This window comes from Rhizobium oryzihabitans (genome assembly GCF_010669145.1).
In the GTDB taxonomy this organism is placed as follows: Bacteria; Pseudomonadota; Alphaproteobacteria; order Rhizobiales; family Rhizobiaceae; genus Agrobacterium; species Agrobacterium oryzihabitans.
Genome location: NZ_CP048637.1, coordinates 170,387 through 339,368, shown reverse-complemented (window position 1 = coordinate 339,368; position 168,982 = coordinate 170,387). Strand labels below are relative to the sequence as shown.

128 protein-coding genes and 32 pseudogenes (1 of these 160 only partly in view) are annotated in these 168,982 nt (G+C 58.8%); 94 read left to right on the top strand and 66 right to left on the bottom strand.

What is annotated here, in order from left to right:
* A pseudogene (locus G3A56_RS27255) lies at positions 1-3,797 on the top strand (lactate dehydrogenase); the annotation flags it as partial.
* On the opposite strand, the gene G3A56_RS27250 reads toward G3A56_RS27255, so the two are convergent.
* Complete coding sequence (locus G3A56_RS27250; RefSeq protein ID WP_164056911.1) at positions 3,794-4,225, bottom strand: type II toxin-antitoxin system MqsA family antitoxin; 432 nt, start codon at positions 4,223-4,225, stop codon at positions 3,794-3,796. The pseudogene G3A56_RS27255 and the gene G3A56_RS27250 overlap by 4 nt on opposite strands.
* A 1-nt stretch (position 4,226) precedes the next feature.
* A pseudogene (locus tag G3A56_RS29740) lies at positions 4,227-4,528 on the bottom strand (type II toxin-antitoxin system MqsR family toxin).
* Between the two features lie 306 nt (positions 4,529-4,834).
* Here G3A56_RS29740 and G3A56_RS27240 point away from each other — a divergent pair.
* The 5 genes and pseudogenes from G3A56_RS27240 to repC (G3A56_RS27220) form a co-directional block, all read left to right on the top strand.
* A pseudogene (locus tag G3A56_RS27240) lies at positions 4,835-5,788 on the top strand (ParB N-terminal domain-containing protein); the annotation flags it as partial.
* 186 nt (positions 5,789-5,974) lie between these two features.
* Entirely contained in the window at positions 5,975-6,580 is a 606-nt protein-coding gene (locus G3A56_RS27235) for a recombinase family protein (RefSeq protein ID WP_003501158.1), read from the top strand.
* 16 nt (positions 6,581-6,596) lie between these two features.
* Complete coding sequence (locus G3A56_RS27230) at positions 6,597-9,566, top strand: Tn3 family transposase (protein WP_164056968.1); 2,970 nt, start codon at positions 6,597-6,599, stop codon at positions 9,564-9,566.
* Between the two features lie 126 nt (positions 9,567-9,692).
* Complete coding sequence (locus G3A56_RS27225; protein ID WP_164056909.1) at positions 9,693-10,286, top strand: recombinase family protein; 594 nt, start codon at positions 9,693-9,695, stop codon at positions 10,284-10,286.
* Between the two features lie 33 nt (positions 10,287-10,319).
* Positions 10,320-10,466: pseudogene (repC, locus tag G3A56_RS27220) on the top strand (replication initiation protein RepC); the annotation flags it as partial.
* Between the two features lie 118 nt (positions 10,467-10,584).
* Here the strand turns inward: repC (G3A56_RS27220) and G3A56_RS27215 are convergent.
* On the bottom strand, positions 10,585-11,745 hold the full coding sequence (locus G3A56_RS27215) for a site-specific integrase (protein ID WP_162750716.1): 1,161 nt from the start codon (positions 11,743-11,745) through the stop codon (positions 10,585-10,587).
* A 77-nt stretch (positions 11,746-11,822) separates the two neighbouring features.
* On the opposite strand from G3A56_RS27215, the gene G3A56_RS27210 reads away from it, so the two are divergent.
* Positions 11,823-12,101, top strand: coding sequence for a type II toxin-antitoxin system Phd/YefM family antitoxin (locus G3A56_RS27210; protein ID WP_125271659.1), 279 nt, complete (start codon positions 11,823-11,825; stop codon positions 12,099-12,101).
* Positions 12,088-12,519 carry a type II toxin-antitoxin system PemK/MazF family toxin gene (locus G3A56_RS27205; RefSeq protein WP_164056908.1) on the top strand — a complete coding sequence of 144 codons (432 nt, stop codon included), beginning with the start codon at positions 12,088-12,090 and terminating at the stop codon, positions 12,517-12,519. Before G3A56_RS27210 ends, G3A56_RS27205 begins: the two co-directional genes overlap by 14 nt.
* 370 nt (positions 12,520-12,889) lie before the next feature.
* On the opposite strand, the pseudogene G3A56_RS27200 reads toward G3A56_RS27205, so the two are convergent.
* Positions 12,890-14,557, bottom strand: a pseudogene (locus tag G3A56_RS27200) (IS66 family transposase).
* A 153-nt stretch (positions 14,558-14,710) separates the two neighbouring features.
* On the opposite strand from G3A56_RS27200, the pseudogene G3A56_RS27195 reads away from it, so the two are divergent.
* A pseudogene (locus tag G3A56_RS27195) lies at positions 14,711-15,531 on the top strand (RHE_PE00001 family protein); the annotation flags it as partial.
* 276 nt (positions 15,532-15,807) lie between these two features.
* Here the strand turns inward: G3A56_RS27195 and speC are convergent.
* The 4 genes from speC to G3A56_RS27175 form a co-directional block, all read right to left on the bottom strand.
* Complete coding sequence (speC, locus tag G3A56_RS27190; protein WP_164056967.1) at positions 15,808-18,060, bottom strand: ornithine decarboxylase; 2,253 nt, start codon at positions 18,058-18,060, stop codon at positions 15,808-15,810.
* Between the two features lie 140 nt (positions 18,061-18,200).
* Positions 18,201-19,550 (bottom strand): putrescine-ornithine antiporter, encoded by a 1,350-nt coding sequence (gene potE / locus G3A56_RS27185; protein ID WP_164056966.1) that lies wholly within the window; start codon positions 19,548-19,550, stop codon positions 18,201-18,203.
* Positions 19,551-19,716: 166 nt separating this feature from the next.
* A complete protein-coding gene (locus tag G3A56_RS27180) occupies positions 19,717-22,014 on the bottom strand; it encodes an Orn/Lys/Arg family decarboxylase (protein ID WP_164056965.1) in 2,298 nt (765 codons plus the stop codon).
* A 334-nt stretch (positions 22,015-22,348) separates the two neighbouring features.
* The gene (locus tag G3A56_RS27175) at positions 22,349-25,315 is read right to left on the bottom strand and encodes a Tn3 family transposase (protein WP_125271469.1); all 2,967 of its coding nucleotides are present in this window, start codon (positions 25,313-25,315) and stop codon (positions 22,349-22,351) included.
* A 165-nt stretch (positions 25,316-25,480) separates the two neighbouring features.
* Here G3A56_RS27175 and G3A56_RS27170 point away from each other — a divergent pair, with 165 nt between their 5' ends.
* Entirely contained in the window at positions 25,481-26,062 is a 582-nt protein-coding gene (locus tag G3A56_RS27170) for a recombinase family protein (RefSeq protein WP_125271468.1), read from the top strand.
* Positions 26,063-26,264: 202 nt separating this feature from the next.
* Here the strand turns inward: G3A56_RS27170 and G3A56_RS27165 are convergent.
* The 4 genes and pseudogenes from G3A56_RS27165 to murA form a co-directional block, all read right to left on the bottom strand.
* Positions 26,265-27,277 (bottom strand): annotated as a pseudogene (locus G3A56_RS27165) (serine hydrolase domain-containing protein).
* 106 nt (positions 27,278-27,383) lie between these two features.
* A complete protein-coding gene (gene murQ, locus G3A56_RS27160; RefSeq protein WP_125271681.1) occupies positions 27,384-28,307 on the bottom strand; it encodes an N-acetylmuramic acid 6-phosphate etherase in 924 nt (307 codons plus the stop codon).
* Between the two features lie 115 nt (positions 28,308-28,422).
* On the bottom strand, positions 28,423-29,307 hold the full coding sequence (locus G3A56_RS27155; RefSeq protein WP_125271682.1) for a glucosamine kinase nucleotide-binding domain-containing protein: 885 nt from the start codon (positions 29,305-29,307) through the stop codon (positions 28,423-28,425).
* A complete protein-coding gene (gene murA / locus G3A56_RS27150) occupies positions 29,304-30,560 on the bottom strand; it encodes a UDP-N-acetylglucosamine 1-carboxyvinyltransferase (protein ID WP_125271683.1) in 1,257 nt (418 codons plus the stop codon). The genes G3A56_RS27155 and murA overlap by 4 nt, the downstream gene beginning before the upstream one ends.
* A gap of 121 nt (positions 30,561-30,681) precedes the next feature.
* Here murA and G3A56_RS27145 point away from each other — a divergent pair, with 121 nt between their 5' ends.
* Complete coding sequence (locus G3A56_RS27145; RefSeq protein ID WP_125271684.1) at positions 30,682-31,530, top strand: MurR/RpiR family transcriptional regulator; 849 nt, start codon at positions 30,682-30,684, stop codon at positions 31,528-31,530.
* 9 nt (positions 31,531-31,539) lie between these two features.
* Here the strand turns inward: G3A56_RS27145 and G3A56_RS27140 are convergent, their stop codons facing one another.
* The 5 genes from G3A56_RS27140 to G3A56_RS27120 form a co-directional block, all read right to left on the bottom strand.
* Positions 31,540-32,388 (bottom strand): carbohydrate ABC transporter permease, encoded by an 849-nt coding sequence (locus G3A56_RS27140; RefSeq protein ID WP_246231466.1) that lies wholly within the window; start codon positions 32,386-32,388, stop codon positions 31,540-31,542.
* Entirely contained in the window at positions 32,385-33,305 is a 921-nt protein-coding gene (locus G3A56_RS27135) for a carbohydrate ABC transporter permease (protein ID WP_125271685.1), read from the bottom strand. The genes G3A56_RS27140 and G3A56_RS27135 overlap by 4 nt, the downstream gene beginning before the upstream one ends.
* A gap of 62 nt (positions 33,306-33,367) precedes the next feature.
* Positions 33,368-34,606, bottom strand: a complete 1,239-nt coding sequence (locus tag G3A56_RS27130) for an extracellular solute-binding protein (RefSeq protein ID WP_125271686.1) — start codon at positions 34,604-34,606, stop codon at positions 33,368-33,370.
* Positions 34,607-34,646: 40 nt separating this feature from the next.
* Positions 34,647-35,717, bottom strand: coding sequence for an ABC transporter ATP-binding protein (locus G3A56_RS27125; RefSeq protein ID WP_125271687.1), 1,071 nt, complete (start codon positions 35,715-35,717; stop codon positions 34,647-34,649).
* A 21-nt stretch (positions 35,718-35,738) separates the two neighbouring features.
* Complete coding sequence (locus G3A56_RS27120) at positions 35,739-36,380, bottom strand: HAD family hydrolase (RefSeq protein ID WP_125271688.1); 642 nt, start codon at positions 36,378-36,380, stop codon at positions 35,739-35,741.
* Between the two features lie 790 nt (positions 36,381-37,170).
* Here G3A56_RS27120 and G3A56_RS27115 point away from each other — a divergent pair.
* Positions 37,171-37,888: pseudogene (locus tag G3A56_RS27115) on the top strand (IS6 family transposase).
* Here the strand turns inward: G3A56_RS27115 and G3A56_RS29170 are convergent.
* Positions 37,779-38,435 (bottom strand): TonB-dependent receptor plug domain-containing protein, encoded by a 657-nt coding sequence (locus G3A56_RS29170; protein WP_246231465.1) that lies wholly within the window; start codon positions 38,433-38,435, stop codon positions 37,779-37,781. The pseudogene G3A56_RS27115 and the gene G3A56_RS29170 sit on opposite strands and share 110 nt — an antisense overlap.
* Before the next feature lie 552 nt (positions 38,436-38,987).
* Here G3A56_RS29170 and G3A56_RS27105 point away from each other — a divergent pair.
* Positions 38,988-39,164, top strand: a complete 177-nt coding sequence (locus G3A56_RS27105) for a hypothetical protein (protein ID WP_164056964.1) — start codon at positions 38,988-38,990, stop codon at positions 39,162-39,164.
* 56 nt (positions 39,165-39,220) lie between these two features.
* Here the strand turns inward: G3A56_RS27105 and G3A56_RS27100 are convergent, their stop codons facing one another.
* Positions 39,221-40,126 (bottom strand): LysR family transcriptional regulator, encoded by a 906-nt coding sequence (locus tag G3A56_RS27100; RefSeq protein WP_125271690.1) that lies wholly within the window; start codon positions 40,124-40,126, stop codon positions 39,221-39,223.
* Positions 40,127-40,560: 434 nt separating this feature from the next.
* On the opposite strand from G3A56_RS27100, the gene G3A56_RS27095 reads away from it, so the two are divergent.
* Entirely contained in the window at positions 40,561-41,418 is an 858-nt protein-coding gene (locus G3A56_RS27095) for an alpha/beta fold hydrolase (RefSeq protein WP_125271692.1), read from the top strand.
* A 289-nt stretch (positions 41,419-41,707) separates the two neighbouring features.
* Here the strand turns inward: G3A56_RS27095 and G3A56_RS27090 are convergent.
* Positions 41,708-42,425 (bottom strand): annotated as a pseudogene (locus tag G3A56_RS27090) (IS6 family transposase).
* A gap of 38 nt (positions 42,426-42,463) precedes the next feature.
* Between G3A56_RS27090 and G3A56_RS27085 the strand changes: the two are divergent.
* The 5 genes and pseudogenes from G3A56_RS27085 to G3A56_RS27070 form a co-directional block, all read left to right on the top strand.
* Positions 42,464-42,988, top strand: a pseudogene (locus G3A56_RS27085) (amino acid ABC transporter ATP-binding protein); the annotation flags it as partial.
* 481 nt (positions 42,989-43,469) lie between these two features.
* Positions 43,470-43,646 (top strand): hypothetical protein, encoded by a 177-nt coding sequence (locus G3A56_RS28505; protein WP_170311465.1) that lies wholly within the window; start codon positions 43,470-43,472, stop codon positions 43,644-43,646.
* A gap of 189 nt (positions 43,647-43,835) precedes the next feature.
* Positions 43,836-44,804, top strand: coding sequence for a DUF3991 and toprim domain-containing protein (locus G3A56_RS27080; RefSeq protein ID WP_125271645.1), 969 nt, complete (start codon positions 43,836-43,838; stop codon positions 44,802-44,804).
* 116 nt (positions 44,805-44,920) lie between these two features.
* A complete protein-coding gene (locus G3A56_RS27075; RefSeq protein ID WP_164056963.1) occupies positions 44,921-45,523 on the top strand; it encodes a DUF1419 domain-containing protein in 603 nt (200 codons plus the stop codon).
* A gap of 92 nt (positions 45,524-45,615) precedes the next feature.
* On the top strand, positions 45,616-50,727 hold the full coding sequence (locus tag G3A56_RS27070) for a DEAD/DEAH box helicase family protein (protein ID WP_164056962.1): 5,112 nt from the start codon (positions 45,616-45,618) through the stop codon (positions 50,725-50,727).
* Here the strand turns inward: G3A56_RS27070 and G3A56_RS27065 are convergent.
* The gene (locus tag G3A56_RS27065) at positions 50,724-51,533 is read right to left on the bottom strand and encodes a hypothetical protein (RefSeq protein ID WP_125271647.1); all 810 of its coding nucleotides are present in this window, start codon (positions 51,531-51,533) and stop codon (positions 50,724-50,726) included. The two genes, G3A56_RS27070 and G3A56_RS27065, sit on opposite strands and share 4 nt — an antisense overlap.
* 16 nt (positions 51,534-51,549) lie before the next feature.
* Positions 51,550-52,440: a DUF4238 domain-containing protein gene (locus G3A56_RS27060; RefSeq protein ID WP_164056961.1), complete on the bottom strand. Its 891-nt coding sequence runs from the start codon at positions 52,438-52,440 to the stop codon at positions 51,550-51,552.
* A 302-nt stretch (positions 52,441-52,742) separates the two neighbouring features.
* Between G3A56_RS27060 and G3A56_RS27055 the strand changes: the two genes are divergently transcribed.
* The 5 genes from G3A56_RS27055 to G3A56_RS27035 all read left to right on the top strand — a co-directional run bounded on the left by G3A56_RS27055 (position 52,743) and on the right by G3A56_RS27035 (position 57,186).
* Positions 52,743-54,497: a ParB/RepB/Spo0J family partition protein gene (locus G3A56_RS27055; RefSeq protein WP_125271649.1), complete on the top strand. Its 1,755-nt coding sequence runs from the start codon at positions 52,743-52,745 to the stop codon at positions 54,495-54,497.
* Positions 54,498-54,869: 372 nt separating this feature from the next.
* Positions 54,870-55,481 carry a DUF7007 domain-containing protein gene (locus tag G3A56_RS29735; protein WP_425503401.1) on the top strand — a complete coding sequence of 204 codons (612 nt, stop codon included), beginning with the start codon at positions 54,870-54,872 and terminating at the stop codon, positions 55,479-55,481.
* An 11-nt stretch (positions 55,482-55,492) separates the two neighbouring features.
* Positions 55,493-55,630 (top strand): hypothetical protein, encoded by a 138-nt coding sequence (locus G3A56_RS29730; RefSeq protein WP_425503396.1) that lies wholly within the window; start codon positions 55,493-55,495, stop codon positions 55,628-55,630.
* Between the two features lie 19 nt (positions 55,631-55,649).
* Positions 55,650-56,279 (top strand): hypothetical protein, encoded by a 630-nt coding sequence (locus G3A56_RS27040; protein WP_425503395.1) that lies wholly within the window; start codon positions 55,650-55,652, stop codon positions 56,277-56,279.
* A 319-nt stretch (positions 56,280-56,598) separates the two neighbouring features.
* Positions 56,599-57,186 (top strand): hypothetical protein, encoded by a 588-nt coding sequence (locus G3A56_RS27035; protein WP_125271652.1) that lies wholly within the window; start codon positions 56,599-56,601, stop codon positions 57,184-57,186.
* Between the two features lie 111 nt (positions 57,187-57,297).
* Here the strand turns inward: G3A56_RS27035 and G3A56_RS27030 are convergent, their stop codons facing one another.
* The gene (locus G3A56_RS27030; protein WP_246231464.1) at positions 57,298-57,531 is read right to left on the bottom strand and encodes a hypothetical protein; all 234 of its coding nucleotides are present in this window, start codon (positions 57,529-57,531) and stop codon (positions 57,298-57,300) included.
* Between the two features lie 364 nt (positions 57,532-57,895).
* Here G3A56_RS27030 and G3A56_RS27025 point away from each other — a divergent pair.
* A pseudogene (locus G3A56_RS27025) lies at positions 57,896-58,525 on the top strand (ArdC family protein); the annotation flags it as partial.
* A gap of 81 nt (positions 58,526-58,606) precedes the next feature.
* Here the strand turns inward: G3A56_RS27025 and G3A56_RS27020 are convergent.
* From G3A56_RS27020 to G3A56_RS27010, 3 genes and pseudogenes are all read right to left on the bottom strand, one after another.
* Entirely contained in the window at positions 58,607-59,596 is a 990-nt protein-coding gene (locus tag G3A56_RS27020) for a tyrosine-type recombinase/integrase (protein WP_080823871.1), read from the bottom strand.
* Positions 59,593-60,533: pseudogene (locus G3A56_RS27015) on the bottom strand (tyrosine-type recombinase/integrase). The gene G3A56_RS27020 and the pseudogene G3A56_RS27015 overlap by 4 nt, the downstream one beginning before the upstream one ends.
* A gap of 70 nt (positions 60,534-60,603) precedes the next feature.
* Positions 60,604-61,740 (bottom strand): tyrosine-type recombinase/integrase, encoded by a 1,137-nt coding sequence (locus tag G3A56_RS27010; protein ID WP_246231463.1) that lies wholly within the window; start codon positions 61,738-61,740, stop codon positions 60,604-60,606.
* 142 nt (positions 61,741-61,882) lie between these two features.
* Between G3A56_RS27010 and G3A56_RS27005 the strand changes: the two are divergent.
* A pseudogene (locus G3A56_RS27005) lies at positions 61,883-62,185 on the top strand (zincin-like metallopeptidase domain-containing protein); the annotation flags it as partial.
* 11 nt (positions 62,186-62,196) lie between these two features.
* Here G3A56_RS27005 and G3A56_RS27000 read toward each other — a convergent pair.
* Positions 62,197-62,385 carry a hypothetical protein gene (locus tag G3A56_RS27000; RefSeq protein ID WP_125271654.1) on the bottom strand — a complete coding sequence of 63 codons (189 nt, stop codon included), beginning with the start codon at positions 62,383-62,385 and terminating at the stop codon, positions 62,197-62,199.
* Positions 62,386-62,833: 448 nt separating this feature from the next.
* On the opposite strand from G3A56_RS27000, the pseudogene G3A56_RS26995 reads away from it, so the two are divergent.
* Positions 62,834-63,144, top strand: a pseudogene (locus tag G3A56_RS26995) (DUF736 domain-containing protein).
* A 316-nt stretch (positions 63,145-63,460) separates the two neighbouring features.
* Positions 63,461-63,610, top strand: a complete 150-nt coding sequence (locus tag G3A56_RS28500) for a hypothetical protein (protein WP_170311464.1) — start codon at positions 63,461-63,463, stop codon at positions 63,608-63,610.
* Between the two features lie 85 nt (positions 63,611-63,695).
* Here G3A56_RS28500 and G3A56_RS26990 read toward each other — a convergent pair whose 3' ends face one another.
* On the bottom strand, positions 63,696-64,079 hold the full coding sequence (locus G3A56_RS26990) for a hypothetical protein (protein WP_164056960.1): 384 nt from the start codon (positions 64,077-64,079) through the stop codon (positions 63,696-63,698).
* 413 nt (positions 64,080-64,492) lie between these two features.
* On the opposite strand from G3A56_RS26990, the gene G3A56_RS28495 reads away from it, so the two are divergent.
* Complete coding sequence (locus tag G3A56_RS28495; protein WP_170311463.1) at positions 64,493-64,666, top strand: hypothetical protein; 174 nt, start codon at positions 64,493-64,495, stop codon at positions 64,664-64,666.
* A 34-nt stretch (positions 64,667-64,700) separates the two neighbouring features.
* Here G3A56_RS28495 and G3A56_RS26985 read toward each other — a convergent pair whose 3' ends face one another.
* The 7 genes from G3A56_RS26985 to traC all read right to left on the bottom strand — a co-directional run bounded on the left by G3A56_RS26985 (position 64,701) and on the right by traC (position 70,883).
* Positions 64,701-65,072, bottom strand: coding sequence for a thermonuclease family protein (locus G3A56_RS26985; protein WP_246231473.1), 372 nt, complete (start codon positions 65,070-65,072; stop codon positions 64,701-64,703).
* Between the two features lie 65 nt (positions 65,073-65,137).
* Positions 65,138-65,446, bottom strand: a complete 309-nt coding sequence (locus G3A56_RS26980; RefSeq protein WP_164056958.1) for a WGR domain-containing protein — start codon at positions 65,444-65,446, stop codon at positions 65,138-65,140.
* A 235-nt stretch (positions 65,447-65,681) separates the two neighbouring features.
* Complete coding sequence (locus G3A56_RS26975) at positions 65,682-67,547, bottom strand: reverse transcriptase domain-containing protein (protein ID WP_246231462.1); 1,866 nt, start codon at positions 67,545-67,547, stop codon at positions 65,682-65,684.
* Between the two features lie 669 nt (positions 67,548-68,216).
* A complete protein-coding gene (locus G3A56_RS26970; RefSeq protein ID WP_164056957.1) occupies positions 68,217-68,414 on the bottom strand; it encodes a hypothetical protein in 198 nt (65 codons plus the stop codon).
* A gap of 28 nt (positions 68,415-68,442) precedes the next feature.
* On the bottom strand, positions 68,443-70,380 hold the full coding sequence (gene traG / locus G3A56_RS26965; RefSeq protein WP_164056956.1) for a Ti-type conjugative transfer system protein TraG: 1,938 nt from the start codon (positions 70,378-70,380) through the stop codon (positions 68,443-68,445).
* Positions 70,367-70,582, bottom strand: a complete 216-nt coding sequence (traD, locus tag G3A56_RS26960) for a type IV conjugative transfer system coupling protein TraD (RefSeq protein WP_164056955.1) — start codon at positions 70,580-70,582, stop codon at positions 70,367-70,369. The genes traG and traD overlap by 14 nt, the downstream gene beginning before the upstream one ends.
* A gap of 4 nt (positions 70,583-70,586) precedes the next feature.
* Positions 70,587-70,883: a conjugal transfer protein TraC gene (gene traC / locus G3A56_RS26955; RefSeq protein WP_164056954.1), complete on the bottom strand. Its 297-nt coding sequence runs from the start codon at positions 70,881-70,883 to the stop codon at positions 70,587-70,589.
* Positions 70,884-71,135: 252 nt separating this feature from the next.
* Between traC and traA the strand changes: the two genes are divergently transcribed.
* From traA to G3A56_RS26935, 4 genes are read left to right on the top strand one after another with little or no spacing between them, the layout of a single operon-like run.
* On the top strand, positions 71,136-74,732 hold the full coding sequence (gene traA / locus G3A56_RS26950; RefSeq protein WP_164056953.1) for a Ti-type conjugative transfer relaxase TraA: 3,597 nt from the start codon (positions 71,136-71,138) through the stop codon (positions 74,730-74,732).
* A complete protein-coding gene (gene traF / locus G3A56_RS26945) occupies positions 74,729-75,298 on the top strand; it encodes a conjugative transfer signal peptidase TraF (protein ID WP_164056952.1) in 570 nt (189 codons plus the stop codon). The genes traA and traF overlap by 4 nt, the downstream gene beginning before the upstream one ends.
* On the top strand, positions 75,288-76,454 hold the full coding sequence (locus tag G3A56_RS26940) for a conjugal transfer protein TraB (RefSeq protein ID WP_164056951.1): 1,167 nt from the start codon (positions 75,288-75,290) through the stop codon (positions 76,452-76,454). Before traF ends, G3A56_RS26940 begins: the two co-directional genes overlap by 11 nt.
* A 17-nt stretch (positions 76,455-76,471) precedes the next feature.
* Positions 76,472-77,083: a TraH family protein gene (locus tag G3A56_RS26935; RefSeq protein ID WP_164056950.1), complete on the top strand. Its 612-nt coding sequence runs from the start codon at positions 76,472-76,474 to the stop codon at positions 77,081-77,083.
* 22 nt (positions 77,084-77,105) lie between these two features.
* Here the strand turns inward: G3A56_RS26935 and G3A56_RS26930 are convergent, their stop codons facing one another.
* Positions 77,106-77,720: an RES family NAD+ phosphorylase gene (locus tag G3A56_RS26930; RefSeq protein ID WP_164056949.1), complete on the bottom strand. Its 615-nt coding sequence runs from the start codon at positions 77,718-77,720 to the stop codon at positions 77,106-77,108.
* Positions 77,721-78,359, bottom strand: coding sequence for an XRE family transcriptional regulator (locus tag G3A56_RS26925; RefSeq protein ID WP_164056971.1), 639 nt, complete (start codon positions 78,357-78,359; stop codon positions 77,721-77,723).
* A gap of 419 nt (positions 78,360-78,778) precedes the next feature.
* Here G3A56_RS26925 and traR point away from each other — a divergent pair, with 419 nt between their 5' ends.
* Positions 78,779-79,483: an autoinducer-binding transcriptional regulator TraR gene (gene traR, locus G3A56_RS26920; protein WP_164056948.1), complete on the top strand. Its 705-nt coding sequence runs from the start codon at positions 78,779-78,781 to the stop codon at positions 79,481-79,483.
* Between the two features lie 11 nt (positions 79,484-79,494).
* On the opposite strand, the gene G3A56_RS26915 is transcribed toward traR, so the two are convergent.
* Entirely contained in the window at positions 79,495-79,794 is a 300-nt protein-coding gene (locus G3A56_RS26915) for a transcriptional repressor TraM (protein WP_164056947.1), read from the bottom strand.
* Between the two features lie 467 nt (positions 79,795-80,261).
* Between G3A56_RS26915 and G3A56_RS26910 the strand changes: the two genes are divergently transcribed.
* Together G3A56_RS26910 and G3A56_RS26905 are read left to right on the top strand one after the other, a co-directional pair.
* Entirely contained in the window at positions 80,262-80,981 is a 720-nt protein-coding gene (locus G3A56_RS26910; protein WP_425503394.1) for a helix-turn-helix transcriptional regulator, read from the top strand.
* Between the two features lie 116 nt (positions 80,982-81,097).
* A complete protein-coding gene (locus tag G3A56_RS26905; RefSeq protein ID WP_164056945.1) occupies positions 81,098-81,763 on the top strand; it encodes an acyl-homoserine-lactone synthase in 666 nt (221 codons plus the stop codon).
* 44 nt (positions 81,764-81,807) lie between these two features.
* Here G3A56_RS26905 and trbI read toward each other — a convergent pair.
* From trbI to trbB, 11 genes and pseudogenes are all read right to left on the bottom strand, one after another.
* Positions 81,808-83,108, bottom strand: a pseudogene (gene trbI, locus G3A56_RS26900) (IncP-type conjugal transfer protein TrbI).
* A gap of 15 nt (positions 83,109-83,123) precedes the next feature.
* Positions 83,124-83,570 carry a conjugal transfer protein TrbH gene (gene trbH, locus G3A56_RS26895; RefSeq protein WP_164056944.1) on the bottom strand — a complete coding sequence of 149 codons (447 nt, stop codon included), beginning with the start codon at positions 83,568-83,570 and terminating at the stop codon, positions 83,124-83,126.
* Between the two features lie 3 nt (positions 83,571-83,573).
* Positions 83,574-84,404 (bottom strand): P-type conjugative transfer protein TrbG, encoded by an 831-nt coding sequence (gene trbG / locus G3A56_RS26890; protein WP_164056943.1) that lies wholly within the window; start codon positions 84,402-84,404, stop codon positions 83,574-83,576.
* A gap of 16 nt (positions 84,405-84,420) precedes the next feature.
* The gene (locus G3A56_RS26885; protein ID WP_164056942.1) at positions 84,421-85,083 is read right to left on the bottom strand and encodes a conjugal transfer protein TrbF; all 663 of its coding nucleotides are present in this window, start codon (positions 85,081-85,083) and stop codon (positions 84,421-84,423) included.
* Positions 85,084-85,104: 21 nt separating this feature from the next.
* On the bottom strand, positions 85,105-86,286 hold the full coding sequence (gene trbL, locus G3A56_RS26880) for a P-type conjugative transfer protein TrbL (protein ID WP_164056941.1): 1,182 nt from the start codon (positions 86,284-86,286) through the stop codon (positions 85,105-85,107).
* The gene (trbK, locus tag G3A56_RS26875) at positions 86,280-86,483 is read right to left on the bottom strand and encodes an entry exclusion protein TrbK (protein WP_164056940.1); all 204 of its coding nucleotides are present in this window, start codon (positions 86,481-86,483) and stop codon (positions 86,280-86,282) included. Before trbK ends, trbL begins: the two co-directional genes overlap by 7 nt.
* Positions 86,480-87,289 (bottom strand): P-type conjugative transfer protein TrbJ, encoded by an 810-nt coding sequence (trbJ, locus tag G3A56_RS26870; RefSeq protein ID WP_164056939.1) that lies wholly within the window; start codon positions 87,287-87,289, stop codon positions 86,480-86,482. The genes trbK and trbJ overlap by 4 nt, the downstream gene beginning before the upstream one ends.
* Positions 87,282-89,717, bottom strand: coding sequence for a conjugal transfer protein TrbE (locus G3A56_RS26865; RefSeq protein ID WP_164056938.1), 2,436 nt, complete (start codon positions 89,715-89,717; stop codon positions 87,282-87,284). Before G3A56_RS26865 ends, trbJ begins: the two co-directional genes overlap by 8 nt.
* 9 nt (positions 89,718-89,726) lie before the next feature.
* Positions 89,727-90,026 carry a conjugal transfer protein TrbD gene (locus G3A56_RS26860; RefSeq protein WP_164056937.1) on the bottom strand — a complete coding sequence of 100 codons (300 nt, stop codon included), beginning with the start codon at positions 90,024-90,026 and terminating at the stop codon, positions 89,727-89,729.
* Positions 90,019-90,414 (bottom strand): TrbC/VirB2 family protein, encoded by a 396-nt coding sequence (locus tag G3A56_RS26855; protein ID WP_164056936.1) that lies wholly within the window; start codon positions 90,412-90,414, stop codon positions 90,019-90,021. The genes G3A56_RS26860 and G3A56_RS26855 overlap by 8 nt, the downstream gene beginning before the upstream one ends.
* Complete coding sequence (gene trbB / locus G3A56_RS26850) at positions 90,404-91,369, bottom strand: P-type conjugative transfer ATPase TrbB (protein WP_164056935.1); 966 nt, start codon at positions 91,367-91,369, stop codon at positions 90,404-90,406. Before trbB ends, G3A56_RS26855 begins: the two co-directional genes overlap by 11 nt.
* A gap of 380 nt (positions 91,370-91,749) precedes the next feature.
* Between trbB and repA the strand changes: the two are divergent.
* The 6 genes and pseudogenes from repA (at position 91,750) to G3A56_RS26825 (ending at position 97,675) form a co-directional block, all read left to right on the top strand.
* Positions 91,750-92,936 (top strand): annotated as a pseudogene (repA, locus tag G3A56_RS26845) (plasmid partitioning protein RepA).
* 84 nt (positions 92,937-93,020) lie between these two features.
* A complete protein-coding gene (repB, locus tag G3A56_RS26840) occupies positions 93,021-94,013 on the top strand; it encodes a plasmid partitioning protein RepB (protein WP_164056934.1) in 993 nt (330 codons plus the stop codon).
* A gap of 156 nt (positions 94,014-94,169) precedes the next feature.
* Positions 94,170-95,414, top strand: a complete 1,245-nt coding sequence (gene repC, locus G3A56_RS26835; RefSeq protein WP_164056933.1) for a plasmid replication protein RepC — start codon at positions 94,170-94,172, stop codon at positions 95,412-95,414.
* A gap of 169 nt (positions 95,415-95,583) precedes the next feature.
* Positions 95,584-95,760 carry a hypothetical protein gene (locus G3A56_RS28610; RefSeq protein WP_210255077.1) on the top strand — a complete coding sequence of 59 codons (177 nt, stop codon included), beginning with the start codon at positions 95,584-95,586 and terminating at the stop codon, positions 95,758-95,760.
* A gap of 45 nt (positions 95,761-95,805) precedes the next feature.
* Entirely contained in the window at positions 95,806-96,771 is a 966-nt protein-coding gene (locus G3A56_RS26830; RefSeq protein WP_246231377.1) for an immunoglobulin domain-containing protein, read from the top strand.
* Positions 96,772-97,207: 436 nt separating this feature from the next.
* The gene (locus G3A56_RS26825; RefSeq protein WP_164056731.1) at positions 97,208-97,675 is read left to right on the top strand and encodes a hypothetical protein; all 468 of its coding nucleotides are present in this window, start codon (positions 97,208-97,210) and stop codon (positions 97,673-97,675) included.
* Between the two features lie 78 nt (positions 97,676-97,753).
* On the opposite strand, the pseudogene G3A56_RS26820 reads toward G3A56_RS26825, so the two are convergent.
* The 5 genes and pseudogenes from G3A56_RS26820 to G3A56_RS26800 form a co-directional block, all read right to left on the bottom strand.
* Positions 97,754-98,641: pseudogene (locus tag G3A56_RS26820) on the bottom strand (site-specific integrase); the annotation flags it as partial.
* Between the two features lie 135 nt (positions 98,642-98,776).
* Positions 98,777-99,445, bottom strand: coding sequence for a DUF6904 family protein (locus G3A56_RS26815; protein WP_164056932.1), 669 nt, complete (start codon positions 99,443-99,445; stop codon positions 98,777-98,779).
* Between the two features lie 12 nt (positions 99,446-99,457).
* Positions 99,458-99,880 (bottom strand): type II toxin-antitoxin system VapC family toxin, encoded by a 423-nt coding sequence (locus G3A56_RS26810; RefSeq protein ID WP_164056733.1) that lies wholly within the window; start codon positions 99,878-99,880, stop codon positions 99,458-99,460.
* The gene (locus tag G3A56_RS26805; RefSeq protein WP_164056725.1) at positions 99,877-100,143 is read right to left on the bottom strand and encodes a type II toxin-antitoxin system Phd/YefM family antitoxin; all 267 of its coding nucleotides are present in this window, start codon (positions 100,141-100,143) and stop codon (positions 99,877-99,879) included. Before G3A56_RS26805 ends, G3A56_RS26810 begins: the two co-directional genes overlap by 4 nt.
* A gap of 94 nt (positions 100,144-100,237) precedes the next feature.
* Positions 100,238-101,371 (bottom strand): site-specific integrase, encoded by a 1,134-nt coding sequence (locus G3A56_RS26800; RefSeq protein ID WP_164056931.1) that lies wholly within the window; start codon positions 101,369-101,371, stop codon positions 100,238-100,240.
* Between the two features lie 124 nt (positions 101,372-101,495).
* Between G3A56_RS26800 and G3A56_RS26795 the strand changes: the two genes are divergently transcribed.
* Complete coding sequence (locus G3A56_RS26795) at positions 101,496-102,449, top strand: DUF1403 family protein (protein WP_164056724.1); 954 nt, start codon at positions 101,496-101,498, stop codon at positions 102,447-102,449.
* A 55-nt stretch (positions 102,450-102,504) separates the two neighbouring features.
* Here G3A56_RS26795 and G3A56_RS26790 read toward each other — a convergent pair whose 3' ends face one another.
* Positions 102,505-103,257, bottom strand: a complete 753-nt coding sequence (locus G3A56_RS26790) for an IS6 family transposase (protein ID WP_035228067.1) — start codon at positions 103,255-103,257, stop codon at positions 102,505-102,507.
* 80 nt (positions 103,258-103,337) lie between these two features.
* Positions 103,338-104,264 (bottom strand): annotated as a pseudogene (locus tag G3A56_RS26785) (IS110 family RNA-guided transposase); the annotation flags it as partial.
* Positions 104,265-104,323: 59 nt separating this feature from the next.
* On the opposite strand from G3A56_RS26785, the pseudogene G3A56_RS26780 reads away from it, so the two are divergent.
* The 3 genes and pseudogenes from G3A56_RS26780 to G3A56_RS26770 form a co-directional block, all read left to right on the top strand.
* Positions 104,324-105,265, top strand: a pseudogene (locus G3A56_RS26780) (Mu transposase domain-containing protein); the annotation flags it as partial.
* Complete coding sequence (istB, locus tag G3A56_RS26775; protein WP_082186231.1) at positions 105,255-106,049, top strand: IS21-like element helper ATPase IstB; 795 nt, start codon at positions 105,255-105,257, stop codon at positions 106,047-106,049. The pseudogene G3A56_RS26780 and the gene istB, both read left to right, overlap by 11 nt.
* Before the next feature lie 87 nt (positions 106,050-106,136).
* Positions 106,137-107,675: an IS3 family transposase gene (locus G3A56_RS26770; RefSeq protein ID WP_011983001.1), complete on the top strand. Its 1,539-nt coding sequence runs from the start codon at positions 106,137-106,139 to the stop codon at positions 107,673-107,675.
* Between the two features lie 936 nt (positions 107,676-108,611).
* Here G3A56_RS26770 and G3A56_RS26765 read toward each other — a convergent pair.
* A protein-coding gene (locus G3A56_RS26765) for an IS630 family transposase (RefSeq protein ID WP_175414410.1) occupies positions 108,612-109,558 on the bottom strand; the annotation gives its coding sequence in 2 pieces (ribosomal slippage) (positions 108,612-109,219 and positions 109,219-109,558; 948 coding nt in all).
* 387 nt (positions 109,559-109,945) lie between these two features.
* Between G3A56_RS26765 and G3A56_RS26760 the strand changes: the two genes are divergently transcribed.
* From G3A56_RS26760 to G3A56_RS26630, 29 genes and pseudogenes are all read left to right on the top strand, one after another.
* On the top strand, positions 109,946-110,893 hold the full coding sequence (locus G3A56_RS26760) for a TAXI family TRAP transporter solute-binding subunit (protein ID WP_082186232.1): 948 nt from the start codon (positions 109,946-109,948) through the stop codon (positions 110,891-110,893).
* A gap of 82 nt (positions 110,894-110,975) precedes the next feature.
* A complete protein-coding gene (locus G3A56_RS26755; protein WP_082186233.1) occupies positions 110,976-113,057 on the top strand; it encodes a TRAP transporter permease in 2,082 nt (693 codons plus the stop codon).
* 31 nt (positions 113,058-113,088) lie between these two features.
* Positions 113,089-113,424 (top strand): DUF1850 domain-containing protein, encoded by a 336-nt coding sequence (locus tag G3A56_RS26750; protein WP_164056930.1) that lies wholly within the window; start codon positions 113,089-113,091, stop codon positions 113,422-113,424.
* A gap of 22 nt (positions 113,425-113,446) precedes the next feature.
* Positions 113,447-114,880 carry a sensor histidine kinase gene (locus G3A56_RS26745; protein WP_164056929.1) on the top strand — a complete coding sequence of 478 codons (1,434 nt, stop codon included), beginning with the start codon at positions 113,447-113,449 and terminating at the stop codon, positions 114,878-114,880.
* Entirely contained in the window at positions 114,862-115,194 is a 333-nt protein-coding gene (locus G3A56_RS26740; protein WP_164056928.1) for a sensor histidine kinase, read from the top strand. Before G3A56_RS26745 ends, G3A56_RS26740 begins: the two co-directional genes overlap by 19 nt.
* Positions 115,191-116,111: pseudogene (locus tag G3A56_RS29165) on the top strand (sigma 54-interacting transcriptional regulator); the annotation flags it as partial. The gene G3A56_RS26740 and the pseudogene G3A56_RS29165, both read left to right, overlap by 4 nt.
* Positions 116,112-116,125: 14 nt before the next feature.
* Positions 116,126-116,521: an AAA-type ATPase lid domain-containing protein gene (locus G3A56_RS29800; RefSeq protein WP_484573244.1), complete on the top strand. Its 396-nt coding sequence runs from the start codon at positions 116,126-116,128 to the stop codon at positions 116,519-116,521.
* Positions 116,522-116,775: 254 nt separating this feature from the next.
* Positions 116,776-119,617 (top strand): annotated as a pseudogene (locus G3A56_RS26730) (monovalent cation/H+ antiporter subunit A).
* Positions 119,618-119,620: 3 nt separating this feature from the next.
* A complete protein-coding gene (locus G3A56_RS26725; protein ID WP_082186237.1) occupies positions 119,621-119,983 on the top strand; it encodes a Na+/H+ antiporter subunit C in 363 nt (120 codons plus the stop codon).
* Positions 119,980-121,107, top strand: coding sequence for a monovalent cation/H+ antiporter subunit D (locus G3A56_RS26720; RefSeq protein WP_425503393.1), 1,128 nt, complete (start codon positions 119,980-119,982; stop codon positions 121,105-121,107). Before G3A56_RS26725 ends, G3A56_RS26720 begins: the two co-directional genes overlap by 4 nt.
* On the top strand, positions 121,104-121,508 hold the full coding sequence (locus G3A56_RS29720) for a proton-conducting transporter membrane subunit (protein WP_425503392.1): 405 nt from the start codon (positions 121,104-121,106) through the stop codon (positions 121,506-121,508). The genes G3A56_RS26720 and G3A56_RS29720 overlap by 4 nt, the downstream gene beginning before the upstream one ends.
* A gap of 3 nt (positions 121,509-121,511) precedes the next feature.
* The gene (locus tag G3A56_RS26715) at positions 121,512-122,000 is read left to right on the top strand and encodes a Na+/H+ antiporter subunit E (RefSeq protein WP_082186239.1); all 489 of its coding nucleotides are present in this window, start codon (positions 121,512-121,514) and stop codon (positions 121,998-122,000) included.
* On the top strand, positions 121,997-122,266 hold the full coding sequence (locus tag G3A56_RS26710; protein WP_082186240.1) for a K+/H+ antiporter subunit F: 270 nt from the start codon (positions 121,997-121,999) through the stop codon (positions 122,264-122,266). The genes G3A56_RS26715 and G3A56_RS26710 overlap by 4 nt, the downstream gene beginning before the upstream one ends.
* Positions 122,267-122,280: 14 nt before the next feature.
* Positions 122,281-122,667, top strand: coding sequence for a Na+/H+ antiporter subunit G (locus G3A56_RS26705; RefSeq protein ID WP_425503399.1), 387 nt, complete (start codon positions 122,281-122,283; stop codon positions 122,665-122,667).
* Positions 122,664-124,123, top strand: a pseudogene (locus tag G3A56_RS26700) (TrkH family potassium uptake protein). Before G3A56_RS26705 ends, G3A56_RS26700 begins: the two are co-directional and overlap by 4 nt.
* A gap of 501 nt (positions 124,124-124,624) precedes the next feature.
* Positions 124,625-124,885 carry a DUF4212 domain-containing protein gene (locus G3A56_RS26695; protein WP_035228095.1) on the top strand — a complete coding sequence of 87 codons (261 nt, stop codon included), beginning with the start codon at positions 124,625-124,627 and terminating at the stop codon, positions 124,883-124,885.
* A 14-nt stretch (positions 124,886-124,899) separates the two neighbouring features.
* Positions 124,900-126,666 (top strand): sodium:solute symporter family protein, encoded by a 1,767-nt coding sequence (locus G3A56_RS26690; protein WP_082186243.1) that lies wholly within the window; start codon positions 124,900-124,902, stop codon positions 126,664-126,666.
* A gap of 101 nt (positions 126,667-126,767) precedes the next feature.
* Positions 126,768-128,582 (top strand): DUF294 nucleotidyltransferase-like domain-containing protein, encoded by a 1,815-nt coding sequence (locus G3A56_RS26685; protein WP_082186244.1) that lies wholly within the window; start codon positions 126,768-126,770, stop codon positions 128,580-128,582.
* A gap of 55 nt (positions 128,583-128,637) precedes the next feature.
* Positions 128,638-129,162: a hypothetical protein gene (locus G3A56_RS26680; protein WP_082186245.1), complete on the top strand. Its 525-nt coding sequence runs from the start codon at positions 128,638-128,640 to the stop codon at positions 129,160-129,162.
* 4 nt (positions 129,163-129,166) lie between these two features.
* Positions 129,167-130,855: a 3'-5' exonuclease gene (locus G3A56_RS26675; protein WP_164056927.1), complete on the top strand. Its 1,689-nt coding sequence runs from the start codon at positions 129,167-129,169 to the stop codon at positions 130,853-130,855.
* A gap of 706 nt (positions 130,856-131,561) precedes the next feature.
* Complete coding sequence (locus G3A56_RS26670) at positions 131,562-132,314, top strand: IS6 family transposase (RefSeq protein WP_125271749.1); 753 nt, start codon at positions 131,562-131,564, stop codon at positions 132,312-132,314.
* A gap of 54 nt (positions 132,315-132,368) precedes the next feature.
* Positions 132,369-132,805 (top strand): annotated as a pseudogene (locus G3A56_RS26665) (4Fe-4S binding protein); the annotation flags it as partial.
* A 45-nt stretch (positions 132,806-132,850) separates the two neighbouring features.
* Positions 132,851-134,770 carry a TAT-dependent nitrous-oxide reductase gene (nosZ, locus tag G3A56_RS26660; RefSeq protein WP_082186247.1) on the top strand — a complete coding sequence of 640 codons (1,920 nt, stop codon included), beginning with the start codon at positions 132,851-132,853 and terminating at the stop codon, positions 134,768-134,770.
* A pseudogene (locus tag G3A56_RS26655) lies at positions 134,767-136,142 on the top strand (nitrous oxide reductase family maturation protein NosD). Before nosZ ends, G3A56_RS26655 begins: the two are co-directional and overlap by 4 nt.
* The gene (locus G3A56_RS26650) at positions 136,139-137,059 is read left to right on the top strand and encodes an ABC transporter ATP-binding protein (RefSeq protein ID WP_082186249.1); all 921 of its coding nucleotides are present in this window, start codon (positions 136,139-136,141) and stop codon (positions 137,057-137,059) included. Before G3A56_RS26655 ends, G3A56_RS26650 begins: the two are co-directional and overlap by 4 nt.
* On the top strand, positions 137,056-137,883 hold the full coding sequence (locus G3A56_RS26645; protein WP_082186250.1) for an ABC transporter permease: 828 nt from the start codon (positions 137,056-137,058) through the stop codon (positions 137,881-137,883). The genes G3A56_RS26650 and G3A56_RS26645 overlap by 4 nt, the downstream gene beginning before the upstream one ends.
* A complete protein-coding gene (locus tag G3A56_RS26640) occupies positions 137,880-138,446 on the top strand; it encodes a nitrous oxide reductase accessory protein NosL (RefSeq protein ID WP_082186251.1) in 567 nt (188 codons plus the stop codon). The genes G3A56_RS26645 and G3A56_RS26640 overlap by 4 nt, the downstream gene beginning before the upstream one ends.
* Complete coding sequence (locus G3A56_RS26635; RefSeq protein WP_082186331.1) at positions 138,439-139,431, top strand: FAD:protein FMN transferase; 993 nt, start codon at positions 138,439-138,441, stop codon at positions 139,429-139,431. Before G3A56_RS26640 ends, G3A56_RS26635 begins: the two co-directional genes overlap by 8 nt.
* A 109-nt stretch (positions 139,432-139,540) precedes the next feature.
* Positions 139,541-139,975, top strand: coding sequence for a pseudoazurin (locus G3A56_RS26630; protein ID WP_425503391.1), 435 nt, complete (start codon positions 139,541-139,543; stop codon positions 139,973-139,975).
* 337 nt (positions 139,976-140,312) lie between these two features.
* On the opposite strand, the pseudogene G3A56_RS29155 reads toward G3A56_RS26630, so the two are convergent.
* Positions 140,313-140,429: pseudogene (locus tag G3A56_RS29155) on the bottom strand (pseudoazurin); the annotation flags it as partial.
* A gap of 226 nt (positions 140,430-140,655) precedes the next feature.
* On the opposite strand from G3A56_RS29155, the pseudogene G3A56_RS26620 reads away from it, so the two are divergent.
* Positions 140,656-140,820, top strand: a pseudogene (locus tag G3A56_RS26620) (IS110 family transposase); the annotation flags it as partial.
* Between the two features lie 152 nt (positions 140,821-140,972).
* Here the strand turns inward: G3A56_RS26620 and G3A56_RS26615 are convergent.
* Positions 140,973-141,443, bottom strand: a pseudogene (locus G3A56_RS26615) (AAA family ATPase); the annotation flags it as partial.
* Positions 141,440-141,721: an HORMA-1 domain-containing protein gene (locus G3A56_RS26610; RefSeq protein ID WP_137067689.1), complete on the bottom strand. Its 282-nt coding sequence runs from the start codon at positions 141,719-141,721 to the stop codon at positions 141,440-141,442. The gene G3A56_RS26610 and the pseudogene G3A56_RS26615, both read right to left, overlap by 4 nt.
* Before the next feature lie 35 nt (positions 141,722-141,756).
* Between G3A56_RS26610 and G3A56_RS26605 the strand changes: the two genes are divergently transcribed.
* The 3 genes from G3A56_RS26605 to G3A56_RS26595 all read left to right on the top strand — a co-directional run bounded on the left by G3A56_RS26605 (position 141,757) and on the right by G3A56_RS26595 (position 147,015).
* Positions 141,757-141,906 (top strand): hypothetical protein, encoded by a 150-nt coding sequence (locus tag G3A56_RS26605; protein ID WP_164056926.1) that lies wholly within the window; start codon positions 141,757-141,759, stop codon positions 141,904-141,906.
* A 272-nt stretch (positions 141,907-142,178) separates the two neighbouring features.
* A complete protein-coding gene (locus G3A56_RS26600) occupies positions 142,179-144,959 on the top strand; it encodes a bifunctional diguanylate cyclase/phosphodiesterase (RefSeq protein ID WP_082186254.1) in 2,781 nt (926 codons plus the stop codon).
* Positions 144,960-145,230: 271 nt separating this feature from the next.
* On the top strand, positions 145,231-147,015 hold the full coding sequence (locus G3A56_RS26595; RefSeq protein WP_082186255.1) for a methyl-accepting chemotaxis protein: 1,785 nt from the start codon (positions 145,231-145,233) through the stop codon (positions 147,013-147,015).
* Positions 147,016-147,021: 6 nt separating this feature from the next.
* On the opposite strand, the pseudogene G3A56_RS29150 reads toward G3A56_RS26595, so the two are convergent.
* Positions 147,022-147,225, bottom strand: a pseudogene (locus tag G3A56_RS29150) (hypothetical protein); the annotation flags it as partial.
* Positions 147,226-147,287: 62 nt separating this feature from the next.
* Here G3A56_RS29150 and G3A56_RS26590 point away from each other — a divergent pair.
* The 3 genes and pseudogenes from G3A56_RS26590 to gltS all read left to right on the top strand — a co-directional run bounded on the left by G3A56_RS26590 (position 147,288) and on the right by gltS (position 150,683).
* The gene (locus G3A56_RS26590; protein ID WP_082186256.1) at positions 147,288-148,277 is read left to right on the top strand and encodes an IS5 family transposase; all 990 of its coding nucleotides are present in this window, start codon (positions 147,288-147,290) and stop codon (positions 148,275-148,277) included.
* A gap of 54 nt (positions 148,278-148,331) precedes the next feature.
* Positions 148,332-149,366, top strand: a pseudogene (locus G3A56_RS26585) (ABC transporter permease); the annotation flags it as partial.
* Between the two features lie 117 nt (positions 149,367-149,483).
* On the top strand, positions 149,484-150,683 hold the full coding sequence (gltS, locus tag G3A56_RS26580) for a sodium/glutamate symporter (protein WP_011983013.1): 1,200 nt from the start codon (positions 149,484-149,486) through the stop codon (positions 150,681-150,683).
* A 101-nt stretch (positions 150,684-150,784) separates the two neighbouring features.
* Here gltS and G3A56_RS26575 read toward each other — a convergent pair whose 3' ends face one another.
* A complete protein-coding gene (locus tag G3A56_RS26575) occupies positions 150,785-151,456 on the bottom strand; it encodes a TetR/AcrR family transcriptional regulator (RefSeq protein WP_052821315.1) in 672 nt (223 codons plus the stop codon).
* 180 nt (positions 151,457-151,636) lie between these two features.
* Between G3A56_RS26575 and G3A56_RS26570 the strand changes: the two genes are divergently transcribed.
* The 7 genes and pseudogenes from G3A56_RS26570 (at position 151,637) to G3A56_RS26540 (ending at position 158,487) form a co-directional block, all read left to right on the top strand.
* Positions 151,637-152,521, top strand: a complete 885-nt coding sequence (locus G3A56_RS26570) for an HlyD family secretion protein (RefSeq protein ID WP_164056925.1) — start codon at positions 151,637-151,639, stop codon at positions 152,519-152,521.
* A 2-nt stretch (positions 152,522-152,523) separates the two neighbouring features.
* Positions 152,524-153,732 (top strand): ABC transporter permease, encoded by a 1,209-nt coding sequence (locus G3A56_RS26565; protein WP_082179096.1) that lies wholly within the window; start codon positions 152,524-152,526, stop codon positions 153,730-153,732.
* Positions 153,729-154,184 (top strand): ABC transporter permease, encoded by a 456-nt coding sequence (locus tag G3A56_RS29380; RefSeq protein ID WP_164056924.1) that lies wholly within the window; start codon positions 153,729-153,731, stop codon positions 154,182-154,184. Before G3A56_RS26565 ends, G3A56_RS29380 begins: the two co-directional genes overlap by 4 nt.
* Before the next feature lie 47 nt (positions 154,185-154,231).
* Positions 154,232-154,831, top strand: coding sequence for an ABC transporter permease (locus G3A56_RS29375; protein WP_164056923.1), 600 nt, complete (start codon positions 154,232-154,234; stop codon positions 154,829-154,831).
* Positions 154,832-154,924: 93 nt separating this feature from the next.
* Positions 154,925-156,904 (top strand): oleate hydratase, encoded by a 1,980-nt coding sequence (locus G3A56_RS26550; protein ID WP_011983008.1) that lies wholly within the window; start codon positions 154,925-154,927, stop codon positions 156,902-156,904.
* Between the two features lie 65 nt (positions 156,905-156,969).
* A complete protein-coding gene (locus G3A56_RS26545) occupies positions 156,970-157,569 on the top strand; it encodes a TetR/AcrR family transcriptional regulator (RefSeq protein ID WP_035228312.1) in 600 nt (199 codons plus the stop codon).
* Between the two features lie 64 nt (positions 157,570-157,633).
* Positions 157,634-158,487 (top strand): annotated as a pseudogene (locus G3A56_RS26540) (3-hydroxyacyl-CoA dehydrogenase).
* Between the two features lie 50 nt (positions 158,488-158,537).
* Here the strand turns inward: G3A56_RS26540 and G3A56_RS26535 are convergent.
* From G3A56_RS26535 to G3A56_RS26525, 3 genes and pseudogenes are all read right to left on the bottom strand, one after another.
* Positions 158,538-159,912, bottom strand: a pseudogene (locus tag G3A56_RS26535) (Dyp-type peroxidase).
* Complete coding sequence (locus G3A56_RS26530) at positions 159,912-160,610, bottom strand: hypothetical protein (protein ID WP_011983004.1); 699 nt, start codon at positions 160,608-160,610, stop codon at positions 159,912-159,914. Before G3A56_RS26530 ends, G3A56_RS26535 begins: the two are co-directional and overlap by 1 nt.
* Before the next feature lie 33 nt (positions 160,611-160,643).
* Positions 160,644-161,746, bottom strand: a pseudogene (locus G3A56_RS26525) (catalase family protein).
* A gap of 553 nt (positions 161,747-162,299) precedes the next feature.
* Here G3A56_RS26525 and G3A56_RS29715 point away from each other — a divergent pair.
* From G3A56_RS29715 to G3A56_RS26500, 5 genes are all read left to right on the top strand, one after another.
* The gene (locus tag G3A56_RS29715) at positions 162,300-162,623 is read left to right on the top strand and encodes a MucR family transcriptional regulator (RefSeq protein ID WP_210210116.1); all 324 of its coding nucleotides are present in this window, start codon (positions 162,300-162,302) and stop codon (positions 162,621-162,623) included.
* A 170-nt stretch (positions 162,624-162,793) separates the two neighbouring features.
* Positions 162,794-163,546 (top strand): IS6 family transposase, encoded by a 753-nt coding sequence (locus G3A56_RS26515; RefSeq protein WP_035228067.1) that lies wholly within the window; start codon positions 162,794-162,796, stop codon positions 163,544-163,546.
* A gap of 2 nt (positions 163,547-163,548) precedes the next feature.
* Positions 163,549-164,685, top strand: a complete 1,137-nt coding sequence (locus tag G3A56_RS26510; protein ID WP_246231470.1) for a patatin-like phospholipase family protein — start codon at positions 163,549-163,551, stop codon at positions 164,683-164,685.
* A complete protein-coding gene (locus tag G3A56_RS26505) occupies positions 164,654-165,616 on the top strand; it encodes a DUF6615 family protein (protein ID WP_343044307.1) in 963 nt (320 codons plus the stop codon). Before G3A56_RS26510 ends, G3A56_RS26505 begins: the two co-directional genes overlap by 32 nt.
* A 571-nt stretch (positions 165,617-166,187) precedes the next feature.
* A complete protein-coding gene (locus G3A56_RS26500) occupies positions 166,188-168,173 on the top strand; it encodes a heme lyase CcmF/NrfE family subunit (protein WP_137039956.1) in 1,986 nt (661 codons plus the stop codon).
* Between the two features lie 86 nt (positions 168,174-168,259).
* On the opposite strand, the gene G3A56_RS26495 is transcribed toward G3A56_RS26500, so the two are convergent.
* Positions 168,260-168,982: the 3' portion of an arsenic resistance protein gene (locus G3A56_RS26495; protein WP_318283705.1), read on the bottom strand. 240 nt of this gene lie beyond the right edge of the window; the window shows 723 of its 963 coding nt (coding positions 241-963); the start codon falls outside the window, past its right edge — the gene reads right to left on this strand; the stop codon is at positions 168,260-168,262.

Here is a 168,982-nt window from a genome sequence, read left to right as displayed (position 1 = left end):
CCCTTGCCGCAACGATCGATCTCCTGCGGCCGATCTCTATGACGGCGAGCCGACGCAGGTCGATATCGATCTGGAGGACGAACTTGGGGAGATCATTGATCTCCAGCCGAGAGACAGCGGTATCCGAGAGGGGCAGCTTCTTCCTCGACCGATCGAAGGCTGATGCAGATGCTCGATGGGCGCCGTACCTGTCACCATGCGCAAGGGTCGCTCGGCGATGGGATTTCTGAGAGCATATCCGATCATCACCAAGCTGATCCCGATCCGTGACGCCGTGCGCGAGTGCTGAAGCCAGGAAACGACCGGCCATGGCGCGATCTTCAGTCCGCCTACGCATTGCCTGGTCAAGCTTCGTGCGCGACTTCGGGCCGATCAACCATACGACCGTCTCGATCCAGGAGATGTGGAGACGGCGAGGTCAAGGAGACTCATCGCCAGCCGAATCTCGCACCCTTCCGCGACGATCCCGATTGCTGGCTCGTCGCATCGATCGAGACTATGATCTGGAGACCGACACGGCCAAGCCAGGTCCGATTTTTTCCGAACGTGTGATTGCTCCGCCGCGCGCCGACTATCGCTTCGCCTGCAGACGCGCTCGCCGTCGTGCTGAACGAGCGTGCTGCGTCGATATTGATCACATCGCGGAGCTGCTCCATAGTGATCCGCGACTGTGGTCGATGAGCTGGGTGATGAAGTATTTCGCGATCCTGCCGATGGATCCTGGCAGACGGCCGATGCCTATCTCTCCGGGCCGTCGCACCAAGCTCGCCGCAGCGCAAGCAGCGGCCGAGCTCGACCCGGCCTATGAGCGCAACGTGCGGGCGCTTCAGGATGTGCAGCGGCCGATCTGCGACCGTCGGACATCACCGCCCGTCTCGGTGCACCCTGGATCCCGGCGGCCGATGTGTCGCCTTCATCAAGGAGACGATGGAAGCCGATATCCGAATCCACCATATGCCGGAACTCGGATCTGGACGGTGGAGGCCGTCAGCTTGGTTATTCGGCCGCCGGCACGTCGGAGTGGGCACCAGCCGCCGCCATGCGGGGAATTGCTCGCCGATGCTCTCAACAGCCGCGTGCCGCAGATCTTCGACGTGTTCAAGGATGCGACGGCGAGCGCCGGGTTTCAATGTCGTCGATACCGAGGCCGCCCGCGACAAGCTGCAAAGGATCAAGCAGGCGTTCCAGGACTGGGTCTGGACCGATCCAGATCGCACCGACCGGCTGGCCGCGATTACAACGACCGTTTTCAACAATATCGCGCCGCGTAAATTCGACGGCTCACATCTGAAGCTACCCGGCGCCTCAGCGCCTTTGTTCTTTATGGGCACCAGAAACGCGGCATCTGGCGGATCATCGCCGATGGCTCGACCTATCTCGCATGCCGTCGGCGCCGGGAAAACGATGACGATGCGGCTGCGATCATGGAGCAACGCCGTCTCGGCCTGATCGCCAAGGCGATGCTGGTCGTGCCGGCCATTGCCTGGCCCAGGCCGCACGCGAGTTCCTGGCGCTTTATCCGAACGCGCGCATTCTGGTCGCGATGAGACGAACTTCACCAAGGACAAGCGGGCCGCTTCCTGTCGCGGGCGGCGACCGCCACCTGGATGCGATCATCATCACCCATTCGGCGTTCCGGTTCATCCGCGTGCCTCGGCTTCGAACAACAGATGATCAGGACGAATTGCAGCTGTACGAGGATCTGCTGACCAAGGTCGATAGCGAAGACCGCGTCTCGCGCAAGCGGCTCGAGCGGTTGAAGGAGGACTGCAGGAGCGGCTCGAAGGCCTCGCCACTCGCAAGGACGATCTTCTCACCATCTCCGAGATCGGTATAGATCAGATCGTCGTTGACGAGGCGCAGGAATTCCGCGAAGCTATCCTTCGCCACCAACATGTCGACGCTGAAGGGCATCGATCGAACGGCTCGCAGCGCGCCTGGGATCTCTATGTGAAGTCCCGTTACATCGAGACCAAGAACCCGGCCGGGCGTTGGTGCTGGCGTCTGGAACGCCGATCACCAACACACTTGGCGAGATGTTTTCCATCCAGCGCCTGCTCGGCCATGAAGCACTTGCCGAGCGAGGACTGCACGAGTTCGATGCCTGGGCATCCTGCTTTGGCGATACGACGACCGAACTCGAAATCCAGCCATCGGGTAAATACAAGCCCGTCAGCCGCTTCGCTTTCCTTCGTCAACGTCCCGAGCTGATCGCCATGTTCCGCTCGTTCGCGATGTGGTGATGCCAGAGGATCTCCGGCAATATGTGAAGGTGCCTGATATCTCGACAGGGCGTCGGCAGATCCTGACCGCCAAGCCGACGGCGCTGTTCAAGACCTATCAGCAGATGCTCGACGCGCGCATCAAGGCGATCGAACAGAGGGAGGACCGGCCAAGCCGGGGCGACGACATCCTGCTCTCGGTCATCACCGATGGGCGCCATGCGGCCATCGATCTTCGTTTCGTCATGCCGGCCGCGGAGAACGAGGAAAACAATAAGCTCAATTGCTCTCCGCAATGCATACCGGATCTGAAGGAGACTGGAGAAGCCATCTACCGTCGCCCGGACGGTAAGGACTTTGAGCTGCCGGGCGCCGCGCAGATGATCTTTTCCGATCTCGGCACGATCAATGTCGAAAAAATCGCGCGGCTTCTCGGCCTATCGCTTCATTCGTGACGAGCTCATCCGGCTTGGCGTGCCTGCATCCCAGATCGCCTTCATGCAGGATCACAAAAAAAACCGAGGCCAAGCAGCGGCTGTTCGGCGATGTCCGAGCCGCAAGGTTCGCTTCCTGATCGGCTCGTCGGAGACAATGGGCACTGGCGTTAATGCCCAGCTTCGGCTCAAGGCGCTGCACCATCTCGATGTGCCGTGGTTGCCTTCGCAGATCGAACAGCGCGAGGGACGTATCGTCCGCCAGGGCAACCAGCATGAGGAGGTCGATATCTACGCCTATGCCACGGAAGGCTCGCTGGACGCCTCCATGTGGCAGAACAATGAGCGCAAGGCGCGATTCATCGCTGCCGCCCTCTCCGGCGACCCCTCGATCCGGCGCCTGGAGGATGTCAGCGAAGGGGCGGCTAACCAGTTCGCCATGGCCAAGGCGATCGCTTCCGGCGATGAGCGGCTGATGCAGAAGGCCGGACTGGAAGCTGACATCGCGCGGCTCGAGCGGCTGCGCGCTGCCCACGAAGACGATCAGTATGCCGTTCGTCGGCAGATGCGTGATGCCGAGCGTGAGATCGAGATATCGACCCGGCGGATCGATGAGATCGGCCAGGATATCGAACGGCTGCTTCCGACGTCAGGCGAAAGCTTCGTCATGACCGTGGCGGGCAAGCCATATACGGAGCGCAAGGAAGCTGGGCGAGCGCTGATGAAGGAAATCCTCACTCTGGTTCAGCTACAGCAACAGGGGAGATCCACATCGCGAGGATAGGTGGGTTCGATCTCGTTTGTTCCGCAGAGAGTTCGGCCGTGGGGACAATTACCACTACCAGACGCTGCTCCAGCGCACGGGCGCCGACTACGAGATCGAGTTGCCGGTAACTGTCACGCCGCTCGGAGCGATTTCGCGCCTCGAACATTCCTCGACGGGTTCGACGACGAGCGGGAACGTTATCGCCAGCGGCTGGAAGAATATCGACGCCGGCTGACCTCCTATCAATCACGGCAGGGCGGGGAGTTCGCGTTCGCCGATGAGCTGGTCGACAAGCGCCGGAAGCTCCGAGAAGTCGAGGAAGCGCTCGCGAACTCCCTGCTCGACGGCGCGGACACCGTAAGGACGGCCGCTTAGCCGGTCTGTTGACGCAACTCCTCGACGAGCTCCGGGTGACGGTCAAGGAGACGCAGCAACTGACTGGTCGGCCCGCTCGGCTCGACCAGTCCGCGTTCGTACTTGTCGAAGGCGTTCTCACCGACCTTGAGAATGCCTCCTGCCTCCCGCTGCGACAGGTTCAGTTTCTGTCGCACGCGCCGGATCGTGGTAGGTGAGGGAATACCCTCGACCTCTTCCTTAAGCGCGCGCAGCGCCGCATCCGTCACCTCCATGTCGTCGCCGACATGCACGCCGTCGTCGCCGTTTTCCGGATAATAACCGGGAAGATCGACCGTCCTGCTCTTGCCCTTATAGGTCACAACGAACGGGCGAACGTCACGGCGCAGGACCTCGCTGGTCTCCGGAGAGACCATTGTGTCGGGCAGTATCTTTTCCGCAGATGCCATCCTATTTCTCCTTGAACGACATGACCCGGAATTCGGTGATCACGTCCGCCTGGAACTTTACATAGAGCACCATGTCTTCGTCCGGCACGGGAACATGGTAGACGTCCTGCCAGACGCGATGATCGGCATTGGTCGTCATCGACTTGTAAAACATGCGCCGGTCGATCCTCCGATCGTTGAAACGATGGCAGAGCGATCATAGCCGAGAGACGCTGCGTCACGAAGGGCCGTTGTCGTGATCGCCAAAGCCTGCACGGATCCGAATGCAGCCTTGATTGCTTCGAGATCGTATGTCGGCCGCATTTTTTCCATTCCTCAATATGCCACCTTAATGGTGGCAATTCAAGATGAGCAAAAGAGGGAAGGGAGGAAAAGGAAAACCCCTCTCGCAGACCGGCCTACGCGGCGACGCTTCGCTCAACCGCCCCCTGCGCAACCCTGCCGTCGTTCTCGCAAGGCTTTGCCCCGCTCGCCCTGACAGCCAGGGCCGCTCGGGCGCAGTTGCGCCGGTGTGCCCGCCCTGCGGTCCGGGAGATGTCTTCGGAAAGAACTGAAGGCATGAAGGACCGGTGAGGTGCCGGTTCCGATATCACGGAAGGAAAAAATCCAATGCAGATCCTCAAGCTTGATCCCCGTGCTCTGAAGGACAATCCCGACGACACCCGCCGCTCGAAATCGTCTCCGCAATCCGATGCGCTGCTGCTGGCGACGGTAAAGGCTGTCGGCATCATCCAGCCTCCGGTCGTCTCGCCGGAAGTCGATGGCGGCAATGGCTATATCATCCAGGCCGGACACCGCCGCGTGAAGCAGGCGATCGTGGCCGGGCTCGAGGAAATCACGGTTCTTGTCGTTGAAGCGGCCAACGACAATGGCGCCATGCGTTCGATGGTGGAGAACATCGCCCGTGAGCCGCTTAATCCTGTCGATCAATGGCGCGGCATCGAGCGCCTCGTTGCACTCGGCTGGACCGAGGAAGCGATCGGCGTCGCGCTCGCATTGCCGGTCCGCCAGATCAGGAAGCTCAGGCTTCTCGCCAATGTGTTGCCCGCCATGCTAGATCAGATGGGGCTGGGCGACATGCCGAACGAGCAGCAGCTCCGGACCATTGCCGCAGCCTCGCTCGACGAGCAGAAAGAGGTCTGGAAGGCCAATAAGCCCAAGAAGTCCGAGCGGGCCGACTGGTACAATATTGCGCGTGCGCTCTCCAAGACCCGCATGTTCGCCAGGGATGCGAGCTTCGGGGACGATCTCGCACAAGCCTATGGGATCGAATGGGTCGAGGACCTGTTCGCGCCTGCCGATCAGGACAGCCGCTATACGACCAATGTCGAAGCATTCCTTGGCGCCCAGCAGGAATGGATGACATCGAACTTGCCGAAGAAGGGCACGATCGTCGACGTCAACAACTGGGGCCAGCCGGAACTGCCGAAGAAGGCGGAGCGCGTCTACGGCAAGCCGTCGAAGTCCGATCATGTCGCCATGTATCTCGACCGGGACGGCAAGGTGCAGTCGGTCGCTTATCGGATGCCCGAGGAGAAGAAGAGGGCGAAGGGCAATTCGTCTAGGGGCTCTGTGGTCATTTCTACATTAATACACGCTAAGGGCATTTTGCAGGTGACGGGAAACACATGATTTCCGCTCACCGTGATCGCGGGGCAAACTGGCCACGCAATAGGGCCATTTTTTGCGCGACAAACCCTGTCGGAATGTTAGGCTGTGCGGCAACACCTGATTTGAGGTTTGTCGCACATGTTGATCGGTTACATGCGGGTATCGAGTAGTGACGAGCGCCAGTCGGTTGCCTTGCAGCGCGATGCCCTGCTCGCGGCCGGGGTCGATGAGCGCCATCTCCATCAGGATCGCGCTTCCGGAGCGCGTGATGACCGGCCGGGTCTGAAGGCATGCCTCGGCGAATTGCGCGAAGGCGATGTCCTGGTCGTCTGGAAGATAGATCGGTTAGGCCGGTCACTCTCCCACTTGATCCGTATCGTCGAGGATTTGAAGGAACGTGGTGTCGCCTTCCGATCTCTCACGGAGGCGATCGACACCACGAATTCGCACGGCGCGTTTCTGTTCAACCTGTTCGGCTCGCTTGCAGAATACGAGAGAGTGCTGATCACCGAGCGGGTCAATGCCGGCCTGGCGGCGGCTCGCCGACGTGGCCGTAAGGGCGGGAGACCTCCAACGATCGATGCGGAAAAGGTCGAGCAGGTTCTAGCTGCTTTGGAAGCTGGCGCCAGCAAGGCGTCCGTGTGCCGGACGTTCAAGGTGGCGCGCTCGACCTTGATCGACACGTTGAAGCGGACTGGATGGACAGGCCCCGGCAAGACCGGCACGCCCGAAACCGTAGTTTGACGAGTGACCGTGGCTGATGGCGTTTCTCGATGAGCAATCGCGTGCCGTTTTATTCGAACCACCCGAAGCTTATGAAGATGCGCAAGCGCGCTATGCACTGACTTCCGAGGATATTGTCTTCGTCAAGGAACATCGCCGGTCGCATAATCGGCTTGGCTTTGCGATCCAACTCGCACTGGTGCGTGATCTGGGCCGTCTGCTGCGAATAGGCGAAGTTCCACCTCAGGCGGTTGTCTCTGTTGTCGCCGACCAGCTGGGCATCGACCCTGCAGTGTTCGAGTTCTACGCCCAGCGCGACGAAACGCGCCGGGAACACGCGCGCGAGATCGTCTCTGCACTGGAGCTTCAGCCTGTCCGGACGAGTGACTATCGCGAGTTGATAACGGCGGCGGCACGCGAGGCGGCGGCCACTGAACAAGGTGCGCCGATCGCCAAGGCCGTGATCGAAGCCTTGAAGGAACGAAAGTTGCTCGTTCCTATGCCGGAGCTGCTGATCCGTCTGGCACTGGCCGGCCGGGCGGCGGCGCGTCGACAAGCCTATCGCGAATTGATCCGGGATCTGGAGCAGCCTTCGATCGAGGCGCTTGATCAGCTCCTCGCTGAGCGGGCCGGCGATCGGAGCCACCTTGGCTGGATTGCGGAAGCACCTGAAGGGGCGAAGCTGAAGAACCTCAAAGGCTTGATCGCCCGCCTCGAGGTATTGCGCTCAGCCGCCATTCCCGACGACCGTCGCAAGACGATCCATGCCAATCGCTACGGCATCATCGCCAGGGATGCACGCATTCTGCATGCCCGGGAGATACGACGCCTGACATCCGAACGTCGCTACGCCACGCTGGCCGCCTTCGTCATCGAGAGACAGGCGTCGATCACCGACCTGACGATCGACATGTTCTGCAAAATGATTGGGAGCAACCGCCGCAAGGCCGAGATCAGCCGCACGGAACGCCGGCTAAAAGAGGCCGAGGTTCTTGATGGGGTGGCGCTTGAGCATCTCAAGCTCGGCGAGGCGCTTCTGGCCGCTCGTGCGAGCAAAACCGATCTTGCATCGGCGATCGCAGCCTCCCTCGGCTGGGACGGATTGGTCGCCAGCATGGCGGCAGCCAGATCTGTCGTCCACCCTGATCGCAGTAACGAATTCGACGAGCTCATCAAGCGGCACAAATCGTTGCGCAAGCTGGGCAGACTGATGTTCCGCACGTTCTCGTTCCGGTCGTTTCGTGCTGATGATCCGATCCTTGTAGCAGTGGACCATCTGCGCGCGCTCTATGGCGGCCGGAAATTGCCGGCGCAGGTGCCGCTCGCCTTTCTGACCCGCAAATGGCGACGCTGCGTGCGCCCGAACAGTGCCGATATCGACCTGCGCGCCTGGGAAGTGGCGGTCCTCGTTCACCTGCGAGAGCGTCTGAGGGCCGGTGACATCTGGGTCGAAGGCAGCCGGGCATGGCGCAGTTTCGAGGATTATCTTCTGCCTCGGCCGATCTTCGAGCTGATGCGCGCCGAGGGGCGGCTCGGGCTCGCACTCCCCGACAGCTTTGCCGAATGGCGAGCAGAACGGACCGCCACGCTCGATGCGAAGCTGAAAGAGCTGGCAAAGGCGGCGGCTGCCAATGCTATTCCGGATGCAGCGATTTCCGACAAGGGCCTGTCGCTCTCGCCGATCCGCGAGGAGGAGCGCGACAGCATCGTCGCGCTCAGCCGCCGACTATATGTTCTGGTGCCACGGATCAGGATCACCAGCCTGCTTGCCGAGGTGCAAAGCTGGACCAAATTCCTCGACAGCTTCACGCATTATCGTACCGGTGAGACGGCAAACGACGAGGCAGCGCTGATGGCAGCGATCCTTGCCGACGCCACCAATGCCGGAGCCGAACGTATGGCGGAAAGCTCACGCGGCGTCACGATCCACCAGATGATGCTGATGGTGGACAGGCATATGCGATCGGAAACCTACGCCACGGCGACCGCCGTGCTGGTCGATGCGCAGCAGGCCCATCCCTTTGCCGCGATCTGGGGTGACGGCCATATCTCCTCCTCGGACGGACAGTTCTTTCCGGCTGGCGGGCGTGGCGAAGCCAGCCTCGACTACAATGCAAAATACGGCAAGCGACCGGGGGCGTCGATCTATGGCTTCCTGTCCAACCGTTTTGCTTCCTTCTTCTCCCGCATGATCCAGGCATCCGAGGGCGAAGCCCCCTACGTTCTCGACGGCCTCCTTCACAACGAAAGCTCCGTCGAAATCTATGAGCACGCAACCGATACCGCTGGCGCCACCGAAACGACGTTCTCCATGTTCCACGCCTTTGGCTACAGGCTCATTCCCCGTATCCGCAATCTCGGCAATCGCAGGCTCTTTGTCATTGATCGCGATCCGGCTTACGAACCGCTCGACGCGCTGATCGCTGGAACCGTCAACATGGATGTCGTCGAGCACCACTGGGATGAGGTCTTGCGGCTGAAGGCTTCGATCGCTGCAGGTTTGGTGCCGCCTTCCGTCATCCTCAAGAAGCTGGCAGCGTCGCCGCGACAAAACCGGCTGAACCAGGCCCTGCGCGAAATGGGCCGGATAGAACGCTCGATCTTCATCTGCGACTGGCTGCTCGATACGAAACTGCGCCGCAGATCGCATGCGATCCTCAACAAGGGTGAAAGCCGTCATGCTCTCGCACGCGCCATCTTCCTCCACCAGCTCGGCGAATTGCGCAACCGCGTCGCCGAAACCATGGCTTACCGCGCGTCCGGTCTTAACCTCGTCGTCAACGCCATCATCCTGTGGAACACTGTCTATCTCAGCCGTGCTGTCGATTATATCAGCAGTCAGGGTATTATCATTCCGGACGAGCTGCTCTCCCAGGTCGCACCACTACCATGGGCGCATATCGCGCTCACCGGCGACTACCTCTGGAACGAAATTGACCGACCCCTCGAACGCTTCAGGCCAATCCGGGCTAACCGCTTCAATCCAAACAACTTCAAATTCCCTTAGCGTGTATTAATGTAGAAATGCCCACGGAGCCCCTACAGGGGCGGAACACGCTGTCCACAAATTATCTTGACAGGCTTATGAACAGAGGCGATATTTTGGACAGCCTATTCGGACAAAATTGCCCTCATGCCGCGCACCTTTGCCTATGTCCGCGTCTCCACGACAGGACAGACCACCGAAAACCAGCTTCAGGAAATCGGAGTCGCCGGCTTCCAGGTCGAACCGCGCCGGATTGTCACCGAGACGGTTTCCGGCAGCACCGCCATCGCGCAGCGCCGCGGCTTTTCCCGGCTCATGGACAAGCTGGAGTCCGGCGACATTCTGATCGTGACAAAGCTCGACCGCCTCGGCCGTGATGCGATCGACGTCAGCACCACCGTCAGGACGCTGGCCGAAATGGGTGTGCGCGTCTATTGCCTCGCGCTCGGCGGAGCCGACCTCACCAGCTCGTCCGGCACTATGACCATGAACGTGCTCAATGCCGTTGCGCAGTTCGAGCGGGATTTGCTGATCGAGCGGACACAATCCGGTCTCAAGCGCGCCAAGTCGGAAGGCAAGACCCTCGGCCGGCCCTTCACGCTCAACGATGAACAGAAGCAGGGTGTCCGCAACGATCTCGCGATGGGCATGAGCGTTTCGGCGATCGCCAGAAAATTCGCGACCAGCCGGCAGACCATTATGCGGGTTCGCGACGAGGGTTCACGCTCCGTTCGACCTTAGCGCAGGATTTTGAACAGACCTTGTTCCGACCCCATCTTGGAGAGGGCAGGGCACATCAATTCGGCAGGTGGATATCTCCGCGATCTCACGCGCCGAGCGCGGGCAGGGGAGTTCGGGCTGGGACCGATGCTAATGTCACTGATGCGTGCCAATGCGAACGGCGATCGGAAAACGGGGTGATGGGTTATACGAGGTACCAGGTAGAGGCATGATCGTACGGCAGTGGCGCCGCATTTCATACAGCACTCGTTCCACGGTTTATAGCTGGCGCGCCCTCCCATGAGAGAGCATCACCGAACTAGAGCAGCCTGGCTGCTCTGCCACTCCGTCTCGTTGCGCTATTGTAGTATTCGGATGCTTGCTGAACCGATCGATGCCGGGATTGCTCCATGGCTTCTGGAAGCGGAATGCCGCGATTGGCTGCCTCGGTCAGGTAGCCGGAGCGCAGGCCATGGGCGGAAAACTCCGCCGGGTCCAGCCCTGCCATGAAGGCGCGCTGCTTGACGATATCGTTGATGGCTTTCGGATCCAGCGCGCGCTTTGAGACATTGCCCCAGCGATCGATCGCCCGGAACACACTGCCGCTTTCGATCCTGCCGGCCTCGAGCCAGCCATTCAGCGCATCGACGGGCCGGCCGGTGAGGTAGACAACCTCTTCGTTGTCGGCGCCGCTGGTCTTGGTGCGGCTGAGTTGAATGGACAGCGAGGGCAGGGGAGCTGATCCTTCAACCGGGATAGGTGCTTCCATGACCAACTGCTCCTTACGCAGCCCCGCCACTTCGCTGCGGCGCCTCCCACCGGAGGCAAAGGCAACCATCAGGATCGCCTTGTCCCTGACATCGCGCAGGCTGCCGGCCCGGCAGGTGCCAATCAGCTTCGACAGGACATCGCCTGTCACGGCCTTGACGCTCTTGCGCCGCTTCGGGCGTGGCGTTGCACGCACCGCCAGCCGGATGGCCGACTTGAGGGCAGGGGAGGTGAAGGCACCTTGCAGTCCGCGCCATTTGGTCAGCGTCGACCAGGTTGCCAGACGTCGGCGCACGGTGTCGGGTGCATGGGGGCCTGAAGAACGGAGAAACCCTTGGAGGCGAAGCTTGTCCTCGACCTCGGCCGGCATGCCATGATCCGGATCCGTCAGACGCTTTTCCGGATCCCAGAGGTGATGAGCGACAAACTTCAGCAGCAGCGCTTCCGGCGCGGGCCAGGCGAGTGATCGTCCTGATGCCGCCAGCGACCAGGCCTGCAGGTAGGCGAGATCGGAGGTGAGCGCGCGCAGTGTATTTGCGCCCATGCCTTCGTTGACGAGATGACGGAGCGTCTCGACATCCTGGTCCGTCAGGAGCTCAGCCAATTCGTCACGGCGTTCCATTGGGAGTACGGCAGCGATGGTATCGAGTTCTTCCACACGTCGCGTAACCACATCGTCGGTCGATTTGGATGTTAGTGGCTTTCGCGTCATCGTATTCCGTCACTTTCAGGAGCACATTTGCAAAAGTTCCGGAAAGCCCGTATATTCCGGAACAAAGGAGATCTGCCATGACGTCGATTGTGACAGCAGCTGCGGTTTCGAAGAATTTCGGCGCCTACCAGGATGCGGCCGTGCGAGAGCCGGTCATCATCACCAAGAACGGCCGGCCGCGTACAGTGCTCATGGCCTATGAAGATTATCTGCGCCTCGCCAAGCGCGATCGGCGGGTCGATCTGACGGCTGCGATCACTGACGACGAGCTTGCGGCGATCGAGGCTTCGACGATGGAGCCGGGCCTGGATCATCTCAATGCCGAACTGCTGATGGACAAGAATGCTGCCGACTGAACCGAAGGTCGGCTGGGTCTTTCGCTATTCCTATCTCTGGCATTGGCAGCATCTGGACGGACGGGAAGAGGGTGACAAGGACCGCCCCGCTCTGGTGCTGGCCATTGTTGCGACGCTTGAGGACGGGACGCCTGCAGTACGTGTCCTGCCGATCACGCATTCCCCACCGTCCGATCCCGACGAAGCCATCGAAATCCCGCCGGCCACCAAGCGCCGCCTGGGTCTCGACGACGAACGGTCGTGGATCGTGTTGACTGAAAGCAATCGTTTCGTCTGGCCGGGGCCCGACGTTCGGCCTGTCGATAGCGAGAGCGGGTATCACGGGCCGCTACCTCCGGCACTCTTTGAAGAGGTGAAGCGCCGGTTCGTTGAGCTCGCGAGAAGCCAGCGGCACAAGGCGACCATGCGCAGCGATTGAGCTGCTCTTCATCCTGTTGTTCGTCATCAAGATCTACGCATCCCGCTGTGATCTTCGCCGTGATTTGGCACGACTTTACGCCTTCAACAGTGCGAAATCAATCACCACCGATAAGGATTACTTATCGGAATTTAAAGGCCTTGTTTACGATCGTCGCGAGTGGCGAACCACAAGGCCGATATATCATTCGTTTAACCGATCGTTAACCATGAATTCAGGAGCTTAGAAGCTCCCGAAAATCGGAAGTTTCGACTATTTTGGGTAAGTGGGGCAAATTCGATGGCACTGCCGAACGCGAAGCCAATTCGCTCCGCCTGACGCGCGCCGCAGCGCTGACGTTGGAGCCTTCAGGTTCGGGAGGGGAGGGGGCTTAGGCCCGCGCTGCGATCAAGGTCGCCAAAGGCGGGATAACGTCCGAGCCACCGATCCCCAGCCGGTGACCCAGATAATGCCAGAACGACAGGCCGAGCTTCTGGCACGTCGTCATCAGCCCAAGCAGTGTGTCGCGGGCAATGCGGCCGTCACGGCTCATCGTACCGCCGGAGATTTTCCTCTTGATGACAAAACTGCGTAGGTCATTTTCCGAAGCATTCGTGTGAAGTGGGATTTCCGGACGTTCCAGCACCCGCAACAGCTCGGCCTTGCGGCGCGACAGCCGAAACAGGAGCTTGTCGAGATCACCCTAGCCTGTGCGGATCGCAAAGATGCGGTCGAACCTGGCTTCGAGAGCGATTGCGAACCGCGCTTCGGGCCTTTGCCGATAGGCTTTCAGCGCCCGATAGAAACGCCAGATCAGGTCGCGGATGGTCTCGACATGCCGTGCCTCTCTGGGCGTCGATGGCATCAGCTTCTGCAGCAGCCGTTCTGAATGGACCCAGCAGAGCGCGTGATTACTGACGCGGAACTGGCCGGCATCATCGGACACGATGACCGTGTTGCCGATCAGGCCATGACGGCGGATGGCACCCCAGATGCCGGCTTCGGCGAGCGGGCGGATCTTTTCCTTGTCGAAGATGTCGATCCCCTTGCTCGCGAGATAGTGAAGGAACGGGACCTCATTGCAGAAGCGCTGCGGACTTCGCGTTCGAAGTCTCGCGACGATAGCCGGGTCGGTGCCATGCCGCTGGGCGAGATAATCGAAGGCCGCATCGTTGAGCACATAGTCCTGATAATTGCCGCGCAGCAGCGACAAAAAGTTGAGGCGTGACTTCGAGGGCGTGGTGCGGAAAACGGTGAAGTTCGGACCGCCGATTTGTGTGGCGTGACAAGGATTATGGGAATGAAAGGCGCCGGTATCATCGACGGTGACGTATTGGGATGACACCAATCCGGCATGCAGCACCGCCGCATCCTCGGCAGCCAGGCCATCCATTCCTCTGGTCAGAAGCCTCACAATCTGACGCTTCGACACGTCGATACCGATATCGTTCAGCAAGGTCGTCAGCCGTTGTGTTGTGATCTGCCCCTGGGAATGCAGCATCAGGCAGAGCCGTCTGAGATTTGAACCATAGCCGCCGACACCGGCGGGAAGCGGTGCCAGAACCATCCTTCGTTCCGGTGTGATCCAGCATTCGCGGCGGTATCGCACGATTTCGGCCGTCAGCACGAGGTCGCGCACCATGTAACTGCGGTAGCCCTTGAAGCGTGATCCCGCCGGCGGGTTGATCCGCACGATCTCCTCCCGGCTGATCCGCTTCACATCGAGCTTTGGTCCGCGGGGCTTTCTGTTTCGTCCCGGTCTCTCGGCCGGCGCGCCGTCCGTTGCCTTGTCCATCCCGGACGGGCGAAACGGTGGCCGAGGCGGCAGATCCTTGAGGCGAGCGATCTCGTCCCGCAGCAATTGATTGTCGACCTTCAGCCGCGCATTCTCGAGCCGGAGGGTTTCGCTGTCCTCGCGAAGGGCCGCGTTCTCCTCACGCAGGTCCTTGACCTCAGTGGACAGACCCTCGACCCGATCGACAAGGCCTGTCACCAAACTGCGCAACGCCTTCAGCGAAAGCGTGTCGGCATGCTCGGGGGAGGGGAGCCGTCTGGTCATGGCGGAATCGAATCATGATTTGCCCCGCCTGGGGAATCCCTGCAGCCGACAGCGTCTGCCGAAGGTCGACGTTATGCACATTTCATTGCAGGAGCGCCGAGCAAGTTGCCAACGATTCTGCCCCACTTACCCGGATTACTGGCCAGTCGTCGGGACTGGGCGCTATCGCCGGACGGCAACCGCACGCTTCGAAAGACATCGGACATTACGTCGGCCGGCACTGAGGCGGCGGAGGCCGCCGGCACAGTGCGGAGAGCTATCGCTACGGATGCGGAAGGGGAGGATGTCGATGACGTCGAAAATCTGCCCGGCGTTGATCTTGCCGCCATCGATGCGACACTGGCCCGATCGTCGGCCGCGATCGAGAGTGCGACACGTCCCGGCCGCCCCGACAAGGATCCGATGACCTATGATCTCGACTGGGACGAGGATGTCCGGCTCGACGAATGGCGCGGCGTGCTGCGCCAAGTTCAGGACTTGCCGGCTGTGCTGCAGGCGATCGTCGCGCTCGATACCTGGAACGAAGTTTCGGTGCTGCAGCACGCGCCTTGGCTTGTCCAGCTGTTGGCCGCGTCGATCCTGCGGCAGGCCGGAATCACCCCCGGCGCGCATCTCGCGGCCATCAACCTCGGCCTGAAAACCATATCTGTCGATCGGCGCCGGCAACGCGATCGCGAAACCCGGCTGCTCGCCACCGCCCACGGTTTTTTTGCGACCGCCGAGATCGGCATGAAAGAACATGACCGGCTGGTCTTCGCGCGAACCGTGTTTGAGCGGAAGCTGGAGGGGCGGCGAACGTCGTCAAAACTTCCGGTGCTGGGGTCGAACTGGTAATGGCAAGGCCGTTGGTGTCGGCCGGCATGGTGGCCAAAGCGCTGGAGGTGACGCCGCAGGCGGCGTGGCGGATTGTTTTGGAACTCGGCCTGCGCGAGATGACGGGGAGGGGGAGGCTTCGGGCGTGGGGAATCGTTTGACCGGCGGCTTCAAACCGTTGGCAAACCCTCAACTTCGCACCGCTTATTCAGCCGTCCAGGCCGAGGTAGCTTGCGCCAAAAAGCAAGCCTTGATGGCGCACCGATATGAGCGCGCCCCTGCGTTTTCATCTCCCAAATTCGGTCGGCAGCGCTTTGGCCTGAAAGCGTTGCTTATCTACGCCACTCGCTTCAACATACCGGACGAAAGAATATAAATTAGTTTGTGCTGACTAGGGAGTGGCGGCCCGTCACCAAAGCCGCCGTTTTCGTTTCCGGCTATTCCTTGACCACATAGGTGTAGAAGCGGATGCGTCCTTCCTCGCGGACCTGATAGACGCCCTGGACCTCATAGGAGAAGCCCGGGAACCTGTTGCAGCTTTCCTCGAAGGTCAGGAAATAGTCGATCATCGGCTGGGCGCTGTCGTCATAGCGTTCGCCGGGAACGATGATGCCGATGCCCGGCGGATAGATCAGTGCCAAGGTTGCCGCGATCCGGCCCTTGACCTGATCCATGGGCACGAAATCGACCTCATCGCCGACCAGCGCTTCATTCGCATCGCGGGCCGACATGGCCTGTTCGGGGAAAGACTCGTAGCGGAAGCAAAGCCTTTGCAGCTCTTTCACGTTCTTTTCCGCGTAGAAGTCGTGCATTTCCTGGGCAAGCTGCTTGAGCGTGTAGCCGCGATAGCGCTCGGCATTGCGGGCGTAGAGCCCGGGCACGACGGCCGACATGGGGCTGTCGGCGTCATAATGCGCCTTGAAACGCTCCAGCGCCGACAGCAGCATGGCCATCTTGCCCTCGCCGACGGCGGGCGTCATCAGGAACAGGATGCTGTTGAGGTCGTTCTTTTCGGGGATAACGTTGATTTCCCTGAGATAATTGGCAAGGATCGTCGCAGGCAGGCCGCTTTTCTGGTAATTGCCGGTGGCGCGATCGATCCCCGCCGTCGTCAACATGAATTTCGTCGGATCGACCATGGCCGCGTCTTTGCCGAGGTTGCGGTAACCGTGCCATTTGGCCCCCGGCGCCAGTTGCCAATACTCCTGTTCGCGCGCCAGCACATCGGTCGGCACATCCTCCCATTTCACGCTCTTGCCGCCGTAATCGACGACATCCGGCACAAACGGGTCGAGGAGGCCATCGAAACGCAGGCGCACGGCCTTGCGTCCGTCGATGCCGAGTTTGACCATGTCCTCCCACAGAACGCGCCCTGCCTTGTCGGCATGCATCTGCGCATTGACGTCGAGACTGGAAAACAGCGGATAGAAGGGCGACGTCGAAGCCTGCAACATGAACGCTTCGTTGAATCGCTTGTGGTTCGTCCGGAAGGGCTTGTCACGGATATGTTCGTCCCGAACGTGGATCTGCGAGGCCTGCGAGAAACCGGCCAGTTGCTTGTGGGTCGATTGGGTGGCGATCACGCCGGGATCGTTCGGGCCGAGCTCGAGACCCATGGCGAAATGATGCTCCATCAGCGGATGGAAGGCGCCGAAGCCCGCCCATGCCTCGTCGAAGTGAATGTACTGGCAGAGATGGCCGATCTTCTCCAGAACCTTGCTCGCATTGTAGACGCTGCCGTCATAGGTACACTGTTCGATGATCGCCACCCGGATCGGGCGCTCTTTTTTCCACGCATCCGTTCCCTTCAGGCGGGGATGATTCCGCAGTCTCTCGCGGATCGTGTCCTCTTCGAAGGCCGACCAGTCGATCGGCCCGACCATGCCGAAACCGTTGCGGTCGGCTTCCAGGTAGATCGGGATGGCGCCGGCGATGAACAGGGCGCCGTGGTGGTTGGACTTGTGATTGTTCCTGTCGAACAGGACCACGTCGTTGCGGCGCAACAGCGATGTATTGACCACCTTGTTGGAGGACGAGGTGCCGTTCAGGACGAAATAGGTGCGGTCCGCGCCGAACACCTTGGCGGCTGCCTGCTGCGCCGCCAGCGCCGGTCCTTCGTGGATCAGCAGGTCGCCGAGCGAAACCATCGCATTGCAGATGTCATCGCGGAAGACATTCTCGCCCATATGTTCGTAGAAGAGGCGTCCGGCTGGATGATGCATGAAGAACTGGCCGCCCTGATGGCCCGGGCACGCCCATGCACGGTTGGCGTCATAGTCATATTTCATCAGTTCGCCGAAGAAAGGCGTCAACAGGGTTGCGGCATAGGCTTCGACGGAAGCGCGCAGCCGCTTTTCGTAGAATTCACGGGTTTCGAGGTCGGCGATGAAAATGCCTTCCAGGTCCTTCAGGTAGGGCTCGCCGAACTTTTCGTCCTCCCTTCGGCTCAGCAGGAAGACAGGCATGCGAAAGCCGCGTTCGGCGCGTGCCTTGATGACCGCTTCCGCCGCCGCTCGCGACGTCACGATGGCGCCGAGGTCGGCGCCGCCATGGATGGCGGACGCTGCCTCCTCATCGCCGCAGACCGTCGTCTTGAAATCCAGATGGTCTTCGATCAGCTGGGCGATCCTGTCGCCATACTGCGTTCCAACCACAAGAATTCGAAAATATTCGGTTACCGGGATCGTCATGGAATCCTCCGTCAGTCAAACCGGGTGATATGTTCAGACGCGTTCACGCGGCCTCGATCAATACACGAGCGAAACATGCCGGGAACGTTATGAGCGCCCGAGGCTAATCTGCCTCGGGCCGGATCGGGTCATGCCGATCGTCAGGCCTGCAAGGACTTGCCGGGGTCCTTGACGTGGGCTTCCACTTCCATCCGGTAGAAGCGGGCGCTGACGAAGCCGAAGAGCGTCCAGCCCAGGAAGACGGACAGGCCGCCGAGCATCAGGGCCTGCTGACCGGAACTGATCAGGGCATAGAAGCTGTAGGCTGTCGCGATCATCGCCACGATGTTGGTGACGAGCGCCTTGCCTGCGGGTACGCCGGAAATCTTCTGGATGGTGATCAGGGCCGCCATGGACATGACGTAAGGCACGAGGTTGGTGACGACGGCGAGGTCGACCACCTTCTGGAACTGGCTGGTCAGTTCCGGGCTGATGGTCATCAGGGCGAGGGCAACCTGCGCCACGAGCAGGATGAGCATGCAGACGATCGGCGTACCGGTCTTGGTGGCTTTGCCAAAGATCGGCAGGAAGTAGCCGACGTCAGCGGAGCTCTTGAACACCTGCGCGACGGTGAATTGCCAGCCGAGCAGGGAGCCGATGCAGGCAATGACCATCAGCGCGGTGACGATGCTGCCGATGAACGGGTTGAACATGGTTGCGAAAGCAAGGCCGAACGGTGCGTTCGAGGCCGCCAGCTCGGCATTGGGGATCATTCCGGCGATCACGTTGGTGGAGCTGATGTAGATGATAGCGGCGGCAATGGTGCCGCCCAGAACGGCGATCGGCACGTCGCGCTCCGGATTTTCAACGGCGTCTGCGTTGGCGCAGGCCGATTCCAGTCCGAGGAAGGCCCAGAGCGTGATGGAAATCGAGCCGCCGACGGCGGGCAGGAATTCGAGATTATGCGGGTTCCAGGCCGCAGCCCAGGTGGAGCCGCTGAACCAGAACCAGCCAAGCAGCGATACGATCACGACCGGGATGATGACGCCCCAGACGGTGACCGCACCGATGCGGCCAGTGATCTGCGCGCCACCGAAATTGGCCACCGTGGTCAGGATGAGCAGGACAATGGTCCACAAGCCCGTCTGTAACGGTGTCAGCGTGGCGCCGAACAGGACGGTGCCGTAACCGACGGCGGTGATCGCGATCGCCACGTTGGCGATGACGAGGGAAAGGCCGTATGTGTAGTTTGCCATGTAGTTGCCGGCCTTGCCGAAGGCATATTCGGCATAGCCGCCCATGCCGCCCGGCTTGCGGCTCAGCATGCCGCAGCGCGCGAAGGCATAGGCCAGAGCCAGCGAGCCACCCGCGGTTATCAACCAGGAGAAGATGGAAATCGTGCCGACCTGAGCCAGTTTTGCGGGCAAAAGAATGATGCCCGAGCCGATCATGTTGACGGCAGTCAAAATGGTCAGCTGTGTGACCGTCATTTTGTTCTGCGTTGCAGCCATTTCAGTCCCCTCGTTACGATGTTTCCAGCGGATGATCGCTGTTTCTGATTCTGAACGTGCTGGAAGTGCTGTTGAAAGTACCGCCGGCTTCGCTCTTTTGTTGTTGCGCGAACGCCGCCGGTTCATTGCAAGAAAGTGCCGGCCCTCGCGGGCCGGCAGGCAGAAATCAGGTCCGTTTCAGGCAGTAGACGTGATAGACGCCGTCTTCCACTTCGACGCCGTGGGTATCATGGGTGAAGCCGGGGAAGCGGGAGTCGTAGGCTTCCAGCGCCTTCAGATATCCGAGCAGCGGTCCATCGGCCGGCCCGGCATTTTCGCCCGGCATCATCAGCGGAATACCCGGCGGATAGGGCACGACACCGGTGGCGACCGTCCGTCCGGCCAGTTCGTCGAGCGTGACCTTCTCGACATCGCCGCGGACGAGCACTTCATAGGCGCGCACCGGGCTCATGTCGGGAACAGGCAGGATCGAGAAGCCGGCCGCCATCATTTCCGTCGTCTTGAACTGGTCCATTGCCGAGAACATCGTATCGGCCAGATCCTTCAGGCCCATATTGGCGTAGCGGTCGCCATAATCGGCCATCAGCTTCGGCAGCGCGACTTCCAGCGGTACGTTGGCGTCGTAGTCACGCTTGAAATCGCAGAGCGCACTGACCAGCGATCCCCATTTGCCCTTGGTGATGCCGATCGAGAACAGGAACAGGATGGTGAAATCCGTTGTTTTCTCGGCGACGATACCACGATGGTTCAGATAGGCCGTGACGATACCCGCGGGGATGCCGACCGGCATCAGGCCGCCGCCCGGCGCGACGCCCGGGGTGACGATCGAGACCTTGATCGGATCGAGCATGCAGTAGCCGTCTTCGATGTCGCCGAAACCATGCCATGCGGCACCCGGCTTCAGGACCCAGCACGACGGACTGGTGGTCAGCGCTTCTAACGATGCTTCGTGGAAAGGCTGCTTGCGCCCGGTCTTCGGGTCGATCACGGTTTCCGGCTGCCAGCAATCGAAGAACCATTCGTTCTTGTCGGAGAAATCGCTGTTCAACCGCGCGATCATCTGGCGGAAGGACACTGCCTCCTCGATGGCTTCAGTCGTGAGCGCCTGACCTCCAGGGCCGTCCATCATCGCCGCGGATACATCGTTGGAGGCGATGATCGCATAGTTTGGCGATGTCGAGGCGTGCATCATGAACGTTTCATTGAACACGCTGTGAGGGATTGCCTTCTTGCCGTCACGCACATGGATGAAGGAGGCCTGCGACAAGGCCGCGAGCAGCTTGTGGGTCGAATGCGTGGCGAAGACCGTCGGCTTGTCGGGACCGTGATCCTTGGCGTCGCCGTGCATGGCGTGCCGCTCGCGGTACATCGGATTGAACCGGGCATAGCCATACCAGGCTTCGTCGAAATGCAGCCGGTCGACGCTGGCGCCCAGCAGTTCCTCGACCCGGGTGACATTGTAGCAGAGGCCGTCATAGGTGGAGTTCGTGATGATCGCGTGCTTCGGTTCGCGATCCTCGATGCCGTCGGCAAGCGGGTTGGAGTCAATCAACTTGCGGATGGCGACCGCAGTCAGTCTTTCCGGCGGGATCGGCCCGATGATGCCATAGTGGTTTCTGGTCGGCAGCAGATAGGTCGGGATCGCGCCGGACATGGTCATCGCGTGCTCGGCCGACTTATGGCAATTGCGGTCGCAAAGGGCGATCTGGTCACGGCTGACGCTGGCCATCAGGATGACGCGGTTGGACGTCGATGAACCGTTCGTGACGTGGTAGGTCCGGTGCGAACCGAACACGCGGGCGGCATATTTCTCGCTGGCGCCGATCGGGCCAGAATGGTCGAGAAGCGATCCGAGCTGTCCGACAGAAATGGACAGGTCGGAGCGGAAAAGCGGTTCGCCGAAATATTCGAAGAAGGCCCGGCCCGCCGTCGATTTCAGAAAGGCCGTGCCGCCGGTATGGCCGGGCGTGTGCCACGAATATTCGTAAACCTGGGAAAATCGGGCAAGAGCGCCGAACATGGGCGGTAGTACCGTCGCGCGATAGCGCTGGATCGCCGCAACGATGCGCCCCCCGACGAAATCCGTCGTGTCCTCGAGCAGCCAGACAAAATCATCGACCTTGCTCATGATGTCAGCAGGTACGGTGGATGCGACACTGCGGTCCGCCAGCAGGAAGACGGGAACCTTTGCGTTGCGCGCACGCAGGGCCTCGACGACCGCGATCGACGGATCGTGGCCGGCAACCCCCAGATCCCAGTCGAGCAGGATGCACTGAAGTGAGGGATCCGAACGGATGACGGAAATCGCGTCGTCGCTCGTTGTCGCCGTAACGACAGAAATATCGCGGTGCTCCAGTTCGGCAATGAGAGACGCAACGGCCCGACCGGCCGCGCTGTCCTGGCCAATTTCGTCATCCGCGACCAGGGCCGTCATGCCGAGTCGTTTCTTTTCCTCGTTCTTCATGCAAATCTCCTCGTGGCAATAACGCGAATAGCAGGTGAGAGAAGGGCGACTGCCCTTTCGAATTAAGTATTCTGTGGCGTCCGTCGTGATGGAGGCTAAGTTTCTCGCGTGAGACCTGAAGCCGGTACCGAAGTCACGGATTGCGGGGCAGCCCTATGAAATTGCATATCGGTAGGCTCATGAGATTCCTCCCTAATTGCTTCTTATAGTTGAAGATTATTACATATTTTAAAATTGGCAAGCGATCCCGAAGGCTGAATTGTCTTTTTGTCCGCATCTTGGCGTCCCTACACGAAAGTGGTGAATCTGTCCGACATTTGAGAACATATGGTGATCACGCAGCGAGGATGGAGGTTTCCCGCCGCAGCGGCCTGAGATCGGGGCTGTCCGTCGGGGTCCAGATGTAATCTCCGGTCAGACTGATATGCTGCCAACCGAGCGGGGTGATATGTTTGATCACATCAGGAGGCGTGGCGATGCCTTCACGATTGAGCTGGGCGAAAGTCGGTTCGAGATAGAGCGTATTCCAGTAGACGATGGCATTGATGAGTAGGTTCAGTCCGGACGCCCCGTAGAACTGGCTCTCGAAGGTCCTGTCCCGCAGTTCTCCGAGGCGATTGAAGAACAGCGCGCGGGCCAGGGTGTTCTGCGCTTCGCTCTTGTTGAGGCCGGCGGTAGCGTTCCGGCGCATTTCTGGGTTCTGCCACCATTGCGGCAGGAAGATGGATCTGTTGATGCGTCCGATATCGCGAAGTGCGAGCGCCAGTCCGTTTTGACGCGGAAAGGCGGACAGCTTCGCCAGCAAGGTCGAAGGCCGGACCTGGCCGGAACGGATCGTCGTGACGAGGCGGAGGATATCGTTCCAATTTGCCTTGATCCGCTCGATGTTGATGGGCTCGCCAACGAGCGATGCAAGATTTTCGGGCGGCGTATCGCCCGGGAAGAGATAAAGCTTGCGATCCTTGAGGCCGCGCAGCCGAGGTACAAGCTGGAAACCAACAAAGTGGCAAAGCGCAAAACTTATGTCGCTGACCCCGCCGGTATCGACATAGTGCGTTTCGATGGCGAGATCGCTGCCGTGATAGAGCAGTCCGTCGAGAACATAGATGGCCTCGCTCGCATTGGCGTTCATGGCGATGATGTGGAAAGCGCCGTACTGGTCAGACGTAAAGCGGTAAAATTTGGCGCCGGGGTTGGGGCCGTACCGCGCGTTGAGATCGCCAATCGCCTCGGCATGGCCTCCCGCCGGAAAATATTGTCCGTCTGAGGATGATGTTGTTCCATCGCCCCACAGCTTCGCGAGAGGCAATTGCTTCTGGGCGTTGACGAGGATGGCGTGAGCGGCGTTGTAGCCTTCCTCGCGAATGTGCCAGTCATGCGCCCAGGCGAGTTGACGCATCGTCAACCCGGGTGAAACATCGGCCATTCTCGTCAGGCCAAGATTGATACCGTCCGCCAGGATTGCGGTGAGCAAAGCGAGCTTGTCGTCGGCCCACCGACCGGTGCGTAGATGTGTGAAAGCGTTGGAAAATCCCGTGCGAGCATCCACCTCGAGCAAAAGATCGGTGATGCGGATTGCGGGCAAACGGCTTTCCACTTGTCGCTTCAGCGACTTGGCGATGTCTGGAAACATCGCCTTGTGCGGCGTGACACTGAATCCAGCCTCGGTCAGTTCGACATCATCGAGTTCGCCGACGGCTGCAAGACGGGAGAGGTCAGCCAATCCCTCATTCATAATCTTGCGCTGCTGGCTGAGATAGGTTTCCACGTCGGTATCGACGGCGACCGGAAGTGGACCTTCCTCGCGCATCAGCTCAAATGTCGGCGTGGGAATGAGAAAGCTTTCGAATGACTGGAAGCGCTTCGCCCCCTCCACCCAGACATCACCCGCATCAAGCCGGCGCTTCAACTCGCTAAACAGGCAGAGTTCGTAAGCCCGGCGATCAATCTTGCCATCCTGAAGGAGGAGCGGCATCCAGCCTTTCGGTGCGAAGGATGTGGGAGCGTTGTCCGGTATAGCCCGTTTCCCTGTGCGGTAGAGATCGGCAATCACGGAGAGCGCGCGCAAGAGATTCGCCGCCACGGCGTGCCCGCGGAACACGAGGGTCGAGAGGAATTGCGGCGCAAGTTTCCGGATCGTCGGATAGCGCTGGAGCATTTCGATTTTACCGTCGATGATATCCGGCGCGATCAGCGTGTCGACCGCCTCGACACTGGCGGCAAAGGCTGGCCATTGAACGACCTGTTCGAGCGCCTTGGCGATATCCTCGCCTTTCTCCTTGGCCTTGATGATCGCATGGCAAACTTTCGAAACGTCCTTCAGTGGCTTCTGCACCTCCCGCACGGAGCGGGTGACGCGGGCGGCCGCCTGACTGTCGGCCCGCCGCGTCAACATACCCATGAGTTTCTTGAACATGTCGATGGCGCCGTCGGTCAGGTGGCGGGAAAGATACAGCACCGTCGCCGCCAGCACGGCATGCCGGCGTTCGGGGTTGAGGTCGCGCAGATGTTGGGCACTCATTCGCATCCCCTCCGCGGCGAATTCATCAAAGACCTTGGCCGGAATGCGCTCCATCAGCGTCGCCGGCAGGTTTAGGGACCGAAGGAAGCGAATTCGCTCGGCTATTCTGTCAAGGTTGGCGGCGGCTGGTGATAATGCTGGTGTCCTCGCCCAGGCGAGAATGGTGACGCTCGTCCCCTCACGCGGGTCGAGAAGTTTGTCCAGGTCGAGCTTTTGGCCCTCCGACAATCCGCCCGCCAGCGCCCGGTGGGCTATGCGAATCCCGCGCCGGATTGCCAAATGAAGGATGGCTTCAAGGGCTTGGCGCGCAGGCAGAAGAATGCGGCGACGGCGCAATTCCTCCACCACCATATCCGCCAATGCATCGGCTTGGCGCAGGCTTTGCGCGGCAGGCGTCAGCCAGCCGGTAAGCGCTTTCACGTCCGCGGGCGCAAAAGGACGCATCTTCATCCTGTCGAAAAGCAGGGCGAGATGCTCGCGCCGGGTCTGCGGGCGCTCGAAATAACGATCGATCTCGCGGTGATCGACGCCAATCTGCAGTGCCAGAAACCGCAAAACGCCAAACGGCAAGACCTCGCCATCCGCAAGCGGCCGGCCGGGATAACGCAGCAAGGCTATGACACAGGCAAGGCCCAGCCTGTTCGAGGCCTTGTTCTGCCGCATGATCAGGTCGAGATCCGGCCGGTCCAGCGTGTAATGTTTGGCGATCTCCCTTTCGTCCTGCGGGATGGTTGTCGCCTGTTGCCACCATATCTCGCTCAGCAATGCTCTTCTGGCCATTGTCTCGGCTTCCAGTTTCGTTGCGGAAACCGCAGCGAACTGGAAAACACATGTCCGACAAACGACCGTTTCGCGGCATCCACAGTTTTTGTCCGCAAACCTTGTTCTTGAACGGCAAATCGGACATTGTCCGAGTTCAACGAGAAAACGGACAAACCACGTCTCATGACCTCTATCGGCTATGCAAGGGTCTCCACTGGCGACCAGGACACTGCCCTGCAACTCGACGCTTTGCGCAAAGCAGGCTGTGAAAGACTGTTCGAGGATAAGGCATCCGGCGTGAAGACTGACCGGCCCGGATTGGCCGAGGCGATCCGCTACGTTCGCGACGGCGACACGCTCATAGTCTGGAAGCTCGACCGCCTCGGTAGGTCGATGAAGCACCTCATCGAGATCATCACAGAACTGGAGGCCAAAGGCGTCGGCTTCCGATCCATCACCGAAAACATCGACACCACGACATCGGGCGGTCGACTGGTTTTCCACCTGTTCGGGGCGCTGGCACAGTTCGAGCGCGATCTGATCAGGGAACGAACACGCGCCGGCCTACAAGCCGCAGGGGAACGCGGTCGACGCGGTGGTCGACAAGTCGTCGTAACCCCGGAGAAACTTGCCAAAGCCCGCCAGCATCTGGCGGCCGGTTTGAACGTCCGGGAAGCTGCGGCCCGCGTGAAAATCGGGAAAACCGCCCTCTACGAAGCTCTCAGGGCCGAAAAAACAACGACATCTACGGTTAAACCGACCTGAGTTCAGGATACGTTCTCAAAAGTCGGACAGATTCACTACTTTCGTGTTGTGACGCCGGCCAGCGTACTCGCAGGCATATAAAAGCGAAGCGATAACGCCCCAATTTCAAGCTGCACCGCTTTCGCGGATGCTGATGTTGATTATCAAGAATTTGGCTAATCGGGACTGACCATTATCTAATTGCCCTCTTTAGGTCGGTTTTTCAGCGGACGCTGAAAGCATTACCAACCTCTTTCCTGAGCGTGAAAATTCCACTGTCGGAATTGCGAGTGGGGTGGACGCGGTTTGTCAGGAGCGTCCATGCGCGATCGTTTTCAAAATCAATCCATAATCCAGTCCCGGTAAAGCCTGTATGGCCTATAACGCTCTTGTTGCAAAAGTTCCCCCGGACCATCCGTCGTGATATCTTTCCCAACCATGCGTACGCGTAAGGGAAAGAGGTTGCCGCATCCAACCCGTCGCACGATCTCCTTTATGGTCTGCAACTAAAACACGGCCTGCATAACCAAGCACCGCATCCACGGTCCCGAATAGTCCCGCGTGTCCAGCCCCTTGCAACGCAAAACAGTTCTCATCGTGAACCTCACCGCAAATTAGTCGCCCACGCCAAGCGCAGTATTCCGTTGCAGCGGTCAATTCGGGATCACTAGAAAACGCAAATCCAGGCCCGGCGTGCATCTCGCGGATGCGCTTACCCGTCAATCGCTCAAGCGCAATACCAAGCAGGATGAAATTTATGTCCGAGTAGGTAGGATTTACGGGCTTCCATTCATTTTGAAGCACAAATGCGCGAAGGCGATCTGGGTCATTGCTACGTCTGTAAATTGGTTCGACCGCTGGGAAAGGCGTCAAGTGACCAAGGCATTGGCGAAAAGTAAGCGCACGCTCCCAACAGTCTGGCGAGCCGTCGCGGAGATCGGTTATAATCGTGCTAATGGGAGCATCAAGATCAATTAAGTGCGCAGCAGCAAGCTGCAAAATCTGATGGGTGGTAAAGATTACTTTTGTGAGTGAGGCGAGATCAAACCACGTTTCAGTTGTCATAATCCGCTCCCCACCCATTCTCTGTGCAAGGCCAACCGCTTTTTTTAGCTGGTTACCTTGGCGATCAACCATTCCAAGCACAGCACCAGGGATGCGACCTTCACGGACGCTTGTATCAACGAGCTCGAAGGCAGACTTAAAAGCGCAAGAGTGTTGATTTACGTTAAGCACAATCGATCCGGACGTGTGGATTGGTTTAGTTTATAGGTTTCTAACGCAGTCGAGTGGCTCGCAAGTCTCGAAGAAATATCCGAAACTTTGATGAGTGTTAGTTTTTTTAGAACTTATGTTCCGCGATTGCCTTACGTAGGAAGCCCTGATGACGAATTAGAGAAGCTTCTGCCTCCCGTAACTGAAGGCCAGTCAAGATCATCAAAATCGCTGCTTTGACGTTATTCTCGCTTTTAGAAAGATAAGTTTCCGCAACATCGGCAGAACATCCCGTTGCTTCGGCGATAATGCGAATCGCGCGCGCCTGAAGTTTCTGGTTGCTGATCGTAAGATCTACCATGAGATTTTCATACGTCTTGCCGATACGGATCATGCTCGCCGTTGTCAGCATGTTCAGCACCAGCTTCTGAGCAGTGCCGGACTTCAGGCGCGTCGAGCCCGTGACAACTTCAGGTCCTACGACTGGGGAGATCGCGATATCAGCTATGTCAGCCAGAGTTGAATGGGCGTTACATGTGAGCGAAATTGTCTTTGCCCCGATGGATTTAGCGTAAGTCAAGGCGCCGACAACATAGGGTGTTCTACCACTAACTGCGATACCAACGACGGCATCTTTCGACGAGAGGTCAATTGCTTTAAGATCACGCTTACCCTCCTCGCTATCATCCTCCGCACCCTCTACAGCATGAAGAATGGCCTTGGGACCGCCAGCGATCAGGCCTACCACCAGACCCTCCGGCACGGAGAAAGTGGGCGGACATTCCGAGGCATCCAGCACCCCCAATCTCGCACTCGTTCCAGCGCCGATGTAGATCAGGCGACCGCCCTCACGAAAGGCGTTGACGATCTCCTCCACTGCTTCGGCGATCTGTGGAATTACACGCGCCACGGCTTCAGGTACCAACGCATCCTCGCGGTTCATGATCTTGAGGATGTCTTCTGTGGGGAGAAGATCAATGGACATGGAGGTAGGATTACGAGCTTCTGAAACCAGTTGCTCTAGTTCCGCCATCAGGTGCTGGTGCGACATCGATCCTCGCTCGTTATTTTTTATACGCTACGATTGAATATTCCCTGTGTCAATAAAATTAGGAATATATTATTCCATACGAAAGATTGCCAAGCTAGGTCGCGTTTCGATCAGTTCAAGGTTTTAATCTGCGTGCGAGAATTATTGAGCCGGCAACGGCATCTCCATCAGCTGGCTTGAGCCGTCGGCGCACGTCAGGAGCAAGCCAAGGCTCCAGCGGGCCGGCAAGGCCACCGAGAAGCGTCACTAATGGCGCACCGTATTCCAGCAATCGACGCACCAAGGCGTCTATCTGCTCGGCTCCCGACTGGACGATCTGTCGAGCGACGGAATCGCCTTGATCTGCGTGGCGCAGCACCAGTGGCGCAAAGGTGGCGTAGTCCGTTGCAGTTGCTTTGTCCATCCATCCCACAACGTTCGCGGGGTTGTGATCAAAGCGGTGAAGCACCTCATGCAAAAGCGCCGTCTTTTCACGCCGCCCATCGTAGGCTCGCAGCGAAAACCGAATCGCTTTCAAGCCAAGATCGGCACCGCTTCCTTCGTCCGAAATCGGGAATCCATAACCGCCTGCACGGACCTCATGCCCGCCCACCATCGCAAGTCCAATTGATCCTGTGCCGGCAATGACGATACCCCCATCATGGCCGGAATGCGCGCCAAGGCAGGCCGCCGCTCCATCAGAAGTGAAGCAGATACTGCCGAATGGGTGTGGCAGGGCTTCAAGTTCTTCGCGTGATCCAATCCGGGTGAGGCCAGCGATGCCGATCCCGGCCATTACATTAACGGCTTCGGAAGAATTTATGCCAGCCTCTTCAGCCGCGCATGTCCACGCTCGCATGACCGAGGCCCAGGCATTTCCAACACCAAGCCGGGTTGTCGCTGGACCGGAAAGCCCTTGTCCCAGAACGTTGCCTGCCTCATCGACAAGTCGCGCGCGGCAGCCCGTGCCCCCACCATCAACGCCAAGAAAGAGCTTTTTTTTGCTTCTAACTTTTTTCATGTGGAAATCCGCGAGATATTTGCACCGCACTGGGATAGCTTGCGATCAAGCTGCTCGTAGCCGCGATCCAGATGGTAGACGCGCTTGATAACTGTCTCACCTTTTGCCGCCAAAGCGGCCAGCACGAGGCAGACGGACGCCCGCAAATCTGTCGCCATCACTGGCGCCCCCTTTAGCAACGGTCGCCCGCGAACAAGAGCTACGGCGCCGTTAAGAGCAATATCGGCTCCGAGCCGGGATAGTTCCGGCACATGCATGAAACGGTTTTCAAAGATCGTTTCACGGATAACGCTCGCTCCATCTGCGAGGCAGGCCATCGCCATCAACTGCGCCTGAAGATCAGTCGGAAAGCCGGGATAGGGTTCTGTGGTGATATCGGCATGCTTTATCTGGTTGCAACCGTTCACCACAACACCGCGATCGCCTGGCCATACGGTTGCTCCCATGCACTCCAGAACTTGCAGAACGGACGCCATGTGCTCCATTCGCGCGTTAACAAGTTCAATGCGTCCGCCGGTTATCATTGCGGCGCAGGCATAGGTTCCCGCTTCCACCCGGTCAGGAATGGCATGGTGGCTTGCGGCCCGCCAGTTCGTTGCGCCGTTAACAAGCACACGATGCGTGCCGGCTCCCTCGATTTCGGCACCCATGGCCGTTAGGCAGCCGACGAGATCGACCACTTCCGGCTCGCGAGCGGCGTTGAGAATTTCTGTTTCACCTTGCGCGCAGCAGGCAGCCATCAAGGCCGTTTCCGTTGCACCTACAGATGGACCGGCGAGCACGATGCGAGCACCTTTGAGCTTGCTGCCGTTGGAGGCAACGATATAACCCCCTTCGACAGACACCGTGGCGCCCAGCGCGGTGAGAACCTTGAGATGCATATCGACCGGACGCGCGCCTATAGCGCAGCCACCAGGCAGGGAAACACAGGCAGACCCGAATCGCGTTAGAAGGGGGGCGAGCACGAGGATCGAGGCACGCATCTTGCGGACCGTGTCATAATCGACTTCTCCTGGCGTCAGGCTGGAGGCGTTAATCCTGGTCCCCGTCGCGTCCTGCTCGATCCCTGCACCGTAAAGCGATATGATCCCCAGCATGTTTTCGACATCAGAGACTTTCGGCAAGTTCGTCAGCTCAAGTGAATGAGTAGAAAGGAGTGCCGCAGCGATTTGCGGCAACGCTGCGTTCTTGGCGCCGGAAATTGGAACAGCGCCATCTAGCCTATTACCGCCAATAATATGAAGTTCATCCATGGGAGGCCTTCCGGGTCAGAACTGCGCTTGCAGGATTCGGGGATGGCCAATCATAAGATAGGCGCTATAATATTCCAGATAATTTTCATTTTTTGAATATCTTATTCCGCAGAGAGGGATTATGTCCGTTTTGAAGGTAATTCAAGCGAAGCTGGATTCGATGACCGATGCCGAACGCCAGATCGGTCAGTTCATCATTGAGGATCCTGACCGGATGGTTCAACTTTCCTCGGCGGAACTAGCTGGTGCCACAGGTCGCAGCCAATCGAGCGTGGTCAAGTTCTCCCAGAAGATCGGGTATGAGGGCTATCAGCAACTAAAACTAGCGGTAACGAAAGCCAAGGCACAGGAATGGCGTGTGCCGTCCGGTATGATCCACGGCACAATCGAGGCTGGCGACAACTACGTCACAATCCAGCAAAAGCTGGTGGCGAGCAAGGTTTCAGCCATGCAGCAGACCATGCAGGTGAATTCGGAGGAAGCTGTGAAGCGGGCTGTTGCCGCTTTGGTCAGGGCACGGCGTATACATCTTGCTGGTATTGGCGCTTCTTCCCTCGTTGCGAGAGACTTCTCGTATAAGTTGTTGAAACTTGGTCTTATGGTGCTCATGGACCGGGATCCCCATGTGCAGATGGCCAACGCCGCCTCGCTGCGGGAAAGCGACGTTCTCTTTGCCATCTCGCAAGCTGGCAGCAACAACGAAACGATCCGGCTGGCTGAACTTGCCCGAAAATGCGGAGCAAAAGTCATCACGCTGACTGGTCTGCAGGGCAGTCGGCTGGGCCGGCTTGCTGACATCTCGCTTTACACGGTGGCAGATGAGGAGCGCGTTCGTTCATCAGCCATAACCTCACGCGATGCGCAGCTTGCCATCTGCGATCTCTTGTTCCTACTGCTGATAGCGAAGCTTCCAGGCGCGAACGAAGCCATTCACGCCAGCGAAGCAGCGGTCTCCATACTCAAATCATGAACAGCATCGCTATTTGATAGCGCCTGCCGTCATGCCGTTGATGAACTGCCGTGAAAGAGCGATATAGAGGACGATGATAGGGAGCGCCGATAGTGTAAGTCCTGAGAAGAGAACGCCCCAGTCGGTCCCGAATTCACCCATGAAGGTGGTAAGCCCCTGTGGTAGGGTCTTCAGATTGTTGTTCTGGATGAAGATCAGCGGGAAGAAGAAGTCGTTCCAGATCGGCACTACATTCTGGATGGCAGCGATCACCATGGCTGGCCGGACCAGCGGCAACATGATCGACCACATGATCCGAGCTTCATTCGCACCATCCATTCGAGCGGCGTCCTCAAGTTCATTCGGCAAACTGCGAATGAAGCCAGTCATAATGAAGACGGTGGTCGGCAGGCCGGTTGCCACATAGATGAAGATCAGCGACAGCCGCGAATCGATCAAACCAAAATCTCGCATCTGGATGAAGAGCGGAATGATGGCGAGCTTCAAAGGGAGGGTCAGCCCCGCGAGGAAGAAGAGCAGTATGAGGCCAGATCCGCGAAATTCGTACCGCGCTATGGCATATGCCGCCATGGTTCCGAGAATGAGGATCAGGGCGATCGACGCGCTCGTGACGATCAGCGAGTTTCCCATGTAGAGCATGAAGTCCGTTTCGTTCCACACTCTCAAGATGCTGTTCACATTGGTGAAGTCTGGAATAGAAAAGGGGGACTGAAAAATCTGCGCATTCGTCTTGAAGGCGGAAAATACCATGATCGCGATCGGCGCCAGCATAACAATGCTGTTGCCAATCAACAGGATCTGGATGAGACCATCCCAGCCGAAGGTCCGGAATGTGCTGCTATCGGAAGCATTTTTCACAGCTGAATCTCCCGCTTGCGCAGCTTGATAGTTATAAAGCTGGAAACCACCGCGATGAAGAGGAAAATCAGCACAGCCAGCGCACTACCGGGGCCGAAGTTTTCCGCCGACGCCGACATGCTGCCGAACGCGGTGCGGTAGAAATATAGGCCCAGAACATCCGTTGCGCCATGTGGCGAACCATCGACGCCTGCCATAATGAAGGGCATCTCAAACCAGTTGAACGCGCCGACGAAGAGAAGTGTGAAGACAACCGTTGCCGAAGGAGCAACCAGCGGCCAGACAATTTTGCTCATTTTGACCCATTCGCTCTCAGTCTCCATGCGCACTGCATCTAGAATTTCCGAGGGGATGCGCTGCATCCCAGCGAGAAAAACCAGCGTAGGGAAACCCACCATGTGCCACGCATTGGCGACGACAATAGCGGTGAGTGCAGTGGAATCCTGCCCGAGCCACGGTTGCGCCAACGACTCAAGGCCCACTGCACGAAGCGTAGCGTTCACCACACCGAAAAGCGGGTGGTAGAAAAGCTTCCACAGCAGGCCCACAATGACGGTAGACAATACGACCGGAAGAAAGACGGCGATACGGTGAAAACGCGCGCCCCAAAGTTCGCGCCAGAGGCAATAGGCGAGAATGAAACCAAGGCCATTTTGCAGAACCATAAGTGCGAAGAAAACGAATATATTGTGCTTGAATGCGTTGATGGTGCGCTCTGAGAAGGGATATTCAAACAGCACCCGTTGGAAATTGGCCAACCAGACGAATTCGCCTCGCGCCAGCCCGCGCCACTCGTAAAAGGCATATGCAAAGGCCGACATGATAGGGTATACGAGAAACAGGCACATAAAGGCGATGGGCGGCACGAGAAGCGCTGCAATCCATAATCTTCGACCAGTTAACTGGCTTGAAATCATCGAGACGATCCTCGCGGGATTAAATAGGTGGGCCGCCTATAGCTCGACGGCCCACTGCAACATTACTTCTTGAACGGTGCGTACCAGGCGGCAAGGCCGTCGGTCATCGACTTGCCGACATCGGCTGGTGTCGCCTGACCATTCAGCAGCTTGGAGACGCCCGCCTGAATGAGCGTGGAGCCGGTCGGCTCTCCGTAACGGAAGTTCACTAGTGTCATATAGGCGATGGAGTTCGTGTTGAGTTCCGCCACTTTGGCCAAAAGCTCGCTGTCAAAGGTAACCCCAGGAACTGCGGACACGTTGCTCAAGCGGTTGGCGAACGGCTGTGCGAATTCCTTGCTGGCCGCATAGTTCACGAATTTCAGCGCCGCAGCTTCATCCTTCGGCTTGGCATTGGCGCCAAAACCGGAATCGAAGAACAAGCCGACAAGCTTCTCGTCTTCTGCCTTCAGACCAGGAGCGGCAAACACGCCCATCTTTAGTGCCGGGTTCTGCTTGACAAAATTGGCAAGCTCGAAAGAACCGCCTGCAAACATGCCTGCCATCTCAGAGGTAAAGAGTTGTTGAGCAGAGGCGTAATCAAGACCAACGAAACCTTCCGGGAAGTACTTGGAGATTTCCTTGAGCTTCGTCAGCGCCTCAATATAGCGTTTGTCGTTGAAGTCCGTCTTGCCTGCCATCAGGTCTGCATAGAAGGCTTTTCCCATGATGGACGAGGTCAAAGCCGAAACGATTGTTTCATTCTGCCATCCAGTTGCAGTTCCGTTGGCAAAAGGCATGATGCCGGCTGCCTTCAGCGTTTCGCAAGCGGCTATCAATTCGTCCCAGCTCCTCGGCTCGGAGATGCCGTTCTTCTGGAATATCTCCGTATTGTAGATCACCAGCATGGTCTGGCTGGCTGCGGGAACAGCATAGAGCGTCTTGTCTGAGCGCATGGTGCTGGAGGCAAGAGCGGGTTCTGAGAAACCCTTGATGGCAGGCACCTTCTTGTCATCAAGCGGCATCAGGTAGCCGGCTCCCGCAAGACTCTCAATGCCGCCATAGGTGCGGGTCATCATCAAATCCGGACCCTTGCCGCCAGCAAGCGCAGTGGAAAGCACTGTATTGTAGCTCGTCGCCTCGAAAGCCTCAAACCTGATGGTAATGTCAGGGTTAGCCTTGGTGAAATCGTCGAAGAATTTTTCATATTCGGCTTTATCTTCTTGGCGCCAAGTCCAAAATGTCAGCTCGGTCGCAAACGTCGCGGTTGCAGACATTAGGGATGAGCAGGCGATAGCCGCTCCCAAAATAAGTTTTTTCATATGTTCCTCTCTCCTTTTTTATTGACTATGGTTCGACCACTTAGACGGCAAGTCGCTCAGAGGTTTCACGGCTGAAGAAGTGAAGCCGGTCCGGCGCGACGCTCACTCTGACCGGGGTGCCCGATACAAACTGGGTGTCAGGCGTGCAGCGAATGGAGACCGGCGCGGCATCTCCCATCCGCACATAAACATAAGCGCTGTCTCCAAGATATTCGGTGTAGACGACCTCGGCGGAGAAGCCGTCGCCGTGCAGATCAGACGAGATGTTCATGCCGTCGGGACGAACACCCAAAAGCAGTTCGCGATCACGCGCGGAAGGAAGCCGCGAGAGGTTGATCTCACCAACGCCTGGCGCGACCAATCGGTCTCCTTCGCGCTCGACGCTCAGCATGGCCATGCGCGGCGAGCCGATGAAGTTTGCAACGAAAGTATTGGCGGGTGTCTCATAAAGCTCGCGCGGCGAACCAAACTGCTCGATCCGCCCACCGTTCATAACCACGATCCTGTCTGCGAGCGTCATAGCTTCAACCTGATCGTGAGTTACATAGATCGTCGTGCCGCCGATTTCCCGGTGAAGACGCGCAATCTCCAGCCGTACCTCTGAGCGCAGTGCCGCATCGAGGTTGGAGAGCGGCTCGTCGAGAAGCAAAAGCTGCGGCTTTCGCACAAGCGCTCGACCAATTGCCACGCGCTGACGCTGTCCGCCCGAAAGTTCCCGTGGCTTACGCTCCAGAAGAGCCTCTAGCCGTAGCATGTGTGTGGCTTCCTGAATTCGTGCTTCCACCTCGGCTTTGCCAAGACCCATGAGACGCGCACCGAAGGCCATATTTTCATAGACATTCATATGAGGGTAGAGCGCATAGGACTGGAACACCATAGCGATGCCGCGACGGGATGGTGCCAACTCGTTCATCCGCTGGCCGTTCAGCAGAAATTCGCCATCGCTGATCGGATCAAGGCCCGCGATCAGGCGTAACAATGTCGACTTTCCGCAGCCAGACGGGCCGACGAAGACGATGAGTTCGCGGTCGTTCACATCAAGGTCTACGCCATGGAGAACCTCGATAGCTTTGAAACGCTTCTTGATGCCGCGCAATGACAATCGAGCCAAATCTTTAACTCCGTCTGTAATCTAAGATCGCTGGCGTGCAGTTGGTTTCCGCATCAGCGCTTTTTCAATGGTTGCAATCGTGTCTGCGGCGCTGATGTGGTGGATGCTGTTCCACCCCAATCGGCGTGCAGTTTGAATGTTTTCCAGCGTATCGTCGACAAAGATGATCCGCTCTGGTGGCACCTTCTCGTGTTGCTGGACCGCTCGGTAGATGTCTTCCTCGGGCTTCTCCATACCCATCTCGTGTGAGAGGTAACAGGTATCGAAGAAGTCCGGACCTAGCATATGTTCGTAAATATGCTTCCAATGAAGCGCATGGGTATTGGAAAGACAGACGATACGGTAAGCGGATTTAAGGCTGCGTACAAAACTTGCCATTTCTTCCAAGACATCGGCCAGCAATGCCGTTTCCGCCTGTATGACCTGCTCGGTACTAAGGCCGTAGATAGGTTTAACGCTATGAAGATAATCCTCTTCGCTGATGCGCCCGAGACGGAACTGCATGTTGGCTTCAAGAAGGAAGGCGTCGGGAATGGCATTCGCCTGCCAGAGGCCACCGGCTTCAAGCGCAGCACGCCTTTTGCCGATATCCAGCGAAATGAACACCCCTCCCACATCAAGGACGAAAAGCTGATCGTCGTTGTGTCGCGTTTGCCCAATCATCCACTGCTCTCCTCAAGCCGCGTTGAGAAGGACCTCTCGCATCCTTCCGTAGACACACACTCTGACAAATCAAAACGGAATTATCAATTCCAAAATTCTCTATAAGTAAGAATAAATGATTACGACCCGATTTTCAACTTGACACTTCTTTTCCGGTGACATCGGCCACTAAATGGGCAACTCACTCGGTCTATCTGGATTTGAACCAACTCGAAAGATTGTGACATCCAATGCGTGAGCTGGACGAAGAGGCATCTTTCTTCGCCGCATATCTTGCTATTTGGAATGGTAGATCTGATCAACGAAGCGAACGTTAGTATCCTTCTCAGGCCAGTCTCAAAGACAGTTGTCCGCTGATACTTCACAGCTGAGGTAGATTCGGTCGCGACCAGATATGCATGTACCACATCAAAAACACGCTCGACTTTCGACGATGCCTACCGACACGTCTTCAAACTCTGGAGATAGAGTTTATTTTTACGCTGCAGACAAAGGGGGAACTCATTTAGAAATGTATTCCTATTACGGGTCGAAACTCAGCAAATGTAACAACAAATAACTTTGTTTCGCTTCATTCTCGAATTGGCTCGAAAGGAAAGTGCACGATTTCAGGCAGCGGGAGCGAAGGCCCCAACATCGCAAATCGAGTGTTGCCCACGCCGTGCAAATTTGAGTATCTCTCTGTTCCCGATGTTGGATCACGGTAAGACCTGTTCGCATATCCTAACATCGCTTCTCGATAGGCCAAGAAGTGGCGTTGTCACGTTGTTCGTGGCTTAACGGTTGACGGATAACCGGACGTGATGAGCACGCCGACCATCAGCTACAAGAACCACCGTTTCCCACCGCATATCATCGCCCATGCCGTCTGGCTGTATTTCCGGTTCCCGTTAAGCCTGCGGCTGGTGGAAGAAATGCTGCTGGAGCGCGGCATTGTCGTGTCCTACGAAACGATCCGGCGCTGGGGCCGGAAATTCGGTGCGGCCTACGCAAAGCGACTGCGCAGAAAGACGCCGTCGCGAGAGGATATCTGGCATCTGGACGAAGTGGTCGTGACGATCGGCGGGCGAAAGCATTGGCTTTGGCGAGCCGTCGACCAGGACGGATATGTTCTCGACGAGATCGTGCAGACCCGTCGAGACACCAAGGCTGCCAAGCGATTGCTGATCAGGCTGCTGAAGAAGCAAGGCCTCGCGCCAAAGAGGATTGTCACCGATAAACTGCGTTCATACGGGGCGGCAAAGCGAGATGTGATGCCGGCCATTGAACATAGATCACACAAGGGCCTTAACAACCGTGCGGAAAATTCCCATCTGCTGCTGCGAAAACGAGAACGAGTGATGCAGGGCTTCCGATCCGTCGGCAGTCTGCAACAATTTGTCCCCGTGTTTTCAGCGGTTAGAAATCATTTCGTCCCGTCGCATCAAAAACACTCCGCCCTCGCCACCCACATTCATCGGATCCGCGCCATGGCGCACTGGAAGGCCGTGACCGGCGCAACTGCCTGAGTTTAACTGAAAGTGCTTCGTCCGGCCTCAGTCGAACAACGTGACAACGCCCGCCGATAACCTGCTTTTTCCAGCTTTTGTCGAAACTGTCATAGCCTGTCTTTACGCGAAGAGCCCATGGTTTGCTCTTGTCCGTCAAGAGATCCGAGGGGTCGAGCGTCTGGAACATAACAGAGCCTCCGACAGCGTCAGCTCCCCATAAGACGGAATTTGGTCCCTTGACGATTTCCACCGCCCGGAAATTGTCCATGTCGAAGAAGTCGCGGCTTCCATCGGTGATCTGTTCCTGCACGCGAGAGCCATCTACGGTAAGCTGGACGCGGTTACCGCTCATGCCGCGGATTGTGAAGCCGTTAAGTTGGCCCCATGGATTGGTCAGTGACGTGCTGCGACCGACACTCACTCCTGGTTCATGGCGTACAAGATCCTGAATATCGCGCACATTGTGGTCGTCCAGTTCTTCGCGTGTGATAACCGAAATTGATTGCGGTACGTCGAGAACACGCTTTGTTTTACGCGTCGACATCACAACGATCTTTTCCAGCACTGTGGTTTCGCTGCTAGTTTCGTATGAGTGTGTTGCGCTATCTGCGTCCTGTGCCATTGCTGACGTGCCCGTGAGCATTCCGATGGCTGCAACTGATGCCGTAATGGCTTGAAAATGACGTGAGAAAACGGCCTTTCGGCCCATTGTACGAACGTGTCGCATACCCGCCCCTTTAGAAAATTACGAAGGTCCCGGCGGCGTGCTAATTAATATGACAAAAAGAATCAAGTTCAAAGATGAATTAAATGGTCAACTTTATTTATCCGTCCACGGTTCGACGAGATATTCCCATCAATCCATACCTTCGACGACCGCGGTTCGAATGCGCTTGCCAGTTGTTCATACAAGACGTTGGCCGAGTTGCGTGCAAGCTTGTTCTGGACGATAGTGGCGGCCGCCACGTCTGCATGTCCTGACCACCCAGCCAATGTATGAATGCAGACCTCAAGTCCGCGTGGAGTCACACAAGCTCCGCGTAGACGCCACCCCATCCTCGAGTATGTTTACAATCTACCCGCAATATTCGCCTGAAAGGCGATGAAACATAGTCAGATGGCCGCAAAGAAAATTCCGATCATGAGGAAAATGCGCTTGCTTGAGGCAGTCGAACGGCTAGAGATCCTGTTCGGTGATCCGGGCGGTGAGAATGAGCGGCTGGCGTGTTTTCATAGTGAAGGTCGACTCAACGAATTGGCGGGTTCATTCTATGACTGGCTCAATTCTGCGTAGAACCCCACACAGCGCAACAAATTGACTCGTCCCAACGATTTACGGGGAAGGTTTAGTCAGGCCTTTCCAACAGCAATCAGAGTTGCACGCAGTCTGCTGCTTGCGAAATCCAGGAAGCGTCGGGTTTTTTGAGGCAATTGTGGTAGAGCCGCATGTAGAATGTGAACCGGGGCAGGCTCTCCTTCGAATGATGCTAGCAGCAGACGCAACCGGCCGGCAACAAGTGCTTCTGCCGCTTGATAGTGCAGGAGCCGGACAAATCCCAACTCTGCCTCAGCCGCATCGATCGCCGCTTCCGTGCTTGGGACGAGCAACCGGATTTGCCCTTCAGGCCAGTAGATTTTGGTTTTCTGTGGCTCTGGGGCGTCGGCTGGCGTTGGTAATGTGAGCTTTATGGAGGGTAGAAATTTCAGATCATCTGGGTGTTGAACTTCTCTGTGACGATCAAGAAGTGCTGGACTGGCAACGACCACCGTCCGCATGCTGCCCAGCCGAGTACCAATCAGGCTAGTGTCAGCTAACGCCCCGATCCGTACCGCGATGTCCGCGGCACCCGCCGCAAGATTGACATTGCCGTCGTTGAGTTGCAGATCGACAGAAATCCCCTCGTGAAGGGTCAGGAAGTCCTTGACGATTGGCAATACGTGGAGGCGACCAAACATTCTCGGTGCGCTAACAACCAGCCGTCCGGTCGGCTCGCGGAATTCACCTGCTGCCTCTCGCTCCACTTCCGCCACTTGCGTTATGATTTGGCGTGCGCCTGCGAGGTATCGCTGTCCGGCGTCAGTCAGCGACAACTTACGGGTCGATCGAACCAGAAGGGCGGCACCCAAGTGCTGTTCGAGTTGTCCAATCTTTCGGGTGAGTGTTGCCACCGGCACGCCGCGCTTTTTCGCGGCAGCCGAAAAGCTGCCCTCATCCAGCGTGTCGATCAATAACGACATTGCCTCCAGACGATCCATGGATCTCCTCACTTTTCGATCAGATGTTATCCGAAATCCGCTAATTATGCATCGCTGTACGAAGGATTATGTTTAGCTGTGACGGTGCCATGCCAAACGTTAGGCGTTGGGAGACAGTAATACTTATGGATTTCTGGATATAGCGGTAACGCCTGCGGGTCGTGAGGTGCAACAGCAACTTGGTGTCGCATCCATGTGCGAAAATTTCCACGGCATCGGTTCTTGAGGGAACGATGGGTCGGGCTGAGCGTGTCGTGCGGCTTCGATTGCAAAACTTTGACTGGAATTGCCCTCAGCACATCATGCCCCGCTACACGCAGGAGCAACTTGAAGATGGCTTACGCCCGATCCGGAAGCGGCTTGCAGAGCTGGAAGCTGAGAATGCTAACTGCGCGAGCAACTGGCGCAGACATCTTGCCAATCAGGAGAATCTCATGACAGTAAGTTATAAAACACAGCAGGTCGGTGAAGTGAAGGTGTTCTATCGGGAGGCCGGCGCAAGAAATGCTCCGGTTCTGCTTCTGCTTCACGGTTTTCCGACGTCGAGCCACATGTTCCGGGACCTCATCCCGCTTCTCGCCGAAAAATTTCGTGTGATAGCGCCAGACTTGCCGGGATTTGGATACACGCAGGCTCCAGAGCGCGGACGTTTCGAATATACGTTTGACAATCTGGCAAAAGTCATCGACGACTTTACGCAGGCCCTGTCGCTTGATCAATATGCACTTTACGTTTTTGACTACGGTGCGCCGGTTGGTTATCGGCTTGCGGCGGCACATCCGGAGCGGGTAACGGCGATCATCAGCCAAAACGGCAATGCTTATCTCGATGGCTTCTCTGACCAGTGGGACGCTTGGCAGAACTACTGGCGTGACCCCACGCCGCAGACACGAGAGGCGTGCCGTGAAACGCTGTCGCCGGATGTGATCGAGAACTGGCAGTATCGTACGGGTGCCGATCCTCAACGACTCGGCCCTGATGGTTACATGCTCGATATCGCGTTAATGGCGCGGCCGGGTGCTGCGGAAATCCAACTCGATCTCGTTTTGGATTATCGGACAAATCTAGAGCGGTATCCTGAATTTCAAGAGTATTTCCGCACGAGCCAACCGCCATTCCTCGCGGTCTGGGGTCGTCACGATCCAGCCTTCATTCCAGCCGGAGCTGAAGCCTACAAACGCGACCTTCCAAATGCACATGTGCATCTGCTCGACACCGGCCATTTCGCGCTCGAAACCCACGCGAGCGAGATAGCCCAGATCATCCGCAGTTTTCTCGGTCGATATCTATAGACAGGCACACGTGTCGCTCAATAGTGGAATGTGAGGCCGATGAACTGTGAGAACCGCAGCTTTTTTTCGCCGCGGGAGTCGAGAGTTTGCAAATCTATTCTCGCTGGCGGCACTTCGCTCCGGGGTATTGAGCCTGCTGTCAGCGGACGCACCCCTCGTCTCTACCATGCTGTCGCGTTCGTACTGCGAACTGTCGATGAAGACCCTTACGCCTCCCGCGTTTCCGATAAGGGTTCGCGGCGTTGTCACGTTGTTCGACTGAGGCCGGACGAAGCACTTTCAGTTAAACTCAGGCAGTTGCGCCGGTCACGGCCTTCCAGTGCGCCATGGCGCGGATCCGATGAATGTGGGTGGCGAGGGCGGAGTGTTTTTGATGCGACGGGACGAAATGATTTCTAACCGCTGAAAACACGGGGACAAATTGTTGCAGACTGCCGACGGATCGGAAGCCCTGCATCACTCGTTCTCGTTTTCGCAGCGGCAGATGGGAATTTTCCGCACGGTTGCTAAGGCCCTTGTGTGATCTATGTTCAATGGCCGGCATCACATCTCGCTTTGCCGCCCCGTATGAACGCAGTTTATCGGTGACAATCCTCTTTGGCGCGAGGGCTTGCTTCTTCAGCAGCCTGATCAGCAATCGCTTGGCAGCCTTGGTGTCTCGACGGGTCTGCACGATCTCGTCGAGAACATATCCGTCCTGGTCGACGGCTCGCCAAAGCCAATGCTTTCGCCCGCCGATCGTTACGACCACTTCGTCCAGATGCCAGATATCCTCTCGCGACGGCGTCTTTCTGCGCAGTCGCTTTGCGTAGGCCGCACCGAATTTCCGGCCCCAGCGCCGGATCGTTTCGTAGGACACGACGATGCCGCGCTCCAGCAGCATTTCTTCCACCAGCCGCAGGCTTAACGGGAACCGGAAATACAGCCAGACGGCATGGGCGATGATATGCGGTGGGAAACGGTGGTTCTTGTAGCTGATGGTCGGCGTGCTCATCACGTCCGGTTATCCGTCAACCGTTAAGCCACGAACAACGTGACAACGCCCGAGAGCGAGTTGGCAGAAATCCGCAAGGGTGTAGGAATGGTTTTCCAGCAGTTCAACCTGTTTCCCCACAAGACTGTCCTGGAAAACATTACGATCGCACCGATGCGTGTGCGCAAGAAGTCGAAGGTCGAGGCGGAAGCCGCTGCTATCAAGCTGCTCGGCCGGGTAGGCCTGCTTGATCATGCGCACAAATTTCCTGGTCAGCTGTCCGGAGGCCAGCAGCAGCGAGTGGCCATTGCCCGGTCTCTCGCTATGGAACCGCATCTGATGCTTTTCGACGAGCCGACCAGCGCGCTTGATCCGGAAATGGTTGGCGAAGTTCTCGACGTCATGCGGGAACTGGCAGCCGAAGGCATGACCATGATGATCGTGACCCATGAGATGGGCTTCGCGCGCGAGGTTGCGGATCGGGTCGTCTATATCGATCAGGGTTCGATCCTGGAAATCGCCAAGCCGGATGTGTTCTTTGACAGTCCGCAGAATGATCGCGCGCGCTCGTTCCTCGCCCGCGTCCTCAAGCACTAAGGTAGTGATCCAGTTCGCGATGGCTTCTTTCAAGGTCAGGCGCCGCGAGCTGGCATTTATGTTTCTCTGATGTCGCCCGAACAAGAGGGTCCGTGTCGGAAGATACCGGATGCTGCGTTTGTGAAGCCAAGCCGGATCGTCCTCGGCTTGGTGATTTCCCGGAATGATGCGCGAATGTCTTCTCCGGAAACATTCTGACCGGCATTCCGTGCTTCTCTCGTACCACCATACCTGGCATCACCGGCTGAAGGTCCGAGCAAAATCGCTGCGGTCGGGCGGCAGCACTCGGAAGCGGTCCAATCCCGCTCTCCATCGATGGCGTCCTGGCCCAGGTCCGGATCTTCCACGATCAACCCGCAAGGGGTCCGCTAGCAAGCTGCGGCCGCTCAGGGCTGCGCCATCGCGGTGATCGCGCCCGTCCCCGTGCCTTTTGAGGAGCCATCGAGCGGGAATTGGCCCGCTCCCAAATGGAGCCTTTCACATGTCTCACGATCTTGCCCTGGCACACTCCCACGCCTTCCAGCTTTGCCGCGACCTCATGGTCCCGGTCACCGTCTTCGAAATCGACGGCGAATACGGCGTCCTGCCCTCCGACGAGATCGACGCGGGCGACGACCTCGACATCGTGCACGAGTTCAATCCCTGGCCGGCTCATTGAGCCGGCAATTGCCGTTCCGGATGCCGCTGGCGACCTGTCGGCGGCAAGGGAAGCTTCGCCGCGGGCAGTGCAAATTTGCACCTTGATCCCCGCGCCCTTGCCCCCTCTGCTCTTCGCGGCGGCCGGGAAATGTCCCGCCGGTTTGCGGGGAGATAAATTGAGGAGCGATCGCAGGCGATCGGGAAAATTATGAAGAGAGAAGAAATCGAGAGGATCCGCGAGGCCGTCAGCTGCGCCGCCGTCCTCGAACGGGCTGGCTTCGCACTCGATATCAAGGAAAGCACACGGCGGGCGGTGAAGTTCCGCAGAGGATCGGAGATCGTCATCGTTACGCGTGACGGCCGCGGGTGGTTCGATCCGCTGAGCGAGGACAAGGGTGACGTGTTCACCCTCGTCGCCCTGCTCGAGCATCTGTCATTTCCAGACGCCGTCGATAGCGCTGGCGAATTGATCGGCTATCAGGTGGCGCCTGTGGTCTGGAAAAAGACCCCGACCAACGCCGAGCCCGTCGACCTGACTACCCGTTGGAAGGCGCGCCGCATCCCAGGCACGGGTTCCGGAGCCTGGCGTTATCTTTGCTCGACGAGGGCGATCCCGGCTTCGATCATGCGCGCCGCCATCAGTCAGGGCAGCCTGCGGGAGGGGCCGTATGGCAGCATGTGGGCGGCACACCGGGATAATTCCGGTGCGGTCGTTGGCTGGGAGGAACGCGGGCCCGACTGGCGCGGATTTTCGACAGGCGGCAACAAGATCCTCTTTCGGTTGGGTGAAGCGGATGCTCTTCGTCTTTGCGTGACCGAGGCCGCAATTGATGCGATGAGCCTCGCTGCGATCGAAGACCTGCAGGGTGGCAGCCTCTATCTCAGTACCGGTGGCGGCTGGTCGCCAAGGACCGAGGCGGCCCTGGTCGAGCTTCTCGGCCGTTCGGACACCCTAATCGTCTGTGCAACCGATGCCAACCACCAGGGCGATGCCTTCGCTGAGCGCCTGCAGGCCTTGGCCGCACAGCATGACCGCCGATCGGTTCGCCTGCGGCCGCCGCTGGAGGATTGGAACGAGGTCCTGAAAGAGAGAAGAAGAGAAGGATCGGAGAATGAGAATAGAAAGAGGCGTGCCGCATCGCCATCGACCGCATCAAGGAAGGCTGCGCCCGGCTAAAGCCGGCCCTTGACCCGGCCGACGGGCAAGCCGGCGTTCCGGAAGGTGTCTTGAGGGACTGAAAGAAGGTGATGGAGTGGCCATCGCCGGGTCCCGAACACCTGAAGGAGCCAGCTATGAACACCTCTGCCCCGATCCGCAAGATCTTCGAAGGCGTCGCAACGCGCGGCCAAATGTTCCGTCTTTTCGATCGTCACAACCAGCGCCCCGATCGGTGGCAGACCGATGCTGGACCGCTGTACAGCGGCGAATGGTTCGAGATCGACGGGTATCTGTACGACTACATGCTCAATATCCTGCCGCCCTTGTGGATGCGTGGCCCGATCTTCGCGATGCGTGAGTTTCTGACTGGCTCGGTGACCAGCGTCTTTTACGCACTCCGGATCGACGGGAAGACCAGATACTTCCACGGCTATTGCGATCTCTCCGATACGAGTTCGGTCGAGACGATGCGGGCGGCGATCTTCGAGCGCGAGACGCAGCCTGTCCGGGCCATGAACCGCGAGGAGCGGCTCGAGCATATCTGGAGCAGCACCGCGGACGCCTATCGCGGCTATGCCGGCGATCGCTTTCCGTCGGCCATGAGGGGTCAGCGCACGGTCATGCTGTGGAGTGGCACGAACGGGTCAATCCTGAAGCCGCTGGACGATCTCACTGATACCGAGATCGCAGCAAAGCTGCCCGTTCACATGCGACATTTGCCCGGCATCGCGGCCTAAAGGCCATCCACTCCGTCGATCTTTCCCAGCCTTCTCGAACTGCCCGCCCCGACGGGTGGTCGATGGCGCGCGCCCGAAAAGGAGCACTTCTGATGAGCAATGATCCGTTCACCCTCGACATGTTTGGCAACTCGGCCCTGTCGTCCGGCCTCGGTCTCGGCGTCACCGCGTTTGGCGGTTTCGATTCCGTCGCAGCCAATGATGACGATCCCGATCCCACGCCGCCGACCCCTGCCCCGGCACTGCCGGCGGCTTCAGCGCCGAAGCGCGTAACTGACCAGCGCCAGAACTACGTGCTGACGGAGGAACGCGGTCTCGGAATCAGCTGGAAGGATCGTGCTCGCGCCAATGTCGCTGCGATCTTGGTCGCCGACGGCATCGCCAAGCAGGAACGGCCGGCGACGCCGAAGGAACAGGCGCAGCTGATCCGCTTCACCGGTTTCGGAGCTTCGGAACTTGCCAATGGCATGTTCCGCCGACCGGGCGAGATCGACTTCCGCGAAGGATGGGACGCGCTTGGTTCTTCGCTCGAGACCGCGGTGTCGGAAGCAGACTATGCCTCGCTCGCGCGCTGCACCCAATATGCGCATTTCACGCCGGAATTCATCATCCGGGCGATTTGGTCCGGGATCCAGCGACTCGGTTGGCGCGGCGGCCGGGTGCTCGAGCCGGGCATTGGCACGGGCCTGTTCCCTGCCCTTATGCCTCAAGACTATCGGGAGACCGCCTATGTCACCGGGATCGAGCTCGACCCGGTAACGGCGCGCATCGTCCGCCTGCTGCAGCCGCGGTCTCGGATCATCGAAGGCGATCTTGCCCGCACGGACCTGGCGCCGATCTACGATCTCGCCATCGGCAACCCGCCCTTTTCCGATCGCACGGTTCGTTCCGACCGGGCATATAGGTCGCTCGGCCTGCGGCTGCATGACTATTTCATCGCCCGCTCGCTCGACCTGTTGAAGCCGGGGGCGCTGGCCGCCTTCGTCACCTCGCACGGTACGATGGACAAGGCCGACACGACCGCCCGTGTGCATATCGCCAAATCCGCCGACTTGATCGCGGCGATCCGGTTGCCCGAAGGCAGCTTTCGTCGTGACGCCGGCACGGATGTCGTCGTCGACATTCTCTTTTTCCGCAAGCGCAAGATTGGTGAGTCCGAAGGCGACCAGACCTGGCTCGATGTGGATGAGGTGCAGTCGGCCACCGACGATGAGGGAGCTATTCGGGTGAACCGTTGGTTTGCGCGCCATCCGGATTTCGTGCTCGGCACCCATGCCCTCACCTCCGGGCCATTCGGCGAGACCTACACATGCCGTGGCAATGGCGGCGCCGATCTTGAGACAGCGCTCACCGCGGCCATCGATCTTCTCCCGGACGGCCTCTATGACGGCGAGCCGACCCCGATCGACATTGATCTGGAGGACGAACTCGCCGAGATCGTCGATCTCCGACCGAAAGACAGCCCGGTCCGCGAGGGGAGCTTCTTCATCGACCGAGCCAAAGGCCTGATGCAGCTGCTGGACGGTTCGGCCGTTCCTATCGCCGTGCGCAAGGGCCGCTCCGGCGATGGCATCCCGGAAAAGCATATCCGGATTATCTCGAAGTTGATCCCGATCCGCGATGCCGTCCGCGAGATGTTGAAGGCGCAGGAGACAGATCGGCCTTGGCGCGATCTTCAGGTGCGTTTGCGCCTTGCCTGGTCGGCATTCGTCCGAGATTTCGGCCCTATCAACCACACCACAGTCTCGGTCCAGGAGGACCCGGAGACCGGTGAGGTCAAGGAAACCCATCGCCAGCCGAACCTTGCACCTTTCCGCGACGATCCCGATTGCTGGCTGGTGGCCTCGATCGAGGACTATGATCTGGAGACCGATACGGCGAAGCCGGGTCCAATATTCAGCTCCCGTGTAATCGCTCCGCCGATGTCGCCCGTCATCACCAATGCGGCCGATGCGCTGGCGGTCGTCCTCAACGAGCGTGGTCATGTCGATCTCGATCATATCGCCGAACTGCTGCATCTTGACGTCGCTGCCGTCATCGATGCGCTCGGCGACGAGGTGTTCCAGGATCCGGCCAGCGGCACCTGGCAGACCTCGGACGCCTATCTCTCCGGCTCGGTTCGCACCAAGCTCATTGCCGCGCAGGCGGCGGCAGAGCGCGATCCGGTCTACGAGCGGAATGTCCGCGCCCTGACCGATGTCCAGCCGGCCGACCTTCGGCCATCGGATATTACTGCCCGTCTCGGCGCCCCATGGATCCCGGCGGCTGACGTTGTCGCCTTCGTGAAGGAGAGGATGGATGCCGAGATCCGCATCCACCACATGGCGGAACTCGGCTCCTGGACTGTGGAAGCGCGCCAGCTCGGCTATTCCGCAGCCGGCACGTCCGAATGGGGCACCAGCCGTCGGCATGGCGGCGAGCTCCTCGCCGATGCGCTGAATAGCCGTGTCCCGCAGATCTTCGACGTGTTCAAGGATGTCGACGGCGAGCGGCGAGTTCTGAATGTCGTCGATACCGAGGCCGCGCGCGACAAGCTGCAGCGGATCAAGCAGGCGTTTCAGGACTGGGTCTGGACCGATCCCGATCGCACCGATCGGCTCGCCCGCGATTATAATGACCGCTTCAACAACATCGCGCCGCGAAAATTCGACGGTTCCCATCTGAAACTTCCAGGCGCCTCTGGCGCCTTCGTTCTTTATGGGCATCAGAAGCGCGGTATCTGGCGGATCATCGCCGATGGCTCCACCTATCTCGCCCATGCCGTCGGCGCGGGCAAGACGATGACGATGGCGGCCGCGATCATGGAGCAACGCCGGCTTGGCCTGATCGCCAAGGCGATGCTGGTCGTGCCCGGCCATTGCCTGGCCCAGGCTGCGCGTGAGTTCCTGGCGCTCTATCCAAATGCCCGCATCCTCGTGGCGGATGAGACCAACTTCACGAAGGACAAGCGCGCCCGGTTCCTGTCGCGGGCGGCGACCGCCACTTGGGATGCGATCATCATCACCCATTCGGCGTTCCGCTTCATCGCCGTGCCGTCAGCCTTCGAACAGCAGATGATCCAGGACGAGCTGCAGCTCTACGAGGATCTGCTGACCAAGGTCGACAGTGAAGACCGCGTCTCGCGCAAGCGCCTCGAGCGGCTGAAGGAAGGCTTGCAGGAGCGGCTCGAAGGGCTCGCCACCCGCAAGGACGATCTTCTGACCATCTCCGAAATCGGTGTGGATCAGATCGTCGTCGACGAGGCGCAGGAATTCCGCAAGCTCTCCTGCGCCACCAACATGTCGACGCTGAAGGGCATCGATCCGAATGGATCGCAGCGCGCCTGGGATCTCTTTGTAAAGTCCCGCTACATCGAGACGAAGAACCCCGGACGGGCTTTGGTGCTGGCGTCAGGCACGCCTGTAACAAATACCCTTGGCGAGATGTTCTCGATCCAGCGCCTGCTCGGCCACGAAGCGCTCCATGAACGGGGCCTGCATGAGTTCGATGCCTGGGCATCCTGCTTCGGCGACACGACGACCGAACTCGAAATCCAGCCATCCGGCAAATACAAGCCGGTCAGCCGCTTCGCGAGCTTCGTTAACGTGCCCGAGCTGATCGCCATGTTTCGGTCCTTCGCCGATGTGGTGATGCCGGATGATCTTCGTCAGTATGTCAAGGTGCCGAACCTGTCGACCGGCCGCCGGCAGATCCTGACGGCCAAGCCGACGGCGCTGTTCAAGACCTACCAGCAGACGCTGGATACCAGGATCAAGGCGATCGAAATGCGCGAGGGGCCGGCCAAGCCCGGTGACGACATTCTGCTCTCCGTCATCACCGATGGCCGTCATGCTGCGATCGACCTGCGCTTCGTCATGCCGGCGGCCGGCAACGAGGACGACAACAAGCTCAATCTGCTGATCCGCAATGCACACCGGATCTGGAAGGAGACCGGCGAAGCCACCTATAGCCGACCCGACGGCAAGGACTTCGATCTGCCGGGCGCCGCCCAGATGATCTTTTCCGATCTCGGCACGATCAATGTCGAGAAATCGCGTGGGTTCTCAGCTTATCGCTTCATTCGCGAGGAGCTGATCCGGCTTGGCGTGCCGGCATCGGAAATTGCCTTCATGCAGGATTACAAGAAGACCGAGGCCAAGCAGAGGCTGTTCGGCGATGTCCGCGCCGGCAAGGTCCGCTTCCTGATCGGCTCGTCAGAGACGATGGGCACCGGCGTCAACGCGCAGCTTCGGCTGAAAGCCCTCCATCATCTTGACGTGCCGTGGCTCCCATCGCAGATAGAACAACGCGAGGGCCGGATCGTCCGCCAGGGCAACCAGCACGACGAGGTCGATATCTTCGCCTACGCGACCGAGGGCTCGCTCGACGCCTCCATGTGGCAGAATAATGAGCGCAAAGCCCGGTTCATCGCGGCCGCCCTTTCAGGCGACACCTCTATCCGCCGGCTGGAAGATGTCGGCGAAGGCGCCGCCAACCAGTTCGCGATGGCGAAAGCGATCGCGTCGGGTGACGAACGGCTGATGCAGAAGGCCGGGCTCGAGGCTGATATCGCACGGCTTGAACGGCTCCGCGCCGCCCACGAGGACGATCAATATGCCGTTCGTCGGCAGATGCGTGATGCCGAGCGCGAGATCGAGGTCTCGACGCGGCGCATCGGCGAAATCGGTGAGGACATCGTCCGGCTCCGGCCCACTGCCGGTGATGCGTTCACCATGACGGTGCTCGGTCAGGATTATACTGAACGCAAGGAAGCCGGCCGAGCGCTAATGAAGGAAATCCTCACATTGCTTCAGCTCCAACAAGAGGGCGAGGTACACTTGGCGACGATCGGTGGCTTCGATCTCGTTTACGAGGGCGAACGCATCGGCCGGGGTGACGGCTATCGCTATCAGACCCTCCTCCAGCGCACTGGCGCCGACTACGAGATCGAGTTGGCCATCACCGTCACCCCGCTCGGGGCGATTTCAAGACTGGAGCACGGGCTCGACGGCTTTGACGGAGACCGGCTTCAGTATCGCCGGCGCTTAGGAGAGGCCGAGCGGCGGTTGGCCTCCTACCGTTCGCGAGACGGAGGAGCCTTTGCATTTGCCGAAGAACTCGCGGAAAAGCGTGGTCGACTGGCCGAGATTGACGAAGAACTCGCCAGTGCCGCCCGCGGGGATACCAGCCTTGATGAAAGTCTTAATAGCCCCGTTGGTGGCTAAGAATTCTTGACGATATGCTCAAGCATGTCGCGGATATATAAACTGGGATAGACCGCGAAGCGGTCGCCGCGTGCGTTTGTGACGATACCTTCGAACCGAATGAAGCGCTCACTGTTGGCTGCCTTGACAATCGAAAATGCGGGTGACCCGCTCAGTCCATCGGGATCGATGCTGAGGCGGGTCGAGCGATCGTGTTTGATGAAGATGTTGCGATGCTCTGTGTCCAAAGCTTCGGGATTCGCGGGTTGCAAGTCCTGTCTCACCCAACGCGCGGTAAAGCTTTCCAGCGCAGAGTAGTCTTCTGGGTTTAGTGTAATGATGGCGGAGCTCGTTGGGTACCCTATTAGAAAGGAGTAATCTGCCGGGCTGGTGTCATCTGACCAAAGGATATTCGTCAAATCCAGATGGCTAGCTCTGTATGGCGCATCCACCTCCGCGAAATCGAAGAAAATCAGATCCTTGAGACTGCTATAGCCTTCTTCGTCGACGGATGGGATGTGAAGGTTGCTCGGTGGGATAGCGAGGGTTTTGCCGCCGACTTCCTTGAGGACAACATATTTTGATGCTTCCTGCGCACCATGTGCCGAGTTGGTTTGATGCGCCGTCGCGATCCCGAAATGCCAGCCTCGATATTTCCCTAAGAAGGATGATCCGAAGAACTGCAGCTCCCAATTTTCATCGCCAGTGGAAAACAATGCCGGCCGAACGAAGCGAGGCATGGAGTTCGGTGCATTTTTAAACGGCACGTATGCTCCGTTGATGCAAACGCTCATTTTCGCTTCGGCCGTTTTCCACGTTGGAATCATTTTTCCATTTCCCTCGTCAGTGACTTGCGAAGCCCATGGCCTCCGCGTCGGCGACCATTTCCTCGCACACTGTATCGGGATGTCGCGATGAGAACATATGCTCGATCGAGTTCCTCCAGATCAACGTATTCGTGCTCGCGCCACTGTGATTTAGCGGATAATATCTGCCGTCGGGCTGATCATGTCGATGATCCATTGTGAGGACGCGAGTGGGTGAAAGCGGGAACATCAAAAAAGTCTGAGGGTCGTTCATCCCCTTGAACTGCAGGCTGGGGTGATAGAACGCCACAGGGTTGTCCGACGTTACAAAAACAGGGCGTTCCGAGATGAGGATCGCCCAGCGGAGAGACATCAGCTGTTCTGCAAACCAACCGCATTTCTCCACGATGCTGATCCATGCCCTTTTAAGGTCTTCGTCGTTAGCTCCAAGATATTCCGCCCACGTGTCCTCTGAAATCTCGGAAGAGGTCTGCCCGATTCTGATATGGCTCGGCGGCCGGCTGTTGCCCTTTGCACTCGCGAGTACCGATTGGTGAAACCCTTTGGTCCATTCGAGAACCGACGGATTTCTCAGATACATGGTCGCCACCAACAGGGAGATCATTTTCCTGAACCAGCTCTTCGAGTAGTCCGGAAAATCTCCACATAGTGCCTTCCAGGCAGGGCTACCGAACCAAGTCTCTAAGTCTCCGAGTTTTCTCTCGAATCTGTCGTCGCGGCGGCCGGCTGTGTCTTGTGGCGAGTAGAGGTGGAATTTGACAGCCACCTTCGCAATTGGCTTGCGCTCCGCAACAAGCGTCTCCTTGCTTAATCGCCATATTTTCTCCTCGCTTTCTGGAGGGCATGCAAAATTCCGAAGGTATGCTTGAGGCACCCAATGGCATTTCTTGGTGATGTTTTTGCTCATCCGTCCTTCACCTTTGATTCCTCCGTCATTCTCCGAAAGGTTGTGGGGAAATAAAAGGAGGAAAAAGGATTGGGTCGCAGCGCGGTCCTCCTGCCGCCGCTCGTCGCTCAACCGCCGCCTGCGCCATCCCGGTCGGTCGTCCATCGCAGGGCAGTTGCCCCGCTTGTCCTTCCCGTCAGGGATGCTCGGCCGCAGTTGCGGCAGTCCGGCCGCGCTGCGGTCCAGGAGGTGTCTTCGGAAAGAATGAAGACAGGAAGGGCTGGCAAGGCGCCGGCTCGCAAATCTCCCGAAAGGACAGTCCCATGCAGATCCAGAAGGTCGATCCTCGCGCTCTGAAGGAAAACCCAGACCGTATGCGCCAGACGAAGTCGTCACCGCAGGCAGATGCGTTGATGCTCGCCACGATCAAAGCCGTTGGGATCGTCCAGCCGCCGATAGTCGCGCCGGAAGCGGGTGGTGGCAATGGCTACATTATCGATGCCGGCCACCGCCGTGTCCGCCTCGCAATCGCGGCTGGTCTCGAAGAAATCGAGATCCTGGTGGTAGACGCCGCCAACGACAACGGCGCCATGCGGTCCATGATCGAAAACAGTGTGCGCGAGGCGTTGAACCCCGTGGACCAATGGCGCGGTATCGAGCGGCTCGTTGCACTCGGCTGGACCGAGGAAGCGATCGCCGTCGCTCTCGCTCTCCCCGTCCGCCAGATCCGCAAGTTGCGGCTGCTGGCCAACGTCCTGCCGGCGATGCTGGAACAGATGGCACTTGGCGACATGCCCTCCGAACAGCAGCTCCGGATCATTGCAGCCGCTGGCGAGGTGGAGCAGAAGGAGGTCTGGAAGGCCCATAAGCCGAAGAAAGGCGACACCGCCGCCTGGTGGTCGATCGCCAATGCGCTAACGAAGAAGCGCATGTATGCCAAGGATGCCAGCTTCGGCGACGATCTCCGCGAGGCCTACGGCATCGAGTGGGTCGAGGACCTCTTCGCACCTGCCGATCAGGACAGCCGCTACACGACCAACGTCGAGGGCTTTCTCGGCGCCCAGCATGAATGGATGACGGCGAACTTGCCGAAGCGCGGCTCGATCGTTGAGGTGAACAGCTGGGGTCAGCCGGAACTGCCGAAAAAGGCGAGCCAAGTCTATGGCAAACCGTCGAAGTCCGATCATGCGGGCCTGTATCTCGACCGCGACGGAAAGGTCCAGACTGTCCACTACCGCATGCCGGAGGCCGCGAAGCGGAAGGGTGGCAGCGTTTCAGATGCCAGCGGAACCGCCGCGGAAGATGCGGTCTCACCGCCGAAGGCTCGCCCCGATGTGACGCAGAAGGGCCAGGACATGATCGGTGATTTTCGCACCGACGCTCTCCACGATGCCCTCAGCCGCGCGCCGATCGAGGACGACATGCTGATGGCGCTGCTCGTGCTCGCCTTTGCCGGGTTGAATGTCCGGGTCGATTCCGGCGCCGGCGGTGCGCTCTACGGCGGTGCTCGTTTCGGCCGCCATGCTGCGCGACTGATGACGGAGGATGGCAGGCTCGCATTTGACATGGATACGGTGCGTGTTGCGGCACGATCCGCTTTGATCGATGTGCTTTCGTGCCGCCGTGGCATCTCGAATAGCGGCGTCGTCTCGCGCTTGGCCGGCGAGGCGATCGGCGCAGACAGTTACCTCCCGAACATGGGCTCGGAGGACTTCCTCGCATCCCTGTCGCGCCAGGCGCTTGAAATCGTCGCCAAGGATGCCGGGCTCGAGCCGCGTGCGCGCGTTCGCGAAACCCGGTCGGCTCTCGTCACCCACTTCGAAGGCGAGGCGAACCTCGTCCATCCGTCTGCCTTGTTCGCGCCGGAGGCTGCTGACGTTTCTGCCATCCTCAAGCATCTCGACCAGGAGGAAGGCTCGCAGGAGGAGGTCGAGGCGCCGGATGGGAGTGCCACCGGCATCGACGCCCCGAATGAGGATGCCGACGACGATCTCGATGTCTCCGATTTGAGCGATGCCGATGATGATGCGGCGACGCTTGACGATCACGAGACCGCTTACGGGATCGCGGCTGAATAGCCGCAAACCTCTTCAGATCATGCGTTACGCCGCCGGCCCTTGGGCCGGCGGTTCGCATTTACAACACCCCTATGAAAGGAGCCCGGCAATGAACGGACCTTCAATCGCGCCTGCCATACACCCTTTAGGCAGCAATTCTGCCGCCGACCGTGTCGAATTCGGGACAAGCGCCGACGGGTTTCCCGTTGCTCGCATTGACGACGTCCTTCTCGGCCTCATATCCAACGGAACCGGCGATTTCTTTCTCGCCAGCGCCTGGCGGTTCACAAAGCCTTTGGCCGAAGCGCGACGCCATCATTTTTATCGTCATGATGGCCGGGTGGCCGACGAAGCGGCCTTCCGTCTGCGTGCAATCGAGACTGCAGAGCACATATCGGAACTCGCAACCTTCGCTCGTGTCCAGACGCGCATGACGGCGAGCACGCCCTGGGGCGGCTCGCAGATGGCAACGATCTATGTCGAGGGATCGTCAGCTACTCGACATCCGGCCATGGCGGCTTTCATCTTTCTCACGATCGAAATCATATTGTCGATTCCTCCGTTCGCAGCGCGGGCGGTTGGTACGAAGAGGACTGCGAATGGGCAATCGTTGCATTGACGTTTCCGGACGTGTTCACGGGTTACGAACGCCGATGCGCCGAGGAAATCGCCAAGCACACCTTTCCGGCCTTCTGGGAAAAGCTGCGCGGTCGTCGGCTCGAGCCTGGGGAATCCCGGACGAAGGATCGCGCGTGTTTCGATCTCACCCACGCCAACGACTGGATCGTCATCTCGGCAATCACCTCATCCCAACATGCCGGCATGACCGAGGTCATCGCCACAAAAGGCGGCAAACGCGAGTTTGGCCAGGAAGAACGGCGTTTTCTCGTATCGGATGCAGAATACAGTAAGCGCAGCGGTTTCGGCTTCGTCATCGATCTGCAGCTTCACACTGTCTATGACGGGCCGTCGAGCTTCGCCGGCTGGAGCGTGAGGGCGGCATGATGAGATCAGTCATGTCTCCCAAAACGCAGCTATCCCGCATGGAGGACGCGCGCCGCCAGACCCAAAAGCAGCTGCAGATTATCGAACGGCAGATCAGCCGTCGGATGACGGCGATCATGCCGCAGATCGCCAGACGGCAAACTGGCTAACGCAAGGGAAGGGCGCCCGATGGACGGACCCTGCTCGAACGCTATCGCGCCAACCTCGCCGGCATCACCGCCGAACGCCAGCCGGAAGTCGATGCCCTCTCGCGAAAGCTGGCACGGCAGGACGCGGCGATTGCAGCGCTGCGGAACAGTCTGTCGGCCGTCGGCGCGCAACATCACTCGAACCGGGAGGGCTTGCACCATATCGACCATTGGCGACCTTGAACAGCAGGCCGGGATCGGATCGTCCGATGTCGAGCGCACGGCGTTCTGGCTGCGGTTTCATTATCTCGAGGGGAAGGCTTGTCTCGACGCAGGCGTTGCAGAGCTTCGACGGATGATCTCCGAGCGTGAAGGGACAGCGCCGCGTTCCGAAAAACGGACACGCGAGCGATTGCCTGTTCTCAGCACCGAGCAGGAAGCAGCACTCCTTGCCTATGCCGCCAGGCACGGCCGACGCTGGAAGAGCATCCTGAACAATGTCTGGATGGGTGGACCGCCGCATGACGATGGCGGGATCCTGCGCGGGCTTCGAAACACCCATGGCCCGACCTGGCTTCAATCCTACCGGTTGCCTAAGGCAGTTACGGGGAGCCAGCCCGACGGAAACGTCGCGGTATCCGGTGAGCTTGCCGGCAAGGTCGAGGAATAGTGCGGGCTGGGACCATCTCCCTTTCCAGGTCCAGTTAGGGCTCCGTGACGGTTTGTCCTTCGGTTTTGCTGCGGTCTGAACCAGCGGCCGTTCGCTTCAAGGCCGCTATCGCGCCGCGGGGCGGCCGGACCCCGCCACCCTGCACGGAACAGCTTCGCTCGACATCACAGGGCTTCCGCCCTGCTTGCTCGCAAATCGGCTCCGCTTGGCTTGGACAGGCCCGGACCCTGAAGCGCCCGTCTTCCGCCGGTTCGGGTCGACCGCACCGAAGGGCAAGCCGGCACGGGGCCGGAACCGCTTCGGCTCGAAAGGAAGAGACATGGCCAAGCCCGCAACCAATCCTCGCCAGACTGCCCGCGTCGTCCAACTTCGCAAGGGCGCCACCGTCGAAATGGTCCGGCTCACCTGCCCCGACAGCGCCCAGGCGATCAAGATCGCCGAAAGCTTCGGGACCGCGGTCATCGACAGCGACGGGATCCGCGATCTCCATGAGCGGCTCATCTCCGAGACCGCCGATGCTCTCAGCGAAGGCCTTGGCGAACGTGCCATGCAGATACACCTCCAGCGCATCGTCGGCGCCTATGTCGGCTCCGCCCACGGCGCTGGACAGTTCTACAGCAATGCCGTCACCCAGGCGCGCGATGCCACAGCCAAGGCTGCAAACGACGCCCGCGACGAGGACCTGGACGGTCCCGTCGGTTACGACAGCGCCGCCCACCGCAAACGTGAATTCGCCGCAGACATGGGCATCCAAGCCCATGCGTTGCGCATGGCCGCCGAAGGTGCCGTCGCCGCCTACAAGCACATCGTCGGCGAGAACTGGAAGCCCTTCGATCGCCCGGTTGAAAATCCCGGACAGTCCGTCGATCGCAAGGCCGCCGAAGCACAAATGTCGGCCTTCGACTAAGGACTTGCACCAAGGTGGGGCTCCGGCCCCGCCTCTACATGCTTCATTCAACAACGAGCGGCGGCATGCCACCGCTCATCGTTGCGGTGACTGCAGCTCAAGTCGGTTCTTTTACTCGCCCTTGGCGATGGGGATCAACGGGCTGGGAAACGCTGTGTCATCGGGGAGCTCGGCGATCGTTGCCGTCAGTTTCCGAATCCGATCGATCGAAAAGGCGTTGTCGGCGAACCACAGTTCGATCACCGCAGGATCGAGGGAATCGACCATGGCGGAGGTTGGAACAGTGCAGCCAGATGCCCTGATGGTGCGAATGTTTTCCTGATATCGCCGGATACGCTCCTCCATCGGAAGCTCCGGGCCGTGTTTCAAAAGCTTTTCTTTGGGCCATTCCGGCATGCCTAGATCCCCTGTCCCGCCAATCGCTACGATATCCGGGTTCGCGCTGAAACTGAAACGTGGACACGATTCCAGCACGTCGATGTCGTGTTGTGACCGCGATAATTTCGAACGGATTGGCGGTTGAGCGCCACTGGACGTGGTCCCGTCTCGTGCTTCGGACCTGCAGGAGCCGCCGGCGCCAGGCAACGGCATCGCCGTCCTCCACGCTGTTGCGGCCGTTCCGGTGCTTGGCCCCGCCTCTGGGGCTCCTGCCTTCTGCCTCCGCGACGGGACCGCGATTGGCGCGGTTCCTGAAATTATGGAGACGAAAATGAGCAGGAACCCGGAATCGAAGCGAGCCGACATTCATAACAAGATCACCGACCGGATTATTGAGGACCTGGAAATGGGTGTGCGCCCGTGGATGAAGCCATGGAGTGCGGGCAATACAGAGGGTCGCATCACGCGCCCACTTCGGCACAACGGCACTCCATACTCAGGGATGAACGTGCTTCTGCTCTGGTCGGAACAGATATCGCGCGGCTTTTCCTCGTCGATGTGGATGACATTCAAGCAGGCGCTCGAATTGGGGGCCGCCGTTCGCAAGGGAGAGACCGGGTCGACGGTTGTCTTCGCCAGCCGATTCACCAAGTCCGAGGCAGATGGGAACGGTGGCGCAGTTGACCGCGAGATCCCGTTTCTCAAGGCGTATTCTGTCTTTAATATAGCGCAGATCGATGGCCTGCCGGACCATTTCCATGATCGACCGCAGCCCGATCTTGATCCGATTGGACGTATTGACACCGCCGAGCGCTTCTTCCGCAATACCGGCGCGATCATCCGCCACGGCGGCAACCAGGCCTTCTACGCGCCGGGGTCGGATCACATCCAGATGCCGCCGTTTCAGGCGTTCAAGGACGCGGCCAGCTATTACGCGACCCTCAGTCATGAATCGACGCATAATGCCGCGATCCGGATTATGCCGCATGGCCTCTTTTGGAGGCCTGTTGCCTGTTTTCGGCCATGCGGCTGTTCGGAATAATCAGAGCCCTTCCAGGAAGGCGAGCAGGTTATCGTCTGGCCGGAACCGCCCCGAAGGCGTTGCCGGGGCCGCGACGCGGGCAAGCGCCTTTTCCTTCATTCGCATGTCGGCATGGATGTAGATCTGGGTGGTCTCGACGTTTTCGTGACCAAGCCAGAGCGCGATGACCGCAGGATCGACGCCGTGATGGAGCAGGTCCATCGCCGTACTGTGGCGCAGCGTATGCGGCGTAACCCGCTTGCAGCCAATGCTGGGGCACGTGCGTGATGCCGTCAGGCAATGTTTGCGCACGAGATGCTCAAGGGCATCGTGGCTCAGCGGCTCCCCTCTGATCGATGGGAATAGCGGCCTGCCCTTGTCACCGTCCCCGATCCAAACGGCCAGGAGCTTGGCCGTTTCACGGCGAAGCGGGGTGGCGCGCTCCTTCCTGCCCTTTCCCATGCAGCGGATATGAGCGCCGGATCCGAGTACCACGTCAGCACACTTGAGACCGACCAGCTCGGAGGCCCTGAGCCCGGTTTGTACCGCGAGTAACAGCAGGGCATGGTCGCGTCGCCCCGCCCATGTCTGCCGGTCAGGCGCTGCCAGCAAGGCAGCGATTTCGTTGGTGTCGAGGAACGTCACCTCGCGCCGCACGTAGCGCTTGTTGGGCATGGCGAGGATCCGCTGACATTGTAGCAGCCAAGTCGGGTCGCTCATCGCGACATAGCGGAAGAAGGATCTGATCGCGGCGAGCCTGGTGTTTCTGCTGCGTGCGCTGTTGCCTCGGGCAGTCTCAGTATAGACGAGGAAGTCGGCAACCAGATCGGCGTCGATATCTTCGATCGTCAACTTGACCGGCGGCTTGCTGTGTCGTGCACTTGCGTACCGCAACAAAAGTCGGAACGTATCCCGGTAGCCGGCAATCGTATGGGGGCTCGCTTCCATCTGGATGCGGAGCCGGTCAGTGAAGAAGCGCTGGATTAACGAAGGCAAGGTAGCAACACTCATCGACCTGCCTCCTCGTCGTCGGATGTCGCTCGCGCCATTGCCAGACCGAGCAATTCGGGCACTGCTTCCAGATACCAGTACGTGTTGGCAGGGCTGCCGTGACCGAGATAGGTAGTCAGCCGGATCATCTCGCGTGCCGGGTCTTTGCCGGTGCGGTACCAAAAGATCATCGTCTTCACAGCGAAGCTGTGGCGAAGATCGTGAATGCGCGGTCCCCGTCCATGTTTGCAGTGTGGTTGATGGGTTCTGAGGCCGGCGTCCTGACATGCCCGCGCAAAGTTGTATCGGGCCCCGCAGTCGGTGAGCCGTGAAGCTTTGTCGGTGACGAACAGCGCCGCGACAGGATGGCCGATCAGCCGGTCCCGTTCGGCAAGATAGTCGATCAGGTGCGTGACGACGCTGAGATGGAGCGGTAGCAAGCGCTCTTTGCCAAGCTTGCCCTGCCGTACCCGCAGCACGCGGTTCAATGTGTCGATGTCATCCCGGTCAAGCGCCAACGCCTCGCTGATACGAAGACCAGTAACCGCGATGAGCCCGAACAGAGTGGAGCAGGTCAGGCCTCGCAGACCGTAGATCGACGGCAGTTCTTTCGCGGCCGCGATGATTGTTCTGATTTCATCGTCGCTGTAAATGTGTGGACGCGACCGTCGGATCGAGCTTGGTAGCAGCCCTTGTGGGGCACCTCATGAGCTGGATCGAAGCTGCTCAGCCATTGTGCGAACAGACGCACAACAGTCAGCCTGGCCCCTCTGGTCGAGGAGCAGGCCTCAGCCAGCGTGCCGTGCCAACGCAGGAACAACGCCGTGTCGACATGTGTGGCGCCCTCGCGGTCAGCGAAGCGGGTGAAGCGACGAAGGATGCGAGCAGCGGTACCAAGATCATAGCCCAGGCTGCGCCTGACACTCAGATAGCGGTCGAGTTGGATGGTGAGGCTCATCACACACCTCCCCCCACTGGCCAAGGCTGTGCGATCGATCGCAGGCCTTCAATGTCGATGCGTGCATAGATCATCGTCGATGTTCGTGATCGGTGTCGCAACACGTCGCCGATTTCATCCAGCGAAGCCCCGTGTTCACCAATTGGGTCGCAAGACTATGGCGGAGCAGGTGCGATCCCACATAGGGTGTCACCGGCTTCTGGCCGGTTGCCTTCAATGCCTCCTTGAGGACGTTATTGACGATCTGGCTATCTTTGAACGGTCGATGCGGGGCGCGATGGGTGACAAACATCGTGCGGCACGTCGCAGGGCCTCTCTCTTCACGAAGATAGCGGCTCAGCGCATCGCCGACCTCCATCGTGATCGGTAACCGGTCGTGTAGTTTGCCCTTGCCGCGCACCATGAGTTCGCCGGCGCGCCAATCGATGTCGTCGAGTTGGATTGCCATGACCTCGACTGCTCTCAACCCGAGCCGGGCCATGAGCAGCAGCATCGCATAGTCCCGTGCGCCGTGCCTTGGATTGTCGCGCACATTAGCCAGGACCGCTTCGACGCCATCCGGCGACAGATGTCGTGGCAGTCGCGGACTCCAGGACTTTGCAGTTTTCGGTACGCTCAGCGCCAGATTGGTCGACGTAGCTCCACATGCAAACAGATATTGGAGGAAATTCCGAACATGCGTACCAATCGTTTTGTCGCGGCGCGCGCTCGCCAGGACATGCTCCACGAACCCGATCGCATCGGCGGGACGCAAGCAACCGATATCGATCGTCGTTTCTCCGAAGCGGTAGTCGAGGAAACGGTTGGCGAAGCGCAGCGAGTGATAGATCGTCCGCTGGCTGAGGCCTCGTTGTTTAACGAGATAGGTTTCGAACCTTGCCAACAAGTCGGCGCGCGCGATCTGCGCTTGGGTTGGCGCCGTGGGCTCTACCACGCCGATGTCGATCAGATGCTGGGCAAACCGATGTGCGAGTTTGTGAGGGCGGACACTCTGGTAATACCTCCGCGGCAACGTCCGTCCCAGCCGATCGGCCATGTCAAGCGTGAGTTTTGAAAGCTTTACCCCTTCCGCATCCATCACCTGGCCAAGCCTTCGAATGATCGACCGGTACTCTTTGATGGTCGGCGCCTTGTAATCGGCGGCAACGAGCCGCTGGATAAACGAGTCCAGGTAGGGCTCGACGCAGGTGTTCAGAATCGCAGGCATCTTTCGTGCTCCTTGTTGTTGGAGCCACGAAGATTATGCCGAACGCCATTGACGCGATCACCCTGCAGGCCGCGGGTTCTCAAAGAGATGCGGCATAATCCGGATCGCGGCATTATGCGTCTTATGCCGATATCGGCATAAAACGCATTGGACTTCGCCAGAAGATCGGGTCGGGCGTGACTTGTCGCGTTACAGCAAGGACCGCAGCGAAAGAGCACGGGAAGAGTTAATCGCGGAGCTCGGAAGCTGCTTTTTATGCGCTGATCTCGGGATCGTTCCCGAACTCGAGCCCCGGCCGGACCACGCCGCATACCTTCAGTCCTGGTTATCGGTACTGGCTGAAGACAAGCGGGCGATCTTTCAGGCGGCAGCCCATGCGCAGCGGGCGGTCGCCTTCCTCCACGGATTGCAGGCAGATGGAGCAGAAGTGAGGGCGGCAGCCTGATACAGCGTTATTCAGATGATCCGCTCGGACCGGTCGCCAGCAACGATGGCGGCCGTTTCATCTGCCCGGTCCACAGGTGGCTCGCGATCATCGGCCATTCGCAGGTCCAACGAACCCCAGATCGACGGCTTTTGAACGCCGGTCTTCACTTTCCGGGACTGCTTGATTTCGACGATAAACGGTTTCGTCTGCTTTGCCATATTTCCTCCAGGCGACGAATCGCCCGGCAACTCTACTGAGAACGATTGGGGCTGCAAGCCGTTGCGACTGGGGAGATTGCGAATATGAGGTGCCTTAACGGTGAACTCAACGATCTGGCCGATCCGGTATGCCGTTAAACCGAGGCACGGTGGTGCCGGCCGCCATTGCCATATTCCTTTCCCTTGACGACAGGGCTCCATTCGCGGGCTCGATGAGGCATGTCTGGCCGGAGAGCGGCTTCGCCTCGATCTTATTCCCGCAACGGCGCTCCATCACTTTCATCCCCTGCCGGCTCACGCCGCCATTCCTCGCGAAACAAGAAAGCGTCTCCGCGCCGCCCTTCACGCTGTTCCGGCCTTGCCAGGTGCGGTCCGATCGTCCCCGGCCTTTGCGACTGCCATCGAGGCCGCAATGGAGCGGCCCGAAACAGCGAAAAGGAATACGACAATGGCTACCATCGGCACCTTCACCTCCACCGAAAACGGCTTCACCGGCTCGATCCGCACCCTCGCCCTCAACGTCAAGGCCCGCATCGCCCGCATCGAAAATCCCTCCGACAAGGGTCCGCAGTTCCGCATCTTCGCGGGAGCCGTTGAACTCGGCGCCGCCTGGCAGAAGCGCTCGGAGCAAACCGACCGCGACTACCTCTCGGTCAAGCTCGACGACCCGAGCTTCCCCGCCCGATCTACGCGACGCTCACCGAGGTCGAAGGGGAAGACGGCTACCAGCTGATCTGGTCCCGCCCGAGCCGGGACTGAGGCGCTCCGACCCCGCCCCAAAGGGCGGGGTCATTCCTTCAGCGAAAACCCAAAGCCGGATCAGGCATCGAGCCTGGTCCGGCTTTTTTGGTGGCACACGAGAGGGAGGGATAGCTGCTCAGGATCTGGTATTCTGCCGCTCGCGCATGCCTGCCTCAAGGATGAGCGGTTCCCCCAATTTTTTCCAGACGCCCACGGCGTCCTCCGAAAATCGGCTCCCCCACTCCCCGGCTCCGCCGGTCGCTCACGCGATCCCTGACCCCGCCATCCCCTCCCGGCCGCTGTCATCGTCTTTCACATACAAGGAGATCAGACGATGACCTACGACATTGAAATCCAGATCGAGGAACTGCGGGCCGAGCTTCGTAACGCGTGCGACGCCGGCGAGCGTCGCCAGATCCAGGCCGAGCTGGATGCCGCTCAGGCAGAGCTTGATGCCCTTGTCGACGAAGAGCCGCCTCATTGAGGGCGGCTTACGAAACCAGGAGCACCGGAGTTCGGTCTCCGCGACCCTAATGCAGGCGCGACCAAGGCGACGCGCGTTCCTGCAATCAGTTTGGTGTTTGCGTCCCGGGATCAAAGGCTGTCAGCTTCCAGCTCTCATCAGGGTCATCGAGAAGGCTTTCGAACCCCTCCCAGGTATCCTTGCCATCTACCCAAAACTGCTGGATCTGCTTCCACTTGCGATCGGCGAGAACCTGCATTTTGGCAATCATTTCAAGTTGTGAGCGGGAGAAGATAACGTCGTCAAGATCCTCGACTTTAAACGTAATACCCCCGCTGGCGTCGTAGACGACACGAAACAGCTGCATGTCGGCATCAAGGATGAACATGGATACCATCGGATCGCCATCCTCGCTCTTGGTTACGATCAGGGTGTCAATCCGATAGCCGCGCGTCGCCATGAGCAGTGCGCTGTCGATAGTATCGTTCATTGGTCCAATTCCAGCTGAAGCTGGCCTCTGTGATTGGTGGGTCATCCTATACGGCCAGCCCTGACGCCAGAACCCGTCGCTAGTAGTCCACGTGTCTGGAGCCCCGAGATCGCTTTGTCTGGGGCAGCGGATAGCATTGGGCATCATCGACCGTTGCGGTTCTCCTGCGATCCCATTTCATCGACATCAGGGATGGTGCGGATCGATCGTCCTGCCGCAACCTGATGCCGCCAGAATTTTCCCCGCCTTCGGCTTCCTCGCGACACAAAATTCAGTCGGCCTCAGGTCCTCCGCTACGCTGCGGCCGTTCGCGCCTTCCCATCGCGCTAGCGCAATGGGGTCCCACGGTGCAGCACTCCTTCCCGATCCGCAATCTCATCCCCGCGATGAAACGCAATCACAGGAGAAACATCATGCAACAACTCGCTAAATTCTTGCGCCACACCGGCCGCCGGCTTCGCGCACTTGACAAGATCATCTGTCACTTCTTCCGCAAGGGTAAACTCGGCCTGAAGGTCGCGATCAAGATCCCGTTCTTCGTCGAGATCGAAGTCAACTTCGAGACCGATTGGAACCGGCGCTCGTAAGGCGTCAACCGGCCCGCTTCGGCGGGCCGGTTCCTCAGCACCATGGTTGGCGCCGGCCCGACCATGTTCTGGCAAGGCCCTCGGCGACCAGACGGTCGCCAAGACTCCTGCCATCTCTAACGAGGACCCGAAGCTTGCGGCCGTAGCGATCCGTATCGCGGCCGGGCCAGGCGTGAAGCTGGAACGGTCCTTCATTGACGAGCTCGATCAAGCGGTCCGTCGCCCTATTCCCGAGTGCAAGCTCAGAACTGCATCTCGGGGTACTGATCTCGGGTGCATCGATATCGGCAACTCTCACTTTCTGCCCGTTGAGCCAGAGCGTGTCGCCGTCAACGACACAGTTTCTTCGAATGCTGGAAGAGCACTTTGCGAAACGAGCAGTAACCGTGTATTGCGAGGCTTCCACGAACGTGGAGAGCGATGTCGCGCCTAAAATGAGTGCAATGAGAGCGTAGCCTGTAACGTGTCGGCTCAACGGGTCGCCCCCTGCTGCAGGATGTCAGAGATCGCGGAACGATCCAGCTCACGGTTCACTGAGCATCTCGTTCGATAACCTCGCGCCCGCTTCTGACGGGTCAGGTCCAGAAAAAGGTTGACGGCATCCTGCTCCCGCTCGAAATGGTGGATCAAAGTCTGGCCCTTGGCGCCGATCCGACCCCATCGTCTCGTCAGGCAAAGTTCGCCGAAAAGGTTGGCGTCGATCGACATGGCATAGAAGCGGGCCATGTTCTTGGCGCGATCCGTGCGTTCCACATAAAGCTGATAAGGTTGTGCGATCATGACCCAGGATCGCGCGATCGAAATCCACGGTCCAACGACTTTTATGAATCGGTTTCGAGTCATCGATTCAATCGAGTGAAGGGTCTCCAAGGTCAAATTCCGGGCGATCCGCCTTCGGCGTACGGCTCTATTCGCCGCGGCGAACGAAGCCCGCAAGCGGTCTTCGGTAGGGTAGGCGTGGGGCATCTGCGAACAGAATACCCCTACGCCTCCCTCCGAACCGTGCTTGCACCTTTCAATGCACACGGCTCTCCATATGCGGTTTCACCCGACAGGAACTTGTGACGTCCCGGCAGGCCGGACAGACAATCATCGTCCGACGCTGCACGGTCCCCAAGTTCCGGTTCGTCAACGGCTTGTCTCGCAAATGCCGATCGCCATGACGATGATGCACTACGAACGGCCCGCGCGTATCACCACAGATGTCGCATTCGCGTGCATCGAGGCGGTCGATGAGGTCGTTTGGGCTTTTGACCCACCACGCTCCCTTGGTGACATCGTCCACCACTGGACTTGTCCAAGAGATGCGGCGTAGATGCTTCAGACGCCACAGTTTGAGGCTGCGAACTTCACCACGTATCACCGAGGAGACCTCGTAATCCGTGCCCTTGCTCAGACGTGCCCTGATCTTTGCCGTTGTTGTCCGATGACGCATCGCCAGCGTTTTCACGAGACTGCGGAGCGTCACCAGTTCCAACAGCCCTAACGCTTTTTTGACGTCATCGGCCAACACGTAATAGTTGGCGAAGCCACGGAACTCCGAGTTATAGGCGAGGACGATGTTGCGATCGCTGGTATGTGCGAACTGTACTCGTCGATGGCCATTCTTTCTGGCGAGATCGCCATAGCCATGCCTGTGACAGAACGCGGTGACCCTATCTCGTGGCACACGCAGGCTGACATTGCCGGTGGTCGGACGGCGCAGGATACGCCAAGTCCGTCCATCAGGCCCCTTGCGGTCGGATTTCCGTCCGGCGCAGGTCGAGGTGAATGTCGAGATGCGGTACCCAAGGAAGGTCACTCCCTTTGATGCGGCATGGATCCCACTTTTCTCGGGCGCAACGGCGAGCTTCAGGGTTTCCGTGAGATATTGTTCAACGGAAGCCATAATCTCGCGCGCTTCCTGCTTGCTGCCGATGATGCCGATCAGGAAGTCATCGGCATACCGACAGTAGCGGAGCCTTTTGAAGTTCGGGTCCATAGGATCGACGGACGGCATTTTCCGCCTTTCCCTATTGAGGGCTTCGATCTGCGCCATCACGGCGTTAATCTGACCCTGATCCGTGCCAACGGCACGGAGCCGTTCAACCTCTCGGCGGAGGCGATGGACGCGATGTTGTAACGCCGCGTAGGCCGCAAACGGACGCCGTTTGCGACCCTGATCAAAGCTCACCCGCAACGTCTGCATGAACTGGTCGAGTTCATGCAGATAGATGTTGGCAAGCAGGGGCGAGATAACCCCGCCCTGTGGTGTGCCGCTGTACGTGCGTTCGAAGACCCAATCTTCCATGTAGCCCGCTTTGAGCATTCCTTCGATCAGTTCGATGAACCTATCGTCATCGATACGCCTCTTTAGAAGCTCTAGCAGAATATCGTGGTCGATGTTGTCGAAGAACCCGCGCACATCCACTTCGATCAGCCATTTGCAACCCGTCCAAGTTTTCTTGATAAGCTCAAGGGCGCTATGACAGGATCGCCTCGGGCGGAACCCACGTGACTCATCGAGAAACACGGGCTCGTAGATTGCTTCGAGAATGATCCTGACTGCCTCTTGGACGAGCCGGTCCTCCACCGTGGGTATGCCCAGCGGTCGTGTTTTGCCGTTACCCTTCGGAATATATACCCGTCGGGCTGGTCGGAAGCGATAAGTACCCTCCGATACACGCGCGGCAATGCCGGCCAACTCTGACGACGTTATTCCGTCAAAAGTTTTGCCATCAATTCCCGGCGTGCCGGCTCCCCTGTTCCGGGAAACCTTTTCGAATGCCCGCTCAAAGAGGTACGGAGACCTCAACAGGCGGTGAAGGCCGTTTATCTTCCTTCCCGACCCTGACAATGTCGGTAGTGATTCAATTCTTTTCTGGATAGTCGCGGCCTGCATCAGCAGTACCTCTCCGTCAAAGAACGTCTTCTTTGCATACTGCAAATGCCGTTATTGGCGGCATCGTCCTTCCCCCGATCAGAGGCGCGTTCGACCGGACTGGCCGGACTTATACGCGTGCTCGTCCGCCTGTCGACGGCTGTCCCTGCCATTACGCAGGGCATTTGGGTACTATGACGGCTCCGTCGCCATACAGGTTCAACGCTGAACCTGCTACAGGCGATCCCGTAGTTGCGTGTGTGAGGAGTCGCGGTGTGTTTAGGTGTCCCGTTTATTTCCTTGACCTTCCGATGGAAGTCGTCCCGCGCGAACTGGTGATGGGGCGCACAGGGCAGTGCTTTCCATCTCGCACGACATAGCGTTTCAGCCGCATTCACTACAGCCAACCCTTTAGCAACTGGAAACTGGGATTCAGGCATATCAGCTTTCACCATGCACACCTTACTCTGCGCTCTCCACCGGACTGCGGCGCCCGATTTTGAGCCTTTTCCCGGCATGCTCTGGTCCCGTTCCCCTTTCGGGGTTTCAGTCGTTTCCGACACCGGTAAGCCGGGTGAGTAAGAGCCGAACCAGTAGGCTCCATTCTTTCGAACACTCCTTCTTTTTCTCCACGCCACAACGGCGCACCCCATTCGGGTCACGATCCTTTCGCGGTCGCGCCACCGGCGCTCAGTAGCCGATATAGCCGAGGACATCGCCACCATAATATTCCCCTTCGTCATCTGCCTCCGCGATGACGTCGCCGGTCTCGGTATCGACTAGCGACTGATCAGCGTCCCGGACAATCGCGACGATATGATGGAGCCGGCATTCTGCGATCGCTTCTCTCGCCGTGACCTGCGCTTGGCATGCTTCCCAGTATCTCATATCCGGTTCCCTGCATTCTGATCGGGACTCACTCTGCAATCTCGACCGGTTCAGGCTTCTTGTGGAACCGGTTGTCTCCGACGCATGAGGTCATGTCGTCACGGCGGAACCACATCGCGCGACCACAGCGCAGCGGTGGGTTACCCCCTGTGAACACAATCTGTTCGTCGGACCGCATCCTCAGGACTTCATGCGGCTGGATCAGGGGACGACTCGCAAGTTGCTTCGACCGCGTTCGCGACGAACCGCGCGCCTGGAAATTCCGGCTGACCTGATCGATCTCGACCGTCGTCGTACCGCAGCGACGGGAGATATAATCGGCCGTTTCCGGGTCGTTGATTGCCGCGAACGATATCCAGCTCGCGCTTTCGAACCACTTGCTCGTCGCGTCCCGGCCGCCGTAAGTTTCGCGCATCTGGCCGATGGACTGATAGATCATCGTCAGGGTAATGCCGTATTTGCGGCCCGCATCCCGCGCGGTCTCGAGAATACGCATGAAGCCCAAGCGTGCGACCTCGTCGAGAAGGAAGAGGGCCCTTCCCGGCATCGCTCCATCCCGATTGTAGATCGCGTTCAGAAACGAGCCGATGATCACACGCGCCAGGCCCGAATGGGTCTCAAGCGTCTTCAGGTCGAGGGCAACGAAGACATCAGTCTTTCCGTTCGCGATGTCGTCCGTCGAAAACGTTGATCCCGAAACCAGGCCTGCATAGTTCTGATAGCTCAGCCAGTGTGTTTCCTTGATCGCATTGGCATAGACGCCCGAGAATGTTTCCGGCGTCATGTTCACGAAGGCCGCCACGTTCTCCTTGACGAAATCGGATTCGGAGTTGTCGTAGATCTCCTGCAACCGGGCTCTGAGCACCGGCTCGGGTTCGGAAAGGTTCGTCCGCACCGTGCGCAAGGTCTGGCGTTCCTTTAACGTATGCCCGGACAGGCAAACATCGGCAATGATTGCTGTCAGCAATTGCAGACCGGAGGCTCGGAAGAAGTCGTCGCGCACGCCACTGGCGCGGCCGCTATCGCTCATGATCCAGGAGGCGACCGCCGCGATGTCCTCTTCTTTTGTCCCGCCGTGCCGGCCGATCCAGTCGAGGGCGTTAAACCCGACATCTGGATTTTTAGGATCAAGCACGACGACATCACGACCCGCGGCGCTGCGATGTGCTTTGACCATCGGCGCCACTTCGTTTGATGGATCGAGCACGATCAGCGTGCTGCCCCACTTAAGCGCCGTTGGGATCGTCACCGAGGTCGTTTTGAAGCCGCCGGAACCCGCAAAAACGATGCCGTGGCTCGACCCGAACGATCCATCAAAGCAAAGGAGCGGTGATTTGCCTCCAGCGCCCCAAGTCTCTTTTGCATCCGCGCGAAACGAGATCGCGGCCGTGCTGTCGCGGTCGACGCGGTAACGCTCGCCGACGACAATTCCGCCACCTTCCCCGAACAGCCTTTCGGCTTGCGGCAATGCCATCCATTCCGCTTCGCCATACAGCGCCCGCTTGCCGCGGATGCGCTTTGGTTCCGAGCGTGCAAAAGCAGCGTTGCCCAACATCGCGACACGCATTGCAAACAAGCCGCAGAAGAAGGCTGCGGTGGCGCCGCCCATGGTCCCGGGATCGAGATAAGATAGAGCGGATTTGCCTGTCGGCACCTGACCGGCGAATTGCAAGACCCGAGCGCTTTCGCGGATGGTGGCGATCACAATGACCGTCGTCGACCCTATGGCGACACCACATCCGGCAGTCTTGATGTTGATCGAACCATTCGCGGCAAAAAGAGCAATGACGCCGATTGCTGCCGCCAACGCATAGGGCAGGGACAAGCCGATGCGCCCGAGCGTCATCTTCGCTTTCGCCGTCGATCCGAAAGCCGCAATCCACTGTTCGATCCCCGGCAATAACAACGCAACGGCTATCATCACCAAGGGCGGGATGACAGCAAGAAGGGCCCTAGTCACCTTCATTGCCAAACGCCTCCGCGCCGATTGCGATCAGGCGGGACCGCTCCTCTTCATTGCCGGCAATCGCCTTTTGCGCTTCGATCAGAACACCCAGAAGGAGTGCGCGCTTTTCGTAGCGAAGGCCTGCTTTTACGATCAGGCCACCCAGCTCGATCTTCTCGCGGGCGTCTTTCTTTCTGGCCTCTGCTGTCGTGAGCCGCTGCATGCGTTCAAGCCTCGCCACCTTGGCCCGAAGCCGCGCCAGATGTGTGCGGCGTGGTTTCCGACTGGCCGCTTGCGCCAGCCCCTCCCCTATCCTTCCCGTTCGATCCGCCCTTGCCTCCGCGAAACCGCTTCGCCACGTCCTCGAACGCTGCCTGAAGCTCTCCGTCCTCGATCTCGATTTCTCCAAGCCCTGCCTTCAGCGCAATGCGCCCGATGCGTTCGGCATCGCGTGTTTCCGCCTGCTTCAACTGTTCCTGCAGCCGCGCAAGTTCTTCACGGATTTTGGAAGTCGGTTTCTTCATCGCGATTCAATCTCCAGTCGTCTTAGTAAGGGTGCGAGCGAAGACTCTTCGATTTCCGTGCAACAGGACAGGTACAAATTTGTACCTCGCCAAAGCGCCAGCATTTGGCGAATGATCCCGCCGTTCCGAAGGAGCGGATCCAAGGGCGCAATTATACGTCGCTGACGCGACGCACTGCTTGAAGGCCCTGGCGGGGCCGGATCTCTCCCGACGAACATGTTGAATTCATTCGGAAGATGGAGCGCCTTACCCGTGGCAGTCCCGCATTTTTCAGTCACCGTCGTTGCTCGCGGCTCCGGCCGCAGCGCGGTGCTGTCTGCGGCCTACCGTCACTGCGCCAAAATGGACTACGAGCGCGAGGCCCGCGTGATCGATTATTCCCGCAAGCAGGGACTGCTTCACGAGGAATTCGTGATCCCGGCCGACGCCCCTGAATGGCTTCGCGCGATGATTGCGGACCGCTCGGTATCTGGAGCTTCCGAGGCCTTCTGGAACAGGGTCGAGATGTTCGAGAAGCGGTCGGACGCGCAGCTCGCCAAAGACGTGACGATCGCTTTGCCGATCGAACTTTCGGCCGATCAGAACATAGCCCTGATGCGGGATTTTATCGCGCAGCATATCACAACCAAAGGCATGGTCGCCGATTGGGTCTATCACGACGCACCCGGCAATCCGCATGTGCATCTGATGACGACCCTGCGGCCACTGAGCGAGGATGGTTTCGGGGCCAAGAAGGTTGCGGTTGTCGGTCCCGACGGCAATCCCGTTCGCAACGATGCCGGCAAGATCGTGTACGAGCTTTGGGCAGGCGGCGCCGAGGACTTCAACGCGTTTCGGGACGGCTGGTTTGCTATCCAGAACCGGCACCTGGCGCTTGCTGGTCTCGATATCCGCGTTGATGGCCGTTCGTTCGAAAAGCAGGGAATAGACCTGACACCGACGATCCATATCGGCGTTGGCGCGACAGCGATCGAGCGGAAGGCAGAGACGGCGCAGGTGGCGGGCGCGGCCCCATCGCTGCAGCTCGAACGGATCGAGCTGCAGCAGGAGCGCCGCACGGAGAACGCCAAGCGGATCCAACGCAATCCGGAGATCGTGCTGGACCTCATCACCCGGGAGAAAAGCGTCTTCGAAGAGCGCGATGTTGCCAAGGTTCTCAACCGCTACATCGACGATGCGGTGCTTTTCCAGGATCTGATGGCGCGGATCCTGCAGAGCCCGCAAACGCTGCGGCTCGATCGTGAGCGGATGGATCTCGCCACCGGTGTCAGGGCCGCCGCAAAATACACGACGCGGGAGCTGATCCGTGTGGAATCCCAGATGGCCAATCAGGCGGTATGGCTGTCGCAGCGATCCTCTCATCGTGTAAAACCAGCGGTACTGAACAGCGTCTTCACTCGCCACGATCGCCTGTCGGACGAACAGAAGATTGCGATCGAGCACGTAGCCGGGCCGGAGCGGATTGCTGCCGTGATCGGCCGCGCCGGCACCGGCAAGACGACGATGATGAAGGCGGCCCGCGAAGCCTGGGAAGCGGCCGGCTATCGCGTCGTCGGCGGTGCGTTGGCGGGCAAGGCGGCCGAGGGGCTGGAGAAGGAAGCGGGCATTGCCTCCCGCACGCTGTCCGCCTGGGAACTCCGATGGAATCAGGAACGTGACCGGCTCGATGAAAAGATCGTCTTCGTCCTCGATGAGGCAGGCATGGTCTCGTCCCGACAGATGGCGCTCTTCGTTGAAGCGGTCACCTCGTCCGGCGCGAAACTCGTTCTGGTCGGCGATCCTGAACAGCTTCAGCCGATTGAAGCCGGTGCTGCTTTCCGCGCCATTTCCGAGCGGATCGGTTATGCGGAACTCGGGACGATCTACCGCCAGCGCGAGCAGTGGATGCGCGATGCTTCCCTGGATCTGGCGCGTGGAAACGTGTCGGCTGCACTCGATGCTTACGCGCAGCGGGATTTGGTGCGGACCGGGTGGACGAAGGGCGACGCGATCACGGCATTGATCGCCGACTGGGATCGCGAATACGATCCGGCGAAGGCGACCCTGATCCTCGCCCATCGCCGTGTCGATGTGCGGCTGTTGAACGAGATGGCGCGCGGCAAGCTGGTCGAGCGAGGCGCGATCGAGCCCGGCCATGCCTTCAAGACTGAAGACGGGACGAGGCATTTTGCGGCTGGCGATCAGATCGTCTTCCTGAAGAATGAAGGTTCGATAGGCGTCAAGAACGGCATGTTGGCGCGTGTTGTCGAGGCGCAGCCAGGGCGCTTCGTTGCTGAGATTGGCGGCGGTGAAGATAGACGCCAGGTCGTGGTCGAACAGCGCTTCTACACCAATGTCGATCACGGTTACGCCACCACCGTCCACAAGAGTCAGGGCGCCACGGTGGATCGCGTCAAGGTGCTGGCGTCGAGCACGCTCGATCGGCACCTGTCCTATGTCGCCATGACTCGCCACCGCGAGGCGGCCGAGCTCTATGTCGGCCTGGAAGAGCTCGCGCAGCGGCGTGGCGGCGTGCTGATAGCCCATGGCGAAGCACCCTACGAACACAAGCCGAGCAACCGGGCCAGCTACTTCGTGACGCTGGGCTTTTCCGATGGTCAGGAACGGACCGTCTGGGGTGTCGATCTCGCGCGAGCGATGGAAGCGTCTGACGTCAGGATCGGTGATCGCATCGGGCTCGAACATGCCGGCTCACAGCGCGTCACGCTCCCTGATGGCAAGGAGGTCGAGCGAAATTCCTGGAAGGTCGTGCCGATCGAGGAACTGGCGATGGCCCGCCTCCATGAGCGGCTCTCCCGTGCGGGATCGAAGGAAACGACGCTCGACTATCAGCACGCCTCGCACTATCGCGCAGCGCTTCGCTTTGCCGAGGCGCGTGGCCTCCATCTCATGAACGTCGCCCGCACCGTCGTACATGACCGGCTGCAATGGACGGTCCGTCAATCGTTGAGGATCGCCGCGCTCGGCGCGCGCCTTGCAGCCGTTGCGACAAGGCTCGGCCTTGGCGGAGCGACGTCTACCGCATCGACAACATCTGCAATCAAGGAGGCAAAACCCATGGTCTCAGGTACGACGACCTTCCCCAGGTCGGTCGCTCAGGCGGTCGAGGACCGGCTCTCCGCCGACACTGGCCTGAAGGACAGCTGGCAGGAGGTTTCCGGCCGCTTCCATCTCGTCTTCGCGGATCCGCAGGCGGCCTTCAAGGCAGTCAATGTCGATGCCATGCTGACGAATGACACGATTGCCGCGACGACGATTGTGCGGATTGCCGAGCAACCGGAAAGCTTCGGCGCGCTGAAGGGGAAGACCGGGCTGTTCGCAGGAAGCGCCGAAAAGCAAGTGCGTGATATCGCATTGGTGAACGCACTGGCTCTTGCCCGAAACCTGGAGCGTTATCTCACCGTCCGCGCCGAAGCTGAGCGGAAGTTCGAAACTGAAGAGCGGGCGGCCCGGCTTAAGGTCTCGATCGAGATCCCGGCCCTGTCACCATCAGCCAAGCAAACGCTGGAACGCGTCCGGGACGCGATCGATCGCAACGATCTTCCCGCAGGCCTCGAGTTCGCCCTGGCCGACAAAATGGTGAAGGCTGAGCTTGAAGGATTTGCCAAAGCCGTGTCGGAGCGGTTCGGAGAACGAACCCTGCTACCGATTGCTGCGAAGAGCGCCGATGGCGAGACGTTCCAGAAGCTGACAGCCGGAATGAACTCAGCCCAGAAGAGTGAGGTGCAGTCGGCCTGGACGAGCATGCGTACGGTCCAGCAGCTTGCCGCGCATGAACGAACGACGGTGGCGCTCAGACAGGCAGAAGCTGCCCGCCAGACGCAGGCCAAGGGGCTGTCCCTGAAATGACGGTCACCAACCACCACTACATCTTGAAATATCGCCAACGCCGTGTCGCGGGCGCCATGCTTGCCGCGGCAGCAGGCTTCCTGACACTCGTTTTCGCCTGTGGCGGAATCCTCGGTTTACGGATCAACACAACGCCGAGTGAACCGCTCGGCTTATGGCGCATCGTTCCGATCTCGCCGTCCTCCATCCGGACGGGAATGACTGTGTTCGTCTGCCCACCCCACAACGAGAGGATGCGCGAGGCCCTTAGACGTGGCTACCTGCGACGCGGCCTGTGCCCAGGAGGATTCGGGCCGTTGATAAAGACAATCGTCGCGGTGGCTGGCCAGCGCATCGAGGTGACGGATCACCTGACAGTCGACGGTACAGATCTCGCCGGGTCGCGGATCGTCGATATGGATGGACAGGGCCGCTCGCTGGCCCCCGATACGAGCGGGACCGTGCCGCCGGGATCGATCTATCTCCATTCGGCTTTTCCAGGATCCTGGGACTCACGCTATTTCGGGCCAATTCCCATGTCGGGTGTTATCGGCGTGGCGCAGGAGGTGTGGACCTATGCGCCGTGAAAGCCTGCTGACCGTCCTTCTCATGTCAATGTCTGTTGCAATCGGCGCGGTCGGATGGAGCGGACAGGCGGAGCTCCTCCCCGTTGCAATCCTCTTTCCGCTCGTCTGGTCCAGGTCCCCGACACGGATCGCCGCGGCGCTCGTCTCCGCCGGTTATTTCCTGGCGGCGTCCCGTGGGTTGCCGGTCGGGGTTGCCCAATTCTTTGGCGCGGATCTCTGGGTAGGTCTTTGCTTCTGGATCGTCGCCGCGGTGTCCTTTGTGGCAGTCCATTCTGCGCTATGGGCCGGGTCACACGGCCTAGGGAAGGCACTGCGATATCTGTTGGTGATGGTGCTCATGGCTGTGCCGCCCTTCGGAATTGTGGGGTGGGCGCATCCATTGACCGGCGCAGGCATTCTGTTTCCGGGTTGGGGCTGGTGGGGACTGCTTGCAATGACAGCCGGCCTGACGGGTCTCGTAACCCGACACGGGCCGGCTATCGCCATCGGCCTTGCAGGTCTTTGGCTCTGGTCCGCCGCATCGGGGACACAGCAGATTCTAACTGAGGGATGGCGGGGTGTCGATCTCGAAATTGGTGCGAGCCTTGGTCGCGATCAGTCTCTTTCTCGGCAACGCGATCTGGTCGAAAAGGTTCGCATTGCGGCTGACGGACAAGAAGCAGTCATCGTTCTTCCGGAAAGCAGCCTTGGCTTCTGGACGCCGACGCTTGAAGGCTTCTGGCGTAACCAGCTGCGAAACGCCCAGATCACGGTGATCGCCGGTGCGGCCCTCGTCGATCCCGATGGCTACGACAACGTCATGGTGGCGATCGATGCGCGAGGAGGGCGCATCCTTTATCACGAGCGCATGCCGGTTCCGGTCTCGATGTGGCGGCCGTGGGAGCGTTGGACCGGCCAGGTCGGTAGCGCACGAGCCAGCTTTTTCGAGAACCCTGTGGTCGAGGTTGCGGGAAGGAAGATCGCGCCGCTGATTTGCTACGAACAACTCGTCCTATGGCCAGTTCTCCAGTCAATGCTGCATCGACCTGATGCGATCGTGCTGATCGGTAATGGCTGGTGGACGGCCGGCAGCAATATCGTCGCGATACAGCGCGCAAGCGCTAAGGCGTGGTCCGATCTGTTCGGAACTCCGCTCATCATATCCTTCAACACTTGATCTTTGGAGCCATCGTTATGGACCCTGCCTTCATCAAGGAATGCGCTGACCCAGGGCTGAAACCTGCTATTGTCGAGCAGTTCGTATCAGCAGTCGGTTCTGGCGATCCGCTCGCGATAACCGTCAAATCGGGTGGACGGCTTATCCTCGTCCCCAAGCCGAAAAACCCCGACGAAGCCATGGAGGTCGTCAGACAATATGTCGGCCAGGCGGTGGTGCGTGTCGGAGTGACGCAATTCCCGGCGGGCGTTGGCATCAAGGATGTCTCGGAACTCGGACCAGAACTCGTCGAGCCCTGCGGGAATCTTCGTATGGGGTCTGCCATGTTCGTAAAGATCCTCCGGATCGTGAGCAAGTGGTACGGAAATCCAACGAATGCCGAGGTATTTCCGCAGGTGTTCGACGATGCGGTCTACGCCTGGAACACCGGTCAATTCGAAGGCCAGGCCGTGTTTCAGGCTGAGGACCCGGGTGGAGCTATCGCGGAACAGGGAGACAGGGCAAAGGCGGTGGAGCCTGGACCTGCAGATGAAACACCGTCTGAAAGCGAGGCGGTGCCCTCTACTGAAAAAGAAGCCGGAACGGCGGGGATCAGAATCGATCTCTCGCGGATCAGCGGCCAGAAGTAGGTCCGAACAGCAAGTCCCGATGTCAAGGATCGACGATCGCCACATTGAGGTCGTTGAGAACGCTGGCGAGACCCGGCGCTCGAATCAGCCTGGTCGCACCAACCGTTTTCAGTTTGCCGACGGACCGGTCGAAAACCGCAAGATTGGTATGCCCATTAAGTCGCGACGGGTAGATGATCCCGTCAATTCGATCGGCATGGTCATGGAAAGCGACAGCCCACTCGCGTGCGAGAGATTGTCTGGATGACTTCGCCACATCTGTCGGCACACCCATCTTGATCGGACCATCGTCGCGCAGATCGACGATTTTCAGCGCCTCGACGACCTCAATCTGCGCGTATTGTCTGTCGTGGAGTTCGCTCTCTGCGATTGGAAGATCTCCGATCAGTCCGTCGCGCTGGTCCCGTAGCACGGCCTCGAGGAAGCAGACCTTGACGGTATCCCCGAGGTAGAGAACGCCGAAGCGATTGTCGGCCTTGCGGCGGCGCGGATCGCTGAACCGGCTCGGCGTCTTTCCGAAACCAAGCGGATCAGGGTATCGAGCGAGGTAGATGCGGCCGAACAGTGATCCGGGCACAACGACATGCAGGTGCAGTTTTGATGTCTCGAAACCGGCAGGCGGTACAATCTGTACCATTTACCGGAAATCTCGTCCGACACTTTCCGCGGCGCTAAGCACTTGCTCAGTCCGCCCCCGCTCCAGAGCCTGGCGGCCGGTCATGCCATCCAGTTCGCTTTGTGGTTGGATCAAGAAACGATACACCGCCCATGCCCCACCCAGTCGTTCATGTAGGATCGGGAGCGCAGAAAACGGCTTTCCATCGGAATCCATTTGCCAATCGGGGAAGCGATATCCGCGCTTGGCACCGTCCAATCCGAGGACTTGGCCGTTTTGCCGTTTGGTGTTGACGGTAACCCGTGTCGTTCCCAGCAGGCGCGCAAAGACCTCAGCACTGAGCATGTCGGCGCCGCCTAAGATCTCCGCTGCCTTCGAGCGCCCGCGAGCACGCGCCGCTGCAAGTGCTTGCTCCAGTTCTGCATCCGCACCGTCGCCTTCCTGTACAAGTGTCGGCACAACCGTCGCTTCCTCTTCGACGGGGGTAACGACCATCTCACCTTCCGGATCGACATCGACGCGAAAGCTCACACGCCGGCCGGCGGTGCGGCTTTTTGTGATCGCCTTGCCATACTGCTGCAACAGCGCCTGCACGCGCTTCGGTTTGTCGGACAGCACCTTGGATGCATTATCCGGAACATTGATCTTGAAGCCGCTCATGCCTTCAGGCAACGCGCCGGCGCCTGTAGCCAGAAAAAAGGCCATCGAACGATCACCTGCATCGCGCTGCCGTCGAGGGCCGCTTCGATCGCCGGATTTTGCCTTAGGGGATACCATAACGTTGCCTCCGTGTGTCTCTTTATATGGCAAAATCGTTAAGTTCGTCAAGTTGGTAAAGCAGAGGGAGACATGTGATGATCGCAGCTGACCGCGAAAAACCACTTTGTCCGGGCAGAAATTAAATCTAATAATTGATTTCAAACAAAAAGCGATTAGAACCCAAGGTGGAATTGTCAGTTAAAAGCGGTTGAATATGCTTCGATCTTCGCAAAAACACTGTTTGATCGCACCGCAGTCAGTTTGAATGTGGATGCTTTCATTGAGCTAGACAGGATTGCGATCGATAGAGGAGAATATACGTGACCAAGTGGGTCGAAAAACTTCTCGATGTCACGGCGATAGGGAATGATCAGTCAATGCTTAAGGGAGCATTGGCAAACCTTGCCGACAGATTTGATTTTGTGGGATACGCTTTCGTAAATCTGCGACCCGGGCAGGCATATGCCGTTTCGAACTACGATCTCGAATGGCAGAAGATCTACGATCAGCTCGATCATCGGTTTATCGATCCAGTTATGCGGAAAGCTCAGCTCGTCAAGCGAGCATTCGCGTGGTCAGGCGAGCACGATAAGGGCGCCCTTTCCAAAGAGCAGAAGAAATTCTTCTCGGACGCATCCGACTTCAACATTCGGTCCGGAGTCTCGATACCGGTCGCGACTGCCAACGGTGCCATGTCCATGCTGACCTTTGCCTCGTCGAAGCCGGTAATCGCAAATGATACTGAAATCGACGCAATCATGGCTGCTTCTGCGGTTTCGCAACTGCATACTCGCATCGAATATTTGCGGGTCACTCCGTCTATTGAGGAAAAGGTGATCCTGACACCGAAGCAGGCAACCTATGTGCGATGGCTTTCACTGGGGAAGACTGTCGAGGTCATCGCCGAGCTGGAGCAGGCAAAATATGCCGGCGTGCGGTCCGCGATCGACGATATCAGGACGCGCTACAATCTCTCAAACCACGCCCAAGTCGTTGCGTTGGCGATCCGTCGCGGACTGATCTGAGCATGCCTCGGTCAAACTTTCGGCGTGTAACCCAGTAAACTTAGCAGCGTTGTTAGTGCTGACATCTGAGCATGCATTCGGATTGTGGCCTCGAGATAGGTGGTGTGGGCCTCCCCACCTGCTTGCTTGCCAGCCTTGATTTCTGCAGGCAGTGCGTTGAACAGGGTCTCCGCCTGTTCAACAAGATCCCGGTGTTCCCGGATTGCGTCGATCGTTAGCTTCTCAACGATAGACGTCGGAAGCCCATCGAGCAAACCGATAAGCGGTTTCAGATCGATCAGATCCCTATTCAATCGTTCATTGCCGTCCATCGCTACTCCAAATCAAGAATGCGCGGTACGCCCCCGCATTGATCCTGACCCCTGGCGATCGGGGAGTTTGTAACCGAGCATACTCAGCCCATGGACCTTTAGTTCCGAGGAACCTGGACATGCGTCCACGGCTCCCCGACCATAGGTCGAGGAATCTGGAGCCCTAACGGCGGGCACCAAACCGGTATGCTTCGGGTTACAAAGCCCGGAGGCAGCGCGTACTGCCACATCCGCGCTTATAGCGAGATCGCGCCGCCCGCGCCACCGCAGATTTGTTGCTGGATCAGGCATCGAATCCACGAGTGTATTGATGCCCAATAGTTATGAGCTTCTGGACTTGCATTTTTTGTTGCAGTGCAGCAAAGAGTTGCAGCCTCGCAGGGTCATGCGCGCTACTGACGCACGGTCAATACTTTGGCCGATCAAATATATCTAGCGCAACCCGCTCACGCTCATGGAATCCCAGATTGCAAAAGTCGAAGGTAGATTATGATGAGATCGCAAGTCGGGTGTCTGAGGTAAGCTTGGTCGCCGATGCTCTGGAGATAGTGCAGTCCGCCTACTGCATCGACTTCGTCACCTATCATCTAGCGTCCACGATCGTCGGCTCCTTCGATGCGCCATTCGTTCGGACGACCTATCCGGAGGCATGGGTTTCAAGATACCTTTTGAATGGATATGTCAGGATCGACCCCGTCGTGCGCGAGGGATTTCTCAGACAGCTATCCTTCGATTGGCGGGAGCTCGAACTAACCATCGAGGCATTGCCTTTTCTCGAAGACGCTATGCGACATGGCGTCGGGCCGTTCGGCCTATCAATTCCCATTTCGGACAAAGCTGGCCGCCGCGCCATTCTCTCTCTTAACTCGAGGGGGACTGCGCACGCTTGGGATCAGCTTGTCGAGACATATCGGGGTGACTGGCTAGATCTCGCGCAGCTTGTCCATCAGAAGGCAGTGTTCGAATTGCATGGTGAAAGTGATCCCGTGCCGGCAATCAGCGCTCGGGAACGTGAATGCCTTTACTGGAGCGCGCTTGGAAAGGACTACAAGGACATCGCCCTAATCCTCGATATATCTCATCATACAGCCCGGACCTATCTGAAGTCGGCCCGTACAAAACTCGGCTGCGCGACAATATCAGCAGCAGCCACGCTCGCTCTGAAGCTACGCTTGATCAGCATCTAAACTTCGTCGCGCGAAGGCACTGCAATACCCGCATTTGAGCGAGCCCATCTGCGGGAATTTAGTCTCCAGCATGTTCGAAGCATCTTCCAGCCGCACAGAAAAGGCTGGAGAAATCGATGTTCATTTTGATTGAAGCCCACCAATACGCACGGTACGAAAACCTGATGAATCAGGCCTTTCGCCTACGCAAGCGCGTCTTTCACGATCAACTTGGATGGGCTGTGAAGATCACCGATGACAGTGAGAAAGATGAGTATGATGCACTGCGGCCGGCCTACCTGATGTGGTGCAATGATCGGTGCGATCGGCTCTATGGCGCCGTCCGCTTGATGCCGACGACCGGGCCTACCCTCCTTTACGATGTATTCCGAGACACTTTTCCTGACGCCAGCCTTGCGGCACCTGGCATCTACGAGGGGACGAGGATGTGCATCGACGAGGCGAACCTCGCGGTCGACTTCCCAGACCTCGACAGCAGCAAAGCCTTCTGCATGCTCTTGCTCGCGCTTTGCGAATGCGGGTTGGCGCATGGGATCAAGGCTCTCGTCTCGAACTACGAGCCGCACCTCGCCCGGATATATCGCCGTGCCGGGCTGAGAGTCCATGAGGTTGGTCGTGCAGAGGGATACGGGCGTTCACCGGTTTGCTGCGGAATCTTCGAGGTATCGGAGCCGGTCCGAGTGCGTATGCAGCATTCCCTCGGCATAAAAAGCCCGCTGTTCACAGGATACCGCGCGCGGGGCTTAGCTGCAGGTCAGGAGCCTGCTAGGGTCTCCGCCTAACAATATCATCTATTGGCATGTCGCGGCCTGTGCGACATGCCAGCTCAATTCGAATAGATGCCCGGGAATACGATATCCTGGTCGACGAGCACGTTGAACTTGTACCCGGGCCGGATCTTAATCGTTGGCTGGACATTGAGGTTCTTCGAGATTGTCTGCTCAGCAACTCGGCCAAAGGTCTCAGCGAAATTCCGACGAGCAGCGTCCGATGCGGTGTCCTGCGTGGCGAGTGTTGAGCTCTGCGGGACTGCCATATCAATTCCCGTGCCGATAAGCGCGACCAACACTGCTGAGCCGAAGGTGCGGAAATAATGATTGTCCACCTTGTCGGAGAACCCGCCGTAGCCCTGCGAATCTGTTCCAGCCATCCCGCCAATTTGGAGGGTCGACCCGTTGGGGAAAATGACGTCGGTCCACACCACAAGGACCCGGCTTTGACCAAAGGAGACCTTGCTGTCATAGCGGCCGAGAAGTTTCGTTCCTTGCGGCACAAGCAGGTAGTGTCCGCTCGCCGTGTCGTAGATGTTCTGGCTAACCTGTGCGGTGATGCGACCAGGCAGATCCGAATTGATGCCGGTTATCATCGTGGCGGGGATAACGGAGCCTCGTTTCAGCTCATAGCGAGACATTTGCGGTACGACGCGGTTTGGCAGATATCCCAACTTTGCAAGATCTGAGTTGAAGAATTCTTCTTTCGCAGTTTGGCTGTTCGGATCGATGTTTTGACCCGTGAGACCGGATTTCATTGCCGCAGAGTAAAGGTCCGTTGCGCTGTTTGCGCCAGTTGCGTCAGATATTCTGCCCGACGTCCGGCCATCTGTTTTCACCTCCTGGACCTCTGAAATGTCGACCTTCAGCGGTGAATCCAAGGCGGTGGCGCGGGCTTGGAGGCTCGCCATGCGCTGGCGCTGCTGCTCGCGAAATATCTGCTCGCGCTGTTCACGGAGCATCCTGGCGTTCCACTCTTCGTCCGTCTCCGTGCGGGGCGGCGATCTTCCCTCGGCTGCACCTTCGATTCCACTTCCAACGTCTGGACGGTATCCTGGCGCTGTGAGACCGGTGTTGGCTGAAACACCTGAGGCGTTTCTTCCAGGTCGCCGATGATACCATCCTTCACGCCTCTCTTCAGTTGATCGGCGAAGGTGGAAGCAGGGGTGCTTGAGCCATTTTCATTCGAGTTCGGTTGGCCGAACCGCAGTCCCCGTGAGGATAGTCCGTAAACGAGGACCGCAAGGAAGAGGACGAGGATCCCTATGCCGAAAAAAAGAGGCATGCGATTGAGGCGCTTCATCCCCTTGTCGTCAGCGGACCGATTGGTGGTTCCCAGTTCCAGCGATTGGACCATGATCGTTTCCGCCTGTCAGTTTCGCTTCATGAGGGAAAGGGGGCTTGCCGGCGTCGCTACGCCATTGCTGACCGAGTAGGCGCGGCCAAGCTCCATCGTATCGGTCGAAAGGCGCGCGAGGACCTGACCCTCGGCCGAGACGATCGAATAGGCCAACTCGACGGGCTTTGGCCCGTCCTTGGAGGTTGCGCTCATGTCATCGGTCAGGACTGAGTAGCCCCAGCCTTTCAACGCGGCCTCGAGTGCGACCGCAAAGTCGGACGTGTCCTTGTGAAGCTTGATCGGCATTTTTGCCGGGCCGGCCTGCTCCGCATATCGCCCGGCCAGGTCGCCGGCGATGGAACTCGCTGCAGGACCGGTGATGTCTGCAGGCGCTGCACTTGTGGACAATCCATCGGTCGCGGTCTGGCATCCGGCTAGGCCGAGGGTGAAGATGATCGGGAGGGCAATTTGAAACCGCATGGCCTAACCTCCCCGCCGGATGGTGATTTTCTGCTGGTGCCGCCCGACCCCTGAAATCAGGATCGCCTTGTCGATATCGTAGTCGACGATCATCATGTCGTTCTTCATCCGGTAGTTGACGATCCGGTTCTGGCCACCCGAGACGACGAACAGGACAGGTGCATCCTGGCCGGAGATCGTGCGAGGGAACTGGATGTAGGTTTTCTGCCCGTCGGAATAGACGCGCTTCGGTCGCCACGGCGCGCTGCCGCTGACCGAAAATGAAAAGGCGAGCTGTTCTGGCGCGGTGCCACCAGCCGGCCCACTCAAAGCCTGGATACGTGCGTTGATGTCGGAGAGCTTGTTCGCGGCATCTTCCGGATATTCGAACCCTACCCGTGCCATGTATTGAGAAGGATGCGATTTCAGCTGGATATGATAGGTGCGTCGCGAGGTCGTCACCACCATAGAGGTCACAAGGCCGGGCTCCGAAGGTTTCACGATCAGGTGGATAGCCTGGCCGCCGGCCGCACCCGACGTGGCCGGTTCAACTTTCCAACGCACCGTGTCTCCGACGAGGACGTCGCGGACGATTTCGCCGCCCTGCAATTCGATGTCGCAGACCTGGAGCGGTGAGCAAACGACGGAGGGCTGCGTTTCGCCGAAGAGGAAAATGACCTTGCCATCCGGTCCGCGGGTCACAAGGCCAGCCTGCCCGCGCCATTTACCGGAGAGGTTCGTGCCTTTCACTTCATTTCCGGTCAGGCTTTGCGCCATGGACGGCGAGGAAGAGCTAGCCGATATGACAAGCGCCATCATGCAGCGAAGCGCTGCGCGTTTGTGTTTGGTCCCCATTGCAGATCCCCTGCCCTTAAAGTTGCGCGGTCCAGTCAAAATCGGTCACGTAGACGCCGATCGGATTGAGCCGAATAATTGCTTCGTCCTGAGGTGATGTTATCGACACAGTAGCGATGCCTCTGAAGCGGCGAGTTGCCACCTCTTTGCCTTTCCGATCGCGCTCGTATTCGGTCCAGTCGATCTGGTAAGTCTGGTTCGAGAGCGCGACGATGTTGTTGACCTCGATCGCCACGGTCGCGTTGACCGCTTTTTCGAATGGAGAATTCCCGCGAAACCAAGCATTGACCTTCTGCGTCGAGGGATCGCTGGTCCGCAGCAGCGCATAGGTGCGATCGATATATTGCTTCTGGACCACGGCATCCGGTGTGATGGAACGGAAGCTGGTCACGAAGTTGCCGAGCGTCGCTCGCACGACACGCGTATCCGCATATTCAATCTGCTGCGGGAAACCGCCGGACACCGTGTTCCCGAGCTTGTCGACCTCGACAATGTAGGGAACCAGTTTGACCTGCGAGCTCAGGTATAGCGCGTAACTAAATCCGATCACGGCCATGCCAAGGCTCAGTAATCCAACTGCCCGCCAGGCGGAGGCCGCCTTGACATAGGAACCATATCGTTCCGACCACTCCTGCCTTGCGGCAAGGTACGGGTTCTCGGGTGCGGGTTGCCCTGCCATCTCTTTTATCCTGTCCGTGAATTATGGTTTGCCCGGCTTTTCCGGGGAGGTCGTGGGAGGCGTTGGCTTGCCCCTTGCCTGGTCGAGCTTCGCATTCGCCAGACCCAGCAGTGAACCGGCATAGGCACCGGGCGAACCGATTGCCTTTTCCTTGGCGGCCGCGCCGGCAGCCATCGCGCCAGAGCTCAAGCTTGTGCCCATGCCCCGCAGCACGGAGCCGGCTGCAGAAGACCCACCTGCACGGGCTGCCTGCGCGGCCGCAAAGCCGGCGCCGACGGCTCCGGCCCCAAGAAATGCCCCGCCCGCCGCAAACGATGCGGCCTGTCCACCGTGGCGGATTGTCTCCATACCGCCCGTGACCGATGCCCCCTGCACGACACCCTGGATGATGTTCGGGACGTACATGGCGATGATAAAGACGACCACGGAGATGCCGGCGATCGCGAGCGTGGTGATGAACTGATCGCTCTCGGCTGTCGGTGCTTGCGCAAGGCCGAGCAAGACGTTCGAGCCAATCTTGGCGATCATCACGAGCGCCATCAGTTTCATGCCAACGCCGAAAGCATATACGAGATAGCGAATTGCGAAATCCTTGGTGAAAGACGAGCCGCCAAGCCCCAGCATGATCATGCCGGCCAGCAGGCCGACATACATTTCAACCATGACCGACACGAAGATGGCTGCAACGAGCGAGAAGCAGATCACAACGACCGCCATCGCAAGGACGGCGGCGATTGCCAGTGCATTATCCTCGAATACGCCAAACTTCGCCTGCTCCGACATCTGCGATGCGACGCGGATGCCGGCATCGAACACTTCCGCAGGCGAAGCGGAGCCGGCGCCCGCACCGATCTGGAACAGGCTGTCGACCACGGCCCGTGCGAAGGTTGGCCCTTGTGTAAGGACGAAAGCGAAGAAGCCGATAAACATGATGCGTCGGACGAGCTCGGCGAACCAGCTGTCGAGCGAAGCTGCCTGGATCGCCAGCCAAACCGCGGCGATCCCGACTTCAATCCCGGCGAGGATCCAGAACAGAGATCTCGCCGCATCCATGATGGTGGTCTGCCACCCCTTCGCTGCGGCCGAGACCTGGTTTTCAAGCTCGGTGAGCACTTGGCCCTGCTGAGCGAATGCAGGCGCTGCATGGGCAATCAGCGCAATTCCGGTAAGGACCAGCAAGGACTTTCGGTTGGGTTTCACCATCTTGGCCGCATCTCCTGACCTTTTTCGATCGGGGGAAGTTCCTTGCCAGAGCCGAAGAACTTCTCGCGCGTCTCGCGCTGCTCTTCGCTCATACCCGGAGCGGCAGAGGTCTCGCCGCGAACAAAGATGACGGTGGTGACCGTAGCGATCCCGGCGGCGATGACGCAAATGGCGCCGATAAAAGCAGCGCGGCTCACCAGCGGGGCTCCATCTTCTGGCCAGTCGGGATCGACTGAACGTCGGCGTTGAAGAACTTCTCCCGACGAGCCTGCGCCAGATCCTTATCCGTCTGCTCGCTTTGCAGCCAGGTACCCATCATTGTCGACTGCTGGGAAACGATCCCCCGCAGTTTCTGCATCTGCGCGACCTGCTGGGCGGCGATCTGGTGGCCGACCTGGAGCGCTTTCATCTGGCCATCTGCCGATTGAGACATCGTGCGCAGCTCGCTCATCGTATCCTCCTCGCTATCGAACTGCTCGGCAGTGAGGCTTGCGGCCTTGAGTGTGCTGGCGATCGTGTCCCGGTTTGTGTTGGACCAGGTCTGGTAGGTCGACGAAAAGCTGTCGCCGTTTGGGAGGCTGGTCTTCAGGTCCGCGTAACTCTTGAACCGCTGTTTCAGGAGATCATCTGCATTGCCCATGGAGAAGGCGATGCCCTGTCCCTGGTTGACGATATCCCTGAGTTGATCGAGGTCGCCCTCGACCTGGCCCCATATGTGGTTCGGAAGCTGCGCGGTGTTCTGCAGCATGTTCTGATAGATGTTGAGCTGGTTCTGAATCTGCTCGGCGAGCTGTGAAATTTGCGTAATCTGGTGATTGATCTGCTCGGTTGAGTTGGTGACTTGGGCAGCCAATTCAATGTTGTTGAGCTTTTGGGTTAGCTCGGTCGCGCCGGTTACGGCGCCACTGGCGAAGGTTGACGTTGGCATGGTCGCTACGCCGATCGCCACCAAGGCCGTCACCACTTCTTTTGCCAGTTTGGAGAACCAGATCGATTCATTCATAGCGGTTTACCCCTCTTTCGATGAGCCACTGACCCGGCCATTCTCGGCCGTGTGTCGAGGAAAGTGCCCGGATACGCGCAAGGTCTGCTTTGCCAGAAGCGCCAACGAAGGAGAGCGTGACTGGTCCCAGCGACATGTCGAATAGGCGGCGACCGTCTGGAGATGTCACGTAATACTCGCGCTTCGGAATGGCATTGGCGACGATCTCGATTTGCCGCTCGTTGAAGCCGAGCCGCACATAGAATTCACGTGTGCCGGGCTCCCTCGCGCCTCCGTTCGGAAGGCAGATCTTGGTCGGGCAGGATTCTTTCAAGACGTCGATGATGCCTGAACGCTCGGCGTCGGAAATTGATTGCGTTGCCAGAATAACGGCGCAGTTCGCCTTGCGGAGTACCTTCAGCCATTCACGGATTTTGTCGCGGAAAACAGGATGGCCCAACATGAGCCAGGCTTCGTCGAGAATGATCAGGCTCGGCGAACCGTCCAGTCGTTTCTCGATGCGGCGAAACAGATAGGTTAGGACGGGCACGAGATTGCGCTCGCCCATGTTCATGAGTTGCTCGATTTCGAAGCACTGGAAACGGCCAAGCGTCAGCCCGTCCGCTTCCGCATCGAGCAACTGGCCCATCGGTCCATCTACCGTGTAGTGGTGAAGAGCATCCTTGATGTCGCGCATCTGCACGCCGCTGACGAAATCCGACAGTGATCGGCCGGGAGCTGTTGCCATCAGCGCGACCTGGCGCGAGATTGCATTTCGATGGTCAGGTGCAACAGTCACGCCCTGAAGGGAGACAAGGGTTTCAATCCATTCGCATGCCCATGCCCTGTCCGCTTCACTCGAGAGCTCTGCGAACGGGCAAAAGGCAAGATTTGCACCATCGCCGCTTTCGCCGGCGATCTCATAATGGTTGCCGCCGACGCCAAGCGTGAGCGGTAGCATCGAATTGCCTTTGTCGAAGGCGAAGACCTGCGCCCTCTCGTACCGGCAAAATTGGGCGGCGATCAGTGCCAGGAGCGTCGATTTTCCAGAGCCAGTCGGACCGAAAATAAGCGTGTGGCCGACATCGTCAAAATGCAGGTTCAAGCGGAAGGGTGTAGAGCCCGACGCCACCTGCATCAGCGGTGGAGCGTCAGGCGGATAAAAAGGGCATGGCGCGGCCGGATGCCCTGACCAGACAGAGTTGAGCGGAATGAGGTCTGAGAGATTGCGCGTATTGATTAGCGGCTCCCGGATATTGCAGTACCAGTTTCCAGGTAAGCTACCCAGGAAGGCGTCGGTCGCATTGAGCGTCTCGATCCGGGCTCCAAAGCCCTCCGCCTGGATAAGACGGCGGACTGCTTCAGCTTTGTCCAGCAGGGCTGCACGGTTTTCGTCGAAGAGGATGATGACTGGCGTGTAGTACCCGTACGCCACGAGCTGGGATGACGCCTCGGCGATTGCGTCTTCAGTCTCGGCGACCATCGCCATCGCATCCTGATCGACAGAACGGGACTGTGTCTGGAACAGTTGATCGAAGAATGGCCTGACCTTCTGCTGCCATTTCTTGCGGGTACGCTCGAGACGCTGCTTGGCTTCCTCTGCATCGAGGAAAATGAAGCGCGACGACCAGCGGTAAGTCAGCGGCATCAGATTGAGGCTGTTCAGGATACCCGGCCAGCTTTCAGCCGGAAGCCCGTCGATGGCGACCACGCCAAGGAACCGGTTTTCGACCCTTGGGGTAAGGCCGTGTTCCAGCTCGGCCGTCGCCAGCCAGTCCAGATACATCGGGATTTCTGGCAGGCGGACGGGATGGTTCTCGCCGGTGATAGCGAACCGGATGAACTGGAAGAGTTCATCGTATCGTGCCACCCTGCATCCATCGCGCTCGGGAATCTCGCGGGTTCGCATACGCTGCACCGAGAGATTGTTGCCGAGATACTGCTCGATCTCTCGGATCGATCGACGAAACTGATCGAGAGACGTGTCGGCATATTTTGCTGACCGGCTTTCACTGTCGGAATAGATGTACCGTGTCAGGCCACTCCGCCGTCTCTCCGGTGGCCTGTAGGTAAGGATCAGAGCATGCCGACTTTCGAAATGTCCGCTCTCCTGACCAAAATGCCGGCGGCGCTCATCATCGATGAGGCGCGTGACGGTATCGGGAAAGTGGCTACGTTCAGCCGATGGATAATCAGTTGTCGGGACCCGCACCGCTTCGACCTGGATCATCCATCCCGTCCCGAGCCGCGACAGAATGGCATTGATCTGACGAGAGAGTTCGTTGCGCTCGAAGTCCGTAGCACTTTCGGAGTCAGGACCGGCGAAGTACCAGCCGGCCATCAGGCTACCGTCCTTCAAAAGCAGGATACCGTTTTCCACCAGACCCGCATAAGGAACGAGGTCTGCAAACGACGGCCCGGTCGATCGAAATTTGTTCAAGGCGACCATCAACGGCTCCTAATATCGACGCCAGGGTGCTGATGTCGGGAGGTAGTGTGTCCGATACCGCATGTGGCGCGCATAGACTTTGCGCATCATCGGATCCGCCTTTGCCATCATCCGCAACGCGCCGACGACGACGATCCAGATCGCCACGCCGAAAACCGCAGAGTAGATGGTCAGCACGACGAAGATCAGGATTACGGCCGCAAGGCCGGTCAGCAGCACGAGTTCGCGATCTGCTCCCATCAAAAGATTTGGACGCGAAAGAGCACGATGGATTCGGTTGCGGTGAAGGCGGGAGCCGGCGTCAGCCATGACGCCCCTCCCCTCCCCCGATGACATCCTTGTCAGCGGACGCGGTCTGTTCGGTGGCACTCGCGCCGCCGATCGACGCACCCGTTGAACCAAAGAGACCGACGATGGTCGTCGCACCAAGAAGGATGCCGGCGACAAGGACGACATACATCAGGCGACGCGCGAAATCGTTGAGCTCGCCGCCAAAGATCAGCATGCCGCCGGCGATCGCAACGGCGGCTAGAGCGATGTAACCGGCAACCGGACCTGTGATCGATTGCTGGATCTGCTCTAACGGCCCCTCCCAGGGCAAGCTGCCACCTCCTGAACCCGCTAGAGCGGGTGCGGCGAGCGCTGCAAGAAGCAACGTGGTCAGCAGTCCGGTCTGATAAACGCGTTTATGCTGCATGAATGTCCTCATCGATTTGTGCGTAATGTTCGGTCTGGTAGCGGGACCCGTTGAAACCCTCGACATTGATTACCTCGCGCACACGCCGACCTCTTCCCGCGCGTTCGATCGAGATGACCAGATCGACAGCCTCGCCGATCACGGCTTGCATGGGTTGCTGGCTGACTTCGGATGTGAGCTGCTCAAGGCGCCGTAGTGCTGACATGGCCGTGTTGGAGTGGACTGTCGTCACTCCTCCCGGATGCCCTGTATTCCAGGCTTTTAGAAGTGTGAGAGCGGCGCCGTCGCGCACCTCACCTACGATGATCCGATCAGGACGAAGTCGCATGGTGCTCTTCAAGAGACGCGCCATGTCGACTGTATCGCTGGTATGAAGGCAAACCGCATTCTCGGCGGCGCAACGTATCTCAGCCGTGTCTTCAAGAATGACCATGCGGTCATCCGGCGCAGATGCAATCATCTCCGCGATGACGGCGTTCGCGAGCGTAGTCTTGCCCGAGCCGGTTCCGCCGGCGATCACTATATTCAGGCGGTTTGCGATCGCATTTCTTATTACCGCGGCCTGTGCCTCGGTCATCACCTTGTCGGCGACATAGTCGTCGAGAGGGATCAGGCGCGACGCGCGGCGACGAATCGTGAAAGTCGGCGACGCAACGACCGGCGGCAGTAGCCCCTCGAAGCGGTGGCCTCCGATCGGCAATTCGCCTGAAATGATCGGTCGCTCGTCGTCCGCTTCCGATTGGAGCGCATGCGCCACCGAGCCAATAATCGTCTCGGCGGCCGCCGGCGCCATTTCACCTGCCGGAGCGATCCCCTGCCCCAACCGCTCGATGAACACCTTTCCATCCGGGTTGAGCATAATTTCCACAACGCCCGGATCGTCAAGCGCGACGCAGAGGCGATCACCTAGAGCCTCCTGAAGCTTTCTAACTAGGCGGGAATGCGACTGAAGCATTTGCGGCTTTCTCCTCGCTGATTTGTTTTCGGGAGGAAAAAAGCTGCGTGAGGACCTGCTGTCCACGTACAAATTTGTGGGTCGCGACCCTCGAGTGATTCCGTCAGGTTTGCGAAGAATCAACGCCGCGGCTGTCACCGTGAAATCAAAAGTTGAATTGAGTCACAGGAAAACATGCGTGGGGATAAGAAATTGAGCAGGATGTAATGCACTGGAAAATATAGGCTATTCCCGACGCAAATAACGGCGCACCATGCATCTTAAGACTTTGTTAACTTTAAATTCCTTGTCGCCTGGGCGGAATCGGACGATAGTTGCGCAAATGATGGCTTCGGGGCCATTTTTTCGAAAGTGAAGCCACTCAGGAAATAGTTTGCAAAATGAGCCAGCTGCCCAACAGATTTGACGTTGAGATCGCCCAGCAAGGCGCGAAGATTTCCAGCGCGTTACATATGTTGCGCAGTCAACAATACCCGCCGGACGCTCGCAAGGGGCTACGCAAATTCCAACTCAGTGAAGTCGCTGAGTTCATGGGTGTTACCCAGAGCCACCTCCGCCAAATTCATTCCGAAGGAAAAGGTCCCGAAATTGAGACGGTAAGCGGCCGTCGATATTACACCGCCGAGCAGATGTTGGAACTCCGTGACTATCTCGAAGCCAACAAGAAATCTGACAAGCGATATTACGTCCCTCAGCGACGCGATGGTGAGCCGATGCAAGTCGTTTCTGTCGTGAATTTCAAAGGCGGTAGCGGCAAAACTACCACGGCGGCGCACCTTGCTCAGTATCTCGCTCTGACGGGCCACCGTGTACTGGCGGTAGATCTCGACCCTCAAGCGTCACTTACGTCTTTGTTCGGCATTCAACCTGAACTGGATGATACCGCGTCTCTTTATGAAGCGCTTAGATTTGACGATGAGCGCAAACCAATTTCTGAGGTGATCCAGTCGACCAATATACCAGGGTTGGACGTCGTTCCCGCAAACCTTGTCCTGCAGGAATTTGAATACGATGTGCCACTGGCCATTTCGTCCAAGCGTGGCGACGAGGGACGGCTGTTTCATATGCGCATCGTCAATGCCCTCAAGGAAGTGGACGACAAGTACGATGTCGTGGTCATCGACTGCCCCCGCAGCTTGGCTATCTGACGATTACCGCATTGATGGCCTCGACTGGTATTCTCATTACCATTCACCCGCAGATGCTCGATATCATGTCGATGAGCCAGTTCCTGCAAATGCTTGGCGGCATCATGACGCCTGTTGCTGAGGCGGGCGCTGAGATCCGGGTGGAGTGGTTTCGTTACCTGGTGACTCGGTTTGAGCCGACCGACATCCCACAGGCGCAAATGGTTGGTTTCATGCAGTCCATGTTTGCGCAGCAGATGCTGCGAAACCACGTGCTGAAATCAACCGCGATATCGGATGCATCAATCCGAAAGCAGACACTGTACGAAGTCGAGCGGGGAGACTTTGTCCGATCGACCTATGACCGGGCGATCGAAAGTCTTAACGCGGCCAACGGTGAAGTCGTCGATCTCATACACAGCGCATGGGGCCGGAAATGAACGCCTTGTCAGCCGTTTTTTTCGCCGTTTTATTAAACTCTAGCAATGCCTTATCGTGTTTGAGGGCGAATTTGGAGATCGATCATGACGCGTGAAAACCCTTTCGCGAAACTTGATCTGGCTTCGTTGAACGAAAAGCCGCAGCCGAAAGCTGGTTACGGCATGACAGGGGCTGCAAAGACTGTCGTTCGGTCGATCGAAGACATGGCAGAGAACACGAAGAAGCTCATGGAAGGCGAGGTGATTGTGGAACTGGATCCACAGCTGCTCGACGTGTCTTTCCTGCCTGATCGTCTATCGGAAGATGACGAAGAATATCTGGAGCTCAAGGAAGCTATCAAGGCTACAGGTCAGAGCTCGCCAATATTGGTGCGGCCAAGCTCGTCAGATAGCCAACGGTTCATGGTTGTTTTCGGTCATCGGCGGCTGAAGGTTGCCAGAGAATTGGGGATTCCGGTCAAAGCAGTCATCAAGAAACTCGATGATACCGCTTCAGCGATCGCCCAGGGGCAGGAAAATTCCGCGCGCTCCAATCTATCGTTTATTGAGCGTGCCTATTTTGCGCAAAATCTGCTTGCCACCGGAATGTCTAAGGATGTGGTCCGCTCATCGTTGGCGATAGACGAGGCAATGCTCTCAAAGATGATGGGTGTTGTCGAAGTCGTACCTCAGCCACTGATCCAAGCACTCGGGGCCTCCAAGAAGATTGGACGCGACAAGTGGTTGAGCCTCCGCCAGCTGCTTCTCACCCCTGCTCTATCGAAGGTCGCTGTAGAGCATGCTGGAACGACAGAGTTTTCCGAGCTGGATGAGAGCCGGCGTTTTGATGAACTTCACGATTATCTGAAGCGCTACAAGGTCAAGTCAGCTGCGAAAATACCGAAGGCTAATCGGGCCAACAAGGGTTGGGCATCAAGCGACAATTCATTGCGTTTCGCGATGAGTGCCAGATCAAAGAAGGTTGCTATCGAGCTTTCGGACGTGGAAGCGAAGCCCTTCGGTGACTGGTTATCTACCCACATGGATCGTTTGTACGATGAGTACAAAGGGTCGAAATCGAAGATCAACGGAGACTGAACCAGCAAAAGAAAAAGGCCCCCAATCGGTAACCCGCGGAAGCCTCTCTCGTCATCTCTAGCAGGATCGAGAATCGCATTTCCCGGAATCACAGTCAAGAGTCTTGGCGCCGTTTTGGTGAGTGGATTTCTTTTGCCTTTTGAAAGGTGAGAGAAAATGCAGACGGGATGTGTAACGACGCCCTTTGGGCGGCGACCGATGACGCTTGCCTTGGTAAAAGGTCAACTCGGAGCGGCCGAACCGAACCCAGGCACACGTGTCGACAAATGGAAAGTCTTCAGGGATGTTTGCGAAGCGCGAGAACGGTTTGGTCTTCAAGACCGAGCGCTCGCTGTTCTCGATGCATTGCTAACGTTCTATCCTCACTCCCATCTGGAGAGTGAAAATGGGCTTGTGGTATTCCCGTCGAACGCACAGCTTTCTGTTCGCGCACACGGCATTACGGAAAGCACACTCCGCCGGCAGCTTGGATGCCTGGTTGACGCTGGCCTCATCCAGCGCCGCGACAGCCCAAACGGTAAGAGGTACGCACATCGTAACCGAGCCGGTGAGATAGAGCAGGCGTATGGGTTCGATTTGAGCGCTCTGCTCACGCGGGCCGCTGAGCTTGCCGAGCTCGCTCAAGATGTCGCTGCCGAACGGCTGCGTTTCCGTCGGGCCAAGGAAGCACTTACAATCTGCCGTCGCGATGTCCGCAAGCTGATCACGGCAGCTGTAGAGGAAGCAGCACCGGGAGACTGGGGCAAGGTGGAGGAGATCTTTATAGGGGTAATTGGCCGCTTGCCACGCAACCCCATCCGCGCCCAGGTGGAAGCGACACTTGATGAAATGCTGATTTTACGCGACGAAGTTATTAACCTGCTGGATGTGCAGGTAAAAACCGACAAAATGCACGGCAATGCCGGTCAAAATGCACGGCACATACAGAATTCAAATACCGAATCTATAAATGAATTTGATCCTAGCTCCGGAGAAGAGCAGGGCGATAACTTGGCGGAAAAGCCGATTGCACCGAGAGTGGCGCGCGAAAAGACGAGTCCTGGTATTGAGCGGACCAAGTCATTCCCGTTGGGGATGGTCCTTCGAGCCTGCCCACAGATTATCGACTACGCCCCGGCAGGTGGGATCTCGCATTGGCGCGATCTCATGACGGCGGCGGCGGTCGTTCGGTCAACACTTGGCGTAAGCCCATCAGCCTACGAGGAGGCTTGTGGCATTATGGGGCCCGAGAATGCTGCTATTGCGGTTGCGTGCATCCTGGAGCGTTTTAATCTGATCAACTCCCCTGGCGGCTATCTGCGCGATCTGACTAAGCGATCAGAGCGTGGCGAGTTTTCGCTTGGGCCAATGCTGATGGCCTTGCTGAAGGCCAACTCTGGGAACGCTAGATTGGTAGGCTGACATCGCTCTTACGAGTCGAGAACTGGCCGTATATCCGGTCTTGTCAGCCGTTTTTTTTGGCGCTTTGCGAAGTAAAAACAGTGGGATATAGAGGGTGAGTGCCCTTTTTTGCGGATCATTTCAGCGCCTGCCTCGCAACACGATGATGCGATTTGAACGGAGTGGGACCTTGATCCGGGAAACTATGGATATCCAGTTGGAATATTTTCCAAATCTGGCTGATCGCATCGCACGCGTCCGAGACATGGCATTGGAGATTGAGCACCTTCCTGACAACACTCAGGCTCCGATTGGAAGTTCTCTTGCCGATGTTGAATGGTCCTCGCTTCCGGAAGAAGTTTCCTGAAGTTGAACTGCCGATTCCCAAACACTCCGGATCTAGGAGCCAAAAATGACCATGGATGATGACAAGTGGGCTCAAACGGCCGAAACAATCGAGACGGCAATCGAGAAGGCCGTGAGGCAGGGTCGACGTAGACGCGCGAAAAGGGAGCGTGAGGTGGCGAAATCCCGCGCCGACGCTGCCGGCTATGAGCCTGGTATCGTGACATTCATCGATATTCTCGGTTTTCGCGCAATGCTTGGCAGTCGACCGGCTAGTGAGATTCACGATATCATCCTCTCGTTGCGAGAATTCACGACACCCGAGGTTGAGCAATTTCGCCGCATGAAGGAAGTACGGCTCTCCAGCCGCGCATTTGCTGAGTCAATTTCCGACGCTGTTGTGCGCATTCGAGTTTTCGACACGCAGCATTCTGACGGGGCGTTTTTTCAAGAACTCCTTGGTCTGCTTCACATTCAGGTGCAGTGCATAAATCATGGGGTGCTCATCCGCGCTGGGTTGGCGATCGGAGATGTTCATGTTGGCCTAAACGGCAGTGGACCCGTATTTGGCCCGGCAATGGTGCGCGCCTATGAGATCGAGAGTGGAGAGGCGATATATCCGCGGATCGTTGTTGACGACGAAGCTTACGAGCAATTTCTCTCTGACGCTCGTCTGCGTCACGAGGATCATGATTTGGAGGAAGAGTCGGGGTATGTGAACGGCCTGCTGCGCACAGGAGAAGATGGGACACTCTTCATCGATTATCTTGGTGCAAGCGAGAGCGAGTTCGAAGTGTTCGAAGACTACCTTGCGCTTTTAGAGAGGCACGCGAATATTATTCGGCAAAACCTTACCGCCTCCCATAGAGCAGCCATCAGAAGGAAGTATCTCTGGCTTGCGCGGTACCATAACGACATCGTTTCGCTAGTCCGACTGCGATTTGGGAGCGGTGATCTTTCAGCGGAAAACTTCCTCGCCGTGACTGGAAAAGACGCAGCTGGGGTGCTCGACGGGCTCATCGTGAACTATTGATTTGTTCGGTTCGCGCTATGCCGGAATCGCCGACCGCGGCCGCGCCAAACCGAGTGGCTGATACTGGTCACTTCGCTGCACGACACACACATCGACCGATGGATCGAACCTGAGAAAGACATTCTAGTATGAAGTATGCGATCCTCCCCGCTTCTGTAGATTTGGTCGATGAGATCGAGGTCTGGCTTGATGCCGAAGAGGCTGTCTACGAGAGCGCGGTAGTGGCTTGGGACCAAGCGCCATTTGATGGACCTAAGCCAACGCGTGGCTTCAGATGCAACTGGGATCTCGTGAAAAGAAACTGGCATGACGGAAGCACGCCCCTCAACGTTCTCGTCGAGGACGGTAAGGCCGTCGGCTTTTTGTTCGGTACGGACATCCTGGAGATCCATCCCCAGCATCGGGGGCGGGCCTTGGGATACTGCTCTCGGATTATATGCTCCGTCGTGCTACCGAAGACGGATACTGCATTCTGGAAATCGAGATCGCGCCGCATACCGCTGAGCCATTCTGGCTGCGGCAAGGCTTCGTGCTGCTCGACGACGAGATTCATTTCCGACATGGCTTGCATGCCTTCAAGACCCTCCCGCGTGCTTTTTCCCTAGGCCCCGGACCGAGGGCCTCTGTAGCGATCATGTTTTATGACGAGAGAGCGGCGTATAACGAGGGCGAGCCCTTCAGCACGTTCGAGGGAAAGGGGGAGCGCCTGGCCGACGGATCTGTCCAGCTCCCGGAGCGGGTGCAAGGCTATTCACCGCTGCTCAGAGTGAACACTGACAATCATATCCGCATCATCGTGGACGGTAGCGAAATTTATTCCGGACGGTCCAAGTACGGGCAGGCCCACGGCACTAGACGTGACCCCGCCGGCCATCATTACATTGACCGCGTGTTGCCCGGTTAAGCCGGCACTCGCGCACCGGAGAGTTTCGGCGTCCGCGAAGCTCTTTCCTCAATGACTGCTGAGGATTGACGGTGGTCTTCAAAGAAGGCGAGCGGCGCGGCCACTTCGTCGGGCGGCGCTGTTATAGTAGTTCGAAGCCTGTTGAACTGATCTATGACGCGACTGCTCCATGGCCTCGGGGAGGGGAACGCCGCGATTGGCAGCTTCGGTGAGATAACCTGATCGTAAGCCGTGCGCTGAAAACTCCCCAGGCTCCAACCCGGCCATCGCCGCTCGCTGCTTGACGATCAGATTGATCGACTGCGGATCGAGCTCGCGGCGCGAGACAGTGCCCCAGCGCCCGATCCTTCGAAACACGCTCCCGCTCTCGATCTTTGCGTCGGTCATCCACGCTTGGAGCGCCTCGACCGGCCGCCCCGTCAGATAGACGACATCGTCCTGCTCGCCGCTCGTCGTTTTCGTCCGGCCGAGATGGATCCCGAGAGAGGGGAGGGGAGGGCCACCCGGAACTTCGATCGGAGCCTCCTCGGTCAGCTGCTCGACCCGCAGCCCTGCGATCTCGCTGCGCCGGCGGCCGCCGGAAGCAAACGCAACCATCAGGATGGCGCGGTCGCGCAGATCCCGCAGGTTTTCGGTGGCGCAGGTCGCTAGGAGCTTTGCCAGGACATCCCCTGTGACAGCCTTGGCACTTTTGCGGCTTCGTTTCCGCGGCACGGCACGCACGGCCAGCCGGATCGCTGATTTCAGGGGAGGGGAGGCGAAGGCACCGTCGAGGCCGCGCCATTTTGTCAGGGTCGACCAGTTCGCCAGCCGCCGGCGCACCGTCGACGGCGCATGCGGTCCGGTCGATTTGAGAAATCCCTGGCTCCGTAAATTCTCGTCGACATCGGCGGGCATGCCATGATCGGGATCGCTGGCCCGCTTTTGCGGATCCCACAAATGCTGCGCGACGAATTTGAGCAGCAGCTGTGGCTTTTAGCTCCCGATTTCAATTGAAGCGCTAAACGAAAAACTCTGCCTTCAGTTTTGAGCTTGCGGTTTCAACAAAGAGCAGGGAAGGGGCGTCTATCCGGTTGATATCACTAGTGATGCGCCCGTGATTTACCAACGAGGATCCGGCCATTCCGCATTTTCCCACGCAGCGAATTCTCCTGGAGAGATCAGGTTCTTTTCGCCGTTCTTCAATCGGATATCGTAGAGGCGGTCATACATCGGATCGAAACTCGAAAGGAGCTGCGCAAAGCCAGCCTTCCGTTGCGCTTTCGTCCATGAGGAAAAGATTGCCCCTCGACTGTCGATCATTTCGAACACTTCAGGCTGTGCCGGATCAAGGCGCTGCCAGAGATCGATGATATGCCCCGCCTGCGCACCAAAATCCTCGCGCAACGCATCTTCGATGACGGCCTCCAATGCGTAGGCTATGGTTTGGGTCTTGGCAGTATGATTGAGGAACGCGAGAGATTGCCTCAGCAGCCTTTGCTGCAACATAAGGACGGGCCAAAGGATCTGGACACCATATCGGACGCCGATTTCTTCAATATGTTTTGGCGGCTGAATAACCTCGCGCTGCCGCTCATATGCTTTGCGCACATCGTAGGCCAACCCAAGGAACGAGCCTTCCTTGTCTTTCACAATCGGCGAGCGCTCATTCACGTCATGGACGACTTCATGCAGCCAGGTCAGGGACGTGTAGTCCCGACGAGCAGGATCCCGGCGTGATTTTTGAGCAAGCTGTGGGAGAGCACCGGGACCAATCCTTTCAATCGACAAACAAGAACCCGATCAGTCCACCCATGGGTCGATGATGTCTATTCCAAAGCCTTCGAAATCCTTGGTGTTGCGCGTCGCAAGCGTCAGCTGATAGGCGACGGCCGTAGCGGCAATCAGACCGTCCATTGATGCGAGTCCCCGACCACTTCGCTTGGCAAGTGCCATGAGATCGCCCCAGGCCAAGGCGACAGGCCCTTCCACCGGCAAAATCCTGCTTTCGAAGCGTTGAGGCAGATCATGCGCGAGCCATTCGTCCAGGGCATCGCGCTTTCGCCCGCTATCCATCAACGCCACGCCGCGGCGGATTTCGGCAATCGACACGATGCTGATAAACGTGCGGTCCTCGTCCAGACCGTGGAGCCACTTCAAAACGTCTTCATTGGGGCGAGGTTTCGTAACTTCTGAAAGAACATTCGTATCTAGGAGCAGTCTCATAGCGACAAGTCACGTGGCTCATCGTGTTGCCGCTCAATATCCAGATCGGCACCACGCAGAGGTGATGCCAACAGAAACTCCGCGAGTGATCCCCTGCGCGCAGTCTTCTTCTGCCACTCTTCTGCAGAAACGACCACCACGCTCGGCTTTCCATTGCGGGTAATCGTCTGGGGTGCCAACTGCGCTCGCTCCATGACTTCCGAAAGCTTTGCCTTCGCGCCAGCGACCGTCCAGCTCATATCATCGTGTGTTGATGCTTGCATCGTCTCACCTATAACCAAAATGACTATAGTGACTATAATGCATGAGAGGTGTCTCTGCAAGCGCGTGGTCGGACGATGTAGGGGGAGGGGGCCATTAAAGCCCTGACGCCTTGGTCAGATTTACTCGAAAGCGGTCGCGTCGACGTTGGTATCTACGGGTCATCTCAGCGGAAACATGGCCCAGCTGTTTCTGGACGTAGCGTTCGTCGACTTCGGCAGAAGAAGCGAGGCCAGCACGAAGGGAGTGACCGGAAAACTTAAACGCACGCTCGATCTCGCTAAGGTCACCGCGAACGCCTGCGGCCATGGCAGTCCGTTTCACGAGGCGAGCGACCTCCTTGTCGTTCAGCCGCACCGACCCGACAGCTTTGCCTTGTCCCGTCACGCGACGGAAGAGGGGGCCGTGAGCCAGCTTGGCGAACTTGATCCAGGTCTCGACTGCGGCGACCGGACAGGTCGCATCTGCCGAGCCGCGACCGACCTCGACCTCTCGCCATCCGGTTTTACCGCGCAGGGTAATAAGCATGCCCTTGTCGAGGATCTCGATCCAACCGCGACCGTCCTCAGTTTGGTCGGCCTTCAGGTCGAGGCCGACGATCTCGGAGCGCCGAAGACCTCCCGCAAAGCCTATGAGCAACATGGCCCGATCCCGCAGGCCACGTAGAGACCCGCGATCAAGCGTCTCGACCATGGCGATGATGTCTTCAGCCATCACCGCTTCCTTCTGGACCGGTGGCTTGGCGTGGCTGTTGCGTATGCCGGCCATCACGGTGGCGATATGCCGGTCCTTGCGATCGAGTGAGAGGCCGCGCTGGGCATAGTTCCAGGAGAGCGAGGAGAGGCGGCGTTCGATGGTCGAGACTGAGTTCGCTTTTGCACCCCGTTCAGCCGTGCCGGAAGCGCAGGCTGTGATGTAAAGTCCGACGGTTTGTGGATGCGGTGGCAGAGGGGCCAGGTTGGAGCGCCGGCACCACGCCGAAAAATGCTTCCAGTCGGCCGCGTAAGCCTTGCGCGTGTTGGCGGAACTGGCCGCCTCGACATAACCCCGGGCGCGATCGGCGAGGCTGGCAAGATGCGCTGGCGTCTGATCCTGATCAGCAGGGGAGGGGAGGGCGCTGTCGCCCGACACCTCCGGCACGGAAACATCATGCCCGGTCGCCGTGCTGAGAGACGGCGCTGAGGTCTCCTCGACGTGATTTTTGGTGTTTTGCTCGATGATTTGGGCCATTTCTCTATAATGAACATAATGTCCGATAATGCAAGATTATCGGACATTTTATATTCCTGACATGTCGTGCGGTTTGGATCGATATATATAGCCTAAACTGCGCATCTGATCTATACTGCGAAGCATGAACTCGATCACCAAAGTGCAAATTCCATCAGTGACATGGTCGGCGAACATGCCGGGCTGGACGTTGGCATATGGCCGTGACATCGACGAAATTGATGCCGCCTTCGCCGCCGGTATCGGCTTGAAATCCCTCGATGATGTGATCCGCGCCGATCCTCCTTGGCTCGGCTGCTGGCGCGACCGCCTAGCCCTGAAATCAGCCGCTGTCGCGGCCCGCATGCTCGATAGGAATGAAGAAGAGAATGCGCTGCGCGACGCCGTTTTGCTGACTCCCGCGAATGGAGACCCGGGACCGGCCGGAAAGCTGTTTTTAGCCACACGAATGCTGGCACGTCGAACAGCGATGCCCGGTACTGCGTTTGTAAGGGAATTGGTCGAGCTTCTGTCTATCCGATGGGACACGGAGCTCTCCTCGATCGCGGATCTCGCCGATGTGGCAATCCAGTCCGGGCGCGCGGCCCCCATTGCGATTGCTGATCTGGTATCCGCGATCATGGCGCTTCGTCCGGACGCGGAGGTCCTGGCTCTGGCTTTGGCAGACATCGTACTGGCCCAGAAGCTGAGATGGGCGCGACCCGTGCCGCTTCTGCTACCTGTACGGTTCGGGTCTGCATTCCGCACGATCGGCGGAAGAGGTCGAGTGCGGCCAGGTGAGCCAGCTTATCCGAAAGCAATTTGTCTGGCGCTGGTCAGCAGTGTCGAGGCGGCGCTTCAATCTGCCGCCGACATTGATCGCCGTGCCGCTCGGTTAATGGCAGCAGTGCCAAAGGTGAGGACCAAGGGGGGCGATACGGTTATCCAAAAGCTCCTCAATGAAGACGCGGTTCCGGCCTCGGCGCCGGGGTGCAATCTGTCACGCTGGGCAGCCACTCGACTGTTTGAGCGGCTGGAGAGTTTCGAAGCGGTGCGGGAACTGTCCGGCCGCTCTTCCTTTCGAATTTATGGGTTATGAGGGCTTGTCGCAAACCTTGCAGTAGGCTGAGACTACCCCGCGAACGGTGGCATTTTCACGCTTTGTTAACCTTTTGAAGTCCGAAGAGGCGCCCGAGCAGGTCATTCTGGTCGTTGATTGTCCAGTCGCCGGAAAAGCCGAAGCCTTTGCGCAGCCACAACATCGCTTCGAACCCAGCGATCGTCCGGCGCGCCGTTTTGAATGACTGGAAGCAGCCGATCTTGGGCATGTTCTTCTTGACCCGGAAGTGGTCGCTCTCGATGCCTTGCTGGAGGTGCTTCGTGACATAATGTACCGGGCTCGGATGCAGGAGCCCGTCATCGATGGCTGTTTTGATCGTTGAAGGAAACGTGTTAGCGCCATCTGTACCGATCTTACCCGGCGATAGTAGCGGCTCATCCTTGAGCATCTTACGGAAGAAGCGCTTGGCGGCGTCGAGATCGCGCTTCGCGGTGAGCAAGAAGTCGACCGGGTTTCCGTGCTTGTCGATGGCGCGGTACAGGTATCGCCACTTGCCCCGGATCTTGACGTAGGTCTCGTCAATCCTGACTGAGCCACAATGCGGTCGGCGAAACTGGCGTAGGCGCTTCTCGATTACAGGTGCATAGGCGAGGACCCAGCGGTTGATTGTACTATGGTCGACCTCGAAGCCGCGCTCGCGGAACATCTCCTCGAGATCTCTGTAGCTGAGCGGATACCGTAGATACCATGTCACTGCCTGCACGATCAGCCATGCCTCGAAATGCCGCCCTTTGAAATCGTCCTTCGACTGGCGCTTCAGCTTTTCGGCAATGGCATTCAGAATCATGGCTACGCTCCGCTACATCGGGAGCTGAATTTCCACCGTTGTGGTCAACAGCTAGTTAACCAAAAGAATTTGCGACACGCCCCTTTATTAAATCCACGGCGAGCGACAAGCTCTTTCAACCATTGAGATCGGCGATCGTCGTGAGTGGCAAGTCGGCTGATAACTGCGCGCGCACCATGAATCATCTGGCGACGTAGATAATGGTTCGCTCGGCGGCCAATTCCGCCAAGGCGTGGTTTGCCGCCAGTCGTGTATTGTCGTGGGACCAGCCCGATCCAGGCCGCCAGTTCTCGCCCCGATTTGAAGTAGCGCCCGTCCTCAACGCTGGCCACCAGTGCCGTTGCAATGATCGGTCCGACGCCAGGCAGTTCGGACAGACGGCGGCAATCTTCTCGCTCGCGGCAAATCTCGCCAATCTTCCTGTCTAGCCTGGCAACTCGGTCATTCACATCGGTGAGCTGGTCGAGGAGTTCGAGGAACAGCTCCCGCCCGAGATCGGAGAGAGCCGCATTTTCGATAGCCGAGGGTGCCTGGGATGCAAAGCGCCATGGCCCTTGCGGTAAAACGATCCCATATTCGGCGAGAAGGCCGCGTGCATGATTGATCAGCGATGTACGCTGTACGATCAGACGCTCTCTAATTCTATGCAGCGACTGTAGGTCTTGCTGTGTGGTGGACTTTACCGGTACAAACCGCATGGTTGGACGTGTCGCGGCTTCATAAATCGCGGCTGCATCGACTGCATCGTTTTTGGAACCGCGCACAAAAGGCTTCACAAAGCGCGGATTGATCAGCAGAACCTCTCGCCCATCGTCCTTGAATTGCCGCCCCCAATGGTGAGCGCTGGCACAGGCCTCCATCGCAACCGTCTTTGGAGCAATCGCCTTAACTGTCTCGGCCAATTTTGACCGGCTGATCTTGCGCGAGAGAATAGTGCCATCCAAAGCAATGCTGTGCAGATGGAACGACGACTTTCCGAGATCGATTGCGAGTAGTTCGAATGTCATGACTTCCTCCTTTAGTTGGCGGTTCATTCTGAAGGTTCGGAGGGAGGCGTCCATCCCATAACATGAAGACCGCAGTCGATCGTGTTGGCCGCGGCAAGGAACGGCAAGTCAACGTCCGCTTCCAGGCGATGACGAACCACTACGTCTTTGCGCCCGAGTTCTGCAATCCCGCCGCGGGATGGGAGAAGGGCCAGGTGGAGAAGAACGTCCAGGATTCCCGTCCCCGCCTATGGCAACAGATGCCCGACTTCCCGGATTTGGCAACGTTGAACCTCTGGCTGGAACAGCATTGCCAAGACCTGTGGCAGGAGACAGCGCATGGGAGCCTTCCCGGTTCGATCGCGGATGTTTGGGGTGATGAGCAGCCTGCGTTAATGGCATTGCCCGCGATGTTTGACGGCTTTGTCGAGCAGAGCAAGCGCGTCTCGCCGACATGCCTGATCACTTTCGAGCGGAACCGCTACAGCGTGCCGGCATCTTTTGCGAACAGGCCTGTCAGCCTACGGATTTATCCCGAGCGGCTGGTCGTTGCAGCCGAGGGCAATATCCTCTGCGAACATCCGCGGATCATAGAACGCAGCCACGACAAACCACCACGGACTACTTACGACTGGCGTCATTACCTTGCCGTCATCCAGCGCAAACCCGGAGCCCTGCGCAATGGCGCTCCCTTCCTGGAATTACCGCCGGTCTTCCGCAAATTGCAGGACCAGATGCTTCGCCGCCCCGGCGGTGATCGTGAGATGGCTGATATCCTCGCTCTCGTCCTTCATCACGACGAACAGGTCGTCCTCCGCGCTGTGGAACTCGCCCTGGATGCTGGCGTGGCCACCAAGACCCATGTGTTGAACCTGCTGCATCGGCTGATCGACGGCAAAACCACCGATGGTCCCGATATCGACACGCCACAGGCGCTGACCTTGCTGCGCGAACCCAGGGCCAACGTCGAACGCTACGATGGCTTGCGTGTCCGGACTGTGGGAGGTCGCCATGCGTCATGATCCCGCCAGCGCCGCCGTCGTCATCATGCTGCGTAGCCTGAAGATGTATGGAATGGCCCAAGCGGTCACGGACCTGATCGAGCAAGGTGCTCCAGCCTTCGATGCGGCCGTGCCGATCCTATCGCAGTTGCTGAAGGCCGAGATGGCCGAGCGTGAGGTTCGCTCCATTGCCTATCACATGAAGGCGGCTCGCTTCCCAGCCTACAAGGATATCTCCGGATACGACTTCGCCGCCAGCGAGATCAACGAGGCGACAGTGCGCCAATTGCACCGATGCGAGTTCATGGACGAAGCGCAGAATATCGTGCTTGTCGGCGGACCCGGAACAGGAAAAACACATGTCGCGACCGCCCTCGGTGTCCAGGCTGTCGAGCACTATCGCCGAAAGGTCCGCTTCTTCTCGACCATCGAATTGGTCAATGCGCTCGAGCAGGAGAAGGCAAAAGGCAAGGCGGGCCAGATCGCCGAGACGCTGGTCCGTCTCGATCTGCTGATCCTCGATGAGCTCGGATACCTTCCGTTCAGTGCCTCAGGTGGAGCGCTGCTCTTCCATCTGTTGAGCAAGCTTTATGAGCGCACCAGCGTGATCATCACCACCAACCTCAGCTTCAGCGAATGGGCAACCGTCTTCGGCGACGCCAAGATGACCACCGCTCTGCTCGATCGTCTGACCCACCGTTGCCACATCCTGGAAACCGGTAACGACAGCTTCCGCTTCAAGGCCAGCTCGGCCGCTGCGGCACAAAAAAGAGGAGAAAAGGCCAATCCCTTGACCAAACCCTGATCAGAAAACCATACTCAGAGGTGGCTCACTTCTCGGTGGAAAAACCGGGGGTGCGGACGAAAACTTGGACCACCAAGGAGGTAGTTCATGTATTCCTACGCAGACAGACTTCGAGCGGTTGAGCTCTATATCCGGCTTGGCAAGCGGCTTAACGCGACCATTCGCCAGCTGGGATATCCCACCAAGAATGCGCTGAGAGGCTGGTACCGCGAGTACCTACAGCATCTCGACCTGCGTACTCAGCCGGTAGCGCGAGCGCCAAAATATTCAGAGGCTCAGAGGCAGGCGGCACTTGAGCACTTTCGCACCCATGATCGTTGCATCTCTGCGACGATGAGGGCGCTCGGCTATCCCGGTCGAGGAACTCTAACCGCATGGGTTCGTGAGGCGTTTCCGGAGGCGCGGACATCGATGGTCGGTCGATCGTGGCACCCTGGCTATTCCGAAGAGGTCCGGCAAGCGGGGGTCATCGGATTATGCAGTGGAGATGAAAGCGCTCAACAGGTAGCTGACCGACTGGGCGTCTCAAGGCCGACATTGTACAGCTGGAAAGATCAGCTACTCGGTCACGAGGCTCCCTCATCCATGAAACGCCGCAAATCCAACCCCAAGCTGCCTGAACGTGAAGAGCTCGAGCGACAGCTTGAAGCCCTCCAGCGTGATGTCCGCCAGTTACAACTCGAGCATGATCTCCTGAAGAAGGCCAACGAACTCCTAAAAAAAGACCTGGGCGTCGATCTGCAGATCCTGAGTAATCGGGAGAAGACCCAACTGATTGACGCCCTTAAGGAAGTTTATCGCTTGCCAGAGCTGCTTGCCCAGCTTCGGATTGCCCGCAGCTCCTACTTCTACCATCGCGCCCGCATGTGCCTGGCAGACAAGTATGCCGCCGTCCGCCACAGCCTAGCTGAGATCTTTGAAACGAACCGTCGTTGCTACGGTTATCGACGACTGCAGGCGTCGCTGGCCAGACAAAGCGTGGTAATCTCGGAAAAGGTTGTCCAGCGATTGATGAAGCAGGAGCAATTGGTCGTTGCCAAGCCGCGTCGACGGCGGTTTGGATCCTATCTGGGAGAGATCAGTCCAGCGCCCGAGAACCTGATCAATCGCGACTTCCATGCAGAAGCGCCGAACGTGAAGTGGCTGACAGACATCACCGAGTTCCAGATCCCAGCAGGCAAGGTGTACCTTTCGCCCATCATCGACTGCTTTGACGGCATGGTCATCAGCTGGTCCATCGGAACCCAACCGGATGCAGGTCTCGTCAACACCATGCTGGATGCAGCCATCGAAACCGTCGCCAACGGCGAGGAACGGCCAATCATCCATTCTGATCGCGGAGCCCATTATCGATGGCCCGGCTGGTTAACCCGTATCAGCGAAGCAAGACTGGTTCGCTCGATGTCTCGAAAGGGTTGCTCGCAAGACAACGCCGCGTGCGAAGGGTTCTTCGGTCGGTTGAAAACCGAGCTCTTCTATCCACGAGACTGGAAGGTCATCACGATCGAGCAGTTCGTGGCAGAGGTGGACGCCTACATCCGATGGTACAATGAAACGCGCATCAAAATATCACTGGGATCACTCAGCCCGGTCGAATATCGTAAGAGCCTCGGCCTGAGCATTTAAAACAGTCCAACTTTTTATCCGCACCCCCACCGGCTCAGTTCCGCGTGGAAACCAACAGGTAACCAGAAAAAGCCACAATTGCAACATGCCTTGGGTGGATTCTTAGTTCATGAGCCGTAACTCTGTAGAGTTTGATGATTTAAGTATTTGATATTAAATTAATTTAACTCGTTGTGAGGATAATACGTTTCGAAGTGTTGAGTCGGTATCGGATTAATCCCTACCTTCGCCATCGCATGGATTTGCCTTTTGCGGCTTGATGCTGACTCGCGGGTTGTGCCCCTCCGGGAGGGCGGCTAGCCTAACCCGGATTTGTCGGTTACGGATTTGGCAGACCGAATTGCTCATCAGCCGTCATTTGGGAGAAGTCCAATTCAGCCTAACCTTTTGATCCTGACAGATATCGACTTCCTCGATCGTTGCGTAGTCGAACACTGATTGAAGTAGAACTGTGTCATAGATGAAAAGCTTGGCATCTGTTGCGGTCCCATAGGGGAAGCGCCGTCGCACCTCTACCTTTTTCAGGCCATCCACGATCCGCGTTGCGTACTCTGGCTTAATGCTCAGGATGGAGTCCTGCTTAAAAAGGTATAGGTTAATTATAGTTACGATCGACTTGGAGTTAAGTTGGGGAAAAATCGATAAGAGCCAATATTACTTACTATCGCGGAAATCAGACTTTATAATGACCGTATAATGAGAAGTCTGCCAAATTTCTTGCTTTAGCCGGTCTTTGAATGCATTCGAAGAAAAATAAGGGCGTACGCGCACTCGCGATGAAAAGCACAACTCTGTCAATTACATAGTTGATTATGATCGTAAAATTTTATATTATCAGAAAATTAAATAATATGTCCACTGGTGATCCGGTCTGAAAATTTCAATTTCAAGGATATTTACCTGAAGTGTTCCTATTTATACTAGAGCGTTTCCCTTTCATGTTGGATCGTATCCGCAAGAGTTGAAGAAGTTTCTCGCTTCTTGAGGCTCGACGAATTCGATGAGTTGTCCGATCCTGTCCCATAGGCCAGATACGGTACGCTCGGCGGCCTTGCGCAGGAGCGCTTTCAGTTTCGAGAATGCCTTTTCGATGGGGTTGAAGTCCGGGCTGTAGGGCGGCAGGAACATCATTCGCGCTCCGGCCGCCTCGATCATCTCACGGGCTGCCGGTCGCTTGTGACTGGAAAGATTGTCGAGAATGACAACGTCGCCAGGCTTCAAGGTCGGGACGAGAACCTGCGCGACATAAGCCTCGAACCATTCTCCATTGATCGGCCCGTCAATCACGAGCGGCGCGACCATTCCGGTGTTGCGCAGGCCAGCCACGAGCGTCGTGGTCTTTCGGTGGCCGTGAGGAAAGCCCATGCGTAGCCGCTCTCCCCTGTTGCACCGCCCATGGGTGCGCGCCATGTTCGTTGCGGTCCAGGTTTCATCAATGAAGACGAGCTTGGCGGGATCGAGGTCCAGTTGATCATCGAACCAGCGCTGGCGCTGCTCCAGGAGATCGGGGCGGTTCTGCTCTATCGCGTGGCCAGTCTTTTTTTACGTGTCTGGCCATGCCGGACGAGGAACCGATGCAGCGCCGACTTGCTGATCAGGATACCCTGAGCGCAAAGAAAGTCGCGGAGTTCGAACAGCGTTCCGTCGCGATGCTCGCCCAGCCATCTCATGATCGCATCCGCATGCGCTTCGGTTTTACGGGAGTTCCGATCACCACCGAGAGGACCAGGTCGGACGTCACCCTGACGCAGTTGCAGATTGCGCCAACGGCTGACGCTTGCTGCACTCACGCCGAAACGTTCGGCAGCTTCCCTATGGGTTGCACCACCGGAAACGGCGGCGAGAACCCGAATGCGCAGATCGACAGAAAGGAATTTCGACATATCCGCCGACCTCCATCGGCAGATAGTTTGAATCAGACCGCCGCTGATTTGCAAAGCCCCACAGATTCATTCAGGCCGGGAAACGCTCTAATGTCAACATTATGCCGTCATTACTTGACGCAAACCCCTGTATTCTGCTTCTCGGACAATTCAAAAATATCAAGTTATGTGAGGATCCGCGGCTCGCGCCTATAAAGTCGAGTTTTCAATAATCTTCAATTTTTACAAAGATTTGTGAACATTTTGGCGGATGCCCGCCTTTCCGTTGGCGGAAGACCGCCACAAAACTGGCGCTGTGTGAATCTCGGATAATTGCGCGGTTCGTGCAAAACTCATACCCTGAAGGTTCCCGCGAGGAGGCGGGAGGAAATCGTTCGGGAGGACACCATGAAATTTCGCACCACTTTTGCGATGGCTTTTGCCTGCGCATTTGCCGTCAGCGCCCCCAAGGCCGGCGCCGAGCAGTTCATAAACGTGCTGGCTGGCGGTACGTCCGGCGTCTACTATCCGCTGGGCGTTGCCCTGTCTGACATCTACGGCAAGGGCATTGCCGGTTCCCGCACCCAGGTGCAGGCGACCAAGGCATCGGTTGAGAACCTCAACCTTATCCAGCAGGGCAAGGGGGAAATCGCCTTCACGCTCGGCGATGCGCTCGCCATGGCCTGGGAAGGCAATACCGAAGCGGGCTTCAAGGCGCCTCTCGCGAAGTTGCGCGTCGTGGCTGCAATCTATCCCAATTATGTGCAGATTGCCGCTTTGAAGGAAGCAGGCATTAACACGATTGCCGACATGAAGGGCAAGACGCTTTCGGTCGGTGCCGCCAAGTCGGGAACCGAGCTCAATGCGCGCGCCATTCTGGGTGCGGCAAGCCTCGGCTATGGCGACCTGGGCAAGGTGGAATACCTGCCTTTCGCGGAATCCGTCGAACTCATGAAGAACCGCCAGCTTCAGGCAACGTTGCAGTCTTCAGGGCTCGGTAACGCCGCAATCAAGGATCTCGCCTCCAGCCAGGAGATCAGCATCGTATCGATCCCCGATGACATGGCGAAAGCCTTGGGTGTGCCTTACATCCCAGCCAAGATCCCGGCTGGCACCTACAAGGGTCAGGATAGCGACGTAGCCACGGTGGCGGTAGGCAACTATCTCGTTACCAGCGCCGATGTGCCGGAAGAGGTGGTCTATCAGATGACCAAGCTCATTTTCGACAATCTTGCGACACTCAAGGCCGCCCATAGCGCAGGGGCGGGTATCTCGTTGGATGAGGCGGCCAAGAATCCGCCGGTTCCGCTGCATCCGGGTGCCGAGCGGTATTACCGCGAGCAGGGCAAGCTCTGATCCATCGATCATACCCCGCGGTCAAAGCGGGCGGTTATTCAGTGACCGCCCCTTTTTGATCCTATGGGAGAGGAACCCCGAAATGACCGATGCAACTACGGCGCAGACGATCGATGTGGCGCATGATCCCCTTGGCGACGGCTTCCCGTCCGGCCTGCTGGGACGTGTGCTGTTCTGGCTGGCTGTCGTCTTTTCCCTGTTTCAGATCGCCACGGCGGCACATCTTATCGATATGCCCAGCCAGATCGCCCGTGCGTTTCATGTGGGCTTCCTCATGGCGCTGGGCTTTCCCCTGCTGGCGGTCGTGAAGCCCAGAAGCGGCCTGACACGGGCGGCAATCTTCATCCTGGCCGCAGTGGGGGTAGTCATCGCCATCTATCAGGCCATCGAGTACACCGAATTGCTGCTGAGGGCTGGTGATCCACTGCCGCGCGATATCTGGTTCGGAGTTGCCGCACTGGTGGCGGTCTTTGCCGCAGCCTGGCTGCTGATGGGCCCGGCGCTGCCAATCATCACCAGCGTTTTTCTGGCCTACGCGCTGTTTGGTCAATATCTGCCTGCTCCGCTCAACCATCGCGGCTATGATTTTGCGCAGGTGGTCGAGCATCTCGCCTATGGCACGGAGGGCATATACGGTATCCCCGTCTATGTCTCGTCCACCTATATCTTCCTGTTCATCCTGTTCGGAGCCTTTCTGGAAAAGGCCGGGATGATCCGCCTGTTCACGGATGTTTCCCTCGCCGCTGTCGGTCACATGACCGGCGGTGCGGCCAAGGTTTCGGTTCTGTCTTCGGCTTTGATGGGAACGATCTCCGGCTCCGGCGTTGCCAATGTGGTGACGACAGGGCAGTTCACCATTCCGCTGATGAAGCGGTTCGGCTACCGGCCGGCCTTTGCTGGCGGCGTCGAGGCAACGGCCAGCATGGGCGGGCAGATCATGCCGCCGGTCATGGGCGCGGTTGCCTTCATCATGGCCGAGACGCTCGGCGTCCAGTATATCGAGATCGTCAAGGCTGCACTCATTCCCGCCATCCTCTATTTTCTCGGGGTGTTCTGGATGGTGCACCTCGAAGCCGGCAAACGGGGACTCCGCGGTCTTTCGCGGGATGCGCTGCCTTCTGCCCGCAGGGCTCTGCGTGATGGCTGGTACCTGTTGCTGCCGCTCGCCGTTCTGGTCTGGCTGCTCTTTTCCGGCTTTACCCCGCTTTATGCGGGAACGGTGGGGCTGGCGCTGACCGTGCTGCTGATTCTTGGCGGTTCGGCCGTTCTGGGTTTGCCCGAAGGCGTATTGCGGGTGATCTTCTGGATTGGGCTTGGTCTGGTCGCGGCGGCATTCTTCGCTCTCGGCCTGTGGATAATCCTCGGCGCTCTCGCTGTTCTCGGCGTGGTTGCGCTTGTCAGCAAGGGCGGGCGGGAGACGCTGGGCATCTGCCGCGACAGTCTTGCGGATGGCGCGCGTACCGCGCTGCCCGTCGGGATCGCCTGCGCGCTCGTGGGTGTCATCATCGGTGTCATGACGCTGACCGGGGCAGCCAACACCTTTGGCCAGTTCATCGTTGGCGTTGGAGAAAGCTCGCTGCTCCTGTCCCTGATCCTGACCATGGTGACCTGCCTCATCCTTGGCATGGGTATTCCCACGATCCCCAACTACATCATAACCTCGTCCATCGCCGGTCCCGCCCTGCTGGCGCTGGGGGTACCGCTGATCGTCAGCCATATGTTCGTGTTCTATTTTGGCATTCTCGCCGATCTGACACCGCCTGTGGCCCTGGCTTGCTTCGCTGCGGCTCCCATCGCCAAGGAAAGCGGGCTGCGTATCAGCCTTGAGGCGGTCAAGATTGCCGCTGCCGGCTTCGTGGTGCCCTTCATGGCGGTCTATAGCCCCGCTTTGATGCTTCAGGACGGAGGAGCGACAGCGATAGCCATCGGCTACTGGCCGGCCGTTGCCTATATTACGGTCAAGTCGATAATCGCATTGGCGCTTTGGGGCGTGGCGGTGATCGGCTGGCTTGGGCGACCGCTGGCGCTGTGGCAGCGCGGTTTTGCCATGGTTGCATCGTTCAGCCTGGTTGCCGCCCTGCCACTGACCGATGAGATCGGCTTCGTCCTGTTCGCTCTGTTTGCCGGGATGCTGTGGTGGCAGTTCCGCAGGGCTGTGGCATGAGTGCGGCACTGTGCCTGATGGCGGGGGGCTGATGCTGGCCCTCCCGCCTGATGGCCATTTTCGCCTGCAATGGACCCATTCCGTCGAGAAAACCGAATGGCGGGAGGATTGGCGCCGGGTGCCGGGCGGGCTGAAGCTGGAGCGTGCCGCCATCAAGGGATCGGGTGCGGGGATGGAGCCCGGCCCCGATGCCCGTCTCGTCGATGGCTGGCTTGTCTGGTCGCCGAAAGTTGCGCCGGTTTCCACCCTTGTCATCGCCGCCTCGGGTATGACAGCCTCTGGCTGGACATTGTGCGCCAGCGAAACCTGTCAGGTGCTGGGGGACACGGCTGGAGAAGCCATAACCCTGCGGCCCTGCCAAAACTGAGGACAAAAAGGGGCGGATTGAGATGCCGGTCCGTACAGCGATAAACGGGCTCATCATTGCCGTAGCCGCCTTGCTCTGCGGTTTGCTGAGCTGGCATGTCTCGCGTTCCGCCATGATCAACCGTCTCGACCAGAGTCTGATCCTGTCGCGTCATGCCCTGACCGTCGAGATCGAACGGTTCCGGTATCTTCCCGCCGTGGCGGGTGAGGATGCCCGCATCCGGTCTGCCCTTCGCGCGCCCGACGATGGCGCGGCTATCCTTTCCGCCAACGGCTATCTGGAAACGCTGGTCCAGACCTCCGGCGCGACGCATCTTTATCTGCTGGACGCATCCGGGGTGACCATCGCCGCCTCGAATTGGAAAAGCCCGGAAAGCTTCATGGGGCAGGATTACAGCTTTCGCCCCTACTTCAAGGATGCGCTCAATGGGGGCAGCGGCGCCTTCTATGCGATCGGCGTCACTACCCGGCTGCCGGGCTACTTTCTCTCGGCCCGCGTGGTGCTGCCTGACGGCATAACCGGTATCGTTGTCGTCAAGATCGACCTTAGCCCGTTGCGGGATACCTGGAACCGGGTCGAACAGGACATCGCCGTGACCGATACGGATGGCGTCATCTTTCTGGCTTCGGACCCGGACTGGCTCTATCGCCCCCTGATGGCTCTGTCGCCTGCTGTTCTTGCGCGGCTGAAGCAGGTCCAGACCTATTCAGGCATCGATATTGCTGCGGCACAGCCGTTGAAAGAAGGAGCTTTCGGGCTGATCAACAGCAAGAACAAGCGCATGCTGGTCAGCCGCCTCACGGCCATGGAACCTGACTGGCAGATGCTTGCGGCGACACCCGTCACCGCAGTGGCAAGCACAGCGGGTCTTGGAGCGCTGGCAGGCGCGCTGCTGGCTGCCATGGCGCTCGGTTGGGCCAAGATCAGACGCCAGCGCCGCGCACTTCTGGAGATGGAGCGCCATCATGCCGCCGTTCTGGAGCAGCGTGTTACTGAGCGTACCGCTGCGCTGAACCGCGAGGTTGAGGTGCGCTGCAACACCGAGGCTGAATTGCGCGCAGCGCAGGAAAGTCTGATCCAGGCCGAGAAAATGGCCGCGCTGGGCCGGATGTCGACCGCCATCGTTCACGAGATCAGCCAGCCGCTGGCGGCGATGGAGGCGACCCTGTTGACGGCGACCATGATGGCAGAGGCCGCCGCACCGGATGCAAGGCAACGGATCGAGACGGCGCGCGGGCTGGTCAGGCGCATGCAGCGCACCACCAAACGCCTGAAATCCTTCGCCCGGAAAGAAGTGACCGAGACCGAACCCGTCGATCTCATGACCGTCATCGAGGGGCAATGGAGGTCATTCAGCCGCGGGCCAGGACCGCAGGCGTTATGCCGGAACTGCGCACTGTTGCGGCATCGTGCCGGGTACAGGCCGGTCGTGGGCGAATGGAACAGGTGCTGGTGAACCTGCTGGTCAATGCGCTGGACGCAGTGGAGGGGAGGCAAGGCGCGAAGGTCGAGGTCGAGCTGGTGCTGACCCCGGACGAGGCGCTCATTGCCGTCGAGGACAATGGGCCCGGCATCGACCCGCAGGTCATGCAGCGGGTGAGTGAGCCCTTCTTCACCACCAAATCGAAAAGCGAGGGTCTTGGTCTCGGTCTGGCGATTTCCTCAGAGATCATTACCTCTTTCGGAGGCCGGATCGATCTTGACCCACGAGCGGGCGGTGGGCTTTGCGCGAGCATCCGCCTGCCCAGGCTGGAACGGGAAGACCAATGAACGAAATGCCTGAGGCTGCAACGCCGCCGCTCATTCATGTCGTCGATGATGACGGTGACCACCTTGCCGCCCTTTGCGATCTTCTTCAGGCGCGCGGCCATCGGGTGACAGGCTTTACGACCGCCGAGATGGCCTACGACAGTCCCGCCACGCCCGACCTTGTGGTATCCGACCTGCGCATGCCCGGCTGGGACGGGCTCGATCTGCTGGAGCATCTGCGTGGTCGTCACCCAGACCTGGCCGTGGTGCTTTTGACCGGCCATGGCGATGTGCCGCAGGCGGTGCGGGCAATGCGGCTGGGGGCGGAGGATTTTCTGGAAAAACCCTATGACGGTGCGCATCTGATCGCCGTGATCGACCGCGCCTTGCGCAACGTCGCGATGCGGGCCGAAGTGGCCCGCTTGCGCCGGGAACTGAGCCTCCGACCTCAAACCTGTCTGCTTGGTCAGTCTGCGGCCATTCAGGAACTGCGCGCGCGGATTGCTGCGCTGGCGCCGTTAAACGTCGATATTGTCGTGACTGGTGAAACCGGAACCGGAAAAGAGCTTGTGGCCCGTGCCCTGCATGATGCCAGCTCGCGCCGGGACGGCCCCTTTGTGGCGATCAACTGTGCCGCGTTGCCCGAGGCGCTGTTTGAAATCGAGATGTTCGGGCATGTCGCCGGTGCCTTTCCGGGGCGGGTGACAAACCGGGCAAACTGGAGGCGGCAACGGGCGGCACGCTTGTGCTGGACGAGATCGAGGCCATGCCGCATGCGGTTCAGGCCAAGCTTTTGCGCGTGTTGGAAGAACGCGGCGTCGTGAGACTCGGTGAACACCACATGCGACCGCTGGATCTGCGACTGGTTGCTCTGACCCGAGCCGATCTGCGTGAATTGACGCTGGATGGAAGTTTCCGGCCAGAGCTATACTTTCGCATAGCGGGCAGCAGCATCCAGTTACCTGCCCTGCGTGAAACCGGGAATGATATTTCCCTGATCTTCACGCATTTCGTAACTGAAGCCGCCCGCCGCGCCAATCTTCCGGTTCCTGCCATCGATTATGCCTTGCGTCAGCGCCTCCTGCGTCGTCCATGGCCTGGCAATATGCGCGAATTGCGGGCCGTCGCGGAACGGTTTGCGTTGCAGATCGATCAGCCGGACCTTCCCGCCGCCTCGCAGGTTGATCAGGATAGTCTCGCGGACCGTGTGGCTGCCTTCGAAGCGCGGGAAATTCGCACGACGCTGGAGCGCTGCCGGGGCAACACCGAACGGGCAGCCCAGGTTCTCGGAATGGCCCGACGCACCCTGAACGACAAGATTCACCGCTACGGTATTCGGCTGGATTGAGGCATCTGGATGCTGGCTTCCATCGGCCATATTTGATTTTTCTTCCTAAATTGCATGACAACAGCGGAATGCTTTGTTACAGAGTGCTTGGGTGTTCGTGCTGGAGATTGGTACGGCAGGATTGCGCAGGTCGGGCCGCCGCGCGGTTTTTGTATGGACACACCGATGAGCGCCGTAATCGATCGCCCGATCCCCAAGCCGTTGCCAATAGCTGTAACGATCTCGACCGTACCGTCGGGAGCGTGGATTCGCTGATGGTTCTCTGGCTTGTTCCCCTTTTGCCGCTGCTCGGCGCGATCCTGCCGCCGCTTCTCATCCGCTCTGGCCGCAATGTTTGCGCCAATGCTACGGGTCTTGTGTCGCTTGCGGCGCTGGCGTTGCTGTTGTCGCGTGCGGAAACCGTTTTTTCCGGCGGCGTCGAGCGCGTCAGCCTGACATGGATTGCGCAAATCGGGCTGAATTTCTCTTTCCGCCTCGATGGATTGAGCCTTTTCTTCGCCGCGATGATCCTGATCATTGGCCTGCTGGTCATCGTCTATGCGCGGTTCTATCTCGATCGTGACGATCCCGTCGGGCGCTTTTATGCCTATCTGCTGCTGTTTCAGGGGGCAATGCTTGGCGTTGTGCTCTCCGACAACCTGATCCTGCTGCTGATTTTCTGGGAACTGACCAGCCTGACGTCGTTCCTGCTGATCGGTTACTGGCGGCACAGGCAGGATGCGCGCGAAGGCGCGCGCATGGCGCTGATCGTGACCGGCGGCGGGGGCTGGCGCTGATCGGCGGTCTGATACTGCTCGGACATATTGCAGGCACCTACGAGATTTCCGAGCTTCTGCTGCGTGGCGACATCATCAAGGCATCGCCGCTATACCTTCCGGCGCTGCTTCTGATTCTGCTCGGAGCCTTCACCAAATCGGCCCAGTTTCCATTCCATTTCTGGCTGCCGCATGCCATGGCTGCGCCGACGCCGGTTTCCGCCTACCTGCATTCGGCGACGATGGTAAAGGCGGGCATCTTTTTGCTGGCGCGCTTCTGGCCGGCTCTCTCCGGCACCGATGCATGGTTCTTGATCGTTGCCCCTGTAGGGCTTGCGACGATGCTGATTGCGGCATGGATCGCTTTCTTCAAGGATGACCTCAAGGGTCTGCTCGCCTTTTCCACGGTCAGCCATCTCGGCCTCGTGACCATGCTGCTTGGTCTCGGCACGAAAATGGGCGCAGTTGCTGCCGTCTTCCACATTCTCAACCATGCAACGTTCAAGGCCGCCCTTTTCATGAGCGCGGGTATTGTCGATCATGAGACGGGCACCCGCGATCTCAAGCGGCTTGGCGGCCTCATGGGGCTCATGCCGGTCACCGCGACGCTTGCGCTTGTCGCGGCCGCATCGATGGCGGGCGTGCCGTTCTTCAACGGATTCCTTTCCAAGGAAATGATGCTGGAAGAGGCGGCCCACACCGTTTATGCCGGTCAGGCATGGCTGTTCCCGGTTGCCACAACCCTCGGGCCGTGTGTTCCGTGGCCTATTCGCTGCGCTTTGCTGTAGGGACTTTCATGGGCGCGAAGCGCCATGACTATCCGCGCCATCCGCATGATCCGCCGGCTGGCATGTGGATGCCGGTGGCACTGCTGGCGATTGCCGTCGTTGCCATTGGCGTTGCGCCCGCCTTTGTTGCCGGTGACCTTGTTGCGACCGTAGCCGGCGCTGTGACGGGCGGCAGCCTGCCCGAATATCATCTGGCGCTGTGGCACGGGTTCACGCCCGCGCTGTTCATGAGCCTCATTGCCTTCGCGGGCGGCGCGGCACTTCTCGCAGCCTATGGGGTGGCGAACGGGCTCAGGCTTGCAGTGCCCCGCCCCGATGCCAAGGCGATGTTCGAGAGCGTTCTTTCTGTGTGCGAAAAGGCAGCAAGCCTTGTGACGGGGATGCTGCACAACGGTTCGCTGCCGATGACGCTGCGCATCGTTTTCGTCACGCTTGTTGCCTTGGGTCTCCATGCGGCATGGCAGGGAACGCTCGGCAATGGTGCGCGCCCATTGCTTCCCGTCAGCCTGCCCGCCGTTTTCGCATGGCTTACATTGGCGGGCATCAGCGTCGCGGTTGCCATCGGTCATGCCGACCGCTTCCTTTCTTTGATCCTGACCAGTGTCGTCGGCATTGTCGTTGCGCTGATCTTCATCCAGTTTTCAGCTCCCGATCTGGCCCTGACGCAGATCACCGTCGATGTCGTGACCACGGTTCTGATGCTTCTGGCTCTCAACCTTCTGCCCAAGCAGACACCGAAGGAAACCGGCGGTGCCTTTCGCGCTGTGGATGCATTGATCGCCATTGCCGGCGGTCTTGGCGTCGCCGCACTTGCCTATGGCGTGATGACCAGCGAAGGGCCGCGCGCCATCGCCGATTACTATCTGGCCAATTCCAAGCCGGGCGGCGGCGGCACCAATGTCGTGAACGTCATTCTGGTGGATTTCCGCGGTTACGATACATTCGCTGAAATCATCGTGCTCGGCATTGCGGCCATTTCAATTTATGCGCTGCTCGACGTCAATCTCAAGGGTGCTGCGCTCCGGCGCGTGCGTGCGCTTCTCCCGGTGGAGGAAGCGGGCGATGCGCACCCGCTCATTCTCGTGGTTGCCACGCGCCTGCTCCTGCCATTGTCGCTTGCTGTCGGCGTTTATATTTTCCTGCGCGGGCATAATCTGCCGGGCGGCGGGTTTATCGCCGGTCTGGTTGTCGCCATCGCGCTGATCGTTCAGTACATCGCGTCCGGTTATGTCTGGGCGTCCGAGCGCAGGCGATACGATCCGCACGCACTGATCGGCGCGGGTGTTGGCATTGCCGGGCTGGCGGGCGTCGCCCCCTGGGTCTTCGGCCAGCCATTCCTCAAAAGCACCTTCGGTTATGTGACATGGCCACTGGTCGGTAAATTCGAGTTGGCATCGGCCATGGTCTTCGATCTCGGCGTGTTCCTTACAGTTGTCGGCGTGATGGTGCTTTCACTCGCCCGCCTTTCGCGCGTCGCGCAGAGGGTCGATCCGCAGCCGCTTGGCGCGGCCATGGACATTCCCCTTGAAAACAACAAGCCGGAAGGAGCCTGATTTATGGAGCTTCTCGTCGCCAGCGCCACCGGCATCCTCACTGCCACCGGCATTTACCTGATGCTGAGGGCCAGGACGTTTCCCGTTATCCTCGGGCTGACATTCCTGTCCTATGCCGTGAACGTTTTCCTCTTCTCGATGGGAAGGCTTGTCATCAACCGGCCGCCGATCGTCTCGCCCGATGCGGTAGCCTACACCGATCCTCTGCCGCAGGCGCTGGTGCTGACCGCCATCGTCATCTCCTTCGGCATGACGGCGCTGATCGTCGTTCTGGCGCTGCGAGGTTTCCTCGAAACCGGAAGCGACCGGGCCGATCTCGATGTAAGGCCGGACGATTCAGCCTCCGGGGAGGCCGGAAAACCGTGAACCACTGGATTATTCTGCCTGCCGTCATTCCGGCCCTGACGGCCGCCTTCATGCTGCTGGCGCTGCGCTTCCAGCTTGAGAGCCAGCGAGCCGTCTCGATTGTTGCGACCATCCTGCTGCTCGCCGTTGATCTGGTGCTGCTTGCCCAATCGGCGGATGGCGTGCCACTTGTCTACCGGCTGGGCAACTGGGAAGCGCCGTTCGGCATCGTGCTGGTCATCGACCGGCTCAACGCCACATTGCTGACACTGACAGGCGTTCTGGCGCTCTGTGTTGTCGTCTTTGCCACGGGCGGGGCGGATCGTGCCGGGCGGCATTTCCACCCGCTTTTCCAGTTCCAGCTTCTCGGTATCAACGGCGCGTTCCTCACGGGCGATATCTTCAACCTGTTCGTCTTTTTCGAGGTGATGCTGATCGCCTCCTATGGGCTGATGCTGCATGGCGGCGGTGCCGAACGTTTGAAGGCTGGGTTCCAGTATGTCGCGATCAATCTCGTCGCTTCGACGCTCTTCCTCATCGGAGCGGGTCTGATCTATGCGGCGACCGGAACGCTGAACATGGCCGATCTGGCCGTGAAAGCGGGCGAAATTGGCGCAGGCGATCAGGCGATCCTCAAGGCTGGGGCATTGTTGCTATTCCTCGTCTTTGCAACGAAGGCCTCGCTGGTTCCGCTGCACTGGTGGCTTCCCTCCACCTATGCCTCGACATCGGCGCCCGCGGCGGCAATCTTCATGATCATGACCAAGGTTGGCGCTTATGCCATCCTGCGTGTCTACGGCATGGTCTTCGGCGTCGATGCCGGACCGCTTGCCAATGTGGCGGTTCCTTTCGTTCTTCCCGCCGCCGCCATCACATTGTTCATCGGTGCGCTTGGCGTGCTGGGCAGCCATCGTCTCAAGTCGCTCGCGGCATTCTCAGTGGTTGCCTCCATGGGCACGCTGCTGCTGGCGCTCGGCACGTTTACAGCGACCGGTGTCTCGGCGGCCCTTTATTATCTCGTCCACTCCACGCTGGCCGGAGCGGCGCTTTTCCTCATCGCCGGCCTCGTCGCTGACCGCCGGGAGACGCGGGAGACGCGGGAGACCGGCTTGTTCCGGCGCCTGCCATCCGCAATGATCTTATGATCGGTGGATTTTATCTGCTGGCGGCCATAGGCATGACCGGATTGCCGCCGCTTTCGGGCTTCATCGGTAAAGTGATGATCCTTGATGCCTTGCGGGCATCGCTTGCGTGGCCGTGGCTATGGGCGCTCGTGCTTGCGACAAGCCTTCTGTTGACCATTGGTTTTGTGCGTGCCGGGTCGGCCTTGTTCTGGGGAACCTTGCCCGTGCCGCCTGAAAACAAGGCCGATGCCCTGCCTTCCGCGGTGCCCCAGCTTGTGGCGATCTCCGCACTTCTGGCGATGACCGCGCTCTGGACGCTGTTCGGCGGACCGGCGGCGGAATGGCTCAACGACACGGCACGACAGGCGCTTGACCGCGATGGCTATGTTGAAGCCGTTCTTGGCGCGGCAAGGGGAGGCTGATCCATGAAGACAATTCTGCCGCATCCGGTTCTCAGCCTTGTCATTGCGGTCATCTGGGTGATGCTGATCAATGAAATCAGCACGGGCACGATCGTCTTCGGTCTTGCCATGGGGCTGGCGATTCCACTGACAACGGCACGGTTCTGGCCCGGCAATCCGGTATTGAAGGCGCCGCTGGCCATCGCAGAATTTCTGCTTGTGGTGCTTTGGGATATCGTGATCTCCAACATTCACGTCGCCCGGCTCGTTCTGACCCGCAAGGGGGCGAGCCTGCGCTCGACCTATGTAACCGTCCCGCTCGATCTGAAAACACCTGAGGCAATTACTGCTCTGGCTGGCACGATCACCATGACGCCGGGGACGGTCAGCGCCGATCTCAGCGCCGATGGCAAGGCCATTCTGGTCCATTGCCTCGAAACCGACGATCCGGCCGGTGTCGTGGTCGATATAAAACAACGCTATGAACGGCGGTTGAAGAGGATATTCGAATGATCGTGATCGCTTGCAGCATTGCGACCGTCGCCATCTGCATCGCCATGGCGATGACGCTGTGGCGGCTGACGTTCGGTCCGGACAGCGCCGATCGCATTCTCGCGCTCGATACGCTCGTTGTGAATGTCATCGGTCTCGTGGTGCTGGCCGGGATACTCTATGGCACTGCCATGTATTTCGAGGCGGCCCTGCTGTTGGCCATGGTCGGCTTCGTGACGACAGTCGCCTTCTGCAAATTCCTTCTGCGCGGCAATGTGATCGAGTGAGGTGAACGTGGATGATTGAAACGGTCTTGGAAACAGTCGCTTCCATTCTCATCGTGGTAGGCGCGTTCTTCCTGCTTGTCGGCTCATTTGGTCTCGCCAAGCTGCCGGATACGATGCGGCGCCTTCACGCCCCGACCAAGGCGACCACGCTCGGTATCGGCTCGCTGCTGATTGCCTCCATGGTTTATTTCGCCGGTACTGCGGGCGTCCTTTCCTTTCACGAACTGCTGATTACCCTGTTTCTGTTTTTGACAGCGCCTGTCAGCGCCCACATGATTGCGAAAGTTCATATTCTGCGGAATAAGGAGAAGCGAAAAACACTGCCGGAGACCGGCTCCGCAGCAGAATGGGCCACGCTTTCAGGAGCTGACGTGAGGAAAACCGTGGAAGCCAAGCCTTGAACGGCAATCTGATACGCTCGGCGCTCCATGTGGCCGCCGTATGCGGCCTGTATCTTGCCACAGCGATGCTGTTGCCTGCACTCGTCAACCTTTACTATCATGATGATAATTGGAAAGCTTTTGCTGTCTGCGCGTTTCTGACGGGTGGGTTTTCCTTAATGCTCGCATTTGCGACCCGATCCTCCCCGCCGCCATTTAGCAAGCGTTTCGGATTTATCCTCGTCAATGTTTTATGGCTGGTTTTCTCAATTACGGGAGCCTTGCCCATATACTTCTCGAAGCTGGACCTGACCTTTGGGCAAGCCATTTTCGAGTCTGTTTCCGCAGTGACCACGACAGGCTCAACCAGCATTGCCGGATTGGATCAACTGCCGAAGGGCTTTCTGTTCTGGCGTTCTCTTCTTCATTGGCTTGGCGGTATCGGGATTGTAGCTCTCGGCCTGTTCCTTCTGCCGTTTCTGCGCGTCGGGGAATGTCCTTTTTCAGAATGGAATCGTCAGACAGTTCGAATGATCGGCCGTTCGCGCGTATGGCGACGTTTACACGCGCCTTCATCGGGATTTACGTGGGAATAACAATTGTGTGCGCTGTGGCGTACAATCTCGGGGGAATGAACCGTTTTGACGCGATCAACCACGCCATGGCAACGATATCGACTGGCGGGTTCTCGACCCATGATGCTTCATTCGGCTATTTCGGTGATAATCGCACGTTGCTGTGGACTGCCACGATCTTCATGATTTTGGGCAGTCTACCGTTCTCGGCTATGATTCTTTTCGCGGTACGCCGGAAAGTAGATACGCTACGCGATCCGCAGATTGCGGTCTTCATCGGCTATGTTTGCGTGTTCTCTATTCTTGCCGCGCTGGCAAACCACTTTCAAAATGGCGTGGATTTCGGCTATGCGCTGGCGCATTCGTTTTTCAACTTCGCGTCCATTTTCTCGACGACCGGGTTTGCAAGTGAAGACTATACCCGCTGGGGACCGTTTGTTGTTGTGGCCGCCTTCATTGCCACATTTGCCGGCGGTTGTTCCGGGTCCACATCGGGTGGGATCAAGGCATACCGCTTCATAATTCTCGTTTCGACAGTTCATGTCGGCCTGAAGCGACTGATTTATCCCGATGCCATTTATCCTGTTCGATACGGGCGTTTGAACGTAGATCCCGAAACGCAGAGGGCTGTCTTTTTGTTTCTCTTTGCATTTATCGTGATCTGGCTGGCCGGCAGCCTGGCGATGGGCGCGCTAGGGTATGATATTGCGACATCCCTTTCTTCCGTGGTGACGGCGCTCGCGAATGTCGGTCCTGGCGTCGGGGACGCTATCGGTCCAGCCGGCAATTTTTCAGCCATGACTGATCCCGCCTTTTATCTCCTGTCTTTTGTCATGTTGCTTGGTCGTCTCGAAATTCTGTCAGTCGTCGTGCTTTTGTTGCCAACATTCTGGCGGAACTGACGCTATTTTCCATTCAGTTTGGTTGGGTATCGGATGGCCTCACGGTGACTGAAGGCCGTATAGGCTTCGGTGATCTGATCACACGTGGTCAACAAGACGTGACCATGCTCCGGCTCATGGCATTTCCATGCTTTGCTGCTGCAGAGCTTCCTTCGAAAAAATATAATCGTTTCAAAAAACTAGAAGAATTTGAGGGGAATGAATGCGCGTTGGGCAACGCGTGTTTGACTTTAGTATTAAGACAATTGTCGCGGGTGGCTTGGAGGAATCTCCGTCTACAGTCAAGCTGACTATGCATGGGAGAGCATAATTGTCGGTTACCGATCCTGCGCCCTGGAGGGGTTAAGCGCAAGGAATAGCAAAAAGCTATCTGGCTAATCATTGAGGTGGTTCAGCAATCAAATGGCTGGAACGAGTGTTCCAGCCAGCGAACTCCTGTGCTGGTTTTTTTGGAGGTCGCCCCTGAGAAGGGGTAATTGGGAGTTTAAAGGGAGGTTCTCCATGGAGGATAAGTCTTCTTCTAATGCCTATTGGAAGGCAAACATCCGCATCATCTGGATTTGCATGGTGATCTGGACGGTTGTTTCCTATGGCTTTGGCATTCTGCTTCGCCCGGCGCTTTCGGGTATCAAGATCGGTGGTTCGGATCTCGGCTTCTGGTTCGCCCAGCAGGGTTCGATCCTCGTCTTCATCGCGCTGATCTTTGGGTACGCCGTCTACATGAACAAGATCGACCGTGAATTCGGCGTCGACGAGAACTGAGACGGAGGAGTTTCATGGATCAGTACACGCTCAATCTGCTGATGGTCGGCGCGTCTTTTGCGCTTTACATCGGTATCGCCATCTGGACCCGCGCAGGTTCCACCGCTGAATTCTATGCCGCTAGCCAGGGCGTTCATCCCGTGACGAACGGCATGGCAACCGCTGCCGACTGGATGTCGGCCGCATCCTTTATCTCCATGGCCGGCCTCATAGCAGGTGTCGGCTATGCCAACTCCACCTATCTCATGGGGTGGACCGGTGGTTATGTTCTGCTCGCCCTTCTGCTCGCGCCTTATCTGCGCAAGTTCGGCAAGTTCACCGTGCCGCAGTTCATCGGTGATCGTTTCTATTCCAATACAGCCCGCCTTGTCGGCGTCGTCTGCCTCATCATCATCTCGGTAACCTATGTTATCGGGCAGATGACGGGTGCTGGCGTTGCCTTCTCGCGCTTCCTTGAAGTGCAGGTTTCAACCGGCCTGTGGATCGCTTCCGCAGTCGTGTTCGCCTATGCGGTGCTCGGTGGCATGAAGGGCATAACCTATACGCAGGTTGCCCAGTATGTCGTTCTGATCATCGCCTACACTATCCCGGCGATCTTCATCTCGCTGCAATTGACCGATAATGCGCTTCCGCCGCTCGGTCTGTTCGGCACGCATACGGAATCCGGACTGCCGCTTCTTCAGAAGCTTGATCAGGTGGTGACCGATCTTGGCTTTACGGCCTATACGGCGCAAGGCTCCATGCTCAACATGACGCTCTTCACGCTGTCGCTGATGATCGGCACTGCCGGCTTGCCGCACGTCATCATCCGCTTCTTCACCGTTCCAAAGGTGGCCGATGCCCGCTGGTCCGCGGGCTGGGCACTGGTGTTCATTGCGCTGCTTTATCTGACGGCCCCGGCTGTCGGCGCCATGGCTCGACTGAACATCGTCAATACCATCTATCCTCAGGGAACCCAGGCTGAATCAGTTCTCTACGAAGAGCGTCCGGACTGGATGAAGACGTGGGAAGTCACAGGTCTTATCAAGTTCGAGGACAAGAACGGCGATGGCCGCATCCAGCTTTACAATGACAAGGCTGCCGGCTTCGCTGCCACGGCTGAGGAGCGTGGCTGGAAGGGCAACGAACTCGATATCAACAACGACATCCTCGTTCTTGCCAATCCGGAAATTGCACAGCTTCCGGGCTGGGTTATCGGTCTGATTGCCGCTGGTGGTCTTGCCGCTGCGCTTTCGACTGCTGCCGGTCTGCTGTTGGCTATTTCGTCGGCCATCAGCCACGATCTGATCAAAGGCTCGTTGAAGCCTGACATCTCGGAAAAGGGTGAGCTTCTGGCGGCGCGAATCGCAATGGCAGGTGCAATTCTGATTGCAACCTTGCTCGGTCTCAACCCGCCGGGCTTTGCTGCTCAGACCGTGGCGCTCGCTTTTGGTCTTGCTGCCGCGACGATCTTCCCGGTGTTGATGATGGGTATTTTCTCAAAGCGCATGAACTCTGCGGGTGCGACCGTCGGCATGCTCGTTGGTCTCATCACCACCTGCGTCTACCTGTTCACTTATCTGGGCTGGTTCTTCATTCCGGGAACCAACATGCTTGAAAACATACCGGCCAATTACGTGTTCGGCATTCCGCCGAGCGCGTTTGGCCCGATCGGCGCCCTGCTGAACTTCGCAGCCGCCTATCTGGTTTCCAGCATGACTGCTGCTCCGCCAAAGGAAGTGCAGGATCTGGTGGAATCCATCCGCGTTCCGCGTGGTGCAGGTTCCGCAGTCGCTCACTGAGGCTTGTGGATAGGAAAGCGGAACGGGCAGCAGAGCTGCCCGTTCTTTCGAGGCGATGTTCGCGAACATACCGAGCCTCGACGGAAAGATGGGGAGAGGACGTGTCCGCAATTGCCGAGTTTCTTCAAACCTTGCCTCTCTATGACGGTCTGTCGAACGCTGGGCTGGACCGTGTGGTACGACAGACAAGGCGTCTCGAATTCAAGGCGGGCGATGAAGTCTACCACTGCGGCGAGCTTCTCCAGGGCCTGTATATCATCTACGAGGGATGCGTCGAAACGCGTGATGCGGCCGGCAGCCTGATATCCCGGCTTTCGTCGCGGGACAGCTTCGGGGAGCGCGGACTGCTGGCCTCCAGTCTTGCCGCAACGACAGCGAATGCCTTGACAGATGTTGTTTTGCTGCTTTTGCCGGCTGCCCTGTTTCGCTCATTGCTTGCGGACGAACCTGTCTTTGCCCGTTTCTTCACGCGTCCTGCGCCCGTGCTGGCGCCGCGCAACGAGCTTGCCACGCGAAAGGTTGGAGACTTGATGTCGGCGGCGCCGTTTTACTGCTCGCCGCAAAGTGCTGTCCGTCAGGCATCCGAGGTCATGCAGGAGCATAAGATTTCTTGCCTTGGTGTTGTCGATGAAGGCAGGTTCGTTGGCATCGTGACGTTGCGCGATCTTGTCGGGCGGGTGCTTGCGAAGGGGCTTGATCCGCAGGCGACACCGGTTTCCTTGGTCATGACGGCTGATCCCGTATGCCTCAAGACCGATGACCTCGGCGCCGATGTACTGCATTTGATGCTTGAACGCGGCATCGGCCACGTGCCGGTCGTGGATGGGGGAAGGCTCGTCGGCCTCATTACCCAGACGGACATGACCCGGTTCTTGGCGATTTCGTCAGCACTTCTCATCCGCGATATTGCCGTTGCACAAAGCCTTGAGGATTTGAAGTGGGCGACGACGGAGATCCCGCGGCTTCTGGTGCAGCTTGTCGCTGGACACAATGCGCACGAGGTCGTCACCCGCCTGATTACGGATATCGCTGATGCGGTGACCCGTCGTTTGATCGTCATGGCGGAGGATAAATTCGGGCCGCCGCCGGTGCCCTATCTGTGGCTGGCCTGCGGTTCGCAGGGGCGTCAGGAGCAGACCGGCGTCAGTGATCAGGACAATTGTATTTTTCTCGATGACAATTTCATTGAGGCACACCGGCCGTGGTTCGAACGGCTCGCCCGCTTTGTCAGCACCGGTTTGGATGCGTGTGGTTATGTTTTCTGCCCTGGTGACATGATGGCGACAAACCCGCGCTGGTGTCAGCCGGTGCGTCAGTGGAAACGCTACTTTCACGATTGGGTGGCGAGGCCAGATCCGATGGCCCAGATGCTTTCAAGCGTAATGTTCGATCTGCGGCCGATAGCCGGTGAAACGGCATTTTTCACCGACTTGCAGGCCGAAATACTGAATCTAGCATCTGCAAATTCAATTTTTGTCGCTCACATGATCAGCAATTCGCTTAAGCATGCGCCGCCACTTGGCCTGCTGCGTGGATTTTCGATCGCGAGAAGCGGTGAGCACCGGAATCAGATTGACATGAAACATGCCGGTGTAGTGCCGGTCGTTGATCTGGCGCGTGTTTACACGCTGATCAAGCGTCTGCACCCGGTCAACACGCGCGCCAGACTGATCGCCGCCAAAAGCACGGCCGTTATCTCCTATGCCGGTGCTCGGGATCTTCTCGTCGCCTATGACATGATCGCGGACTTGCGATTGCGAAACCAGGCGATGCAAATCAAGGCAGGGCAGAAGCCCGATAATTACCTGAACCCGTATGATATGGGCGAGTTCGAACGGTCGCAGCTGCGCGATGCCTTCGTTGTGGTGCGCACCATGCAATCGGCACTCGCCAATTGCGGTGTCGCGCCGGTTTGATCGGGATATACCTGATGGATGACAATGCCACCGCCCGGCGTGAAAGGAAAAAGGAATGCTGTTTGAGTTGATCGCTGCCGTCGTAGCGGGTGTCGCAGTGGCTGGCGTCGTCTCTGGTCTGCGCTGGGTAAGTCGCGGGCTGTTGCCGAAATGGATCGTGCCTGCCACCGGCGGCATTGCAATGCTCGTCTATGCCGTGTGGAGCGAATACACATGGTATGATCGTATGACCCATGCAATGCCGGCTGGAGTGGTCGTAACTTGGAAGAACGAGGATCAGTCTTTCTGGCGTCCCTGGTCCTATTACAGGCCGGTCATCAATCGGTTTACGGCTGTGGATGCGTCAGGCGTTCGGCGCCATCCGCAACAACCGGATCAAGCGATGGTTGACGTCATTTTGGCGGCCCGCTGGCAAACCTCCATAGTAGTGAAAGCGGTGTTCGACTGCGTCTCGGGGCGCCGTACCGATCTCATCGGCGATAAGGTTACGATTGCGTATGACGGCGCCATTGCCGGAGCGGAGTGGATCGCGCTCGCTGCCGACGACCCGGCGCGTATTGCGGTCTGCGACACCAGGTGATGCCATGCGTGTCGAAAGCCTCGGTCTTCGTATCAGAATGCTGTTGCTTTTTGTAGCGTTAGCGTTCGGTGGCCTTTTTTGCATCGTCGCCGGTTTTATCGTCGCCTATAGACGAGTGGGAACTCCCGTTGATGTCGCGCCTCTTCTTCAGGGCGGCATTGTTGCAAGCTTCGGTCTGATCGGCTTTGCTGTCTGGATGTGGTATCTTTTCGATATGCATGTCGCACGACCGGTCGAGAGCATTGCGGCAGCCGTGCGTGCGCGGGCGCACGCCGGGGTTTCCGGTGCGCTTCCTGCCGAGCAGGGCCGCTATCTCGGCGATCTGGCTGGCGCGGTTTCCGCGGCGGCGACGGAACTGGAGCGGGGCCGTAACGCACTTGCCGAAAACATTGCGAGGGAAACAGCGCGGATTTCTGCCGACAAACACAGGCTGGAGCATCTGATCGCGGATGTGCCGCCCGCCGTCTTGCTCTGTACCGGACGTCATCGGCTGGTGTTCTACAACGGTGTCGCGAGGCATTATTTAGGAGAGGCAGGTAGAATGGTCTGCCTCGATCATAATCTGTTCGATTATCTGAGCGAGGGGAAGGTGCGTGACGCCCATCGCCGGTTGACCGACCCAGATGTGACCGAAAACGCCATTGTGGAGTTTCTGTGCACAGCGGTGAATGGCAAGCGACGGCTCGCCGGGCGTATGCGCCTTGTCGCCGATGAAAAACAAGAGGGGGCCTATGTCTTGACCCTCAGGGATGTGACGGATGAAATTTCGGCATTCGCGACGCGCGAACGCCTGCTCGAACAGGTTTTCTATGCGGAATGGCCGCAACTGGAGCTTTTGCTCAAAGCGGTTGAGCCGCTCACGTTCGAGGGGCTTCCGGAAGGTGCCTTCTCGGCCGCTAGGGAAAGGTTATCCCATCTTGCGGCGGCATTCGACACCTGCATAAACGCGCCGGGACACGCCTTCAATATGCGAATGACGGATATTGACGCGCCCTTGTCGAACATAACGGAGCCGCTGCATTCGGTCGTTTATGATTTCAGTCTTCTGGAACGCGCCCTGCCGGAAAAAATCGAAAAGGCGAAGCTCGATGAGTTGACCTATGTGGTCTTCGACACCGAGACAACGGGGTTGAACCCAGAGAGCGGTGACGAGATTGTTCAGATTGCTGCCTTGCGCATCGTGAACGGTAAGATCCTCCATGAGGAAACCTTTGACATGCTCGTCAATCCGGGTCGCAGCATTCCTACGTCAGCATCCCGGATTCACGGCATTGCAAATGAAATGGTGTTCGGTGCTCCTAGCCCGGACGAAGCAATCAAGCGATTTCACCATTTTGTGAAAGGGGCTGTCATCGTTGCCCACAATGCCCCATTCGACATGGAGTTCCTTTATCGTCGGGAACAGCAGACTGGTTTGCGTTTCGACAATCTGGTGCTGGATACGGTTCTGCTTTCGGCAATCGTATTCGGACAATGGGAGGATCACTCACTCGACGCGCTACTGATAAGGCTGGATATCGATTTGCCGCATGACCTGCGCCACACGGCCAAAGGTGACGCCTCGGCTACAGCCGAAGCCTTCCTCAAGATGCAAGACCTGCTTGCCGCCAAGGGGTTGGTGATGGTTGAGGCCTTGCTCAAGGAGGCAAGGCGACACAAGAGGCTTATCCGTGATCTTAACAAAGAGCGGTAGATGCCGCCGCGTAAGGATTTTCAAAGGCGATTACGGATCACGGCGGCATCACGGTTTTATGAAGTATTTGGAACCGGAAGTGTATTCTCAATCTCTCTCGCATTATTAAAATTGGAAACGAGGCTAGGTTCCTCCATGCCTCAACCCCAGAGCATGTGAAGCTGATCGCGACGGCTTCACATGCTATTATTCCCAAGTCATTCCTTCACCTGCGAACGCTCCGGCCCGGATGTAATGAGTGCCCTGCGAATGCAATGGCGGATCGTGTCCCATGGAGTGGTGTAGCTGAAGCGCTAATTTTCTCGTAGCAGAGACACACTTCTCCATTAGAGTATTTACTTTTCCTTCAGTAGATGCGTGCACGTCCACGTGCCTGTCTCGTAGTAATTTCTTAAAATTCAACTTCAAATTCAACTTTAACCACAACCGATTATACTTTGATAGCACTCTCTCCATACGCTGGGCAGAGCCTGTGTTTTAAGAGCGAAGAGCGGAGTGGCGCGCCACCTAGCATTTTTGTGGTTGCTGCCCGTTATGCAAATGTTTTTTTGATTGACTGAACATGTAATCAAGTGTGACTGAGTGGCGATTGCGATGATTAATCTTCATCTGCACGCGCTCCGTGGGCGTGTCGCAAATTCTTTTGGTTAACTAGCTGTTGACCACAACGGTGGAAATTCAGCTCCCGATGTAGCGGAGCGTAGCCATGATTCTGAATGCCATTGCCGAAAAGCTGAAGCGCCAGTCGAAGGACGATTTCAAAGGGCGGCATTTCGAGGCATGGCTGATCGTGCAGGCAGTGACATGGTATCTACGGTATCCGCTCAGCTACAGAGATCTCGAGGAGATGTTCCGCGAGCGCGGCTTCGAGGTCGACCATAGTACAATCAACCGCTGGGTCCTCGCCTATGCACCTGTAATCGAGAAGCGCCTACGCCAGTTTCGCCGACCGCATTGTGGCTCAGTCAGGATTGACGAGACCTACGTCAAGATCCGGGGCAAGTGGCGATACCTGTACCGCGCCATCGACAAGCACGGAAACCCGGTCGACTTCTTGCTCACCGCGAAGCGCGATCTCGACGCCGCCAAGCGCTTCTTCCGTAAGATGCTCAAGGATGAGCCGCTACTATCGCCGGGTAAGATCGGTACAGATGGCGCTAACACGTTTCCTTCAACGATCAAAACAGCCATCGATGACGGGCTCCTGCATCTGAGCCCGGTACATTATGTCACGAAGCACCTCCAGCAAGGCATCGAGAGCGACCACTTCCGGGTCAAGAAGAACATGCCCAAGATCGGCTGCTTCCAGTCATTCAAAACGGCGCGCCGGACGATCGCTGGGTTCGAAGCGATGTTGTGGCTGCGCAAAGGCTTCGGCTTTTCCGGCGACTGGACAATCAACGACCAGAATGACCTGCTCGGGCGCCTCTTCGGACTTCAAAAGGTTAACAAAGCGTGAAAATGCCACCGTTCGCGGGGTAGTCTCAGCCTACTGCAAGGTTTGCGACAAGCCCAGACGGCGATCATCCTCAAATTCGTGCGCGACTGGCCCTTCGTCGTCTTCGCTGTGGCGATCTTGATCGCCAGCATTTTCATCGAACGCTTCTACTGCCGCTACCTTTGCCCGCTGGGTGCGGCGCTCGCCATCCCGGGCGTATCCGGATGTTCGAATGGCTGAAGCGGTATCCGGAATGCGGCAGTCCCTGCCAGCGTTGCGCCAAGGAATGTCCCGTCCAATCAATCCATCCGGAGGGACAGATTAATGTCAACGAGTGCATCTACTGCATGCACTGCCAGGAGCTCTACCATGACGACCATCGTTGCCCGCATATGATCCAAGTGAGGATGAAGCGGGAGAAATTCTTGGCGCTTTCAACACCTGAATCTCGTGGAGAAAAGCCCGCCAAGACGGTGGTAACCCACAACGGGAAGCCCATCAAACAATTGTAATAGGTCGCGACAAAGATGCGCACGGCCATAACCGAGGGAAGTAACATGTCCATGGACCCCAACCAGCCCACCTTCAACAGACGTAAACTGCTCGGTACGACAGCCCTGGCCGCTGCGGCCGGAGCGGCGACAGCCGGCGGAGTGCTCGGACTGTCGGACGGCATCGCAAGTCCGGCGGTTGCGGCCGAGAAGGAGGGTCAGAGCTGGGAAGTGAAGCCCGGCGAGCTTGACGAATATTATACCTTCTTCTCGAGTGGCCAGACGGGCGAGGTGCGGGTCGTCGGCATTCCTTCGATGCGCGAAATGCTGCGGATCCCGGTGTTCAACCGTTGCAGCGCGACGGGCTGGGGGCTCACCAATGAGAGCATCAAGGTGTTGACCGAGGGCCTTTTGCCCGAAACCGTGGAGTTTCTAAAGGACAAGGGCGGCGTCTACCACAACGGCGACCTGCACCATCCGCATCTGTCCTTCACCGATGGGACCTATGACGGTCGCTATCTCTACTCCAATGATAAGTCGAACACCCGCGTTTGCCGCATCCGCCTCGATGTCATGAAGTGCGACAAGATCATCGAGCTGCCCAACCAGCATACGGTGCATGGGCTCAGGGTGCAGAAATACCCCAAGACGGGATATGTGTTCTGCAATGGCGAAGACGGCGTGCCGATCCCCAATAACGGCAAGGTTCTGGACGATCCGAGCCAGTACCGCTCGGTGTTCACCGCGGTCGACGGCGAGACGATGAAGGTCGCCTGGCAGGTGATCGTGGACGGCAATCTTGACAATGTCGACGCCGACTATCAGGGCAAATATTGCTTCTCCACCTGCTACAACTCCGAAAATGGGGTCAATCTCGAGCAGATGATGGCCAAGGACCAGGATTGGGTCGTGGTCTTTAACCTCAAGCGCATCGAAGAGGCGGTCAAGAAGGGTGATTTCAAGGAGATGTCGGGTGTTCCGGTGATCGATGGACGCCACGGTTCGCCATACACCCGCTATATCCCGGTTTCGAACGGCCCTCACGGCATGAATACCGCGCCGGACGGGATACATGCAGTCGCGGCAGGCAAGCTGTCTCCGACCGTGACGGTGTTCGACGTGCGCAAGTTCGACGACCTGTTCGACGACAAGATCAAGCCGCGCGACACGGTGGTCGCGGAGCCGGAACTCGGCCTCGGACCGTTGCACACCGCCTATGACGGAAAGGGAAACGCCTATACGACCCTCTTCATCGACAGCCAGGTCGTCAAATGGAACATCGAGGACGCCAAACGGGCCTTCAAGGGCGAAAAGGTCAACCCGATCCGTCAGAAGCTCGACGTCCATTATCAGCCGGGTCACAACCACTCGTCGATGGGGCAGACCAAAGAGGCTGACGGCAAGTGGCTTATCTCGCTCAACAAGTTCTCCAAGGACCGCTACCTCAACGTCGGCCCCCTGAAGCCGGAAAGCGACCAGCTGATCGACATTTCGGGCGAGCAGATGGTTCTCGTTCACGATAATCCCACTTTCGCGGAGCCGCATGACGCGACCATCGTACATGCATCGAAGATCAATCCGATCAGCGTGTGGAAGCGTGACGACCCGTTCTTCGCCGATGCGGTGGCGCAGGCGAAGAAAGACAACATCGACCTCCTCACCGATTCCGAAGTCATCCGCGACGGCAACAAGGTGCGCGTCTACATGACCTCGTCGGCGCCGGCCTTCGGGCTGGAATCCTTCAATGTGAAGGAAGGGGACGAAGTGACGGTCTACATCACCAACATCGACGAGGTGGAGGACCTGACCCACGGCTTCTGCATCGTGAACTACGGCATCAACATGGAAATCGGTCCTCAGGCAACCGCCTCGGTGACGTTCAAGGCCAGTAGGCCAGGCGTGTACTGGTATTATTGCACCTGGTTCTGCCATGCCATGCATATGGAGATGAAGGGCAGGATGTTGGTAGAACCAAAGTCGGCATGATGCGACGCCTGACGTCCAATATTGTTATGGCGGCCTTTATGGCCGCCATTTCCACCGGGGCGAATGCCGCGGACTGGATGGTTGTGCCCACCGATGGTCAAGCGCTCGCAATCGCCCTTGAAAAGGCCGCCGCGGGAGACCGTCTCGTCGTCAAGGCCGGACACTATGCAGGCCCACTCGTCCTGGATAAACCGGTGACGCTCGAAGGCGAGAAGGGAGCCGAAATCCTCGGCAATGATCGCGGCAGTGTGCTCACCATCCAGGCGCCCGGCGCCGTGGTCCGCGGCTTTGAGATAAGAGGTTCCGGCAAGAATCTGGAAGCCATGGATTCCGGCGTTTTCGCCACCGAGGCGGCAACCGCGGCGATCATCGAGGACAACCTGATCGAAGGAAACCTCTATGGCGTCTACATCCACGGCGCGAAGGACTCGATCACGCGGGCCAACAAGATTATCGGGACGAAGCAGGGGCGGTTGAGCGAGACGGGGAATGGCGTTACGGTCTGGAATGCGCCCGGGCGAAGGTCCTCGACAATGATATTAGCTTCGGCCGCGACGGGATCGCGACCAATGCCAGCAAGCGCAATGTCTTCAGTGGAAACCGGTTTCATTCGCTTCGCTTCGCCATCCATTACATGTATACCAATGACAGCGAGATCGTCGGTAACATCTCCAGCGGGAACACGGTCGGCTACGCCATCATGTTTTCGCGCCGACTGAAGATCACTGACAACCTGTCCGACGGCGACCGGGACCATGGTCTCTTGCTGAATTCGGCCGACGGCTCGCTAATCTCCGGCAATGTCGTGCGCGGCAAGATGCAACCGCAGATGCGGTGGACGACAGCCGGCACCCACGAGGACGACGGCATGACGCCAGGTGGCGATGCGGCCCCCCAGCCGGAGGGGAATTCGGACATGCGGCTAGGCCCCGAAAAATGCGTCTTCATCTATAATGCTAACAAGAACCGGCTGCTGGGCAACCGGTTCGAGGGCTGCGCGGTCGGTGTTCATTTCACAGCTGGGTCGGAAGGAAACGTCATGGCCGGCAACGCCTTCGTCAACAACCGCAACCAGGTTAAATATGTCGGCACCCGCTATCTCGACTGGTCGGCGAACGGGCGCGGCAATTACTGGAGCGACAATCCCGCCTTCGACCTGAATGGCGACGGGATTGCCGACAGTGCCTACAGGCCCAACGACCTGATGGACAAGGTGCTCTGGACTTCGCCCCAGGCCAAGGTGCTGACCACCAGCCCGGCCGTGCAGGTCTTGCGATGGGCCCAGGCGCAGTTTCCAGCACTTCTTCCAGGAGGGGTTGTGGACAGGCATCCCCTGATGAAATCACCGCCGATGGTGGAGGTGGGCCGATGACGGAAGCGACGGTAACGGTTTCGGGCGTCGCCAAGCGCTACCGAAAGGTCGAGGCGGTCAAGGATGTCAGCTTCGCGCTCAACCAAGGCGAAATGGTCGCTCTGGTTGGTCACAACGGCGCGGGAAAGACGACGATCATCAAGCTGCTTCTTGGTCTGATCCGGCCATCCGAAGGGTCGGTCACCGTGCTCGGGGAAGACCCGGCCAAGGGCGATTTCGCTGTCCGCCGCAGTCTCGGCTACCTGCCCGAGAGTGTCGCCTTCCATATGGCGCTGACGGGCAGGGAGACCTTGGCCTATTACGCACGCCTCAAGCGCGTCGATCCGTTGACGACGCTCCCGCTTCTGGAGCGGGTGGGCCTGGCTGCCTCGGCCGCCGACCGGCCGGTGCGCACCTATTCCAAGGGCATGCGGCAACGCCTCGGCCTGGCGCAGGCTCTGCTGGGCGATCCCCGCGTGCTTCTGCTGGACGAACCGACCAGCGGCCTTGATCCCGCCCTTCGCAGGAGTTTCTACGGGCTAATCTCCGACTTGCGTTCTGCGGGAACGACCATATTGCTGTCATCGCACGCGCTGACCGAGCTCGAAGATCGAACCGACCGAGTGCTCATCGTCAATGAGGGCGTCAAGATCGCCGATGGAACCCTGGATGATCTGCGCGGGCTTGCGCGACTGCCGACGCGCCTGATCGTCAACCTGGCCGACAGCGAGGCTCCCGGAAAATGGGGAGACAACAGCGCCCTCTGGAGAAAGACGGCGCGAGACACCGTGGAGGCGGACGTCTTCGGCGACGACAAGATCACCGTCCTGAAGAAGATCACGGCCCGGCCTGCAGACATCCGCTCGCTTCACGTCGTCGAACCGACCCTTGACGACCTCTATGCCCATTTCCTGGGCTCAAGGAGGGCCGCCGAATGAACAACATGTTGATCATTGCCGGTAAAGAGGTTCGCGAGGGTATGCGAAATCGCTGGGTGCTCGCGACCACGCTCTTGCTTGCCGCGCTGGCTCTGACGCTGTCATTCCTCGGCAGTGCGCCGACCGGCAATGTGGGAGCCGATCCACTCGATGTGGTGATCGTGAGCCTGTCGAGCCTGACGATATTCCTGGTGCCCCTGATTGCGCTTCTCCTTTCGCATGATGCGGTAGTGGGGGAGATGGAGAGGGGCACGATGCTGCTGCTTCTCAGCTATCCCATCGGCCGCAACCAGGTCATCCTCGGCAAGTTCGTCGGGCATGTGGCCATCCTCGCCTTTGCCACCGTCCTCGGTTACGGTGCAGCCGCCGTTGCGCTGAAGGCAACCGGCGCGCCGATCGACGGCGCAAGCTGGCGCGCCTTCCTCACCATGCTAACGTCATCCGTGCTTCTGGGCAGCGTGTTCGTTGCGATCGGCTATCTCGTCAGCACGCTGGTTGCCGAGCGCAGCACTGCGGGTGGCGTTGCGATCGGTATCTGGCTGTTCTTCGTCCTAATTTACGATATGGCTCTGCTTGGAGGTCTGGTTGCCGCCGGCGGTCACGCCATTCCCGCGGCGGTGTTGAACGCGCTTCTCATCCTCAATCCGGCTGACGCCTACCGGATGCTCAATCTGGGCTCCGGCCAGGCGGGCGGTCTGTCTGGCATGGGGGCGATTGCCGAACATACTGGAATTGGCGGCTTGACCTTGGTTGCAGCCCTCGTCGCCTGGACATTAGCACCGCTCGCGCTGGCGGCCTCAATTTTCTCAAGGAGGGAACTATGAGAGCAATCCTGGTTGCCGCAGGACTTTTTGCATTGGCGTTACTCGGAAGCTGCAAGGACGAAGGCAAGGATGCTCCGCCGGCGCCTCTCGCGCTCACCTCCGAGGCCATCGGCCGTTATTGCGGCATGAACGTTCTGGAGCATGCCGGCCCGAAGGGCCAGGTCATACTTGACGCCCGGGTCCGTGAAGCCGTCTGGTTTTCCTCAGCGCGCGATGCGCTCGCCTTCACGATGCTGCCGGAGGAGCCCAAGGACTATGCCGCCGTCTATGTGTCGGACATGGCCAAGGCGCCAAGCTGGGACAAACCCGGCGAAACGAACTGGATCGAGGCAAAAAGCGCGTTCTACGTGATCGGCAGCGCGGTGCGTGGCGGCATGGGGGCACAGGAAGCCGTGCCGTTTTCGACGCGGGAAGCCGCATCCGATTTTGCCGCTAAGAACGGCGGCCGGGTGGTGGCCTACAATGAAGTCCCGCAGGACTATGTGCTCGGGGAAAATGCCGAGCAGCCGAAAGGTGCCGAAGAGCTGCCCTCGACCGAGGCGAAAGGACATGATCATGGCTAGACGGTTCAGCCGCAGGCGGGCAATCGCCATATTTGCAGCAACGGCAGGCTTGCCTCTTATCCCGAACGCGCGTGCGGCGGCAGGCCCGGTGACCTGGGAGGGGCAGGCTCTCGGCGCGCCTGCGAGGCTTATCCTGAATCATGAGGACCGAGCGGGCGCCGCCCGCCTGATCGGTCGCGCCACGGCCGAGATCGCCAGACTGGAGCAAATCTTCAGCCTCTACCGGGAAGACTCCGCCCTTTCAGCGCTCAACAATCAGGGTTTTTTGCTGGCGCCGCCGACCGAATTCATAGCCCTGCTCGAGCGGTGCCGGGAGTTCTGGGAGTTGAGCGACGGCACGTTCGACCCCAGTGTGCAGCCGCTTTGGGCACTCTACCGCGACCATTTCTCAAGCCCCGGCGCGGATCCCTCCGGTCCGCCGGCGGAACGGATTGCCAAAGCCCTGGCTCCGGTCGGCTTTGACCGCGTGAAGTTCAATCGCGACAGGATTGTCATGCCTGCATCGGGCGCCCTGACCTTGAATGGCATCGCCCAAGGCTTCATCACGGACCGCATCGTCGACATGCTGGAAGAGGCAGGCATGCGCAACAGTTTCGTGGACATGGGGGAGGCGCGGGCGATGGGATCGAAGGAAGACGGCGGTCCGTGGCGCGTGGGACTTGCCGTCAGTGAAGATTCCGACCAACCAGATGCGGTGCTGCCCATCGTCGACAAGGCCGTTGCCACCTCGAGCGCCACCGGTTTCGTCTTCGACGAAGCGGGACGCTTCGGGCACATCCTCGATCCCAGGAAGGGCCATATTCCCATTTCGTATAAGCGACTGTCCGTCATCGCTGCGGACGCAACCACGGCCGATGCGTTGTCGACGGCATTCAGCCTTCACGACATCGACAACATCCGTGCGATCGCCTCAGCCCAGACCGACCTTTCGATCGATATCTTGACGTCGGACGGGGAGCAACTGCGATTTGGTGCGGTCCTCTAGCCGGGCCGTCGTTTGCTCCCGTCGCGTAGTCGAACGCGCTAACCAACCGTTCCGTCGGGTCTCGTCAACGGCGAGACCTCCCAACAGCAGCAAAAGAAGGTATTCTGTAATGCAATTCATGAAAGTAGTTCCGCTTGTGTTTGCCGCCCTCTCCATCGCCGGAGCCGCTACCGCGGCGGACTACGAAGTCCATATGAAAAACAAAGGCGAGGACGGGGTGATGGTGTTCGAGCCGGCATTGACGAAGCTGCAACCTGGCGATACCGTGACCTTTGTTCCCACCGACAAAGGCCATAATGCAGAGACCGTGGACGGATTGATCCCGCAGGGCGCCGAGCCATTCAAGGGAAAGATCAACGAGTCGGTGAAGCAGACATTCACGGTGGCGGGTACCTATGTCATCAAGTGCTCGCCGCACTGGGCCATGGGCATGGCGGCGGTCGTGACGGTCGGTGATCCGTCCAGCAATCTCGAAGCGGTCAAGTCCGCGAAGGCACCAAAGAAAGCGCACGAACGCATCGAAGCCGCCCTGGCTAAGCTCTGACCTGTGGCTGCAGCGCCTTCATCCTGGTGAATGCCGTCCCGGCTCAGCCATTTGCTGACGAGCCTGGCAGAGAAAATTGTCGGTTCGATGGGGGTACTGAGGCACGCCGGCATGGGCGACGACTGCGGCGATAGATCTTGTGCGGCGGACGGAGCAGCGGCCGCCGCATGTAGCGTAGCTGTACTGCAGAAGAGTAAACGACACCGACATCCGCACACCACGTTCGGGTGATAACGTGCAACGGCAGCACATACTAGGGCCGAATTCTGAATGCCCTGTGTTTCCGATCGCGCGAGGCGGCGCGTGGCTGCGCGCCGCTCCCTTTCAACCATTGCTGCTACTGTGTTACCTGCGCCAAATCCGCATCCAGCCGATTTCTCATAGGGTTCGGAACCTTGGTGGTTTTGTTGGCTTCCACGTTTGCAGGCATCTCGCCGACCTGAATGAGAGCAACTGTCAATCGGCATCGTAACGGGACCCCCTATCGGCTCCCAAAAGGGACCCCTGCCTCTGGTTGCATCGGGTCAGCGCGCGTAGGCCCGGAGCTCTCCATTTAGCGCAGGGGCCTGCGGGCGCGGGTTGTTTGTCTTTTCGGCTTTAGATCCCATGAGGAGTGAACAGCGGCCGCCGCTCTGGCAGAGTGAGGTTGCATCTAAACACTCGCTCAGGAGGAGCAGTTTATGGAACCTGCATCCATTCAACCGACCGCTGTCCGCATCGATCTTGGCGCAATTTTTGTGTCATTGGAACTGAGCCGATCGACCTGGTTGATCACTTCGTTGTCGCCAGGCAGCGGCGAGAAGATGTCGAAGCATGTAGTGACCGGTGGCAATGTAGTCGAGGTCTGAGAACTCCAGGGTTTCCGGACGCGGACAACTACCTTTGACTAGAGGATCAAGCGGGTGCTCCTGGTCAAGAGGTAAAAGAAAACGGCTTGAAAGGAACACGAATGAGCTCATCAGATATCTTCTCACTTAGCAAAGTCAGTGACATCGACAGCTTCGGCGGTCGCGAGACTGTCGCCCTCGTCGATGATGAGGATCGCGCGACGTGATTTCCCGGCGGCTACGGTGACTTTGCGGAAAGCATCGGTGATCAAGGTTCCCATCTCGCCGACCATGCCACTGCCACGGACGCGGTTGGAAAGTTTGAATAGCATGGAATCGGAACTTCTCGCCTCGGCAACCAGGCAGTTGGCGATACATTCAGCCGTAGCGGTCTTTCCCGTCCCAACATCACCATGGAAAATGACGAGGGGGTATTGCTCGGCCACAAGGTCGCAGATCCCGAGTTTGCTGCCGTGATATTTGCGGTTCCAGTCGCTGAGTGCGCCGACATTCAAAAGCAGTCGGAGCTGGTCGTGGACACGCGCGTAACGGTCGGTAAAGCCAAGCAAGGTCTTCTCTCGCCGGATCAAACCCTCGTCAGGCAGCGGTACCTCGCTGTCGAAGATTGTCGGTTGGCTCATGCTGCCCAGTCCTTTCGCTGCATTCCATAGGTACTGCTGACATAGTTGCGGCCGCCGGCCGACGAGAGGCCACCGTGACCGATGTCCTCGTGGTTCGTCGTCCAGTTGATGGTGAGCTTGCTCTTCATGCGTTCGCGTGCGGTGCTGTTGTAATCATCGGTGTAGCCCACGACGATGCGTAGGCGCGGAGAGGACACCTTTGGCCAGAGAACGCCGCCGGGCCGGCTGGTCGTCAGCGTGCCGGCATCCGTGTCAACATTGAAGCGAACGGCTTTCACCTCAGCGCCGTTGCTGAGCAACGTGATATCGACCCATGCAAGAAAGCCATCGCGATCCCGATGTCTGGGACAGAACCAAGGCAGGCGCTTTGCAAGCTGGTGGCTTCACGGTCGAGCTTTTGAAAGACCTTGCCAAAGGCATCATCAAGAAGCAGATCGAGGACCGGACCGGGATTTCGCTATAGCCGATCATACTGAAATACAGCGATAGCGATGTAGCCGAGCCTCGGCGCAAAGAAGCCGATACAGGTTCTGTCTACATGTCGTTGGACGGTTACCAGCTAGGGCGAAAGGGAGAGAATTCCCTGAAACTTGAAATCATAATTTAACTACGATAGCCAATTTCGCGTTAAAAGGGACGATTTTCCAATCGGAATTCACTTCGTGTAACAACCTCTTAAATGAATGGTGTGCGTATATGAACTAGAATTGCTTTATCTTTAAAAATGGGCTGCGAATGTACCAAGTATTAAATTGCATTGCGTTTGAGCACGATCCTCGCCTGGTGATTTTAGCAGCAGCGCTTTGCTCTCTCTCATCGTACGTCGCTTTGAGCATGTTGCACCGATCCCGCATAGTAACCGGATCCGCAAAAGTCATATGGCTCGTCACCGGAGGAGCTGCGGGTGGTTTCGGCATTTGGGCAACTCATTTTGTTGCAATGTTAGCTTATGATCCCGGTGTAGTTGTTGGTTATCAAACTGGCTTGACCCTGGCATCGCTTCTCGTCGCTATCGTTTCCACCAGTTCAGCATGCGCTATCGCCAGTTACCGAAGCGACAAATCCGGGGTGGCTATAGCCGGAATACTTTTCGGTCTCGGTGTTTCCTCGATGCATTTCATGGGCATGAACGCGATTGAGTTTCCAGGCGAGATAGTTTGGGATCAGTTGTTGGTCGGGCTGGCAGTTATCTTTGCTGTGCTTCTCGGAATTCCTGCATTTCATCTGGTTCTGTCGGGTGAGAGCCGGAGCAAGGCAACCCTTCTTGCGAGCGTTGTAATGACGCTGGCTATTGTTCTGATGCACTTCACCGCGATGGGTGCAATAACAGTCGTACCTGATCCCTCTGCCGCCGACATGGAGCATACGATTTCCCCTGTCGTCATGATCGTTACCATCGCCACGGTCGCATTTTCGATGTTGTTTGCGGGCTTGACGGCTGCGATCTTCGCAGTCCGCGCAGAGGCGGCCGCCGCTGCAGGCGAGGAGAAGTTCCGTATCCTAGTACAGGGCGTGTCAGATTACGCGCTCTACATGCTCGATCCGGATGGTCGCGTGAGCAACTGGAACACGGGCGCGGAACGAGCGAAGGGATACAAGGAGCATGAAATCGTCGGACAGCATTATTCCTGCTTCTACACTCAAGAAGAGAAGGAGGCAGGTCTGCCGGATATCAACCTGCGCACTGCTGCCCAGACTGGAAAATTCGAAGGAGAGGGGTGGCGCGTCCGCAAGGACGGAACACATTTGTGGGCCCACGTTGTCATCGATGCTATCCGCTCGGACGATGGTCGCCTGATCGGCTATGCCAAGATTACCCGTGATCGCACAGAGCAGAGAGAGTCCGACGCGAAACTGCGCAAGGCGACGAACGACCTTCAGCTGGCACTGACGCATATGGCCAACGCCATTTGCCTCTTTGATGAAAACGGTCGATTGGCAATGTACAATCGCCGCCTCGGGGACCTTATCGGCGTTGCTGCGTCGATTGATCTGACCGGCATGACGCTCGAGGAGCTTTGTCTGATCAATCCAGAAGGATCAGAGCAGCGCTTTAAATCCTACCAATCTCTGCTCAACAAAGACGGCGGCGAGACTATTACCGAGTTGCCGAACGGAAAGATTATACGTGCGACCTACATGCCGACCGACACGAAGGCTTGGGTATTCACGGTTGAGGACATCACTGCCCGGGTAAAATCGGAGGAGCGGATCGCCCATCTGGCACGGCATGACGTCCTGACCGGCCTACCGAACCGCCGGCAGTTCATCGAGGCGCTAGATAAAGCGATTCGGGAAGCCGAGACGCTTACGACGAGCGTGGCAGTGATCAATATCGACCTGGATCGCTTCAAGGACATCAATGACACTTACGGCCATGCCACCGGTGACGAAGTACTGTGCATTCTTTCGAACAGAATGCGGCATATTCAGCAGGCCGGTGAACTTATTGGACGGTTTGGAGGTGACGAGTTTGTTGCGCTCAAATCGTTTCGGGATACCAGCGAGGTCCATGACTTCATCAGCCGTTTAAATAGCGCGCTCTCGGAAACCATCAGCCTCGAAATGACCGATGTTACGCCTGGCGCGAGCCTGGGTGTGGCCATCTATCCCCTCGATGCCCCGGACCGCGAAAAACTTCTCGGCAATGCCGACATGGCGATGTATCGCGCCAAGGAAAACTTCGATGAGACAGTTTGCTTCTACGAAGCCGCGATGGACGAAGCGGAAAGAGCTCGACGGCTCCTAGCGATGGACATCTGGAGTGGGATGAAAGAAGGGCAATTCTTCCTGAACTATCAGGTTCAGCGCGCAGCGGGCGCAAACCATATAACCGGCTACGAGGTCCTTCTTCGCTGGAATCATCCTACACGTGGCCTAGTTCCTCCAAGCGAATTCATTCCGATCGCGGAAGAATGCGGCGCTATCTCAGCCCTTGGTGAATGGGTCCTTGAACAAGCGTGCGAGGACGCCGCAAAGTGGCCGATTAAAGAGAAAATTGCAGTCAATCTCTCGCCACTACAACTCACCAACATTCAGCTGGTAGATAAGGTCCGGGATGTTCTGTTCTCCACAGGACTCTCGCCGGACCTTTTGGAGCTGGAGGTTACGGAGTCCGCGATCATCGGGGACAAACAACGTGCACTGCATATTTTGCGCCAGATCCGCTCAATGGGCGTCACGATTGCGATCGACGACTTTGGCACCGGTTATTCGTCGCTGGAAACGCTGCGATCGTTCCCCTTCGACAAGATCAAGCTCGACCGGAGCTTCGTGATGGATCTTGAAACGAATAAGCAATCGAAAGCGTTCATCCGGGCAATTCTGGCTCTCGGCAAGAGCCTCGAAATACCGGTCCTTGCCGAAGGTGTTGAAACCGAGATCCAAATGGCGACCTTGACGGAAGAGGGATGCGACCAATTCCAAGGATATTTCTTTGGACGGCCTGCCACGTTGCACGATGCTATGGCGAAAGAACGCGAAGAGGCCCGCATCAACCGGTCATCGGCAGCATGAGCATGCCGTACCAGCATGCGGCACGAGGAGGATCGTGGTCACCCGGAGCGTCTCGAAAACGCCACGGTAGGGCGTAGGTTTTCGCCCAGTTTGCATCAAACATTGAGAAGGCACGACCGAGTGGCTGGCTATCTCCATTTCGGGATATGTTGATAAATTATTTATTTAATTTTTTTCAATAAAAACAAGCATGCGCATCATTATAGCGGCGACTTCTTTGCGTCGGCAATGTGAAGAAAGGCGCTGCGCAATCATTGTGGAGACTGGACAAATGCCGTTTAAATCATTCATCGGTGGAGAATCTGCTGCTATTTTGCAGGCATTTAACCGTTCTCAAGCTATCATCTCTTTCAAACCGGATGGCACTATTCTTGACGCCAACGAAAACTTCTGTGGTGCCGTCGGGTACAAAGCCAACGAGATTATTGGCAAGCATCACCGTGTATTCGTCGATGCTAAGGAGGCAGCCTCTGCTCATTATAAAGCGTTTTGGCAGCGTCTCGGCTCCGGCGAATTCAACCAAGGTCAATACAAACGTATCAGTAAATCTGGTGACGAGATCTGGATTGAGGCCTCTTACAATCCAATCATTCGCGGTGGAAAAGTTGTAAAAATCGTCAAGATCGCGACCGACATCACTGCGACCAAACGCGACAGCATTGAAAGCCACGGTAAACTGACCGCCCTATCCAGGGCACAGGCGGTGATTGAATTTACTCCGGAAGGAGAAATTCTCTCTGCCAATGAAAACTTCCTCGACAGCTTGGGTTATGTTCGAGATGAAATCATCGGAAAGCACCACAGAATGTTCTGTGAGCCGGCTTATGTTGCTTCGCCCGACTATGCTGAATTTTGGCCACGCCTGGCAAAAGGCGAATTCTTCAGTGATGAATTCAAGCGCTTGGCTAAAGATGGTAGCTCGGTTTTTATCCAGGCAACCTACAATCCCATTATCGATGACGATGGGAAAGTTATCAAGGTCGTGAAGTTCGCGACCGATGTGACTGGACGTGTTCGTGCATTGCAAGAAGTGGGGGCAGGTCTAGAACGGCTGGCAGAATGCAATATCCGCATTACGATCGATGAGCCTTTCGTCCCGGAGTTTGACCATCTTAGGCACGATTTCAACCAATCTCTCGCCAAGTTTCAGGAAACGCTGGAAGAAGTTCTTGCAAAAACGACAATGCTGTCTGCCAAGAGCGGCGAGATGAGCGAGAGCGCCGGTGGCATTGCCCATCGCTCAGAACAGCAGGCAGCGGCGCTTGAGCAGACATCTGCGGCACTGGAACAGATCACCGTGACCGTTCGGGAATCGACAAGTCGCACCACGGATGCCCGTAACCTCGTTCGCGAGGCGCGTGCTGCTGCCGCCAAATCCGTTGATGTGGTCAATTCCACGGTCAATGCTATGGGCCGCATCAGCGCGGCCTCTCAGGAAATATCCAAAATCATTGGTGTAATCGACGAGATCGCATTTCAAACCAACCTTTTGGCGTTGAATGCCGGTGTGGAGGCTGCCCGAGCAGGCGAGGCAGGCAAAGGTTTTGCGGTCGTCGCACAGGAAGTCCGTGAACTCGCCCAGCGCTCAGCCAGAGCCGCAAAGGAGATTTCCAGCTTGATCGCGAATTCCACAAGTGAGGTTAAAGATGGTGTCCGTCTGGTTGGCGAAACAGGAGCGTCCTTGAAGAGCATCGAAGGGTTCGTCTTAAAGATCGACACGAATGTCGAAGCAATTGCGACTGCGGCGACAGAACAATCCGTCAGTCTCGCCGAAATCAATTCGGCAGTCAGCGCTCTTGACCAGATGACGCAGCAAAATGCCGGAATGGTCAGCGGTATGAGCGCTGTTGCCGAGGCTTTATCAAATGGCGCAGGCGAACTTGAGCAACTGGTCAAGCGTTTCAAACTCAATCGACGTAAATGGACCAGAGAGCCAGGTTCGGAAGCGGAGAATCGTGGTCCAGAACATCGCGGCTATGGCAAGAACAGTATCTACCTCCCAATCGTTGGCGGTAGCACTTCACATGTAACCGCAGGCTTAAGCGCGGCGGCCTGATTGCGCTTACATCAGCGCGCACCCCTGAACCTGCAGCGGTTCAGGGCCTAATATTTGAATTCGTTCGACTTCATCGAAGCTTACGACGTCGCTGCGGCGATCGTAAAGCTGGGTCGTTCTGGTCGAGGAATGATTTGCCATATATGCCGCTTTCTCAAGCGTACCACCGTTTTTCAAATACGCCGTAATGCCGGTAGCACGGCTTTGGTGCATGGATCGTTAAGCGCATTGTCGTAGGTGCTCGCGCAGCCCGACAACTGGTCTCCACCACGATGCCGTTTAAGCACAATTCCTCCCGCCGCCATCATATCAGGAAGATGAAGTTCAAAGTCACGAACTGGTCTGAATACGAGGCGGGCCTTTGTCAGCGTGGGAGCCTCACGCTCTGGATGACGCCAGAGGCATTGTCGTCCTGGCAGGCGCCGAAGCGGACAACACGCGGTGGCCAGCCGCGCTATTCCGATCTTGCGATCGAGACGGCCCTGATGCTGGGCCTGGTATTCGGCCTGCGGCTGCGTCAGACGGAGGGTTTGCTAACGTCGGTGCTGAAGCTGATGGGGCTGGGCCTTGCCGTTCCCGATCATACGACCCTGAGCCGTCGGGCAGTCAAGCCGAGAACGCCGAACAAGCTCCCAGGTGATCGCATCCCGGAGAACGGACCCATCCACGTCCTCATCGACAGCACCGGTTTGCAGATCCACGGCGCGGGGCAGTGGCTTGAGGAAAAGCATGGTGCCAAATTCCGCAAGGGTTGGCGCAAACTGCACCTGGCGCTGGATGCTGATAGCGGCGACATCGTCGCACATGTCATGACCGATCAGGATGCCGGCGACGCTTCGCAGGTGGCGCCGCTACTCGATCAGATCGACACGCCGATTGGCCAGTTCACGGCCGATGGTGCCTATGACGGTGAGCCGACCTATAGCGCCGTTACCGATCACAGTCCTGAGGCGGCGGTGATCATTCCGCCACGCGCCAATGCGGTGGATCGCAACGACACCGACCCCTCCAGTCAACGAGCCCGTCACATAGCCGCGATCAGCGCCGATGGCCGGATGAAGTGGCAGGTGGCGACCGGCTACGGGAAAAGATCTCTGGTCGAGACCGCGATCGGTCGTTACAAATCGATCATTGGACGGCGGCTGCGAGCGCGCTCATTCGCGGCACAGAAGACGGAAGTCGCCCTCGGCTGCGACGCCCTCAATCGAATGCTGGCCTGCGCGCGCCCGAAATCCGTCCGGCGCAAAACGGCTACCGAATAGCGACAGCATCAAAGACGGGAATCCGCTCTTTCAATGATCCGTGCACCAGCGCCGATCGTCTATGCTTTCACCCTGTCGATCTACACGGCCTCGACCGCGGTTCCTGAGACCTTGAACAATGCTGCGATCGCCATTGTGGACGAGGATCAGTCTCCGGTATCGTCCCGAATCCTGACGGCTTTCTATCCGCCTTACTTCAGCCCGCCGAAGCTGATCTCCCAATACGAAATGGACCGGCGCATGGATACCGGAAAGGACACTTTCGCGATCGATATCCCTCCCAATTTTCAGAGGGACCTCCTGGCCGGAAAGTCGCCGACTATCCAGCTCAACGTCGATGCGACGCGCATGACGCAGGCCTTCAACGGCAGCAGCTACATCCAGTCAATCCTCTCCAGCGAAATCAGCGAGTTCCTGAACCGCTACCGCGGATCGACGTCCCTGCCGGTCAGCCTCGCGATGCGCACCGAATTCAACCAGGAGCTCAACAGGGCCTGGTTCGGCGCGGTTACGAACGTCATTTTCTCGACGACGATTCTTTCCATCATCCTGACCGGCGCGGCGCTCATCCGCGAACGGGAACACGAGACGATCGAACACCTGCTAGTGATGCCGGTCACGCCGACGGAGATCATGCTTAGCAAGATCTGGTCGATGGGGCTTGTCGTGCTGGCTGCAACCGCTTTCTCACTTGCATTTGTTGTTCAGGGTTTTTTGCACGTCGAGATCCGCGGTTCCCTTGCGCTTTTCCTGTTCGGTGCGGCACTTCACCTCTTTGCGACGACAAGCCTCGGCATCTATCTGGCGACAATTTCCGGCTCCATGTCCCAGTTCGGGATGCTGCTGATTCTCGTCCTGCTTCCCCTGCAGGTCCTTTCGGGCGGTCTTACCCCGCGTGAGAGCATGCCGCAAGTCATTCAGGACATCATGCTCGCGGCGCCGAACACGCATTTCGTTATACTCGCCCAATCGGTGTTGTTTCGCGGCGCAGGATTTTCGGTCGTCTGGCCACAACTTCTGGCGCTGCTGACGATAGGAACGCTCCTGTTCCTGTTTTCCCTGAGGCGCTTCCGGCAATTCCTGCGGTAACGGACGGCGCTCCGGCCTTCATGCGCCCGATCATGGGCGCGTAGCGTCTCCGGAAGTCATTCTCGCCAGGCAATCAGGTTGGTTGAAGAGCGGAATCCAGAAATTGAGAAATCCATCATGCATTTCGAAGCGTTTTTCTCGTTCACGCTGGCGATCGTCATTCTGATCACCGGGAAATTCATGACGCTGCATTCCGCCACGCTCCGGAAATATGCCATTCCCGAGCCTGTCGTCGGCGGCATTCTTTGTGCGGCGATCGTCGCTCTGATCTATCCGCTTTCCGGCGTCAGGATTTCATTCGACCTGGAGGTGAAGGACTTCCTGCTTCTGCTTTTTTTCGCCGGGATCGGGCTGAAGGCCGACATCGTCACACTGCTCAAAGGCGGGCGCCCGCTGTTCGTTCTTCTCGCCCTTGCGATCGTTTTCATCTTCATCCAGAATTTCGCCGCGATCGGCATGGCCGTTCTTTTCGGCATGGAGGCGAAAGCGGGGCTGATGGCCGGGTCCATCTCGCTGACCGGCGGCGTGGGGACGACGCTCGCCTGGGCGCCGACATTCGTGGAGAGGCTCGGCATCGCAAACGCCCTGGAGCTTGGCGTCGCCGCGAACACCGTCGGCCTCGTCTCCGCATGTGTGATCGGCGGGCCGATGGCGGCGTTTCTCATGCGCAAGCACCGCATTGCGCCGGCCGGGGAAGGGCATCTCGACGTCGGCGTCGCCTATGACCGTCAACCAGCGTCCAAACTGGACTATTTCGCGGTGCTCTGGGCCATTCTCATCCTCAATGTCACGGTCATGCTGGGCATGGGCATCAACGAGGTGCTGAACAGAGGCAGTCTTACCCTGCCAGCCTTCGTGAGCTGCATTCTGGCGGGGATCGCAATGCGAAACCTGCTGCCCGGCGCCATCGGCGCGGGCATCCGCCGCATCTGGCCGAGCCTCGACGACGGTTTTTCCCTGCTTTCCGATCTTTCGCTCGGGCTGTTCCTCACCATGGCGCTCATGGGGCTGCAACTGTGGGACCTCAAGGGTATGCTCGGCTTCATCGCCTGCACGCTCGCCGTCCAGATCGCCCTGGCTGTCGTCTACGCGCTCTTCGTCGTTTTCAGGGCTATGGGGCGCGATTACGAGGCGGTCGTCATGTCCGCCGGCTTTGGCGGCATCGCGTTGGGTTCGACTGCCACGGCGATGGCAAACATGGCCGCCGTGGCCCAACGCCACGGTCCTGCTCACAGGGCTTTCATCATCGTGCCGCTGGTCTGCGGCTTTTTCATCGATATCGCCAACGCGCTGATTATCTCAATGTTCGTTGCGTGAATTCAGGGGCGATCTCACAAGGCGACCGTTGCACCCGGCCGGGCCTGCCGTTTTGGCAGCGCATCGACGCCGACCATTTCGGGCGGGTAGCGGCAGCCTCCTCAAAGTCTCGTGCACCCGTAAAGGAACATGCGGACGCAGGAGGCGGCCCATGCCTCCAGTTCCACGGCTCCCATGGGCGGCCTCAACCCCAGCAGCATCTGCCTTTGCGGACCGATGATCATGCCCCTGAGCAGATCGGCGGCCAGCGCCGGCTCGGGGCAGGCGATCTTTCCGGCGGCGGCAAGCCGCCTTATGTGCGCTTCGAGCGTATCGGACACCTTAAGGGCCATTTCCCGATAGCTGGCCCCGACTTCCGGGAATTGATCCATTTCGGCCATGACCAGCCGGGCTGTCCTGGCCGCTTCCTCGCTAAGAAACAGCCGCGCATAACCCAGAACGATCTGCGCGAGCTGCTCCTCCACGCCCGATTGCGCCGTCCCGGCCGTATCCGGCGAAGCGAGGCTCGCCTCGATCCGGCTTTCGGCCGCCATGCGAAACAGCGCCGCCTTGTTTTCGACCAGCCTGTAAAGCGTGCGCGTGGAAATGCCCACCCTGCGCGCCACCGCCTCCACGCTCGTCTGGGCGTATCCGGACGTCAGGAATTCGGTGATCGCCGCTTCGACGATCACGCCGGCCGTCTCCTCGGCGCTGCGAGCCGGCGGCCGACCCCGCCCACGGCGTTTCGCCTTGTTGTCGTCCACGATCTTGACTCCCGTCAGTTTTTGCGTCATCTGCTCTATTCGGAAATTTTCTATTTTCCAAATTATCGCAAGCAGGATTCGAGTCAAGATCGGGAACCGGAGCATGTCCGCACGCAAGGCCGTAGCAGTCGCCGCCATTCTGGCGGCAGGGGTGGGAGCTTATGTCGCCTGGTCGGTGGAGCGGCCGCGCACGCTGCTCGTGCAGGGGAGGTGGAGGCGACGCGGATCGACCTGGCGACCAAGGTCGCGGGGCGGGTTTCCTCCGCGCCGGTCAGTTTCGGCGATCGCGTGACGGCCGGGCAACTGCTTGTCGAACTCGACAGCCCGCAGTTGAAGGCCGGTCTCGACACGGCCGAAGCCAGCCTCGCCGTCGCCCGCTCCAACCGCGAGCTGACCTTCTCGACGCGTCCCGAAACCATCGCCGCGCGCAGGGCGGAGCTTTCCAAGGCCGAGGCGGATGTCGTTCTGGCCCAACGCACCTACGACCGCCTGTCCGGCCTGCTCGACCGGTCGGTCACGTCGCAGCAGGCGGTCGACCAGGCCTCCAATAGCCTGGACGCGGCGTTGCGCGCACGCGAGGCGGCGGAAGCGAACCTGCATCTGGCGGAAAACGGCAACAGCGTGGAGCAGAAGGCGGTCGCGGAGGCGCAGGTCAGGCAGGCGGAGGCGTCCGTCGCCCAGACCACGGCCGATATCGCCGAACTGACGATCCGTTCCCCCATCGACGGACAGGTGACGGCGCGTATGGCCGAGCCGGGCAAGCTCTTCAGCGCCGGTGCGCCGGTGATATCCATTGTCGACGTCGACCGGGCCTGGTTCACCTTCAATGTGCGCGAAGACCTGCTCGACGGGCTTGAGATCGGGCGGACCCTTCAGGTCCGCGTTCCCGCCCTCGGGAACCGGCTGGTGGAGGCGAAGATCACCGCGATCAACGCGCTTGGAAGCTTCGCCAACTGGCGGGCGACGAAAGCGACCGGCGATTTCGACCTGCGGACCTTCGAACTGCGCGCCGAACCGGTGGCGGCGGAACGGAACCTGCGTCCGGGCATGAGCGCGCTGGTCGAATGGAGCGCATCCCACCGGCTGGAGCGGTGACCGTGTCCGCCGCTCATCTCCCGCCCGGCTTCCGGCGCATATTCCGCCGCGAGCTGCGCCAGATCGCCGAACGGCCGGCGCTGTTCTTCATGCTCGGGCCGTTTCCGCTTCTGCTGTTTCTCATCCTCGCGGCTATATTCCATGCCGGGCTGCCGACGGCCCTGCCGGTGGCGGTGATCGACGAGGACGGCACCGGCATGTCGAGGCAGATCGTGCGGATGATCGACGCGACCCCCGAAGTCGAGGTTGCGGGACGCCTGGTCAACCTGACCGAAGGCAGAGAGGCCGTTCTTGACGGCAGGATCTATGCAGCCGTCCTGATCCCCTCCGGTCTGGAGCGGGATCTGCTCCTGGGCCGCCGCCCGGAAGTCGTGGTTTTCTACAACAACCAGTTGATGACGCCCGGAGGCATCGCCGCACGCGCCATAAACGGGGCGCTGAATACCTTCTCCGCCGGTCTGGCCGTGGAAATGCGCATCGCCAGGGGCGCCACGCGGGAAGCCGCCATCGAGGCCGCCGCTCCGGTGCCGCTCCGGCAGAGCCCGCTTTTCAATCCCACCCTCGACTACGTGCAATTCCTGCTCGCGGCGATCATGCCGACGGTGCTGCAAATCTTCATATGCGCCGGCGCCGTCCTCTCCTTTTCCCGCGACCGGCATACGAAGGCCGGAATTGCCCGGGTCCTGCGACTGGGAAAAACGCCGCTGCGGGCGACGGCGGGCAAGCTTTTGCCCTACACCTTCACCTACGGCCTGACGCTGATTGCCGCCGACGCCATCATCTTCGGCTTCTTCGGCGCGCCTTTTCATGGCAGCATGCTGCTGCATGTCGTCTCGGGCTTCGCCTTCATCCTTGCCAGCCAGCTGCTCGGCGTCCTTCTGGCCCTGTCGCTGGCCGACACGGTCGCGGCGCTCGGCCTATGCGGTCTTTTGACCGGTCCGGCTTTCGGCTTCGCCGGCGTCAGTTTTCCCCGCATCGTCATGAACGGATTTTCCGTGGCATGGGGGGCGATCCTGCCGCTCACGCCCTATCTGCAACTGCGGACCGACCAGGCTCTCAGGGGGACGCCGGTGGAGATATCGCTGCCCACCCTCGGCTGGCTGCTGGCGCTGCTGGCGGTCTATGGCCTTTTGACGCTTCTCCAGTTCCGCAGAACGGCCCGGCCCGCCGTGCGGGTGAAAGCGGAACCGCCGGTGGGAGAGACGCCATGAGATCCTTGTTCGCAGGTATTCTCGCCGCATTGCGCCAAGTCGCCGCCGATCCAGGCGCCAAGTCCACGATGATCGCCGCCATCGTCATCTATTGCGTCCTCTATCCTCAGCCTTATCTCGGAGAAGTGGTGCGCGAGGTGCCCGTCGTCGCCGTCGATCAGGACGGGTCGACCGCCAGCCGGGAATTGCTGCGCCGTGTTGCCAGCAGCGATTCCGCCGAAATTGTATCGATCGTGGCCGACCTGCCGGCCGCCAAGCAACTGTTTTATGCCCGTCAGGCTTACGGGATCGTCGTGGTGCCGCCGCGTTTCGAGGAAGACCTGCTATCTGATCGGCGCTCTGCCATCGCAGGCTACGGCGATGCAAGCTACTTTCTGCTCTACAATGCCGCGATGGGCGCCATGGGCGATGCCGCGCGCAGTCTGGGGCCGATATCCAGTTCCAGCGCCTGAACGCAGCCGGGCTTCCGGGTGAAGAAGCGGCCGCGCTTGTCGCCCCGATGACCATTGCCAGCACACCGCTGTTCAATCCGCAGGGCGGATATGCGAGTTTCGTCGTCCCCGCCGCCTTCGTTCTGATCCTGCAACAGACCCTGCTGATGGGCATCGGCATTCTACATTCGGGCCGGCAGCCGTCGCGCGCTCCGGCCGCGGTTGCGGCGGCGCTGGCCTATATCCTTCTCTATTGTTTCTGGATCGCGGTGACGCTCGTCTTCCTGCCCTATGTCCTTGGTATTCCGCGCATCGGCGGTATCGTTACGCTCTACCTCGTGGCCGTCCCCTTCCTTTTCGCCGTCACCGCCATGGGCTTCGCCATCGCCTGGTCGATCCCGTGGAAGGAGGGCGTCGTCTTCTTCCTCGTCGTGCTGGGCATGCCACTGTTCTTCCTGTCCGGCGTTTCCTGGCCTGTAGAACAGATTCCCTCCGTCTTGCGCGAGCTTTCCCTGCTGATCCCGTCGACCACGGCGATCACCGCTATCGTCCGCGTCAACCAGATGGGTGCGAATTTCCGCTCGGTCGCGAACGATGTCGCGGTCCAGATCGTTCTGGCCATCGGATATGCGCTGCTGGCCGTAACAATCCGATGGGCGCGCAGATAATTCAAGTATCATTTGATATTTTAATTTCGAGTGATATTTATAACGTCGTACCCTGAAACGGCGCTGCGGCGCGCGGAAACGGAAAGGACGATCATGAACGACAAGACCACCTCCCTGCCGAACGGGCAGAAGCCGGGGATAAAGATCGAAGCCAATGTGGGCGAAGCCTTCTGGCGGAAAGGCCCGCAGGACACGCTGCCGCCGCCCGACACGATGGGTCCCTACATGCGCAACCGCCCGCTGCCGGTCACGCCGGTCGAAGGGCGCAAGGCCTGGATCGTCGGCAGCGGCGTCGCCGGGCTCGCGGCGGCCTTCTACATGCTGCGCGACGGCCGCATGAAGGGCGAGGACATCACCATCCTCGACACGATGAATATCGAGGGCGGCTCGCTGGACGGCGCGGGCAACGCCGAGGACGGCTATATCATTCGCGGCGGCCGCGAGATGAACTGGAACTACGACAATTTCTGGGACGTCTTCCAGGACGTGCCGGCATTGGAACTGCCCGAGCCCTACAGCGTGCTCGACGAATACCGGCTGGTGAACGACAACGACCCGAACTGGTCGAAAGCGCGCCTGATGCACAAACAGGGCGAGATCCGCGACTTCTCGACCCTCGGGCTCAGCAGGGCGCATCAGTGGGAGATCGTCAAGCTGCTCCTGAAGCGCAAGGAGGACCTCGACGACATCACCATCGAGGACTATTTCAGCGAAAGCTTCCTGCAGACCAATTTCTGGTATCTGTGGCGGTCGATGTTCGCCTTCGAGAACTGGCAGAGCCTGCTCGAGGTGAAGCTCTACATGCACCGTTTCCTCGACGCCATCGACGGCCTGACGGACATGTCGGCGCTGGTCTTCCCGAAATACAACCAGTATGACAGTTTCGTCGTGCCGCTCATCCGCCTTTTGAAGGAAAAGGGCGTGAAGGTGCAGTTCGACACCCGCGCCTACGATCTCGACATGACCGAAGCGGAGGGCAAGCGGACGGTGACCGCCATCCGCTGCAAGGTCGATGGCCGGGACGAGGTGATCGATCTCGGCCCCGATGACGTGGTCTTCGCGCTGACCGGCTCGATGACCGAGGGCACCGCTTATGGCGACATGGACACCGCGCCCGTGCTTGAACGCGGCAAGGCGGAGCCGGGCGAGGACAGCGACTGGACGCTGTGGAAGAACCTGGCGAGGAAATCGCCGGTCTTCGGCAAGCCTGAAAAATTCTACGGCAATGTCGACGGCTCGATGTGGGAATCGGCGACGCTCACCTGCAAACCGTCGCCGCTCGTCGACAAGCTCAAGGAGCTTTCGGTCAACGATCCCTATTCGGGCAAAACGGTCACCGGCGGCATCATCACCTTCACCGATTCCAACTGGGTGCTGAGCGTCACCTGCAACCGCCAGCCGCATTTTCCGGACCAGCCGGGTGACGTGCTGGTGCTGTGGGTCTATGCGCTTTTGATGGACAAGGACGGCAATTACGTCAAGAAACCGATGCCTGCCTGCAACGGGCGCGAGGTTCTGACGGAGCTCTGCTATCACCTCGGCATCGTCGGGCAGATCGACGAGATCGCGGCCAACACCAAGGTGCGGCTGGCGCTGATGCCCTATATCACAGCGCAGTTCATGCCGCGCGCGGCGGGAGACAGGCCGCATGTCGTGCCGGAAGGCTGCACCAACCTGGCTTTGCTCGGCCAGTTCGTCGAAACCTCGAACGACATCATCTTCACGATGGAAAGTTCGGTCCGCACCGCGCGCATAGGCGTCTATACCCTGCTAGGTCTGCCCAAGCAGGTGGCCGACATCAGCCCGACGCAATACGACATCCGCAATATCCTGAAAGGAGCGCGGGCGCTCAACAGCAACGAACCCTTCCCCGGCGAGCGGCTCTTGCACCGGCTGCTCGACAAGACCTATTACGCCCATATCCTGCCGCCGTTGCCGGAGAAGGAGGAGACGACGCTGGAGCATGCCGAAAGCGAGTTGTCCAATCTTCTCGGCAAGGGCGGGCAGGCCGTGGCGACGGTGTTCGGCTGGCTTGAGCGGTTCCGCGAGACGGTGCGCGGAAAACGCGACTGAACGGCAACGGCACGCCGTCCCCGCAGGGCGGCGTGCCGCAATCAGAAAAAGGCAAGGGTGCCATCATGCGCTTGACACGCAAGGAAGCTCAGGAACAGACACGCCGGCGCCTGATCGCCGCCGCGAACGCCTCGATCGCCTCGGAAGGGCTGGCCGCCGCCTCGATCCGGCATATCTGCGAGGCCGCGGGCCATACCCAGGGCGCATTCTATTCCAACTTCAGCACGAAGGAGGATCTGCTTCTGGAAATCATGCAGATGCATGTCCAGAGCGAGGTGGCCTTTCTGCGCGACATTCTTGCCGGGACCGACCGGGGCGATCTCGATGCCGCGATGACGCGGCTGGCGGCGAGGCTGGCCGAACTGGCGGCCGAGCCGCAATGGTCGCTTCTTTCGATCGAGTTGCAGCTTCATGCGCAGCGCGATGCCGCCTTCGCCAGCCGCTACAACGAATACAAGGCCGCCTGCCACGGCGAATTCACCCTGCTTTTGGAGGATCTGATCCGCCTTCATCGGTTGAAACCGGCGATGGAGCCGCGGCAGATCGCCATCGGGCTCTACGCATTGTGGGCGGGGCTGATCGTGCAGGGCAGCGTGCCGGATTCCCTGCCGCGCGACCGCATCCTGCTCGCCTTCTTCCGCGCCATCACCGGCTGCCCGGCCTGACGGGCGGCTGCCGCCGATATCCGCGCGCCGTCTGCCGGCCGCATCATCCGCAGGAGAAACGTCCATGACCATAGCCACTGTCACCGTGCTCGGAACCGGTATCCTCGGGCGCAGATCGCGCTTCAGGCCGCCTGGCACGGATTTTCCGTCATCGCCTACGACATCGATGAGGCCGCGCTGGCAAAGGGGAGGGGGCTGGTTGACGCCTTCGCCCTGCGCTTGCTGGAAGATATTCCTGGCGCGGACGGGGCCTCGGCCGAGGCCGCGAAGGCGCGCATCGCCTGGACGGACGATCTTGAGGCCGCCGCCGGGGCCGCCGATCTGGTGATCGAAGCGATTCCCGAGAAGCTGGAGCTGAAGCGGCAGGTCTACGCCCGTCTCGGAGCCGCCGCTCCGCCGCGCACGATCTTCGTCACCAATTCCTCGACGCTCCTGCCCAGCGCCATGGCGGGATCGACCGGCCGCCCCGAGCGCTTCCTCGCGCTGCATTTCGCCAACGAGATATGGAAGCACAACGTGGCCGAGGTCATGGGCCATGCCGGGACCGATCCCGCCGTCTACGAACAGGTGGTCGCCTTCGCCCGCGCCATCGGCATGGTTCCGATCGAGATCCGCAAGGAGAAAGCGGGCTATGTGCTGAACTCGCTGCTGGTGCCGTTTCTGTCCGCCGCTTCCGGGCTTCTGGTCGACGGCATCGCCGATCCGCAGGCCATCGACAGGACATGGAAGATCGCCACCGGCGCGCCGAAAGGGCCGTTCGAGATCTACGACATCGTCGGTCTCGGTACCGCCTGGTATATCTCCTCGAACGGCGATCCGAAAGCGCAGGCCTTCGCCCGCTATCTGAAGGAAAACTATATCGACAAGGGAAAGATGGGCGTCGCCTGTGGAGAGGGGTTCTACGTCTACGGGAAATAACCTGCCGGAACGGGATGCCGGAGCAAGGCCCCCCGCTCCTGCATCCGTATTCAACCGGCCCAGCCCTCGCTTCCGATCCAGCGCAGGGCCGTCAGGGAGGGCATGAACATGTATTCGCCTCCTCGCAGACGGTTGAAGGTTGTCACCCCGTCGATGCGGCGGCGCACCGGATCGGCCGGAATGGTGAACCTGCCCGGCTCCTCATGCAGACCGACAATCGGATCTGGCTCGGTGCCGAGGTCGATGAAGTTGCCGCGGTTGATCCACTCCTGTTGCAGGAACTCCACCGTGTCATAGGCCCGCGCGCTGATGAAGATGAAGAACAGGCCGCGTTCGTCCGGCCTGTCTTCCGCCGCCGTCACGTCCGGTGTCCATTTCGGACCGAAGGTCGAGGATCGCCGGATGATGCGGTGGATGTTCTCGTCTGTCAGGATGGTCAAGTCGCCGCCGCGCGGGTTCATGCGGCGCATATGACTGGAATGCGGACAAACGAACCCCCTTACGTCACCCTTGAAATCGAAATCGTTGTTGCGCTGCCGGTCCGCGCCAAGGTCCGGATCGTCCCTGGCCGGTGATAGTGGCAGCGGCGCGCCCGAACGCCAGCGGCCGAACATCTTGGCGGCCAAGGCATGCTGCGCCTCTGCGTCCCCGTCTGTGCACGCAGAAACTCGTTGAAGGCGCCGACGCGGCTGTCATATTTGCGCAGCACGACGAAGGAGCCGTTTCGCCCCAGAGGATCGGGCGAAGGCATCGAGATGGGCTCGCCGGTCTCGCTGTTTTCGCCCAGAACGAATTCCCCGGCGGCGATGGCGCGCTCCTGCCCGGCTGCGGATCGACACCGGCGCCCGCCACCGTCGGCTGCGAGATGGAATCGCGAAAGCCGAACGGGTTTTCGGCATCCTCGTCGGCGCCGAACTCATGCGTGCCCACGAGCGTGACGCCGGTCGAGGCGTCGAACTCGGCCATCGCCTTTTCCACGGCAACATCCAGCGCGGGCTTGTCTGCGGCATAGATCGTCAGCGCGATGTGGCAGGTGTCGTTCCTGTAGGCGTCCTCCCAGGTCTCGGGCGCGTTTTCGCCGAAATCATGAAGCTGGGTCGCGCGCCCCGCCATGCCCTGCCGGAAGGCTAGCGGGAAGGAGGCCAAAGAGTCCTCGGGCAGGCCGAGCGCCTTAAGCCCGGCATGGCTGATCGCGACGCCGGTCCAGGCGCTGAGATCGTCGGCCCAGTCGCTGGCCGAGGGAATATATTCAGCCAGCCGGGCGATCAGGTCGCGCCCGCCCTCCGCCTCGTCCACATGCAGCATCGCATGGATGCCCACATAGGGCTCGGGTCGCGAGCGCAGGATCAGGGCCTGGATATCGTCGAGCTGGAGCGTGACCCGGTCGCGACGGAAACGGTCTTTCAGGTGTTTGAAGAAGCTCATCAGTAATCGACCCCCTGCGGAACGGCGATGGCTTCGGACAGCTTCGCGAGCGCCTTGTGCGTCGTCGCGTCCATTTCGGCATTGGCCGACATGGCGTCGAGGAATTCCTCTACTGCCTTGTCCATCCGCTGGTAGCGGCGCACATCCACGACGCTCACCTGCGGATTGGCAACGAACCAGCCCGCCGCGTCGATCTGGTGTCCGGCGATGAAATCCTTCACCTTGGGTGAGGTGATGCCGGGCCAGCCTTCGACATTGGCGAAGAGCAGGTCCATCAGTTCCGGGATCTTGGTCGCGAAATCGTTGATATAGGTGTCCCAGTCGCCGTCATAGGCGGTGGCAAAGATGATACGCGTATCGTTGTCGAAAAAGACGAAGCGCATGTTGTGCAGGGTCGAGACCCTTTGTGCACCATCGAAATTTCCGTTCGTCAGGTTGAAGAGACGGCGCAGGCGATCGGCTCCGCCGGGCTTGAGATCGGCGATCGCCGTCAGTTCCGAAACATTGCCCGACTGCCGCCCGGCGCGCCCTGCGGATTTCGAGCTACCTTCGAACAGCGGATTGTGGTCGCGGATCAGACTGTTGATCTTGATCTGGGCCAGCGTCGGCGCGTCCGCCGCGATCTCCCTGGCGATGCGGCGGAACTCGGCGAGCCGGGACTCGTCGCCCAGACGCGGGTCTTTGGTATCGTTCGACATGAGTGGGGTCTCCTGCTTGGTCGAATGTGTCGGTCAGTCGGGAATATCGGCCAGTGCCGATGGCTCGGCGCGCGGCACGGCATTCAGCCGGTGTCGCTGCGCGGAAGAGGATTCATAGGCCGCCTTGCGCACGCGCATGATCGAGCCCAGCGGACGATGCGCAGCCACGCCGTTCCAGGGATTGAAGGCCAGATGGTCGTCGCCGTGGACTCGCCGGGCCGGCGACAGCACGTCCTGCGGCTCGAACTGCAGGGTCGCGATCGGTACATGCGGCGAGGCGTCGGGATCCCACAGGATGGCGGCGTCCTCGACCGGCATGTTTTCGGCATCGGTGCAAAGCTGGGCGCGCAGTTCGTAGCTCGCGCCGGCGCGTGCGAAATGCGCCGCCACCGCATCGGCCATCGCCGAGAAGCCGTCGCCGACCTCTTGCCCGGTCAGCACCGCGACCTCGCCCTGCGGCGCTAGCGACAGCTTGGCGATGTAGTCGCCGTAGCGGATCGCGGCCTGGGTGTGGAAGGTCTCGCCCAGCACATGCGCCCGGTCGCGGGCGAGGCCCTGGAGCGTTGCGCCGGGCGTCGCGCCCACGGCCTTGACGAGACCCCGCACTCCGCGTGCGGTGGCGGCCGTGGCTTTCTGCACCGCCTCGGGCGCTTGCGCCCTGCGTTCGAGAAGCGTGAGCATCTTTTTGTATTTCTGCACGGTTCCGAAGGCGAGGATGGGAAAGTTCACCATCAGAAAATCCTGATTGGCGCCGCCAAGCTCGGGCACGAGACGTTCGCCCTCAACACCGATGATCTTGATCGCGAAGCCGCGCGGTTCGGGAATGGAGTCACTATGGATATCGCCGGGCGCCGAGGACAGCCGTGCCACCACCTCGTATTCGCGCGGGGCGGCGAAAATCCCCTGTGCCAGTTCAGGTACCAGCCCGTCATGCACCGCCATCCGCCCTTGAGGACCGCATGGCTCTTGGCGTGCGCGTCGCGATGGGCGTGCCGATGACGCTCGGCGTTGCGAGCCTGCGCCGCCGCCATATGGGAGACGATGTCACGGACGATGCGTTCTTCATCCGGCTGGAGCGTCTCGGTCGTTTCCGTATAGGGTATGAACAAATCTTGTGTCCCGCGTTCTTGCAACATGCAGGAGAAAGCCGGACATGTCCGAAGGCTTTCTCGCGCGCTTTGCGTCTTCGTGGCGTAAACGCACGGATCGATTTCAGGTTTCATGTGATATTCGAAATTTTTCCGCCAAAGCTGGAAAGTGAGTTCACCGTCGGAGAGCGGGAGCTCTTAAATCGGACAGTGGCGAGAGCGAGGATACAGCACCCGCCTGAGTGTGCCGGGCCGCGAGGGAGGCATAGGCCGCAATTTGGGAATATGCCTTTACTGCGGCGATCCTGCCAGAGTTGCTGTAGTCGATATCAATGCGGAAGCCAAGTTCCGGCACTGTCTAAAAAAGCCCGAAGGTCTCGCTGGTGAAATGCCTTTGACATTCGTTGGAAATTTTCCCAGATTCCGCACCTCGTCTTTCTATTTCAGACTGGGAAGTGCCTGATGAAGTTCAGTTGTCGCAGGGCGTAAACAAGGGCATCGACATGAGCGAGGCTGTGAAGCCCGATCTTGCGGTCCTAACGGTTCAGCTTTGAGCGCCTATGTTAGAAACAATGCCGTGCCAGGCAGCGAGCTTGCCAATATGATTCGGACGACGAAGGCGGCTCCGTCGGAGGATGCAAAGCCTGAGGCGCCGCCGGAACCCGAGTACGTGCCAACCGTCTCCGTTAAGACAAGTCTGGAGTCGCGTGATCACATTGGCCTTCTCCAAGGCAGGCCCTGCAAGAGCCTGAAACGGCATCTGGCGATACGGGCTTACATCAGAGGAGTACCGCTTCCGGTTCAAGCGGCCGGGCGATTGTCCGATGGTAGCCCAGGATATTCCGAACAACGCCGGCAAGCGGCGAAGCGGCTCGGGCTCGGGAGGAAAAACGCGGACGGCCGATGTGTAGCAGAGTGCGGTTAATTCGAAATCTACGAGAAAGGTCGGCACCCCAGCCAGGTCGGCAGCTTCGGGAGCGATGCACATTCGGAGTGTTGGAAAAGGAAAGTGGGGGCGTGTCGCAAATTCTTTTGGTTAACTAGCTGTTGACCACAACGGTGGAAATTCAGCTCCCGATGTAGCGGAGCGTAGCCATGATTCTGAATGCCATTGCCGAAAAGCTGAAGCGCCAGTCGAAGGACGATTTCAAAGGGCGGCATTTCGAGGCATGGCTGATCGTGCAGGCAGTGACATGGTATCTACGGTATCCGCTCAGCTACAGAGATCTCGAGGAGATGTTCCGCGAGCGCGGCTTCGAGGTCGACCATAGTACAATCAACCGCTGGGTCCTCGCCTATGCACCTGTAATCGAGAAGCGCCTACGCCAGTTTCGCCGACCGCATTGTGGCTCAGTCAGGATTGACGAGACCTACGTCAAGATCCGGGGCAAGTGGCGATACCTGTACCGCGCCATCGACAAGCACGGAAACCCGGTCGACTTCTTGCTCACCGCGAAGCGCGATCTCGACGCCGCCAAGCGCTTCTTCCGTAAGATGCTCAAGGATGAGCCGCTACTATCGCCGGGTAAGATCGGTACAGATGGCGCTAACACGTTTCCTTCAACGATCAAAACAGCCATCGATGACGGGCTCCTGCATCCGAGCCCGGTACATTATGTCACGAAGCACCTCCAGCAAGGCATCGAGAGCGACCACTTCCGGGTCAAGAAGAACATGCCCAAGATCGGCTGCTTCCAGTCATTCAAAACGGCGCGCCGGACGATCGCTGGGTTCGAAGCGATGTTGTGGCTGCGCAAAGGCTTCGGCTTTTCCGGCGACTGGACAATCAACGACCAGAATGACCTGCTCGGGCGCCTCTTCGGACTTCAAAAGGTTAACAAAGCGTGAAAATGCCACCGTTCGCGGGTAGTCTCAGCCTACTGCAAGGTTTGCGACAAGCCCTTTATCATGTCGGCGCCATCATCCGCCTGAATGAACTGGGCTTCCTGCCGCGTCTCTCCGAGATCGCGAGCGTTTCTGGCGGATCAATTACAGCCGGGCTTCTCGCACTGCGCTGGCAGAACCTGCGCTTCGACGAGTACGGCCGCGCCACCAATCTCGATGAGGTTTTCGTCGCGCCGCTGCTGCGCTTCGCCGGAAAAGGTATAGACATCCGGGCTATTCTCTACGGCCTCATCCCCGGATGCAGCGCGGCCGACAGCCTGGTCCGCACGTATGACCGCCACCTGTTTGCGGGCGCCTGCTTGCAGGACATCACGGATTCCCCGCGCTTTACCTTTATGGCCACGAACCTGCAGACCGGCAGCGGCTGGCGCTTTGCCAAAGGCTATGCCGCCGACTACCGCGTGGGGCTTATCGATAGGCCTGTCATCCCGCTTGCATGCGTCGTGGCTGCCTCGTCAGCCTTCCCGCCTTTTTTGTCGCCCGTGCGAATTGACCTTTCCCAACAGGCAGTACAGAAGACCGCCGGCGCCGACCTCCATCGGGAGCCTTTTATCTCGACGGCGGTCCTTTCCGATGGCGGCGTCTACGACAATCTCGGTCTTGAGCGTGTGTGGAAAAGATGCCGCACGGTCCTTGTCAGCAACGCGGGTCGCCCGATACCCGAGATCGGCCAACCTTCAGGGAAATGGGTAGGTCAACTGTTCCGTACGCTTAGCCTTATTCAGCAGCAGGCCGAACACTCGCGCCTCCGTCTGCTGTTCGGCATGTCCAATCAGGGGCAGCGAAATGTCGCCTATTGGAGCATCGACACGGCATTATCTCAATATGGACTCCTAGACGCGCTGCCCCTGTCTTCAAGGGATGTGGAAGCGGTAGCGCGGCTGCGCACGCGTTTGAATCACTTTTCGGTTGCAGAGCGGCAGTTACTCCTTAGAGCTGGCTACGCTGGAGCAGATGCGTCACTTCGAGCTCGTGGGTTAGCTCGCAACACGCCCGCGGCTAGTTTCGATTTCATGTCCTCAATTGCAGTCCAGAACTTCGCTGAACCTAATGGGAATGGCCAACTTGGATCTTCTGTGTAGTTTCGCTCACCGCTTTCCGCTCTTGGCCGCAGCCTTACTTGACCGCGATCAACACAAGCGGCGAAACTTTCGCGAGGAATCAATCACTGACATACTTATGGCAGGCCTAGTGCCTTTTGAGCCCTTCGGGATCCATGTTGACTTTCCTCGCGATGAGTCAGTCACGGGCGAGGACATGGACTGGGAATTCGTGAATGAAAAGGCCACTGACGGCCGTCGATATCTGCGCCTGCACATTCAGGCAAAGCGAGCCATAACCAATAACAGCAAGAGAAATCCTTACTGGTACTATCGAGAGCTCGATCATGCACTGCTACCTCCCGTTGCGAGCGGCAAAGGAGGAGCTGCAGGTACCTCAACGAGTACGGCGCCAACCAAGCTATACGGTCAACAGCACACTACTCTCATCAATGAAGCAGCGAAAACTCCAGGCTGCGTCCCGATATACATGCTCTACAATCCTGGAGCTGCGGAAGAGGCGAGGAATGGCAAACTGCCGGCAGTGGAAGGCGTAAATTGGATCTTTGCTGACAAAATCCCAAAAAAGGTAACGATAGGACGGTGGCCGGTCGCAGAAAAGAAGCTGACGAAGTTACGGCCCCATTTTCATCCGCTGCAAGAGCTACTCTGCTTTGGCCACGGCAAAGTCTTTCGGTTCCCTACAAATGGAGCAACCGGCTTCACGCTATTGTACGAGCAGTCAGGCTGTCCCACCCCTGCCGAGCTCAGTGACCGGCTCAATAGGCTTCGTGCGCCTGTGGACGATTCAGCGGAGGCACTAAACACGATCGCTGCGGCTGAGGACATTCCTGTTCTCACTCTTGAGGCGATCCGATCTGCCCGTGGCGGACGCAAGGGACTAGCGGACATTCCAAGACCTCGGATCATATTCAATTCGAGCGGTCTTGAGTTTGAACACCTCAGAAGCTGACCTTAAGCCTTCTATACCGGCCTGTGCCGATAGGCAGGTTACATCCTCTCCTGACATTTGGAATGCTCCATTTGGGTATACGTGCTGAGACAGCATCCGTGAGACATATTCAGTGTGTCATTTGGACGATCTTCGCGTTTTGAGACGCGGCGTCCCGAGCGTCTAGAAGTAAATGAGACGAAATTCGGCAAGAGCAGCCCTAGGCGGGTAGGGGCGGCTAAACTGCAAGCTGATCAGGAGATTCTAGCACAAACCGTCTTGAAATTATCCATGATTTCAGCAGCTTAACAAAAATCAGATAAGCAAATTTATGGAACTTCAATGAGACATCGAGACGGTTACAAGCGCAGTCGCACCAGTCGAGCTGGGCGACACCATGACGCCGCCGGGAATGAACACTGCTGTTGCTCGCACGGCAAGGCTTAGGTTAGGCTGATTGCTGATCTTGGATCGTGGTTGAAACCCTTGTCCCGATACAGTGCCTGCCAGCATGACGAGACTTAAATGCCAAGGGACGCGACCGCTCGTCCGGAGGCGCAAGGGGTGGACCCAGCGGCATGGAAGAGATCCAATGATCATCGAGCTTGGCCACTATGCCCTGGTACTGGCACTCGCCACGTGTCTTGTCGTTTCCATTTTGCCCGTGATCGGCGCCCGGCGCGGTGACGCAGCAATGATGGCGGTGGGTACCGCCGGCACCTATGCAATGTTCATGCTCGTCGCCTTTTCCTTCGCGGCCCTCACCTACGGCTACGTCTTCTCCGACTTCTCGGTGCAGAACGTCTTTGAGAATTCCCACTCTCTCAAGCCGATGATCTACAAGGTATCCGGTGTCTGGGGAAACCATGAAGGCTCGATGTTGCTCTGGGTGCTGATTCTGACGCTGTTCAGCGCCATGGTCGCCTTTTTCGGCACCAATCTGCCGGACCGGCTGAAAGCGAATGTGCTGGCCGTACAGGCCTGGATCACGACGGCCTTCACGCTCTTCATTCTTCTGACTTCCAACCCCTTTATCCGCCTGTCGCCGATCCCGGCGGAGGGTCGGGACCTGAATCCGGTCCTTCAAGATATTGGTCTCGCGATCCATCCGCCGCTGCTCTATCTCGGCTATGTCGGCTTCTCGGTTTGCTTCTCGTTCGCGATCGCAGCATTGATGGACGGACGCATCGATGCCGCCTGGGCTCGCTGGGTTAGGCCCTGGACGCTGGCTGCCTGGGTGTTCCTGACGGCCGGCATCGCCATGGGCTCCTACTGGGCCTATTACGAGCTTGGCTGGGGTGGCTGGTGGTTCTGGGATCCGGTCGAGAACGCCTCCTTCATGCCCTGGCTGGCGGGCACGGCCCTTCTGCATTCGGCGCTCGTGATGGAAAAGCGCGATGCGCTGAAGATCTGGACGGTGCTGCTCGCCATCATCGCTTTTTCGCTGTCGCTGCTCGGCACCTTCCTGGTGCGCTCGGGCGTGCTGACCTCGGTGCACGCCTTTGCAAACGACCCGACCCGCGGCGTCTTTATTCTCGGCATCCTCGTGATCTTCATCGGCGGAGCGTTTACGCTCTTTGCGCTGCGTGCGCCGATGCTCAAGGCCGGCGGCCTATTCCAGCCGATCTCGCGGGAAGGGGCACTTGTCGTTAACAACCTGATCCTCACCGTTTCCATGGCGTCCGTTCTGATCGGGACGCTCTATCCGCTGCTGCTGGAAACGCTGACGGGTGAAAAGATCTCGGTCGGCCCGCCCTTCTTCAACATCACCTTCGGGCTCTTGATGATCCCGCTTCTGCTGGCGGTGCCCTTCGGCCCCTTCCTTGCCTGGAAGCGCGGCGATGTGCTCGGTGCCCTGCAGCGCCTGTACGTGGCGGCAGCGCTCTCGCTCGTTCTCGGTCTTGGCCTCTGGTACATGCAGAACGGCGGGCCGGTCATGGCCGTCGCTGGTCTCGCGCTGGCCTTCTTCGTCATGGGCGGAGCGATCGCCGACCTCTGGTATCGCGCAGGCTTCGGCAAACATCCGATGTCGATCGCCTGGAGCCGCCTGAAGGGCCTGCCGCGTTCGTCCTTCGGCACGGCGCTCGCCCATTTCGGGCTGGGCGTGACCGTGCTCGGCGTCGTGGCCGTCACCACCTTCGAGACGGAGACCGTGGTCGAGATGAAACCGGGCATGACGGCTGAGGCAGGCGGTTATGTCGTGACCTTCGATGGCATCCGTGCAGCGACCGGACCGAACTACACCGAGGACCAGGGGCACTTCACGATCCGCGAGGGCGGTGTCGAGGTAGCCGATGTCTGGTCGTCGAAGCGGCTCTACACGGCCCGCCAGATGCCGACGACGGAAGCCGGCATCGTCACCTTCGGATTCAGCCAGCTCTACATCTCGCTGGGTGACCCAATAGCCGCCGGGGGCATTGTCGTACGTGTCTGGTGGAAGCCGTGGATCCTCTGTATCTGGTCCGGTGCCATCGTGATGATGGCTGGTGGCATCGTCTCGCTCTCTGATCGCCGTTTGCGAGTCGGCGCGCCAAAGCGAAACAAGGCCTCGGTACGGCCGTCGTTAGGGGTCAGCTGAGTGCACGAACAGACGGGCCCCTCCGCTTCCTGCGCGAATTAGACGGAGGCGCCATCCCGGCCCGGCACGAGGCGTGCTTACATTCTTCAGGCAGCCCTGCTCGGCCCAAATTTCGGTGCCAGACGAATGTAAGCCAACTGGCTCAGCAGTTCGATCAGTGTCTGCGTAACAATTATTGCCGGAAGGACCGGTACAGCACCCGGGACAGCGAAAGCCAGCGGTAGGACGACCAGAGAATTGCGCGTGGCAGCACTGAATGCGACGGCACGGCCCGCTGGCGCATCAAGCCGGAACAACTTACTCACACCCCACCCCGACAAGGGCGCAGCAACCGCGTATGCCACGTATATTGGCACGACACGGAAAGTGGCATCGAGTGCGTGGCCGAGTTGCGGTACGACGGCAGCAACCACGACGAGGAGTACGAACGCTGTCGCAGGAACCGGAAGCAGCCGCAAAACCGCCGACGCATGCTCCCCGACCACACTTCGGCCGGCCCAGAACTGGATAAGGACGGCGAAGACAAGCGGGACTGCGATCAGCCAGACGAACGCGTGGAAAAATGGTCCTGCTTTGATGAGGGACCCTTCCTCGGGACCGAGGAAAACGCTCAAATAGACTGGCAACAGTAGCATTTGGGCGATCAGGAGCGCGGGTGTTGCTGCCAGCAGGAGACGGGCGTCGGCGCGGCCAAGATGGGAGAACGTAACGACATAGTCGATGCATGGGGCGAGAAGGACCAGCAATACGCCAAGCCGGATCATAGGATCGGGCGGAAGAAACGGGACGAGCACTCCCACCAGCACAGG

Excerpts from the sequence above, each read along its gene's own strand:
- G3A56_RS27250 (WP_164056911.1), bottom strand. The coding sequence starts at position 4,225 with ATGGCATCTGCGGAAAAGATACTGCCCGACACAATGGTCTCTCCGGAG.
- G3A56_RS27235 (WP_003501158.1), top strand. The coding sequence starts at position 5,975 with ATGTTGATCGGTTACATGCGGGTATCGAGTAGTGACGAGCGCCAGTCG.
- G3A56_RS27230 (WP_164056968.1), top strand. The coding sequence starts at position 6,597 with ATGGCGTTTCTCGATGAGCAATCGCGTGCCGTTTTATTCGAACCACCC.
- G3A56_RS27225 (WP_164056909.1), top strand. The coding sequence starts at position 9,693 with ATGCCGCGCACCTTTGCCTATGTCCGCGTCTCCACGACAGGACAGACC.
- G3A56_RS27215 (WP_162750716.1), bottom strand. The coding sequence starts at position 11,745 with ATGACGCGAAAGCCACTAACATCCAAATCGACCGACGATGTGGTTACG.
- G3A56_RS27210 (WP_125271659.1), top strand. The coding sequence starts at position 11,823 with ATGACGTCGATTGTGACAGCAGCTGCGGTTTCGAAGAATTTCGGCGCC.
- G3A56_RS27205 (WP_164056908.1), top strand. The coding sequence starts at position 12,088 with ATGCTGCCGACTGAACCGAAGGTCGGCTGGGTCTTTCGCTATTCCTAT.
- speC (WP_164056967.1), bottom strand. The coding sequence starts at position 18,060 with ATGACGATCCCGGTAACCGAATATTTTCGAATTCTTGTGGTTGGAACG.
- potE (WP_164056966.1), bottom strand. The coding sequence starts at position 19,550 with ATGGCTGCAACGCAGAACAAAATGACGGTCACACAGCTGACCATTTTG.
- G3A56_RS27180 (WP_164056965.1), bottom strand. The coding sequence starts at position 22,014 with ATGAAGAACGAGGAAAAGAAACGACTCGGCATGACGGCCCTGGTCGCG.
- G3A56_RS27175 (WP_125271469.1), bottom strand. The coding sequence starts at position 25,315 with ATGGCCAGAAGAGCATTGCTGAGCGAGATATGGTGGCAACAGGCGACA.
- G3A56_RS27170 (WP_125271468.1), top strand. The coding sequence starts at position 25,481 with ATGACCTCTATCGGCTATGCAAGGGTCTCCACTGGCGACCAGGACACT.
- murQ (WP_125271681.1), bottom strand. The coding sequence starts at position 28,307 with ATGTCGCACCAGCACCTGATGGCGGAACTAGAGCAACTGGTTTCAGAA.
- G3A56_RS27155 (WP_125271682.1), bottom strand. The coding sequence starts at position 29,307 with ATGAAAAAAGTTAGAAGCAAAAAAAAGCTCTTTCTTGGCGTTGATGGT.
- murA (WP_125271683.1), bottom strand. The coding sequence starts at position 30,560 with ATGGATGAACTTCATATTATTGGCGGTAATAGGCTAGATGGCGCTGTT.
- G3A56_RS27145 (WP_125271684.1), top strand. The coding sequence starts at position 30,682 with ATGTCCGTTTTGAAGGTAATTCAAGCGAAGCTGGATTCGATGACCGAT.
- G3A56_RS27135 (WP_125271685.1), bottom strand. The coding sequence starts at position 33,305 with ATGATTTCAAGCCAGTTAACTGGTCGAAGATTATGGATTGCAGCGCTT.
- G3A56_RS27130 (WP_125271686.1), bottom strand. The coding sequence starts at position 34,606 with ATGAAAAAACTTATTTTGGGAGCGGCTATCGCCTGCTCATCCCTAATG.
- G3A56_RS27120 (WP_125271688.1), bottom strand. The coding sequence starts at position 36,380 with ATGATTGGGCAAACGCGACACAACGACGATCAGCTTTTCGTCCTTGAT.
- G3A56_RS27105 (WP_164056964.1), top strand. The coding sequence starts at position 38,988 with ATGGCCGCAAAGAAAATTCCGATCATGAGGAAAATGCGCTTGCTTGAG.
- G3A56_RS27100 (WP_125271690.1), bottom strand. The coding sequence starts at position 40,126 with ATGGATCGTCTGGAGGCAATGTCGTTATTGATCGACACGCTGGATGAG.
- G3A56_RS27095 (WP_125271692.1), top strand. The coding sequence starts at position 40,561 with ATGACAGTAAGTTATAAAACACAGCAGGTCGGTGAAGTGAAGGTGTTC.
- G3A56_RS28505 (WP_170311465.1), top strand. The coding sequence starts at position 43,470 with ATGTCTCACGATCTTGCCCTGGCACACTCCCACGCCTTCCAGCTTTGC.
- G3A56_RS27080 (WP_125271645.1), top strand. The coding sequence starts at position 43,836 with ATGAAGAGAGAAGAAATCGAGAGGATCCGCGAGGCCGTCAGCTGCGCC.
- G3A56_RS27075 (WP_164056963.1), top strand. The coding sequence starts at position 44,921 with ATGAACACCTCTGCCCCGATCCGCAAGATCTTCGAAGGCGTCGCAACG.
- G3A56_RS27070 (WP_164056962.1), top strand. The coding sequence starts at position 45,616 with ATGAGCAATGATCCGTTCACCCTCGACATGTTTGGCAACTCGGCCCTG.
- G3A56_RS27065 (WP_125271647.1), bottom strand. The coding sequence starts at position 51,533 with ATGATTCCAACGTGGAAAACGGCCGAAGCGAAAATGAGCGTTTGCATC.
- G3A56_RS27060 (WP_164056961.1), bottom strand. The coding sequence starts at position 52,440 with ATGAGCAAAAACATCACCAAGAAATGCCATTGGGTGCCTCAAGCATAC.
- G3A56_RS27055 (WP_125271649.1), top strand. The coding sequence starts at position 52,743 with ATGCAGATCCAGAAGGTCGATCCTCGCGCTCTGAAGGAAAACCCAGAC.
- G3A56_RS29730 (WP_425503396.1), top strand. The coding sequence starts at position 55,493 with ATGTCTCCCAAAACGCAGCTATCCCGCATGGAGGACGCGCGCCGCCAG.
- G3A56_RS27040 (WP_425503395.1), top strand. The coding sequence starts at position 55,650 with ATGGACGGACCCTGCTCGAACGCTATCGCGCCAACCTCGCCGGCATCA.
- G3A56_RS27035 (WP_125271652.1), top strand. The coding sequence starts at position 56,599 with ATGGCCAAGCCCGCAACCAATCCTCGCCAGACTGCCCGCGTCGTCCAA.
- G3A56_RS27030 (WP_246231464.1), bottom strand. The coding sequence starts at position 57,531 with ATGGAGGAGCGTATCCGGCGATATCAGGAAAACATTCGCACCATCAGG.
- G3A56_RS27020 (WP_080823871.1), bottom strand. The coding sequence starts at position 59,596 with ATGAGTGTTGCTACCTTGCCTTCGTTAATCCAGCGCTTCTTCACTGAC.
- G3A56_RS27010 (WP_246231463.1), bottom strand. The coding sequence starts at position 61,740 with ATGCCTGCGATTCTGAACACCTGCGTCGAGCCCTACCTGGACTCGTTT.
- G3A56_RS27000 (WP_125271654.1), bottom strand. The coding sequence starts at position 62,385 with ATGGCAAAGCAGACGAAACCGTTTATCGTCGAAATCAAGCAGTCCCGG.
- G3A56_RS28500 (WP_170311464.1), top strand. The coding sequence starts at position 63,461 with ATGACCTACGACATTGAAATCCAGATCGAGGAACTGCGGGCCGAGCTT.
- G3A56_RS26990 (WP_164056960.1), bottom strand. The coding sequence starts at position 64,079 with ATGAACGATACTATCGACAGCGCACTGCTCATGGCGACGCGCGGCTAT.
- G3A56_RS28495 (WP_170311463.1), top strand. The coding sequence starts at position 64,493 with ATGCAACAACTCGCTAAATTCTTGCGCCACACCGGCCGCCGGCTTCGC.
- G3A56_RS26980 (WP_164056958.1), bottom strand. The coding sequence starts at position 65,446 with ATGATCGCACAACCTTATCAGCTTTATGTGGAACGCACGGATCGCGCC.
- G3A56_RS26975 (WP_246231462.1), bottom strand. The coding sequence starts at position 67,547 with ATGCAGGCCGCGACTATCCAGAAAAGAATTGAATCACTACCGACATTG.
- G3A56_RS26970 (WP_164056957.1), bottom strand. The coding sequence starts at position 68,414 with ATGAGATACTGGGAAGCATGCCAAGCGCAGGTCACGGCGAGAGAAGCG.
- traG (WP_164056956.1), bottom strand. The coding sequence starts at position 70,380 with ATGAAGGTGACTAGGGCCCTTCTTGCTGTCATCCCGCCCTTGGTGATG.
- traD (WP_164056955.1), bottom strand. The coding sequence starts at position 70,582 with ATGCAGCGGCTCACGACAGCAGAGGCCAGAAAGAAAGACGCCCGCGAG.
- traC (WP_164056954.1), bottom strand. The coding sequence starts at position 70,883 with ATGAAGAAACCGACTTCCAAAATCCGTGAAGAACTTGCGCGGCTGCAG.
- traF (WP_164056952.1), top strand. The coding sequence starts at position 74,729 with ATGACGGTCACCAACCACCACTACATCTTGAAATATCGCCAACGCCGT.
- G3A56_RS26940 (WP_164056951.1), top strand. The coding sequence starts at position 75,288 with ATGCGCCGTGAAAGCCTGCTGACCGTCCTTCTCATGTCAATGTCTGTT.
- G3A56_RS26935 (WP_164056950.1), top strand. The coding sequence starts at position 76,472 with ATGGACCCTGCCTTCATCAAGGAATGCGCTGACCCAGGGCTGAAACCT.
- G3A56_RS26930 (WP_164056949.1), bottom strand. The coding sequence starts at position 77,720 with ATGGTACAGATTGTACCGCCTGCCGGTTTCGAGACATCAAAACTGCAC.
- G3A56_RS26925 (WP_164056971.1), bottom strand. The coding sequence starts at position 78,359 with ATGAGCGGCTTCAAGATCAATGTTCCGGATAATGCATCCAAGGTGCTG.
- G3A56_RS26915 (WP_164056947.1), bottom strand. The coding sequence starts at position 79,794 with ATGGACGGCAATGAACGATTGAATAGGGATCTGATCGATCTGAAACCG.
- G3A56_RS26905 (WP_164056945.1), top strand. The coding sequence starts at position 81,098 with ATGTTCATTTTGATTGAAGCCCACCAATACGCACGGTACGAAAACCTG.
- trbH (WP_164056944.1), bottom strand. The coding sequence starts at position 83,570 with ATGCGGTTTCAAATTGCCCTCCCGATCATCTTCACCCTCGGCCTAGCC.
- trbG (WP_164056943.1), bottom strand. The coding sequence starts at position 84,404 with ATGGGGACCAAACACAAACGCGCAGCGCTTCGCTGCATGATGGCGCTT.
- G3A56_RS26885 (WP_164056942.1), bottom strand. The coding sequence starts at position 85,083 with ATGGCAGGGCAACCCGCACCCGAGAACCCGTACCTTGCCGCAAGGCAG.
- trbL (WP_164056941.1), bottom strand. The coding sequence starts at position 86,286 with ATGGTGAAACCCAACCGAAAGTCCTTGCTGGTCCTTACCGGAATTGCG.
- trbJ (WP_164056939.1), bottom strand. The coding sequence starts at position 87,289 with ATGAATGAATCGATCTGGTTCTCCAAACTGGCAAAAGAAGTGGTGACG.
- G3A56_RS26865 (WP_164056938.1), bottom strand. The coding sequence starts at position 89,717 with ATGGTCGCCTTGAACAAATTTCGATCGACCGGGCCGTCGTTTGCAGAC.
- G3A56_RS26860 (WP_164056937.1), bottom strand. The coding sequence starts at position 90,026 with ATGGCTGACGCCGGCTCCCGCCTTCACCGCAACCGAATCCATCGTGCT.
- G3A56_RS26855 (WP_164056936.1), bottom strand. The coding sequence starts at position 90,414 with ATGCAGCATAAACGCGTTTATCAGACCGGACTGCTGACCACGTTGCTT.
- trbB (WP_164056935.1), bottom strand. The coding sequence starts at position 91,369 with ATGCTTCAGTCGCATTCCCGCCTAGTTAGAAAGCTTCAGGAGGCTCTA.
- repB (WP_164056934.1), top strand. The coding sequence starts at position 93,021 with ATGACGCGTGAAAACCCTTTCGCGAAACTTGATCTGGCTTCGTTGAAC.
- repC (WP_164056933.1), top strand. The coding sequence starts at position 94,170 with ATGCAGACGGGATGTGTAACGACGCCCTTTGGGCGGCGACCGATGACG.
- G3A56_RS26830 (WP_246231377.1), top strand. The coding sequence starts at position 95,806 with ATGACCATGGATGATGACAAGTGGGCTCAAACGGCCGAAACAATCGAG.
- G3A56_RS26825 (WP_164056731.1), top strand. The coding sequence starts at position 97,208 with ATGCTCCGTCGTGCTACCGAAGACGGATACTGCATTCTGGAAATCGAG.
- G3A56_RS26810 (WP_164056733.1), bottom strand. The coding sequence starts at position 99,880 with ATGAGACTGCTCCTAGATACGAATGTTCTTTCAGAAGTTACGAAACCT.
- G3A56_RS26805 (WP_164056725.1), bottom strand. The coding sequence starts at position 100,143 with ATGCAAGCATCAACACACGATGATATGAGCTGGACGGTCGCTGGCGCG.
- G3A56_RS26800 (WP_164056931.1), bottom strand. The coding sequence starts at position 101,371 with ATGGCCCAAATCATCGAGCAAAACACCAAAAATCACGTCGAGGAGACC.
- G3A56_RS26795 (WP_164056724.1), top strand. The coding sequence starts at position 101,496 with ATGAACTCGATCACCAAAGTGCAAATTCCATCAGTGACATGGTCGGCG.
- G3A56_RS26790 (WP_035228067.1), bottom strand. The coding sequence starts at position 103,257 with ATGATTCTGAATGCCATTGCCGAAAAGCTGAAGCGCCAGTCGAAGGAC.
- istB (WP_082186231.1), top strand. The coding sequence starts at position 105,255 with ATGCGTCATGATCCCGCCAGCGCCGCCGTCGTCATCATGCTGCGTAGC.
- G3A56_RS26770 (WP_011983001.1), top strand. The coding sequence starts at position 106,137 with ATGTATTCCTACGCAGACAGACTTCGAGCGGTTGAGCTCTATATCCGG.
- G3A56_RS26760 (WP_082186232.1), top strand. The coding sequence starts at position 109,946 with ATGAAATTTCGCACCACTTTTGCGATGGCTTTTGCCTGCGCATTTGCC.
- G3A56_RS26755 (WP_082186233.1), top strand. The coding sequence starts at position 110,976 with ATGACCGATGCAACTACGGCGCAGACGATCGATGTGGCGCATGATCCC.
- G3A56_RS26750 (WP_164056930.1), top strand. The coding sequence starts at position 113,089 with ATGCTGGCCCTCCCGCCTGATGGCCATTTTCGCCTGCAATGGACCCAT.
- G3A56_RS26745 (WP_164056929.1), top strand. The coding sequence starts at position 113,447 with ATGCCGGTCCGTACAGCGATAAACGGGCTCATCATTGCCGTAGCCGCC.
- G3A56_RS26740 (WP_164056928.1), top strand. The coding sequence starts at position 114,862 with ATGGAACAGGTGCTGGTGAACCTGCTGGTCAATGCGCTGGACGCAGTG.
- G3A56_RS26725 (WP_082186237.1), top strand. The coding sequence starts at position 119,621 with ATGGAGCTTCTCGTCGCCAGCGCCACCGGCATCCTCACTGCCACCGGC.
- G3A56_RS29720 (WP_425503392.1), top strand. The coding sequence starts at position 121,104 with ATGATCGGTGGATTTTATCTGCTGGCGGCCATAGGCATGACCGGATTG.
- G3A56_RS26715 (WP_082186239.1), top strand. The coding sequence starts at position 121,512 with ATGAAGACAATTCTGCCGCATCCGGTTCTCAGCCTTGTCATTGCGGTC.
- G3A56_RS26710 (WP_082186240.1), top strand. The coding sequence starts at position 121,997 with ATGATCGTGATCGCTTGCAGCATTGCGACCGTCGCCATCTGCATCGCC.
- G3A56_RS26695 (WP_035228095.1), top strand. The coding sequence starts at position 124,625 with ATGGAGGATAAGTCTTCTTCTAATGCCTATTGGAAGGCAAACATCCGC.
- G3A56_RS26690 (WP_082186243.1), top strand. The coding sequence starts at position 124,900 with ATGGATCAGTACACGCTCAATCTGCTGATGGTCGGCGCGTCTTTTGCG.
- G3A56_RS26680 (WP_082186245.1), top strand. The coding sequence starts at position 128,638 with ATGCTGTTTGAGTTGATCGCTGCCGTCGTAGCGGGTGTCGCAGTGGCT.
- G3A56_RS26675 (WP_164056927.1), top strand. The coding sequence starts at position 129,167 with ATGCGTGTCGAAAGCCTCGGTCTTCGTATCAGAATGCTGTTGCTTTTT.
- G3A56_RS26670 (WP_125271749.1), top strand. The coding sequence starts at position 131,562 with ATGATTCTGAATGCCATTGCCGAAAAGCTGAAGCGCCAGTCGAAGGAC.
- nosZ (WP_082186247.1), top strand. The coding sequence starts at position 132,851 with ATGTCCATGGACCCCAACCAGCCCACCTTCAACAGACGTAAACTGCTC.
- G3A56_RS26650 (WP_082186249.1), top strand. The coding sequence starts at position 136,139 with ATGACGGAAGCGACGGTAACGGTTTCGGGCGTCGCCAAGCGCTACCGA.
- G3A56_RS26645 (WP_082186250.1), top strand. The coding sequence starts at position 137,056 with ATGAACAACATGTTGATCATTGCCGGTAAAGAGGTTCGCGAGGGTATG.
- G3A56_RS26640 (WP_082186251.1), top strand. The coding sequence starts at position 137,880 with ATGAGAGCAATCCTGGTTGCCGCAGGACTTTTTGCATTGGCGTTACTC.
- G3A56_RS26635 (WP_082186331.1), top strand. The coding sequence starts at position 138,439 with ATGGCTAGACGGTTCAGCCGCAGGCGGGCAATCGCCATATTTGCAGCA.
- G3A56_RS26630 (WP_425503391.1), top strand. The coding sequence starts at position 139,541 with ATGCAATTCATGAAAGTAGTTCCGCTTGTGTTTGCCGCCCTCTCCATC.
- G3A56_RS26605 (WP_164056926.1), top strand. The coding sequence starts at position 141,757 with ATGCAAGAAAGCCATCGCGATCCCGATGTCTGGGACAGAACCAAGGCA.
- G3A56_RS26600 (WP_082186254.1), top strand. The coding sequence starts at position 142,179 with ATGTACCAAGTATTAAATTGCATTGCGTTTGAGCACGATCCTCGCCTG.
- G3A56_RS26595 (WP_082186255.1), top strand. The coding sequence starts at position 145,231 with ATGCCGTTTAAATCATTCATCGGTGGAGAATCTGCTGCTATTTTGCAG.
- G3A56_RS26590 (WP_082186256.1), top strand. The coding sequence starts at position 147,288 with ATGCCGTTTAAGCACAATTCCTCCCGCCGCCATCATATCAGGAAGATG.
- gltS (WP_011983013.1), top strand. The coding sequence starts at position 149,484 with ATGCATTTCGAAGCGTTTTTCTCGTTCACGCTGGCGATCGTCATTCTG.
- G3A56_RS26575 (WP_052821315.1), bottom strand. The coding sequence starts at position 151,456 with ATGACGCAAAAACTGACGGGAGTCAAGATCGTGGACGACAACAAGGCG.
- G3A56_RS29380 (WP_164056924.1), top strand. The coding sequence starts at position 153,729 with ATGAGATCCTTGTTCGCAGGTATTCTCGCCGCATTGCGCCAAGTCGCC.
- G3A56_RS29375 (WP_164056923.1), top strand. The coding sequence starts at position 154,232 with ATGACCATTGCCAGCACACCGCTGTTCAATCCGCAGGGCGGATATGCG.
- G3A56_RS26550 (WP_011983008.1), top strand. The coding sequence starts at position 154,925 with ATGAACGACAAGACCACCTCCCTGCCGAACGGGCAGAAGCCGGGGATA.
- G3A56_RS26545 (WP_035228312.1), top strand. The coding sequence starts at position 156,970 with ATGCGCTTGACACGCAAGGAAGCTCAGGAACAGACACGCCGGCGCCTG.
- G3A56_RS26530 (WP_011983004.1), bottom strand. The coding sequence starts at position 160,610 with ATGTCGAACGATACCAAAGACCCGCGTCTGGGCGACGAGTCCCGGCTC.
- G3A56_RS29715 (WP_210210116.1), top strand. The coding sequence starts at position 162,300 with ATGATTCGGACGACGAAGGCGGCTCCGTCGGAGGATGCAAAGCCTGAG.
- G3A56_RS26515 (WP_035228067.1), top strand. The coding sequence starts at position 162,794 with ATGATTCTGAATGCCATTGCCGAAAAGCTGAAGCGCCAGTCGAAGGAC.
- G3A56_RS26510 (WP_246231470.1), top strand. The coding sequence starts at position 163,549 with ATGCCACCGTTCGCGGGTAGTCTCAGCCTACTGCAAGGTTTGCGACAA.
- G3A56_RS26505 (WP_343044307.1), top strand. The coding sequence starts at position 164,654 with ATGGGAATGGCCAACTTGGATCTTCTGTGTAGTTTCGCTCACCGCTTT.
- G3A56_RS26500 (WP_137039956.1), top strand. The coding sequence starts at position 166,188 with ATGATCATCGAGCTTGGCCACTATGCCCTGGTACTGGCACTCGCCACG.